At 69.5% G+C, this 177,369-nt stretch carries 169 protein-coding genes, 1 tRNA gene and 7 pseudogenes; 103 read left to right on the top strand and 74 right to left on the bottom strand.

The features are described from left to right. Window positions 1–446 (bottom strand): helix-turn-helix domain-containing protein (locus ACGFNK_RS08635; RefSeq protein WP_393413241.1); only part of this gene is annotated, 446 nt, incomplete at its 3' end. Then, complete coding sequence (locus tag ACGFNK_RS08630; protein ID WP_393413239.1) at window positions 443–1,240, bottom strand: peptidoglycan-binding protein; 798 nt, start codon at window positions 1,238–1,240, stop codon at window positions 443–445. The genes ACGFNK_RS08630 and ACGFNK_RS08635, both read right to left, overlap by 4 nt. A gap of 307 nt (window positions 1,241–1,547) precedes the next feature. Here ACGFNK_RS08630 and ACGFNK_RS08625 point away from each other — a divergent pair, with 307 nt between their 5' ends. From ACGFNK_RS08625 to ACGFNK_RS08605, 5 genes are all read left to right on the top strand, one after another. Next, the gene (locus ACGFNK_RS08625; RefSeq protein ID WP_393413237.1) at window positions 1,548–2,096 is read left to right on the top strand and encodes a peptidoglycan-binding protein; all 549 of its coding nucleotides are present in this window, start codon (window positions 1,548–1,550) and stop codon (window positions 2,094–2,096) included. A 4-nt stretch (window positions 2,097–2,100) separates the two neighbouring features. After that, on the top strand, window positions 2,101–2,241 hold the full coding sequence (locus ACGFNK_RS08620) for a hypothetical protein (RefSeq protein ID WP_393413235.1): 141 nt from the start codon (window positions 2,101–2,103) through the stop codon (window positions 2,239–2,241). 164 nt (window positions 2,242–2,405) lie between these two features. Next, a complete protein-coding gene (locus ACGFNK_RS08615; protein WP_393413233.1) occupies window positions 2,406–3,494 on the top strand; it encodes a peptidoglycan-binding protein in 1,089 nt (362 codons plus the stop codon). A 433-nt stretch (window positions 3,495–3,927) separates the two neighbouring features. Continuing rightward, window positions 3,928–4,206, top strand: a complete 279-nt coding sequence (locus tag ACGFNK_RS08610; protein ID WP_393413231.1) for a hypothetical protein — start codon at window positions 3,928–3,930, stop codon at window positions 4,204–4,206. After that, a complete protein-coding gene (locus ACGFNK_RS08605) occupies window positions 4,203–4,601 on the top strand; it encodes a type II toxin-antitoxin system VapC family toxin (RefSeq protein WP_393413229.1) in 399 nt (132 codons plus the stop codon). Before ACGFNK_RS08610 ends, ACGFNK_RS08605 begins: the two co-directional genes overlap by 4 nt. Before the next feature lie 24 nt (window positions 4,602–4,625). Here the strand turns inward: ACGFNK_RS08605 and ACGFNK_RS08600 are convergent, their stop codons facing one another. The 3 genes from ACGFNK_RS08600 to ACGFNK_RS08590 form a co-directional block, all read right to left on the bottom strand. Continuing rightward, on the bottom strand, window positions 4,626–5,798 hold the full coding sequence (locus ACGFNK_RS08600) for an acyltransferase family protein (RefSeq protein ID WP_393413293.1): 1,173 nt from the start codon (window positions 5,796–5,798) through the stop codon (window positions 4,626–4,628). 120 nt (window positions 5,799–5,918) lie between these two features. Further along, the gene (locus ACGFNK_RS08595) at window positions 5,919–6,467 is read right to left on the bottom strand and encodes a hypothetical protein (RefSeq protein ID WP_393413227.1); all 549 of its coding nucleotides are present in this window, start codon (window positions 6,465–6,467) and stop codon (window positions 5,919–5,921) included. After that, window positions 6,464–7,147, bottom strand: coding sequence for an RNA polymerase sigma factor (locus ACGFNK_RS08590; protein ID WP_393413225.1), 684 nt, complete (start codon window positions 7,145–7,147; stop codon window positions 6,464–6,466). The genes ACGFNK_RS08595 and ACGFNK_RS08590 overlap by 4 nt, the downstream gene beginning before the upstream one ends. A 384-nt stretch (window positions 7,148–7,531) precedes the next feature. On the opposite strand from ACGFNK_RS08590, the gene ACGFNK_RS08585 reads away from it, so the two are divergent. Together ACGFNK_RS08585 and ACGFNK_RS08580 are read left to right on the top strand one after the other, a co-directional pair. After that, window positions 7,532–7,960, top strand: a complete 429-nt coding sequence (locus tag ACGFNK_RS08585) for a VOC family protein (protein ID WP_393413223.1) — start codon at window positions 7,532–7,534, stop codon at window positions 7,958–7,960. A gap of 343 nt (window positions 7,961–8,303) precedes the next feature. Then, on the top strand, window positions 8,304–9,548 hold the full coding sequence (locus ACGFNK_RS08580; RefSeq protein WP_393413222.1) for an MFS transporter: 1,245 nt from the start codon (window positions 8,304–8,306) through the stop codon (window positions 9,546–9,548). 72 nt (window positions 9,549–9,620) lie between these two features. On the opposite strand, the gene ACGFNK_RS08575 is transcribed toward ACGFNK_RS08580, so the two are convergent. After that, the gene (locus ACGFNK_RS08575; RefSeq protein ID WP_393413220.1) at window positions 9,621–10,346 is read right to left on the bottom strand and encodes an alpha/beta fold hydrolase; all 726 of its coding nucleotides are present in this window, start codon (window positions 10,344–10,346) and stop codon (window positions 9,621–9,623) included. Between the two features lie 135 nt (window positions 10,347–10,481). Between ACGFNK_RS08575 and ACGFNK_RS08570 the strand changes: the two genes are divergently transcribed. The 5 genes from ACGFNK_RS08570 to ACGFNK_RS08550 all read left to right on the top strand — a co-directional run bounded on the left by ACGFNK_RS08570 (window position 10,482) and on the right by ACGFNK_RS08550 (window position 17,469). Beyond that, complete coding sequence (locus ACGFNK_RS08570; RefSeq protein WP_388674469.1) at window positions 10,482–11,288, top strand: PaaX family transcriptional regulator C-terminal domain-containing protein; 807 nt, start codon at window positions 10,482–10,484, stop codon at window positions 11,286–11,288. Between the two features lie 334 nt (window positions 11,289–11,622). Continuing rightward, on the top strand, window positions 11,623–13,224 hold the full coding sequence (locus ACGFNK_RS08565) for an FAD-dependent monooxygenase (protein WP_393413217.1): 1,602 nt from the start codon (window positions 11,623–11,625) through the stop codon (window positions 13,222–13,224). Next, entirely contained in the window at window positions 13,221–15,593 is a 2,373-nt protein-coding gene (locus ACGFNK_RS08560; protein ID WP_393413215.1) for an acetate--CoA ligase family protein, read from the top strand. Before ACGFNK_RS08565 ends, ACGFNK_RS08560 begins: the two co-directional genes overlap by 4 nt. After that, the gene (locus ACGFNK_RS08555; RefSeq protein WP_393413213.1) at window positions 15,593–17,275 is read left to right on the top strand and encodes a (2,3-dihydroxybenzoyl)adenylate synthase; all 1,683 of its coding nucleotides are present in this window, start codon (window positions 15,593–15,595) and stop codon (window positions 17,273–17,275) included. Before ACGFNK_RS08560 ends, ACGFNK_RS08555 begins: the two co-directional genes overlap by 1 nt. Beyond that, window positions 17,272–17,469: a hypothetical protein gene (locus ACGFNK_RS08550; protein ID WP_393413211.1), complete on the top strand. Its 198-nt coding sequence runs from the start codon at window positions 17,272–17,274 to the stop codon at window positions 17,467–17,469. The genes ACGFNK_RS08555 and ACGFNK_RS08550 overlap by 4 nt, the downstream gene beginning before the upstream one ends. A gap of 41 nt (window positions 17,470–17,510) precedes the next feature. Here ACGFNK_RS08550 and ACGFNK_RS08545 read toward each other — a convergent pair whose 3' ends face one another. Then, window positions 17,511–18,059: a tellurite resistance TerB family protein gene (locus ACGFNK_RS08545; RefSeq protein ID WP_386342456.1), complete on the bottom strand. Its 549-nt coding sequence runs from the start codon at window positions 18,057–18,059 to the stop codon at window positions 17,511–17,513. A gap of 268 nt (window positions 18,060–18,327) precedes the next feature. On the opposite strand from ACGFNK_RS08545, the gene ACGFNK_RS08540 reads away from it, so the two are divergent. From ACGFNK_RS08540 to ACGFNK_RS08530, 3 genes are all read left to right on the top strand, one after another. Beyond that, entirely contained in the window at window positions 18,328–19,845 is a 1,518-nt protein-coding gene (locus ACGFNK_RS08540) for an ABC transporter substrate-binding protein (protein ID WP_393413209.1), read from the top strand. Next, window positions 19,846–21,711 (top strand): ABC transporter permease subunit, encoded by a 1,866-nt coding sequence (locus tag ACGFNK_RS08535; RefSeq protein ID WP_393413207.1) that lies wholly within the window; start codon window positions 19,846–19,848, stop codon window positions 21,709–21,711. Window positions 21,712–21,922: 211 nt separating this feature from the next. Then, window positions 21,923–22,369 carry a GNAT family N-acetyltransferase gene (locus ACGFNK_RS08530; protein ID WP_393413205.1) on the top strand — a complete coding sequence of 149 codons (447 nt, stop codon included), beginning with the start codon at window positions 21,923–21,925 and terminating at the stop codon, window positions 22,367–22,369. A gap of 149 nt (window positions 22,370–22,518) precedes the next feature. Here the strand turns inward: ACGFNK_RS08530 and ACGFNK_RS08525 are convergent, their stop codons facing one another. Together ACGFNK_RS08525 and ACGFNK_RS08520 are read right to left on the bottom strand one after the other, a co-directional pair. Next, on the bottom strand, window positions 22,519–23,169 hold the full coding sequence (locus ACGFNK_RS08525) for an MOSC domain-containing protein (RefSeq protein WP_393413203.1): 651 nt from the start codon (window positions 23,167–23,169) through the stop codon (window positions 22,519–22,521). Window positions 23,170–23,331: 162 nt separating this feature from the next. Further along, a complete protein-coding gene (locus ACGFNK_RS08520) occupies window positions 23,332–24,024 on the bottom strand; it encodes a DUF4328 domain-containing protein (protein ID WP_393413201.1) in 693 nt (230 codons plus the stop codon). A 387-nt stretch (window positions 24,025–24,411) separates the two neighbouring features. Here ACGFNK_RS08520 and ACGFNK_RS08515 point away from each other — a divergent pair, with 387 nt between their 5' ends. Both ACGFNK_RS08515 and ACGFNK_RS08510 read left to right on the top strand, forming a co-directional pair. Then, complete coding sequence (locus ACGFNK_RS08515) at window positions 24,412–24,879, top strand: hypothetical protein (RefSeq protein WP_393413199.1); 468 nt, start codon at window positions 24,412–24,414, stop codon at window positions 24,877–24,879. Between the two features lie 207 nt (window positions 24,880–25,086). Beyond that, window positions 25,087–26,559 carry a non-reducing end alpha-L-arabinofuranosidase family hydrolase gene (locus tag ACGFNK_RS08510; protein WP_393413197.1) on the top strand — a complete coding sequence of 491 codons (1,473 nt, stop codon included), beginning with the start codon at window positions 25,087–25,089 and terminating at the stop codon, window positions 26,557–26,559. Window positions 26,560–27,026: 467 nt separating this feature from the next. Here ACGFNK_RS08510 and ACGFNK_RS08505 read toward each other — a convergent pair whose 3' ends face one another. Next, complete coding sequence (locus ACGFNK_RS08505) at window positions 27,027–28,055, bottom strand: LacI family DNA-binding transcriptional regulator (RefSeq protein WP_393413195.1); 1,029 nt, start codon at window positions 28,053–28,055, stop codon at window positions 27,027–27,029. Window positions 28,056–28,239: 184 nt separating this feature from the next. On the opposite strand from ACGFNK_RS08505, the gene ACGFNK_RS08500 reads away from it, so the two are divergent. After that, complete coding sequence (locus ACGFNK_RS08500) at window positions 28,240–29,022, top strand: TIM barrel protein (protein ID WP_393413291.1); 783 nt, start codon at window positions 28,240–28,242, stop codon at window positions 29,020–29,022. Between the two features lie 131 nt (window positions 29,023–29,153). Next, window positions 29,154–30,179 (top strand): Gfo/Idh/MocA family oxidoreductase, encoded by a 1,026-nt coding sequence (locus tag ACGFNK_RS08495; RefSeq protein ID WP_393413193.1) that lies wholly within the window; start codon window positions 29,154–29,156, stop codon window positions 30,177–30,179. 115 nt (window positions 30,180–30,294) lie between these two features. Here ACGFNK_RS08495 and ACGFNK_RS08490 read toward each other — a convergent pair whose 3' ends face one another. Next, window positions 30,295–31,686 (bottom strand): helix-turn-helix domain-containing protein, encoded by a 1,392-nt coding sequence (locus ACGFNK_RS08490; RefSeq protein WP_393413191.1) that lies wholly within the window; start codon window positions 31,684–31,686, stop codon window positions 30,295–30,297. A gap of 210 nt (window positions 31,687–31,896) precedes the next feature. Here ACGFNK_RS08490 and ACGFNK_RS08485 point away from each other — a divergent pair, with 210 nt between their 5' ends. After that, a complete protein-coding gene (locus tag ACGFNK_RS08485; protein ID WP_393413189.1) occupies window positions 31,897–32,649 on the top strand; it encodes a DUF4232 domain-containing protein in 753 nt (250 codons plus the stop codon). A 44-nt stretch (window positions 32,650–32,693) separates the two neighbouring features. Here ACGFNK_RS08485 and ACGFNK_RS08480 read toward each other — a convergent pair whose 3' ends face one another. Continuing rightward, window positions 32,694–33,443, bottom strand: coding sequence for an IclR family transcriptional regulator (locus tag ACGFNK_RS08480; protein WP_393413187.1), 750 nt, complete (start codon window positions 33,441–33,443; stop codon window positions 32,694–32,696). 93 nt (window positions 33,444–33,536) lie between these two features. On the opposite strand from ACGFNK_RS08480, the gene ACGFNK_RS08475 reads away from it, so the two are divergent. The 3 genes from ACGFNK_RS08475 to ACGFNK_RS08465 are packed head-to-tail and all read left to right on the top strand — an operon-like array spanning window position 33,537 to window position 36,189. Then, a complete protein-coding gene (locus tag ACGFNK_RS08475) occupies window positions 33,537–34,652 on the top strand; it encodes a cupin domain-containing protein (RefSeq protein ID WP_393413185.1) in 1,116 nt (371 codons plus the stop codon). Further along, window positions 34,649–35,485, top strand: a complete 837-nt coding sequence (locus ACGFNK_RS08470) for a fumarylacetoacetate hydrolase family protein (RefSeq protein ID WP_393413183.1) — start codon at window positions 34,649–34,651, stop codon at window positions 35,483–35,485. Before ACGFNK_RS08475 ends, ACGFNK_RS08470 begins: the two co-directional genes overlap by 4 nt. Before the next feature lie 32 nt (window positions 35,486–35,517). Beyond that, the gene (locus ACGFNK_RS08465) at window positions 35,518–36,189 is read left to right on the top strand and encodes a maleylpyruvate isomerase family mycothiol-dependent enzyme (protein ID WP_393413181.1); all 672 of its coding nucleotides are present in this window, start codon (window positions 35,518–35,520) and stop codon (window positions 36,187–36,189) included. 128 nt (window positions 36,190–36,317) lie between these two features. Here ACGFNK_RS08465 and ACGFNK_RS08460 read toward each other — a convergent pair whose 3' ends face one another. After that, complete coding sequence (locus tag ACGFNK_RS08460) at window positions 36,318–37,367, bottom strand: aldo/keto reductase (RefSeq protein WP_393413179.1); 1,050 nt, start codon at window positions 37,365–37,367, stop codon at window positions 36,318–36,320. Window positions 37,368–37,518: 151 nt separating this feature from the next. Continuing rightward, window positions 37,519–37,857 (bottom strand): MerR family transcriptional regulator, encoded by a 339-nt coding sequence (locus ACGFNK_RS08455; RefSeq protein WP_165338633.1) that lies wholly within the window; start codon window positions 37,855–37,857, stop codon window positions 37,519–37,521. 676 nt (window positions 37,858–38,533) lie between these two features. Between ACGFNK_RS08455 and ACGFNK_RS08450 the strand changes: the two genes are divergently transcribed. Then, the gene (locus ACGFNK_RS08450; protein WP_386342471.1) at window positions 38,534–38,908 is read left to right on the top strand and encodes a hypothetical protein; all 375 of its coding nucleotides are present in this window, start codon (window positions 38,534–38,536) and stop codon (window positions 38,906–38,908) included. Between the two features lie 98 nt (window positions 38,909–39,006). Here ACGFNK_RS08450 and ACGFNK_RS08445 read toward each other — a convergent pair whose 3' ends face one another. From ACGFNK_RS08445 to ACGFNK_RS08430, 4 genes are all read right to left on the bottom strand, one after another. Further along, window positions 39,007–39,315, bottom strand: coding sequence for an SCO5918 family protein (locus tag ACGFNK_RS08445; RefSeq protein ID WP_386342472.1), 309 nt, complete (start codon window positions 39,313–39,315; stop codon window positions 39,007–39,009). Window positions 39,316–39,365: 50 nt separating this feature from the next. Continuing rightward, window positions 39,366–39,674: a hypothetical protein gene (locus ACGFNK_RS08440; protein ID WP_393413176.1), complete on the bottom strand. Its 309-nt coding sequence runs from the start codon at window positions 39,672–39,674 to the stop codon at window positions 39,366–39,368. Window positions 39,675–39,735: 61 nt separating this feature from the next. Next, window positions 39,736–41,283: a DEAD/DEAH box helicase gene (locus ACGFNK_RS08435; RefSeq protein ID WP_393413174.1), complete on the bottom strand. Its 1,548-nt coding sequence runs from the start codon at window positions 41,281–41,283 to the stop codon at window positions 39,736–39,738. A gap of 340 nt (window positions 41,284–41,623) precedes the next feature. After that, complete coding sequence (locus ACGFNK_RS08430) at window positions 41,624–41,827, bottom strand: cold-shock protein (RefSeq protein WP_030872951.1); 204 nt, start codon at window positions 41,825–41,827, stop codon at window positions 41,624–41,626. 625 nt (window positions 41,828–42,452) lie between these two features. On the opposite strand from ACGFNK_RS08430, the gene ACGFNK_RS08425 reads away from it, so the two are divergent. The 18 genes from ACGFNK_RS08425 to ACGFNK_RS08340 all read left to right on the top strand — a co-directional run bounded on the left by ACGFNK_RS08425 (window position 42,453) and on the right by ACGFNK_RS08340 (window position 59,992). Beyond that, on the top strand, window positions 42,453–43,148 hold the full coding sequence (locus ACGFNK_RS08425; RefSeq protein ID WP_393413172.1) for a methyltransferase domain-containing protein: 696 nt from the start codon (window positions 42,453–42,455) through the stop codon (window positions 43,146–43,148). A gap of 815 nt (window positions 43,149–43,963) precedes the next feature. Next, entirely contained in the window at window positions 43,964–45,208 is a 1,245-nt protein-coding gene (locus tag ACGFNK_RS08420) for a sensor histidine kinase (protein ID WP_393413170.1), read from the top strand. Beyond that, window positions 45,205–45,882, top strand: a complete 678-nt coding sequence (locus tag ACGFNK_RS08415; RefSeq protein ID WP_393413168.1) for a response regulator — start codon at window positions 45,205–45,207, stop codon at window positions 45,880–45,882. Before ACGFNK_RS08420 ends, ACGFNK_RS08415 begins: the two co-directional genes overlap by 4 nt. Before the next feature lie 149 nt (window positions 45,883–46,031). After that, window positions 46,032–46,592: an RNA polymerase sigma factor gene (locus ACGFNK_RS08410; protein ID WP_393413166.1), complete on the top strand. Its 561-nt coding sequence runs from the start codon at window positions 46,032–46,034 to the stop codon at window positions 46,590–46,592. Beyond that, window positions 46,589–47,410 (top strand): zf-HC2 domain-containing protein, encoded by an 822-nt coding sequence (locus ACGFNK_RS08405; protein WP_393413164.1) that lies wholly within the window; start codon window positions 46,589–46,591, stop codon window positions 47,408–47,410. Before ACGFNK_RS08410 ends, ACGFNK_RS08405 begins: the two co-directional genes overlap by 4 nt. 91 nt (window positions 47,411–47,501) lie before the next feature. Then, a complete protein-coding gene (locus ACGFNK_RS08400) occupies window positions 47,502–48,308 on the top strand; it encodes an ABC transporter ATP-binding protein (RefSeq protein WP_352377820.1) in 807 nt (268 codons plus the stop codon). Then, window positions 48,305–49,678, top strand: a complete 1,374-nt coding sequence (locus tag ACGFNK_RS08395; RefSeq protein WP_393413162.1) for a hypothetical protein — start codon at window positions 48,305–48,307, stop codon at window positions 49,676–49,678. The genes ACGFNK_RS08400 and ACGFNK_RS08395 overlap by 4 nt, the downstream gene beginning before the upstream one ends. Then, window positions 49,675–50,250, top strand: a complete 576-nt coding sequence (locus ACGFNK_RS08390; RefSeq protein WP_393413160.1) for a hypothetical protein — start codon at window positions 49,675–49,677, stop codon at window positions 50,248–50,250. Before ACGFNK_RS08395 ends, ACGFNK_RS08390 begins: the two co-directional genes overlap by 4 nt. A gap of 167 nt (window positions 50,251–50,417) precedes the next feature. Continuing rightward, window positions 50,418–50,816: an ACT domain-containing protein gene (locus ACGFNK_RS08385; protein ID WP_393413158.1), complete on the top strand. Its 399-nt coding sequence runs from the start codon at window positions 50,418–50,420 to the stop codon at window positions 50,814–50,816. A 33-nt stretch (window positions 50,817–50,849) separates the two neighbouring features. Beyond that, entirely contained in the window at window positions 50,850–52,073 is a 1,224-nt protein-coding gene (locus ACGFNK_RS08380; protein WP_393413156.1) for a sensor histidine kinase, read from the top strand. Continuing rightward, entirely contained in the window at window positions 52,070–52,762 is a 693-nt protein-coding gene (locus tag ACGFNK_RS08375) for a response regulator (protein WP_393413154.1), read from the top strand. Before ACGFNK_RS08380 ends, ACGFNK_RS08375 begins: the two co-directional genes overlap by 4 nt. A 225-nt stretch (window positions 52,763–52,987) precedes the next feature. Then, on the top strand, window positions 52,988–53,419 hold the full coding sequence (locus ACGFNK_RS08370) for a hypothetical protein (RefSeq protein ID WP_393413152.1): 432 nt from the start codon (window positions 52,988–52,990) through the stop codon (window positions 53,417–53,419). A gap of 82 nt (window positions 53,420–53,501) precedes the next feature. Continuing rightward, window positions 53,502–54,287 carry an ABC transporter ATP-binding protein gene (locus ACGFNK_RS08365; RefSeq protein WP_393413150.1) on the top strand — a complete coding sequence of 262 codons (786 nt, stop codon included), beginning with the start codon at window positions 53,502–53,504 and terminating at the stop codon, window positions 54,285–54,287. Further along, on the top strand, window positions 54,284–56,911 hold the full coding sequence (locus tag ACGFNK_RS08360; RefSeq protein WP_393413148.1) for an FtsX-like permease family protein: 2,628 nt from the start codon (window positions 54,284–54,286) through the stop codon (window positions 56,909–56,911). Before ACGFNK_RS08365 ends, ACGFNK_RS08360 begins: the two co-directional genes overlap by 4 nt. Window positions 56,912–56,926: 15 nt before the next feature. Beyond that, window positions 56,927–57,697 (top strand): trimeric intracellular cation channel family protein, encoded by a 771-nt coding sequence (locus ACGFNK_RS08355; protein WP_393413146.1) that lies wholly within the window; start codon window positions 56,927–56,929, stop codon window positions 57,695–57,697. A 236-nt stretch (window positions 57,698–57,933) separates the two neighbouring features. Continuing rightward, on the top strand, window positions 57,934–58,212 hold the full coding sequence (locus ACGFNK_RS08350; RefSeq protein ID WP_393413144.1) for a hypothetical protein: 279 nt from the start codon (window positions 57,934–57,936) through the stop codon (window positions 58,210–58,212). 74 nt (window positions 58,213–58,286) lie between these two features. Next, window positions 58,287–59,084 (top strand): hypothetical protein, encoded by a 798-nt coding sequence (locus tag ACGFNK_RS08345; protein WP_393413142.1) that lies wholly within the window; start codon window positions 58,287–58,289, stop codon window positions 59,082–59,084. A gap of 185 nt (window positions 59,085–59,269) precedes the next feature. Beyond that, window positions 59,270–59,992 carry a DUF4232 domain-containing protein gene (locus ACGFNK_RS08340; RefSeq protein WP_393413140.1) on the top strand — a complete coding sequence of 241 codons (723 nt, stop codon included), beginning with the start codon at window positions 59,270–59,272 and terminating at the stop codon, window positions 59,990–59,992. A gap of 132 nt (window positions 59,993–60,124) precedes the next feature. On the opposite strand, the gene ACGFNK_RS08335 is transcribed toward ACGFNK_RS08340, so the two are convergent. The 3 genes and pseudogenes from ACGFNK_RS08335 to ACGFNK_RS08325 form a co-directional block, all read right to left on the bottom strand. Further along, window positions 60,125–60,592, bottom strand: a complete 468-nt coding sequence (locus tag ACGFNK_RS08335; protein WP_393413138.1) for a DUF5990 family protein — start codon at window positions 60,590–60,592, stop codon at window positions 60,125–60,127. Window positions 60,593–60,666: 74 nt separating this feature from the next. Then, window positions 60,667–60,938, bottom strand: a pseudogene (locus ACGFNK_RS08330) (IS200/IS605 family accessory protein TnpB-related protein); the annotation flags it as partial. 348 nt (window positions 60,939–61,286) lie between these two features. Next, window positions 61,287–62,102: a hypothetical protein gene (locus tag ACGFNK_RS08325; protein ID WP_393413136.1), complete on the bottom strand. Its 816-nt coding sequence runs from the start codon at window positions 62,100–62,102 to the stop codon at window positions 61,287–61,289. Between the two features lie 229 nt (window positions 62,103–62,331). Between ACGFNK_RS08325 and ACGFNK_RS08320 the strand changes: the two are divergent. Next, window positions 62,332–62,772, top strand: a pseudogene (locus tag ACGFNK_RS08320) (zinc finger domain-containing protein); the annotation flags it as partial. A gap of 190 nt (window positions 62,773–62,962) precedes the next feature. After that, window positions 62,963–63,814 (top strand): hypothetical protein, encoded by an 852-nt coding sequence (locus tag ACGFNK_RS08315; RefSeq protein ID WP_393413134.1) that lies wholly within the window; start codon window positions 62,963–62,965, stop codon window positions 63,812–63,814. Here ACGFNK_RS08315 and tgmB read toward each other — a convergent pair. The 5 genes from tgmB to ACGFNK_RS08290 all read right to left on the bottom strand — a co-directional run bounded on the left by tgmB (window position 63,807) and on the right by ACGFNK_RS08290 (window position 67,858). After that, window positions 63,807–64,763, bottom strand: a complete 957-nt coding sequence (tgmB, locus tag ACGFNK_RS08310; RefSeq protein ID WP_393413132.1) for an ATP-grasp ribosomal peptide maturase — start codon at window positions 64,761–64,763, stop codon at window positions 63,807–63,809. The genes ACGFNK_RS08315 and tgmB overlap by 8 nt on opposite strands. A 14-nt stretch (window positions 64,764–64,777) precedes the next feature. Continuing rightward, window positions 64,778–64,969, bottom strand: coding sequence for a putative ATP-grasp-modified RiPP (gene tgmA / locus ACGFNK_RS08305; protein WP_033328160.1), 192 nt, complete (start codon window positions 64,967–64,969; stop codon window positions 64,778–64,780). A gap of 397 nt (window positions 64,970–65,366) precedes the next feature. Beyond that, window positions 65,367–66,158: a hypothetical protein gene (locus ACGFNK_RS08300; RefSeq protein ID WP_393413129.1), complete on the bottom strand. Its 792-nt coding sequence runs from the start codon at window positions 66,156–66,158 to the stop codon at window positions 65,367–65,369. Window positions 66,159–66,248: 90 nt separating this feature from the next. Next, a complete protein-coding gene (locus ACGFNK_RS08295; RefSeq protein WP_393413127.1) occupies window positions 66,249–66,881 on the bottom strand; it encodes an RNA polymerase sigma factor in 633 nt (210 codons plus the stop codon). 563 nt (window positions 66,882–67,444) lie between these two features. After that, on the bottom strand, window positions 67,445–67,858 hold the full coding sequence (locus ACGFNK_RS08290) for a hypothetical protein (RefSeq protein WP_393413125.1): 414 nt from the start codon (window positions 67,856–67,858) through the stop codon (window positions 67,445–67,447). A gap of 172 nt (window positions 67,859–68,030) precedes the next feature. Between ACGFNK_RS08290 and ACGFNK_RS08285 the strand changes: the two genes are divergently transcribed. Further along, complete coding sequence (locus ACGFNK_RS08285; protein WP_393413123.1) at window positions 68,031–68,525, top strand: DUF1877 family protein; 495 nt, start codon at window positions 68,031–68,033, stop codon at window positions 68,523–68,525. Between the two features lie 311 nt (window positions 68,526–68,836). Here the strand turns inward: ACGFNK_RS08285 and ACGFNK_RS08280 are convergent, their stop codons facing one another. Next, window positions 68,837–70,096, bottom strand: a complete 1,260-nt coding sequence (locus ACGFNK_RS08280) for an ROK family transcriptional regulator (RefSeq protein ID WP_393413121.1) — start codon at window positions 70,094–70,096, stop codon at window positions 68,837–68,839. 220 nt (window positions 70,097–70,316) lie between these two features. Here ACGFNK_RS08280 and ACGFNK_RS08275 point away from each other — a divergent pair, with 220 nt between their 5' ends. Further along, a complete protein-coding gene (locus tag ACGFNK_RS08275; protein WP_393413119.1) occupies window positions 70,317–71,846 on the top strand; it encodes a glycosyl hydrolase family 28 protein in 1,530 nt (509 codons plus the stop codon). Between the two features lie 175 nt (window positions 71,847–72,021). On the opposite strand, the gene ACGFNK_RS08270 is transcribed toward ACGFNK_RS08275, so the two are convergent. Continuing rightward, the gene (locus ACGFNK_RS08270) at window positions 72,022–72,993 is read right to left on the bottom strand and encodes a helix-turn-helix domain-containing protein (RefSeq protein WP_393413117.1); all 972 of its coding nucleotides are present in this window, start codon (window positions 72,991–72,993) and stop codon (window positions 72,022–72,024) included. Here ACGFNK_RS08270 and ACGFNK_RS08265 point away from each other — a divergent pair. Beyond that, on the top strand, window positions 72,992–73,195 hold the full coding sequence (locus ACGFNK_RS08265) for a hypothetical protein (RefSeq protein ID WP_393413115.1): 204 nt from the start codon (window positions 72,992–72,994) through the stop codon (window positions 73,193–73,195). The two genes, ACGFNK_RS08270 and ACGFNK_RS08265, sit on opposite strands and share 2 nt — an antisense overlap. A gap of 470 nt (window positions 73,196–73,665) precedes the next feature. Next, window positions 73,666–74,055, top strand: coding sequence for a DUF4333 domain-containing protein (locus ACGFNK_RS08260; RefSeq protein ID WP_393413113.1), 390 nt, complete (start codon window positions 73,666–73,668; stop codon window positions 74,053–74,055). A 127-nt stretch (window positions 74,056–74,182) separates the two neighbouring features. Here the strand turns inward: ACGFNK_RS08260 and ACGFNK_RS08255 are convergent, their stop codons facing one another. Next, window positions 74,183–75,703, bottom strand: a complete 1,521-nt coding sequence (locus tag ACGFNK_RS08255) for an NCS1 family nucleobase:cation symporter-1 (protein ID WP_393413111.1) — start codon at window positions 75,701–75,703, stop codon at window positions 74,183–74,185. 611 nt (window positions 75,704–76,314) lie between these two features. Between ACGFNK_RS08255 and ACGFNK_RS08250 the strand changes: the two genes are divergently transcribed. The 3 genes from ACGFNK_RS08250 to ACGFNK_RS08240 all read left to right on the top strand — a co-directional run bounded on the left by ACGFNK_RS08250 (window position 76,315) and on the right by ACGFNK_RS08240 (window position 79,458). Next, window positions 76,315–76,875: an RNA polymerase sigma factor gene (locus tag ACGFNK_RS08250; RefSeq protein ID WP_386342491.1), complete on the top strand. Its 561-nt coding sequence runs from the start codon at window positions 76,315–76,317 to the stop codon at window positions 76,873–76,875. Further along, a complete protein-coding gene (locus tag ACGFNK_RS08245; RefSeq protein WP_393413109.1) occupies window positions 76,872–78,077 on the top strand; it encodes a CU044_5270 family protein in 1,206 nt (401 codons plus the stop codon). The genes ACGFNK_RS08250 and ACGFNK_RS08245 overlap by 4 nt, the downstream gene beginning before the upstream one ends. Window positions 78,078–78,144: 67 nt before the next feature. Next, window positions 78,145–79,458 carry a hypothetical protein gene (locus ACGFNK_RS08240; protein WP_393413107.1) on the top strand — a complete coding sequence of 438 codons (1,314 nt, stop codon included), beginning with the start codon at window positions 78,145–78,147 and terminating at the stop codon, window positions 79,456–79,458. A 110-nt stretch (window positions 79,459–79,568) separates the two neighbouring features. Here the strand turns inward: ACGFNK_RS08240 and ACGFNK_RS08235 are convergent, their stop codons facing one another. Continuing rightward, window positions 79,569–82,220 carry an RICIN domain-containing protein gene (locus ACGFNK_RS08235; RefSeq protein WP_393413105.1) on the bottom strand — a complete coding sequence of 884 codons (2,652 nt, stop codon included), beginning with the start codon at window positions 82,218–82,220 and terminating at the stop codon, window positions 79,569–79,571. A 354-nt stretch (window positions 82,221–82,574) separates the two neighbouring features. Between ACGFNK_RS08235 and ACGFNK_RS08230 the strand changes: the two genes are divergently transcribed. The 3 genes from ACGFNK_RS08230 to ACGFNK_RS08220 all read left to right on the top strand — a co-directional run bounded on the left by ACGFNK_RS08230 (window position 82,575) and on the right by ACGFNK_RS08220 (window position 86,960). Next, a complete protein-coding gene (locus ACGFNK_RS08230) occupies window positions 82,575–83,867 on the top strand; it encodes a DUF418 domain-containing protein (RefSeq protein WP_393413103.1) in 1,293 nt (430 codons plus the stop codon). Between the two features lie 622 nt (window positions 83,868–84,489). After that, complete coding sequence (locus ACGFNK_RS08225) at window positions 84,490–86,157, top strand: protein kinase (protein ID WP_393413101.1); 1,668 nt, start codon at window positions 84,490–84,492, stop codon at window positions 86,155–86,157. Then, a complete protein-coding gene (locus ACGFNK_RS08220) occupies window positions 86,154–86,960 on the top strand; it encodes a hypothetical protein (protein WP_393413099.1) in 807 nt (268 codons plus the stop codon). Before ACGFNK_RS08225 ends, ACGFNK_RS08220 begins: the two co-directional genes overlap by 4 nt. Window positions 86,961–87,105: 145 nt before the next feature. On the opposite strand, the gene ACGFNK_RS08215 is transcribed toward ACGFNK_RS08220, so the two are convergent. After that, window positions 87,106–87,459 (bottom strand): CAP domain-containing protein, encoded by a 354-nt coding sequence (locus ACGFNK_RS08215; protein ID WP_393413097.1) that lies wholly within the window; start codon window positions 87,457–87,459, stop codon window positions 87,106–87,108. A gap of 1,606 nt (window positions 87,460–89,065) precedes the next feature. On the opposite strand from ACGFNK_RS08215, the gene ACGFNK_RS08210 reads away from it, so the two are divergent. Beyond that, window positions 89,066–90,613: a serine/threonine-protein kinase gene (locus ACGFNK_RS08210; RefSeq protein ID WP_393413095.1), complete on the top strand. Its 1,548-nt coding sequence runs from the start codon at window positions 89,066–89,068 to the stop codon at window positions 90,611–90,613. A gap of 354 nt (window positions 90,614–90,967) precedes the next feature. On the opposite strand, the pseudogene ACGFNK_RS08205 reads toward ACGFNK_RS08210, so the two are convergent. The 5 genes and pseudogenes from ACGFNK_RS08205 to ACGFNK_RS08185 form a co-directional block, all read right to left on the bottom strand. Then, a pseudogene (locus ACGFNK_RS08205) lies at window positions 90,968–91,105 on the bottom strand (RNA polymerase subunit sigma-24); the annotation flags it as partial. A 181-nt stretch (window positions 91,106–91,286) separates the two neighbouring features. After that, window positions 91,287–94,583: a family 78 glycoside hydrolase catalytic domain gene (locus ACGFNK_RS08200; RefSeq protein WP_393413093.1), complete on the bottom strand. Its 3,297-nt coding sequence runs from the start codon at window positions 94,581–94,583 to the stop codon at window positions 91,287–91,289. Between the two features lie 361 nt (window positions 94,584–94,944). After that, complete coding sequence (locus tag ACGFNK_RS08195) at window positions 94,945–95,859, bottom strand: peptidoglycan-binding protein (protein ID WP_393413091.1); 915 nt, start codon at window positions 95,857–95,859, stop codon at window positions 94,945–94,947. 79 nt (window positions 95,860–95,938) lie between these two features. Next, window positions 95,939–97,966, bottom strand: coding sequence for a BTAD domain-containing putative transcriptional regulator (locus tag ACGFNK_RS08190; RefSeq protein ID WP_393413089.1), 2,028 nt, complete (start codon window positions 97,964–97,966; stop codon window positions 95,939–95,941). A 171-nt stretch (window positions 97,967–98,137) separates the two neighbouring features. Further along, window positions 98,138–98,587, bottom strand: a complete 450-nt coding sequence (locus ACGFNK_RS08185) for a DUF5707 domain-containing protein (RefSeq protein WP_393413087.1) — start codon at window positions 98,585–98,587, stop codon at window positions 98,138–98,140. A gap of 491 nt (window positions 98,588–99,078) precedes the next feature. Here ACGFNK_RS08185 and ACGFNK_RS08180 point away from each other — a divergent pair, with 491 nt between their 5' ends. Beyond that, window positions 99,079–99,408, top strand: coding sequence for an SCO4225 family membrane protein (locus tag ACGFNK_RS08180; RefSeq protein ID WP_393413085.1), 330 nt, complete (start codon window positions 99,079–99,081; stop codon window positions 99,406–99,408). Window positions 99,409–100,295: 887 nt separating this feature from the next. Here the strand turns inward: ACGFNK_RS08180 and ACGFNK_RS08175 are convergent. Beyond that, window positions 100,296–100,979, bottom strand: coding sequence for a hypothetical protein (locus ACGFNK_RS08175; protein ID WP_393413083.1), 684 nt, complete (start codon window positions 100,977–100,979; stop codon window positions 100,296–100,298). A 287-nt stretch (window positions 100,980–101,266) separates the two neighbouring features. On the opposite strand from ACGFNK_RS08175, the gene ACGFNK_RS08170 reads away from it, so the two are divergent. Further along, window positions 101,267–101,794 (top strand): HAD domain-containing protein, encoded by a 528-nt coding sequence (locus ACGFNK_RS08170; RefSeq protein WP_393413081.1) that lies wholly within the window; start codon window positions 101,267–101,269, stop codon window positions 101,792–101,794. A 126-nt stretch (window positions 101,795–101,920) separates the two neighbouring features. Here the strand turns inward: ACGFNK_RS08170 and ACGFNK_RS08165 are convergent, their stop codons facing one another. From ACGFNK_RS08165 to ACGFNK_RS08150, 4 genes and pseudogenes are all read right to left on the bottom strand, one after another. Further along, a complete protein-coding gene (locus ACGFNK_RS08165) occupies window positions 101,921–102,268 on the bottom strand; it encodes a DUF4145 domain-containing protein (RefSeq protein ID WP_388188131.1) in 348 nt (115 codons plus the stop codon). Window positions 102,269–102,760: 492 nt separating this feature from the next. Continuing rightward, the gene (locus ACGFNK_RS08160; RefSeq protein ID WP_393413079.1) at window positions 102,761–103,573 is read right to left on the bottom strand and encodes a hypothetical protein; all 813 of its coding nucleotides are present in this window, start codon (window positions 103,571–103,573) and stop codon (window positions 102,761–102,763) included. A 63-nt stretch (window positions 103,574–103,636) separates the two neighbouring features. Continuing rightward, entirely contained in the window at window positions 103,637–103,897 is a 261-nt protein-coding gene (locus ACGFNK_RS08155) for a hypothetical protein (RefSeq protein ID WP_393413077.1), read from the bottom strand. Window positions 103,898–104,000: 103 nt separating this feature from the next. Further along, a pseudogene (locus ACGFNK_RS08150) lies at window positions 104,001–104,469 on the bottom strand (transposase); the annotation flags it as partial. Between the two features lie 47 nt (window positions 104,470–104,516). Here ACGFNK_RS08150 and ACGFNK_RS08145 point away from each other — a divergent pair. The 4 genes and pseudogenes from ACGFNK_RS08145 to ACGFNK_RS08130 all read left to right on the top strand — a co-directional run bounded on the left by ACGFNK_RS08145 (window position 104,517) and on the right by ACGFNK_RS08130 (window position 108,336). Continuing rightward, window positions 104,517–105,707: pseudogene (locus ACGFNK_RS08145) on the top strand (tyrosine-type recombinase/integrase). 413 nt (window positions 105,708–106,120) lie between these two features. Then, window positions 106,121–106,420 (top strand): hypothetical protein, encoded by a 300-nt coding sequence (locus tag ACGFNK_RS08140; RefSeq protein ID WP_393413075.1) that lies wholly within the window; start codon window positions 106,121–106,123, stop codon window positions 106,418–106,420. A gap of 387 nt (window positions 106,421–106,807) precedes the next feature. Beyond that, window positions 106,808–107,278, top strand: coding sequence for a hypothetical protein (locus ACGFNK_RS08135; protein ID WP_393413073.1), 471 nt, complete (start codon window positions 106,808–106,810; stop codon window positions 107,276–107,278). A gap of 176 nt (window positions 107,279–107,454) precedes the next feature. Then, the gene (locus tag ACGFNK_RS08130) at window positions 107,455–108,336 is read left to right on the top strand and encodes a Ku protein (RefSeq protein ID WP_393413071.1); all 882 of its coding nucleotides are present in this window, start codon (window positions 107,455–107,457) and stop codon (window positions 108,334–108,336) included. Here ACGFNK_RS08130 and ACGFNK_RS08125 read toward each other — a convergent pair. The 4 genes from ACGFNK_RS08125 to ACGFNK_RS08110 form a co-directional block, all read right to left on the bottom strand. Next, on the bottom strand, window positions 108,333–108,668 hold the full coding sequence (locus ACGFNK_RS08125) for a DUF6233 domain-containing protein (protein WP_393413069.1): 336 nt from the start codon (window positions 108,666–108,668) through the stop codon (window positions 108,333–108,335). The genes ACGFNK_RS08130 and ACGFNK_RS08125 overlap by 4 nt on opposite strands. Before the next feature lie 151 nt (window positions 108,669–108,819). Next, entirely contained in the window at window positions 108,820–109,473 is a 654-nt protein-coding gene (gene lepB / locus ACGFNK_RS08120; RefSeq protein WP_393413067.1) for a signal peptidase I, read from the bottom strand. A gap of 509 nt (window positions 109,474–109,982) precedes the next feature. Beyond that, window positions 109,983–111,080 carry a hypothetical protein gene (locus ACGFNK_RS08115; RefSeq protein WP_393413065.1) on the bottom strand — a complete coding sequence of 366 codons (1,098 nt, stop codon included), beginning with the start codon at window positions 111,078–111,080 and terminating at the stop codon, window positions 109,983–109,985. 412 nt (window positions 111,081–111,492) lie between these two features. Beyond that, window positions 111,493–112,587: a DUF1152 domain-containing protein gene (locus ACGFNK_RS08110; protein WP_393413063.1), complete on the bottom strand. Its 1,095-nt coding sequence runs from the start codon at window positions 112,585–112,587 to the stop codon at window positions 111,493–111,495. A 94-nt stretch (window positions 112,588–112,681) separates the two neighbouring features. Between ACGFNK_RS08110 and ACGFNK_RS08105 the strand changes: the two genes are divergently transcribed. The 15 genes from ACGFNK_RS08105 to ACGFNK_RS08035 all read left to right on the top strand — a co-directional run bounded on the left by ACGFNK_RS08105 (window position 112,682) and on the right by ACGFNK_RS08035 (window position 122,070). Next, window positions 112,682–113,422: a GntR family transcriptional regulator gene (locus ACGFNK_RS08105; RefSeq protein WP_393413061.1), complete on the top strand. Its 741-nt coding sequence runs from the start codon at window positions 112,682–112,684 to the stop codon at window positions 113,420–113,422. A gap of 280 nt (window positions 113,423–113,702) precedes the next feature. Further along, window positions 113,703–114,167: an ATP-binding protein gene (locus tag ACGFNK_RS08100; RefSeq protein WP_033321449.1), complete on the top strand. Its 465-nt coding sequence runs from the start codon at window positions 113,703–113,705 to the stop codon at window positions 114,165–114,167. A 62-nt stretch (window positions 114,168–114,229) separates the two neighbouring features. Continuing rightward, the gene (locus ACGFNK_RS08095) at window positions 114,230–114,958 is read left to right on the top strand and encodes a GntR family transcriptional regulator (RefSeq protein ID WP_393413059.1); all 729 of its coding nucleotides are present in this window, start codon (window positions 114,230–114,232) and stop codon (window positions 114,956–114,958) included. Between the two features lie 123 nt (window positions 114,959–115,081). Then, complete coding sequence (locus tag ACGFNK_RS08090; RefSeq protein WP_393413057.1) at window positions 115,082–115,432, top strand: hypothetical protein; 351 nt, start codon at window positions 115,082–115,084, stop codon at window positions 115,430–115,432. 5 nt (window positions 115,433–115,437) lie between these two features. Further along, a complete protein-coding gene (locus ACGFNK_RS08085) occupies window positions 115,438–116,811 on the top strand; it encodes an FtsK/SpoIIIE domain-containing protein (protein ID WP_393413055.1) in 1,374 nt (457 codons plus the stop codon). 81 nt (window positions 116,812–116,892) lie between these two features. Next, complete coding sequence (locus ACGFNK_RS08080; protein ID WP_393413053.1) at window positions 116,893–117,153, top strand: hypothetical protein; 261 nt, start codon at window positions 116,893–116,895, stop codon at window positions 117,151–117,153. Next, a complete protein-coding gene (locus ACGFNK_RS08075; RefSeq protein ID WP_393413051.1) occupies window positions 117,153–117,764 on the top strand; it encodes a DUF2637 domain-containing protein in 612 nt (203 codons plus the stop codon). The genes ACGFNK_RS08080 and ACGFNK_RS08075 overlap by 1 nt, the downstream gene beginning before the upstream one ends. Before the next feature lie 17 nt (window positions 117,765–117,781). Beyond that, a complete protein-coding gene (locus ACGFNK_RS08070; protein ID WP_393413049.1) occupies window positions 117,782–117,991 on the top strand; it encodes a hypothetical protein in 210 nt (69 codons plus the stop codon). Next, window positions 117,991–118,182 carry a mobile element transfer protein gene (locus ACGFNK_RS08065; RefSeq protein WP_033321455.1) on the top strand — a complete coding sequence of 64 codons (192 nt, stop codon included), beginning with the start codon at window positions 117,991–117,993 and terminating at the stop codon, window positions 118,180–118,182. The genes ACGFNK_RS08070 and ACGFNK_RS08065 overlap by 1 nt, the downstream gene beginning before the upstream one ends. A gap of 9 nt (window positions 118,183–118,191) precedes the next feature. Then, window positions 118,192–118,386 carry a hypothetical protein gene (locus ACGFNK_RS08060; protein ID WP_393413047.1) on the top strand — a complete coding sequence of 65 codons (195 nt, stop codon included), beginning with the start codon at window positions 118,192–118,194 and terminating at the stop codon, window positions 118,384–118,386. A 14-nt stretch (window positions 118,387–118,400) separates the two neighbouring features. After that, the gene (locus ACGFNK_RS08055; protein ID WP_393413045.1) at window positions 118,401–118,664 is read left to right on the top strand and encodes a SpdD protein; all 264 of its coding nucleotides are present in this window, start codon (window positions 118,401–118,403) and stop codon (window positions 118,662–118,664) included. A gap of 132 nt (window positions 118,665–118,796) precedes the next feature. Next, entirely contained in the window at window positions 118,797–120,107 is a 1,311-nt protein-coding gene (locus tag ACGFNK_RS08050) for a replication initiator (RefSeq protein ID WP_393413043.1), read from the top strand. Further along, window positions 120,104–120,316: an excisionase family DNA-binding protein gene (locus ACGFNK_RS08045; RefSeq protein WP_393413041.1), complete on the top strand. Its 213-nt coding sequence runs from the start codon at window positions 120,104–120,106 to the stop codon at window positions 120,314–120,316. The genes ACGFNK_RS08050 and ACGFNK_RS08045 overlap by 4 nt, the downstream gene beginning before the upstream one ends. Beyond that, window positions 120,316–121,482, top strand: coding sequence for a tyrosine-type recombinase/integrase (locus ACGFNK_RS08040; protein WP_393413039.1), 1,167 nt, complete (start codon window positions 120,316–120,318; stop codon window positions 121,480–121,482). The genes ACGFNK_RS08045 and ACGFNK_RS08040 overlap by 1 nt, the downstream gene beginning before the upstream one ends. Before the next feature lie 48 nt (window positions 121,483–121,530). Beyond that, window positions 121,531–122,070, top strand: a complete 540-nt coding sequence (locus ACGFNK_RS08035) for a GNAT family N-acetyltransferase (RefSeq protein ID WP_393413037.1) — start codon at window positions 121,531–121,533, stop codon at window positions 122,068–122,070. A 97-nt stretch (window positions 122,071–122,167) separates the two neighbouring features. Here ACGFNK_RS08035 and ACGFNK_RS08030 read toward each other — a convergent pair. After that, window positions 122,168–122,241 (bottom strand) — tRNA-Gly (locus tag ACGFNK_RS08030). Between the two features lie 585 nt (window positions 122,242–122,826). Between ACGFNK_RS08030 and dcd the strand changes: the two genes are divergently transcribed. Next, window positions 122,827–123,402 carry a dCTP deaminase gene (dcd, locus tag ACGFNK_RS08025; protein WP_393413035.1) on the top strand — a complete coding sequence of 192 codons (576 nt, stop codon included), beginning with the start codon at window positions 122,827–122,829 and terminating at the stop codon, window positions 123,400–123,402. A 16-nt stretch (window positions 123,403–123,418) separates the two neighbouring features. Further along, the gene (locus tag ACGFNK_RS08020; protein WP_393413033.1) at window positions 123,419–123,898 is read left to right on the top strand and encodes a phosphoribosyltransferase; all 480 of its coding nucleotides are present in this window, start codon (window positions 123,419–123,421) and stop codon (window positions 123,896–123,898) included. Here the strand turns inward: ACGFNK_RS08020 and ACGFNK_RS08015 are convergent, their stop codons facing one another. The 6 genes from ACGFNK_RS08015 to ACGFNK_RS07990 form a co-directional block, all read right to left on the bottom strand. Next, complete coding sequence (locus ACGFNK_RS08015) at window positions 123,899–124,093, bottom strand: DUF5988 family protein (protein WP_033328980.1); 195 nt, start codon at window positions 124,091–124,093, stop codon at window positions 123,899–123,901. Between the two features lie 95 nt (window positions 124,094–124,188). After that, window positions 124,189–125,475: a sulfite oxidase gene (locus ACGFNK_RS08010; protein ID WP_393413031.1), complete on the bottom strand. Its 1,287-nt coding sequence runs from the start codon at window positions 125,473–125,475 to the stop codon at window positions 124,189–124,191. Window positions 125,476–125,705: 230 nt separating this feature from the next. After that, entirely contained in the window at window positions 125,706–126,674 is a 969-nt protein-coding gene (locus ACGFNK_RS08005; RefSeq protein WP_393413029.1) for a YIP1 family protein, read from the bottom strand. Window positions 126,675–126,812: 138 nt separating this feature from the next. Beyond that, the gene (locus ACGFNK_RS08000; RefSeq protein WP_386342537.1) at window positions 126,813–127,208 is read right to left on the bottom strand and encodes a nuclear transport factor 2 family protein; all 396 of its coding nucleotides are present in this window, start codon (window positions 127,206–127,208) and stop codon (window positions 126,813–126,815) included. 105 nt (window positions 127,209–127,313) lie between these two features. Further along, window positions 127,314–128,480: a WD40 repeat domain-containing protein gene (locus ACGFNK_RS07995; RefSeq protein WP_393413026.1), complete on the bottom strand. Its 1,167-nt coding sequence runs from the start codon at window positions 128,478–128,480 to the stop codon at window positions 127,314–127,316. A 12-nt stretch (window positions 128,481–128,492) separates the two neighbouring features. Beyond that, window positions 128,493–128,774: a hypothetical protein gene (locus ACGFNK_RS07990; RefSeq protein ID WP_393413295.1), complete on the bottom strand. Its 282-nt coding sequence runs from the start codon at window positions 128,772–128,774 to the stop codon at window positions 128,493–128,495. On the opposite strand from ACGFNK_RS07990, the gene ACGFNK_RS07985 reads away from it, so the two are divergent. Next, a complete protein-coding gene (locus ACGFNK_RS07985; RefSeq protein ID WP_393413024.1) occupies window positions 128,661–129,143 on the top strand; it encodes a DUF5753 domain-containing protein in 483 nt (160 codons plus the stop codon). The two genes, ACGFNK_RS07990 and ACGFNK_RS07985, sit on opposite strands and share 114 nt — an antisense overlap. Window positions 129,144–129,997: 854 nt before the next feature. Here the strand turns inward: ACGFNK_RS07985 and ACGFNK_RS07980 are convergent. The 4 genes from ACGFNK_RS07980 to ACGFNK_RS07965 form a co-directional block, all read right to left on the bottom strand. Further along, the gene (locus ACGFNK_RS07980) at window positions 129,998–130,732 is read right to left on the bottom strand and encodes an IPT/TIG domain-containing protein (protein ID WP_393413022.1); all 735 of its coding nucleotides are present in this window, start codon (window positions 130,730–130,732) and stop codon (window positions 129,998–130,000) included. 345 nt (window positions 130,733–131,077) lie between these two features. Then, window positions 131,078–132,595, bottom strand: a complete 1,518-nt coding sequence (locus ACGFNK_RS07975; protein WP_393413020.1) for an FG-GAP repeat domain-containing protein — start codon at window positions 132,593–132,595, stop codon at window positions 131,078–131,080. A 99-nt stretch (window positions 132,596–132,694) separates the two neighbouring features. Beyond that, the gene (locus ACGFNK_RS07970; protein WP_393413018.1) at window positions 132,695–134,986 is read right to left on the bottom strand and encodes a (Fe-S)-binding protein; all 2,292 of its coding nucleotides are present in this window, start codon (window positions 134,984–134,986) and stop codon (window positions 132,695–132,697) included. Between the two features lie 89 nt (window positions 134,987–135,075). Continuing rightward, window positions 135,076–135,531, bottom strand: a complete 456-nt coding sequence (locus ACGFNK_RS07965; protein ID WP_393413016.1) for a hypothetical protein — start codon at window positions 135,529–135,531, stop codon at window positions 135,076–135,078. A 212-nt stretch (window positions 135,532–135,743) separates the two neighbouring features. On the opposite strand from ACGFNK_RS07965, the gene dnaK reads away from it, so the two are divergent. The 4 genes from dnaK to ACGFNK_RS07945 all read left to right on the top strand — a co-directional run bounded on the left by dnaK (window position 135,744) and on the right by ACGFNK_RS07945 (window position 140,057). Continuing rightward, the gene (dnaK, locus tag ACGFNK_RS07960; RefSeq protein ID WP_386342545.1) at window positions 135,744–137,606 is read left to right on the top strand and encodes a molecular chaperone DnaK; all 1,863 of its coding nucleotides are present in this window, start codon (window positions 135,744–135,746) and stop codon (window positions 137,604–137,606) included. Beyond that, complete coding sequence (gene grpE / locus ACGFNK_RS07955) at window positions 137,603–138,325, top strand: nucleotide exchange factor GrpE (protein WP_393413014.1); 723 nt, start codon at window positions 137,603–137,605, stop codon at window positions 138,323–138,325. The genes dnaK and grpE overlap by 4 nt, the downstream gene beginning before the upstream one ends. A gap of 75 nt (window positions 138,326–138,400) precedes the next feature. Beyond that, window positions 138,401–139,600, top strand: coding sequence for a molecular chaperone DnaJ (gene dnaJ / locus ACGFNK_RS07950; protein WP_393413012.1), 1,200 nt, complete (start codon window positions 138,401–138,403; stop codon window positions 139,598–139,600). Between the two features lie 7 nt (window positions 139,601–139,607). Next, a complete protein-coding gene (locus ACGFNK_RS07945) occupies window positions 139,608–140,057 on the top strand; it encodes a heat shock protein transcriptional repressor HspR (protein WP_165341470.1) in 450 nt (149 codons plus the stop codon). A gap of 109 nt (window positions 140,058–140,166) precedes the next feature. On the opposite strand, the gene ACGFNK_RS07940 is transcribed toward ACGFNK_RS07945, so the two are convergent. Continuing rightward, window positions 140,167–140,421 (bottom strand): hypothetical protein, encoded by a 255-nt coding sequence (locus tag ACGFNK_RS07940; protein WP_386342548.1) that lies wholly within the window; start codon window positions 140,419–140,421, stop codon window positions 140,167–140,169. 357 nt (window positions 140,422–140,778) lie between these two features. Between ACGFNK_RS07940 and ACGFNK_RS07935 the strand changes: the two genes are divergently transcribed. Together ACGFNK_RS07935 and ACGFNK_RS07930 are read left to right on the top strand one after the other, a co-directional pair. After that, on the top strand, window positions 140,779–141,231 hold the full coding sequence (locus tag ACGFNK_RS07935) for a helix-turn-helix domain-containing protein (RefSeq protein WP_393413009.1): 453 nt from the start codon (window positions 140,779–140,781) through the stop codon (window positions 141,229–141,231). A gap of 40 nt (window positions 141,232–141,271) precedes the next feature. Further along, the gene (locus ACGFNK_RS07930; RefSeq protein ID WP_393413007.1) at window positions 141,272–141,640 is read left to right on the top strand and encodes a hypothetical protein; all 369 of its coding nucleotides are present in this window, start codon (window positions 141,272–141,274) and stop codon (window positions 141,638–141,640) included. Window positions 141,641–141,819: 179 nt separating this feature from the next. On the opposite strand, the gene ACGFNK_RS07925 is transcribed toward ACGFNK_RS07930, so the two are convergent. Then, the gene (locus tag ACGFNK_RS07925; RefSeq protein ID WP_393413005.1) at window positions 141,820–142,392 is read right to left on the bottom strand and encodes a dihydrofolate reductase family protein; all 573 of its coding nucleotides are present in this window, start codon (window positions 142,390–142,392) and stop codon (window positions 141,820–141,822) included. 228 nt (window positions 142,393–142,620) lie between these two features. Between ACGFNK_RS07925 and ACGFNK_RS07920 the strand changes: the two genes are divergently transcribed. Further along, the gene (locus ACGFNK_RS07920) at window positions 142,621–143,736 is read left to right on the top strand and encodes a sugar ABC transporter substrate-binding protein (protein WP_393413003.1); all 1,116 of its coding nucleotides are present in this window, start codon (window positions 142,621–142,623) and stop codon (window positions 143,734–143,736) included. Window positions 143,737–143,827: 91 nt separating this feature from the next. Here the strand turns inward: ACGFNK_RS07920 and ACGFNK_RS07915 are convergent, their stop codons facing one another. The 4 genes from ACGFNK_RS07915 to ACGFNK_RS07900 all read right to left on the bottom strand — a co-directional run bounded on the left by ACGFNK_RS07915 (window position 143,828) and on the right by ACGFNK_RS07900 (window position 147,551). After that, on the bottom strand, window positions 143,828–144,103 hold the full coding sequence (locus tag ACGFNK_RS07915) for a DUF1876 domain-containing protein (protein WP_386342552.1): 276 nt from the start codon (window positions 144,101–144,103) through the stop codon (window positions 143,828–143,830). A 64-nt stretch (window positions 144,104–144,167) separates the two neighbouring features. Next, window positions 144,168–145,010 carry a transglutaminase domain-containing protein gene (locus ACGFNK_RS07910; protein ID WP_393413001.1) on the bottom strand — a complete coding sequence of 281 codons (843 nt, stop codon included), beginning with the start codon at window positions 145,008–145,010 and terminating at the stop codon, window positions 144,168–144,170. A 7-nt stretch (window positions 145,011–145,017) separates the two neighbouring features. Further along, a complete protein-coding gene (locus ACGFNK_RS07905) occupies window positions 145,018–145,950 on the bottom strand; it encodes an alpha-E domain-containing protein (protein WP_165341478.1) in 933 nt (310 codons plus the stop codon). 56 nt (window positions 145,951–146,006) lie between these two features. Then, window positions 146,007–147,551: a circularly permuted type 2 ATP-grasp protein gene (locus tag ACGFNK_RS07900; protein ID WP_393412999.1), complete on the bottom strand. Its 1,545-nt coding sequence runs from the start codon at window positions 147,549–147,551 to the stop codon at window positions 146,007–146,009. A gap of 347 nt (window positions 147,552–147,898) precedes the next feature. Between ACGFNK_RS07900 and ACGFNK_RS07895 the strand changes: the two genes are divergently transcribed. Continuing rightward, complete coding sequence (locus tag ACGFNK_RS07895; RefSeq protein WP_393412997.1) at window positions 147,899–148,954, top strand: LuxR C-terminal-related transcriptional regulator; 1,056 nt, start codon at window positions 147,899–147,901, stop codon at window positions 148,952–148,954. Here ACGFNK_RS07895 and ACGFNK_RS07890 read toward each other — a convergent pair. Beyond that, the gene (locus tag ACGFNK_RS07890) at window positions 148,896–149,861 is read right to left on the bottom strand and encodes a helix-turn-helix transcriptional regulator (RefSeq protein WP_393412995.1); all 966 of its coding nucleotides are present in this window, start codon (window positions 149,859–149,861) and stop codon (window positions 148,896–148,898) included. The two genes, ACGFNK_RS07895 and ACGFNK_RS07890, sit on opposite strands and share 59 nt — an antisense overlap. A 450-nt stretch (window positions 149,862–150,311) precedes the next feature. Here ACGFNK_RS07890 and ACGFNK_RS07885 point away from each other — a divergent pair, with 450 nt between their 5' ends. From ACGFNK_RS07885 to ACGFNK_RS07860, 6 genes are all read left to right on the top strand, one after another. After that, a complete protein-coding gene (locus ACGFNK_RS07885) occupies window positions 150,312–150,647 on the top strand; it encodes a hypothetical protein (protein ID WP_119101612.1) in 336 nt (111 codons plus the stop codon). A 303-nt stretch (window positions 150,648–150,950) separates the two neighbouring features. Further along, the gene (gene clpB / locus ACGFNK_RS07880) at window positions 150,951–153,563 is read left to right on the top strand and encodes an ATP-dependent chaperone ClpB (RefSeq protein ID WP_393412993.1); all 2,613 of its coding nucleotides are present in this window, start codon (window positions 150,951–150,953) and stop codon (window positions 153,561–153,563) included. A gap of 230 nt (window positions 153,564–153,793) precedes the next feature. Further along, on the top strand, window positions 153,794–154,330 hold the full coding sequence (locus ACGFNK_RS07875) for a YbjN domain-containing protein (RefSeq protein ID WP_386342559.1): 537 nt from the start codon (window positions 153,794–153,796) through the stop codon (window positions 154,328–154,330). A gap of 133 nt (window positions 154,331–154,463) precedes the next feature. Then, window positions 154,464–154,634 carry a hypothetical protein gene (locus tag ACGFNK_RS07870; protein WP_393412991.1) on the top strand — a complete coding sequence of 57 codons (171 nt, stop codon included), beginning with the start codon at window positions 154,464–154,466 and terminating at the stop codon, window positions 154,632–154,634. Window positions 154,635–154,655: 21 nt separating this feature from the next. Continuing rightward, window positions 154,656–155,174, top strand: a complete 519-nt coding sequence (locus ACGFNK_RS07865) for a hypothetical protein (RefSeq protein ID WP_393412989.1) — start codon at window positions 154,656–154,658, stop codon at window positions 155,172–155,174. Window positions 155,175–155,431: 257 nt separating this feature from the next. Then, entirely contained in the window at window positions 155,432–155,740 is a 309-nt protein-coding gene (locus ACGFNK_RS07860) for a hypothetical protein (RefSeq protein ID WP_393412987.1), read from the top strand. A 238-nt stretch (window positions 155,741–155,978) separates the two neighbouring features. Here the strand turns inward: ACGFNK_RS07860 and ACGFNK_RS07855 are convergent, their stop codons facing one another. Beyond that, window positions 155,979–157,193, bottom strand: coding sequence for a pyridoxal phosphate-dependent aminotransferase (locus ACGFNK_RS07855; protein WP_393412985.1), 1,215 nt, complete (start codon window positions 157,191–157,193; stop codon window positions 155,979–155,981). Window positions 157,194–157,376: 183 nt separating this feature from the next. On the opposite strand from ACGFNK_RS07855, the gene ACGFNK_RS07850 reads away from it, so the two are divergent. The 8 genes from ACGFNK_RS07850 (at window position 157,377) to ACGFNK_RS07815 (ending at window position 165,744) form a co-directional block, all read left to right on the top strand. Beyond that, window positions 157,377–157,616, top strand: coding sequence for a hypothetical protein (locus tag ACGFNK_RS07850; protein WP_393412983.1), 240 nt, complete (start codon window positions 157,377–157,379; stop codon window positions 157,614–157,616). 412 nt (window positions 157,617–158,028) lie between these two features. Further along, a complete protein-coding gene (locus tag ACGFNK_RS07845; protein ID WP_386342566.1) occupies window positions 158,029–158,547 on the top strand; it encodes a DUF2617 family protein in 519 nt (172 codons plus the stop codon). 74 nt (window positions 158,548–158,621) lie between these two features. Next, window positions 158,622–160,226 (top strand): polyamine aminopropyltransferase, encoded by a 1,605-nt coding sequence (locus ACGFNK_RS07840; RefSeq protein WP_393412980.1) that lies wholly within the window; start codon window positions 158,622–158,624, stop codon window positions 160,224–160,226. A gap of 57 nt (window positions 160,227–160,283) precedes the next feature. Next, a complete protein-coding gene (locus ACGFNK_RS07835; protein WP_393412978.1) occupies window positions 160,284–161,231 on the top strand; it encodes an SRPBCC domain-containing protein in 948 nt (315 codons plus the stop codon). 303 nt (window positions 161,232–161,534) lie between these two features. After that, window positions 161,535–162,323 carry an aldose 1-epimerase gene (locus tag ACGFNK_RS07830; protein ID WP_393412976.1) on the top strand — a complete coding sequence of 263 codons (789 nt, stop codon included), beginning with the start codon at window positions 161,535–161,537 and terminating at the stop codon, window positions 162,321–162,323. A gap of 46 nt (window positions 162,324–162,369) precedes the next feature. Beyond that, entirely contained in the window at window positions 162,370–162,918 is a 549-nt protein-coding gene (pyrE, locus tag ACGFNK_RS07825) for an orotate phosphoribosyltransferase (protein WP_344390988.1), read from the top strand. Window positions 162,919–163,102: 184 nt separating this feature from the next. Next, the gene (gene fbaA / locus ACGFNK_RS07820; RefSeq protein WP_393412974.1) at window positions 163,103–164,125 is read left to right on the top strand and encodes a class II fructose-bisphosphate aldolase; all 1,023 of its coding nucleotides are present in this window, start codon (window positions 163,103–163,105) and stop codon (window positions 164,123–164,125) included. Between the two features lie 101 nt (window positions 164,126–164,226). After that, the gene (locus ACGFNK_RS07815) at window positions 164,227–165,744 is read left to right on the top strand and encodes an MFS transporter (protein WP_393412972.1); all 1,518 of its coding nucleotides are present in this window, start codon (window positions 164,227–164,229) and stop codon (window positions 165,742–165,744) included. 228 nt (window positions 165,745–165,972) lie between these two features. Here the strand turns inward: ACGFNK_RS07815 and ACGFNK_RS07810 are convergent, their stop codons facing one another. The 4 genes and pseudogenes from ACGFNK_RS07810 to ACGFNK_RS07795 form a co-directional block, all read right to left on the bottom strand. Further along, on the bottom strand, window positions 165,973–166,392 hold the full coding sequence (locus ACGFNK_RS07810) for a DUF3151 domain-containing protein (protein WP_393412970.1): 420 nt from the start codon (window positions 166,390–166,392) through the stop codon (window positions 165,973–165,975). After that, window positions 166,358–167,437, bottom strand: a pseudogene (locus tag ACGFNK_RS07805) (acyltransferase); the annotation flags it as partial. The pseudogene ACGFNK_RS07805 and the gene ACGFNK_RS07810, both read right to left, overlap by 35 nt. Window positions 167,438–167,623: 186 nt before the next feature. Continuing rightward, window positions 167,624–169,639: pseudogene (locus ACGFNK_RS07800) on the bottom strand (bifunctional polysaccharide deacetylase/glycosyltransferase family 2 protein); the annotation flags it as partial. Between the two features lie 143 nt (window positions 169,640–169,782). Then, window positions 169,783–170,646: a hypothetical protein gene (locus tag ACGFNK_RS07795; RefSeq protein WP_393412968.1), complete on the bottom strand. Its 864-nt coding sequence runs from the start codon at window positions 170,644–170,646 to the stop codon at window positions 169,783–169,785. A gap of 275 nt (window positions 170,647–170,921) precedes the next feature. Here ACGFNK_RS07795 and ACGFNK_RS07790 point away from each other — a divergent pair, with 275 nt between their 5' ends. Further along, on the top strand, window positions 170,922–171,752 hold the full coding sequence (locus tag ACGFNK_RS07790) for a tryptophan 2,3-dioxygenase family protein (RefSeq protein WP_393412966.1): 831 nt from the start codon (window positions 170,922–170,924) through the stop codon (window positions 171,750–171,752). After that, window positions 171,745–172,956 (top strand): kynureninase, encoded by a 1,212-nt coding sequence (kynU, locus tag ACGFNK_RS07785; RefSeq protein ID WP_393412964.1) that lies wholly within the window; start codon window positions 171,745–171,747, stop codon window positions 172,954–172,956. Before ACGFNK_RS07790 ends, kynU begins: the two co-directional genes overlap by 8 nt. 103 nt (window positions 172,957–173,059) lie before the next feature. On the opposite strand, the gene ACGFNK_RS07780 is transcribed toward kynU, so the two are convergent. The 6 genes from ACGFNK_RS07780 to ACGFNK_RS07755 all read right to left on the bottom strand — a co-directional run bounded on the left by ACGFNK_RS07780 (window position 173,060) and on the right by ACGFNK_RS07755 (window position 177,369). Further along, on the bottom strand, window positions 173,060–173,386 hold the full coding sequence (locus ACGFNK_RS07780) for an SCO4225 family membrane protein (RefSeq protein WP_393412962.1): 327 nt from the start codon (window positions 173,384–173,386) through the stop codon (window positions 173,060–173,062). 90 nt (window positions 173,387–173,476) lie between these two features. Next, on the bottom strand, window positions 173,477–173,689 hold the full coding sequence (locus ACGFNK_RS07775) for a hypothetical protein (RefSeq protein ID WP_393412960.1): 213 nt from the start codon (window positions 173,687–173,689) through the stop codon (window positions 173,477–173,479). 5 nt (window positions 173,690–173,694) lie between these two features. Then, entirely contained in the window at window positions 173,695–174,600 is a 906-nt protein-coding gene (locus ACGFNK_RS07770) for an alpha/beta hydrolase (RefSeq protein WP_393412958.1), read from the bottom strand. Between the two features lie 233 nt (window positions 174,601–174,833). Beyond that, complete coding sequence (locus ACGFNK_RS07765; protein ID WP_393412956.1) at window positions 174,834–175,313, bottom strand: MarR family winged helix-turn-helix transcriptional regulator; 480 nt, start codon at window positions 175,311–175,313, stop codon at window positions 174,834–174,836. 11 nt (window positions 175,314–175,324) lie between these two features. Continuing rightward, window positions 175,325–176,386, bottom strand: coding sequence for an alkene reductase (locus ACGFNK_RS07760; protein WP_393412954.1), 1,062 nt, complete (start codon window positions 176,384–176,386; stop codon window positions 175,325–175,327). Between the two features lie 77 nt (window positions 176,387–176,463). Further along, window positions 176,464–177,369, bottom strand: coding sequence for an NADP-dependent oxidoreductase (locus ACGFNK_RS07755; protein WP_393412952.1), 906 nt, complete (start codon window positions 177,367–177,369; stop codon window positions 176,464–176,466).

The raw sequence follows: 177,369 nt of genomic DNA, 5'->3' as shown, positions 1-177,369 counted from the left end.
GCTCGGGGTGCCCGCCGCGGCGCCCGGGCCCCCGGGGGGGGGCGCCCCCCCCCCCCCCCCCCCCCGGGGGCCCCCCCCCCCCCCCCCCCCGGGGGGCCCGCCCGCGGGGGCGGCGCCCCCCGCGGGGGGGGGGGGGGCCCCCCCGACTCCTGAGGATGTGGCCGCGGCGACTCGTCCGTGGGAGGGGCGGGTGCGGGGGCCACCGCGCGTCCGCTCCAGTGCGACTCGGCGATCTCCCACAGGGCCAGCAGCCGCCCGTCCGGTTCGTTCGCGAGCCGGCACAGTTCCTGTACGGCCTGGCGAGGAGGCAGGCTCTTGCCGTTGAGGTAACGCTCCCACGAGGACTTGCTGTACGCCGTCCGCTCCGCCAGCGCCGCCAGGCTCAGCCCCGCACCGGCCCGCAGCTCCCGCAGCGCCGCGACCAGCCGGGTGTGTTCCGCGGTCACTTCGGATCCGCCTCCCGCAGGGCCTGCCAGGTGGGCGGGTCGATGACTCCGTTCACGACCAGCCCGTTCCGCTTCTGCATGCGCTCGACCGCTCGCCGCGTCTTGGGGCCGAAGATGCCGTCGATGTCCCCTGGCGCAGTGCCCGCCCGGTGCAGCAGGCACTGCGCCTCGGCCACTTCGAGCCCCACGTGGGTGTTGGACAGGAGGATGTCCGTGGTCCGGCTCAGGCCCGCGTACCAGCGGCCGTCACGCTGCTCCAGCCGGCAGGTGTAGATGACTGGCACCGTGGACGCCGACAGGGTGGCCGGGGCCGCCGCGACAGCATCGCTGCGGTCGCGCGCGAGCTGGGCACGGGCCTCGGTGAGCCGCACGGCCAGCAGGAGCGCGGCGGAGACGGACAGCGCCGTGACCACGGCTCCCGCCGTGACCGCGACGCGCAGGTGCCGCCCGTACGGCTGCCGCTCCGTGGAGGTGTGTTCCGGTGTCGCGGAGAGGTCCTCGGGGGTGTCGGTGGTGACCACCCGTCCCTCCGCCCAGCGTTGGGCGGCGATCTCGTGCAGCACCAGCAGCCGGGCCGGATCGTCACCGCCGACGCGGGCCATCGCCTCGACGGCCTCCCGGGGCGGCAGGGACCTGCCGTTCAGATACCGCTGCCACGACTTCGCGCTGTACCCGGTCTTCGCGGCCAGTTGACGCGTGCTCAGTTCGCTGCGGTCCTTCAGCCGGCGCAGTCGCACGATCAACTGGTGGACGTCTGGATGCAGTTCTGCGGGCAGTTCTTTCCAGCGCGACACGCTTCCCCCCACTCGCGTTCGGGACTGCGGGCCCGGCCCCGAGTCCCGGCCTCATTCTGCATCAGCTGTCACGGGGATCACAGAGTGAGCACGCCGCCCACACAGAATCAGCCACTCCCTCTCGCCGCAGTCCCGCCGCAGGGACTCGGCGGGCGGCATCTCCGCAGGTCAGCGCGCGGGATGTCCCGGGATGAGGTCACTTCTGCGTCAGCTGTGGCCGAACATCACGCCGAACCCGCAGTCTCGTCGCGGAGCCGGCCGGTGCGGTCGGCGCCGGAAAACGCACGCCAACTGGGGAAGGAACACAATGAACTTCCGTACGACTCGGACCCGCCTCGCAGCCGCCGTCACCGCCGCCGTCGCGACGGGCGCGCTGGCCGTGAGCGCCTCGCCCGCCTCGGCCACCTCCGCCCAGGGGTACTTCACCGGTTACGGCACCACATGGACGGACGACTGGAGCAACGAGGGAACGCTGTCGTCCGGCAGCTACGCCAGGTCCAACGCCACCTGCCTGTGGCAGAAGATCCTCTGGGCCGAGGGCGCGACGGAGAGCAACGGCACCGCCTACGACTACGCGGACATCGACGGCATCTTCGGCTCCAACACCACATACGCCAGCAAGCGGCTTCAGACGCGCTGGGGCCTGGACAACGACGGACGGGTCGGCCCCCTGACGCTCGGCAGGGCGGACAACAAGCTGCGGTACAGCTCGGGCAGCACGTCCGGGACGCTCTACCTCAAGTACGACGGCGCGGCCAACGACTTCACCCTGAGGCGCGACGACAACAACCGGTACGGGTTCGTCCAGGACGGTGCCTGGCGCCTCGCGGGCTACAACTACCGCACCTGCAGCTGACCACATGTCTTTCCGAGGGCCGTCAGTCGGCAGCCAGGCGAACGACGCCGACGCCATCAAGATCTGGCGCGACCCCGACGACGGGAAGTGCAGCGGCACCTGGCAGGTGCCGCAGGGCCGCATCAAGGACGGCTGGCGCCCCTGACCCACGTGGCCCGTCCCCTCGTGCAGGAGGGGACAGGCCGCGTGCGTCCCCTCCGGTCCACCCAGTGATCCGGACGAAACCGCCTGGCTAGTCCCGTCCTTCGCAACAACGCCGGGCCCCCCACTCGGCTCGGCGTGCCACAACAAAAGGAACACGGGGGAATCATGTCTCTTCGCAGCCGACTCACGCGCCGCGCGCAGGTCACTCTCATAGGCGTCGCCGCCGGAGGTGTCGCGGCCGCAATCGCCGTCGTACCGTCGCTCGCCGACAGCGACTCCTCGGAGCCGGCGACGGTCGCCGCCCAGAAGGACACCGACTACGGGCCCGAGCCCGAGGCCGACAGCAAGCTCGTCACCCAGGTCAGCGAGCTGTCGACCATGGCCACGGCCACGCTCTCGCCCGACACGATGATCAACCGGGCCCGTACCTGGCTCACGGCCAACAACGGAGCCCCGGTCCCCTACAGCATGGAGCGCACTTGGAAGGACGGCTACCGCCAGGACTGCTCCGGCTATGTCTCCATGGCGCTCGGGCTGGGGAAGCCCGGCCTGAACACCGTCGGGCTGGCCGACTCGCGCGTCACCACGCGGCTCAGCAGCACGAGTCAGCTCAAGAAGGGTGACCTGCTGCTCGACTACAGCACCACTGACGGCGATTTCCGTCACGTAGTGATCTTCGAGAAGTGGGCCAACACGTCGCACAGCGCCTACTGGGCGTACGAACAGCGCGGTACGTACGGCACGACCCACCGGCAGCTCAGTTACGGAATCGGCAGTGACAACTACGACCCCTTCCGCCCGGTCAATCTGGGTGATGGCGGTGGCGGCGGGCAGCTCCCGTCCCCGGGTGTCTCCTGGCCGATCCTCCAGAGCGGTTCCAAGGGTGCGGACGTGCGGTCCGCCCAGCAGCTGCTGACCGCGCGGGGCTACACGCTCGAGGCCGACGGCGTCTTCGGCCCGAACACCCGCTCCGCGGTGATCCAGTTCCAGAAGTCCCAGTCCCTGGCCGCTGACGGCGTCATCGGCCCGAACACTTGGTCAAAGCTGATCAAGACGGTGCAGTACGGCTCGTCCGGCCAGGCGGTGAAGGCGGCGCAGACGCAGCTGAACGTCTACGGCTACGGCCTCGCGGTCGACGGCGGGTTCGGCTCGAAGACGAAGTCGGCGGCGGTCGCCTTCCAGCAGAACCACCAATTGCAGGTCGACGGCGTCATCGGCCCGGAGACCTGGCGCGCCCTGCTCGGCACCCGCTGACGCGAGCGGTCCCGGCGGCCGGCCGACGGCTCCTTCCCACTGCGCCCGCAGTGGGAAGGAGCCGTCGCTGTACATCCGTGGAGCCGATGGAGGAGTGGCAGCGTCCCGAGGGCTACTGGCTGGGCACGGCACGCTCGTACGCCGACTCGCCGGGCTGGTCGGAGCAGGACCCGATCGGGGGCGCACGGTGGTGAGACTGAACGCGGATGCGCTGGACGGCGCGCGTGGGACCCCGCGGATATGTGAGCGCGCCCCGGACCGGCTGGTCCGTGGCACCCGGAGTTCGGGGGCTACAGGTCGGACTCGATGTGCTCGATGTCGGTGCGCCTGCCTCTGCCGCCACCGAACCGGGCCACGTCCACGGACGTGGCCCGGTTCGGCCTCTGCCGGACTGAAGGCGCCATTATGGCATTGTCAATGCCATAATAAAGTCATGGCTGACGATGACGACTTCCTTCCCGGTGACGGCCCCAGCAGCGGGATCTCCGTGACCCTGGCTGCCGGTACCCTCCGGGCGATCCGTGAGCGGGTCGGCAAGCGTGGGGTGTCCGCGTACCTGGAGCGGGCGGCTCAGCGGCAGATCGAGCGCGACAACCTCGATGAGTTGATCGCGGACTTCGACAAGGTGCACGGGCCGGCCGACCCGGCTGCTGTGGCGGCCAAGCGGGCCCGGCTCACGGGCGGTGCGGATGGCGCGGGGGCAGCTGCGTGACCGGTGCGCTCGTGCTCGACAGCGAAGGTCTCGCCAAGGCCGTACAGCGGGACCGGGAGGTCCACGAATGGCTGACAGCGGCACGTGAGGCGGACTATCGCGTAGTCACCTCTGCCGCGGTGCTGGTCGAGGTCATCCATCCGAAGATCAATGACGCCGCCCTGAAGTGGACGCTGTCCCGGCTTCACGTGGAACCGGTCTCGCAGGCCGTGGCCCAGTCGGCGGCGACCCTGCTGCGGGGGGCCGGGCTGCACGGGCACAAGTACGCCATCGACGCCATGCTCGGTGCGACCGCCGTGCAGTATTCCGGCCGGGTGACCATCCTGACGTCCGATGTGGAGGACATCGGGATACTTCTCGTCGATCATCCGCGGGTGCTGGTTGAGAAGGTCTGAGCGCTGTCACTAGGAGGGCTCCCGTCACGGCGGCCGAACGCGTCGTGCCAGTCTCCGGCCCCACGCCTGGCCCGGCGCTTCGATGTAACGGTGGGTCAGCACGCACAGCGGCAACAGCACGGCGAAGAACGTCACTTCGAGCATGAGACTGTCGCGCTGCCGGGCCCGGCCGATCGTGCCGTCGCTCACCGCGAGCAGCACGGGATGGACTAGGTAGACGGAGTAGCTGATCGTTCCGAGTCCGGTCAGCAGGCGCGGGATCCGCCTGCGGCGCAACGCCAGTCCGATGCCGAAGGTGAGCACGGCCAGCAGGAACGACGCGATCCAGCCGCGCCGGGTGAAGAAGGCCCCGTCGCCGTGCCCGTACGCACTCCCGATGCCACAGGCCACCACCACGGCGGCTGTGCAGGCTGCGTACCGCCAGGTGCACTGACCGTGCTCGGCCCGGTAGATGGCGGTGCCGAGGAACATCACGGCGAGGATCACCAGGCCCTCCCACAGGGGGACGGTGCCGTTGAGAGGGACCAGGGCGAGTGCCAGTACGCCGCCCAACACGCTCCCGAATAAGCGAAGTTGAGGTGCGCCGGCACTCGCACAGCAGATGGCGACCACCATCGTGATCGAGGCGATCGCGATCAGCGGGCCGGTGCCGATAGTGCCGGAGAGGGCGGAGACCGGGAGCGTTGCCCCTGCCGTCACGCTCACGGCGGCGAGCACTGCCAGTGTGACGGCGACCGCTGCCGAGCGCTGGTGCCGGCGGACCGTGAAGAGGGCGACGACCAGCAGGTAGAAGGCCATCTCGTACGAGAGCGTCCACAGGACGAGGAGCAGATTGGGCGTCCCCAGCAGTTCCTGGAGCAGGGTGATGTGGGCGAGGGCGACTGTGGTGGCGCTCTGCCCGTCGAAGTCGGTGCGGATCTCCGCGATGCCCAGCTGGTTGAGGGCGAGGAGCGTGATGACGACGGCCGCCCACAGGGGGTGGATGCGAAAGAGCCGTCCGATCCAGAACGTCCGGACGCAGCCCCGGCGTTCGAGCGAGGCGGGGATGATGTAGCCGCTCACCAGGAAGAACACCATGATGCCGTAGCGGCTGGTGTTGAACTCCGGCATCAACTCCCGCCGGAGATCCGGCATGAAGGCGTACGAGGAGTGGTCGAAGACCACGACGAGGGCGGCGATGCCGCGCAGGGCGTCCAGCCAGGCTGAGCGGGGTGGGTCGGATGGCGAATTGGCGGTGGGTAATCGTGATGATGCGGAGAGTGACGGGTTCGGGCGTGGGGGAGCGGGGGGTAGGGGATTCACGTAGATGCGCCTCGGCTAATCCGTCGGCGAGTTGTCGGGCGGGGTGGCCTTCACCGGGACGCAGGGCTTGACCTCGTAGTGCTTGATTTCGTCCTTGGTCAACGGCCTGGCGGTGTTCTCGAGGACCAGCTTGCTGCCCCGATCCAGGGTGGTTGACCAGGCGCCGAGACGTTCAGGGACGTCCTGCTCATTAATCGCCGTAAGCGCGAGGACAGCGTCGGTGCCCCATGACTTGGACTCGCAGGTCACCTCCACCTGAATGCCCCACGGGCGCATTTGCCTTGCGAGTTCCTGCTGGGTCTCGATGCCGATGTTCCGGTGCTTGATGGTGAGCGTAACGCTGCCGTCGTCGTGGCGTTCCACCGCGTACGCCTTCGAGTCGGCCGCTGAACCCGGGACGAACACGACGGCGAGCCCTGCCAGCGCACAGGCCGCCGCGGCGAGTGCGATCCGGCGAGGCGTGAACAGGCGGCGCGCGGAGGGGTTCGGTTCTGCCTCGCGGAGCTCGATCTCCCGCTTCAGCTCGCCGAGCAGCCGGTCCTCGAAAGTCGGCCTCGTACTCATGCCTCTCCCCTGATGACGTACAGCAGTGATGCGTCCGGCGTCTCCACGGCCCTGGACTCTGCCGCGGCCTTGGACTCTGCAGCGGCCTTGGAATTCGCCGCGACCTCGAAGTCCCACTCGGCTTTGGCGTCCGCCTCCCCCCGCAGCGCCTTGCGCGCCCGGTGGAGGCGGACCCGGGCCGTGACCTGGCGGATGCCCAGTGCGGCGGCTGCCTCAGTGACGGTGAGCTGGTCCACCGCGACCAGCTCCATGACGGCCCGCTCGCCCTCGGGGAGCTTCGCGAGGGCGGCCAGTACGCGCCGCCCCGGGCTCTCCGCGTCGAGCTTGTCCTCGAGGCGGGCGATGTCGTCGGCATCCAGCAGCCGTCTTCCGGATAAGCGCAGGTCGCGTTCGGCCTCCCGGGCCACGCGGCGGCGCTCCGACGAGACGATGTTGCGGGCGATGCCGTACAGCCAGGCCGTCTCGCTGCCGAGGCGCGGGCGGTAGGTGTGGGCCGAGTCGAGAACGGCGAGGAAGATCTCGGCCGTCAGGTCCGCCGCGGTGTGGGGATCGTCGACGCGCCGGGCCACGAAACGCAGCACCGCGTCCACATGGCGCCGGTAGAACGCTTCGAAGAGCTGCGGGTCACGTACCGCCGCGGCGGGCCCACCTCGTATCCGTTCCCGTTCCGCGCCATCCACTCGGCGGCTCCTTCTCCTCGGACGTTCGGACTCTCTCCGGGCTTGCTTCCTACGGCACTTCACCTGTACTTGGTCGGAGGCGCGGAAAGCGTTATAGACGCTGTGCGGAAGTGGTGGACCGCCCGGCGGACGGCGATGAGCCTGCGCGGCAAACGGCGTTGCCCCACTCCCGTGGTGGTAACTAGGGTCGGTCGGGTGACTGCCGGGTCGGCCATGGGCCACGCACGAGTGAGGGTCCCGGCCTTGGCGTGAGCGCGGTGGGGGTCTCCCCGCTCGAGCGATACCGAGAGTGGGTGAGGGCCCGAGGCCCGCCCCCTCTCCGCGTTTTCCCTCACGGCGCCCGCCGCGGCGCCCCCCCCAGCTGACCCCGGAGACACATCACCCATGTCCTACGACCAGCAGTCCCCGCACGAACCCGAGCCCCCGACGGCCACCGTCCAGCTCAACCACACCGCCGTCTACGCCGGCGACCGGCAGCTGTCCGCCGAGTTCATCGCCGCGATCCTGGGCCTGAAGGTCGGCGCCCCGTTCGGGCCGTTCCTGCCCGTCGACCTCGGCAACGGCGTGACGCTCGACTACTACGAGAAGCGCGACGAGTCGATCCAGCCGCAGCACTACGCGTTCCTCGTGCCCGACGCGCAGTTCGACGCCATGATCGCCCGTCTGGAGGCGGTCGGCGTCACCTACTACGCCGACCCCAGCCACACCGAACCCGGCCAGATCAACCGTCTGTTCGGCGGTCGCGGCGCGTACTTCGACGACCCGGACGGCCACAACATGGAGATCATGACCCGGCCCTACGCCCGCCCCTGACGGGAATGGGCGTCCTGGCAGGGAGCCGGAACCGTATCGGCTCCCTGCCGGCTTGCTCTGTGATGGCTTGCGAAAGTCTGGAGGGGCAGCTCACACACTCGTGTATTGATCACGGCCGTCTTCTCGTTGTAGCGAAACCGGATCGTTCAGCAGGAACCTGCGCAGGCCAGCGCATCGATTCGTGTCAGATTATTGACGTCCGTTTTACAGATGGCACATACTCCCCGGCATCGGTGGCTCCACTCAAGAGCCGTACAGGATGGTGGTGGCAATGACGCCAGGAGACGTCCGTTCCAGAAGCCGCAGTGAACTCACGGTCTTGGGGCTGTGCTTTGCGGTGATCATGTTCGACGGGTATGACCTGATCGTTTACGGGGCCACGGTGCCGGCCCTGATGCAGTACGAGCCCTGGGGGCTGACGGCGCCCGAGGCCGGGGTGATCGGCAGTTACGCCCTCGTCGGGATGCTGGTCGGCGCACTGGTCGCCGGAGTGGCGACCGACGCCGTCGGCCGGCGGAAGGTGCTGCTGATCAGCGTGAGCTGGTTCTCGCTGTCCATGGTGGCCTGTGCGATGGCGCCGAGCGCCGAGCTCTTCGGGCTGTTCCGGCTGCTCGGCGGGCTCGGCCTCGGTGGTGTGATGCCCACCGCGATCGCCCTGACCGCCGAGTACTCGGCGGCCCACCGACGGAGCCTGAACAACGCGCTGATGTTCGCCGGCTACCCGGTCGGCGGCATACTCGCCGCCACGCTGGCTCTGGCGCTCATGCCGGCGTTCGGCTTCCGGATCATGTACTGGATCGGCGCCGCCCCGCTCGTGATCGTCGTCCCGCTGCTGTGGCGCCACCTGCCGGAATCCCTGAGCTACCTCGTCGCCAAGGGCCGTACCGACGAGGCCGCGCGACTGGCCGAGAGACTGGGTACGCCCCTGCCGGAGGCGGCGTCCTCCGCGTCCGGGCAGCGCGCGAAGAGCCCGGTCGCCGCCCTGTTCAGCAGGCGTCACTTCGGGCCCGCCATGCTCTTCGCGATCACCAGCTTCTTCGGTCTGCTGCTGGTGTACGGGCTCAACACCTGGCTGCCGCAGATCATGAAGTCGGCGGGCTATCCGCTGTCGAGTTCGCTGCTGTTCCTGGTGATGATGAACGTCGGCGCGGCGGTCGGGTCCATCCTGGTGGCGCCGGTCGGCGACAGGCTGGGCATGAAGCCGGTCACCGCGGTCACGTTCGTCGCGGCTGCCCTGTCCATCTACCTGCTGAGCTCGCCGACGGCCTCGTGGGTGATGTACGGGCTGGTGGCGGTCGCGGGTTTCGGCACCATCGGCACGCAGATCATGGTCAACGCGTACGTCGCCATGCACTTCCCGCCCGAGGTCCGCGCGACCGCGCTGGGCTGGACCCTGGGCATCGGACGGCTCGGCGCGGTCGTAGGACCGACCTTCGGCGGCATCCTGCTCGCCTCCGACCTGGCAACGGAGTGGAACTTCTACGCCTTCGCCATTCCGGCCGCCGCGGGGGCGCTCATGGTCCTCCTGCTCCCCAAGGGCCGGCGGGCCGCCGTCCCCACGCCGGACGCGGTGCCCGTACGAGCCTGAAGCGCACGTCACGCAAACCGCCCCGGCTGCATCCCATGCAGCCGGGGCGGTTCGTTTACGGTCGCGTGTCGCTCATGCCTTGAGCAGCGCGGCCGTCAGCTCGTCGGGCCGGGTGAACTGGGCCTCGTGGGTGCCGGCGAACTCGATGACCGGGGTGTCGGGGCCGAGGCGCTGTGGGAAGCGGGGCGTCCAGCCGTACTCGCCCGGCGGGAGGGCCAGGTCTTCGGTGCCGACGACGTAGGAGGCGGGGACGCCGAGCGCGGCCGGGTCGATGGGGGTGACCGTCTCGGTGAAGTAGCGCAGAGGCTGCGGCACCAGCAGTTCATGGACCAGGCGCTGGGTGCTCTCGTCGCCGTCCTGCATGAAGGCCGCCGTGAAGACCTCGTACGGGAAGACGATGCCGTCGTTGCCGGAGGCGGCGGCGACCTGCCGGAACATCTGCGCGTAGTCCGGCGGGACCTCGTCCAGCAGGCATCGCCCCTCCGCCGGGACGAACGCGCTCCAGTAGATGAGCTTGCGCAGCCGGGGGGCCAGTCGTGGTGCCGCGGCGGTGAGCGGGTAGCCGCCCCAGCTGTGCGCGACCAGGGTGACGTCGCGCAGATCGTGCCGTTCGACGAAGTCGACGATGAAGTCGCCGACGTCGGCCAGGCTGTGCGCCCTGGGGTCGGCGCCGTCGATGAGGCCGGGCAGGTCAGGGGCCAGTACGAGGTGACCGGCGGCGCGCAGCCGCTCGGCCACCAGACGCCAGGTCCAGCCGCCGTGACTGGCGCCGGAGATGAGAACGAAGGTGTCTGCCATGGCGTCTCCTTTGACGCGAAGGGTGCCGCCACGGTGACGGCCGTCGTATGGGTGAAATATCCTTCGCCTGTGAGACGATCGTCAAGAGGTTGACACATATAGGGGCAGGGCCCGCTCGGGTCCCAGGAGGTGCTTGTGAAACCGCGGTCGCTGGTCTTCGACCTGTTCGGCGACTATCTGCGCTACCGGGGCGGCGAGGCCCGGCTGCGTGTTCTGGTCGCGCTGATGGACTGCTTCGACGTCCCCGAGAGCACGGTCAGGGTGGTCGCCGCCCGGATGCGCAAGGAGGGCTGGCTCGATGCCCGCAGGGAGGGCAGGGAGACCGCATATGTTCTCACCGACGCCTCGTGGCGGCTCCTCGACGAGGGCCGGGAGCGGATCTTCGCCCGGGCGCCCGGACCGTGGGACGGCCAGTGGCACATGGTCATCTATTCGGTGCCCGAGGCCGACCGGGCGCTGCGCGAGCAACTGCGCAAGAAGCTGTCCTGGCTGGGCTTCGGCATGCTGTCGGCGTCGGTGTGGATCAGTCCGCACGACCGGATCGCGGAGGTCAGGGAGAGTTTCGCGAACGAGTCCGCGGTACGGATCGACGCGCTGCATGCCCGTTCCGAGTCCGCCGCGGCCGACCGGGACATGGCGGCCCGGTCCTGGGATCTGACGGGCCTGAACAAGGAGTGCGGCGAGCTGCTCGACCGCTACCGGCCCCGCCTCGCCGACTACCGCGCCGGGGTGCCACGCGGCCGGGACGCGCTGGTCGAGCGCATGCGCCTGATCCACGACTACCGCCTGCTGCCGTTCCGGGACCCGGACCTGCCTCCCGAGCTGCTCCCCGAGGACTGGGCCGGCCGCCGCCTCCACGAGGTGTTCCTGGAGGCCCATGGACTGCTGCGGGCGGAGGCGGAGGGGTACGTCGACGAGGTGATCGGCGCGGCGGGCGGCTGAACGGGTGCGCGCCGCGAGGGTCGGCGGAGAGCCGGGGAGGCCAGGGGGCAGGGGGCCAGGCGAGGCCCAGGGTTGGTCCGCGCGGTTCATGCGGTCCGCGCGGTTCGTGCGCGACCGCCGGGGTCCGCTGCGTAAAGTGCGTCGGCGAAGTTATGTGTTTCAGAATCTAGACGACCGTTGTTTCAATGTCGTACGTTGGGCTCAGGTATCCCAAAGGAGTGAGTCCGCCCGTGACGATCACCGAAGAACGCGCCGCGCTGGAGAGGCTCTACGCCGACTTCGAGGCCGCGCATCTGACACCCGCGTGCCGTAACACCCTGGTGAGGGGCTGACCATGCGTATCGCAGTCGTCGGCGGCGGACCGGGCGGGCTGTTCTTCGCTGCCCTGATCCGACAGGCCGACCCGTCGGCCGAGGTGACGGTCTTCGAACGCAACCGGGCCGACGACGCGTTCGGCTTCGGTGTGGTGTTCTCCGACCGGACGCTCGCCGGAATCCACGAGGCGGACCCCGTGCTCCGTGAGGCGCTGGACGCGCACGGCCGGCACTGGGAGGACATCGAGGTACGGCTGAAGGGCGAGCGGATCCGCTGCGGCGGCAACGGCATGGCCGCGATCGCTCGCCGTACCCTGCTCGGGCTGCTCCAGGAGCGAGCCCGTGAGCTGGGCGCGGAACTGCGGTTCGAGACCGAGGGGTCGCTGTCCGACCTGGAGGGTTACGACCTCGTGGTCGCCGCCGACGGCACGTCGTCGCGGATTCGTACGGCGATCGAGGAGCGTTTTGAGCCGTCCGTCGAGACGGCGACGGCGAAGTTCATCTGGTTCGGCACGGACTACATGTTCGACGGGCTCACCTTCGTCCACGAACGCGGTCCCCACGGCGTGTTCGCGGTGCACGGCTACCCGATCAGCGAGGACGTGAGCACGTTCATCGTGGAGACCGACGAGACGACGTGGCGGGCGGCGGGGCTGGACGCGTTCGACGTGACGCAGCCGCCCGGCCGGAGCGACCTGGCGACGAAGGCGTACCTGGAGGAGCTGTTCGCCGAGCAGATCGACGGACGCCGGCTCCTGGTCAACAACTCCCGCTGGGGCAACTTCCGCACCCGGCGCACCCGCCACTGGTACGTCACCGAGCCGCGCCCGGTCGTCCTGCTCGGCGACGCCGCGCACACCGCGCACTTCTCCGTGGGCTCCGGCACGAAGATGGCCATGGAGGACGCGATCGCGCTCTCGGCCGCCCTCGCCAAGCACGGCGACGACCTCCCGGCCGCGCTCGCCGTGTACGAGGCCGCCGCCCGCCCTTCGGTGGAGGCCATCCAGAACGCGGCCCGGCCCAGCCTGGGCTGGTGGGAACACTTCGGCGAGTACCACGAGGCCTTCGAGCCCTGGCAGTTCGCGTACCACTTCCTGTCCCGCAGCATCACGGACGGCCGCTTGGCGCGACGGGCGCCGGACTTCGTACGCGCAAGTCACGACCGCTGGCAGGTGCGGCACGGCGGTTCCGATCCCCTGGACACCCCGTTCGACCTCGCTACGTGGCAGCTGCCCAGCCGGGTCATGCTGGTGGAGCCCGACGGCACCGCCGTGGTGGGCGGCACCGGGGATCCGTTGCCGCTGAGTGAGTCGGCGCCGGACGCGCCGGGGCCCTGGGGGGCCCGGATCACGGCTCCGGACGACGAATCAGGCCTGGCCGCCGCGTACGCGCGACTGGCTTCCCTGGCGGACGCGGGTCCCGTCCTCGCCGCCGTGAACGGCGGCACGGCCCACACCCGCGCCCTGCTCACGGAGCGGGCCCGCCTGCACCACGACCTGCCCGCCCTGTTGATCGACGACACGCTGGACCGGGACCGCGCGGTCACGGCCGTGCTGTCCGGTCGGACGGATTTGGTCGGCGCTGCTGCCGACGCCGTGGCGGCTTGGGAGGTGACCCGTTGAACGGGGCAGTGGGAGGTGGGCCGGAGACGACGGCCGCCACGGCGGCTGGGATGGCGACGGCGAAGGCCGCTGCCGGGCCGTCCGTGACGGTGGAGCCTTCCCCCCGCCCCGGCCCGGTCGCGAGGCCGGGCCAGAGCCGGACCCCGGGCGATGCGGTCCCCGAGTCATCCGACGGGCTCGGCGGACTCGGCCCGCTCTTCGCCCCGCGCGGCATCGCCGTCATCGGTGCCTCCCGGGACCCGGCGAAGCTGGGGGCCGCGCTGGCCCGTTCCGTTGCCGGATTTCCCGGGTACGTGGCGCTCGTCAACGCGCGTGATCCGGAGCCTGCCTCCGGGATCTACGGGTCGGTGGAGGAGGCCGCAGAGAACGGGCCCGTGGATCTCGCCCTGGTCTGCGTGCCGGCCAGGGTGTGCGCGGACGCCGTTGCCGAGGCCGCCAAGGCCGGGGCGCGGGCCGCCGTGGTCTACGGGGGTGGGTTCGCCGAGGCCGGAGGGGACGGTGAGCGGTATCAGCGTGAGCTGGCCGACGTGGTCCAGCGGACCGGGATCCGGCTGCTCGGGCCGAACACCTCCGGGTTCCTCGCGCCCGGCGGGGGACTCACAGCCAGCTTCGTGCCCGGCGCCGCCGACGTGCCGTCCGGCCGGGTCGCCGTCGTGGCGGCCAGCGGGGGCGTCAACCACGCGCTGGCTTTCCTGCTGAGCGAGGCAGGGCACGGCGTGAGCCTCGCTGTGGGGCTCGGCAACGGCGTCGACGTCACGGCCGCAGATGTGCTGGAGCACCTGGCAGGCGACCCGCAGACCGGCGCCGTAGCCCTGCACATCGAGTCCGTTGCCGACGGGCGCCGGCTGACGGGCGCGGTCGCCCGGCTCGCCGCCATCCGCCCGGTCGTCGCGCTCGTCGTCGGACGCCACGATGTCGGCGCCTTCGCCGCCTCCCACACCGGCGCCCTCGCCACCTCCTGGCGCACCACCCGCGCGGCCCTCGCCCAGGCCGGTGCCGTGCTCGTGGACGACGAACGCGAACTGGTCGACGCGGTGGGCGCGTTGTCGCTCGTACGACTTCCCGCGGCCGCCGACCCGGGGGTGGGCGTGGTGACGGCCCAGGCCGGCCCTGGCCTGCTGCTCCTGGACGACCTGCGCGGGCGCCGCGCCGCCGTGCCCGAACTGACCGCGGACACCCGGCGCGCGTTGGCCGAGGTGCTGCCGCCGCTGACGTACCAGGCGAACCCGGTCGACACCGGCCGGCCCGGCCCCGGTTTCGGCGCCGTACTGGACACGGTGGCCGCCGACCCGGCCGTGGACCTCATCGCCGGGTACGCACTCCACGAACCGGCCGCCTTCGACCTGGTCGAGGCCGTGGACGCGGCCGGGTACAGCGTGCCGCTGCTGCTCGGAGTCGGCGGCGCGGGCGACGGCGTACGACGGGTACGCCGCGCCCTGCTGGAGCGGGGCGTCCCGGTGGCGGGCGACCCGCACGGGCTCGCCGCCATGACCGGTGCGCTGCTGGCGGACGCCCGCGCCCGGCACCGTACGACGGCCGGGTCGACCGGGGCGGCTGCGCCTCGGGGGTCGATGGCCGTGGAGCCGGGCCCGGGCCCCTGGGACGAGGACCGGGCCAAGACGATCCTGGACCGGCTGGGCGTACCGACCATGCCCCGCCGGGCCTGCGCCGACCGAGCCGCTGCCCACCGGGCGCTGGCCGAACTGCCCGGCCCGGTGGCGGTCAAGCTGCTGGACGCGGCCGTACTGCACAAGACCGAGATCGGCGGAGTCCGGCTCGGCGTACGCACCCCGGCCGAGCTGGACGCGGCCCTCGACGCGATCGAGGAGGCGGCCATGCGTGTCGCAGACGCGAGCGGCGGGGCGGCCGATGGCCGCAGCGGCGCCGCGGGCGACGGAGCGCCAGTCCGCCTCGCTGTCGCGATCGAGGAGGCACCCCCCGAAGCGCCGCAGGCACCCCGCTTTCTGGTGGAGTCGATGGCCCCGGCCGGCGTGGACCTCGTGGTCGGCGCCCGGAGGGACCCCGTCTTCGGCCCGGTCGTCCTGGTCGGCCTCGGTGGCACCACCGCCGAGGCCTTGGCGGACGTGAGCATCCGGCTCGCCCCGCTCACCGCGACGGAAGCCGCGACCATGCCTGCCGACCTGGCCGGATGCGCCCTCCTCGACGGCTGGCGCGGCGGGCCCGTACTGGACAGAGCCGCCCTCGGCGAGGTGACGGCGGCGCTCGGCGACCTGCTTGCCGCCCACCCCGCACTGGCCGAGATCGAAATCAACCCACTACGGATCACCGCTCACGGCCTCGTGGCGCTGGATGCTGTGTGTATCGCTGCTGGAGCTGCCGAAATGGCACAAGAAGAAGGTGGTGACTGATGGCCGCACCCATCAGTGAGGGCACCGTCCCCTGGCCGAAGCCCGACGCCGACCGCTACACGGCGGCCGGATACTGGGCCGGCCGCCCGCTGGGGGACCTGCTGCGCGAGAGCTCCGACCGTACGCCCGACGCGACCGCACTCGTCGACGGCGAGCTCCGCCTGACGTATGCCGAACTCGCCGACCGCGCCGACGCGTTGGCGGTACGGCTGCTCGACCGCGGACTCGCCCCCGGCGACCGGATCGTGGTCCAGCTGGCCAACGGCTGGGAGTTCACCGTCCTGACCTGGGCCTGCCTGCGCGCCGGGATCGTGCCGGTGATGGCGCTGCCCGCGCACCGCCGCCTCGAACTGACCTACCTGGCCGCGCACTCCGAGGCCGCCGCCATCGCCGTACCCGACCGGCTGCGCGACTTCGACCACCAGGCGCTCGCCCACGAGCTCGGCAAGGAGGCCCCGGGCCCCTGGCACGTACTGGTCGCGGGAGACGAGGTCGGCCCCGGCAGCCTGGACCTGCGCGCCCTGTGCGCGCCCGGGAGAGACCCCGCCGCCGACCGGGCCCGGCTGGACGCCGCCGCACCCGGCAGCCGCGACGTCGCGGTGTTCCTGCTCTCCGGCGGCACCACCGGCCTGCCCAAACTGATCGCCCGCACCCACGACGACTACGCCTACAACGCCCGTGCCAGCGCCGAGGTCAGCGGCGTCGACGCCGACACGGTCTACCTGGTGAGCCTGCCCGCCGGGCACAACTTCCCGCTGGCCTGCCCCGGAATCCTGGGCACCCTGCTGGCCGGCGGCCGAGTGGTGATGCTCCCGAGCCCGGAACCGGTCCGGGTCTTCGCCACCGCCGCCGCGGAGCGGGTCACCCACACCGCGGTCGTGCCCGCGGTCGCCGGACGCTGGCTGGAACACGCCGAGCAGCACGGGGCACAGAAGATGGAGAGCCTGCGCGTGCTCCAGGTCGGCGGATCCCGGCTCGCCGACGAACTGGCCCGCCGTATCCGTCCCGTACTCGGTACGACACTCCAGCAGGTGTTCGGCATGGCCGAGGGCCTGCTCAACTACACCCGCCTCGACGACCCCGAGGACGTCATCTGCACCACCCAGGGCCGCCCCATGTGCCCCGACGACGAGGTACGGCTGGTCGACGAACTCGATCAGGACGTACCCGACGGGGAGCCCGGCTCCCTGCTCACCCGCGGCCCCTACACCCCGCGCGGCTACTACCGCGCCCCCGAGCACAACAAGCGGGCGTTCACGGAGGACGGCTGGTACCGCAGCGGCGACATCTGCCGCCGTACGCCCGAGGGCAATCTCGTCGTCGAAGGCCGCGACAAGGACATGATCAACCGGGGCGGCGAGAAGGTCTCCGCGGAGGAAGTCGAGAACCTCGTCTACGAGTTGACCGACGGCGTCAGCCAGGTGGCGGCCGTGGCCATGCCCGACCCCGTCCTGGGCGAGCGCGTCTGCCTCTACGTCGTACCCGGACCCGGCCGCCCCGCCCCGACCCTGGACGCGCTCCGCGCCGCTATGGAGGAAGCCGGGGTCGCCCGCTTCAAACTGCCCGAACGCCTTGTGTGCGTAGAGGAGTTGGCCGCCACCAAGGTCGGCAAGATCGACAAGAAGGCACTGCGCGCGGACATCGCGGCCCGCCTCGCGGCCCCTGAAGGCCGTACGCCATGACGAGTCTGTACGCCATGACGAGGCCGTACGCCATGACGAGCGCTGAGGGCGCTCCCCGGCTTGGCCCGCGCGCCGACGACGGCCGCGGCCCCTGGCCGTGCCCCGCCGTCGTCGAGGCCCCGGCCGCGAAGCCGCCGGCCTGGACCACCGGCCGGGCGGCCCGAGCCGGGCGGCCCGAGCCGGGCGGCCGATGACCCTGTCAGGCCGGCTGTGACCGTCCGCTCGTAAGGCGTCGTCAGAGGCCGAACTCCTGGGCGGACAGCCCGAGTACCGAGCAGGCCTCACGCAGAACCTGCTCCTCGGCGGGCGCGATGTATCCGTCCGCACCCGCGACGACGAAGCCGGTCTGCACGACCGCCCTGGCCTCCGCCGGCTTCTTCGCGGCCTTGGCGATCTCCTGCAGGACCTCGGCCTTGCCCTGCTGGAAGTTGAACGCGAGCTGGTCGACATGCTTGTTGAAGCGCTGCCGCAGCTGCTCGGGCGGGAAGTTCTGCAGGACGTCGTTCTGGACGATCAGCCCCTCCACATGCTGCCGCTCGGCCGGGTCGACGCTCCCGTCGGCGGCGGCGACCAGGGCGCACATCGCCATGCTGGCGTCCCGGTAGGAGCCGCTCTTCAACTCCGTCTTGAGGGACGTGAGCTGGGACTTGAGCATGCTCACCATCTGAGCCTTCGACCCCCCGGAGGACCGTGAGCCGCTCCGCCCGTGTCCACCGGCGCTCCTGGCTCCCTGCGCCTGCTGCAGACCCTTGGCCTGGTCCTTGATCTTGTCCCACATAGCCATCCGTGCCACCTCGGCCTAAGCCCATGTCGTTTGCCGCTACGGTCGTCCGCGTGCGTTCCGCACGTCCTTATCGCCAACTCCTCCCCGCCCGGCGAAGTTCCATGGCTTAACTCGGACGGCAGCGGCTTAACCGTCTCAATGCTTGAGACTTCACCCACCCTCGCTGAAATTTGGTAAGGCTTGCCTTATATGCTGGCGCGGCCCTGCCACCGTAAGGCGTATGCCATGCGCCGGGGCCTGCCCCGCCTCCCGCACGACAGGACCCACCATGCGCACCACCTCCCGCGGCCTCCTCGCGACGCTCGCCCTCGGCCCGTTGCTGACCGGCTGTTTCGTGTCGGACGAGGGCGGTTCGGCCACCGATGGTGCGGGGGGATCGGGCGGCCGGCTGAAGGTCGCCCTCGCTGTGCCGCCGGTGCAGGCCCTGTCCCCGTACAGCAATGACGCCACCGTGCTGAGCAAGCTCTCCGTGGCCGAAGGCCTCACCGCGCTGGACAAGGAGGGAGCCGCCGCGCCCGCGCTGGCGAAGTCCTGGAAGCAGGTGAACGCCACGACCTGGGCCTTCGAGCTGCGCAAGGCCACGTTCCAGGACGGCACCGAGGTCACCGCCGAGTCTGTGGTCAACTCCCTTGACCACGCGGGCCAGGCCGAGCCCAAGCCCCGCGTCCTCAGCGATGTGACGCTCACCGCCAAGGCCGACGACGCCGACACCGTCACGATCACGACCAAGGCCGCCGACCCGGTGCTCCCGCTGCGGCTTGCCAGTCCCGCGCTGGGCATCCTCGCCCAGAAGGCGTACGCGAAGGACGGCACCGTCAGCCCGGTCGGCACCGGAACCGGACCCTTCGAGATCACGAAGCTCACCGGGAAGACCAAGGCCGCCCTCGACCGCTTCGACGACCACTGGGGCGGCAAGGCCAAGGCGCCCGGCGTCGACGTGACCTGGATCGCCGACGGCACCGCCCGCGCCAACGCCCTGCGCGGCGGCGCCGTCGACATCGCCGAGTGGATCCCCACCGCCCAGGCGAAGCTGCTGGACAAGGACACCCGTCACGAAGTGCCCTCCGTACGGACCGACAGCCTGGTCCTCAACACCGGAAGCGGCATCTTCACCGACGCCACGCTGCGCGCCGCAGCCCGCGAGGCCGTGGACGGCGGCGCCCTCGTCGACTCGGTCTTCGGCGGATACGCCGACCCCGCGCAGGGCCTGTTCGGGCCCGCCGTCCCCTGGGCGGCCGACAACCGGGTGGCCGTGAGCGGGCGCGCCTCGGCCGCCGCCGACGTCAAGGCGAAGACCAAGGGCAAGACCCTGCGCCTGGCCGGCTACACCAACCGCGCGGAACTCCCCGAGGCCGCCACCGTCCTGCAACAGCAGCTGGAGAAGGCCGGGTTCACCGTCAAGCAGGACATACGCGAGTACACGCAGATGGAGGCCGACCTCCTCGCGGGCAAGTACGACGCGCTCGTCTTCTCCCGCGTGACCCTGCTCGACACCGGCGACGCGGTCGCGTACCTCGCGAGCGACTACACCAGCGACGGCGTCTACAACATCGCCGGGCTGAAGGACCCGAAGGTCGACCAGGCCATCAAGTCCGCTGCCGGGGAAGGCGACACGGAGCGGCGGCAGCAGCAGATCATGCGGGCCGAGGCGGAGATCCTGCGCACCGACGCGGTCGTACCCCTGGTGAACGAGAAGGTCGTCCAGGGCATCGCAACCGACGTCGAGGGCGTACTCCTCGACCCGCGCGAGCGGTCGTTGGTCGACGTCGACACCCATGTGAAGTAGATGAGCGCCACTTCGGCCGGTGCCGACTCCCGCCCGTCCCGGTGGCGCGCGGGGGCCGGCCGCCTCGTCGGCGGGACCGCGCTGCTGACGGCCGTCGCCCTGCTGCCCTGGCTGTCCGGGACCGACCCGGCGCTGACAGTCCTGCGCGCCCGCTCCGCAGACGCGGATCCGACACCCGCGCAACTGACCGTCATACGAGAGCAACTGGGCCTGGACGAGGGCCCGTTCACGCATCTTGCGCAGTGGCTGGGCGGACTGCCGCGCGGCGACGCGGGAACCTCGTGGGTGTCGGGCGAACCGGTTCTGCCCCAGGTGACGACCGCCTTCGCCGTCTCCCTCACGTTGATGCTGGGCGCTCTCGTGGTCACCATCGCTGTGGCCGCGCTGGTCTGCGCCCGCACCCTGCACCTGGGCTCCCGACGACAGTTGCGACAGGGCCGGGCGGGCACCATGGCGGCCGTCCTCGCCGCGCTGCCCAAGTTCCTGCTCGCCTCGCTGCTCGCCACCGTGTGCGGGGTATGGCTGGGCTGGTTCCCGTCGAGCGGCTGGGCGGGACCGATGGCGATGGTGCTGCCCGCACTCGCCCTGGGCGTACCGTCCGGGGCGGTGATCGGCAGCCTGCTCGACCAGTCCCTGCCCGCCGCCTTCCAGGAGCCGTGGGCGCGGACCTGGCACGCGTACGGGTTCTCGCCCGGCCATATCGCCCGGCACGCGCTGCGCCGCACGCTGGCCGGTGTGCTCCCGCAGCTCCTGCCGAGCGTCGTGGCCTTGGTCGGCGGGGCGGTCGCGGTGGAGAAGATCTTCAACATTCCGGGGCTCGGCCGACTCGCCCTGGACGCCGCCATCGCCCAGGATCTGCCGCCGTTGCAGACCGCGACGCTGGTCCTCGTCCTGCTCGGAGTCGCCGCCGGCCTGCTCATCCAGGCCGTACGTCGCGCGCTCCTCGGCCCCGCCCTGCGGGACGGCGCCCTGCCCGCCCTGCACCCGCCGTCCCTCCCCCGGCCGCGCTCACTGCCCTGGGTCATCGGATTCTGCACGGTCACCCTGCTCACCCTGGTCGTGGCCGGACTGCTGCGCGACCCCTTGCAGGTGGACACGGCGGCCCGCCTGCTGTCGCCATCAGCCGCGCATCCGCTGGGCACGGACTCGCTCGGCCGTGATCTGCTGGCCCGGCTGGGCCACGGGGCTCTGCGTACCGCGGGCGTGGCCCTCGCGGTGACGGTGGTCAGCGTTGTCCTCGGGCTGCTGCTCGGCATGGCGACCCAGGTGGGTGCGGGCCTGACCGAAGTGGTGTCGACGCTGCCGGCCGTACTCGCCGGACTGCTGACGACCGCGGTGACCGGGCCGTCCGTGTGGGGCGCCGCGCTGGCTGTGTGCGTGGTCGCCTGGAGTCCGTACGCCGCCCAGACCGCGGCGCTGCTCGAACAGGAACGGGCCAGCGGCCACTTGCTCGCGTCGATCTCCTTCGGAGCCGGACCGCGATACCTGGTGCGCCACCACTACCTGCCCGCCGTACTGCCGCCCGTACTGCGCAACGCCCTGCTACGGCTGCCCACCACGGTCCTCGTCCTGGCCTCCCTCGGCTTCCTCGGCCTGGGCGAGCAGCCGCCCACCCCGGAGTGGGGCCGCCTGCTGTCGGAGAACCAGCCGTACGTGGAGCTGGCGCCCTGGACGGTACTCGGCCCGGCCTGCGCGCTCGTCCTGCTCTCGGTGCTCTCCGTGTCCGGTTCGGCTACGGGACGCGGCAGGTCCCGAAGCCGAACCGGGCCGGCGCGGCGCGCTGCGAAGCAGACCTACTTGCCGGAGCCGGCCGGGCGGGCCGATGCCCCCGCCGTAGCGGCGGCTGCCGAACTGCCGCCCGCGTAGGCGATGTTCGGCGGAGGCGGCTGGAACATGCCCGCTCCGGACCTACGGTCTCCCCGGCGCCCAGCCGGCCGACACCTTCCTCTCAGCCCTGCCCACCGCGCACGCGGACGCCGCCCCGGCGACCCGCTGAGCCGGACCGGCTCCACCTCAAGCAGTCTGGGGAACGTGACAGCATCGGCCGCACCGAGACTCCCGAAGAAGGGCGGGCAACGTGAAGATCGTGGTGGACGACCTCTCCGGGGCGGAGATCGCCGGGTTCCTCGACGAGCACGTCCAGCAGATGCGGTCCATCACTCCTCTGGAAAGCAAGCACGCACTCGATCTCGACGAACTCCGCAAGCCCGAGATCACGTTCTGGTCAGTCATGGACGGGGACACCGTGGTGGGCTGCGGTGCGATCAAAAGGCTGGACGCGGGTCACGCGGAGCTGCGCACCACTCCGGCGCGTAAGCGCAGCGGGATCGCATCCCTGCTGCTGGAGCACATCATCGCCGAGGCCAAGTGCATGGGATTCACGCGGCTGAGCCTCGAGACCGGCGCGGCCGAGTTCTTTCTGCCCGCCAGGAAGCTGTACGAGAAGTTCGGCTTCGTCCCATGCACGCCGTTCGGGGACTATCGGCCCGACTCCAACAGCACGTTCATGACGAGGGTCCTCTGAACCGCAGGTCCGGCAGAGAGCAGCGCTTCGAAGTCGGGTACGCGGTAACCCGTCTGATCTTGACCTCGCAGGTCTCGTCGGTGCCCTTGATGCGGAACTTTGGGCTCTCTCGTCCCCTGCGCGCAGCCGATCCCCCTGAAGTCGATCGTCTATGCGGTGGTACGCCTGCGGGCCAGTTCCTTGCTCTCCTCCGGCAGCGCGTCGGCGACCAGCAGTTGCGGCAGCAGTTCCGGTTCACGTGTCATCGCACGGAAGACGAGCGCGACGGTCACGCCATGATCGGGCCGGCCCACGATCTCCACCGAGTCGGCGGCGCGGATGTCGCCGCTCTCGATCACACGCAGATACGCGCCCGGCAGCGCGGCCTGCGTGAACCGCTTGATCCAACCGTCACGCTCCAGCCAGCCCTGGAACGTCGCGCACGGGATCCGCGGGCACGACACCTCCAGGACAACATCTGGTCCAATGCGCCAACGTTCGCCGATCAGGGCACCGTTGACGTCAAGGCCGACGGTCGTGAGGTTCTCCCCGAAGACACCGTTCGCGAGCGGCCTGCCCAACTCAGCCTCCCACCCGTCGAGATCCTCGCGGGCATAGGCGTAAACGGCCTGGTCGGAGCCGCCGTGATGCTTCACGTCGTAGACCCGGTCGCCGACGAGACCGACCCTGCCAGTGCCCTTGGGGCCGGGGGCGATCACGGCGACCGGGCCGTCGACGGGCCGCTTGTCGATGCCCGTGGCGCTGATGCCCTTCCACGGGTTGGGGCGGGGCTTGCCGACATTGACGGAGAGCAGCTTCATGGGGCGACGGTACGGTCCGCTGCCCCCGGAGGGCGACCTCATTTCCCGCCACTGCCGCCTTCGGCATGCGTGGCGCCGCCGGGGCATCCGGCGGCGTGGCCGTCCGCGACCTGCAGCGCATCCTCGCGCTGACCGCCGCCACCTGAACGAAGCCACATGAGTTCACGCCCGCTGTTCGCGTACCCCCGCACAAGCCGTGCCCGATTCGGCTGCCATACGAGCATTCAGCTGCCATACGAAGGTGATGGCTGCAAGGGCGGCCAACACGCCGAGGGAGTCCGTGAGCATGCCGGTACGCAGGGCGTCCCCGACCGCGTCCGTCTGTTCGGCCCGCCGGTAGAGGGACTGTGCCGAGCGTCCCGCAAAGGTCCACGCCACGAAGGTGAGCCACCATGCGATGACCCAGAGCCGGGAGCGACGGCGCGCGGTGGTTCGGGATCGGCCCGACTCCCACATGTCAAGGGCTATCAGAAGCGGTACCCCAAGGTTGACGAACGGGACGAACCAGCCGGCCAGTGCCCAGGTGCGGCTCTGCCACCACCGCCGGCCGGACTCCGAGGGCTTACGCAGGATCTCCGTCCGGTCCCATGCCTGAACGAACCAGCCCACGAAGAGAAGTCCGGCTCCCACGAAGGCAGCCACCTGGATGCCCGAGAGGTTCTCCACCCACATCTCGGCCCGCAGGACGGGCTCGCCTTGGGGCATGCGGCTCAGCACGGCGAACAGGTGTGTCTGGGCTGCAAGATGTGCTGCCGCGAAGGTGACGTTCGCTGCGAGTGCCACGCACACGACCGCGCCTAGACCCTTGCCCACCAGAACTCCCGCATGGTCCGCGGCCGAATCCGGTCGGCTCAAGGAGGAGCAATGTAAGGCCATTGAATCCGCCTGTCCACACGCGAGCCTCTGCCGTGGCATCACTTTTCAGGTGCACGGCATCTCGGACAGCAGGCGGCATTGTGGAGCACCTTCGCCGCGTTGGCCAAAATAAGTGCAACACGTGAAGCGCCAGCCGACACCGAGCCATGGCTCCCGTGCCGGCTCCCGCCCCGTACCGCAGCACCACAGCTGCAGCCCCCCCGGCCCCTTGCCCCCAACCAAGGTTCCTTAGCGTTCACGTGTGAGCAGCGCGACCGCACGAGGAGGAAACCTCCCGGCGGCCTTCACAACGTTCGTGGGCAGGCGGCGGGAGCTGGCGAGATCCGTCGCCGGCTCGGTTCGGCACGGCTGCTGACGCTCACCGGTGTGGGTGGGGTGGGCAAGACGCGGCTGGCGCTGGAGGTGGCGGCGGCCTCCCGTAAGGGCTTTGCCGACGGGGTGTGGCTGGTGGACCTGGCGCCGGTGCGGGACCCGGCGGCCGTCGCGGCCGTCACCACCACCGCCCTCGGCATACCCGACCTGTCCGCCAGACCCCCGCTGGAGCAGCTCGCGGACCACCTGGCCGAGCGGCAGTGCCTGATCGTGCTGGACAACTGCGAGCACCTCGTCGACGCCTGCGCCGAACTGGCGGACACTCTCCTCTCCGCAGCCCCCGACCAGCGCATTCTCGCGACCAGCCGCCAGACGCTCGGTATGTCCGGCGAGCACGTCTTCACCGTCGCCCCCCTCTCCGTACCGGACGAGGCGGTGGAGCTGCTGCGGGACCGTGCGGCGGCAAGCCGGCCGGAGTTCGACATCACCGACGCCAACCGCGCCGTACAACCCGGGGCTTGAAGCCGCCTGGTTTGAGCCTGTGAATGTTCCGGCTTGCGAATTTTGCGAGAGGTATTGACGCTGATCACCGGAACCCTAATTATCCAGTTGCTCGACACTTCGACCCATGTTCGTCATACCGAACACTCCGGGGCCGCACCACACCGCCTCCGGACAGCCTCTGACGGGCCAAACCGGAGCCGCTTGCTCAAGGATGACGAGGTCCTTATGCGAAGACGTAGTTTCAGTCTCAGACGCCCGTCCGCGGTGCTCGTCGCCGCGGTCGCGGCCCTGGCCGCGTTGGCGGCGCTGCTCGTCGCCGGCCCGGCTCAGGCGGCCACCACCAGCGACGTGCGCGGTGTTGATTCCGGCCGCTGTCTCGATGTGGCGGGCTTCAGCCAGACCGACGGCGCGAACGTGCACATCTGGGACTGCCACGGTGGCATCAACCAGCAGTGGACGTTGACGGACAGCAACCAGCTGACCGTGTACGGCAACAAGTGCCTGGATGTCCGGGGCGGCGCCACCACGTCCGGGGCCGCGGTGCAGATCTGGTCGTGCAACGGCAGTGACAACCAGCAGTGGCGGGTGAACTCCGACGGCACGATCGTCGGCGTGCGGTCCGGGCTGTGCCTGGAGGTCTCGGGCTGGGGCAAGGCCAACGGCACGGGAGTGCAGATCTGGTCGTGCCACGGTGGCGCCAACCAGAAGTGGACCGGCCTGTCCGGGACGGGCAACGCGTGTGATCTTCCGTCGACGTACCGCTGGACATCGACCGGCCCGCTGGCGGAGCCGAAGGCGGGGTGGGCCTCGCTCAAGGACTTCACCAGCGTCGTCCACAACGGCAAGCACGTCGTCTATGCCACGACGCACAACACGCTCGCCGGTAACGATGGGCGCTGGGGATTGACGACCTTCAGCCCCTTCACGAACTGGTCCGACATGGCCACCGCCACCCAGAACACGATTCCCTTCGACGGCATCGCGCCGACGCTGTTCTACTTCGCCCCGAAGAACATCTGGGTGCTCGCCTACAACGGGGGTTGGCCCTACAGCTTCTCCTACCGCACCTCTAGCGACCCCACCAACCCCAACGGCTGGGGCCCGCAGCAGGATCTCTTCACGACCACCCTCCCGGACGTTGTAGATCCCGACGGCACGCGCCGGAAGAGGGGCCCCCTCGACGTGACCCTCATCGGCGACGACACGAACATGTACATGTTCTTCGCCGACGACGAGGGCGGCATCTACCGCGCCAGCATGCCCATCGGCAACTTCCCGGGCACCTTCGGTTCGTTCACGAAGATCATGAGCGACACGGCGCTCAACCTGTTCGAGGCGCCGGAGGTCTACAAGGTCCAGGGCCAGAACCAGTACCTCATGATCGTCGAGGCCCAGAACTACACGGGGTATGGTCGCTACTTCCGCTCCTTCACGGCCACCAGCCTCGGCGGCACGTGGACACCGCAGCCGCAGGCCAACACCGTGACCAGCCCCTTCGCCGGCAGTGCCAACAGCGGCGCGACGGCCTGGACCAGGGACATCAGCCACGGCGATGTGGTGCGCACCAACCCCGACCAGACCAAGACCATCGACCCCTGCAATCTGCAGTTCCTCTACCAGGGGCGCGACCCCCGCACCGACGGCGGGGACTACGGCACCCTGCCGTACCGGCCGGGCGTGCTGACACTGCAGCGCTAGCCGGTGGCGTGACGCAGGACTGGTGTTCCTGACGCTCGCGGGCAACGACGTACGCCGAACCGGGTGAGCGTCACAGCGAGCGATCAGGAACGGGTGGAGTTGGAGCGGCGGGCTCGGTGCAAGGCCGAGCCCGCCCGTGCACGGCGTGGCGGCGACGCTCACGGACCTCGTCGTGCCCGCGCAGGATGCGGTGCATGTTGGACACGCCGGCCACGTACACGCGCACACACCAGACCCGTGACCAGCAACTTCACGATGCACAGTGCTCACTGGTGCGCCGACGGGTTCCTCGGTGAGGGACGCCGCTGGCTCGACCGGGCGCTGGCGGTGGCTTTCGAGCCCACCCCCGCGCGTGCCAGGGCGCTGTGGGTGGCCGCCTGGGCCGCGCTGCTCCGGGATGCTGAACTCCGTGGCCCGACTCCGAGCCGTACAGAGGGGAATCCGCCATCGCACCGGGCGCGAACAGCTCACAGCGAGGGCGGGGCGGTCGTGCCCCGGACGACGAGGCGAGGGGTGATGACGTCTTCCCCGGCGGGGGACTCGTCGCCCTCCAGGCGTGCGACGGCCCGGCCGACGGCGAGCTGGGCGAGGCGGGGGATGTCCTGTCCGACGGTGGTGAGGTCGATGTGGGCCAGCCGGGCCAGGTGGCTGTCGTCGAAGCCGACGACGGAGATGTCGCCGGGGACCGTGACGCCGGAGCGGAGGAAGACGTCGAGAACGCCGGTCGCGCAGCGGTCGTTGAAGGCCATCACGGCGGTGGGGCGCGGGCGGGCGGCCGACAGGGTTCGGGCGGCCGCGGCGCCTGCCTCCTCCGTGAGTCCGCCGGGGAGGATGCGGATGTGTTCGGCCAGGCCGTGGCTGTTCATGGCGGTGCGGTAGCCGCGGCGCCGGTCGGCCGCACCCGGTGCCCGGCCGCCGTCGATGTGGACGATGTCGCGGTGGCCCAGAGCGACGAGGTGGTCCACCGCCTGCCGGGCACCCTCGTCGTCGGCGGTCCGTACGACCTCCAGGCCGGGGATGGAGGGCCGTAGCCGACGGGCCACGGAGACGACCGGCAGTTGCCCGGCCAGTTCCGCGAGCCGCGCGGCCGGGGCTTGCGGGCCGAGGAGGATCAGCGCCTCGCAGCGGTCGGCGAGCAGTGTCTCGACGGCGCGCTGCTCGCCGCGCCCGGCGGCCACGGCGCTCAACGCGATCTGGTAGCCGGCCGGTTCGGCCGCCGCGTAGAGGCCCTCCACCAGATCGGTGTGGAAGGGGTGCTGGAGGCCGAACTGCACGCCGAGCAGCCGGGAACGCTGGCTGCGCAGCAGCCGCGCCCGGGCGTCGGGACGGTAACCGATCTCCCGCGCTGCCTGAAGGACACGCTCGCGGGTGGCCGCGCTGGCGCCCTTCGCGTCGCGCATCACGATGGAGACCAGCGCCGTGGACACGCCGGCCCGCGCCGCCACGTCCGCGAGGGTCGGTCGCTTTCCGGCGGGGACCACCGGGGTTTCTGGCACCTGTCCTCCCTGGTCGGGGTGGCCTTCTCGAAAGCCGACTATAGAACGTTCTAGCATTTCCAGGCCACCGAAGGCTTGACAGGTCTGCTCGGCGACTGGCGTACTGCTGCTCACAGACCTATCTAGAACGTTCTAGCTACTAGAACGTTCTAGGGCGAGGTGCGCGGAGAAAGGGTAGGTGGCGATGTACACACTGGCGGTCTGCGCCGAAATGGTCTTCCTGGATCTGCCGTTCGACGAACGGGCCCGGCGCATCCACGACGCCGGCTTCCAGGTCGAGATCTGGGACTGGACCCGGCACGACCTCGACGCCCTGGCCCGGACCCCGGCCGAGTTCTCGTCCATGACCGGATACATCCGGGGCAGTCTGACCGACGAGGAGGGCGCGGCCGAACTCCTGCGCACCGCCGAGGAGTCGCTCCGGGCGGCGGAGCAACTGGGCTGTCCCCGGCTGAACCTGCACGGCACCGGACTGGACGACAAGGGCCTGCCGGTGGTGCCGGTGACCGGTGCGGCCACCGGAGCGATGTGGATCGCCGCCCACTGCACGCTCACCCGCCTCGCCGAACTGGGCGAGAGCGCCGGGGTGGTCTTCACGCTGGAGAACCTCAACACGGCCGTCGACCATCCCGGTGTGCCGTTCGCGACGGCCGCCGACACGATGGCCCTGGTCCAGGCGGTGGGCCGGCCCGGACTGCGGATGAACCTGGACCTGTACCACGCCCAGATCGGCGAGGGGAATCTGATCGAGCTGGTCCGCCAGGCCCATGCCCTGGGCCTGATCGGTGAGATCCAGGTGGCCGACGTCCCCGGCCGCCGCGAACCTGGAACCGGCGAGATCAACTACCCCGCCGTCGCCCGCACCCTCAAAGAGCTCGGCTACGAAGGCACGGTCGCCATGGAGGCCTGGGCCTCCGGCGACAGCGAACTCGCTTTGGAGCGCTTCCGCTCAGCGTTCACCCTCTGACGGCCCTGTCCCTTGCCGCCTGCCCCCTGCCTGCCCCCTGCCTGCCCCCTGCCTGCCTCTGCCTGCCTCGTCGGGATCCGACGATCCCGACGGACTCCGACCATGACGTATGGAGCCCCATGACCACCCCCATGACTACCCAACAGCCTCTCGCCGTCGGCCTCATCGGCGCCGGACGCATGGGCGCCTTCCACGCCGAGACCCTCGCCCACCGCCTCCCGGGCGTCCGGCTCGCCGCCATCGCCGACCCCGCCCCGGGCACCGCGCGGAGCCTGGGCAACCGGCTCGGCTGCACCGCCGCCTACACGGACATCGGCGACCTCCTCGCCAACCCGCACATCGACGCGGTGGTGATCGCCACCCCGGCCCGCACCCACGCCGACCTCGTCGAAGCGGCGGCCAAGGCCGGCAAAGCGGTCTACTGCGAGAAGCCGATGGCCGTCACCCTCGCCGAGGCCGACCGCGCCATCAAAGCCGCCGCCGACGCCGGCGTGCCACTCCAGGTCGGCTTCAACCGCCGCTACGACCCGGGCTTCCGGGCCGCCCACGAGAAGATCACCGCCGGCACCATCGGCACACCCCAGCTGCTGCGCTCGCTCACCCGCGACCCCAAACTCGCCGACCCGGCCCGTATACCCCCGTGGACGATCTTCCTGGAGACACTCATCCACGACTTCGACGTCCTGCGCCACCTCAACCCCGGCGCTGAACCCGTCGAGGTCTCCGCGTTCGCGGACGCCCTGATCCGCCCCGACTTCAAGGACCACGGCCTGCTCGACACCGCCGTCGTCACCATCCGCTTCGACAACGGCGCCCTCGCCACCGCCGAGGCCAGCTTCCAGGCCGTCTACGGCTACGACGTACGCGCCGAAGTCCTCGGCTCGGCGGGCATGCTCACCCTGGGCGACCTCCGCCGTACCCACCTGACCGCATACGGCCCCGACGGCGCCACCGCCGAGTGCGTCACCTACGACCAACACCTCTTCCACGACGCCTACGTGGCCGAACTCGCCGACTTCACCGACAGCATCCGCACCGGCCGCACCCCCACCGCCGGCGGCGAGGACGCCCGCGCAGCCCTGTCCATCGCCCTCGCCGCCATCGACTCCGTCACCACCGGCGGCTCCGTTCGCATCGACCAGCTCAAAGGTCTCTGACGCGCCGAACGCCCCCGACCGGTCAGCCGCGCGAGTATCCGGGCCGCGCGCCGAGAGCCGGGATGCTGCTCGCACTGTGCCGCGGCGCAGCTGTCATCCGCCACCCGCCGCGCGCTCAGCCGGGAATGTCGGCTTCGTACTCATCCCGTCGCCACTCGGAGCCTCCGAGCGGATAGTTGTACGCGGGCCGCCCCACGTTCCCGCTCGTCCGGAAGGGATTGCCGTTGTCGTCGATGCGTACGGTGCCCTGCTGGTCGCCACTGGACCACTCCAGCTCCAGGTACCAGCTCACGTTGTGCGCCCGCGCGTCCGCGAAGACGTAGAAGACCTCGGGATCGGACTCACTCACCTTGTACGGGAAGTCGCGCTGACCTGCCTTGGGAGAGATCGCGGGCCGCCCGGCATCGAGGTCCACCCCGAAAGCCGTCGTCTCCACGTTGCCACCGCACCCGACGCCCATCGCGAAGTCGTTCCAGTCGAGCGGAGCGGTCTTCTCCACCACCCGCACATGGAGTTCGTCCAGGACGACGGTGCCACTTCCGGTGCCCTGCACGGTCAGCGCGAGCATCTGCTGCCCGCCGGAGACGGCGCCGAGCGCGGTGACCCACCCGCGCGCGTCCGGCTCACCCGGCGGCGGAACGACCTGCTCGGGCTCCCGGTCGACCAGATAGTGCTGACTGCACGGCCCTTCCCACTTGTACGGATTGACGTCGACGGAGGGCTCAGTGGCCTCATCCTCGGCACCACCGCCCTGGCCCGCCCCGGCCCCACCGCTCCGGGAGGCGGAGGCGGACGGGGAAACCGTAGGACTGCCGCTGCGCGAGGCGGACGGCGAGGCCGAACTGCCCTTCGAGCCGGACGGCTTGGAGCCGCGGGGACGTTCGTCGACGGACGGGGAGGCGGCCCCGACGGACCCCTTCCCGCCCCGGTCGTCATGGCCTTCCCCCTGGCCCGGCACAAGATTCACCACGAACGCGACGGACACGAGGGCGGCGGCCACGGCGGCCCCGGCGAGGACGACGGTACGCCGCCGCCGCGCCACGGGAGCCTCCGTCAGGGGCCGCCGCTCGATCTCGGGAACGGCCTCGGCCTCCGCTTCGGACCCGGCTGTTTCGGACCCCGCGGCCCCGGTTCCGACCTCCGCTTCGGACCCGGCCGCTTCGGGCCCCGCGGCCCCCGTCCCGACCTCCGCTTCGGACCCCGCCGCCTCATCCGCTGTACGCGCCTGCCGTTCCTCCTCCGCAGCGGCTCCGCCCGCCTTCTGCCTCCGCCGGGCATCCGCCAGAACCCACCGCCGGTGCAGCTCCACCAGTTCCTCGGGCGTCGCCTTGCACACCCGCGCGAACCGCTCCACGGGTGCGTAGTCGGTCGGTACGGCATCCCCGTTGACATACCGGTGAAGCGTGGACGTACTCGTGTGCAGCCGCTTTCCGAGCACCCCGTAACTGAGGCCGGACCGCTCCTTCAACCGGCCCAACAGTTCCGAGAATTCGTCGCCCGCCACCATTCCGCCCTCTCTCCACGTCCCGGACCTCCGTTCCAGGGGTAGGTCATTCCCCCAGGTCAGGGCTATCGCAAGCGTTCCAGCGTCCCGGATACCCCGGCAGCCGTAGCGGCCGGGACGGATCACCGCACAAGCTCGGGTCATCCAAACACGCCGCTCCCGGCACCCGGTCGAGCGGCCCATGCCAACACCCGTACCGCACAGGGGGATCACATGTCCACACGCACCAACCGCACCCGCGTGCTCATCGCCGCCGCGCTCACGGCCGCCACGCTGACGTTGACGGCCTGCAACAACGGAGAGGGCGGCCGCGACGAGGGGGCAGCATCGGCAGGATCCGCGTCCACGGCCTCCGCCAACCCTTCCAAGCCTTCGTCCAAAGTGAACGGGGGAACCTCCACCGGGGCGGGACAGACCGATTCGCAGGGCGCGACGTCCGAAGGCTCGACAGGGGGCGCGGCCGGTTCGAGCGGCACGACGGGTTCCGGGGGGTCGTCGGACTCCACGGGCACCTCGGGCTCGAAGGGTTCGGGGGGTTCGAAGGACGACTCGGCGTCCGCGTACCCGCCCTGCTCCAGTGCCTCCACCCGGATGACCGCCACGGAGGTCTCCCGCCCGCTGAACCACCTTCTCCTCACCGTCACCAACACCGGCTCGAAGAACTGCGACCTCGTCGGCTACCCGGCGGTCCGTTTCGGCGAGGCCCAGTCCGTCCCGCCGGCCTTCGAGGACTCCAAGCCGCAGGCGGTGGTCACGCTGGCCCCTGGCGAGTCGGGCTATGCGAGCGTCCTCCTCACGTCCGCGGACGGCAGCGGCTCCAACGGCTACACGGCCAAGTCCCTCGCGGTCTCTTACGGCGAGAACGCGAGCGCCAACCCGTCACTCCCCGCGAAGGGCGTGTACGTCGACGACTCGATCGGCGTCTCGTACTGGCAGTCGACCATGGCCGACGCCCTGGCCTGGTGACACACCGACTCACTGAGCCACGGTGCCCCCGATGCGCGGACCGGTCAGGCCGGCGCTTCCAGTTCGCGTTCGATGGCTGAGGCCGTCGTGGCCAGGGCGCTCACCCAGTGGGGAAGGCGGTCCCGGCGGAAGCGCGCCGTCGGTATGGCGATCGCCACGGCTGCGATCAGACCGTGTGCAGGGGCCCGGACGCGGACGCCGATCGCGGTCAGCCCGGTCTCGGTCTCCTGGTTGTTGAGGGCGAATCCCCGCTTGCGCACCCGGGCCAGTTCGCGCCGCAGCCGGGGCAGGTCGACCTCCGTGTCGCCGTCGTACAGCACGGTGAGGTCCTCGGCGGGAAGGGCGGCGAGGATGGCCTTGCCGCCCGAGGTCAGGTGAGCGGGCAGTGACCGGCCGGCCCGGGTGCCGACCCGCAGGATCTGCGGGGACCGGGACTCCGCCGTCGCCAGGAACCGGGCCTCGGTGCCGGCCAGGACGATGAGGTTGACCGACTCCTCCTTGGCGTCGGCCAGTTCCTGCATATGGGGCAGCGCCACCTCCCTCAGCAGGGTCACCGGAGCCTGGGTGGTGACGGTGGGGCGCAGGACCTCGCCCGCCTGGTAGCGCCGGTCGGGCCGCTGCTCGGCGAAGTCCCGGTAGACGAGCATCGCCAGCAGGCGGTGCGCGGTGGACGGCGAGACGCCCAGACGTTCCGCGGCATCACTGACCCGCATCGGGCCCTCCTGCTGCAGCAGCGTCGCCAGGTGCAGCGCGTGGTCGACCGAGGCGATCGGATATGGCGGCTCGTTCTTCATAGTAGAAAAACGTATCCCCCTCAGCAGAACACTGGCAACGTTGCCGGTATCAACCCGTACCAAGTCGTCCCGCTGAGGACTGGGAGTACAGGCATGACCACCACCCCGTCTCCGGTGACCATCCGCGCCACCGACGGCCCGGGACAGCCCGAGCGCACCCCCCAACTCGAGTCGCTCTACCGACAGTTCGAGTCGGAACTGCTCGTCCCGCTGTGGGCCGAGATCGGCGAACTGATGCCGGCCGAGCCCCACTCCAAGGCCCTTCCGCACCTGTGGCGCTGGCGCAACCTGATGCCGATGGCGGAACAGGCCGGGAGCCTGGTTCCCGTGGGACGCGGCGGCGAGCGCCGCGCCATCGCGCTGGCCAACCCGGGCCTGGGCGGGCGCCCGTTCGCCACGCCGATGCTGTGGGCGGCGATCCAGTACCTCAAGCCGCACGAGGACGCACCGGTTCACCGGCACACCCAGAACGCGTTCCGCTTCGTGGTCGAGGGCGAGGGCGTGTGGACCGTCGTCAACGGCGACCCCGTGGCCATGCGCCGCGGCGATTTCCTGCCGCAGGCCGGCTGGCACTGGCACGGCCACCACAACCGCAGCGACCGGCCGATGGCCTGGATCGACGGGCTGGACATCCCCTTCCAGCACTACACGGACGCGACGTTCTTCGAGTTCGGCACCGACGACGTCGGCACCCGCGAGACCCCGGAACGCTCCCGCTCGGAGCGGCTGTGGGCCCACCCGGGCCTGCGCCCTCTCACCCACCTGACGCCCACGCCGGCCACCCCGCTGCTCGCCTACCGCTGGGAGTACACCGACCGCGCGCTGTCCGACCAGCTCGCGCTGGAGGCCGAGGGCTGCACGGCGACGGTCGAGCCGGGGCACGCGGCGGTCCGCTACACCAATCCGACCACGGGCGGCGACGTACTGCCGACGCTCCGCACCGAGTTCCACCGGCTCGCGCCGGACACGGCGACCGCCGCCGTACGGGAGGTCGGCTCGTCGGTCTTCCAGGTCTTCGACGGCACGGGCGAGGTCACGGTGGGCGAGGCCCGCTGGACCGTCGAACGCGGCGACCTCTTCGTCGTCCCCTCCTGGACCACGCTCAGCCTGGCCACCGACACCGGCCTCGACCTCTTCCGCTTCAGTGACACACCCGTCTTCGAACGGCTCCACCTCGACCGCACCTACCAGGAAGGCCCCCACGCATGAAGCTGGCGACCGTACGCACGGCCGACGGACTGCGCACCGCCCGCGTCGAGGACGGACAGTACGTCGACCTCGGCCCGGGCGACGTGGGCAGCCTGCTCGCCCACGACGACTGGCGCACCCGTGCCGCGGCCACGGGCGGAGCGACCCTCGCCGTCGAGCCCACCGACCTCGCCCCGGTGATCCCGCACCCCGGCAAGATCGTGTGCGTGGGCCTCAACTACCGCACCCACATCACCGAGATGGGCCGTGACCTGCCCGAACACCCCACTCTGTTCGCCAAGTTCACCGAAACACTGATCGGTCCCTACGACACTCTCACCCTGCCGCCCGAGTCCCCCACGGTGGACTGGGAGGCCGAACTCGTCGTGGTCGTCGGCAAGCGGGTGCGGCGCGCGGACCGGGCCACCGCGGAGGCGGCCATCGCCGGATACACCGTCATGAACGACGTCTCCATGCGCGACTGGCAGTTCCGCACCAAGGAGTGGCTCCAGGGCAAGACCTGGGAAGCCAGCACCCCCCTCGGCCCTTGCCTGCTCACCGCGGACGAACTCGCGCACGACGCCGCGATCAGCTGCGAGATCGACGGGGAGTCCCTGCAGAAGTCCACCATCGCCGACCTGCTGTTCGACGCCGCCGACCTGGTCTCGTACATCTCGACCATGATCACCCTCAACCCCGGCGACCTCATCGCCACTGGCACCACCGGCGGCGTGGGCCACGCCCGCAAGCCTCCCCGCTACCTCCAGGACGGCCAGACGCTGGTCACGACCGTCGAGGGCATCGGCACCCTGTCCAACCCGGTACGGCGCGCCCCGGAAAGCACCTCCGCATGACCACGGGCACGCCGGCTCGCAGCCTTCGCTGGATGGCCGAGGGGCACGCGTACTTTCTCTCGCAGCTCAAGGCGGTGGGCGACGAGGAGCTACGAGGCCCCAGCCGCCTGCCCGGCTGGTCGGGCCGGCACCTGCTCTCCCACGTCGGGCACAACGCCAAGGCCCTGGGACGGCTGGCCCACTGGGCGGCGACGGGCGAGCCCACACCCATGTACCCGAGCCCGGACGCACGGGCCGAGGAGATCGAGTCCGGCGCCGCCTGGCCCGTGCCGCACCTGCGCGCCTTCGTCGAAGCCGAGCACGACCGGCTCGCCGCCGCCCTGGACCGCCTCACCGACCCGAAGTGGGACGCCGAGGTCGTCACCGCCCAGGGCCGCACCGTCCCGGCGCGCACCATCCCCTGGCTGCGCAGCCGCGAAGTGTGGATCCACGCCTGCGACCTGCCGTCCGGCGGCGACTTCTCGGCCTTCCCGGAGGACTTCGTCGACGCGTTGATCGAGGACGCGCTCACGCGCCGTCGTACCGGGCAGGGCCTACGGCTCCAGGTGCGGGCGACCGACCGGGAGGGCCGTACCGACGAGAGCCCGGCCGTCGTCGAGGGAACCGCAGCCGACCTCGCGCGCTGGCTCACCGGACGCGGCACACCCGTACGACTCCATACGACAACGGGGGCGCCGCTCCCCGAGCTGCCGCCGTGGCTGTGACCACACGCAGAACGAACGCCGTCGCCACCGGGCTGTGCCGCACGACCTGAGCGTGCGCCGCCAGGCCACGCCCTTCCCGCTGCCCGCCGTGCTCGGCCAGGAGTGGGTGGGTGTCTGTACAGGCGGCTTCAGGCGGCGGCCCTGGACCCGGCCGTGCGTCGCCGGAGCGCCGGCGTGGTGAGCGAGGGCGGCGTCCAGGCGCCGTCCGGGGGATAGATGTCGGTTCCGGGCGGCACGATGTCGTCGATCCGGTCGAGGACGGCGTCGTCCAGCATCACGGACCTGCCCTTGAGCGTGTTCCGCAGCTGCTCCATCGTGCGCGGGCCGATGATCACCGACGTGACGGCTGGATGCGCGAGCGGGAAGGCGATGGCCAGCTCCGGCAGCGAACAGCCCACTTCCTCGGCCACGGCAACGAGCTGCTCGACCGCCTCCAGCTTCGCGGCGGTGCGAGGCGCCGAGGGATCGAAGCGGTCCGGCGTCAGGGTGGGACGTCCGCTGCTCAGATCGAGATCCCGGCCCTTCCGGTAGCGGCCGGTCAGGAACCCCGACGCCAGCGGGCTCCAGGTCAGCACCCCCATGCCCAGGCGCTGCGCCACCGGCAGCACGTCCTTCTCGATGCCTCGGGCCAGCAGCGAGTAGGGCGGCTGCTCGGTACGGAACCGCTGGAGCCCGCGACGGTCGGCCACGTGGTGCGCCTCGACGATCTCGTGCGCGGGGAACGTGGAGCAGCCGAACGCCCTGATCTTGCCCTGTCGCACGAGATCGGTCAGGGCGGAGAGTGTCTCCTCGATGTCGGTCGTATGGTCCGGCCGGTGCACCTGATACAGGTCGATCCAGTCCGTTCCCAGCCGCCGCAGGCTCTCCTCCACCTCCCGGACGATCCAACGCCGTGAGTTGCCGCCCCGGTTGGGGCCGTCGCCCATGGGGAAGTGGACCTTGGTCGCAAGTACGACGTCGTCGCGGCGGTCTTTCAGCGCCTTGCCGACGATGGTCTCCGACTCTCCGGCCGAGTACATGTCGGCGGTGTCGACGAAGTTGATTCCCTCGTCGAGCGCGGCATGGATGATCCGGACGCACTCGTCGTGGTCGGCATTACCAACGGAACCGAACATCATGGTGCCGAGGCAGTACGCGCTGACCTCTATGCCGGTCCCGCCCAGAACGCGGTGGCGCATGCATCTCTCCTTCAACGTCGTCCTGTCGCGAATGCCGCGACATTACGAGTTGGAGTCCGCTCCAAGGCAAGCAGCCACCGCAAGCAGCCACCTCCGCTCGGTCCGGCCGCGAGCCCGCATGGCGGTGTGAGCCCCGCCCGCGCCGGTGCACTCAGCTGGAACTGTCGGGCTCTTCCTTCGCGGCGCGGCGGTACTCGGCGTTGATGCGCTGCGCTTCCTCAAGCTGGTCCTCAAGGATGACGATGCGGCAGGCAGCCTCGATCGGGGTCCCCTGGTCGACGAGTTCGCGGGCGCGAGCGGCGATCCGCAGCTGGTAGCGGGAGTACCGCCGGTGCCCGCCTTCCGAGCGGAGCGGAGTGATCAGACGGGCCTCACCGATGGCCCGCAGGAAGCCGGGGGTGGTGCCGAGCATTTCGGCGGCCCGGCCCATCGTGTACGCGGGGTAGTCGTCGTCGTCCAGACGACCGCTGAGCGGAGTATCTGCTGTCATTTACACCTCTTGTACGACGCGTCGAGGGGCCCTGGTGCCGTGCGGCACCAGGGCCCCGAAGGGATTGAACACCATCTGTCGGCCCTACTGCTGTGCCGACCTGCTGTTTCCGCTACCCGGCCCGGGAGAGGGCCGGGAGAGCGGGGATCGCGGATTCGTGACCGGGGACCACCTTCCAATCCGGGGTCTTGCGGTACCCGGCCGAATGCTTCCTGGGCCGGGCGATCCTGATGGCGTCTGCTCCCTCCTTCCTTTCCTCCGAATGATGTGCACTGCTGGTGTTGCTGTCGGCGGCCCCTCGACCTGCGAGCCGCCCAGTGCGACTGTCAGTCCCGTCACCGTCCTGCGAACAACGTGGCTTCGGAACTCCACAGTCACCCTGACCTGCGAACTTCGTGTACCGCTGCCCGGCAGTTCGTGTCTGCCGGGCTTCCTTGACCGATTCTACGAAAGGAACCTTAACTAGATCACCGGCCAATGTCTACTCCGGCGAGCATAGATTTCGGAGCTCTCGAGGCGTAAGTATTTTGCGCCAGCCGACAGCGGCGGCACGGTGGGCCATGCGCTCCAGCGCCCCGGTCCCTCACCGCGCCGGTTCGCCGGCCGCACGTCGGCGCCCGAGGTCACGTACGGGAAATGAGCACAGAGGACCGACCGCTGCATAAAATCGGCTCTCATGTCGAAACCTGACGACCTGCTCGCGGACATCGCCGCCAAGGTGGAGTCCGCGCAAAGCAATCAGATGTCGCTGACTGTGGTTGTCGGCGGTGCTGTCATCACCGGCCGACTGGCGCCCGAAGCCGTGTGGCGGGAGCGAGTGTCGGAGGTGCTGAAGGACTCGGACCGTCTCGGCCAGTTCTCCGGTGTCTTCGCAGCCGACCGGACAGAGGACCGAACCGACCGTGGCGAGGCGCCCACGCATCTGCACTTCCATCTCGCCCGGATCCTGCAGGGCAGTGTCGGGATCCCCGAGACGGGTGGAATGTACCGAGTCGCGATCAGCGACGTCGGTGCCTGGACCGTGGGGGACTTCAGTTACTCCGAACCGTGAGACGCCCCACGACGAGGGCCCTGCCGACGTGTGTCGGCAGGGCCCTCATCGTTGTTCTGTCGCTGTTCTGGTGCCGGCTTCCGCCGGTCCTCATGGTTTCAGGAGACGGGCCTGCCGAGCAGGGCCGATGCGGTCTGCAGCGGTGTGAGGACGCGCGCGGCGGGTGCGCTCTCCTCGCCGTTGCGGCAGGTGAAACCGAGGCGGCTCATGGCGCGGGTGACTTCCCCGCTGGTGAAGTCGCGGCGGTCCTGCCGGGTGATGACTTCGCCCACTTGCTTGACGGGATAGTGGCGGCGGCCGATGACCACGGACTCACCCGTGACGGCCTCGGGCTTGATGCCCTTCATGGAGGCCAGTACCTCGTGCTTGGTGAGCTCGAACGGGAACCGGGCGATGACACAGCGCATGATGCCTCACAGGGATGGAGTACGAGTCGGGGCTGACCGGCTGAGGCGGGTCAAGGGGAGAGGGCGAGCACGCCCGGTGGTCGAACGGCACCGAGGAGATCCCGTAGACGGACCCGGTCCGTGTAGGCGGAGCTTTCGCGGACGACGAGGAGCTGGGCCCGGGTGATCGAGCTGGTGAACTGCTCGTCCTTGTCACACACCAGCAGATGCTCGACATGTGCACCGGCCATGACGGACAGGGCCACCTCGACGGTCATGTCGTCAGGGACCCGCAGTCCCGATACGCCGATGACCTCGGTCAGGGCCGGGAGCACGGAGGCAGGCTCCGTAGGGCGCTGCAGCAGCTGGACCGGCGTCAAGGTGGAGCCTCCTGCAAGGACGGGCCTGCGAAGTCGGGTGAGGTGTCTGCCCACGAGGGTTCTAGGCCGCCGGGTTGGAGGCGGACGGCCGCTGTGCCGCGCGGCGTGCGGCCTCGCCGGTGGACCGGCCCTGGCCGGCGCGGCCGCGGCCGCGCCGGCGGCCACGGGACGGGGACGAGGAAGAGGCGCCGCGCCGGGGGCGTTCCACGACCGGCGCTGTGATGACGACCGGGACGCCCGAGGGCGCCTGAGCGCCTGTGATGCGGGTCAACTCCGCTTCACCCGAGTTCACCTGGGTTGTCTGAGGGGTGATGCCGGCGGCGGCCATCAGCCGGCTCATGTCGCGGCGCTGGTTGGGGGTCACCAGGGTGACCACGCTGCCGGACTCACCGGCGCGCGCAGTGCGGCCGCCACGGTGCAGATAGTCCTTGTGGTCGCTGGGCGGATCGACGTTCACCACCAGATCGAGGTTGTCCACGTGGATTCCGCGCGCCGCGACATTGGTCGCCACCAGTACCGTCACATGCCCGGCCTTGAAGCGCTCCAGGGTCCGTGTGCGCTGCGGCTGGGACTTGCCACCGTGCAGGGCGCCGGCGCGGACGCCGCTGTTCAGCAGATGCTCGGTCAGCCGGTCCACCGCGTGCTTGGTGTCCAGGAACATGAGCACCCGGCCCTCGCGTGCCGCGATCTCGGTGGTGGTCCGATGCTTGTCCGTGCCGCGTACGTGGAGTACGTGGTGCTCCATGGTGGTGACCGCACCCGCGGACGGGTCGACGGAGTGGACCACCGGGTCGTTCAGATAGCGGCGGACCAGCAGGTCGACGTTGCGGTCCAGGGTGGCCGAGAAGAGCATCCGCTGCCCCTCGGGACGCACTTGGTCGAGCAGCGCGGTGACCTGGGGCATGAAGCCCATGTCGGTCATCTGGTCGGCCTCGTCGAGGACGGTGATGGCGACGCGGTCCAGTCGGCAGGCGCCGCGGTCGATGAGGTCCTTGAGCCGGCCCGGCGTGGCGACGACGACCTCCGCACCGCCACGCAGTGCCCCGGCCTGCCTGCCGATCGACATCCCGCCGACCACTGTGGTCAGCCGCAGCCGCACAGCTCGGGCGTACGGAGTGAGCGCGTCGGTGACCTGTTGGGCGAGCTCGCGGGTGGGTACGAGGACGAGGGCCAGCGGCTGCCGGGGTTCGGCGCGCTGACCGGCCGTACGGGCGAGGACGGCGAGGCCGAAGGCGAGCGTCTTGCCCGAACCGGTGCGGCCACGGCCGAGTACGTCGCGGCCGGCGAGGGAGTTCGGCAGAGTCGCCGCCTGGATCGGGAACGGTGCGGTCACGCCCTCGTGGCCGAGCGCGGCCAGCAACGGCGCAGGCATGGCGAGATCGGCGAACGTCTCGACGGCACCGAGCGCGGGGGTGATCGTCTTCGGCAGCGCGAACTCGCCCTGGGGAGCGGCCTGTCGACGTCCATGACCTTGGGGGCGGCCCGGAGCACCGGAGCGGCCGGGCACTGCGGTTCCGGACCCGGCTCCGTAGCGGCTGCCGCCCCTCTTGGAGCCGGAACCTCCGGCGCGAGTGCGGACGAAGCGATCGTTTGTACGCGTGCGGTTCATGCGGAACCTTCCTTGATATGGCACGAATCAAGGAATTCCCGCAGCAAATGAGCAGCGCAGAGAATCGCGAGAACGAGCCGAAGACAATGCGGAATCGAATGGGATCCCGAAGGGAACGTGCAGGGAGTGCACAGGTGACGCGCGTGGGATTTTTCTCTCACGAGAATGGTGAGATCCCGGCGGCAGGATCAATGGGGTCATGACCGTGGCCCCTGGACGACCCTGCGGCTGAAATTGTGGTTGTCAGGTACGGTCGGGCAGGCAGCCCGCGCCCTGAAAACCCATCAGCTGGGGCCCGCACCCCACGGTGCGGGCCCCAGCTGCGACGTACGTGTCAGCGTCAGGCGGGAACGATGTTCTCGGCCGTCGGGCCCTTCTGGCCCTGCGCGATGTCGAAGGTCACCTTCTGGCCTTCCGAGAGCTCACGGAAGCCCTGAGCGGCGATGTTCGAGTAGTGAGCGAAGACATCGGCGCCGCCGCCGTCCTGCTCGATGAAGCCGAAGCCCTTTTCTGCGTTGAACCACTTCACGGTGCCGGCAGCCATATTGAATCTCCTTTGGGGCGGTGTTCGGAGTCCACACTGCGCGGACTCCGCGTCGTCGAGATGATCACCCCGCCGGAAAATAACCGGAAATGTAAGGAGCTCTACCGGCGTATGAAACCGGTGAGGGCACTCCCAAGCGTTCGGGAACCACAACTGCAACTGGGACCGACAGTATCACGGGGCGATCGATCGTGTGCGTTGAATAGTTCTGCTCCACCTGTCGAGTAAGGAACCTTCATCGAGCGTGGCGTCTATTTCTCATTTCGCGGCCACAGATATTGGCTCGCCCGGACCCCAGCGTTTCTGGCCGACGGGCGTCGCACGACGAATGCTGTGTGGTCGACGGCGCGGCCCACCGCTGGCGGCCGCGACGCGAACCACCTCCTTCCGCGGTTGTCGGCTGGGCGACCTCCCCTCGTACGAGCTCAGCGGGGCCGAGGCCGAAGGCCCAGGTAGGTCATCACCACCGCGGGCCCGACGCCGCGCGTCCATCTCGCAGCATCGCCGACGGGACACGCACTCGCCGGACCTCGCTGTCACGCAGTCAGACGCGTCACTCCTGCTGCCGATTGGAGTTGTGGAACATGTCCATTGCGGTGTGGGGGCATATCGGGAGGCAACACTGATGCACAGGTCTGCATACGAGCAGATGGAACTCTGCGTGAAGGAGTACATGCCGACGAATCGGCGGCACCGGGTCGTGGATCTGGGGTCGCGTGTGTCAGACAAACAGAGTGTCACGCATAAAGACATGCTGGGTCAGCACGACATCGACTATGTGGGCGTCGATGTGCTCGATGGACAGAATGTGGATGCCGTCATGGCCAAGCCGTACCGCATTCCAGTCAAGTCCAACAGTGCGGACTTTGTGCTCTCGGGTCAGGCATTCGAGCACATTCCGTTCTTCTGGGCAACGATGATGGAGATCGCGCGTGTGCTGAAGCCCAGGGGAATGGCATTCATCACGGCACCGTCGCGCGGCCATGTGCACGATGCACAGGATTGCTGGCGCTACTACCCAGACGGGTTCCGGGCCATGGCTGCGTACTCGGGACTCGAATTGCGCGAGGCCTACACAGATTTCCCGCCGATGACGGGAATCCGGCACAATTACGCGGCCATTGACGCCAAACACGCCTACTGGGGTGATTCCGTCGGGGTCTTCCAGAAGCCCCGTCGCTACCGCCGACTGCCGATGTTCTTCGTACGCGAACTGACTGTCTGGTGGGCCAACCGCGTTGGAGGTGTCCAGAACACACCCCTGCCCAAGCCAGTCGAAGGGCGTGCGCTCTGCGGCCGCCCTGCGGACGTGCCGGAGTGATGACCGCGGTGGACGTGAACTGGCGGCCGAAGCCGCGCGAGGAGCCTGTGATGCGCCCCTGGCCGACCCGGGCGGCCGGGCATGCGGACACGACGGTCACGTACCCGCATGAGCGCAACGAGGGCGAAAAGGACGTCGGCCAGCCCGCCGACTCTGACCATCACGGTTGCCGGTCTAAGCCGGTATGGAGACCGGGAGATCACCTTCGGCCCGCACGTCGGGGCTGGGCCGTGCCTCTGTGAGCAGCTGGCCGTGTTGCTGACGAACCATCCGGACGCGGCGGTCGTCGTCTGCGACATCTCCGCTGTCGAGCGGCTCGCGCCGGCCGACCTCGACCACTTCGCCCAGCTACGGCCGGACCGCGCGGCGCGCCGGTCGGGACCGGGTGCTGTGCGGCGTCGTGCCTCGGCTGCAGCTGCGGCTGACCGGCCTGGGCGGGGTGTTTGGAGGAGAGGCCGGCGAGGCAGATCTCCGCGGGGCCGGCGGTGAGTCGCATGGGCAGTCCCCATCGTGAGCGTGATGGTCGAAGCAGCGCCTGCGGGGGACGGGTTCCGGCGCCCTTGCCCCGCGTCTCGCGGCGAGTTCCTCCGAACCCGCACCTGAGGGCGCGCGTCAGGACGGGGAAGAACTGCGGTGACGAGGAAGGTCAGTCCGGCGAAGGCGGCGAGGGCGATCTGAACGGTGCGAGTGTCAGCATGTCTTGACGACTCCGCCCGGACGGCATGTCCTTCCTCGGCCGGACAGCCGATTCGACGCGGCGCAGCTCGGCCATTCGGCCGACCCGCCGGTCGGCCGTTCTTCCCTAGCCTTCGACCGTGAACACCAAAACACCGTTCCCCGCAGGGCGTGCTCGGGCCCGGCGTCTCCAACTGAACCTGCCGATCGTCTCGTTGGCGACCTACGCCGGCCTCGCCCTGCTGTGGCTGTTTGACGTGGCGGCCTGGTCGTCATGGGACGTCCCGGCCGGGGCCACGGACTCCGAGTTGGACCGGCTCGGTCTCGTGCCCCTGTGCAGCGGACTCGTGGCGGCCCTGATCCTGCTCCTGCCCGCCCGCTGGATACGTCTGGAGACCCGGGCCTGGATCACCGCCCTCCTCTCACTGGCCCTGACCGCCTTTGCTGTCACCACCCACCTGCTGCCGGAAGAGTGGAGCTTCCTGGAGCTCGCCTGCCTGCTGATCCTGCTGGTACGCGTCTGCCGTACGACGTCGGCACTCGCCGTCGCGGTGGCGCTGGTCGTGACGCTCGGCGCCGCGGCGATCGTCCTTCCCTACCGGATGTGGGGCGATCCGCAGTGGCCGAGCAGCTTCGCCACCTTCTTGACGTTGGCCGCCGGCGGGGCGGTCGCACTCGGCTGCTATCTGCGGTCGCTGGACGCCCGCCGGGCCCGTGCGGTCGTCGCCGTGCGTGAGGGCGAGAGGATGGAACTGGCCCGGGACCTGCACGACTTCATCGCCCACCACGTCACCGGGATCGTCGTCCAGGCGGACGCCGCCCGCACCGTACTGCCCATCGCCCCCGACCAGATCGACCCGATCCTCGAGAACATCCGCAAGGCCGGAATGGAGACGCTGGACTCGATGCGCCGTCTGGTGCGTGTGCTGCGCGAGGAGGAGAACCGCACGCTGCGGCCCGGCGAACTCGTCCCCCAACTCGCCAAGATGGTCTCCGACTTCTCCTCGGGCGGCGAGCAGGACGCGAGCCTGCACCTCGGGACGGCGGCCCGCACGACGAAACTCGCGCCTGAGGTGGAGACCTCCGTGCAGCGCGTCGTGCAGGAGGCGCTGACCAACGTGCGCCGGCATGCCCCCGGAGCCACGGTTGCGGTCCGCGTCGACGCCGAGGACGACCGGCTGCGGGTGGAGGTACGCAACTCTGCCCCCCGCGAACGGTCCACCGTCCCGGCCGGGGGGCGAGGCGGGTTCGGCATCGTCGGCCTGCGCGAACGCGTCGAAGCGGTCGAGGGCACGCTGGAGACGGGGGGCACGGCGGACGGCGGCTGGCGAGTCACCGCCGTCTTCCCCGTACTGTCCACAGCTGTGGAAGGATCACCGGCGTGAGCACCTCCGCGACCAGGGTCCTGATAGCCGACGACCAGGAGATGGTGCGCACCGGATTCCGCCTGATCCTGAACACTCAGCCCGGCATCGAGGTGGTCGGCGAGGCGGAGGACGGCGCCGAGTGCGTGGAAATGGCCCGCCGGCTGCGCCCCGACGTCTGCCTGGTCGACATCCGGATGCCGAAGCTGGACGGCCTGGACGTCACCCGGGCGCTGGCCGGACCCGGGGTGCTGGACCCGCTCCGGGTCGTGGTGGTGACCACGTTCGACCAGGACGACTACGTCCACACCGCACTGAGCAACGGCGCCTGCGGCTTCCTGCTCAAGGACGCCGGTTCCGCGCTGCTCATCGAGGCGGTACGGGCCGCGGCACGAGGCGACGCACTGGTCTCGCCCGCCGTGACCCTGCGCCTGCTGGAACAACTGCAGGACAGGCAGCCGCCCTCGGCGCACGGCGGTGGCGCGGGGCCCCACCCGCTGACCGACCGTGAGCTGGATGTCGCGCGACTCGTGGCGGTCGGCCGGACCAACCAGGAGATCCGCGCGGAACTGGTCCTGTCCCTGTCCACGGTGAAGACGCATCTCACGAACATCCAGACCAAACTGGGTGTGCGCAACCGCGTCGAGATCGCCGCCTGGGCCTGGGAGAACGGCGCGGTCCGCCCACCCCGCTGACGCCTGGTCGGTCCTTTTCTGCCCCCTCATGAGGGAGCCTCATGAGGGGGCCCCATGAGGGAGCCCCATGAGGTCGCGTCACGCCCATCGCTGTGACGTACAACACCTCCGCAGGAAAACCGTTGAGCCGGCCGGGGCGTCTGTCTGGCGTGAGATCACGACAGGGAACGTTGGCGGAGGCGGACGAGGAACGGCTCGTCCGCCTTGTCGCCAAGGGCGACCGCGCCGCGTTCGAGGAGTTGTACCGGCGGACGTCGCCGTGGATGGCGGTGCGGCTGCGACGCCGCTGCTCGGACGAGCAGATCGTCGCCGAGGTCATGCAGGAGTCGTATCTGGCGGTGTGGCGGGCGGCCGACGCGTTCGCCGGTTCGGCGGTCGGCGGTTCGGCGGTCGGCTGGCTGTGGACGATCGCGTCGCGCCGCCTCGTCGACGCCTTCCGCCGGCGCGCGCGCCACGCCCAACCGCCCGTGGCGGCGAGTGCCGAGGCTGTCGTACCGGCCGCTGAGGACGAGGTGCTGGCGGCCACGGTCGGCGGCGACGTCGGGGACGCACTACGGCGGCTCGCGCCGGAGTTGCAGGACGTGCTGCAGGCCATGGTGCTCGACGGGCTGTCCGTCCGCGAGACCGCGGTCCTGCTCGGGGTGCCCGAGGGCACCGTCAAGACCCGTGCCCGGCGGGCGAGAATCGAGATGCGGAAGGCGCTGTCATGAGCGGGGAACATGCGTCGGAGCGGCTGATCGGCCGGTACGCGGGCGGCGAGGCGGGAATCCCCGGCGACGAGGTGTGGGCGCTCGAAGTCCATCTGGACGCCTGTGCGGTGTGCCGCGGCCGGCTCTCGTCGGTCGTCCGGGAGCAGGACGCGGCGGTGGGTTCGCTGGTCGAGGGCGTCTGGTCGGAGCTGGAACCGCTGCTGGGGGCGCACGCCCCAGCGCCGCGGCCCCGGCAGCGGCTCGGGTGGCTGTCGACGTGGGCGTCGCCGGTGATGGTGCCCTGGCTGGTGATGACCGTGGTCGTCACGCTCGTCGCCGTGGTGTGCGACCGGTTGACCGGGCGCCTCGGCGAAGGTGTCTCGGTGGTGCAGCTGTTGGCACCGGTACTGCCCGTACTCGGCGTCGCCGCCTCCTGGTCCCGCGGGCTCGACCCGGCGTACGAACTGACCGCCGCCGCACCCAGGGCCGGACTTCACCTGGTGCTCCGGCGGACGGCGTCGGTGCTCGCCGTGGTGATACCCGCGCTGCTGGTGGCCGGGTGGTCGACGGGCGCCACGGCCGCGCAGTGGCTGCTGCCCTGCCTGGCCTTCACCACCGGGACCCTCGCGCTCGGCGGGCTGGTGGGGGTGACCCGGGCGGCGGTCGCGCTGGTGGTGGTGTGGGCGGCCGTGATCGTGGCACCGGCCCTGGCACTGAGCCGTACGTCCTTCGCCCTGCAGCCCGGCGTCCTGCCCGGTTGGGCCGCGGGCTTCCTCCTCGGGGCGGTGGTGGTGGCCGTCCGCAGGGACGCCTACGCCCGCCTGGGTGCCCACCGCTGACTGCTCTTCATATATGACCTGCTCACATCTGGGCTGCTCTGGGCTGCTCACATCTGCTGACAATCAAGTGCAATCGAAAGGGCGACAACATATGCGCGCGGTGAGCGCGGCCGAAGTCGCACCGACGTCCTACGCCTGGGAGATCCGGGCCGAGGGGCTGAAGGTGCGGGCCGGTCTTCGCAGGATGGCCGTCGACGGGCTCGACCTGTCGCTCGGCACCGGAGTGCACGGGCTGCTCGGGCCCAACGGCGCCGGCAAGACCACCCTCATCCGTTCTCTGGCCACGGTGCTCCGGCCGGCCGGCGGAACCCTGGAACTGCTCGGCACGTCCCTCGGCGGCGCTACGGATCTGCGGGAGCTGCGCCGCCTGATCGGTTATCTGCCACAGGACTTCGGGTACTACAAGCGCTTCACGGTCCGTGAGTTCGTCGAGTACATGGCGTGGCTGAAGGAGGTGCCCCGGAGGGACATCCCGGCGGCCGTTCAGCGTGCTGTCGAGCGGGTGGGGCTGGCGGACCGGGCCGACGACCGGATGCGGACCTTGTCAGGCGGCATGGTGCGACGTGCCGGCATCGCTCAGGCGATCGTCAACGATCCGCGGATTCTGCTGCTCGACGAGCCGACGGTCGGGCTGGACCCGGCGCAGCGGCTGCGCTTTCGCGAGTTGCTCCACGAACTCGGCACCGACAGCTGTGTCGTGGTGTCGACGCATCTGGTGGAGGACGTCGCGGCGGCCTGCACGGCGGTCGTGCTCTTCGCCGAGGGCAAACTGGTGTTCCACGGCACGCCGGACGGGCTGGCCGCCGCGGGCGGCCCGAAGGACGTGGGCGACAGCCCGATCGAGCGCGGCTATTCGGCGCTGCTCGCACGTCCCGACCAGGAGCGGGGTGCCTGGTGAACGGGCGGATTCTGCGGATCGAACTGCGGCGGTCGACCGCGCCCTGGGTGGGCCTGCTCGTCCTGCTGGTCGCGCTGGCGTTCCTCCACCTGCTCAGCGGACCGTGGTGGAAAGGCCCCGAGATGTGGACCGCGCAGTGGACGTCCGCCGCGCGGTGGGAGCGGTTCCTGCTGGCGTTCCTGTGGCCCCTGGCGACAGGAGCCGGAGCTGTGCAAGGTCTGCGCGACCACCGCTCGGGGATGCGGGAGCTGCTCGCGACCGTGCCGCGCCCCGGCTGGCAGCGGGCGGCGAAGACCGCGGGCGCGTCGGCGCTCACGCTGACCGTCGCCTACCTGCTGGTGTTCCTTGTCGGAGCGGTGCAAGTGATCGCGGGCGACGGGTACTTCCATCTGGCCTGGCTGCCGATCCTGGCGGTCGGCGTACTGGGACTCGTGGCCGGAGCCTGGCTGGGCATGGGCATCGGCCGCACCGTTCCTTCCGCGCTCACTCCACCGGTGCTGGCCGTGGCGTCCCTCGTGGCCATGGTGTCCCTGGTGGTGGTGATGGACGCGGCGGCCGAGGGCGCGGTGCCGAACCGGGTCGCGCTGCTCTCCCCGGCGCTGCCGGAGGTGAACGATGTGTTCGTCACCGTCGCGGGCCGCGTCAGCCTGGGGCAGGCTCTCTGGCTGCTCGGCGTGGCCGCCACCGGATTCCTGCTGCTGGCGGCCGCGGAACGGCGTGCGCGGCTGCTCGCACTGCTGCCGCTCGCCCTGGGCGCGGCGGTTGCCCTGCCGATCCTGCCGTCGGATCAGGCACGAGCCTTCGTCGTCGACGCGGGTGCGACGGCACCGGTGTGCAGCGGCCGGGTCTGCGTCACCGAAGTGAGCAGGACCAGGCTCGCCACGCTCGCCGGCCCGGGCGAGGACGCGTTGCGGCTCCTGGCGAAGCTGCCGGGCGCACCCGGCTCGGTCCGGGAGGCGACCGGCGCGTGGCCGCCCCGCACGCGGCAGTCACGGACCGCCGATGCCGTGCCCGTGGACTTCGATGCCCCGGGATTCCGCGGAAATACGGTCGGCGAGGAACTCACCCGCAGCCTGCTCGCCGGCGCCGGAACGCCACCGTGCCTCGACGAAGAGGGTGATTACGGTCCCCGGTCCGTCCGCGAACGGGCCGCGCGGAACGTCGCGGCGGCCTGGTTCCTCGGTGAGCTGCGTCCCCACCACTCCGCCTATCTGCGCGACGAGATCGACGCGCTGGCCCGGCCCGCGTGGAACGCGCTGCGCGCGCTGCCGGCGGACGAGCAGCGTGCCCGGATCACGGCGCTGCGGGCGGCCGCGCTGTCCTGCGGCGGCGACCTGCTGGACGTGCTGGCGGGGAAGGCGCCCCGTTGAGGTGGCTGACGCTGTACGCGCGCTCCCGGCAGGTACCCGCCTCGCTGGCCCTGGTGCTGATCGGCGCCGGGACGGTGTGGGCGCTCGCGCAGGGCACGGGCGAGGGGCCGGGTGATCCGAGGACGGCCGCACTGGTGCTGACCGCGGCGGTCGCGGTGGCTGCGGCAGGACTGAGCGGGCAGGACCACGCGCTGGACCGGACGGCCGCGTTCGGCTGGGTGCCCCGGCGTGCGGCGCATGTACTGCTCATCGGAGCGGTCACCGGGGCGGTGCTGCCGGCACTGGCGTTCATGGGTGACGACGTGGCACCGACGGGGTTCATCGTCCGGGACGCCGCCGGGCTGACGGGGCTGGTCGCGATCGGGGCCGCGGCGTTCGGCGGGCAATTCGGCTGGACACTGCCGTTCGGCTGGCTCTCGGCCGCACTCTTCGTCCCGCCCTCGGCCGGGGGACCGGTCCAGGTGGCCACCTGGATGCTGCAGCCCCCGGACACCGCCGCCGCCACCTGGACCTCACTGACCCTCGCGGCCGTAGGCACCCTGGCCTACGCGCTGACCGGCCCCCGGCGCTGACGCGGGGTGTGATCGCCATCAGTCCCCGCCGGGGCCGGGCTGGGCGACACTGCTCGCCTGCACGGCCGAACCGCATTCCCGCTCGGCGCGGGCCCTGACGTTCCTGGCCAACCGGGCCGCCACCCCTGGGCGGGTCGAAAGTGCAGGCCACGCGTAGCATTTTGGCCGTGACCGGTGAGAGTGATCTGCGAAAACTGCTGAGTGGGATGCGTCCGACGCTGAATCCGGGCCGCTACGTGTTCACCACTGTCGAGGGTGGTGTGCCCTCCGGCGTCACCCCGGTGGTCACGGTCGCCGAGCAGGAGGGCCTGACCCTGGTCGTACGGCTGGAGGAGGCGGACGCGGTGGGGTTGGAGTACGAGTATGTGGCCGGCTGGATCACGCTGCGCGTCCACTCCGCGCTGGAGGCGGTCGGGCTCACCGCCGCTGTCGCGAGGGAACTCGCCGATGCCGGCCTGAGCTGCAACGTCGTTGCCGGTTTCCACCACGACCACCTGTTCGTGCCGTACGAGCACGCCGCTCAGGCCGTCGCCGTACTGGAAGACCTCGTGCTGCGGTCAGCCTGACTCGTTTTTGATCAGCCGTGTACGCTGACGGCCATGGTGCGCCCGTTACTGCCGCGACCGTGGATGCACACGGCCTACGACCTGGCACTCGCGGTGCTGGTGGCCTACACGACGCTGTTCTACGACACGGGCTACGACCAACTCATCGGGCTCTCCATGGCGTTGGCCGTGGTGTTTCGCCGTCGCCACCCTTTGACCGTCATGACGGTCGTCGCCGCCCTCGCCCTGACGCAGTATCTGCTCGCGGCCCTGGCCGAGCCGTTGGCGGGTGAACTCACCGGGTACGACATCGCCGTCCTCATCGCGATGGTGACGGTGGTGAGCCATGCCGAGGAGATGTGGAAGGCGTACACCGCCGGTGGCATCGTCGTCGTGGGCAACGTGCTGGCCTTCGGCGGGATCTCCTCGCTCAGCTCGGCGGCCGACTGGGACGAGTTCAGCGAGAACCTGACCTTCACCGGCATCTGCGCGGCGGTCTGGCTGACCGCGTACGTACTGCGGACCCGTCGGCTGTACGTGGCGGTCTTGGAGGAGCGCGCCGTCGGCGCCGAGCGGGAGCGTGCCCACCTCACCCGGCTGGCTGCCGCCGAAGAGCGCGCGGCCATCGCCCGCGAGCTGCACGACGTGGTGGCGCACAGCCTGGCCGTGATGATCATCCAGGCGAACGGGGCCAGTTACGCGATCGCCGCGGATCAGGACAAGGCCCGCCGGGCGATGCGGACGATCGCGGGCACCGGCCGGGACGCGCTCGAGGACATGCGCAGCATCGTGGAGGTGCTGCGCGGTACGAAGAAGTCCGGCGTCGATGCCGATGCCGATGGCGACGGCGGCAGCAAGGGTGACCGCCGCCGGGTCGGGCTGGCCCATCTCGAACCGCTGGTGGAGCGGGCCCGCGCCGCCGGACTCCGGGTGGACCTGCGCGTGGAGGGCGAACCGCAGGGGCTTTCTCCCGCCGAAGAGCTGACCCTCTTCCGCATCGCACAAGAAAGCATGACCAACGCGCTGCGGCACGCCGGACCCGAGGCCCACGTCACCGTCACGCTGGAGTTCCGCGCCGCCACCGCCGTGCTGGAGGTCCTCGACGACGGGGCCGGGAAGCTGGCCGGCTCCGCTCCGGTGCTGCCCGGGTCGGGTGGCAACGGGCTGGTGGGCATGCGGGAGCGGGTCGATGTGCACGGAGGCCGGTTCACCGCGGGCCCCCGGCTCGGCCCGGGGTGGCAGATCAAGGTCGAACTTCCGGCGAAGGCGGCGGCATGAACGGTCCGAATGCTGCGGCGAGTCCGATCCGGGTGGTGGTCGTGGACGACCAGCCGCTGGTGCGCGCCGGTTTCGCCATGGTGCTGGACGCCCAGCCCGACATCGAGGTCGTCGGAGAGGCGGGGGACGGCGCGGAGGCGCTGGCGCTGCTGGACAGGACCACGGCCGATGTCGTCGTCATGGACATCCGTATGCCCGTCATGGACGGGGTGGAGGCCACCGAGCGGATCGGCGAGCGCCCGAACCCGCCCAGAATCCTTGTCCTCACCACGTTCGACACCGACAACGACGCGTTCGCCGCGCTCCAGGCCGGTGCGAGCGGCTACCTGCTCAAGGACGTGCCGCCCGAGGACTTCCTCGCCGCGATCCGCGTGGTGGCGGCGGGCGACTCCGTCGTGGCCCCCCGGCTGACCCGCCGACTGCTCGAACGGTTCGCCGGACAACTGGTTCCCGCCCCGGAGCCGCAGCAGGAGGAGGACCGGCTCGCCGTCCTGACCGAGCGGGAGCGGGACGTGCTGGAACTGGTCGGCCAAGGGCTGTCCAACTCCGAGATCGCCGCCCGCCTGTACGTCGCGGAGACGACCGTGAAGACGCACCTCGGGCGGATCCTCGCCAAGCTGGAGCTGCGCGACCGGGTGCAGGCCGTGGTACTGGCGTACCAGACCGGGCTGGTCCGGCCGGCCGGCTGATCCTTCCGCCCCGGCCCTTCCTCCCCCGCCCCATCCGCCTCGCCGCAGGGGATCCTCCCGGTGTAGGACGCGGTCGTACATCGACGTACGACCCGGGTCGTACGAACGGCTGCCGGGGGGTCGTATCCCGATCCGATGTGCCGAAAAGCCGACCGCGCAAGGATTGTCGACGACACGAAAGAGTGCACGAAAGTGCCTTTCGCCGACAATTCCCGGGGGCGTCCGATGGTTATCACCGTTCAGACCGAAAGCCGCAACAAGAAAGCACTGGTATTCGGGATCGTCGTCGCGGTCGTGGTGATGGCGGTGGTGGGAGTCGGCGGCGCCTATTGGTGGCAGCAACGCAATGCGCCGAGCCAGGCGTCGGCGGCCGACTGCGCCCTGGCCCAGAAGATCATCGACGAGGCGCAGCAGCTCCCCGGGGACAAGGCCGCGGTCGAGAAGTGGCGGAAGGAAACCCGTGACCTGCGCATCGCGGAGATGAAGGACGGCTACCTCGGGCTGCGGATCGCCACGTACGAGCAGTGGGCCGCCGACCATGCGACGGGTGCGGCCGAGGCACCGACGAAGCAGGAACTGGCCGACATGACGAAGACGGCCAATTCGCATTGCACCGAGGCCAAACGCACCCTCGTGGTCCCGCCGATCGCGGCTTGACGCATTTCACGCCACACGGCAACGCAGTCGAACATCCGAAACAGCCAAAGCGGCCAAAGCGGCCGCGCAGGGGAATCAGACCATGGGAATCCGCGCCGTCGCGCACAGAACTGAAAGCATTTCCCGCCACGTCGGCGATGACACCACCGTCGGCGCTGAGGACCTCGTCAAGGTCTACGGCCATGGCGACACCGGAGTACGAGCCCTGGACGGAGTGACCGTCGGCTTCGCACGCGCCCGCTTCACCGCCATCATGGGCCCTTCGGGTTCCGGCAAGTCCACCCTCATGCACTGTCTGGCCGGCCTCGAAACCGCCACCTCCGGGCGGGTACTGATCGACGGTACGGACCTCACCGGCCTGTCCGAACGGGCGCTGACCACCGTACGGCGCGACCGGATCGGCTTTGTCTTCCAGTCGTTCAACCTGCTGCCGCAGCTGACCGCGAGGCAGAACATCACCCTGCCGCTCGACCTGGCCGGCCGGAGCGTCGACCGGGAGCTGCTCGACCATCTCATCGGCGTCCTCGGCATCGGCGACCGGATGACCCACCGGCCGGGTGAGCTGTCCGGCGGCCAGCAGCAGCGGGTCGCGCTGGCCCGCGCCCTGGTGGCACGGCCCGCCGTGGTCTTCGCCGACGAGCCCACCGGCAATCTCGACTCCCGCTCCGGCGCCGAAGTGCTGGCCTTCCTGCGGGACTCGGCGCGCGACCTCGGGCAGACGGTCGTGATGGTGACCCACGACCCGGGCGCCGCCGTATACGCCGACCGCGTCGTCGTCCTCGCCGACGGCCGCATCGTCGAGGACCTGGACGCCCCCAGCCGGGCGTCGGTCACCGGCGCGCTGCAGAACCTGGCGGTGACCCGATGAGCCGGGAACCGCGTCCGCGTACGGTCCCGGGACCGCTGGCCGCCGTGCTGCGCACCCAGCTCGCCGGGGCGCTGGCCCGGCCCGGCCGGCTCCTCATGACCGGACTGTCGGTGCTCGTCGCCGCGTTCGTCGTGTTCGGCACCGTGATGGCACAGCAGATCACCGAACAGACGACTGTCGACCGGTTCCGCGGCACCCCCGAGGCCGCCGACCTGGTCGTGCTGGGGGACGACGACGTCATCACCGACGCGCAGATCAAGGCCGTCCAGGCGGTACCGGGAGTGGCCGGGGTCGCCACCCGTACGGAGAACGGGGTGTCACTGGCCGAGGTCTCCCGACGCTATCTGGAGCTTCAGGGCGACCCCGGCAGCGGACCGCTGTCGCGGGTGCGGCTCGTGGCGGGCGGCTACCCGGACGGTCCCCTCGAGCTGGCCGTGAACCGGCAGGCCTCGCAGCGGCTGGACATCGAGCCCGGCGACCGGGTCGGCCTGCTCGTCCCGGTGGGCGGCGACGCCGAGGGGACCGAGGAGACCGACGGGACACGGACGGTCACCGTGACTGTCACGGGTGTGGTCGAGGCGAACTCCGACCGGGAGGCCACCGGTTATGCCCCCGCCGCCGCCCTCAACGCGATGGGACACATCGAGGGCTATCCGCGGATCGACGTCAGCGCGGAACCCGGTGTGTCCGCCGAGGCCCTGACCGAGCGGCTGTCCGCGGTGTTCCAGCGCACTTCCGGTGCGGCTTTCGATTTCGTCCCCGGTGACACCGTGCGCGGCGACGAGGCCCGCGCCGCGGTGGACCAGTACGCGGATGTCTTCCGGCTCATCACGATGTTCCTGGCGATCGCCGTGGTGGCCGCCGCTCTCGTCGCGACCTCGACGTTCCGCGTCGTCTTCGCCCAGCGGCTGCGCCAACTGGCGCTCCTGCGCACCATCGGCGCCCACCGCGGGCAACTCGTCCGGGCGCTCGCCGTCGAGGGCGCACTGGTGGGCCTCATCGCCGGTACGGCCGGCGTCCTGCTGGCACTCGGCGCCGGATACGCCGCCCCGGTGGTCGCCCACGCCGCCGGACTGAGCCTCTCGGCGCCCGCGGTGCCCGTGGTCGCGGCTGTGGCGGTGGTGCTGGGCGCCGTCCTGGTGACCGTCGGCGCGGTGCTCGCCCCCGCGTCGTCCGCCGCCGGGGTCTCCCCGCTGCAGACACTGCGCAGCGCCGGCACCCTGGCGGGCGAACGCGGCATCGGCCGTGCGCGCCTCGGCGTCGGCCTGCTCCTCGCCGCCGGCGCCGCCGGACTGGCCGGTGTGCTCCTCGCCGACCTGCCCGAACCGGGCGACCTGAACTACGACTCGGTCGCGGGCCTGATGCTGACGGTCCTCTCGGGCACCCTGGCGTTCCTCGCGCTGATCACCCTCGGCCCGCTGCTCGTACGCCCGCTGCTGGCGGCCGCCGGGTGGCCGCTGCGCCGGCTCGGGCCCACCGGGACACTCGCCGTCGGCGGCATCGGCGGCGCCCCGCGTCGCGCGGCGGCCGTGTCGGTCGTCGTCGCGCTCGGCGTCACCCTGGTCTCCGGCACCCTCGTCGGCATCGCGACCCTGCGGGGCCATATGGACCGGGAACTCGCCGTCCAGGCCCCCGCGGACTTCGATGTGAGCGGCGCCGTGAACGGCAACGGCAACGGCACTGACAACGGCACTGTGAACGGCCTCAGCGCCGACCTCGTACGCCGGCTCAAGGCCGTACCCCAGCTCGCCGACGTGACCGAATACCGGCAGACCGATGTCTCCGTCGACGGAATGGAGGCGTCCGCCGTCGACCTGGACCCGACCGCACTGCCCTCGTCACGGCTGCTTCGCCCGGTGAGCGGCACACTGACCGATCTCGGTCCGGGTGAAGTGATCGTGAGCAGCAGACTCGCCAGGGGACTCGGCATGGCGGCCGGCGACAGCATCACCTTCACCACGGCGAAGAAGGGCACCCTCCGGATGTCCGTCGCGGCCACGCTTCCCGACGAAGGACCACTGGGCGCCGACGCGATCGTCACGCCCGGCGACCTGGACAAGATGGGCGCCTCGCCGCTGCCGGCCGGTGTCCTCGCGAATGCCGCCGAGTCCGGACAGGCGGCCCGCAACGCGGCGGAGCAGGCGATTCGCAAGACCGTCGGCCCGAACAGCGCGATGGAGCTGAGGATCCTCGCGGAGGAGCGCGACAACAGCGACGCCGACATCGAGATGGTGGCCACCCTGTCGCTCGGTCTGCTCGGGCTCACCGTACTCATCGCCGTCGTCGGCGTCGGCACCACGACCGGCCTCACCGTCCTGGAGCGCACCCGCGAGTCAGGACTGCTGCGTGCGCTGGGACTCGGCCGGTCCGGGCTCCGCTTCCTGATCGGCATGGAGGCCGCGTTGTACGGCGTCCTCGGTGGCCTCCTCGGTCTGGCTCTCGGCGTGCCCTACGCCTGGCTGGCGGTCCGGCTGCTGAACCTCGGAGCGCCGTTGCTGCTGCCGTACGGAGAACTGCTGGCGGTCTTCCTGGGACTGGTGCTCGTCACCGCGCTCGCCGGACTGCTGCCCGCCCGCCGCGCGGCCCGGGTCAGCCCGGTGGTGGCGCTGGGCACCAGCGAATGAGCTCCGGGAGCACCCATGCCGACGAGCGAACTCAACCACTGGATCCAGTACGTGATGGATCTCTTGGGTATCTTCGCCTTCGCGCTTTCCGGAGCATTTCTTTCCGTCCGCAAGGACTTCGACATCTTCGGAACGATCACTCTCGCCGAGGCGGCCGGCCTGGGCGGCGGACTCTTCCGCGACCTCGTCATCGGTGTCACACCCGTGGCGTTCGCCGACCTCGGCTACTGCCTGGCGCCGCTCGGCGCGGCACTGATCATCTTCTTCGGCGCGACCACACACCACGACAGCTCCCTGTTCGACGGGTTCGACGCGGCGGCACTGGGACTGTTCAGCGTCACAGGGACGATCAAGGCCCTCACCCATGGCTTCGGCCTCACCGCCGCGACAACGCTCGGGGTGGCCACGGCCGTCGGCGGCGGTGTCCTCAGCAGCCTGCTGGCGCTCGAAGTGCCGCCCCTCCTCCACTGGAACCGTGATCTGTACGCACTGCCCGCCCTCGTCGGCGCCGGCTCCGTGGCACTGCTGCACGCCGTCGAGGTGCTGAACGTCTTCACCGCGGTAGGTGCCGCCATGGCGGCCTTCCTCTTGAGACTGTTCGCCCTCCGCCGCCACTGGCGCACCCCCCGCTCGCGTTTGTGGCGCGATCCCTTCACCGGACTGCGACAGCAGGCGGGCTCCGCGCAGTCGGAGGGTGCGCCCGCGGTCCACCGTCAGTACGCGCGGATGGAGGACACCCTCCGCATCCGGCTCCCCGGTCGGCACACGCCGTCACGGTGGAAGTGATCGCAATCGGGTCCGACCGCCGGCAGAAAGGGCCCCAGCCGCCCGTCGGCGGGACTCAACGGGACGGACGAACCGCGCCGTTCTCCCAGGCCAGGCGGGGAACGGTTTCAGTGCTCACGGTCGAAGGCTGTGGCAGAACGGCCGAGCGGTGGGTCGGCCGAATGGCCGAGGTGGGGTGCCCGGAATCGGCTCCCCGGCCGAGGGAAGGACCTGCCGTCGGGCGGGATCGTCAAGGCATGCAGATACTCAACGTGGTCCAGATCAGCATCGCCGTCCTCGCGGGGCTCTGCCTCCTCGTCGCCGGAGTGTTCTCCGTCCTGACCTCCCTCAGCGGTGCGGGTACGGAGGAACTCGTCGCGGGACGTGGGGCCCGGGCCCCGGAACCGCACCTGCCCACACGTCGGCGGGACGCCGACCGGCGTGACCGCGGCAGCCACGGCGGCCACGGCGGTCGAACCGAGCGGCCGCCGCTGCCCACCCGCCGCCCGGGCGCGGCCTTCCCAGGGCAGTGCTGACCGAGTGCCGCCCCGCCGAGAAGCCCCGTCGCGCCGGAGAAGAACGAAGAGACATGGAAGAACACGGAGGTCTCATGATGTCTGCCACGCCGACGGCCGCCCGCCGGCCCGCGGGCGGGGACAACCCGGTCGGACGGGCTGGTGCCGACGGGATCGACACGCCCTTCGGGCCGTGTGTGGTGATCTCCCTCGACCGGGCGCGCAGCGGGCCACTGTTGCGGGATGCGCGCAGAACTCAGCTGCTCCCTCCCGTGGTCCACCCCTGGGGGGCACTCCACGCCTACGCAGAACTGCTGACCGGACGACCGCGACCGCTGGCCGTTCTCGACGTGCCGGACGAGAGATGCGCGTACGTTCTCGGACACCGCGTCGCGCTGCTGCGGCGGCTGGCACCCGTGACCGTCCTCGTGCCCGAGGACACCTGCCCTGCGGCGCTGCTCGAAGCGGGTGCCACCAACGTCCTGGCGCGCAGCATGCCGGTCGAGGAACTGGCCGCCAGGCTGGTGGCGGATCAGCGCTGGCTGGCCAGGAAGGAAGCTCGCACGCCCTGGTACCAGGGGAAGGGGAAGGGGCAGGAGCAGGGCCAGGAGCTGTCGCCGTCCCACCTGCCTCCCCACCAGGCTTCGCAGAAGGTTCTTCTCGGTCTCTTCCTCGCCGATCCCCAGCCCTGGTGCTGCCACGATCTGACGCGTCTGCTGGGCTCAGCCGGACAGCCGCTGGCCCGGGCCGCCCTCCGCGCCCGGATGCTGCGGCTGACCCCTCTCCTCGACCGCCTGGGACTGGCTCTGTGCAGGACCGGCCGCTGGGGGCGTATCTCCTACACGGTCGTGTCCTCGGCCAGGCTCAGCCAGGACACGCAACGCGCGGCCTGAAGCGCCACAGCGCTCACCCTGCCGCCCTCGCGCCGTACACGGGCTTCCGCCCTTCCATCTGCACGGCCTTACTGCCGACCTGAACGCACAGCAGCACAAGAACCGCTGCTCTCCGACCAGCCGCCACCCGCCACTGCCACCCGTATCGCGAACGACGTAACGACAACCACGCAGGGGGAACCACCATGCGCACCGTACGACTCGCCACCACCATCGCCGCCTCCGCCGCCCTGGCCCTGACCCTCACCGCCTGCGGCGGTGACGACGACAACGGGGCAGGCAAGCCGACGCAGGCATCGTCGGCGTCCGCGACGCCCACCACCGCCACCTCGCCGTCGGTGACCCCTTCGGCCTCCGTTCCGGAAACCGGGCAGACGGCGCCCACCGCGGACGGCGGCAGCACCGGTTCAAAGACCAGCGGGGGGACCTCGTCGAACGGGAGCGGGAAGAACCCCGGTAGCGGCAGCAGCACAGCCAAGTCCGCGGACTGCGCGACCGGCTCGCTGAAGTTCACGGCCGACCAGGTCTCCCGGCCCGTCAACCACATCGTCATCAAGGCCACCAACAACGGCTCGCGGCCCTGCAACCTCCTTGCCTTCCCGCTCCTGGCGTTCGAGAAGGACGCGCAGGCCGCCACCGCCGAGATCGAGGAGAGCCGGCCGCAGGCCGTCGTCACCCTCGCCCCCGGCGCCACCGCCTACGCCGGCGTGACGACCTCGTCCGGCGACGGCAGCGGCGAGCGGTCCGTCCGCAACTCCGTCATCAGCCTGCACCTCCAAGGCCGAAACGGCGGCAGCGTCGGCAGCGCAGTGAAGATTCCAGCGCCCGGCGGCTCGCTCTATGTCGAGCCGGATGCGGCCAAGGTCACCTACTGGCAGGACACCGTGACTGACGCCCTGACCTGGTGAACGCGGGCGGGGGCGGGGCGCGGTCCCTATGCCCCCGCCCTCCGCGTGCCCCTTCTTCAGGTGCCCGGAGGCCCGGAGGCCCGGAGGCCCGGAGGCCCGGAAGACCTTGGAGTACCCCGATTGGGGACGGTCCTAGCCGGCGCGTGCGGCGGTCCAGGTGATGTGCGGGGGCTCGACTCGTGCACACAGAGGCCCGCCCTGCGCGTCCGTCAGGCCGAGGCGTCCGACCAGCAGCCCGTCGCGTGCGGCGGCGGCGAGTACGTCGGCGGGGATGACGTCGAGCATCAGCTTGGCGCGGCGGAACATCGTGAAGATGCCCGACTCGTCGACCGTGCCCCACGACAGGTAGATGAACCGTCGGCCCAGACGGTCCTGCACGTAGGGGCCTTTGACATCGATGCCGGTCGGCGAGGCGCTCGTGGTGCACTCCAGGGTCCATGTCGCGGACGGTGCGTCGCCGGGTTGTGGCTCGAGGAGTTCGGCCGGACGGTCGCGGCGTTGCACGGCGACGTGGATGTTGCCGTACGCGGGGACTTTGCCGTCGACAGGGGCGGGGCGGGTGAGGCCGGGCAGGTCGACGGCGTCGATGCGGATGCGCATAGCGGCCATCATCCCGCCATCGTCCGCGCAGAGAGGTCAGCCGGCCTCGATCGTCACCCAGTGCCGGACCGTTCCTAAAGACTGAGTGGGAGTGAGTCCTGGTGCCAGAACCCATGCTCAGCCGCGTGCCCCGAACGGTGTTGGGCACCCTGGTCGCCCGCTTTCGCTCCACCACCGGGCGGCGCGCATCCCGTGCGCGACCGACATCCCGCCTTCGGGTCTCCGGTCGGGCCTGGCCGGTCCGATGCCCCGACACATCGCTCTGGTGTGTCGGGGGCGGTGCCGTCCGTCGCCTGATCGGGTGTCCGAGGGCGCGTCGCCCGACCGCGATGCTCGCCGCATCGTGGGCAATCCGCCCACCCCGTCACCCCCGCCCGGTCGAAGATCCCGTCACGGCGGTCAACGAGCACCACCCGCAAAGGTCTCCCATTCGACCCAAGAACCCGCGTTCCCCTCCCGCAGAGCCCCCCATGGGAAGGAAGATCATCAGCGCAGGTGCCGGGCGGCAGCCGAGCGCATCCGGCCACGGCACTCACTCACACTCACCAGAGGTCACTCCCGCCTGGTACGTCGGCAGCAGTTCCCAACCCCTCTACGGCGGCCTCCTCGCCACCCCTGCCCACCCGCATCGGTCGGCGCCCCATCGCCGCACCGCGCCGGCGTCCGGCGCGGCGCATTGCGGCCGGCCTGCGGCTCAGTGGTCGTCGCGGATGGTGGTCGCGATGCCGTTGCTGATCACGACCTCGGCGGAGAAGCCTTTCTTGGCGGCCGTCTCCAGTTCGGCCTCGGTGCACTCGATGCCGCCCTGGCCGCCTTCGCCCGTGTTCGTGTCACCGCAGATGTCGCCGTAGCCCCAGATCTCGGTGTCCTCGGCGACGAGGAACTGCTGCTCGACGCCCTTCATGTCGGAGACCGTGTACTTGCCCGGCGCCAGGTAGGAGACGTTGCCGAACCAGGTGCCGTTGACACCCTTGCCCTCGTTGATGCCCTCGACGACGGTCTCGCCGGAGTCAGATCCGGAGCCGGAGCCGGAGTCCGAACCGGAGGAGCCGGAGCCGGAGCCGGCGTCCTGCTGGGCGGCACGCCGCTCGGTCACCAGGGCCGCGATACCGTCCTTCATCTCCACGTCGGCGCTCACGGCGCCCTTCTTGGTGGCCGTCTCCAGCTGGTCCAGCGTGCACGGCGCGTCCACCTTGGACCCCGCCTCGCCGCATATCGTGCCGACGCCGTAGACCTCGGTGTCCTCGGCGACCAGGAACTGCTGGTCGTCCTTGCCCGGTACGGACACGATGTACTTGCCCGGGGCGAGATAGGCGACCTTGCCGTTCTTGAACGAGCCGCTGACGCCCTTGGAGTTCTTGGCGTCCGACGCCTTCTCCGCGACCGCCGCCGTGTCGGTCCCGCTCGCGCCGGACGAGCTGTCGTCCGTGCCGTTCTGGCACGCCGTCATCAGCACCCCGGCGGTGATCGCGGCGGTGACGACGACGGCCTTGCGCAGGTGGCGGTTCATTACGGGAGGTTCCTTCCGAAGTGGGGAGCAGCAGGCGCCCGGCGGCGTTTCCGCCGGTTCCCGCCCTGTGCTGACTATGAGGAGTCCCAGAGTCCTCAGGTCACGCCCGTCTTCCCTTCAGGACACCGCCGTGGCACAGCCGTGACACAGCAACACATCGGCTTGGGCGGCGTCGCCATCTCAGGGTGTGCAGCGGTGTGAAGAGCGCTGGAGAGGCAGCGGCAAGGGCAAGCTCCAGGGCCTCTGGCCGGCCGACGACGAGTCGGAGCTCGCACGGCTCCTGGAACGCCAGGGACCCGCGATGGCGGTGAATCGTAAGGAGTTCGAGGCCGCGCTCTCCGCCCGCCGCGGCAGCGTCAAAACGGCCCTGACCGACCAGTCCGTCCTGGCCGGACTCGGCAATCTACTGGCCGACGAGATCCTGTGGCGGGCAGGACTGCGTCCCACAAGACAGGCGGGCGATCTCACCGAGGCCGACTGCGGTCGCCTGTACACGCACATGCGCCGCACCTTGCGCTCCGCGGTCACCGCCGGCTGCGTCCCGCCGCGGGACTCGTGGCTCACCGGTCACCGCGACGACCCCGCTCCCACCTGCCCGCGCTGCGGCAACTCCCTACGCCGGTCCCGCCTGGCAGGCCGCGGCACGGTGTGGTGTCCGCACTGCCAGTAGTACGGACCCTTGAGCCAAGTCTGTTGGTGGGGTGCTGGACCGTGTGCAGGGCCGTTCTGGCTTTGTCCACGAGTCCGTACAGCACAGGGTGGCCCTTCCTCGGTGGCTGCCAGGTGCCGCCCCGGATGATCTAGAGTTCCCGCGGCGGGCCGTTGACCCGCCGCGCGGACACTCGACTCAGGGGTGCGGATTGATCACTTCCATATCGGCTGCTGCTCCGCAGCGCCACAGACCCTCGGCTGCGCGGCGCGCGGCCGCCGCGGCGGTGGCCGGAGGCATGGTGCTGGCGGGCGTGGGGCTCACGGCGCCGACCGCGCACGCGGCCGAAAGCGATATCTCGTTCTCGAACGTCGTGGTCAACAAGGGCAAGCCCGTCGTCGTCGGCATCAGCGCCGAGGTCGAGGCCCAGTTGACGTACACGGTGCAGAGCAACGTGACGCTCGACAGCTGGTGGGTCAGCGGGTACCGGGGCACCTACGGGACCAACGAGTACAAGCTCGCGGTCTTCACGACCCGGTGGAGCTGCGGCCAGTCCTTCGCAGGCGGCTACACCTTCCACGACTGCGACGAGACGATGACCATCGACCCCGACAACATGCCGGGCGGTAATGGCAACAACCTCGTCAACAGTGACGCCGCCGACTGGAAGACCGTAGGCACGGCCATCAAGAAGGGCGGCGGTTACGACACCGACCTGCTCTCCGCGACGGTCCGCCTCCAGCGTGCCTCGCGCATCCAGAACATGAACGCCTCCCCGGAGCCCGTCGCCAAGGGCAGCCCGATCACCGTCATCGGCACCGTGCAGCGCGCCAACTGGAGTCTGCACCGCTACGACAACTACGGCGGCCGACTGGTGAAGCTGCAGTTCAAGCCCGCCGGTTCCAGCACCTACACCACGGTCAAGTCGGTAACCGCCAGTAGTACCGGCTACCTGAAGACCACGGTGACCGCCTCTCAGGACGGCTCATGGCGCTGGCGCTACAGCGGCAACTCCACGACCGGTGCCAGCAACTCCTCTGCTGACTACGTGGACGTCAACTAAGTCGGCACTCGCGAACAGAACCAGCCTTGCGCTGTGCCAGCCACAGAGCGACCGCCTCCGAGATCGGCTGCCCGGTCTCCAGTTCGACGAAGCCGAACTGGCCGCTTTGGTTGCACTCGAGGAACCACCAGAAACCCTCCTCGTCTTCAGCGAAGTCGAAGGCGGCGTAAGCCAGTCCAGCCATGGCGACGTACTCGTGCACCGACTTGCCGACTCGTTCGGGCACCGAAACCGCCTCCCAGGTGTGCTCGGTGTCGCCGTAGCGTCCGTCGACCTGGTCCGGCTCGGCCGTCTTCCGTGCGGCGAACAGCCGGGTGCTGACACAGGTCAGGCGAATGTCGGCACGTTTGGATATGTACCGCTGCAGCAGCGCAGGACCGGCCGCGACGCCGGAGAAGTCCGAGTCGGGTCCGATCAGGGTGGTGGGCAGGGCCAGCGTGGGGTCACCGGGCGGTGGCCCCGAGGCGGACTTCACCACCACCTCCCGGTGCTCCTCGGCGAACTGCCGTGCCAGGCGTGGGGAGGTGGTGATGACAGTCGGTGGCACGGCGAAGCCGCTGAGATGAGCGGCCCTCAACTGCCATGGCTTCAGGCGGGCTCTGTCGGCGTTGCGCGGATGGTTCATCCATCGGGTAGAGGCCGAGTAGAGCATTCCGAACAGCGCCTGACGGGTCTCGGCGGTCAACCACGCTGAGGGGTGTGGCGCGTGCGCGGCCGGTTCGCCGGGCCTGCGCACCCATACGGACCGCAGACCTCCCATGGTGAGCACATGTCCGTTCACCGACAGGTGACCCTCGAAGTCGCCATGGGCGTAATGCGCGGACAACACCGCCTTGCCCGGCAGATCGGCAGGGTCCAGCCGCATCACGGGAGCCCCCGCCTCGTGCAGCTTGGCCACCACCATGTCGGCGGTGACGTCCTCCTCGGACGTGAGGATCAGTACGGTCATTCGGCTACGGATCGTCAGTCGTCGAAGTGCGTCTGGGAACCGGCGGTGGACGTCGTCGTACCGGCCGCCAGGAGGAGGTCCGGGTCGGTGACGGCCGGGCGGCCGTCGGGAAGCACGTTCAGTTGAAGCGACTCGTCGAAGCGGTATGGCGTCACCACGGTCGCAAGCGGCCTGGGGAAGGCGTAGTTGAGGGTGAACGGTCGCACTCGAAACCTCCAAGTTCGCACGCTGCCTGCGTGCAGTCCCTCGCGCGTTCCTTGCGCAAGAATTCATCACTTCTGTCACATCCGGTGAGGTCCATCACCTGTCCATCGCCTCACCAGCCTCTTCTGCATCTCTGACACCAACAGCACTCAATTTCCTCATCACTTACACATCGAAAGAGGCGCTGCAAACGTCACAGGGGCATGCCTACGGCTACTGGCTCAGGTGAGGTACGAAGAGCGACGACGGCCGTGCTTGTCCGACCTTGTCGGCCATGCTCTTTCCCGGTCCGAGTCCGGGCACGGAACAGTGGGCCCGGACCATGACGCGGGCACCACGAAGCACGGATGAGACCGTGACGCCCCCGAACGTCGAGCGGCTCGCCGGTGGGCGCAGGGGTTACCCGTGGTTCCCGCCGCTTGCCCGGCCGTTGCCGGCCGCATCGTCGGCGCCGCCGAGGTCGCTGCCGGGATTGCCGTTGCCCGACGTGCCGGTGTTCCCCGCCGTCCCCGTGCCTGCGTCTGCGGCACCCGCGCCGGATTTGCCCCTGTCGCCGGACCTGCTCGGCGTGGCTGTCGCCCGCGCCAGCTGCTCGGCGCAGTACGCGGCGACCTTGCTTTCGCCGCCTGCCGCCGCGACGAGCCGCTGCCATGCCGTCGCGTCGAGCGTCTTGCCGCGGTCCTCGACCTGTTCGTAGGCGCGGCAGTGGGCCTCGGTGTCCTGGGCGGAGGACGAGCTGTCGCTCGGTCCGGGGCCGGAGGATGCCGGCGAGGTCTCACCGCCCGGCCGGGCCGGGGCGGTCACCGAGGGGTGCGGGGTCTTCTGGCCGGTACCGTCCGCGGACGAGCCGGCAGAACCGATGGCCGCGACGGCGACACCGCCCACGGCGAGGCTGGTGAACACGGCGGCGAACGTGGTTTTCACACGGCGCCCGGCACGTCGCTCCGCGGGCAGCCGCCAGTCGTCGCGGCGCCGGGTACGCGCCCGGTGCGCCCGCGCGCCGCGGGCGGCCCGGAAGGCGGCCACGGCCCGCTGCTCAGCTTCGGGGTCGAGATCGCTTGCGAGCACGGCCGCGGCGAGCGCCGTCTGCAGCGCGGTGTCGTCACGCAGGTCCCACGGGCCGGGAACGGCGTCACCGGGGTGCACACGTCGACGGCCCGTGACTCCGTCGCCGCTCAGCCGATCACCCATGTCCGTTTTCCGTTCTCGCCCGTCCTGTTGGACGCATCCGGCGTGTCGGGTCCTGATGCCTGTCTGCCCGTTCACTGACGCCGTCGTGACTCATGTCGATTCCCCCAGCGTCCGGGAAGCTTCATCCGTCACACCCTCTCCCGCCTCCCTCCTGTCGCCCAACTGGTGGGCGAGGCGTTTCAGGCCCCGGTACGTGGCGGTGCGCACCGCGCCGGGACGCTTGCCGAGGACGCGCGCGGCGGCGGGGCCGTCCAGGCCGACGACCACGCGCAGGAGAACAGCCTCGGCCTGGTCCTGCGGCAGCCCGCGGACCAGTTCCAGGGCCCGCTCGGTGGAGAGGGACTCCAGCGCCTGTTCATGGGTGCTGTGCGAGCCCGGCAGGTCCAGTACGTCCTGTTCGATCGACCCCGGCCGGGGCCGCACGCGCTGGCGACGCAGATGGTCCAGTGCCCGGTGCCGGGCGATGGTCGCCGTCCAGCCGCGGAAACCTGCCCCGTCTCCCTTGAACCGTGCGAGATCACGGGCGATCTCCAGCCAGGCGTCGGACGCCACGTCCTCCGCGTCGTCGCCGACGAATCCGCGCAGATAGCCGAGCAGGCCCGGCTGCACGATCCGGTAGGCGACCGCGAACGCGGTCTCGTCCCCGTCCTGGGCCCGCGCGACGGCCGCGCCCAATTCCCCGTCGTGGGCCTGTGCGTAGCGGGGTTGCCGTTCCTGGCCCAAGACCGTCCTCGTTCGCACCGGGTTCATTGCGAGTCCGTGCCGTCCGATGCGCCCCGTGCGCTTCGACGGCCCCATGGTGACAAGCGCACGTGCACACAGAAGTGTCACAACGCATCAGGCGCCCTTCACCTCTTCTCCGGGTCCCTGTCGCACAGCCGACGAAGGCACGAGACCATCGACCGCTCCAAGAGACCGGCCGCATACGGACGTTGAGCCGACGCGTGCGCCGGGAGCCCGACGGCGTGACGTTTCATCAACATGGGCGGTCCGGGGTTCGGACACCAGCGCGCGACCGGCACCGTCCTGTCCGGGTGACGTTTCGCGCCGACCGTGCGCTGTGTGAGTGCCGAGTCCACGCTGGACAGGCCGACGGCGACCGCCCGACCGGACGTCGACGACGCAAACCACTCCCCGAAACCCTGTCCGCGCCGCCCCTGACTCCCCGTGGGGGGAGGGGCACGGACAGGGAAGGGGGCGGCCGGGCCTCCGACCACTGCCCGGAGGCCCGGCCGCCCCACACCCGTCGGACCGAACAGCGGGCGGTCAGGCGCGGATCACGGACCTCACCGGGGCCGCCGATCCAGGGCTTCGCGTGCGCCGGTCGTCGCGTCGCGGCACAGCAGCCGCAGCGAGCCGGGCCCGGCGAAGCAGCGGCCGGCCTCGTCGATGGGGTCCCACAGGCGTCCGTCGCCGGTGCGGACCCAGTGGTCTCCTCCCGTCGCCCACCACTCGCCGCCCGCCTGGCGGATGATCACCTCACCCGCGTACGCCCCGAAGCCGCGCAGCTCGCTCTCCACCGCGGCGTAGGGCGTTGCCTTGCGCCGCAGCTCGTCGATCATCCGGTCGACGTGCCAGAGGCTCGTCGCCGAGTAGTCGAGGCGAAACCGCGACCCCTCCCGGATCGTCGCAACCGTGTCCGCCGCCCACCGCACGGGCTTGGCCGCGGCATTGGGTCTCGATTCCTGCTTGGTCGTCATATAGGGAGAAGCGAGGCCGGCAGCCGATCCGTCACCTGGTTCCCCCGGTTTCCGGCAACTGGCGCAGAACCGCCTCCCACTTCGTTGCACGACGGCCGGGAGAGCTCTCTCCCGGAACGGGCGTCCGCCGGGCCGGAGTGACGCTCCCGAGCCCCTGTGCGCTCCTTCTGTGATGAGCACCTACTTCCATTTGAGAGCTGTGCCGCCCTCGGCACTGCGCAACAGCGTGACCTGGCTGGAACGACTGTTCGGGGACGACTGGGATACCGTCCGGCGCCGCGTCGACCGACGTCGCGAGGAGGTGCTGGACATGCGTTATCTGGATCAGGAGCTGCTCTACGCCGCCGATCCCCCGCATCGCGCGGAGGATAGGCCCCAGGCCCAGGTGGTGCTCGGCGGTCGGCCGGTGTTCCACCCCGACTCCGACAAGCCGCCGTTCCTGCTGCTGACGGCGGGCCGGGCGCGCCGGGTGGCCGGGTTCCTGACGATGGCGGACTTCGACGCGCTGTGGGGTTTCGCCCGCGACAAACTGCTCCCGCGCTACGGCGGCGTGACGGCGGAGCCCGACACGCGGGACATTTTCGCGGCGGCGCACCGGGACCTGACGGAGTTCTACGCGCAGACGGCCGAGTGCGGAGACGCGGTGGTGAAGTGGCAGCCGACCTGAGGCACCCGAGCAGGTGGGCGCCGGTGGCGGCGAAGGCCGGGTGCGCATGCTTGCTGCGCAGGCTTTGCGCGGAGTGGGCCGACGAAAGAACACCCTGATCGGCTCGCGAAGAGGCCGAAGGTCGGTGACCGCGACATAGGTCGCGGTGCGCGGTGCGGGCGGTGGCTTTCAAAGGCGGGGTGGATGTCTCTGTTCCGTAGGGTGTGCCGCTCAGCACTCCGCCCAGGATCGGCAGCGCGACGTGGCGGCCGGGCTGGACGACGTGGTGCGCGCCGCGCGTGACCGAGCGAAACGTGTGCGCGTCACGATGCTCACCCGTTGTCCTCCTCCTCGGCGCCCAGACCCGCCACGCCGGGCGGTGTGGTCGTCCTCAGCGTCATACGGTTGAGTGCGGCGGCCAGATCCGGGGCTTCGCCGAGTACGAGCGCGGCACCGCCGAGCGCGCCGACCCGCGTCCCGATCCCCAGTTCGGCCGGGACCACGTCCACGTCGCGGACCAGCGACAGCGCGTACCGGCGGATCGCCGCCTTCATGGGTTCGAGCAGCACCTCTCCGGCCAGGGACAACTCGCCGCCCACCACGATGCGCTCGGGGTTGAGCAGGTTGCACAGGTTGGCAAGCACCTGGCCGACCACGGCACCTACGTCGGAGAAGACGCCCTCCCCCGCCCGGTCGCCGGCCGCGGTGCGGACCAGCATCTCGTCCAGTCCGACACCTTCTCCGAAGGCCGGTCGCAGCGCGGCGAGCACGGCCGGTATGCCGGCCTGCAGGACCAGGCAGCCGCGGTTGCCACATCGGCACGTCGGCCCGCCGAGGCTCACCGACACGTGTCCCAGTTCCCCCGCCGCCCCGATCGCACCGCCGTGGAGCCGTCCGTCGAGGATCAGACCGGCGGCGATGCCGTTGGACAGCCCGACGTACAGCAGGTTTTTCACGCCGCGCCCGGCCCCCCAGCGCGCCTCGGCGACGGCCTCCAGGCGAGTGTTGTTCGCCACGACGACGGGCAGGCCGAGCGCTCGTTCGAACTCCTGGAGCACGTTGATGTGCGACCAGGGCTGCCCCGGCAGGGAGACGCCGACCACTCCGGTGGTGTGGTCGATCGGACCGGGCACGCCGATGCCCGCCCCGATGATCTGGCCGGGCCGCAACCCGTGATCGTCCAGGAGTTCGTGCAGGATGCCGACGCCGGCGGTGATGCGTTCGTCGGGACCGGACGCGGGGTCCAAGGCAACGCCCCGGCTCCCGATCTCCTGTGAGGAGAGATCACGGAGATGGACCCAGACGCCGTCGAACGTGTGGTTCATGCCGGCCACGGCGGCCGCGCGCGGGTGGACCGCGAGGAGGTCCCGGGCCCGTCCGTCGTGGCCTTCGTCGGGCTCCTCGTCGGACTGGACGACCAGGCCACGGGCCATCAGGTCGTTGACGATCGTCGAGACCGTGGTCCGGGAGATGTCCGCCCGGCGCGCGAGAGCGGCACGGTGCAGTGGGCCGCAGGCCAGTAGGAGGGCCAGCAACTGCTCCTCGTTGGTGCGGCGCAGACTGTGCAGTGACCCTCCGAGCTTTTGACTCATAGAGCCCGAGGCTACCGAATTGTTTCGAAAGTGAGTCAACAGTCTTGACGCACATTTCCGTGTGACCGCACTATCAGCCCACCCCAACGCCAGATCTGTACGAAGGGTGGGGCTTCGTCTGCTCGCTCCCGCGGTCGGCCGCGCAGGGCGGCTGCAGCGCAGGACTCTCCACCTCCGGACACAGGCGGCCATCCATCCGCGTTTCGTTCAAGGAGTCCCCATGAGCTCGTCCCTGTCCCGCCGGTCCACTCTCCAGGCCGCCGGCGTCATCGCTGCTGCCGGCTTGGTCAGCAGCATCGCGGGTACCGCGCAGGCCGCTGATGCCACGACGCAGGAGGCAGACGCCGTCGACGACATCGTTGTCATCCACCCGACCCTTCCGCAGGTGCCCGTCAACAACGCCTTCACCGTCAAGATCCGGGCGCGCGGAGGCAGTTGGCAGAGACTCGACGTCTATCTGGCCAAGCTCGCGCTGATCAACGCGACCACCGGCAGCAACGGAGCCCAGAACTCCTCCGTGGCCATGTTCGACTTCTCCGGCACCGTTGAGGTCGAGGTCACCTACAACCCCGGCGGCGCCGAGAAGTTCCGCGTCCGCCCGGACTCGTACGACATCAAGCCCGAGGTGCTCGGCAGTACCGCGCGCTTCACCCTGGACCGGCCCCGCAACATCGTCGTCCAGGTCGACGACAAGATCTTCGACTGCCTGCACCTGTTCGCGAACCCGCTCGAGCAGGACGTGCCCGCCGAGGGCGACAAGAACGTCATGTACTTCGGGCCCGGCCTGCACACCCCCGCCAACGGCGAGCTGAAGGTGCCCAGCAACACCACCGTCTACCTGGCCCCCGGCGCGGTCCTCAACTCGTTCGTGCAGTTCGAGGGGGTGGAGAACTCCCGGATGATCGGCCGCGGAGTGGTCTACAACTCCAAGTGGGGCGCGATGCTCATCCGCAAGTGCGACAACGTCACCATCGACGGCATCACGATCCTCAACCCCCGGTACGAGAACATCAGGGTCGCCGAGTCCCAGAACATCAAGATCAAGAACCTGCGCGCCTTCAGCCACCAGGGCTGGGGCGACGGCATCCAGCTCTACTGCTCCGAGAACATCACGATCGACGGCTGCTTCCTGCGCACGTCCGACGACAGCATCGCCCTCTACACCCACCGCTGGGACTTCTACGGCGACACCCGCAACATCACCGTCAAGAACTGCTCCCTCTGGGCCGACGTGGCCCACCCGATCAACATGGGCGTGCACGGCAACACCGACAACCCGGAGATGCTGGAGAACCTGAACTTCGAGAACATCGACATCCTCGACCACCGCGAGCCGCAGGTGACCTACCAGGGCGCCATCGCCTTCATGGTCGGCGACAGCAACCTTGTCCGGGACGTCAAGTTCGACAACATCCGCGTGGAGGACTTCCGCTGGGGCCAGCTCATCCACATGCGGGTCGAGTACAACCCGAAGTACAACACCTCGGCAGGCCGCGGCATCGAGGGCGTCTATATCAAGGACCTCAGCTACAACGGCAAGAACGCCGACCTGTCGATCATCGCCGGTCTCGACAAGGACCACGCCATCAAGGACGTCACCTTCGAGAACCTCCGCGTCAACGGCAGGGTGATCGCCGACAGCACGGGCAAGCCGAGGTGGTACCTGGCCTCGGACGGCGTGCCTATGTTCGTCAACGAGCACGTGCAGAACCTCCGCTTCCTCACCACCGCGGAGGCCGCAGCCCTGTAGCTGCCGACGGCCGGCCCCGGCGTCCTCCCGAGGGGACGCCGGGGCCGGCCGCACGACTGAGGCGCGGCACTGTGCCGCTGGGCGGCGCCTGAGGGTTCCGGCCGCCGTACGCGTCACGCGGCCTGCCATGCTCCGCCGTTCCGGGGGACCTCATGCGATCGACGATTCGGCCGGTTCAGGCGGAGGGGCCGGGACGGTTCTGGTCGCGCCAAGCCCGGGGCGAGACGCCGTAGGCCTGCCTGAACACTTTGCTGAAGTGGGTCGCGTCCACGAAGCCCCAACTCCGGCCTATCGCCGCGATGGTCCGCAGCCGGCCGTTCGGGCCGGCCAGCTCTCGTCTGCATTCCGCCAACCGGTGCGTACGTATCCAGTCGCCAAGACTGATACCCGAACGGGCCAGCACCGTGTAGAGGTGACGGACCGAGATGCCGTGCACGGCGGCGATCCTCGCGGGCGACAGGTCGGCATCAGCCAGGTGCGCTCGGATGTACTGAGTGATCCGCAGGTTGAGCGTAGCCTCCATCGGCGCCCTGGCCAGGCTGGAGTTTCCGAGCTGGGACGCCACGACGGCGCGAACGAGTTCGATGCTGGGCTCCACGATTGCGTCGGCGTGCAGGCTGCCTCGGCGCAGTTCTTCGCTGACGGCCAGTTGGGAAAAGTACGTGGAGGCGAGGCTCGCGACGGGGTTGTCGGAGCCGAGGGGGACTGCGGCAATGTCTCGTAGCGATCGCTCAGGGAGCGCGAGTGCCGCGCGGGGGAAACGCAAGAAGTGGTGGGCGACGCCCTCGTTGAAGTGAAGGGTGTAGGGGGCGGTTGTCTCGTAGAGGGCGAAGTCTCCGGGTCTCAGAAGGGACTGGCGATCGTTCTGAGTCACCCGGCTGGTGCCCGTCAGCTGAAGGCCGAGGAAGACGGCCGGCTCCTCATCTTCCCTGGCCAGCCGCTCCGTCCGTTGCACGGTCAGTGCGGTCGCCCGCGCCGAGCAGATCCTGATGGGCCCGACGGTGCCGAGCCCGATATGAACCGAGAGGTCCTTGGGCGGGAGATGGTGATCGATATCGACCGGCACGACGGATTCCCATACCGCATGCCGGATCGTCTCCTCCCGGTCTCGCGGTGGTACGAGCGCAGTGTCCAGGACCGGGCTCATGGGGCAGGCCTTCGTCTGCATCGGCCATGGGGTCGGCGTGGTGATGCGTCATTCCGTGCCCTCACAAGCCCCCCTCAACGCGATCCGGTCGCGAAGATCAGCATGGCAGGCCGCCGTCTCGCCGTGCAACGGCATCGAGGTCGCCCCCAGGGCAGCCACCTGGCACGACGTCAGCTCACCCGCGCCCTCGCCGACCCCGTAGCAGCGTGGCCGGTTGAGGTGTGTACCGCGCGCCGGGTTGTGTCGACGGCCCCCGACGGGCAGCCGGTGTCGATGGAGCGCTGCTGACAAAGATTCCCGCACGCGTGACACATTCCGGGCCCGGCCATCGTCCTATGGTTTGGCCGAAAAGCGGTGGCCTGTTGTGCCGCCGACGCGGAGACCGAACGGTAATGGGCCGCACTTGAAGCCGGAAGGTTGATCACCGTGGACGAACTGGTGCCGCGCGCACGGCAGTTCGCCGACTTCTCACGCGATCCAGTATGAGCTGGGCATGGCGGCGGCACCGCCAACCGCTTATACGCAGCACCGATTCAGTCGATTGCGTCTTCCTGTTCTTTTCTCATCACTCACAAATAGAGGGAAATAATGCGGCACACGGGGCGTAAAAAGAGGATTGCGGCCGCGGCTGCGCTGGGCGCACTGACGGTGCTTCTCGCCACTGGATGCTCCTTGAGCATTGGCAACGCGGAGAAGAAGAAGAATGAGGCGACGGCCAGCGAGGACGCAGCCCCTGTCGAGGAGCCGGTCGAGGAGCAGCCGACGGCCGAGGAGAAGCCGGCCGGCGACGACCCCGCAAAGCCCGAGAACACGGGCGTCAGCGAGGAGGGGGCCGTCCACAAGGCCCGAGTCGCGCTGACGATCTCCGACAAGGTCGCCGCGGACACCGGCAAGCGTCCCAAAATGGTCACTTGTGCCGAGCACCTCCCGGCCCGGGTCGGCGCCACGATCCGCTGCCAGATCACTACCAGCAGCGACAGCCGCGGTGTCATCGTCACTACCACCGCCGTCAACGGCAACCGGGTCAGTTACAACCTCAAGGTCGACAACAGCGTCGGGTAAACACAGAGCCCGCGCGACCCGCTCGGGAGCGTGCTCGGGACGGCGGACCCGCCCGACAAAACAGGGCGCCTGGCAGGCATCAGCCCAGGTCAGGCGCCCTGCTCGGGTTGTTGGGAGAACCCGGCTCCTATGCCTTTGTCCCCTCTGGCGCTTCCGTTGCCGCCGTCCTCGCGGTGAGCGGGCTCCTGCCCCCGCTCAAAGCGAAGTAGAGCCCCCCGGCCACGGCGACGCCGATGAACCAGGAGTACGGACCCAGATTCGTCCCGTATCCGGACGGCCCGTAGACGGGAAGGATGCTGGAGAAGACGGAGCCCACCGCGGCGGCCGCGAACGCCCGGATGTTCCAGCCGCCCTGGAAGCGGAACTCCCCGTGCTCCTGGTACAGCGCGGGCACGTTCAGCTGTGCCTTCCTGATGAGGTAGTAGTCGACGACGATCACGCCGAAGAGAGGGCCCATCGTCGAGCCGATGGCGTTGACGAAGCTGGGAGCGTTGTCCCAGGGGTGAAGCGGGTAGAGCAGCAGCGCGATGACGGCGGCGATGAGGCCGCCCCGCCGGAAGGTCACGTACTTCGGGGCCACGTTGGCGAAGTCGAAGGCGGGGCTGACGAAGTTGGCGACGACGTTGATGCCCAGGGTCGCCACGGCGAAGGTCAGGGCGGCTAGCAGGACCAGGAACGCGCTGTCGAACTTGGCGGAGATGACGGCCGGTTCGAGGATGACCTCCCCGTACACCTTGCTGGCGGCGGCCGTGGTGATGGCCGCGACGAGGGAGAAGAGGATCAGGTTGACGGGCAGGCCCCAGATGTTGCCCTTCTTCAGGGCCTTCTCGTCGGGGGTGAAGCGTGCGAAGTCGCCGAAGTTGAGGAACAGGGCCGCGAAGTAGGTGACCCAGGTGGCGGCTATCGCGGCGATCGCGGCGAGTGAGCCGGGGCTGACGTCGAGTCCGGTGGCGCTCTTGGCGAGTGTGGCCAGGTCGCCGCTCGGCATGTCGACGGAGAAGGACAGTACCCCCGCCTCCACGGACAGCGCGATCGCCAGGATCAGCATCATCAGCCAGACCGCCGGCCCGGCGAAGTCCTGGAAACGGCGGACCGTCTCCATCCCCTTGCTGATGATGAGCAGTTGGGCGGCCCACACGCCGAGGTAGCACAGCACTTCGAGGCCGCTGTGGTCGAAGAGCCGGGTGGTCTCGTGCAGATCCTTGGGGCCGTCGTAGCGGACGAGGAAAGCGACGACGGCGCCGGCGGCGGCGCTGGTCTGGGCGCCGTACCAGAAGGTGGCGACCACGGCCCGTACGAGAGCCGGGACGTTGGCGCCGAAGGTGCCGAACGAGGCGCGGGCGAGGACCGGGTAGGGCACACCGGTCCTGACGCCCGCCTTGCCGATGAGGGTCATCAGCCAGTAGATGATCAGCGAGCCCACACCGATGCCGATGAGGAACTTGAAGGTGTTGCCCGCGACGAGGAACAGACTGGCGGCCAGGAAGTAGCCGTACAGACTGTGCACGTCCGAGGTCCAGACGTTGAAGATGCTGAAGGCGCCCCACTTGCGCTCGGTGGCGGGGGCGAGGTCCGCGTTGTAGAGACGGGGGGAGTACTCCGGCGGCGTAGCGGCGCTGTCAGAGCCCGCACTGTCCGTGGCCGTCATGTCTTGCTCCTCCTTGCTGTGCCCCATCCCCTCCCGGCGTGGCGCCGGACGGTTGATGTGTCATGGAAGGGAACGGCCCGGATATTGCACCGGGATGCCGGGTGCGTAACGGAGCCAACAACGGGTGAACCGGATTCCCGCGGCAGTGCGGCTGGTTACGAGGGCGGCCCGCTGCGGCTGCATGATGCGGCGTACTCCTGTCGCTGCTGCCGTCGACGAGTCCGACCGCATGATCGGCGATGACAAGTCAACCTCGTAGGACCGGAGTTGTTCTGCCTGCGGCCGTCGTGAAACTGCGATGGCCCGGGGGAGGACGAGCGCGTTCTGGGCGTCGGTGCAGGGGGCGCCCGGGAGTTCGTGCAGGATGCCGTACCACTCGGCGAGAGCCTCGGGGGATCGCCCGCCGGAGTGGAAGAGCTCGGCGTGCCGGTCCGACGGGCGGCTGGTCAACTCCGGTGTGCGGTTGCGCGTCGCGGGACGTCTTACCTCCGTGACGACGCGACCGAGTGCGGCGCGATGTCGTCTCGGCCGTGCGGATTCCGCTCGGCCTGTAATAACCCGGCTGTCACGCGCATTCCTCAGTGACAGAGCCCGATACGAGGAGACGGCGCGTGACTCAAGTCCAACGCTTCCGGGACGTCTACGAGGAGTGCTATCCGCGTGTACTCGCCTATGCCACGAGCCAGGTGGGACGGCAGGTCGGTGAGGACATCACCAGCGAGACCTTCACAGTCGCGTGGCGGCGGATGCGGGACGTTCCGCAACCCGCGCTGCCCTGGCTCCTGGGCGTGGCCCGCAACCTGGTGCGGGAGCTGCGTCGCCGGGACAGCCACCAGTACGCGCTCGCCGCACAGGAAGCACAGCGCATCAGTACCGGCGCCGGGACCGAGGCGCAGGACGTGGCCACACGCGTGACCGATCGAGAAGCGGCGCTCCAGGCCCTGGCGAGCCTGTCCGACGCCGACCGGGAACTGCTGACCCTGATCGCCTGGCACGGGCTGAGCCCCAAGCAGGCCGCACGCGTCCTCGGGTGCACCACCGCGACCCTGACCGTCCGGCTGCACCGGGCCCGTCGTCGCCTGGAACGTGCCGTGGAGGCCGTGTCCGTACCCCCCGCACCGGCAGTGCGCCGCACTGACGGCCGCACCGACCGTGAAGGAGCAATCGCATGAGGAAGACGTACGAAGGGTCCGCGCGGCGGCGAGACGTCATGAAGGCGCTCGCGGACGCCCGGCCCGCCGAACTGGACCCGTCCCAGTTGGCGGGCTCCCGTCGGCAGCGCGAGGACCTGGCCCGGATCACGGCCGCCACGCAGGAGGGGCCCACCCGAGGCCCCCTGGCATGGCTGCGTCCCCGGTTCGTGCCGCTCGGGGCCGTCGCGACCGTCGCGGCGTCCGCGATCGTGGTGAGCACCCTCGTCGGACAGGACTCGCGCGGAACCACGAGCGCGCAGCCGGGCACCCGCCCGCCGTCGGCCACCGCGACGGGGCTGGACGGCCGGATGGAACTGCTCGGCGCGGCGAAGGCGGCGGAGGCTTCGACTGCCGAGGGAACGTACTGGCAGGTGACCACACGGGGGGAGAACGTGGACGTCGTCGGTGAGCCGGGACGGCGCTTCGCCGTGCGCAGCACCGAGACGCAGGAGTGGTCGGTGGGGGTGCGCCCGGGAACCCGGAGCCTGATGGTCATCGGCCTGGACGCCGAGACCGAGCCCCGCACCGCGGCGGACGAGGAACGCTGGCGGGACGCCGGTTCACCACGGCAAGTGGAGAGCCCGGCAGATGCTGACGGTCGGATGAGGGTCGCGATGACGATCGGAGCCCCCGGGCGGCCCACGGTCATGCGCACCGACAGCGACAACAAGATCTACGCCCTCGGCCCGGACAACGTCTCCTACCAGGATCTGCGGAAACTGCCCACCGACACCGCGCAGTTGCGCCGGCAGTTCCAGCGGCTGTACGAGCGGGACCGCGGCGGCGAGAACAGCGGCGACCGTACGGCCTGGATGCTGCGCCAGGCGGCCGACGTCATCACCATGCCGGTGAAGCCCGGTACCCGGGCCGCCGCGTACCGCCTGCTCGCGGACCTGCCGGGCATCCGCGTCCAGGGCTCTGCGACCGACCCGCTGGGCCGCAAGGGCATCGGCATCACGCTCCCCGACCACGCGGAGACCCCGCTGGGGAGTGTGGAGCAGCGGCTGGTCGTGGACCCGTCCACCGGCGCTCTGCTCGCCGAGCTCGTCGTCCTGGCCGAACCGTCGGCCACCGCGCGGCAGGCGGGGCTGGACGCGGGCACGACGGTGAACTACTCGGCGACCACCCGGATGGAGTGGGCGCAACGGCAGATCACCGTGCCGAAGAACGCCCGGCGCTGAACTCCCCCGCGCGGGCCAGGCACCGCCGGGCCTGTTACGGAAACACACCTCCAGAAGGAGCGACTTGATGAGAACCCCCGCACAAGGGGCTGCCTCACGCGGCATCCGCGTGGCCACCGTCTTCGCGGCCTGCGCCCTCGCCCTCACTCCGTGGGCCGCCCAGGCGCAGACCGAGACGAAGGCCCAGGCGGAGACCCCCTGGAAGGTCGCGTTACCGCTTTCCGAGGCGGCTTCCAGTGACTTCATGGATGTCGACGCGAGGAGCAGGACCGACGCCTGGGCGGTCGGCCGGAAGACGGACGACTCCTTCTCGGTGGCCCCGCTGGCCAAGCACTGGGACGGTAAGCGGTGGACCGACGTTCGGCTCGCGGCGACCGGAGGCAGGCCCGCGCAGTTTGAGGCGGTGGCCGCCTCCGGCCCCGACGACGTCTGGGCCGCCGGGACGTACACCGACGTGGAGATCCCCTCCGCCTCCTCGGCCAAGCTGCCGGACCGCCTTGCGGACCGCCTTGTGAGCCGTCTGCCCGACTCTCCGGCGGACCGGTCCCGCGGCGGCGCTGCGCGTCCCGCGACCGCCAGCCCCATCGTGCTCCAGCACTGGGACGGCACCCGATGGAAGCGGGTGCAGCGTCCGGCACCCGCCGAGGGCTGGATCCGCTTCGTCGGGGAACTGACCTCGGTGGGCCGGGACTCCGTGTGGCTGACCACCATGGACTGGAACCCGGTGACGGGCGCGTACAGCGGACAGCTGGAGCATTGGAACGGCCGCACATGGCGGCGGACGGCCCTTCCTCCGGCACCGGACGGCAGCCCGGTACAGCCCTGGGACATCACCGGCACAGGCCCCGACGACGTGTGGGTCACCGCCGAGGCCGACGCCGACGGCACCGCGAGGCCCCTGCTCTACCACTTCGACGGCCGGCGCTGGACGGTGCGGACCATCCCTGTCCCCGACGAGTACGACGCCGGCTGGGTGGCCAACCACGTCGTGACGACGAAGCGCGGAACGGTCCATGTGTTCGGCAAGACCAACGACCCCGGGGCGCCCGGCGGACTGCTCGCCACGCGATGGGACGGCCGCACCTGGCGGCCGCTCCCCGCGCCCGACCTCGAAGAGGTGAACGCCTCGGGCACGGACGGCTCGGGAGCGGTGTGGGTCGCGGGCTGGCCCGTGGGCGGCAGCCATGCGGTGCTCTCCCGCTGGGACGGCGCCTCCTGGACCGAGGAGGGACTTCCGGAGGAGATCTCGACCACCGTGGGCAGTTCACTCCTCGGCATAGACGGCGTTCCCGGCACTCGCGCCGTACTGGCCGCGGGAAACGTCGCCTGTGAGAGCACGACGGGCGCGTGCGGTCTGGTGGTTTCACGCAAGATCGGCTGACGGTTCGAGCACGCGGGAAGGCGTACTCGAACCGGCCCGCGTCCCTCACCGCAACGACCGCCTGTGGCCCGCAGCGTCCGCTGCTGGCCACAGGCGGTCGGGCGTCGGGGTCAGGACGGGTCGCCGTACTGGAGGCCGCGTCCGTTGGTGCCGACATAGACGCGCCCGTAGGTGTCGGGGTCGCCGGTGACGACGCCGACGCCGCCGATGCTGCCCCACTGGTGGGCGTCGTCGTTGACGCGGAGCCAGGTGGCGCCCTTGTCGGTGGAGCGGAAGACGCCGGTGACGTCCTTGACGGTACCGATCAGGTACAGGGCCTGGTAGGCGGCGCCCGGCGCGGCCTTGCCGAAGCCGAGGGCGGAGGCGGACTGCACCGCCCCGAGCGTGGTGAAGGTGCGGCCGCCGTCGGTGGAGTGCAGCAGCCCCTTGCCACCGTCGGCGATCCACAGGTCCCCGGCGATGCCGGGGACGGCCGTGAGCCGGCCGGCGGGCAGGTTGGTGGCGCGGGCGGTGAAGGTCGCGCCGCCGTCGGTGCTGGCGTAGAGCGTGCCGCCGGCCAGTGAGTAGAAGGTCTTGGCCGAGGAGCGGTCGGCGACGACCACGGCGCCGGTGCCCAGGCCGCTGACCTTCGACCAGCTCGCCCCCTTGTCGGTCGAGCGGTACGGGGCCTGACCCGCCTCGGTCCAGACGACGGTGGAGCCATCCGCCGCGAGCGCGACATGGCCGCTGTCGGCGCTGCCCACCGGCTCCGCCTTGAAGCCGCTCCAGCTGCTGCCACCGTCGGTGGAGTAGGCGCCGTCCTGCGCGCCGCCACGGCCGACGCGGACCATCACCGCGGGGTTGGACTGGGCGAAATCGATGTCGGTGCTGGTGATCATCATCGGGTTCTCCAGCCGACCGGCGGGCACCCCGGTCAGGGAGTCGTGGCGGAAACCGCCCAGGTCGCCCATGGCGGTGACGGCGGTGGCGCCGCCGGGCGGGGCGATCACGTCCATCAGCGCGGTCTCCTCCAGCCCGCGGGCCCCCACGGTCCAGTGGCTGGTGCCGCCGCTGTCGGTGGCGGTGGCGTCCTTGCTGCGCCAGATGCCGCTGCCGGTGCCGTACAGCACGTGTCCGGAGTTGAAGGGATCGATGGCCAGGGCGGTCATCCAGTGCCCGGTGCCGGTACCGACGTAAGGAGCGGCGGAAGCGTCCCGCACCGACTTCGCGGCCTGTGCCTTCCAGGTCGTGCCGCCGTCGGTGGTCCGGTAGATCTCGTCCTCGGGCCACCAGCGGTCGAGGGTGGTGACCATCACCGTGGACGGCTTCTGCGGGTCGACGGCCAGACCGGAGAACCCGTAGCTGCCCTCGGACGGGGAGACGTTCTTCCACGCCCCGCCAGCCGTCGTGTACTTCCACACCGAGCCCGCGGTCACGCCGTTGGGTCCGACGACGTTGGTGTACGTCAGGTACAGCGAGCCGTCACCGGAGAGCACGCCGTGCTGCGGCATCTGGCCGGTGGGCTGCCCGGAGACCGCCTGCCAGGTGCTGCCGCCGTCGGTGGAGCGGTACAGGGAGGTGGACCTGTCGGCGACGCCGACATAGACCGTCTTGCTTCCGGCGGGGCCGTACGTCACGAAGGAGATGCCCGCGCCGCTGCTGGCCCCGTCCTTGACGGGGAACGAGGAGACCTGACTCCATGTCACGCCGTGGTCGGTGCTGCGCCACAGGCCGTTCTTGCGGGTGCCCAGCAGCAGGGTGCCGTTGTCCGAGGGGTTGATCACCAGCCGTTCGCCCGCCCCGCGGCCGTCCTCGTTGGCGCCCAGCTTGAAGGGCAGATCGGTGCGCTGGAAGGTGCGGCCACGGTCCGTGGAGCGCAGGATCGCGCCGTTGCCCGCCCAGCTGTTGGTGTAGGTGCCCGCCGCGAGGTAGAGCCGGGCGGGGTCGACGGGGTCGGTGGCCACCGAATCGATGCCCAGCAGGTTCCAGTCCTTCTCGCCGGCCCAGTCGGTCAGCGGGATCCACTGCTCGGCCGCGACGTCCCAGCGGTAGGCGCCGCCCATGTCGGTGCGCGCGTACAGCAGGCCCTTCTCCCGCGGGTTGAACACCAGCCCGGTGACGTAACCGCCGCCCACCACCTGGGTGTTGTTCCACGCATACGGTCCGGCCGCGGCCGTGGTCTGCGCCCCGCCGGTCCCGGCCGCCTGGGTCTCGGCCGTTTTCACCAGCTTCCACTGCTGGTTGGTGCTGCCCTTGCCGGGATACTGGATGACTGCCGCGCCGTCGGCCGTGGAGCCTCCGGAGACGTCCAGGACCTGGCCGCTCCTGCGGGAGGTGAAGGTGACGGCGTCGGAACCGCTCACATCGTCGATCCGCCACTCCTGGGAGGCGGAGGAGCTGTCGGTCTGTTGCTCAGCGGCAGCTGCCTGGGCGGTCGAATCGCCCGCTATGCCCAGCACTTTGCCGCTGTTGCGGTTCACCAGCTCGTAATGGCCGTCCCCGGTGGGTCTCAGCTTCCACTGCTGGTTGGCGGTGTTCTGGTCGGTCCACTGCTGGATGCGGGTGCGGTCGGCGGTGGAGAAGGCGTTGACGTCCATCGCCTTGCCGCTGCGTACGGAAACCAGCCGGTAGTAGGCATCGCCGTCGACCGTCGCGGCCTGCGAGTCCTCCTGCGCGAACAGGAGATACGGCACGACGATGGCGGGCACGCCGAGCAGCAGACCGGTCGCGGTCCAGCGACGGCGGTGACGCCCGCGGCGCCCGCCGTTCGTGGGGTTTTTCATGGGGAGGTGTTCTCCTTGCATGCCGTTCACCAGAGGAGTGGCGGAATCAGGCACTGGAATGGCCGGATCCGACTCCCTGTGGTCACAGGCTCCGCAAAGGGTTGCCTTGAGCCGGGAAGTCCTTTCAGGCCAACTCGTGCTGCAGCAGGCGTTGATCAGCACGGGTGAGGCTGGTCCCCTGTGGTCGCCGGCGAGCTCGGGGTGCTTCGACGGGCAGGTCGGCGGGACCGCATTCGTTCGTGTGCGGCCGACCGACCCCCGCCAATCGGCGGGGGTCGGTCGGCCGACCGGCGGGGCACCTCCCGAAGCCCGTCGGATGGTTGACCGCCCCCGCGCTTCGGCAGCGTTGTCCCGGTGACTGAGATCGAAACCGCCAAGAAGGCGCCTCCGCGTTCCTTATCCGCACCCGAGTCCGCCACGGCGACGGAACGCCCAGCGCCGGTGGCGCGGCTCGTCGGGGTGGACCTCGCCCGTGCACTGGCCGTGTTCGGAATGTTCGCCGTGCACGTCGGCCCCTTCCCAACGCCCGGGGGCGGCGTCGGCGACTGGTTCCTGGGTTTGGCGAGCGGCCGGGCCTCGGCGCTGTTCGCCACCCTCGCCGGGTTCTCGTTGATGCTGATCGCCGGCCGCCACGAGCCGAAGACCGGCCTGGCCGGCAGGCAGGCGAGGGCCCGGATCGTGATCCGGGCCGTGATCCTGCTGGTGCTGGGCAGCGCGTTGGCGATGACCAACTTCGGCGGCGCCGGAATCCTCAACTTCTACGCGTTGTACTTCCTGCTGGCCCTGCCCCTGCTGCGGCTGCGGGCCAGGACGCTCGCGATCATCGCGGTCGCGCTCGCGGTCGTCACGCCGCAGCTGGCGTTCGGCCTCAGGGCACTGCTCACCGAGTCGATCGTGAAGAGCATCGACGCGTACGACCCGATCGCGCGACTCTCCGGCGTGGGCGTGCTCGACCTCCTGCTCACCGGCCTCTACCCGGCGATCACCTGGATGACGTTCGTGGTCACCGGCATGGGGTTGGGCCGGCTGGATCTGACCTCCGGCGCGGTGCAGCGGCGGCTGGCCATGGTCGGACCCGCGCTGATCGGGTTCGGATACGGCGTCTCGTGGCTGGCGCTCCGGTTGTCCGGCGGTGATCAGAAGATCACGGCCGGGATGCCTGACATGAAGGACCCCGGTGCCATGAAGGACCCCGGCATGACAGTGGGATCGGGATCGGGATCGACATCGGGATCCTTCGACATGCCGGTCGGTGGTGGGCTGGGGGGCCCTGACACATGGGGGCTGCTGGCAGCCGAGCCGCACACCGGTTCCACGTTCGACCTCATCGGCAGCATCGGGATCGCGATCACCGTGCTCCTGTGCCTGACGGTGGCGATGGACCGACTGCTGTGGCTGCGGCGGCCGGCAACTCCGATCATCGCCGTCGGCACGATGTCCCTGACCCTCTACGTGGCCCACATCCTGGTCATCCTCGCCCTGCCCGGCGAAGCGGCCACCCCGCCGCAGTCCGCCTCCGCCGCGCTGCTGCTCTGGTTCATCCTCGGGGCCACCTTGTTCGCGGTGATCTGGTCCCGCTTCTTCCGCCGCGGACCCCTGGAGTACCTGCTCAACGGAGCCACCAAACTGGCGAATCACGTCCGATGAGCCTCGGGCGGATACCCCGGCAAGGTCGGCCCGAGGCCGCAACGACACCCTCCGACAAGGGGTCTGACTCGCAGGCGGGCCTACTTCCTCCCGCGCAGGGCCGCTTCTCGTACGGAGCGGCGAGGGCCACCCCGGCGGCGGACACTTCGATAGTGGTCAGGCCCGGCGGGTGGTCGCCGCGGCACTGGGCGTCACTGGGGTCCTGGCCAGCTCCTCGGGTGAGTCACGGAAGCTCACGGACTTGGCGGCCCTCCCGCAAGTGCCAGGCGCTGTCCGGCCTGCCGCCGAAGGCGGTACCGGGCCCACGCGTGATCTTTTTCAGCCACCCGTGATTCACTCCGCAGCCGCGGAAAAAGCGGCAGGAAACGGGTCGGACCGGTCGCGCACCCGCGTGGGACGCATGCCGTGCGCCGGACTGTTACCGGCGTTCCGGGCCGATCTGTGCAGGTTCTGAGGCACTATCCAGTGGTGCTCCCTCCGATATCCCGGCTGCCGGTGTCCGGAACGGGGATACCGGATGCCGCACCGCAACCGCAGTGGCTGAAAACGTGTCTTTGGACGCGTGGCCGAAGCTCCGGGGCGGGTGAGTTTCCGGTAGCACATGCGGCCTTGGGGGGCTGGGATGAACACATGGGGAGTGCCCGGATACACCGAGTCACTGGAGCTCGGATCAGGGGCGAGCGGGCGGGTCGTCCTGGCCGTGCACGAGGAGACGGGCGTGCCGGTCGCGGTGAAGTACCTCAGCGAATCACTGCGCACGCGGCCGGGCTTCGTACGCGATTTCAGGGCGGAGGCACGGCTGCTCGGCGGCCTGGAGAGCCCGTACGTCACCGGGTTGTACGAGTACGTGGAGAGCCCGGACGGCGCCGCCATCGTGATGGAGCTGGTGGACGGTGTCTCGTTGCGGACCCTGCTGACCAGGGAGAGTCCGCTCGATCCCGAGGCCGCGCTCGTGGTCCTCAAGGGGTCGTTGCTCGGCCTGGCCGACGCGCACCGCATCGGCGTCGTCCACCGCGACTACAAACCGGCGAACGTCCTGGTCGTACCGGACGGATCGTCCAAGCTGGTCGACTTCGGGATCGCGGTGGACGCCGGCACCAGCGTCGGCGTGGCGGGAACCCCCGCCTACATGGCCCCGGAGCAGTGGACCGGCGCGCCCGCCTCTCCCGCCGCCGACGTGTACGCGGCCACGGCCACCTTCTTCGAGTGCCTGACGGGCCACAAGCCGTACTCGGGTGACAATCTCGCCGAACTCGCGCTGCAGCACGTCGACGCGCCCGTCCCCGCAGAGGAGGCCCCCGAGGCGGTGCGGGAGCTGGTCCGGCGTGGTCTGGCGAAGGACCCGCGGGAACGGCCCACTCACGCCGAGGATTTCGTCACGGAACTGGAGGCGGTGGCCGGCGCCGCCTACGGGCCCGACTGGGAGGAACGCGGTCGCGCTCGGCTCGCCGCGCTGGTGGCCCTGCTGCCGCTGCTGCTGCCCTCGGCCCGCAGTGCCCCACGTACCACGACGGACACCGCACGCACGGTCCTGAGCCGCGAACCGGGCCTCGGCTGGGCGCAGTCGTGGCGTCCCGGCCGGCCAGGGATGCTGGTGGCCGGTGCGGCCGCGCTGCTGGCTGTCCTCCTGACCTACGGCATCCAGCACACCCCGCTGGGAGCGGATCCGCAGCAGGCGGCGCAGGCCCTGGCCACCACCAGAGCCCAGCCCGGTGTGGAGTCGGGAGAGCTCATCGCTCCGCCGACCGCGTCGGCGAACTCCTCCCCGCCACCACCGACGGCCACCGTGTCCCCCAGTCTGTCGCCCTCCGACTCGGCGACGGCCGGCACCGGCGAGCCCTCGGCAACCGCCGCCACCACGGACCCGGCCCCTGAGACGACGACACCCGGCGCGGCGACCACCGAGGCGACGCCGACGACCGCTGCCCCCACCTCGCCGGCTGCCCCCACCGCGCCGGCCGCTCCCGCCGTCAAGGGCGTCGCGGTGTCGGGCTTCCAGCAGACGGGTCCGACGACCGCCTCGGCAACGATCGACATCACCACGGACGGCACCCAACCGCTCTCCATCACCGTCTCGTGGTCCACGGGCGACGCCGGGGGACAGCTCGGCAACCCGGACGGTGGGTCCCAGACGTTCGAGCGCAGCGGCGCCACCCAGTACACGCTCACCGTCGATCACACCTTCCAGGGCAACGGCTGCTACTGGACGGTGCAGGCCACGACCACTCCGGCCTCCGCCGACGGCGGCGCCTCGCAGCAGCTTCTGACCAGGGGGTGTGTCATCGGATGAGCGCTCACAACGACCGCACTCCCGCGTCTGCCGAGGACTGGGAGCCCACCCAGGTGTTCGGCTCCGCCGACGAAACCCGGGTGCTCGACCCGGCCGACGACCACACCTCGACCCTCCACCTCGGCCCCACCGACGAACACGCCCCGAGCGACGAACACGCCCCGAGCGACGAACTCGGCTCCGCCGACGCCGAGTACAGCGCCACGGTGCTGGCCAGCCACTGGATTCAGAGGCCCGAGCCGGACCCCACCTTCCTCGGGCCGCCCTCCACGGGGATCCTGCCGCCGCCGCCGACGCTGCCCGACCGTGCCGAAGGCACCGTGCTGCGTTTCGGCCCGGGGGTGACAGCCGCCGCCGCGCACCGTACCCACAGGACGCTGCCCGCGGTGGCGCCGCCTCCCGTGCGCCCGCGCCGACGTCTGCGAAGACACGCTCTGCCCGCGCTCGTGCTGATCGCCGTCATCGCCTTCCTCGCCTGGCAGCGCCTGGGGCCCTCCGTCGCGGTGCGTACGGCGGCGGTCACGGCCCGGCCGACGGATCTGGGCTGCGACGGGACAGCGGACATAGTCGCCCTCGTCGCCACGAACGGCCGGCCGGGCACGCTCTCCTACCGCTGGATCCGAAGTGACGGCACCGCCTCGGGCGTCCTGAGCGAAGTGGTGGTCCGGGGCCAGAGACAGGCACGTCTGCACCTGCTGTGGACCTTCCAGGGCAAGGGCCACTACACGGCAAAGGCCGAACTACAGATCCAGTCCCCCACCCACCGCACGGTCACCACCCACTTCACGTACGACTGCCCCTGACCAGACCTCCGTTTCGTCAACCACGGCCCCGCCCGGGTCGGCAACGTCAGCTCCGGCGACCCGGTCGCCGTGATCGACTTCTACCTCCCGGAGGGCACCACCGCCACGTCTGGACAGGTCGGCCCATGCTGGGGGCGCTGCCCGGCTACGACCCGAAGTCCTGGGTCCAGTAGTTGCCCGGCTGCGCCAGGCCCACACCGAGCTCCTTGAAGCCACAGTTGAGGATGTTGGCCTTGTGGCCGGAGCTCGACATCCAGCCGGCCATGACGCTTTCGGGAGTGCTGTATCCGGCGGCGACGTTCTCGCCAGCCGACCTGAAGCTGTACCCGACACGGCCGAGCCGGTCGCTCATGGACGAACCGTCGGAACCGGTGTGAGACATGTTCTTGTGATCGGCCATGTCCTGGCTGTGGCCCTGAGCGGCCTTGGTCAGCTTGGCGTTCTCGGCCAGCGGCGCACAACCTGCCTTGTCGCGTTCGGCGTTGACCAGAACCAGCACACGATCCGTGGGACCGGAATCCGCACTGCTCGCGGAGACGCTGGGAGTACTGCTGGAACGCGTGGCCTTCGGAGTGCTCGAAGGCGAAGCAGACCTATCGGGCGTGCTGAAGGTGCGCGTAGCGGTCGGGCGCCTGGACGCCGAGGGAGACGCGCTCGGGGTTCTGGACGGAGTTGCAGTGTCAGAGGTGCCTGCGGCGGAGGTGGTCGGGGACGCGGCGGGCGTGCGCGAGGGCGTCGGGTCGGCTACTGGATCCGATGTGCCCCCTCCCCACCAGGACAACGCCACACTGCGCCAGCCTCCCAGCCCGCTACCGCTCGCCAGCACAACCGAAGGAATACCTGCGGCGCCCACAGCCACCACAATGACTGCGGTACGGGATATCTTCCAGCGCTTCCTTTTCTGGCGATGCTTGTTCATACGTGACCTCACTCAGTGGTCCGAAAAATTGGGCAGCAAAGCAGCGCAGCGCTGGCGAGCCCGGTCATTATGGGGACCGGTGAGCGCACCGGGCAACGAACACCCGTACTGCTGCTGGACGGTGCCAATGAGTTCGCCCGGGCCAGGAGGACGTACGGATCCAGACGTTGGCGCACAATCTCCGGCACCCGCACACACCAGTGACCAGGCAGAAGAGGCTCTCCTGCGGCCGCGGGCGCCAAATTCACCGATCTGGAAAATCGGTTGAATTATCACCTGCGGCAGAAAATGTCCGATTCGGATTCAAAAGAACACAGCTATTACCGGCAGTAATCGGGCGATTCGTCTTATTAGGCAAAATTCTCGCGTGATGCATATCACTCTGATTCGAAGTGTGGGAATTCCTGAGCCGGAACGGCGGAGTTTCCTGCGCGTTGGCCGGGTGTGATCGAGATTGAGGACGCGTGTCGGCCGTCGTCTGCCGCGCACATCGGGCGTCCCCACCGCGTGGCATGCCGCCGACGCCATCACGGCGCGCCTGACTGGCGGGAAACTCTGCGCGCGTACTCACGCCTGATCGACGGACGCCTGCCCGCCGAAGCGGTGCACGTCGTGACCTGCTGGAGCAGGCTCGGACGGGGGCCGTGGTAGCTTCGCCCCCGCACTCGCGGATTGATCAACCGCTCGCCGCCCCTGACCGGATGACACGCCTGGCGCACCATTCCAGAAGCCTGGAGGGCGTTGAGGGCTCAGACATGGCCTGAGCGTCGGCGTAGAGTTGCTCAGGGCGAGCGGCCGGTTCGTCGGTCCGATCGCGTCATTGTCCGCAACGCCGATACCGATGGGGGACACCCGCTCACTCGATCGGAGTGGGCACCGAGGTGGTACTGCACGCCCTCGGGCTCTGCGACCGGATTGACCAGTTGGTCGCGGTGGGGCTGTACAACGTGCGATGGGCACCCGTCGCCGTAGGTCACGAACCACGGAATCAACATGCCTCACGCACCTGTCGACGACTGCGTCCGGTTGCCCTACCGGCAGGCAGACTCCGGTCCCGCTCTGCTGCCCGCCCGCGGAACTCGCCGAAGAGCCCACTCGGCTCACGCCGGTCGGATACTGCGTGGGCGACGCCGTCAGCCTCACGGCGGTGGGAAGCGTGGCGTTCATGTCTGAGCAAGGACGGCGTGTGGCCGGCAGGTACCGGCTGGTGGAGCGCATCGGCCGGGGCGGCATGGGTACCGTGTGGCGTGCCCGGGACGAGTTGCTCAACCGCGAGGTAGCGGTCAAGAGGCTCCACTACTCCTCTCTGGACGACGACGTCGACAGGCTCTTCGAGCGCACAGGTCGCGAGGCGCGCATCGCCGCCCGGCTCAGCCACCCCAACGTCGTCGTGGTGCATGACGTCGTGGACGACGAGGGGTCGCCCGCGATCGTCATGGAATACGTGCCGTCCGTCACCCTCGCCGAGGTGATCAGGAAGCTCGGTCCGGTCCCGCCGGAGGAGGCCGCCCGCATCGCAAGCGGGTTGATCGCCGCGCTGCGCGCCGCTCATGACGCCGGGGTGGTGCACCGCGACATCAAGCCCGGCAATGTCCTGCTCGGCCGTGACGACCGCGTGGTGCTGACGGATTTCGGCATCGCCGTGGCCCCCGATACCTCCCCCCTCATCATGACCGGCCAGCTCATCGGTTCCATCGACTACTGCTCGCCGGAACGGCTCGACGGCGGCACACCGGGCCCGGAGTCCGACCTGTGGGCGCTCGGCGTGCTGCTCTACGAGTCGGTGGAGGGCGAGCCACCGTTCCGCCGGGAGACCGGGATCGAGACGGCGTACGCCATCGTGTGGGCGCCGGTGCCGTCCGCGCCCGCCGCCGGGCCCTTGGCTCCGCTGATCGAAGGGCTGCTGGTCAAGGACCCCGGCGGGCGGCTGACCGTCGAGGATGTGGAGCGGATGCTCCAGGCATCGCGGCCGGCAGCCGCAGGCGCGGCAGTCCCGGCCCGGCGCGCGGCCGCCGGACCGGGGACATCCGTGCCGCCCGCCGGGAAGCCGCTCGCCGGGAGCCGGCACAGATCGGCCGGCGTCGCCAAGGGCTCCCGGCCCCGGAACAGAAAAGCGCGGTGGCTCGCCGGGGCAGCGGCCGTCGTCGCCATCGTGGCATGCGCGGTGATCATGGTCGACTGGATGCGCGGCGAGACGGATCGGCCCACCCGACACGCAAGGGCGGAAATCATGCCGGGGGCCTCCTCCCCGTCGCCTTCATCGTCCGAGACCGCAGCTTCCTCCACGCCCCGTCCCACGGCGCGCACCCCGCAGGCGCCGCCGGCGGCGGAGACCGAGTACGGGCCACTGTGGTCGGACGGAGCGATCGACCCGGGCAGCAATGAGTACTGGGCGCAGAGCGATATCACGGTCAGGACGACGGAGACCCTGACGTCGCTCACCGTCGAGCTGCGTGTCGCACAGACCGGCGGTGTCTCCTCGACCGGCTCCTGGCGGACCCGGCCCGAGGAGGACTTCACCCTCAACGTGGAGGAGACGGACGGCTTCCTCGCCTACCGCTGGACACTCAAGGACGGGCGGACGGTGCCAGCCGGTGAGCACATGTTCGCGGGACAGTACAACCACGAGACCGGCAACAGGGACGCCGGCGGCGACTCGTATGTGGCCACCGCCACGGCGGACGGCGAAACATACTCGGTGCACGGCCCCTTCGCGTCGGCCTCCACCGACTGACGCAAAGCTGGGGCTGCCGCTGGATCCATCTGTGACCAGTCGGGGCCTGGAGCCCCGACTGGGGAACATGTCCATGCAGGTGTCGTACTGGGCGCGGCCCGAGGATTGACGCCGTCCACAAGTGAACCCCAGGCCGCTGAACTGGGGTTTCATTATCGTCCGGGTGCGCACACCCGATGGTTGGAAGAGGCGGGCCGGCCTTCCCGTTTCCCAGACGCATGTGCCCTGATGTGCCCTCGGTGGCCACGTAGGCCAAGGGCCTGCCCGCGTCTGTCCCTCGGGTGGGCGCGTCCGCGTAGGCACGAAACCGAACGGACGTTCATCCTCTTGCAGGTCATCCTCGGACAACGGCGCTCGCCGTGGCTGATGTCGCGCCATCCACGGCGCGGTGCGCCGGTACAGCTCCTCGAACGCCGCGCGGTCACCCGTGGCCACCAGCCGGACGAGACGCTCCTCGTCCAGCTCGCCCGGTGCCTTCCTGACTGATCTCACACCCGCTGGACACCGGGCCCGGACAGCCGGCTTTCCCTTTCATGTGATCCCGTCACATCGAGGGGACCTGCGGCGCCCGTCGGGCCGTGCCCGTTCACCGTGCGGCGTCCGGTGACGTGGCCACCGAGGCCCTCGCCCGCGGTGGTTGAGGCCGGGCACCGTCCGCGACGCCGCCGATCGGTCACACCCGGCCCGTGAACGTCCACTCCCCGTGCCCGACACGGAAGACGACGAACGCGGGATCGCTGCGCAGGAACTCCGCGCCCTCCGGCGCGGCCACCCGGGCGCGCGACCCTCCCGGCACATGCACCTCGGCCGTCGAGCCCACCGGCACCCGCACCGACAGCCGCAGCTCCCGGTCCAGCCGTGACCAGGACACGGCGGCCTCTCCGCGCACCGTACGGATCGACGTACGGGCCCAGTTCACTCCCGTACGGGCGTCGGGGCGCACTGAGAAGGTGCGGTAGCCGGCGTCCCCGGGGCGCAGCCCGGCAACGTTCTCGTACAACCACTGCGCGACCGTGCCCAGGAAGTAGTGGTCGCGGGAGCGGGAGTCCAGCGGCCACATCTCCCACATGGTGTCGGCGCCGTTGGCCTGCCAGTACCCCCAGCTCGGATAGGTCCGCTGCGTCGCGACGGCGTGTGCCACGTCGGGGCGACCGTGGGCACACAGCACCCTCAGGAGGACGCTCGTTCCTAGGCAGCCGGTGTTCAGATGGTTGCCGCGCGCCTCGATGTCCGCCACCAGGCTGTCCATCACGGAGGCGCGGGCGCCGGGCGGCACCAGGCCGAAGGCCAGCGGAATCGCGTTGGACGTCTGCCGGTAGCCGGGATCCTTCGCCGTACGGTAGTGGCCCTCCGGACTCAGGAACGCCTGGTTGAACGCGGTCTTCAGCTTCTCGGCCGCCTCCCGGTACCGCTTCACGGCCTCGCCGTCACCCAGCAGTTCGCCCAGTTCGGCGGTGTTCAGCAGCGCCCGGTGGAGGTACGCGGTCGCGGTCAGCCGGGTGTCCTCCGGGGGAATCTCGTAGCCGGGCGCCACCCAGTCGCCGAGCGCCGTGACCGCCAGCCCGTCCCGCAGCCGGGCCAGCTCCCAGTCCAGGTACCGGGTCAGCGTCGCCCAGTGCTCGCGGGCGGCGCGCTCGTCCCCGTACACCCGGTACAACTCACGGACGACGAACGGGTAGACGGTCGTCCACTCGGGGGAGGGGGCCAGCTCCTGGTACCCCCAGCCGCCGCTCGGCACGATCACCGGCAGCTGCCCCTCGCCGTTCTGGCTGTCCGCCAGATCGCCCAGCCACTTGGACAGGAAGCGGTGCACCCCGAAGGCGTACGCCATCACCGGCGCGCCGACCTGGGCGTCGCCGGTCCAGCCGTTCTTCTCGTACATGGGGGTGTCGGTCGGGATGCCGTGCAGGTTGTTGAGGAGCGTGCGGCGCATGGCACCGTCCAGCCACTCGTAGAACGGCTCCGAGCAGGCGAAGGAACTGACCTCCTCGACACGGGTGTGCACCAGCCGCCCCAGCACCTGCTCCGGGGACGGGCGTGCGGGCAGGCCGTGGATCTCCACGTAACGGAAGCCCTTGTACGAGAACTTCGGCTCCCAGACCTCATCCTCTCCGCCGCCCGCGCAGATGTACTCGTCGGTCTGGAAGCGGCCCGGGACATGGCCGGTCTCGGCCTGCACACTTCCGTCGGCCTTCAGCTTCTCGCCGTGGACCAGGCGGACGACGGTGCCCTGCTCGGCGCCGCGGACGGTGAGGCGGGTCCAGCCCGCCATGGTGCGGCCCATGTCCACCACGTACACCCCGGGGCGGAGCTCGGAAATGCCCGTCGGCCGTACGGTCTTGGCGATCTCGATCGGATCGTGCGGCTGCGCCCTGAGCGCGCCCCGGGGAGCCTGCCGCACACCCGCCGTCCGCCAGCCGCTGTCGTCGAAGCCGGGACTGCTCCAGCCGCGCGGAGCCCTGCGTGCGTCGTATGTCTCGCCGGCGTAGAGGGAATTGGACACGGTCGGCCCCTCGGTGATCCGCCACTCGCCGTCCGAGGCGACGGTGGTGCGGGAGCCGTCGGGGTGGTCGATCTCCAACTGGGCCAGCAGCCGGGGCTCGCCGTGCCACGGCGGGCGGTGCCAGTTCCAGACGTTGGGCGTGGTCATGCCGAAGAAGCCGCGGCCGAGGGTGACACCGATGGCGTTCTCGCCGCGCCTGAGCAGTTCGGTGACGTCATGGACGGCGTACAGCACGGTCTCGTCGTAGTCCGTGAAGCCGGGGTCGAGCACCTGCCGGCCGACCCTGCGCCCATTGATCTCGGCCTCGTAGTAGGCGAGTCCGCTGATGTAGAGGCGGGCCCGGGAGATCCGCCGCCGCACGGTGAAGGCACGGCGCAGCAGTGGCGCGGGCTGCTCCGGCACGGCGACGCTCACTCCGCTGCCCCAGGGCCCCTGCCCGTACGGGGTGAGCACGGTGGCCTCGGCCCAGGCCGCGTCGTCGAACTCCGGGTGCTGCCAGCCCTCTTGGGGCTCGTTCACGGAGACGCGCCAGCCGGGCCCGGTGACCAGTTCGTGCGGGCCGCCGTCCTCCGTTTCGACGACCAGCCGGACCAGCAGGCCTCCGGGATTCACGGAGGCGCCGGGTCGGTTGGTGGCACGGGCGGCGAGCACCACGAGACCACCGGCGGCGCGGACCTCTTCGGTGACGTCGGCCGCACGGCCGGTGCGCCAGCCGTCCTGCTGCTCCGGCGTGTGCAGCACCTGTCGGCCGTCGAGATGGAGAGTGAAGTCGTCGTCGGCGGTGGCGACCACGGTGGCCCGCCGCACCGCCGTGCCCTCGGGCAGTCGCAGTCCCGCCCGGAACCAGCACGGCCCCACGGGGGCGTCGGAGGAGTTGGCGTCTCGCGACCAAATCCATGAGGCCCCGGACAGGGTGGGTGGCTGCGGCGGCGGATCCGCGCCGATCCAGCGGGCGTCCGCGGCCTGCCAGTCGGCCTCCGACAACGTTGTCTCCCACCAGCCGGTCCCGCTCCAGCGCGAGGCCCGCCCGGCACCGTCCCAGACCCGTACCCGCCAGTGGTAGCGGGTACGGGGGCGCAGCTCGGGCCCTTCGTAGGGGACGCCCACGCTGCGGTCGGACGCCACCTTCCCCGAGTCCCAGGCCAGCCCGGCCCCGGCCCAGGCGCCTTTCGCCGGCTCCCCGGGGCCGAGGGCCACCTGGATCTGGTACGCGCTCTGTCGGGCGCCCCGCCCCGGAGCGGACAACTCCCAGCCGAGGCGGGGGTGTTCGACGTCGGTGCCCAGGAGTCGCTCGGTGGACTCGACGGTGATGCGCTCGACGTGGAGTGCTCCGGCGCGATCGTCCTCCGCCCCCGGCACCGCTGGGCCGGCGGCCGTCGCCGGGGCGGCCGACAACGCGGTGAACCCGGCACCCGCGCCCGCGGTCGTGCCTTTCAGGAAGAGTCTTCGGTTCCAGGACTGGCCCATGCGTTCCTCGCTCGCTGTGTCTTCGCGGACAACGAAACCGTGCTTGAAACGATTCAAATCTCTTGTTGCCGGCACATGCTATGTACGCGAGTGGGGCCCAACAAGGTGTGCGACAGCGGAAGTTGGGGCGAGCGGTGGCGTTTCCGGATAGCCAAGACAGTCTCTGAACGCTCTGTCAGTCGCCTGCTGTGCCGCCGGAACGGCTCGACCGGCGCGCCGCAGTGCGGTCTTCGCCCATCGATCGGGGCTCCATGATCCAAAGGGCGGCGTCACCCCACACCGCCCCGCCGCACGGTTCTGCTGCTGCGCCGGCGGCGGGGCGTGAGCGGCCGTACCTTCCGGAGGTACGGACCTCCTGGTTTCAGGAGAACAGCAGGCGCCAGGTCAGCGGGCCGGGGTTGCCGTCGGCGTCGCCGCGCAGTTCCTTCCGTGACTTCTGGAAGTCCCGCACGTTCAGCCGGTCCGCCTCGCCCCAGGTCCTGCTCGGGCCGACCTTGTAGTGGTCGCCGAAGCCGCGCTTCACCAACTGCTTGCCGAGCTGCAGGACGTACGCGTTCGAGGCCCCGGCCACGAAGTACTTGCGTCCCGGGAACGCGGGAACCTTCGGTTTGGCTGGTGTGGTCGTCTCCGGGGTGTCGTCGTCCACGTCCAGCTCGGCCTTCGCGTACTTGGTGATCCTGGCGAAGTCGATCGCGCCGGGGTCGCCATGGACGTTCTCGGGCACGTGCATGTGCCCGCAGACTCCCTTGAAGTCCGCCCATTGCGCGCCCGTCAGCCGCTGGCCGCCGCTGCCGTACGACGTGGGGTACGCGGGCCACGCATTCGGGCCGGACAGCGGTACGCCGTGTTCCTCGTGCATCCAGGCCAGGAAGCGGGCGACGCCCTGCAGCGCCCAGTCGGGGGCGTCCGGCCAGTAGATGTGCGCCTGGCCCGCGGTCTTCCACTTCGCGTGGGTCTTCGGGTCGCAGGTGCCGACCAGCTCGACCTGGCACACGTTCATGGTGTTCGTCTCGACGCCGCCCCGCAGGTTGACCAGCGCCCTGGAGGAGTTCTCTATGTCGAAGTGCTGGTACCACTTCAGCTTCTTGGCGGCGAGGTCGGGGACCGCCGTCAGGTTCGGTGCGGAGGAGCCGCCGCCGTATCCGGGAAGGGTGCGGCCCTCCGTGGTGTGGAGGACGACGACATTGACCTGCATCGGGTCACCGCCGAAGTCGTCCTGGTACCAGTTCGCCCGGCTTGCGCCGGGGTATCTCTGTGGGCCCGTCTTGGTGGCCATCGCATACTCCTGGGTCGAGTGTGGGCTCGCTCGGTTCGGCGAGGTGGAGGTGGGGGTGGAGGTGGGGGAGAAGCGAGAATCAGTGCCCTTGTCCCAGGGCGGATGGGTGGCTCGGGGCGGGGGCCGCGGCCGGGGCCATGGGGCCTGCCGCGCGCAGATGCCGGGCCAGGCGCACCGGGTCGGCATCGTCACGACCCGCCAGCTCGCGGGCGAGCGCGGCGTGCCGGAGCTGCCGGGATGACGGAGTCTGGGTGCTCAGCACCACGTCGCGGGGCAGTTCGGGCAACCGGTAGCGGCCGGTGCCACCCGCGGCGGGGTCCGCGTCCCAGGCCAGGATCCGGGCGGTGACGGCGGCGTCGATCAGCGGCAGCAGCTCGTCCGGTGCCAGACCCTGGACGTCCGCGAGAAGACCGACGTCGAGCCATTCGCCGTCGGCGGCGGCGTAGGTGAGCATGGTCCGGGCCGCATCGGGCAGCTCGACCAGCCTCGCATGGAGGATGTTGCGCAGCGCGGCCGGCACCTGTGCCTGCGGCCCGGTGCGCCGGCCGGGTGGCAGCTTGAGCAGCTCGGCCAAGGCGAACGGGTGGCCCTCGGCACGCCGGTGCAGCGCCGCCGCCTCCTCCGGGCCGGCCTCCTCGCCGTGCGCCTTGAGCATCTCGGCCACGCCGTCGGCGGTCAGCGGCTCCAGGGTCAGCCAGGTCGCGCCGAGCAGGGCCAGGTCCGCGAGCAGCATGCTGGACACGGGGGCGTCGGGGTTGCGCAGGGTGCAGACGAAGACGACGGGGGCCTCCCGCACCACGTTGGCGAGCCGCCTGAGCAGGCGGTGGAAGCCCTGCGGTGCCTGGTCGAGGTCGTCGACGACACACAGCGTGGGTGCTTGCGTGAGCTCATGGACGACAGTGCCGAGCGGGTCCTTCTGCGCGACCTCGTCCTGAGCGGAGTCGGTGCCGTCCTGCCGCAGGGCGTCCAGGAGCTGGACGGTCGGGCAGGTCTGGAAGACCCCACGGTTCCCGCTGAGCGCCTGGCCGCCCTTGGTGCGGGCGACGGTGAACCCGGCCGCCGCGGCCCGGGCGGACAGCTCCTCCACCAGCCGGGTCTTGCCGTACCCCTGCTCCCCGTTGACCACGGCCCACCGGGGGCGACCCGCGGCCGCGGCCGACAGCAGGCTCACCAGTTGCGCGGTCTGCTCGCCGCGGTCCACGAAAGGGGTGGCGGCGGCAGGTCCTGGGTCCGGGTGCACACCCGCGGCGGTGAAGTCGGGGCCCGAAGGAAGATCGGGGGAAAGGGTCGTACCGGACGAAGCCGTGGGATGTGTGGGAGGAGTGCCGAGTACGCCGACATCGTGCCGCAGGATCGCGGTGTGCAGGTCCCTCAGCTGGGGACTGGGGTCCAGGCCGAGCTCCGTGGCCAGCATGTGGCGGAACCGCTCGTACTGCCGTAGCGCCTCGACCGGCCGTCCCGCCGCGTACAGCGCCCGCATCAGCAGCGCCCAGGACGTCTCACGCAGCGGTGCCTTGAGTACGAGGCCCTCGGCGACGCCGATCGCCGGTTCCGTCTCGCCCTGCTGGACCAGGATGGCGGCCTGCAGCTCCCTGGCGTCCTGGAGGGCGCCGTCGAGCCTGGTGCGCTCGCGTATCGCGAAGGCGTGTTCGGCGGCCTCGGCCAGCGCCTCACCCCGCCACAGCCCGAGCGCCGCGTCGATCTCCTGCCGGGCGGCGGGGAGTTGACGGCTCCGCAGCGCCTCGCGGGCCCTGGTCACGGACTCCTCGAAGAGCCCCGTGTCCCGTGCCTCGCGGGGCACCTTAAGGGCGTAGCCGGCCGGACCGCTGACCAGCAGGGCGGACCGGCCCTGCCGTACCGGATCGAGGACCGCGCGCAGTCGGCTGATGTGGGCGCGCACGGAGGAGGCGGCACCGGCCGGACGGTCCGTCGGCCACAGGTCGCGGCAGAGGGTGTGCTGCGAGATGGGGCGGCCGTCCTCGATGAGCAGGCGGACGAGCACCAACCGACGCTGGCGGGGGCCCAGATCGAGGGGAACGCTGCCTTTCACCACCTCGACGGGGCCGAGCACGCCGAACCGCATCGCGTGTCCATGACGTGAGTTCAACGGGCGGGCCACCTCCTGGGCGACATCAGGTTTTTGCACGCTACGCGATGGATGCGACGGCAATCTCGGGTAGCGGTCACTTATTTTCGCAGTCAACCAATGGTTCGTTGCTCTGCTGTTGTCCCCTTGTTGTTCGCAACGCGCGCACGCCGCCCACATCGTTTCGAGGGGTCAGCGTGTGACGTCGAAGGTGGCGGCGCGGGGCACGAACGTCGTGTCCCCGTCCTCGGCCGTGGCCAGTGCCGAGACGTACCAGGTGCCCTTGGCCAGTTCGGCCGCCTCCCGCTTCGTGACCTTCAGCGTGTAGGTGCAGCGGGTCGTATCGTCCGAGGCGCTCTGGCACTTGGCGCTCTCCGCCGAGCCAAGCTCCGCCTCGGTCGGGTCGAGCTTCGAACTCGCGGGCCAGGCAAGGACCTTGAGCTCCCGGATGCCCGAGTCGTCACTCACGTCCACGGTGTAGATGAGCGAGCCCGCGCTGCCTTCGGACGGAGCCACGTAGCGGGCCGAGCCGTTCTCCAGGGTCGGTTCTGTGGCGGCCGAAGCCAGGGCGAGGCCGCCGGCCGCCACTCCGCCGAGAGCGACGGCGCCGATGAGCGAGGAGAAGAGAATGCGCTTGGACATGGGAGAACCCCCTGAGTTCGTTGGAGAGTTGGATACGCGGAAAAGCGTGGAAGAACCGCTGGTGGAAGCGGTGGCCGTCCGCGTTCTCGATGTGATCGAGCCTATGGCCGGGGGCGTGGCACCGTCCTCGCGCTGCGGGACGATTGGCGCATCGAACCGCAGGTAGAGCATCTGCAACCCAGGTAAGAGACCGAGATCCGCCTCCAGCCGGAGTCGGGCCGCTCACCTGCGGCCATAGCCTTGATCCGCCATGAAATCCGTCATGAAGTCCGCCATGAACGGAACCGACGACCGGCTGCTTCCGGTCCTGCTGCTCTGCGCCCAGGCCGTGGTGTGGCCCGGGGCGGCGCTGGTGCGCGGGGCCGTCCCGCCCGCGTCCGCCCTCCTCGTGGCGGCCCTGGTCGCCGGAGTGGTGACGGCGGCACTCGCCCTGCGCCATACCGCCCGGCACCCACCTCTGAGCACCACGACGCAACCAAGGAGTCCATCCCGTGACCGGTACCGATCACGATTCCGTCAAATCCGACTTCCGCCGCCTGCGCGATCACCTAGGCGTTGTCGGCCTCGTCTACCTCGCGGTCTGTGTCGTCCTGCTCGTGTGGGCGCTCATGGCGACCGGGGGCGACAGTTCGGGCGAGTCCATGGCGGGCGTCATCCCGCTCCTCGCCACCGCCCCCGCCAGCCTCGTGTACCTCGTGTTGCCGGACAACAACGTGATGTTCATCAGCGCCGTAGCTCTCGGCGCAGAGGTCAACGCCGAGATCATCGGCTGGTGCACCCGCGCACTGCGCCGCGGCGGTCGCCCGGACTCGTCGTCCTGAGCCCCGGCACCTGCGGGAGGCCACTCGTCCGACTGCGCCAGGAGGCATCGGACACGCGACTCGCCCCTGGCACACCTGCCCGCCCAGGGCCGCACCACTACCCAGGCCTTCCGCTCCTACGGCCTTCGTCACGTCGGCCAAATGCTGTCGACGCGCTCTGTGATCTACCAGCACTCCGACGACGAACGACAGCGGGAAGTTGCGGCCGGTGAGCCGGACGATCAGCGTTCTGGCACGAATCTGGCACGCGACCACTGATCACAGCGGACAGCAAACAGGCCCAGCTCTCTGACCTTGGCCTTGGTGATGGAGCGGGTGACGAGGATCGAACTCGCGCTCTCAGCTTGGGAAGCTGCGATCATTTGGGGCCGGTTTGGGCGCTGGCCTGGGCAAATGGCCGGGCTGCGGCGTCGTCGGCGGCGCCTGCGTTCACCGTGATTCCCCGCTGTTCCCCGCTCGAATCTGGTGCGGTTGTGGTGCAAAGCTGACTGGCTGCAGGTAACGGTCAATCACTGGAGGGTCCTTGTCAGTGCCTGCGGCTATGTTCTCAAGCGCGCGGCCGGCTTCCGGGGGTTCCAGCTCTGAAGTGAATGGTTGCATCCCCGGTCTGTCTGGGGGCGGCCCGGAAACGCGTCCGGGACCTAACCGACGGCCGGGCTTCGTCGATGGCCAGGGAACGACCTGCCAGCGCCGGCCGTGCACCACTTCTCGCGCGGGCCGCGGGCAGGCGCACGCTTTCCAACTGTGGTAGTGGGGTCGTGGGGTGCGTGTGGGGGCGTTCACCTGCGTTCATGGGGCGGCTGACTGTCGACGCCGGGACGGCTCGGGGTCTTGTCTGAACGGTCGCGAACGGGGCTGAATGAGACGGAAACTGAGACGGTGGCGTCCTATGCCGCTTCCCAGCTGAAGCGGCCCTCCAAGCGGTCTGGGCTGAGGTAGGCGTATCCGTAGCCATGGGCAAAGTTCAGGAAGTACTGCTCGTTGAGGTCGGTGCCTGCCAGACAGAAATAGAACCGCCAGGGCGCCTCGACCCCGGCCCAGTCGGCATAGAAGGGGCGGCCCCCGAGGTAGTCGTTGACGTTGATGGTGCCGTCCAGCTCCAGACCCCGCTCCACCTCCTCGGGTACCGGCGTCAGTTCGATCCGGAACTCGACAGGCAACAACTCCTCATCAGGGCCGAACCGCCACAGAGAGCGCCCCTGCGTCCCGGCCAGCCCCTTGGCGGCGAACTTGGGTATCCGGCCGCCGGGCTGGATGAGCAGGACGGCTTCGCCGTCTTCCGGGTCCATGCCGCCGGTTTCGTAGTCGTTGTAAGACAGGAAGAGGTACGCCATGCGTCGCTCCTCGCAGGGTTCCGCTGGGACGGGGAACTGCCCGATGAAGTCCAGTGGCTCCCCGGTTCTGGGGTGCACTGGCCAACAGGGCTCGTCCAGCCATACGGGATCACCGCCCAGTTTGGCGATGGGCTCGGTGATGGGCTCATCAACAGCGTGGAAGCTCATCTCCAACCGGGGGAGGTACCCGGCGTCATACGGGCCTTCGGCCCCCTCTACAGGACGTGGCAGCAGCATGCCCGGACTGTAGCCGTCGGCTCCGACAACCACGCTGGCGGTCGAATCCGCGGCTCAAGGCTGAGGCCGGGCCATCAGCTTGGGAAGCTGAGGTGATCTAGGGATCGCTGTGGGGCTGGCCTGCGGCAGAGTGTTCTCGGCGCCTGGTGGGCGGTCGGCTGGTTACCCGCTGTTCCCCGTGGTTCCCCGCAGGATCTGGCACGTCTGTCGTAGGGGCCGGCCACGGGCGCGAGACCGTTGTCAGTGCCCCGCCACTCATTGACGCTGGACAGGGCTATCGTTTCGCTGTGACTGGCTCAGTGGAGCGCCCCATTCTCTTCCTCGACGTCGATGGACCGCTCATCCCGTTTGGGCCGTCGTCCAGTCGGCCTCAAAGGGCCCCAGTTTCCAGTTCCGAGGCGTCCTCCGGTTCTGGGAACCCGCTGCTGGAGCGCCTCGATCCCGCCGTCGGGCCGCGCCTGATGGCTCTGGGGTGCGATTTGGTGTGGGCCTCGACATGGATGGACGATGCGAACGAGGCTGTCGCTCCGCGGATAGGGCTGCCGCAGCTGCCTGTGGTCAGGTGGCCAGAGGTGCTTACCGATGTGGGTCCACGCGGCTTGCACTGGAAGACGCGCCACATTGTTGCGTGGGCTGGCCGCCGCTCGTTCATTTGGGTCGATGACGAGATCGGCGCTATGGACCGCCTCTGGGTTTCTGCGCAACACGAAGGACAATCGCTGCTTCACCGTGTTGACCCGGGCGAAGCGCTTACTGACCACGATTTCGCCGAGCTCGCCCGCTGGCTCCGCTGCACCATGCCCAACCACCCCTGAGCACCGCATTAGGAGTTCGATCCGAGTCTGCTCCGGCTGCTGCCGTCGACTGGCGTGGCAGCCGGACAGAGATGCTGACGTACGCCTCTGTCTGGCGTCGTTGATGTCAGCTGTGGATGTAAGGACTCAGTTTGCTGACGCCTGCCTACGGTTCTGAAACTCCTCGTACTTGGCTGTGAAGACGTAGATGTAGTTCAGTAGAGCCTCGGCAAGAGACAACGCATCCGCTGCGTCTTCCCGGCTCACCGATTCCTCGCTGAAGTGCGCGCCTTGGTTGCCTAGCACTCGCAACGCCTGTGCCCAGTCGAAGAGGCGGCCCTCGATCTTCCCGTTGTCGCGGAGTTCCTGGAGTGCCTGGAAGAGGGCTTTCTTCTGCGTGCCCTGCTCGATGCACATGCCTTCCAGCGTACGGCGGACCATGACGGCAGCTGCCGTGTACAGGTTGGCATCGAAGCATGCACGCGCTTCCACCATCTCGCGCGCTATCGATGCTGGGATGCCCGGAGCAAGTGCTGCGACCTGGGGCCACAATCGTTGATCTTCGGGCTCGTACCAGAGTTGGGGCTGTCCGCACGCCAGGCAACCCCAGAGCTCGTAGTCAGTTGGGCGGCCAGCCGAGCGCCTAGCTCACGGCTAGTAGCGGGAACTATGGCTGATTCCACACTGTCAGCCGGAAGCAGTGCCCCCGGCCCTGCGTTGAGCTCGTGCCGGCCAGCACACCTGGCAACGCGGAAAGTAGAAGTGAAAGGTCGGTGGAGTCTCAATGACCGAGTCAAGCCATCGCTCGACGTACACCCCTCGATGCGAACTACCGGCGGTGCGGTCGCTGAGGTTTCCTCGCCTGATCAGCCGGGCTGTGACGTTCAGCGACGGTCGGTAGCGGTCCGCACGGTTGCTGTGCTTCTCTGCTGTACTTCACGCCCACGGCGCAGGCCCCCAGGTCCCTGTCTGCACCCGGCGTTCATGTCAGCTGCAGATATCAGGTCCACGATGACTCTCTGCGGAGGTCACCGTTCCCATGACGCGAGTGGCGAGCTCCCACGCAACCTCGTCATGAACGCCGTTCCTGACGGTTCCAGCGGTAGCCCTCAGGTGGTCGGCGATCTCCTGCCCGAAGGTCTCTGCCTGCGCGATCGAAATATGGCTGGCCAATCCACGGAGCCACTCTGTGACCAGGGTGACGTAGTACGGACGTGGCCAGGGCCCGTCCTCAATCGGCGCCGCTAGGACTTTGATCGCTGCCGCCAGGCGGGAGAACGGTGAATCGTGGCCGTCCAGGATCAGGCCGAGTTCCGTCGGTGTGGAGAGTGCGCCATCAGGGGCGGCGAGGACGGACGGCAGTGGGTGACACGCAACGGCGGTCAGCTCGAGCACTTGGTCGCCCAGACCGAAGCCAACCTGCACTCGTGAGGCACGACCGGGATCGTCAACGCACACCACGACACGCTGCGAACCTGTGGCTACCAGGCGAGTAATCCACCGGGTGAGGTTTTCGAGGTCGGCCACGCACACCTGAGACTGCTCCACATCGAGTTCCCCGTCAAAGACGATCTCGCCGATGAGCGGCATCGCCCGCTTCCAAACCGACACCCGGGTGAGAGCGGTCTGCCCGCGGGTCTTAACGGCGATGTGTCTGCCGTCCCCACACGCTGCAGCTTCATCCCACTCCAGCTCCGGGGGGTCAGGGGACCCGATGAAGACCAGCGCATGATTTGCGTAGATGTCGACTGCTCCGACCAGCACAAGGGTCTCCGGATTCTCGCAGAGCTTGTCTGCCACAGCGGGGCTGATGGGCACCGTACAGCGGAGGTCGGTGGAGTCTTTAATGACCGAGTCAAGGGCCTATGCGGGGCCGCTGGTGGTGTCGGCGTCCTGGTCGGCGGCCTCTTCGAGCAGGTCCATGGCGTGGTTGTGGAAGCGGCGCTCGGCGTCGCGGCATGGGGCGTTGAAGAAGGCTCGTTGGGCTTCGGCAAGATCGCAGTGCAACAGGCCCATGGTCACGAACACGGCTTCCACTCCGTGACATCCGTTGTCCTTGAGGAACTGCTGGAGTGCGTCCGTGTCGCCGGTTGCCTCCCAGACGGGCCGGGCGGTTTCCTGCATGGCAGCGATGCGCGCTGATCGTTCTGCGTCGAAGCCCACTGGGGTCCGCCTTTCTGGTTTGGCCCGTAGGCTGTCGCCGGGTAGGCGGGGTTCGCTGGCCCGTTTAGGCGGCTTGGGCGACGGGTGGATGGAGGCTGAAGAGCCTGTCGTCACGCAAGAGCGCCCACAGGACATCGACACGTCGGCGGGCGAGGGCGATGACGGCCTGGACGTGCTTGCAGCCCTCGGCCCGCTTCTTCACGTAGTAATCGCGGTTGGGTCCTTCGCGGATGATGCTGGTCTGGGCGGACAGATAGAAGACGCGGCGGAGGCGTCGGCTGTAGTGCTTGGGGCGGTGAAGGTTTCCGGTGCGGCGTCCGGAGTCGCGTGGAACGGGCACGAGGCCGGCTGCGGAGGCGAGGTGGCCTGCGTCCGCGTAAGTGCTCAGGTCACCGGCTGCGACGATGAACTCGGCTCCCAGGATGGGGCCCATGCCCGGCAGGGACTCGATGATGTGGGCTTGGGGGGGTGCGAAAGGTCTGCCGGATCTGCTGGTCGATGTGCTTGAGCCGGTCGTCCAGGGCGAGGACCTGCGTGGGCCGCTCAGGCGACCCCGCGCGCCTTACAGGAGGGCTGCCTGATGGCCAACAGCAAGGGCAGGCGGCGCCGTTCGGGGCGATCAGACGGCTTCCGTCCGGCCGGTACCAGGCGCGCTATCCGGGGCCTGACGGCGTCATGCGCCCGGCTCCCATCACCTTGGAGACGACGGCGGACGCTGACGACTGGCTTGCTGAAAAGCAGACAGAGGTCCGCCGTGGCGAGTGGCGTGACCCGGATGCCGGGGCTGTGAGCTTCCGGGCCTACGCCGACAAGTGGGTGGAGGAACGGGAGCTCGCTGCACTGACCCAGGACCTGTACCGCTACCTCCTCGACAAGCATCTGGCAGCTTTCGCAGACTTGGACTTGGACGAGATCACCGCTCCACGCGTCCGCGAGTGGCGGGCCGAACGGCTGCGGATCACGGGCCCCAAGACAATCACGGCCAAGGCGTACCGGCTGCTCAAAGCCATCATGGAGACGGCCATGGACGATGAGCTGATCACGCGGAATCCGTGCCGGATCAAGGGCGCCGGTAAAGAGAAAGCGTCTGAGCGGCGCATCGCCACCGTCGCCCAGGTCGACGCGCTCGCCAACGCCATAGGGATGCGGTGGCGGCTCATGGTCTACCTCGGCGCGTACGGTCCGATGCGGCCGGAAGAGCTGGCCGGCCTCCGTCGTCGCGACGTCGACCTCGACAACCTGCGCGTCCGGGTCCGCCTCGCCGAGCCGGAGCGGATGAACGGGCGGCGCGTCCAGGGCGACACCAAGTCTGAGGCAGAAACTCGGACTGTGATTCTTCCCGCGTTCCTCCGCCGGGAGCTCCGCTGGCACCTGGAGAGCTACGCCGAGCCGGGCCCCGATGGGCTGCTCTTCGTCGGGGAGAAGGGCGCTCCCTTCCCGGCGCAGCACGTTCGGGCGGAGGTGGCGCAGGGCGCGTGAGATCGTCGGTATGCCTGAGGGCTTCCGGTTCTACGACCTCCGGCCCACCGGACACACCCTGTCCACACGCTCCGGCGCCACCCTCAAGGACACGATGGTCCGTGCCGGGCAGTCCTCGGAGAAGGCGGCGCTGATCTGTCAGCACTCCGATGAGGAGCGGCAGCAGGAAGTTGCTGCCGGGCTGGACGCGACCGTACGCAAGGCACGCCAGGAAGCTGCGGCCGTGCCAGAAGAACAGGCGGCCAAGCCGGACGATCAGCGTTCTGGCACGAATCTGGCACGCGGCGAGTGATTACGACGGACAGCAAAAGGGCCCAGGTCGCTGACCTGGGCCTTGAACGTGGAGCGGGTGACGAGAATCGAACTCGCGCTCTCAGCTTGGGAAGCTGAGGCTTTCTGAGGCCGGTTGGGGCGCTGACCTGGGCGAATGGGCGGGGCGTGGCCTCGTCGGGCTGGGCTGGTTTCACCGTGATTCCCCGCTGTTCCCCGCTCGATCTGGTGCGCTTGTGGTGCGCCGGACGATCACTGCTTCGTAAGTTCGATCACGGCTCCGCTGTACCGGCTGCGCCTTACTGCTGCCAGCGGTCCCGGTACTTCCTCGCTCCGAACGCCCGCTTTGCGCACCCAGAGCTCTGGGGGGAGCCTGAAAGTGAGATGGGCCGTCGCTCGGCGGCTGGGGTTCGCCGCCATCATCGGAGGGTTCTCATGGCTGTACTGATGGAGATCGAGTTTCCGGGAGTGACAGCGCAGCAGTACGACACCGTGGATCGGCGCGTGGGCGCGCGAGCGGACCAGCCCCCTGAAGGGCTGCTGTTCCACACGGCAATCATTACGGACGCGGGACTACGCGTCATCGACCTGTGGGAATCGACCGAGGCGTTCGATGCGTTCTTCTCGCGGGTCCAACCGGTTGTCGAAGAGGTGGGCTATCCGGAGCCGTCCGCGCCGCCGAAGTTCTCGGACGTGCACTACCACTACGAGCGGCGACAGCCGGTGGGTGCTTGAGGGGTCTACGGCCCAGCAACGCGGGCTGTCTCACTGCGCGACCTTCTGATCCGTAGCTCTATGTGGATCGGTCATCCAGGGGCATTGAGGCTCCGGCCGGTAGCCTCAAGGTCGAGATGAGCCAATGGCAGTCACTGAGGTTGCTGTACTTCGCTGCTGTACCGCAACTCGGTCTGTCGGGTCCGCTGATGCACGGCCGGTGTCAGCGTTACTAACGGTTGTCCGTACTGCCGACCATGGATGATCTCAATGCGGCTGCCGTGATCCGTGTCAGGGCCGTCACCCCTCTGGCACCTCTGACCAGTACACCCCCGGCACGTGGGCCCACCCCCGCCCTGGGCGCCAGATGGGTGTATATGTGACCTATAGCAATAAAGGGGTCACGCTATGAAGAACCGAGGTATTACAGCTGCCTTTGTGGCAGTGGCTGTGTTTGGCGGTCTAACACTCGGTGGTTGCACCACTGAGGACGACGGATCCACCCCAGCCCCGACCCGAGAAACTCAGACCGAAGAGCGGCAGACCGAGGAGCAGGGCGAGGAGCTGCAGGGTGGACGGGAAGAACCTCAGCGAAGTGAACGTGATGATCTCCTCAGCTTTAAGATCGATGACCGTTCACAGGCTGGATTCGAGAACATCTGGGTCACCTGGACGATCAAGAATCAGAGTGCGGAGAAATCCGACTACTCCTGGGACTGGGAAGCGATCGCGTCCAACGGCGAACGTGTCTACAACTCCACCGAGTACGTGACCGATGTACAACCCGGACAGACGACAACGGGAGAATTCCCTACCACACTTCAGACTTCAAACGTGAAGATCAATATCACGGACTTTGAGCGAACTAAGTCGTATTGATTAGCTGGGCCGCTCCGCAGAGACGCAGGGGCGTTTACCTGCGTTCATGGGTGGCTGGCCCATGTGCAGGACTCGGCCTCTGGTCTCGTCTGAACGTCCGTGACCATGGCTGACATGCGGGCCTGCTGCACGGCTCATAGCCTGGTGCTGCTCGGGGCTTGCCACGGAGGTCTGCCATGCCCCGCCCCATCTGGACCGGCGCCATCAGCTTCGGCCTGGTCACGATCCCTATCCGGGTGACCGCGGCGACCGAGGACCACAGCATCCGCTTCCACCAATATCACTTGGCCGACATGGCACGTATTCGCACGCGGAAGGTGTGCGAGATCGAAGACCGCGAGGTCGACCCGGAGGAGATCGGCAAGGGCTACGAACTCTCCCGAGACACGATCATCCCGGTCTCGGACGACGAGCTTGCCGACATACCGTTGCCCACGGCCCGCGCGATCGAGATCGTGGCATTCGTCCCCTACGAGTCGATCGACCCGATCCGGATCGGCGAGGGCTACTACCTGGAAGCGGCCAGCCCTGTGGCCAGCAAGCCGTATGTGCTGATCCGCAAGGCGTTGGAGAGATCATCGAAGGCCGCCGTGGCGAAGTTCGCGTGGCACGGCCGCGAACGTCTCGGGCTGCTGCGCGTGCGGGAGGACGCGATCGTCCTGCACGCGATGCGATGGGACGACGAAATTCGTAACCCGGCTGAGCTGGTACCGGATCCGGTGGAACTGTCGGAGGAAGAGATCGCGGGGGCGCTGGAGTTGATGGACCGCATGGCCGTCGACGACCTGGAGGGCCCCGAGTTCGTCGACCACTACACGGAGGCCCTGGAGAAGGTCATCGAGGCAAAGCGGGAGGGACATGCCCCGCCGGAGATCCCCGAGCGGGAAGCCCCGACGGGCGGGGTCGTGGACCTGATGGCCGCGTTGGAGGAGTCCGTACAGAAGGCGCGGGCCACGCGCGGCGAGGGAGAAGCGGACGCGCGCGAGACGCCGAAGAAGCGCACCAGGAAGGCGCCGAACAAGAAGGCGGTCGGCCGGAGGCCGAAGCGCTCCGCTTAGTCGAGCACTCCGAGTTCCGTGTCCGGTCGGCAGTGCGAGCAGGCGTCGATGCCGTCGGTGAGAGCGCGCACGGCCTGGTCGCGGGCGAGCGGCCGGACGTACTTGCCCGCCATGTGGCATCCGCCGACGTGCACGGCGACGGGATGGCGCGCGCCGAGGGACTGTTGCAACAGCCATTCAGGCTCGGGCGGCCGAGTGGCTTGGCCGCGCTGCCGTTCCTGCTCGCGCTGTTCTTCGGCTGCGATCCACCGCCGTGTGCGTTCGAGATCCTTTAGCTGGACGCGTTCCAGGAAGCGGAGCATCTCGAGTCGGGGTGGCGGGCGGTCGTTCACATGTTCGATTCTAGGCTGTAGGCTGCCGCCCGCACCCCGAGGGAGGCCGTGTGCGAGACCGCAACGGCGGGGTCAGAAGTTTAGGTACCGCCCAAGCCTCAAAGGCTTCTGCTGGCCTTCCACGCGGACCCGACGGGGGATCTGTGCGGGCTCAGCCCACAGGCCATGGCGCCCCGGACGACAGCGGCCTCAAGGCGCGTCGTCTGACTACGTAGCCTCCGAAGCCGGCCAGGGCCAGAACGATCCCGAGACTCCCAAGCGTCACCAACACCGTCGGCACGGCGGAGTCCTCTAGCACTCGTCCCTGCACTCCAGAGGCCGCCACGCTGCCTGACTGCTCGCTGAGGTGGAAACGTGAGTCGTTGGCGTTCGCCCGGTGGTCGCCCAGCAAGAACAACCGCCCGTCCGGCACCTTCACGTCATACGGCCTGACCGTCAGGTTCTCTTCGTCGTCCATCACATACGGCTCGTTGACCGGCTTCCCATTCACCGTGACCCGGTTTCCCTCCCCCGCCACGTGATCGCCACCCATCCCGATGACCCGCCGCAGCATCGGTCTGCCCTGATAGCGCTCGGGTGCCTCGATGAGTAGGACATCGCCCCGGCGTATCTCGCTCGCGTCGATCCGCTCGATGAATAGCTGATCGCCCTGGCGGTACGTCGGGCTCATGGAGTCGCCCATGACGGTGGCCATCTTGTAGTTCGCGAGGGTATACACGATGGTCCCCGCCAGGAGGGCCAACCCAAGTGGTGCCAACACCCAGGCCGCATCTCTCAACCTGCTGATCACTCTTCGCTGCCGCATGAGCATCCCTCCCCTTGAACCTCGCCCGACAGCTGTACGGGCCCGCAGAGGCTATGCGGCCTCAGGGGGAACGCACCCAGGTCCTGCCGGCGCAGGCTACCCGTGGTCGGCGCAGCCAGGACCATGATCGATCCGGAGCCTCCTCTTGGCTGGTGCCCCCGGCAGGACTCGAACCTGCAGCCAAGCGCTTAGAAGATGCGGGCACAACCCCGCAGCCTGGCCCGGCGGGGTCGTGCCACTTCCGCGACAGGCTGCCGAATGCTGTCGTCGTCCGCGCTCGTTGCCGTCAGCGTTGCCGTCACTGCCGTCGACCGGGTAGGCGTCCCCCGCTTTGTAAGGGCGGACGTGATCGGAAGTGCTGGTGCCCAGGTCACTCCTGCTGTAGAGGCAACCCAGCCCTGCGGCGCATCTCGACTGCGGCGAGCCGTCGTTGACCGTGATTGACCGCGTAATGTGGCACGGCTGTGGCACGTGATCGCATCGTCCCGCAGCACGTTGGGGAGGCACCTCTACCCCCACCAGCTCCGGAGGGCGGCTGTAATCAGGGCACCCACTACGACACCCAGGAGGGAGAAGGAGATAGTCGCGAATCTTTGAATTTCTTGGCTATGACGGGCATCAATGATTTCAAGGATCTTCTCAGACGATTCAATCTCATCCAAGTACTCTTCCTCAGTTACCCTTTCAAGGTAGATCTTGAGTCCGACCCCTTCTGAATTCGAGTACAAGCCTTCCAGGTCCTCCTTTGCGCTCTTCTTTTGCCGCATCGCAGTTAGTCTTGCCGAGATGGCGTCCAGGTGGGCGGCCTGTAGCCGATGACGCAGGGAGAAAGTACGGTACAGGTACGCCTTAAATCCCCTCTCCTTGAACTTCTCGGTCAGCTGCTCAGTCTCGGCCGACAGCTCTCCTGCCGATCGCAATCGAGAGTTCCGCAGGGATTCGAACTGATAGAAGTACGAGAACTCCTCACGTGATGCTTCAAACAATTTGAGTAGCGAATCAGATGCTTCCGCCTCTTCCGAGTAGAAGTAGTCGATGCGGTCGTACGCAAGGGTTCGCTTCACTCGGGCACTTAGGTGATCACTGATTAGAATTTCACCTCGACCGGGCGAGAGAAAGAAGTCAACGTGAAAGGGGCTAGGGCCGACGCGAAACAGGCTTACCTCGGACTTCGCCTTGGCGAGTTCTGCTTCAAGAAACTCGCGAACGATTACCATTGAAGCGGCCGGGTTTCTAATTTCCACTGCGGTGCTGCCGCATTCCACAAAGGTGACAGGGTGGACTGGGTCAAAAAATGTCAGAACGGAGAAATCCTCGACCTCGTCGTCTCCCAAAGGTATGCCGAAGTTTCTTTGCAGGCGAGTCGGAATGTGTACACGGAAAGCCATCATCCCGAACTCAGGGATGGGAATATCTGCATCTCCGGGGTCTCCGATTTCACCCTGCCACGTGTAATCCAGATCATCGATTTCCGTGAATGAGAGATCCTGCACAGATGGGATCGATTCGAATGCCTCTTTCGTCTTATTCAGCCACTCTGCTAGAGATTGCGCAGAATGGATCCTTGGGACTAGGCAGCCAACGCTAAAGTATCGCGTACCACTCATTAGTCTCTCCTCACGTAAACGAGCGGGATCATGTTATCGATCGGGCTCCTTCTCGGGTAGCGAAAAGCAGGGTCTCATCTACACAAGGTCGGCGGAGCGGCTTTGGGCTGGAGCTGCTTTGGGGCGAGTGATCATGGCCCCGTAAGCTCATGGCGAGTCGGGCAGTCTGTGGACCTGCCCGTAAGGCACGACGTTGGGGCCATGATCGTAGAGGCTCGCCCCAAAGTGGCTGCCTAAAGCCGTGGAGCCGACCGCCCCAGCCACAGAGGGTGTCTCCCACTTCATGCCCGCAGCTCGCTAGCGCGCCGCCGGGCGCGGCCAGCCGGGGCGAAGACAGGAGGCGGGCCGCGCCGGAAAGGCGGCGCGCGCCCGCGCCGTGCGCGGGCCTTGAACCCGTAGAGAAAGTTGTTACTCAGGCTTCGGCTGGGATGTGCCACAGTGGCGCTGCGTACTGCTCCGGGCAGCTGCTGATGAGCAGTTGGCGCAGGTCCTCGCGAAGGGAGCCGTTGAGGTTCAGCGCCTCGGTGATGCGGCGGAATGTCGTGTGGGTGATTCCGCGGCTTCGGGCTTCGGCCTCGAACTGGGCGAGTTGGGACAGCACGGCCTCGGGGTCGAGCTTCACCGGTGGCTGCTCCTTGAGCCATGCGGCCTTGTTGCGTTCGTAGTCAATCTCCGAGTAGCCGCAGACTTCGCGGCTGTGCGCCTCTACCTCGTCCAGGGTGGTGGTCGCCATGATGGCGCGGGCTAGTTGGTTGCGGCTCAACGCGTCGTCCAGGTCGACCTCATGGACCGACGGGCCTTCGTCGGTGAGCGGGACGGGGAGTCCGGCGTCCCGCATCTCGCAGGTGCCGCGTACACCTCGGGCTGTTGCTGCGAGCATCCCGGTTGCCTCGGACGGGTGCCACTCCAGGACCGAGCTGATCGGTTCCACGTCCTTCGCCGCGAGGATGTGGACGAGAGGGCCGAGCGTGCCGCGTAGGTCATCGAGCGAGAGTTCGCCGTCCAGACCAGGGCCCGCCACCAAGAGGCGGATGGGTGCGTTCACCTGGCAGCAGGCGGCGAGCGTGACGGCGTCGGCCAGCGGGCTCTTCAGCGTCGGCTCATCGCCCTGCGCGAGGATGTCGCCGCCCACGTCCAGAAGATCGATCGACGCCGGTGACAAGTGGCTGACGAGTTCTTCGAGTTGGCGGGTGATGCCCTCGGCGCCGTGGTGCGGATCGATCAGCGCGAACGTGTGCGGGAGCTCTGCCGCAAGGCGGGGGAGGGTTGAGCCTGCCGGAGCGATCGGGCGGGCTTCGGCCGGCACTGCCCACACGGCCGGAGTCATCGGTTCGAGGCCGGTGAAGTTGTCCGGTCCGCGGGGGCCCGGTACCGGGTCGATCAAGAGGCGGTCCCACGCGTACGTGAGGATCACCGCCTGGTCCTCGTCGCCGTAGAGGGCGGTGTGAAGCATTGCGGCGGCGACTGCGTCGCCCCCTCCTCCTGCTGCGACGATCAACCGCTTCATGCGGTTCAGCCTACGGGGTCGAGGGTTGACCACTCACCCTATAGTGGCTAGAGGCCATAGCCACTTTGCTAGCCACTTTGGATGAGGAGGGCAGATGCCGCAGATTGAGGAGGCTCAGCCGAAGTATCTCCAGATCGCGAACTACATCCGCGATCAGATCCTTCGGGGAGACCTGCGGCCGGGGGACGAGGTGCCCTCGGAGCGGCAGTTGGCGGCGGACTGGAAGGTGTCCCGGCCCACTGCCGCACGGTCGTTGGAAGCGCTCAGCCACCAAGGGCTCGTCGAGAAGCGTCAGGGATCGGGCACGTACGTGCGCAGCCTGGAGGTCAACCGGCGGGCGCGTGAGCTGTACGGGCGGGCCCGGCAGACCGGGAAGATCTACACGCCCGGCGAGTACGCAGTGATCACCTCGGCCGGTTGGATGGAGGCGCCGGATCACGTCGCTGAGGCCTTGGGGCTGGTGAAGGACCGCCGGGCCGTGCATCGGCGTCGGGTGACCAACAACCAGGACGGTCCGATCAATCTGTCTACCTCGTGGTTCGCTCCGGATGTCGGCCAGCGTGCGCCGAAGCTGGTGGATCCCGAGCGGATTCAGGAGGGGACGCTCATGTACGTCGAGAACACGACGGGGCGTCAGGGCAGTTATGCGGAAGACCGCATGTGCGCTCGCAGCGCGACGGACGAGGAGGCGGCCGATCTCCAACTTGAGCCCTACTCCCCTGTCTTGATCGTCCATCACGTCGTCTTCGACCTCCAGGACCGGCCGCTGGAGTTCGCCGAAGCCACCTATCCCCCGCATCGTTGGGCCTTCGAGCAGGGTTACCCGCTCACCTGATGGTCGGGCAGTTACGCCGAACTGCTTGCGCACCCGAAGTGGCTAATGCCACTATCCATGAAGTGGCTAATGCCACTTGTCTGGAAGGGGGCACGACGTGACGACTCGGCGGCCGAACGAGAGCGGCGCGCGTTCAACTTGCCGGGGATGCCGGGGGCGTGGTTGGAAGCGCGTCGGTTCCCGTACGGCGCTGGCGCTCTCCACGGCCAACGACCGCGTCCGTGCCACATCGAAACGGCGCTGCCTCGACTGCGACGGCAGCGGCAAGGAGTGAGTGCGGATGGCCTATACGATCGACCGCTTTCCCTCTGAGGACTCACCGCGACTCGGTGCCATGACCTTGCACCCCGTCGCGGAGTCTGTGCCTCGGGCCCGGCGGTGGTTCCGGAAGTTCATCGCCCCGTACAACCCGGCCTGCTCGATCGACGACTGCGTGTTGATGATCTCGGAGCTGGTCACCAACGCCATTCGTTACGGGCGGGCGGATGAGACCTGGGTGGTACGCGTTGAGTGGTATCGGGTGGAGACGTCGCTTCGGATCGAGGTGCACAATCCGGGGTTCCCGGCGAGTGTGCGCATGCGGCAACCGGAGGCCAACGATGCTCACGGGCGGGGGTTGCTCCTCGTCGACTCCATCGCCGAGTCGTGGCACTCCGGTCCAAGTCGCTTCGGCGGGACAGTCGTCTCCTTCATCGTTGCCGACGCGTGGCCGTCCAATGAGGGCTTCGGGCCGATTCTGTTCTGACGGTCCAGTTGTCGCTAGTCTGGTTGACCAGTTGACTTGGCCAATCCCGACAGGCGGCATTCATGGCGTATGAAGTGGAGCCACCGAAGTACGTGCGCCTCGCGCAGACGATTCAACGTCGCATCGAGGACGGCACGTACCCGCCCGGTACGCGGGTGCCCAGTGAGAACCAGCTGGTGCAGGCCTTCGGGATGTCCCGTCCGACCGTCGTGCGGGCTCTTGAGCTGCTGAAGCGGGATGGCTGGCTGGAGTCCCGGCAGGGGTTCGGCACGATCGTCCGGGGTCGTCCGGAAGTCGTTGAGCAGAAGGATCGTCGGGGCCGCGAGGCGCTGGAGCGCGACGAGTCGCAGACCTCGGGACGTCTGGTTGAGGTCGGTGAAGTCCCCGTTCCGGCGCGGGTCGCCTCGGCGCTTGGGCTGCCGAAGCGGGCCAAGGTGCTCATGCGCCGGTTCCTGGTCGAAGAGGGCGGCGAAGCGGTCGAGTTGGTCTCGTCGTACTTCCCCGCCGGCCTGGCTGAGGACACCGAGCTGGGGAGCTCCGAAGCCCTGAGCGGCAGCGTTCGTAAGCACTTGGAGGCGCGGAAGAAAGCCCGCTTCGACCATGTGACGGAACGGGTTTCGGCTCGACTGCCTGAGAGCGGTGAGGCTGAGCTACTGGGCGTGCCAGATGGCGTGCCTGTCCTGAGCATCCTTGTCATCGCGTGCGACGCTTCCGGGCAGGCGCTGCAAGTCTCTGACGTGCTGCTACCTGCCGATCGGCAAGAGCTCGAAGACACCTACCGCCTGAACTGAGCCTGGAGCAGGGCGGGTTCTGCTCGACAACGACTTGACAAGTCAACCTGGCATCCTTACCTTCGAACTTGCTAAGTCAACTTGTCAGGTGGCAGGTTGATCGACTCAGAAGGAGAAATCTCTGTGCGTGTGATCCGCATTGACGCCTCGACCGCCACGATCCTGCTCACCGAAGCGCCGTCGCCGAAGGTGCGTGACCGGCAGACCGGTGAGATCGCCAAGGACGCCGTGAGCGGCGAGGCACTGATGACGGTCGGCGTCGTCTACATCGAGGAGGGGGAGTCGTCGCTGATCAAGGTCACGGTTCCTGAGAGCGGCGTCTCCGAGGGGCTGACGCTCGGAGCTCCGGTCGCGCTGCCGGGTCTGGTGGCGCGGCCGTGGGAGAGCGTGTTCAACGGCCAGCAGCGGCACGGCATCGCCTACCGGGCCACCGCCATTGCTCCGGGCGCCTTCCCGGTCGCTGAGGCGGGCTGATCGCCGTGACGGACCTGGTGACGTGGGCCGAGCTGGGCGGGTCGCTCGCTGCGATAGGCGGCGCGGCCTACGCCCGGCACGCCCATCCGGCGGCGTACTGGTCCACGGTAGGGCTGCCGGTCTCGGTGGCCCGGCTGCTGGTCTCGTACTCCTCGACCATGGACGCGTGCGGCCTGACGGTCGAGCCGTCCCGGTGGCGGGCGCTGGCCGTTAGGGCGACCACCCGCCGTGAGATCCGGCCCGTGCCCCCTCGACGGGGCATGATCCGGCCCACCACGACCGGCCTGCGGCTTCGGCTGCGGCTGGCTCCCGGCCAGGAACCTACGGACGTTGCGGCCTCGGCCGAGCGTCTGCGGCACGCCTGGGGCGTTCACGCCGTGTACGTGCGGGACATCAAGCCCGGTGTCGTTGAACTGCGGCTCGTTGGCTTCGACGTCCTGCGGAAGGTACGGATGCCTCGCCGGATCGACCGTGGGTTGCTCCGCGTGCCGGTGGCGCTGCGGGAGGACGCGACCGCCTTCGTACGCGACTACCGCGCCGTACCGCATGAACTCGTCCTCGGCGCCACGCTGTCGGGCAAGTCCATGTACCTGCGGAACCTGCTCGCCGAGCTGGCCGCTCAGCCGGTGGTCCTGGTCGGCATCGACTGCAAGCGGGGCGTGGAGCTGGCGCCGTTCGCCGCCCGGCTCTCGGCGCTCGCGACCGATCCGGACCAGGCGGCCGAGCTGCTGCCCGTGCTCGTGAAGGAAATGGAGGACCGCTACGACCTGATCAAGGCCCGTCAGGGCATCGCCCCCGGCACCCCGGACGAGGAGATCACCTCGGACATCTGGGGCCTGCCCGAGAGTGAACGCCCTGCTCCCGTCGTGCTGTTCGTCGACGAGGTGGCGGAACTCTTCCTGGTCGCCACGCGAAAGGAGGAGGAGCGGCGGGATGAGATGGTCACCCAGCTGATCCGGCTCGCTCAGCTCGGCCGGGCCGCCGGAATCTACCTGGAGGTCTGCGGGCAGCGTTTCGGCGCCGAGCTGGGCAAGGGCGCAACCATGCTCCGGGCCCAGTTGACCGGCCGGGTCTGCCACCGCGTGAACGATGAAGCCTCCGCCAAGATGGCGCTCGGCGACATCGCCCCGGAAGCCGTAGGCGCTGCCTGCGCCATCGCCGCCGAGCTGCCTGGCCTTGCCGTCGTCGGCGACACGTCGGGCGGCTGGTCCCGTATCCGAACCCCGTACCTGTCCCTCGTCGACGCTGCGGCCACCTGCCGCGAGACGGCCGATCTCGCGCCTGACGTACCGGCGCTCACGCCCTTCCGGCCCTACGTCCCGCCCGTGCCCGTGAAGGAGTCCGGGCCCGTGGCCGCCCCTCGCCCCGTCACCGAGTAAGCGCACCCGCTCCAACTGCCGGCGCGGCCGTCCCGCGCCAAGTCCCTACCCCGCCATGCCTGAACACGGAGAGGAAACCTCGTGACCGCCACGATGTCCTTCTACGCGGACGCCGCTACCAACGTCCACCTCAGCCAGTACGGCACTCGCCGAACCCCGATCCTCACTCTCAACGGAGATGGCCACTCCCTGACCGTCTCGGTTTTCGACCGGGTTCCCATCGCCGATCACCTGGCCTTCGCCCGCGACCTGGCCGCCGCCTGCACCGACTATGTCAAGGCACTGGAGACCTACGCCGCCGCCCTGACCGGCGGCGACCAGGTGCCGGACGAGGAGCGGTGATGCGGCTGCCCATCCGCATTGACGCCGTACTCGTCCAAGCGGTGATCGCCGCCGCGCTGTCCTTCGCCCACCTGCACGATCTGGCCTACGCCGCCGGTCAACAGGGCTGGAAGGCGTGGGCCTATCCGGTCTCCGTCGACCTGCTGTTGGTGGCGGCCTGGCGGCGGCTCAGCTCCGGCGGGCCGAAAGCGGCCGGATGGTGCTGGTTCCTCGTCGCACTGACCGCATCGCTCGGTGCCAACGTCGCCACCGCCGGACTGCTCGACCTCGGCGCCGTACCGGCCTGGCTGCGCATCCTCGTCGCCGGATGGCCCGCCGTCGCATTCCTCGGCGGAACCCTGCTGGCCCACGGTGCTCCGACACCGACAGAGGTTCCAGCGGCGGAGCCAGAGCCCGCCGTGAACGCTGCGGCACCCGAACTGCCCACCGCAAAGCCGGAATCGGCGCCGCCCGCTCCAACTCCCCTTCCGCCCGCGCTCGTCACGCTCGCCCGCAAGGTCGCCGACGAACACCACGCCCGGACCGGAACCGCCATCGACACCTCGACGCTTCGCGCCCGGCTCGGCGTCCCGATGCCGCTCGCCGAAGCCATCGCCGCCCAACTCACCTGACCGTAGGAGACAACCCCTTGCGTCCGTCCACGCTCCGCACGCTCAAACGCGCCGCCGAGCTGACCCGACAGAACCGCCTCACCGAAGCCGTTCTGATCGCCGAGCCGGTCATCCTCGCCGCCGACACCTACGAGGGCAACGAGATCTTGCGCTGGCTTGCCGACCACGTCACCGACTTCACCGGCAACACCCACGACCACCACAACGACCAGAAGGAGACCCCCTGATGCCCGCAAATCCCCGCTTCCGCCGGGTCGTCCGCATCGGCCCTGTCCAGGTCGCCACCTACTACGACGGCCGGGGCCGCGAGAAGCACACCGCCGCTTGTACGGCTCCACGGTGCGGCTTCTCGACGGACTACGACAGCCGCGCCGCCGCCGAACTGGCCGCCCGAACCCACCGCTGCCGCGTCCGCTGAGGAGATCCCGTGACCGTCTCGCTGCCGCTCGTCTTCGTCCTGGGCGTCGTCGCCTGGGTCGCGATCAAGTTCCTGGGCGTCCGCCTCTGGGTCGCCGTCGTGATCGCGCTGTTCGGCTTCTGGCTCTCGCACACCTTCCTCGCCCCCGCCATCGAGTCCGGCACCCGTAGCGGTGTCGACGTCGTCAACGGCAACCACGACTGACAAGGAGTCCCGCCGTGTTCCGTCCCAAGCTGCCCGACGCCCCGCCCATGCCGACGACCATCACCACCACTCAGCAGAACCACGCCCCGGCTGCTCCCGCTGGCCGTCCGGTCAGCCCGTACGTGGGCGTCGGAGTCGGCGCGGTTGCTGCCGTGGTCGTCGTCGGCGTCGTACTCACCGCGCTCCTGGCGGCCGTCGCCGTCACGGCCATCTCCGTGGCTATCGCCGCCGTGGTCCTGCGCTCGCTCATCAGCAACAGCAGCGCGAACCAGCGCTGACCGGCCGCCGGGGCGGCAACAACGCCGCCAAGCATCCCGCCGCCCCGGGGCCGTCCCTCCCAACCGCCGAAACAGCCGAAAGGAACTCCCATCATCACCCGGCAGACTCCGCCCCCGCTGGCGGAACTCTCCATGCTGGCCTCCCTCGGCACCATGCCCGAGCTGGCCCGCCAACTCTCCGGCCTGGGCGGCTGCACCCGCCCCGTACGCCTCGACGGCCACCGCACGGAGTACGAGGTCAACACGGCAACCGGCGAGATCGGCCGCGTCCTGCACCACCTCGACTCGGCCGCCCTCCCCGCCGGTCAACTCCTCGTGCGCTGCAACAACCGACGTGCCACCCGCTGTGCGGCCTGTGCCGAGACGTACCGCCGAGACACCTACCACCTGATCACCGCTGGACTGCGCGGGGGCAAAGGCACTCCTGAACAAGTCGGCGTCCACCCGCGCGTGTTCGCCACCTTCACCGCCCCCGGCTTCGGCCCTGTCCACAACCGACCCTCCGGCGGGCGCGGCTGCCGCTGCGGCGTCCACCACGACCAGGAGGACGCGGCCCTCGGCACACCCCTCGACCCCGACACCTACGACTACGAAGCCGCCGTGCTCTGGAACGCACACGCCGGGGCCCTGTGGCGCCGCTTCTCCATCTACCTCCGCCGCGAAGTCGCCAAGCGCGCGGGGCTCACCCAACGCGCATTCCGCGAGTACGCGCGCGTCTCCTTCGCCAAGGTCGCCGAGTACCAGAAGCGCGGAGCCGTGCACTTCCACGGCGTCATCCGCCTCGACGGCCCCGACGGCGGCGACACTCCGCCCCCGGCCTGGGCCACGGCCGAGCTGCTGACCGATGCCATCCGCGCCGCCGCCACTGCCGCGCGTGTGGACGGGCCGGTGATCGACGGCCGGGCGCACACCTTCGCCTTCGGCCGTCAGCTCGACGTCCGGACGATCCGCTCCGCCGACTTCGACGACGGCCAGGAGCTGACTGAGCGGGCGGTGGCCGCATACATCGCGAAGTACGCCACCAAGGGCGCCGAGACGGCGACCGGCACCCTGGACCGGCCGCTCAAGTTCCTCGCCGAGCTGGCGCAAGCCAGGATCACCGACCATGCCCGTCGCATGATCCGCACTGCCTGGGACCTCGGCGCACGCCCCGAACTGGCAGACCTCCGGCTCCGTGCCTGGGCCCACATGCTCGGCTTCCGCGGCCACTTCTCCACCAAGTCCCGTCGCTACTCCATCACCCTCGGCGCTCTTCGCGATGCCCGCGCCGAATGGCGCCGCGCCCAAGCCACCCCGGACACCCTGACCGCCCCGCAGGACGGCGAAACCACGCTCGTCCTCGCTCACTGGGTCTTCGCCGGAACCGGCCTCAGCACCGGGGAGCAGTGGCTGACCGCATCCCTCGAACCCGCCCCCGGAACGGAAGGAGACCCGACCGCATGACCGACCGCTACCTGTCCGTCGACCAGGTCGCCGAGCTGCTGGGCACCACCGCCCGCTTCCCCCGGCGGCTCATCGAGGAGCGGCGCATCCGGTATGTGAAGGTCGGGCGGTACGTCCGCATCCCGGAGAGCGCCCTCCACGAGTACATCGCCTCTCGCACCGTTGAGCCGGTCCGGCTCCGCCGAACGGGACTGCGGAGGGTCGCCTGATGGCCAACAAGAAGGGGAGGCGCCGGCGCTTTGGGGCAGTCCGGCAGTACCGGTCTGGGAAGTGGACGGCCTCGTACCTCGCGCCCGACGGGCAGCGGGTTCGCGCGTCCGAGACCTTCGAAACCAAGACGGACGCTGAGGTATGGCTCTCCCAGGTGGAGGCAGACCTCAGCCGCGGTGACTGGCCCTCTCCCGACGCGGGCGCCGTGAACTTCCGTGTGTACGCCGAGAAGTGGGTTGAGGAGCGGGAGTTGTCTGTTCGTACGGTGGACCTGTACGAGGACCTTCTTCGGCTCCACATCCTCCCGACCTTCGGGCCGCTCGACCTGGACGAGATCACCGCCCCTCGCGTCCGAGAGTGGCGGGCCGAGCGACTGCGAACGACGGGTGCCAAAACGGTTGTGGCCAAGGCGTACCGCCTGCTCAAAGGCATCATGGAAACGGCCGTTGATGACGACCTGATCAGCCGCAACCCGTGCCGGATCAAGGGCGCGGGGAAGGAAGCTGCGACCGAGCGTCGGATTGCGACCGTCGCCCAGGTCGATGCCCTCGCCAACGCGATCGGTATCCGCTGGCGGCTCATGGTCTACCTCGGGGCCTACGGTCCGATGCGCCCCGAGGAACTGGCCGGGCTGCGGCGCCGAGACGTAGACCTCGATTCCCTCGTGATCCGCGTCCGGACCGCCGAGCCTGAGCGCACCAACGGCAAGCGCGCTCCCGGTGCGACCAAGTCGGATGCTGGTGCACGCTTCGTCGTCCTTCCGGGCTTCCTGGAGAAGGAGTTGAAGCGCCATCTTGCCTGGTACGCCGAGAAGGGGCCTGATGGGCACCTCTTCGTCGGTGAGAAGGGGGCTCCCTTCCGCCGCACTTCTTTCGGCCGGAAGTGGAGGCGCGCCCGTACTGCTGTCGGCCTCCCAGAGGGCTTCCGCTTCTACGACCTTCGTCACACCGGACACACGCTTTCAACGCGTTCCGGCGCGACGCTGAAGGACACCATGGTCCGGGCCGGACAGTCCTCCGAGAAGGCCGCGTTGATCTATCAGCACTCCGACGACGAACGGCAGCGCGAGGTGGCGGCTGGGCTCGACGAGATGGTGCGCGCCGAGCGTGCGAAGCACCACAAGGACGACCCCGCGCACCACAAGCAGAAGCCCACCGGTAGCTAGGCCTTCTCTTTCGGATCGCTCTCGTGGGTGAGGGATAGGTTGCTCGCCATGACTGAACTCGGACCCGTGGCCTGGCCACCTGCCCCGATCAGAACCGAACGGCTCGTGCTCCGCGAGCCCGAGGCCCGAGACCGGGCGGCGTTCGTCGAGCTGCTCGCCTCGCCGGAGGTGCACACCTACCTCGGAGGCCCCCGGCCGCGTGACGAGCTTGAGCGCGAGATGCCCGAGGTGCCCGAGCGGTGGCCGGGGAGTTTCGTCGTCGATCTCGACGGGGCGATGATCGGCCAGATCCTGCTCAGGAGAGCACCGGAGCACCATCGCCCGGCTGCCGCGGGGAAGGCCGATCTCGGCTACCTGTTCCTGCCGCGGGCATGGGGATTCGGATACGCCGCCGAGGCGTGCGTGGCGGCACTCGACTGGTTCGACGGCGTCCTTCCCGGCGAGCCGGTGGTGCTCGCCACCCAGACCGCCAACGTCGGCTCGATGCGCCTCGCGGCAAAGCTGGGGTTCACCGAGGTAGAGCGGTTCCGGGCCTGGGACGCTGAGCAGTGGCTCGGCATGCGGTCCCCGGTCACTCCATCCGGTTGAGCCATAGCCCAGCCCTTATGGTGCGGTTGTGGTGCGCCACCCGTCCACCGGTCTGGACAACAAAGAACCCCCGGGTCTCTGACCTGGGGGTTTCACATGGAGCGGGTGACGAGAATCGAACTCGCGCTCTCAGCTTGGGAAGCTGATGTTCTACCATTAAACTACACCCGCGTAAGACGCCGACTGAGCGGCGTCGGAAACGCGGGTTCACTGTACCTCATGCCAGGCCCCAGGCGTCGAAGCCGTGGGGCCTGTGGTCGTTTTCGGGGGGTGGACTGGGCTGCGTGGGGCGGGAGTTGGGGCGTACGGTGGAGGGGTGGGAGAGGGTGTGGGCGGGATCGGAGTGCCGCCTGGAGGGCCGTTCTGTTCGTCCCGTAATGTGGCGTTTCACGTCAGTCAAACGCGGCTCTTGGGGAAGGGACTCTGAGGACTTGATGGAACGCAGCACCGTCGTCCGTTGTGCCGAAGGGCACGTGTTCAGCACCGCCTCGCTTCCGATGCAGCAGGCCGAGCGGCTCGGCCCCGGCCGGTTGATCCGATGTCCGCGCTGTGCCCGGCTACGGAACGTCGTACCCGTGGCGATGGAGAAGCGGTAGCGGAGAAGCGGACCGGCCAACAAGCGGACGGCAAGCAGTAAGCGGCACCACGGTCAGACGGCCACGGCCAGACCACGGCTACATCTCGTAGGGGCCCGTCACAGTCCTCGGATACTCGGTGGATTGTGGCGGGCCCCTGCGCTCTGCGTATCCTCAGGGCGTGCTTCTCTCTGACAAGGACATCCGGGCCGAGATCGACTCCGGGCGGGTCCGGATCGATCCGTACGACGATTCCATGGTGCAGCCGTCGAGCGTCGACGTGCGGCTCGACCGCTACTTCCGGGTGTTCGAGAACCACCGTTACCCGCATATCGACCCCTCCATCGAGCAGGCCGACCTCACTCGGCTCGTCGAGCCCGACGGGGACGAGCCGTTCATCCTGCACCCCGGGGAGTTCGTGCTGGCGAGTACGTATGAGGAGATCTCGCTTCCCGATGATCTTGCGTCGAGGCTCGAGGGGAAGAGTTCGCTGGGGCGGCTCGGGCTGGTCACGCATTCCACCGCCGGGTTTATCGACCCCGGGTTCTCCGGGCACGTCACGCTCGAGCTGTCCAACCTCGCCACGCTTCCCATCAAGCTGTGGCCGGGTATGAAGATCGGCCAGCTGTGCATGTTCCGGCTCAGTTCGCCCGCTGAGTTCCCTTACGGCTCCGAGCGGTACGGGTCCCGTTACCAGGGCCAGCGCGGGCCCACCGCCTCGCGGTCCTTCCTCAACTTCCACCGAACCCAGGTGTGAGGGCGGCAGGGCCGGCATGAGCGACGTACGCGAGAATCTCAGCTACGAGCAGTTCGGCGGAGCGGTACGGGAGTTGGCGCAAGCCATCGCCGATGACGGGTACGAGCCCGATCTCGTCCTCTCCATAGCCCGTGGCGGTGTTTTCGTCGCGGGCGGGCTTGCTTATGCGCTCGATTGCAAGAATCTTCATCTGGTGAATATCGAGTTTTATACCGGAGTCGGTACAACTCTCGACATGCCCGTTATGCTCGCGCCCGTTCCGAATGTCATCGATTTCACCGATAAGAAAGTGCTCATCGCCGATGACGTTGCCGACACCGGCAAAACGCTGAAGCTCGTGTACGACTTCTGCCTGGAGCATGTCGCCGAGGTGCGGTCCGCCGTGATCTACGAGAAGTCGCAGTCGCTGGTGAAGTGCGAGTACGTGTGGAAGCGGACCGATGAGTGGATCAACTTTCCTTGGAGCGTCCAGGATCCCGTCGTGAAGAGGGGCTAGCTACTCGGCGATCTCCGTACGCTCCCACCACTCGTAGACCGGCAGCTTTCCCTTCGCCGTGTCCTGGCGTCGTGACGTCGGGCGGAAGTGTTCGTAGCCTCCGCGGTGCGGGATCTTCAGGTCCTCGCCCGCCGGGGCCGTGGCGGGGACGATCCTCTCGGGCAGGTCGTCGGGGCCGCCCTCGAGGGCTGCCAGGGCCGCTGCCTCTGATTTCTCCGACGTGTTGCTCGGCGTGCTGCTGTTGCCTGTCTTCGTGGCCATGTTTCCAGAGCTCCTGTGGTTCAACGCCTTCAGTCGCCCCGCGGCAGGCAGATCACCGGTATTCGCTGGACGAGGTTGTTGCCGAAGCCGCCGCGGTTCCAGGGCTGGTCGAGGGGTTGCGTGTGGCCCGCGGCGTCGGTGGCGCGGGCGGTCAGTACGTGGGTGCCGGGGGTGGCCTCCCATGTCGTACGCCAGCTCCGCCACACCCACGCGCTGCCCTCGAGCCCGTCATGCCCGCCGGGCCCGTCCTCGAGAGCGGCCTCCGTCCAGGTGTCGCCGTCGTCCGTGCTCACCTGGACCTTTGTCACCGGGGCGTGGCCCGACCAGGCGCGGCCCTCCAGCTGCACGGGGCCGGGGCGTACGACGCGGGTGCGGGACATGAAGTCGGGGAAGCCCGGCGGGATCATCAGCGCGCGCGGGGCGATACGGGTGACCGGTTCGCCGGGGTCGTCCGCGTTGTCGGCCGAGCGACGGTAGCGGTAGGCCACCGTCTGCTGGAATCCCGTGAAGGGTGTGCTGGTCAGGGCGATGTCGCGGAGCCATTTCACATGGGCCATGCCGTACCAGCCGGGTACCACCAGGCGTACGGGGTGGCCGTGCTGCGGTGGCAGTGGGGCGCCGTTCATCTCGTACGCCACCAGGACCTCGGGGTCGTCGGCGGTGGCGTCGGAGAGGGGGAGGCTGCGCTGGTAGTCCTGCTCCACGCCGCGTTCCACGCCGTGGTCGGCGCCGGTGAACACGGCCTCGACGGCGTCCGGCTCGACCTCGGCCTCTGCGAGCAGCGTACGCAGCGGGACCCCCGTCCAGTCGGCGGTGCCGACCGCCTCGACCAGCCAGGGCTGGCTCACGGGCCGCGGGGTGAGCCGGGCCCGGCCGTTGCCCGCGCACTCCATCGTCACCCGGTGTGTGACGGCCGGGAACGAGCGCAGGGTCGTCATGTCCAGGGACAGCTGCGTGCGTACGCGGCCCCGCACGGTGAGCGTCCAGTCGTCGGCGCCGGCGGCGTCGACGGTGGGGATGTCGTAGTGGGTGAGTACGTAGTGCAGTCCGGGCGGTGTGACCTCGTACCGCAGGGCCTCCAGTGGCAGCCCGTGATTGCGGGTCGCGAGCGCGAGTTCCTCCGCGGTGATCCCCTCGGCGGGCTCGGCCACGCGCGACGGTGCGCTGACGGCCCGTAGCGCGCTGATGTGCGCGTCGGCGGCGTGGGCGTCACCGGCGTGCTCGACGCTTGCGTGGGCGTCACCGAGAGGCCCGTCGTGCGGCACGATGCGCTCGGCTTGCCCATCCCGCTTGGCCTGTACGTCGCGTGCATCCATCAGAATCGCTTCCCTGCGCTGTGATATTTTCCTTTCGTCCCGCAAGGGATCGGTTCGGGCTGGACCGCAGCCCTCGGGTTGGAAGCCCCCCTCCTTTAAGTGGGGGAGCGGAGTCACGTGTCCATCGTGCGCTCGCGAGCCGTACTACGCGAGACCAACTGGACTGAGAAATGCCGAGGCGCGGCACACGTGACGTGTGCCGCGCTCGTCGTGCCGCCTAAGTGCCAGACTCAGAACGTCCCCAGCTTGATGATCGACAGCAGGGCGATCAGCTGGATCGCCGAGGCGCCCAGGGCCTTCGGCCACGGAAGGTCATGGGACTTCTTGACCATCAGCGTGAACAGGGCGGCGGCTCCCAGCCAGGTCACCCAGCCCAGGATCTGGACGAACGGCGCGTCGCCGCCCATGAAGAGGGCCACGATCAGGCGGGGGGTGTCCGTGACCGACATGATCAGCATGGAGAGGCCGACCGTGGGCTGCCAGGCGCCGTCGCCGCCGAGCTGGCGCGCGAGGGTGTGGGTGACCACGCCCAGGATGAACGCGCTGAGCACGATCGCGACAGCCGTCGTCAGGACGATGGGGACGGCGTTGGAGAGCGTCGCGTTGATCGCGTCCTCGCGTGCGCCGTCGAAGCCGAAGACCGCCAGCATTCCGTACAGGAACGTCACGATCAGGGCCGGGCCCCACATCGTGTAGTCGCGCATCTGCAGGAACGTCTGGTTCGGGCGCATGATGACGCCGCTCAGCAGTTCCTTCCAGTGCAGCCGCGGCCCCACCGGGGGTGCCGCCGCCTGGCCGGCGCGGTAGGTGCCGCCCTGGTTGTACGGGTCCTCGCCGATCCCGAACGCCTGGGTGTGGCCCGGGTTGTTCGCCGCGTATGGGTCCGGGCCCTGGCCGTGGTGATCGTGGTCACCGAAGTACTCCGGCTCGCCGTGGCCGTTCGCCTGGGGCCACTGCTGTCCGCCGTTGCCGTACTGGTGCGCCTGCGGTGCAGGGGGATAGCCGTACGACGGGCGGCCCGGAGGCGCCTGCTGTCCGTACGGTTGCTGCCGCCCTTGCTGTTGCGGGCTTGCTTGGGTGCGGTTGTCCCGGCCGCGTCCGATCCTGAATCCAGCCACGTAATCGAACGTACCTGGTCTCACGGAGCCGTGCGCCGGGCCCGGGAGAACGGACCCGGCTTTGACGCTGAGCTGTGACATCCCCTAAGGGGTTGCCCAGCCGCTTTTCAGTGGCTGCTCAGGGTCGGCTCACGTTTTTGCGGTACGCACGTCCGGGTAGCGCGTTGCCGTCGCCGTACGTCATGCGTCGCGAGTGGTGCGTCGTGCGTCGTGCCGGCGTCACGACCAGAACTCGTTGCTCCTGTCGATGTCCTCGATACATTCGTCGAGGTCGGTGATCTTGTCTCCGACGATCCGGAAGACGATGCCTCCGTTCTCGTCGAGCTGCTTGCCGCCCCGCTCGGCCGTGAAGCGGTGCAGGGTGACCGCGTGGCCCCGGCCGTCGACGAGGACATGGCGCAGTTCGACGCGCATGGTGCCGTTCGTCTCCTCGTTGAGCCTGCGGTACATGTCGACGATCGCGTCCTGGCCCTTGAAGTCACCCGCGAGCGGGTGGGTGCCGGGTGTGTGGTGCGTGGCGTCCCCGGACATCAGTCCGCGCAGGGTGTCCATGTCACCGCGCTGGAAAGCCTCGTAACCCTTGCGTACCAGTGCTGCGTGCGGGTGTTCAGCCATGGTGCTCGCCACCTTCCGTGGCTCCGTGAATATACGGCTTACGTAGGCAATTGTTCGCCTTTGCCGTCGCCTGAGCCACTGGGAGCGAGAAGCCCCCGCCGCGTATCAGCTCTCGCACGTCCTGCGGTACGGAATGTCCGGAAGGTACGTCTTCCAGTCCGGCTCGGAGAGACCGGAGCCCGTGCGCTCGCACAGCCGGCGGATCACGTGGGCCGGGGCGAAGTCGTACGTCCGGAGCGGGACGTGACTTCCGGCGACGTACAGGGTGGTGCCGTTCTCGGCGAAGGCGAGTGCGAGGGGCTGGTCGCCTGGGCCGGGGACGGCTGAGCCCAGGGGGCGGCTGGAGGGGACGTCCCAGAGCCGGACCGTGCCGGAGTCGTCGGCGACCGCCAAGGTGTCGCCGTCGGGGGAGAAGGCGAGGGCACTGACGGACTCAGTCGCCTCCGTGTCGGCCAGGATGCCCAGGCGGCTGCCTATCTCGCCGTCCCACACCGTGACGCGGCCGTCGCTGTCGCCCGCCGCGAAGTACCGGCCGTCGGGGCTGAAGGTCACGGTGCTGATGTCCGTGTCGCCCAGGGTGCCGTAGGCCACCCGTCCCGAACGGAGGTCGGCGACCTCGTTGTTGGAGGACGCCAGGGTGCGCAGGTCGCCGCGGACGGCCAGGACTTCCGCGCTGATGTTCTTGAGCGTCCGGGTGCGTTTGTTCCGGCGTACGTCCCACACCTCGACCCGGTTTTCCGTCGCCCGGGAGACCAGCAGGGTGCGCCCGTCGGCGCTGAGCGCCAGGGCGTCGACGTCGGCGAAGCCCTCCTCGCCGAAGCGGATGGTGATCGTCGCCCGCTTGCGGTGGGCCGCGACGTCCCACACCGTGATCGACTGCCGCGTGACGAAGCTGCTCATTTCGTCGGTCTGCGCGTACGCGAAGGTGCGGCCGTCGGCGCTGAGCGCCAGCATGTCGGAGCACTCGCCCGCCTCCGCCTTGGTCGCGGGGCACGGCTTGTGCGGCACCGTGAAGGCGCTCTTCGAGCTGTGGGTGTCCTGCAGGCGGATGCCCGCCGCGGCACCGGTGGAGCGCACGGTGACCAAGGTCCGGCCGTTCTGGCTGAGCAGCGCGCCCTGGGCGGTCTCTTGCTGCCAGCGGGGGGTCGTCGCCGGGCCGAGACCCAGGGAGCGTACGGCGCTGGCGGACCCGTTGAGATAGCGCAACTGGCCTGCAGTGAAGTCGAGTTCGTACGAGATGGTCCCTTCGGTGGCCAGTGCCTGACGGAACACGGGTTTGCCGGGTCAGGACAGCCGCCACATCCGGATGTCGTCCGCGCCGGCCGCGAGGAGGAACCTCGAGTCCGCGTTGAACCGCACCGATGCCAGCGACTGACCCGTCAGCCGGCCGATGACCCGCCCCGAGCGGATATCCCGGACCTGGATTCCGGTCTTGGAGGTGAGCGCGACGGCGTGGCCGTCGGGCGAAAAGGCGAACTCACTGTCCTCGCACAAGCCCTCGTCCAGTCGCGACATCCAGGGGCGGAAGAGGAGCTGGAAGTACGCGTCGAGTTCAGGCTGCGCCACCAGAAAGCCCTGGAGGGGATGCAATATCTGGCGTTGATCCACGAAGCCGCTTTGCGGATCAGAGTGGCCGACAGGAACGTGGCCCAGAAGCAGCTGCTGCAGATCTTGGAGCGGTCCGAACTGCCCCAAGTCATCGTGCGCGTCGTGCCGTTCGACGTGGACGGCTTCGCCGGAGTCGCCGATCAGCTGGTGTACGCACGTGGCCCGGTACCGCAGTTGGACACCGTCATGGTGGACAGCCAGCTTGGTGGTGCTTTCCTGGATGCAGAGGCGCAACTCGCGCGCTATCGCGCGGTTCTGCGCAAGGTGGAGAGGGTCGCGTTGGGGGCCGTAGAGTCCCTGGAGTTGATCCAAAGCTCAGGCCGCTGAAGAGCGCCAGTAACGTCCACTCCACACCTGCGGGCCGTCCGCCGGCCTCGACATCCGCTGCGTCGTCCCCAGGCGGCTTGTGCGACACCGGCCTCCCCCAGTGCGACCGGATGTCACTGACCTGCAGCAAGGCAACGATGCCGAGAACGAACGCGCCGAAAGCAAACGCAACCAGTCGATACGACAGCGACTGCCCGGCGAGCATCCCGATCAGTACGAAGGCCCACCCCCAGCGCAGCCATCCCCGCCCGAAGCCCGAATGTGGCTGGCGGGGGAACGAGGGACCAGCTGATCCACTCTCCGGCCCGGACCAGGGGCCGAGGCGTCGAACCGAGCCGTCGCCCGGCCCGCAGCACCGCCCACCCCACACCCGCGACGATCGCACTCACACCGGCGAAGCCGACGCCGTCCAGCCACGGCGCATCGAACAGCACGAGCACACCCGCCAGGACACCGAGGCCACCGATCGTCATCAGCAGGACCCCGACACCCCGCAAGAGCAGCCCCAGCCACGAAGTCATGGTCCTCGACGGTACGTATCCGACTGGGGGACCCGTCCCGAGCCGGATCACACCACCTCCACCGACGCCGACTCGCTCGTACGTTGAGGGTGCCTGGGAGATGCGCCACTTCCTCGGAAGCGGCCGCCGCGGGAGCGGTACGGCGCGCAGCCGCACTGAGCCTGAGCGGTGTCGGCGTGGTGCGCCGGACCCGGCTGTCGGGCGCGGCCGTCCGGCGCGATCGGCTTCCGGGGACTGGCCGGTCCCAGTCCCCCGGCTGAGTAGCCCACGGCTCCAGGTGCACGGCAGGGCGGGTGGTTCTGGACTCAGCGAGCCACGGTCCGGCCCGCCAGGTCACGGCACGTAAAGGAAGGTGTCAGGCGCGGCGTCGCTGCCGCCTGTGGTGGTCACCTCGACGGTGACCGCACCCGAGGAGTGGGCGGGGGTCACGGCCGCGATCCGTGTGTCGGACAGGACGGCGAACGACGTGGCCGCGACACCTCCGAAGGTCACGCCTGTGGTCGTCGACAGAGCGGTGCCCGTGAGGTCGACGAGAGTATCTCCCGCGGTCGGGCCCGTGACCGGGCTGAAGCCGGTGACGGCTGGAGGAGTCACGAAATCGAAGGACATTGCGGCTGTCCCGCCGCGACCCGTGACGACCAGGGGCACGGTGCCGGCCGCGACGGCCGGGGTGACAACGGTGAGTTCGCTGTCAGACACCACCGTTGGTGTGACGGCGGATCCGCCGAATCGTACGGATGTGGTGGCAGCGAGACCACGCCCGGTGATGGTGATCGTGCTCCCGCCTGCGGTGGGCCCGGACGCTGGTGACACGTCAAGGACAGCGGGTGGGGGGACGTAGTAATAGGGCACCGGATTACTGGTGCCCCCCGGTGTGGTGACCGTGGCCTCGACCACGCCCGCCCCCGAGGGGGAAACGACCGAGACCGAGGTGGCCGTATTGGCGGTGATCGTGGCCGGCTCAGATCCGAAGTGGACGGCTGTTGCGCCACTGAGGCCAGTGCCGGTGAACGTCACCACGGCGCCACCGCCGGTGGATCCCTGTTCCGGGTCGATCGGCATTTTCATCCATCACTTTCCTGATCCACTCGGCACCGCTCGCGCATATCACGCTCCTTGCGCCTGGAGATCACCTAAGGCAGCGAATAGCACTGCTTTTACAGACGAGTTGGTGAGGAAATACCCGAAGCTGAATCCGACTAAGCCAGAGCACTTGTTCGATGTAAACAGGGACCCGCCCTGAGCGGCTTGTACGAAAAGGCGTTTGACGGGGAGAGCACCCGTCAAACGCCTTTTGCGTGCTCAGAAACCCTGAACAGAGGTGCAGCCGGCAGAGCACCGATACCGCACCCGGAGACGGCGTACAGCGCCAAGGTGCACACGATCGTCACTGTGCGGCGTGCGCGGGACCGGTCACCCAAGGTCCAGCTCCTCCTCCGTGACATGCCGTGAGGCCTTGGTGTCCAAGCCCTCCGGGGAGCCCGGGAACACCCAGAACCCCCTCGTACGGCGCGTGCCGGAACCGTCCTCGGACCGCTGGTTGCCGGAGGCGGCGACCACGTCGAGGCGGCCGTCGCCGTTTACGTCGAGCAGAGGTGGCTTGGAGATCAGGCGGTGGCGGATGTACTGCTTGTCGCCCGCTCCGGGGTCGCGGTTGTCTCCGTCCACACCCGTGGATTCCAGGTCGACCGCCTGGGGTTTGGTGGCTGGGGTGACGCGGGCGATGTCCGGGATCAGGAAGACGAGCCCGTGGGCGCTGTTGATCGCGGGCGCGCTCAGTACGAGGTCGGGCCGTCCGTCGCCCGTGACGTCACCGACCGCTCGGCCCTCGGTGCCTCCGCAGCAGCGGGAGTTGAGGCCGGGGAGGTCGGTCAGGGTGACCGGCGACGCGGAACTCGCCTTCCCGGGCGCCGAGTTGACGCTGACCGCGATCTTCTGGTCGTAGGCGGAGAAGGTCGCCTTGTACAGCTCGTCGTCGCCGTCGCCGTCCACATCCCCGGGATGGCCCGCGAACTCCTCGCCCTGCTCGGACTCCTGCGCCCGTACGAGCCCACGCGCCGTACCGCGGAAATGGTGCACCCCTCGGACGCTCAGGTCGCCGTCGCCCTCGCTGTCGGGGTCGGTCCACTCGAACCACACGGTCAGCTCGGCGCGGCCGTCGCCGTCGTAGTCCTCGGAGGTGGACTGGTAGGGCGCGCTGTCGGCGGGGACGGGGCCAGTGAGTTCGGCCTGGCGGGCCGGCTTGCCCGTACGGCGGTCGAAGGGGCCGTGGAAGACGACCCCTGCGGACCCGGCGGACGATCCGTCGGACCGTCCGAGGCGGAAGACGTCGCCGCTGCCGTCCCCGTCGAAGTCGGCGACGCTGCCGGAGTCGCCGCCCGCGGGACCGAGTTCGCGCAACGCCTCGCCGCTGACGGCGAGTTGACGTATCCCCGTGATCCCGCGCGCCCCGCCCCACAGCGCGTACTGCTTGCCGTCGTTCACCGTGACCAGCAGATCGGTGAACCCGTCGCCGTCCAGGTCGGCACGGTGCAGCCGGGGCATGTTGTCGGCGTCACGGCCCGGGTGGCCGCCGCCCACGGCGAGCGTCGTACGGGTGCGGGGGTCGGGGCCGCCCGCCGAGCCGTATACGACATAGACGGCGCCGGGGCGGGCGAGGGCCACGTCGTCGTAGCCGTCGCCGTTGAGGTCGCCTTCGCGGGGGCGGTCTTGTGGCTGCCCGGCGGCGGGGCGGTCGGGGCCCTGGGCGAGGGCGCCCAGCGTGAAGCCGGTGGAGGTGGCGTTCGGGGGCGTGGGGGCGGAGGGCGCCCCCGGCCCCGTAGCCCTGCTTCCGCCGTCCCCGGAGCCCCCGCCCGCCGTGTCGCATCCGGTGGCGGCGGCGCCCAGCAGGACGGCGCACGCGACCAGAACCGCACCCCTTGTCGCTCTCATCTCACGACAACACCCCATGCTCCCGGTGTGAACCAGGGACATGGGGTGCTTCGTTATCCAGCCGTACCCGTTGCCGTCGGGCTGCCGTTACCTGAGCCGCTACTTCACCGGCTGCGGCTCCGACTCGCTCTCCGACTCGGTCTCGCCCGCCGGCGGCTCGTCGTCGACCGGCGTCCTGACGGAGTCGAGGAGCAGCTGGGCCACGTCCACGACCTGGATGGACTCCTTGGCCTTGCCATCGTTCTTCTTGCCGTTGACCGAGTCGGTCAGCATGACGAGGCAGAACGGGCAGGCAGTGGAAATGATGTCGGGGTTGAGAGAAAGCGCCTCATCAACACGCTCGTTGTTGATGCGCTTGCCGATCCGCTCCTCCATCCACATCCGCGCACCACCGGCGCCACAGCAGAAGCCGCGCTCCTTGTGGCGGTGCATCTCCTCGTTCCTGAGGCCCGGGACCTTGCCGATGATCTCGCGCGGGGGCGTGTAGATCTTGTTGTGGCGGCCCAGGTAGCAGGGGTCGTGGTACGTGATCAGGCCCTCGACGGGGGTTACGGGGATGAGCTTGCCCTCGTCGATGAGGTGCTGGAGCAGCTGGGTGTGGTGGATGACCTCGTAGTCGCCGCCGATCTGCGGGTACTCGTTGCCGAGGGTGTTGAGGCAGTGCGGGCAGGTGGCGACGATCTTCTTCGCGGACTTCGGCTTCTTCGACTCCGCGGTGAAGTTGCCCTCGTCGTCCATCTCCTCGCCGAACGCCATGTTCAGCGCGGAGACGTTCTCCATGCCGAGCTCCTGGAACAGCGGCTCGTTGCCGAGCCTCCGCGCCGAGTCACCGGTGCACTTCTCGTCGCCGCCCATGATCGCGAACTTGACGCCCGCGATGTGGAGGAGTTCGGCGAAGGCCTTGGTCGTCTTCTTCGCGCGGTCTTCCAACGCGCCCGCGCAGCCGACCCAGTACAGGTACTCGACCTCGGACAGGTCCTCGATGTCCTTGCCGACCACCGGTACCTCGAAGTCGACCTCCTTGGTCCACTCGAGGCGCTGCTTCTTGGCGAGCCCCCAGGGGTTGCCCTTCTTCTCCAGGTTCTTGAGCATCGTGCCCGCCTCGCTCGGGAACGCGGACTCGATCATCACCTGGTAGCGGCGCATGTCGACGATGTGGTCGACGTGCTCGATGTCGACGGGGCACTGCTCGACGCAGGCACCGCAAGTGGTGCAGGACCAGAGCACATCCGGGTCGATGACGCCGTTCTCTTCGAGGGTGCCGACAAGCGGCCGCTCGGCCTCGGCGAGCGCGGCGGCGGGAACGTCCTTCAACTGCTCCTCGCTCGCCTTCTCCTCGCCCTCCATGGTCTTGCCACCGCCGGCCAGCAAGTACGGGGCCTTTGCGTGCGCGTGGTCGCGCAGCGACATGATGAGCAGCTTGGGGGAGAGGGGCTTGCCGGTGTTCCAGGCGGGGCACTGCGACTGGCAGCGTCCGCACTCGGTGCAGGTGGAGAAGTCCAGCAGACCCTTCCAGGAGAACTGCTCGACCTGGCTGACACCGAAGACGTCGTCCTCGCCGGGGTCGGTGAAGTCGATGGGCTTGCCGCCGCTGGTCATCGGCTGCAGCGCGCCGAGGGCCGTCGAGCCGTCGGCGTTGCGCTTGAACCAGATGTTGGGGAAGGCGAGGAAGCGGTGCCAGGCGACACCCATGTTGGTGTTCACCGAGACCGTGATCATCCAGATCAGCGACACACTGACCTTGATCATCGCGGTGAGGTAGATCAGGTTCTGGAGCGTTCCGACGCTCAGCCCCTCGAAGGCGAGCACCAGCGGGTACGAGGCGAAGTACGCGGCCTCGTAGTGCGCCACGTTGTGGATCGCGCCCTCCAGGCCGCGCAGCGTGTAGATCGCCAGGCCGATGGTGAGGATGACGTACTCGACGAAGTACGCCTGCCAGGCCTTGGAGCCCGTGAACCGGGACTTGCGGCCGGCCCGGGAGGGCAGGCTGAGCAGCCGGATGACGATGAGTACGGCGATGCCGATGACGGTCATCACGCCGATGAACTCGATGTACATCTCGAACGGCAGGAAGCCGCCGATGACCGGGAGGGTCCAGTCGGCCTCGAAGAGCTGCCCGTACGCCTGCGCGAGGGTGGGCGGGAGGGTCAGGAAGCCGACCGCGACGAACCAGTGTGCGAAGCCGACGATGCCCCAGCGGTTCATACGTGTGTGGCCGAGGAACTCCTTGACCAGCGTCACGCTGCGGTCCCAGGGGTTGTCGGTCCGACTGCCGGCGGGAACGGGCTGGCCGAGCTTGAAGTGCCGGACGAACTGGCCGACGGCACGCGCGAGCAGAGCAACGCCGATCACGGTCAGGACCAGCGACACGACGATCGCGGCGAGTTGCATTTGGGGACTCCTCGGGCCTGCGAGGGGATTCGTCGAGGAGGTCCGCGAAGGTCGTCCTCGAGATTACTAAGCGGTAACTTACGTACTCCTCAGAGTACCCGCATCCTGTGCCGCACTGTAGTCAGCGGCGCGGTGATCTGTGCTACTGAGGGTTGCCTGAGTGTGTCCCGGCTGCTGAGGGTCAGGTCCCTAAGGTCGCCGAGACCGACATCGCGGTGGCAGGTCTGGATTCGGCGCCTGGCCCACATCAGTGACTCGTGCCGCAGCAGCATGGTCTTACCGGCTCCGGGTACTCCCGGCACGACGGTGTGGCGTGTCTGTCGCAGGGCTGCTTCGAGCCGGCCGCCCGATCCGCCGCGCAACGGCCCGTACACGGACTCCATCGGTAGCTTGAGCGTCTCGTCGACCTGGAAGGAGACGGGGAACTCCTTGTGCCGGCGGTGCACCTCGCGGGTGTACCTGGCGAGGGCCGCCCTGCGGGGCAGCCGACTGCCGGCGAAACGGCCGTAAAGCTGCCTCAGGTTCCCACCGCCCCGACCCGTCACGGACCTGAAGGGCACGGGGAACTGCGCGAGCAACCACAACGAACCGGCACGCGCCGAGCGCACCCCAGCTCCCCGTCCCCCTAGGTGAAAAACGGCCCCTGAACGTAAGGTTCACATAAAAGTTGAGCCTCCCCCGCTCATGCCTTTTGACCCAGCGGTCGGCGTCGTGCACACTTGAGTCCGTTCCACTCAAGTCAGCTGGAGGAATCACAATGGCACGTGCGGTCGGCATCGACCTGGGCACGACTAACTCCGTCGTCAGCGTTCTGGAGGGCGGTGAGCCCACCGTCATCACCAACGCCGAGGGCGCCAGGACCACGCCGTCCGTCGTCGCCTTCGCCAAGAACGGCGAGGTGCTCGTCGGCGAGGTCGCCAAGCGCCAGGCGGTCACCAACGTAGACCGGACCATCCGCTCCGTGAAGCGGCACATGGGTACGGACTGGAAGATCGAGCTCGACAACAAGCCCTTCAACCCGCAGCAGATCTCCGCCTTCATCCTGCAGAAGCTGAAGCGGGACGCGGAGTCGTACCTGGGCGAGAAGGTCACGGACGCGGTCATCACCGTCCCGGCGTACTTCAACGACTCGGAGCGCCAGGCCACCAAGGAGGCCGGCGAGATCGCGGGCCTGAACGTCCTGCGGATCGTCAACGAGCCGACGGCCGCCGCCCTGGCGTACGGCCTCGACAAGGACGACCAGACGATCCTCGTCTTCGACCTCGGTGGCGGCACCTTCGACGTCTCGCTGCTCGAGATCGGCGACGGCGTCGTCGAGGTGAAGGCCACCAACGGTGACAACCACCTCGGTGGTGACGACTGGGACCAGCGCGTCGTCGACTACCTGGTGAAGCAGTTCGCCAGTGGCCACGGCGTGGACCTGGGCAAGGACAAGATGGCCCTCCAGCGCCTGCGTGAGGCCGCGGAGAAGGCCAAGATCGAGCTGTCGTCCTCCACGGAGACCTCGATCAACCTGCCGTACATCACCGCGTCCGCCGAAGGCCCGCTGCACCTGGACGAGAAGCTCACCCGCGCCCAGTTCCAGCAGCTGACGGCCGACCTCCTGGAGCGCTGCAAGACGCCGTTCCACAACGTCATCAAGGACGCCGGCATTCAGCTAAGCGAGATCGACCACGTCGTTCTCGTCGGTGGCTCCACCCGTATGCCCGCCGTCGCCGAGCTGGTCAAGGACCTGACCGCCGGCAAGGACGCCAACAAGGGCGTCAACCCGGACGAGGTCGTCGCCATCGGCGCCGCGCTGCAGGCCGGTGTCCTCAAGGGTGAGGTCAAGGACGTACTGCTCCTCGACGTGACCCCGCTGTCCCTCGGTATCGAGACCAAGGGCGGCATCATGACGAAGCTCATCGAGCGGAACACGACGATCCCGACCAAGCGGTCCGAGATCTTCACCACCGCCGAGGACAACCAGCCGTCCGTGCAGATCCAGGTCTACCAGGGCGAGCGCGAGATCGCGGCGTACAACAAGAAGCTCGGGATGTTCGAGCTGACCGGTCTGCCGCCGGCGCCCCGCGGTGTCCCGCAGATCGAGGTCGCCTTCGACATCGACGCCAACGGCATCATGCACGTGACCGCGAAGGACCTGGGCACGGGCAAGGAGCAGAAGATGACCGTCACCGGCGGCTCCTCGCTGCCGAAGGACGAGGTCGACCGGATGCGCCAGGAGGCCGAGAAGTACGCGGAGGAGGACCACGCCCGCCGCGAGGCAGCCGAGTCCCGCAACCAGGGCGAGCAGCTCGTCTACCAGACGGAGAAGTTCCTCAAGGACAATGAGGACAAGGTCCCCGGCGAGGTCAAGACCGAGGTCGAGACCGCTGTCGAGGAGCTGAAGACCGCGCTCAAGGGCGAGGACACCGCCGAGATCCGCACGGCCACCGAGAAGGTCGCCGCGGTCTCGCAGAAGGTGGGCCAGGCTATGTACGCCGACGCTCAGGGCGCGCAGGCCGCGGACGGCCCGGGCGGTCCTGAGGGTGCCGCCGAGGGTGGCGCGCAGGCCAAGGCCGACGACGATGTCGTCGACGCCGAGATCGTCGACGAGGACCGGAAGGACGGCGCGGCGTGACGGAGGAGACCCCGGGCTTCGACGAGCAGCAGCCGCAGCAGCCTCAACAGCCGCAGCAGGCTCAGCCTCAGCAGCCCGACGTCCCTTCCGGCGCCACCTCTGATGACGCGGAGCCGAAGGCCGCCCCTCAGGAGGGGGCGGCCCCGGCCGGGGACGCGGCAGCAGCCCAGCAGGCAGCACAGCAGACGGCGGCCCTGACGGCGCAGCTGGACCAGGTGCGTACGGCGCTCGGTGAGCGCACGGCGGACCTTCAGCGGCTCCAGGCCGAGTACCAGAACTACCGCCGCCGGGTCGAGCGGGACCGGATCCAGGTCAAGGAGATCGCCATCGCGAACCTCCTGACCGAGCTCCTGCCCGTACTCGACGACATCGGCCGCGCGCGGGATCACGGCGAACTGGTCGGCGGCTTCAAGTCGGTGGCCGAGTCGCTGGAGACCGTCGCGGCGAAGCTGGGCCTCCAGCAGTTCGGCAAGGAGGGCGAGCCCTTCGACCCGACGATCCACGAGGCCCTGATGCACAGTTACGCGCCGGACGTCACGGAGACGACGTGCGTGGCGATTCTGCAGCCGGGGTATCGCTTTGGCGAGCGCACCATTCGGCCCGCGCGGGTGGCGGTTGCCGAGCCGCAGCCGGGCGCGCAGACCGTCAAGGCCGACGAGGCGGATTCGTCGCAGTCGCCGGCCGACGACAAGGAGAACGGTGGCCCGGACGAGGGCTGACTTCGGCGCCGTACGGGGCGTACGAATGAACGTACGGACCGTACGGCGCGTGAGAAGGAAGGAGGGACGTCGAGGATGAGCACCAAGGACTTCATCGAGAAGGACTACTACAAGGTCCTCGGCGTCCCCAAGGACGCCACCGAGGCCGAGATCAAGAAGGCGTACCGCAAGCTCGCCCGCGAGTACCACCCGGACGCCAACACGGGGAACGCCAAGGCGGAAGAGCGCTTCAAGGAGATCTCCGAGGCGAACGACATCCTCGGCGACCCCAAGAAGCGCAAGGAGTACGACGAGGCGCGCACCCTCTTCGGCAACGGCGGCTACAGGCCGGGCCCCGGAGCGGGCGCCGGCGGCACGTTCAACTTCGACCTGGGCGACCTCTTCGGAGGCGGACCCGGCCAGGGCGGGGCGGGCGGTGCCGGCGGCGGATTCGGCGGCGGCCTCGGTGACGTCTTCGGGGGCCTGTTCAACCGGGGCGGCGCGGGCACGGGCACGGGCACGCGTACGCAGCCCAGGCGCGGCCAGGACATCGAGTCCGAGGTCACGCTGAGCTTCACGGAGGCGGTGGACGGCGCGACGGTTCCGCTGCGGATGTCCTCGCAGTCGCCCTGCAAGGCCTGTTCCGGCACCGGCGACGCGAACGGCACGCCGCGCGTGTGCCCGACGTGCGTCGGCACGGGGCAGGTGGCGCGCGGTTCGGGCGGCGGTTTCTCGCTCACCGACCCGTGCCCCGACTGCAAGGGCCGCGGTCTGATGGCGGAAACCCCCTGCGAGATCTGCAAGGGCAGCGGCCGGGCCAAGTCGTCGCGCACGATGCAGGTCCGGATCCCCGCGGGCGTCAGCGACGGCCAGCGGATCCGGCTGCGAGGCAAGGGGGCGCCGGGTGAACGGGGCGGTCCGGCGGGCGACTTGTACGTCATCGTGCATGTGGGCGCCCACCCGGTCTTCGGCCGCAAGGGCGACAATCTCACGGTGACGGTGCCGGTGACGTTCGCCGAGGCGGCGCTGGGCGGGGAGGTCCGGGTGCCCACTCTGGGCGGGCCGCCGGTCACCCTGAAGCTGCCACCGGGCACGCCCAACGGGCGGACGATGCGCGCCCGAGGCAAGGGCGCGGTCCGCAAGGACGGCACCCGCGGGGACCTGCTGGTCACCGTCGAGGTCGCGGTTCCCAAGGATGTGGCGGGCAAGGCGCGTGACGCGCTCGAGGCGTACCGCGAGGCGACCGCGGGCGAGGACCCGCGGGCGGAGCTGTTCCAGGCGGCGAAGGGAGCATGAGGACACCATGGATGGCCGTCGACGCAACCCGTACGAGCTGACCGAGGAAACTCCGGTGTACGTCATCTCGGTGGCGGCCCAGCTCTCCGGTCTGCATCCCCAGACCCTGCGCCAGTACGACCGCCTCGGCCTGGTCTCCCCCGACCGCACAGCCGGACGGGGCCGGCGCTACTCGGCCCGCGACATCGAACTGCTGCGCACGGTCCAGCAGTTGTCGCAGGACGAGGGCATCAACCTGGCCGGCATCAAACGCATCATCGAACTGGAGAACCAGGTCGCCGCCCTCCAGTCCCGCGTAGCGGAACTGCAAGCGGCCCTGGACGGCGCCGCCGCAGCGATGCAGCAACGCGAGGCCGCGGTCCACGCCTCGTACCGCCGCGACCTGGTCCCGTACCAGGACGTCCAGCAGACGAGCGCACTGGTGGTGTGGCGCCCGAAGCGCCAGCAGTCGGATTAGGGACAGCGCAACAGCGTGCAGGGGCCCGGAGGTTGATCGTCGATCCTCCGGGCCCCTTCATGTCGTACGACACCGACGTCGCCGATCGGATGTGTGCGTACGTCGGTGATCAGCGCCCCGCCGCCTGCCAAAGCGTCACCGCCAGGGCTATGCATGACGTGAGGGCTGCCAGGGACGGCAGGGGCCAGCGGGCGCGTTCCAGGGACTCGAGGCGGGTTTCGTGTTCGTCGAGAGTCTTGTCCGTCTGGTCGGCGCGCTGAAGGAGGAGGGCCAGGTCGCCACGGGTGGTGGCGAAGCCGACGTCTACCGAGCGGCGCAGGCGTTCCAGCTCCAGTGCGACTTCGTCGGCCTCAGTCGTCGTCATGGTCGGCCTCCGTCCCGGCGTCCTCGCGCAGCAGCCGGTCCGTACGAAACGTTCTGCGCGTGGCATCGGTCATCGTGGCGCTCCTCTCTCTTCAGCCTTCTCCGCTCTTCTTCGCCCCGAGTGTGGGAACATCTGTTCGATAACAGGGAGCGAGCGAATAGACTTGCATGGTGCGAGCGCGTACGCAAGTGACTACCCTCCGTGGAGGCGGGCGCGATGGTGACGCTCCAGGCCGTACGCCAACTGCCGCTGATCTGGCGGCCGTTGCCGAATCTCCACCGTTACGCGTGAGCGCGCACACACCTTGGTGCGAGGGCGATCGGTACGTTGTCCGCGCGACGAGGGGAGAGCGGACATATGCGTTCCAGCTCACGGGCCGATGCCCATTCAGATCGCAGATACCGGGCCGAGGGGCTCGACGAGTTCGCCGGCTGGATCGAGGAGTTGCTGCGCGGCCGTGGCTACGACATCGACAGCCCTCGTGGGGGCGGTCGTTCGAAGCTCGCCGACGATGCCGGGGTGCATCGGGCCGCCGTGAGCCGGCTGTTGCAGCGTCAGTCCATGCCCGACCTGGAGACGATGCGGCGTATCGCGGCCGTACTGGGCGTGCCGCTGCGCGAGATGCTCATCCGCTCGGGGCGGCTGACGGAGGACGACCTGCCGGTCGTCGCGGGCGGCGGGCACCCCGCGGCCGGGGACGGCCAATCGGCGCTGAGTCCCGAGGAGGCGGCTCGCAGGATGGGTGTTCCGCCCGAACTGCGGGAGCTGTTCGCCAAGGTGGCGAGGCAGTTCCTGCCGGAGGGCGATTGAGGCGAGGGGACAGCGCGAGGGAGTCGAGGGAGTGCGGCACATGGGGAATCCGGGCGGCGGCGGCCGGGGTGACGAGGCGGAACGCGTCTCCAGGCTGGTGGGCGAACTGCTCATCGGACTCGGCGAGAAGGTCCGGGCGGCCGGCCCGGAGGGCGTCCGCGTGCTCACCGAGGAGGAGCTGCAACGGCAGCAGCTGAACTGGTTCCGCGACGGCTGGCACGAGCACGCCCGCGCGACCGAACCGCCGGGCGCCGACGCCCCGTCGGCCCTCACCGATTCCGACTCAGGTGCGGACGACGGCCGGCGCCGGCACCCCGACAGCGAGCACTTCCCGCTCCCGCCGACCCGCCTCCTCCACTTCCCGGAACGCCCGCCGTTCGACGGACGCGGCGGACACGGCAGGGACTGACTGACTCAGGAGGCCCGTGCCCCGAAGGGGCGCGGGGCTGTGACATATGCGGCTCCGCCGCGATGGGGGTCCCCCGCTCGAGCGAAGTCGAGAGTGGGGGGAGGGGCCAGCCCCCACCGGCCCGCGCACGGCGGCGGAGCCGCATATCGACACGGCATCACCGTTCTCCAGCGGAGCGCTCAGGCGCCGGCTCGCTCGTAGCGCAGGAGCACGAGGCCGTTGCCGAAGGTGTGGGTCGCGGCGAGGCGGAGGTGGGTGGTGGCGTCCGATTCCGGGAAGAGGGGACGTCCGCGACCCAGGATGACCGGAACGACGTAGAGCAGGTACTCGTCGATCAGGTCGTGGCGGCGGAACTCCGCCGCGAGTTCCGCGCCGCCGATTCCGAGGTCGCCGCCGGGCTGCTCCTTGAGGGCCCTGACTTCCTCGGGCACGACTTCCCGTACGACGGTCGTGTTCCAGTCGGCGGGACCCGGCTCCAGGGTGCGGGAGTACACGATCTTCGGCATGTCCCGATAGATGGCCGCGAACTCGCGCACGGGCTCCGGAGCCGAGGGGTCCTCGTCGGCGGTCGGCCAGTAGCCGACCATAAGCTCGTGCATGACCCGTCCGTGCAGGAAGCCGCCCATCGGCTTGATGCGCTCGTTGAAGTGGCGGTGCACCTCGTCGTCGACCAGATGCCAGTCGAGCTCGCCGTTCGGACCCGCGAAGTAACCGTCGAGGGATACGGAAAAACTCAGCGTGATCTTGCGCATCGGGACTCCCGGGCTCGCCGTTGGTGAACTGCCGATGGACAGGCCATCACGCATGTTCCATCCCCGCCCGCCGGTCCTCCAGATCTTCACCTCTGCGTCTTCACAACAACCACGCAGAGTGCTGTTGTGATCTCGTTAGACAGAATTCCTTGACGCATTTGATACGCCCGCGTTGGCTTTTTGTCACCTGGGTCGCAAAACTGCGCTCTCGTTCGGAAGGCACCAGAAGTGAACAGCCGTATGCGTCGTATCGCCATATCCCTGGCCGTGTCCACCATGACTCTCTCGCTCGCCTCATGCGGTGTGCTCGAAAACAGCGCGGAGGGCGGATCGGCGAAGCCGACCAGGGGCGACGACATCACGGTGGGCCTGCTGCTGCCGGAGAAGGCGAACCAGCGCTACGAGAAGTTCGACCACCCCATCATCAAGAAGAAGGTCGACGAGCTGACCAGCGGCAAGGGCAGGGTCGTATACGCCAACGCCGACCAGGACGCCGGCGAGCAGAAGAAGCAGCTCCAGCGGATGGTCGACGACAAGGTCGACGTGGTGCTCCTGGACGCGGTGGACGCCAAGGACATCGCGGACGGCGTGCAGAAGGCGAAGGACGCGGACATCCCCGTCATCGCGTACGACCGGCTGGCCGAGGGCCCCATCGACGCGTACATCTCCTTCGACAACCAGCAGGTCGGGGAGGTACAGGGCCGGGCGCTGGCCGAGGTCCTGGACGGCGGCAGGTCCGAGAAGATCGTCATGATGAACGGTGCGGTCACCGACCCGAACGCGGCCGAGTTCAAGAAGTCCGCCCTCGCCGAACTCGGCAACAAGGTGACCATCGCCAAGCAGTACGACACCAAGGACTGGAAGCCGTCGAACGCGCGGGCCAACATGATGGCCGCGATCTCCTCCATCGGCGCCGGGAACATCGACGGGGTCTACTCCGCCAACGACGGCATGGCGGGCGGCATCGTCTCCGCCCTGAAGGCGGCCGGCGTGACCGACCTGCCGCCGATCACCGGCCAGGACGCGGAACTGGAGGCGGTGCAGCGCATCGTGGCCGGCGAGCAGTACATGAGCGTCTACAAGCCCTACCCCGAAGAGGCCGAGACCGCCGCGGAGCTGGCCGTGGCCGTGGCCCACGGCTGGGGCATCGAGTTCGACGCCCTCACCCGCGACAAGGTGGACAGCCCGACGACGGAGAACATCCCGGCCCACCTCGTCCTCGTCTCCCCCCTGACGAAGGACAACATCGAGGAGACGGTCATCGAGGACGGCATCTACAAGGTCTCGGACATCTGCACGTCCAAGTACGAGACGGCATGCGAGGAACTCGGCCTGAAGAAGTAGAGGTCCGGCTTTCGAGCAGGAGGAGGCGGGGGCGGGGGCGGGAGCCGGATGGTCCCGCCCTCACCGGGACGGCATCGCAACCGTCCCCACGTCACGCATCCAGTGGATGTGAGGTCCGGCCCGAGGCCTCGTCTATTTCGTCGTGGGCCTTGGTCAGGAGTTTCATGGCCAGTTCGTTCAGGGCCCTCGCTCCTGCCACTTCTTCGCCCACCCTTGGCTGGTTGGAGTCGGTGGGGTGGCGTTTGGCGTAGCCGTGGGCCCGCACTTCGCTTCCATCACGGAGCCGTACGAGGGCGGCGGCGCGGGTGCGCTGGTCGTCCTCCTCGAATTCCAGCTCCACGTGCCATCCGACAGCCGTGTGCGTCATCGCGATCACCTCCGGAGACGGCCGGCTACAGCTATCACCAACAGGATCCGCCCGCCTGCACCTCTTACGCCACCCGCGTGAACTCCACGGTCACCTCGGGCGGCCCTCCGGCCACTCCCCGGTACACCCCCTTGTGCGGGGTGACGTCGTCGTAGTCGCGGCCCCGGCCGACGACCACGTGGGACTCGTCGACGCGGACGCGGTTGGTGGGGTCGTAGCCGGTCCAGTCGCCCGCCCAGTACTCGACCCAGGCGTGGCTCTGGCCTTCGACGGGGCGGTGGAGCTCCGCGTCGCGGTCGGGGTGGAGGTAGCCGGAGACATAGCGGGTGGGCAGGCCGAGGGCACGCAGCAGGCCCGCCGTGAGGTGGGCGATGTCCTGGCAGACGCCCGCGCCCTGTTCCCAGGCCTCCGCGGCGGCGGTGTTCACCCCGGTGGAGCCGGGGATGTACCTGACGTGGTCGGCGACCATGGACGACACCGCCACCGCCGTCTCGTGCGGGTCGAGGCCGGCCGCGGCCGTGCGCGCTCGCTCGACGAGTGCGTCGGGCATGGTCGTACGGGATGTCGGCGCCGCGTACTCCAACAGGCGGGAGTTCGCGACCAGTTCGGCCACCTCCGCCCAGGTCGGGGCCGCCGGGAGCCCGCCCGGCGGGGCCGTCTCGACCAGGCTCACCGCCGTGATCATCAGGTCCGCGTGCGGTTCCATCAGGTCGAAGCCGGTGACCTGGGTGCCCCAGTAGTCCCAGTACGACCAGGTCGGGGTGGACGGGTTCACGAGGACGCGGGCGTCCAGCGTGGTCTGGCTCGGGAGCGTCAGCGGCGTCATGCGGACCTCGTTGTGGGAGGAGACCGCGGCCTGGGCGTAGGACACCTTCGTGGTGTGCCGGATGCGGAGTCTGCGCGTCATGGCGTGCTCACGCTCCTTCCTGGGCCCACTCGACGGGCCCCTGGTACGGGAAGAACTTCTCCGCGACCGCCTCGGCGGAGGCCATGCAGGATGTCTGCAACTCCCCGAGCAGGGACGGGAGTACGTCCTCGAGAGCTGTTGAGTCCTGGTATTCCAGCCGCGTGCGCATCCGTCCTATCGGGCGGCGCGCCGGATCCTGGCGCGGGCGGCCCAGCGCCGCCAGGCACTCCTCCGCCGTGGTCAGCGCGTGCAGCACCGAACGCGGGAACTCCCGGTCCATGATGAGGAATTCGGCCACGCGGGCCGTGTCCCCGAAGCCGCCGTACACCCGCGCGTACGCCTCGTCCGCCCCGCTCGCGCTCAGCAGCGTCGGCCAGTCCGGCGCGTGGGGGGCGTCCAGTACCCGTACGGACAGCAGCCGTACGGTCATGTCCACCCGCTCCAGGCTCCGGCCGAGGACCACGAAACGCCAGCTGTCGTCGCGGCTCATCGTCGAGTCGGCCAGGCCGAAGAAGAGCGCCGCCCGGCGGCGTACGAGTTCAAGGTAGGCGTACGGGCCGGTGCGGCGGGCCGCCATGCGCTGGTCGGCGAGGGCGTGCCAGGTGGAGTTGAGGCACTCCCACATCTCCGAGGAGACCGCCTCGCGGGCGCTGCGGGCATTGAGGCGGGCGGCCCCCAGCGCTCCCTCGATGGAGCAGGTCGAGCGGGCGTCGAAGGCCAGCTGGTCCAGTACCTGCTGCATGTCCACGCGTGTGTCGCCCGCGTCGACGCCGAGGATCGCGTACAGCGAGCGGCAGGCCACGTCCTCGTCCCGCCAGGGGTCCTCCAGCAGCCGGTGCAGATACGCGTCGAGGATGCGGCCGGTGGCGTCCGCCCGCTCGACGTACCGGCCCGTCCAGGTCAGCGCTTCGGCGATGCGGGAGAGGATCACGTCGTTCACGGCCGTACCTCCTCGATCAGTGTTCGCTCCGTCCGGGGGTGTCCGGTGCGTGGTCGTCACTGCTGTTGCGCCCCTTCCTGCTGGACGAGGCGTTCCCCGTCGGGGCCGAGCTGGCGCGGGGCGACGTCCGGTACGGTGCCGGGCTCCTCCGGGAGCGGCCCGCCCGTCGGACCCTCCGCGAGCACCCAGGTGTCCTTGGAGCCGCCGCCTTGGCTGGAGTTGACGATGAGGTTGCCCTCCTGGAGGGCAACCCGGGTGAGCCCGCCGGGCAGCACCCACACGTCGCTGCCGTCGTTCACGGCGAAAGGCCGGAGATCGATGTGGCGCGGCGCCATCCGGTCGCCCGCGAGGGTGGGGGACGTGGACAGGGCGACGGGACGCTGGGCGATCCAGCCGCGCGGATCGGCGATGACCTCTTTGCGTACGCGATCCAGCGTGGCCTTGTCCGCGTGCGGACCGATGACGATGCCCTGCCCGCCCGCCCCGTCGACCGGCTTCACGACCAGCTGGTCGAGCTGGTCGAGGACCGCCTCCAACTGCCCTGGTTCGTCGGGGCGAAACGATTCGACATTGGGGATGACGGGTTCCTCGGCGAGGTAGTACCGAATGAGGTCCGGTACGTACGTGTAGAGCAGCTTGTCGTCCGCGATACCGTTGCCCACGGCGTTCGCGAGTGTGACATTCCCCGCCTGGGCCGCGCTCATGATGCCCGGGCAGCCGATCACCGAGTCGGGGCGGAAGTGGAGCGGGTCGAGGAAGTCGTCGTCGAGCCGCCGGTATACGACATGGACCGGCATCTCGCCGCGTGTCGTCCGCATCCAGACGCGGTTCCCGCGGCACACGAGATCGTGGCCCTCGACGAGTTGCACGCCCATCAGCCGGGCCAGCAGGGCGTGTTCGAAGTAGGCGGCGTTGCTCGGGCCGGGGGTGAGGACGACGACGCGCGGGTCGCCGACCCCGTCGGGCGCGGCCGCGCGCAGCGCCGCGAGCAGGCGCTGCCCGTAGCCGTCGACCGGGCACACATGCTGCTCGGCGAAGAGGGAGGGGAAGATCCGGGTCATCGCGCGCCGGTTCTCGATGACGTACGAGACCCCGGACGGGACCCGAACGTTGTCCTCCAGGACCCGGAATTCGCCCGCCTCGTCGCGTACGAGATCGACGCCGGCGACATGGATGCGTACCCCGCCCGGTGGTTCCACACCGTGCGCGGCCCGGTGGAAGTGCCCGGAGTTGAGGAGGAGTCGCCAGGGCACCACCCCGTCCTCGAAGGCCCGGCGCGGTCCGTACGCGTCGGCGAGGTAGGCCTCCAGGGCCCTGACCCGTTGTGCGACCCCACGCTGGATCAGGTCCCATTCGAGGGCGTCGAGGACCCGGGGTACGAGGTCCAGCGGCCAGGGTCTTTCCTCGCCCGCGAAGGCGTAGGTCACGCCGCGGTCCGTGAACGCGCGTGCCATCTGGTCGGCCTTGAACCGGAGTTCGGCCGATTCCATCGGTTGAAGTGCTGCCAGCACCGGCTCATAGGCGGTCCTGACTTCACCCGGCCGCTCAAACATCTCGTCCCACGCATCGGCCAGCGCGTATGCGTCAAATATGTCCGCCATGGCCTGACGGTAGGTGCGGCAGGTAACAGGGTGATCACTCGGGGGTTTCGGGCAGCTCACGGGGACTTTCGTATTCCGCTACCGCTCCCGCGGTCCGTCCGGTTCAACAGAGGTATTCGGCCAAGGTGTGCTCTCAAGGCTCGGCACCGGTCGTAAGCCTGTCCACCATGCACCGAACGTGAGTGCTGGCATCGCCGTCATGTTGTTGCAATGGAGCATGCGGAGGTGCGGGCAATTCGCAACGTACTGGGGCATTGAGGTCCGTCTACGGGCCCGAGCCGTGTTGCGGAGGCGGGAGGCGCCGCGCATAGTTGCGCTGCGGACGGGGCTGGAACCAGGGGTGGGAGATGGTCGAGCGCGGGACGGACGGACATCCGCACGGGGCTGACCGGCTGTGCGAGGCCGGTGATCGGGTGTACTCCCGTGCCGTACGACGCGGCCGGGTGCCGCGTGCGGACGCCGACGCCGTGCCCTGCCTGGTCGAGCTCGCGCTGCTGCACCCCGACCCCGACGACATGAAGTGGCTGGTGCCGACCTCGCCGCAGGAGGTCATGACGCGGCTGCTGCGCGAGATGCACGAGCACGTCGCCGAGACGCAGTCCCGGATGGGCGCGGCGGTCGCCGCCTTCGAGTGGTACACGGAACTCGGCGGCCATGCCCAGGGTTACGCCGAGGGCGCCGCGATCCGGGTCCTCGACGGGCTGCCCCGTATCCGCGCCGCCGTGGACGAGGCGACCGAGGCGTGTACGACCGAGGTGCTGACCGTGCAGCCCGGCGGAATCCGCCGCGAGGACGAGCTGACGGAGGGGCTGCACCGTGCGATGACGTTGCGACGGCGGGGCGTACATATGCGGGACCTCTACACGCATGTGGCCCGGCACGGTCAGGGGCTGCTGAACTACATGGAGCTGATGGGCGACGCGGCGGAGGCCCGCACCCTCGACGAGGTCGTGGAGCGGCTGCTGGTGTTCGACCGCAGGGTCGCCTTCATCCCCGCGAACGCGGACCGCACGATCGCCCTCGAACTGCGGCACCCGGCCCTGGTCGACTACCTGGTGACCGTCTTCGAACGCTTCTGGCGCCTGGCGGTCCCCCTGACCGGCCCCCTCCCCGACACCGGCATCGAGGGCATCACGCACCGCGAGCGCTCCATCGCGGCGCTGCTCGCCGAGGGGCACCAGGACGCGGTGGTCGCCGAGCGCCTGGGCATCAGCGTCCGTACCTGCCGGGCGCACATCGCACGCCTCTCGGAGACGCTCGGTGCGGCCAGCCGTACGCAGCTGGGGGTCCGTATCGCCCAGGCCGGCCTCGACGGCCCGCCCCGCTCCACCGACCTGCTCCCGCTCACGGCTCCCGGCCCAGCTGATCGCTCGACTGCTCCAGAATCCCCGACTGCGCTATGAGAAAGCCGAGTTGGGCTCGGCTGCCGCTGCCGAGCGCGGTGGCGAGCTTCGCTATGTGGGCTCGGCAGGTGCGTACGTTCATGCCGAGGCGGCGGGCTATCGCCTCGTCGACGTAGCCCTCCACGAGCAGTTTCGCTATGGAGTGCTGGATGTTGGTGATGCCGTCGGGGGCGGTTTCGTAGGGGGCGTTGGCATCCAGGGGGACTGAACGGGCCCACATGAATTCGAAGACCTTGATCAGGTAGCGGACGAGTCCGGGATGACGGAGTTCGAGGGCGACCTGCCCGTCGTCGCGCGTGGGGATGAAGGCGACGGTCTCGTCGCAGATGATGAGTCGCTCGACGAGTTCGTCGATGGTGCGGTACTCCACCTTGCCGCTGGAGAACTGGGCCACGTAGGCCAGTGTCTCGGGGCTGTGGCGGGCCGTGTGCTGGTAGAGCGTCCGGATGCGGCAACCCCGTTCGATCAACGGCCTGTCGCGCTCCAGCGCTTGAGTGAGGGTGTGCTCGAGACGGCGGCGGCTCGGCTGGACCGTGAGCATCTCGGACTGGCACTGGGCCGTGGCCAGATCGAGTGCCGCATTGATCCGCTCTATGCCCTCCAGCACCGTGATCGAGTGAGTGGTCGACGTCGCCTGGGCGCTGAGGGCCATGAACGGCTCGAAAGCGTCGGCGAGCTCGATCGACAGCTGCCTTCGCTTGCTGATCTCGCGCTCTATGGGGTGCAGCCGCTGAGCCAGGGCGATCGACGGGGGAACCGGGCGCAGCCAGTTCGCATCGTCGGGGTCGGGGTGAAGCAGGGTGAACTCCATCAGACAGGGAGCGGACTCCACGTCCGTGCGGGCGATGCGTCCCGTACGCAGAGCGTTCCCATAGAGACGGCGGCCCTCCTCGCACAGCTCAGTCACCGCATGAGGATGTGTCTGCTTAGTCTCGCTTGTCCCCAAATCTCCACCCCCCAGGGTCCTGAACGTGCAGGAACATGATGCATCCATTCGGTGGCCATGACGTGCCTGAATGCGCCATCGTCGTAATCGACGGGGGAGAGGTGACCTTCAAATGAGGACGAAGCCGACTATGCATAAGAGAATGCTTCGCTCGGCGCTTGCCGCCGCCTTCTCCGCCGTTGTGGCCTTCGGGGTGCTGAGTGGCCTCGACGGTACGAAGGTTGATGCTAGGGCAGGCGACAGTTCCTGGAGCGTGAATGCCGCGCCTGCCGCCGATCCCGGTGACAGTAGCTGGGTCAGTCCGGCGCCTGCCGCCGATCCCGGCGACAGTAGCTGGGTCAGTCCGGCGTCCACCGGCGGCGACGATGGCAGCTCCTGGTCCGGAGACGACAGTTCGTGGGCCGCCGAGTCATGACCACCCCACCCGACGACCGCTCCTTCCGCCGGGAAATGGCCACGGCCTACCGCTCCGGCTGGCACTTCATCGACCTGGTCACCGCCATCCCCCACAGTGGTGACTCACTGATGGTGACCGTCTTCGGAGAGCCGGTCGTCGTCACCCGGGACGAGGACGACGACGTGCGGGCGTACCGGTGTCTACGGCGCCCGCGAGGAGCGCCGCAGCCCGTGCGGTGTGCCATCCGGTACGGAATGATCTTTGTGAACCTCGACCAGCGCGACCACCGGCTGGTCGAGCCGGAAGCCCCGGACGTACGAACCATCTCAGCCACCCCCCGCAGTGCCTGACGCGATTCCCCCGTCGTAGTAAATCGCTCAGGTGCTTCCCCCCGCAGCGGCGTCACCGTGACCTGAACACGGTGACGCCGCTGTCGTTTGCGCGGAATCTCCTGGTATGGACCTGTTCTGGGCCCTGTGAAGCGCGGCTGGTTTCCGTCGTTTTTCCGTCGCCGCGCGCACCGGCCTTCTTGACCGGCCCCCCGTACCGCCTTGAGTGGAATAGACTCAACTTTGTGTACGTTGCTGAAGTCAGCGTTGAGTGACGACTGAACGACGGCCGACGACGGCTGACGCAAGGAGGAGACAGCGGACGTGGACGCCGAGCTGACCAACAGGAGCCGGGACGCGATCAACGCGGCCAGCAATCGGGCCGTGTCCGAGGGGCACCCGGATCTCACCCCCGCGCACCTGCTGCTCGCACTGCTCGAGGGGCAGGAGAACGAGAACATCACCGACCTGCTGGCCGCGACAGAGGCGGACCAGGCGGCCGTACGGACCGGCGCCGAGCGCGTACTGAGCGCGCTCCCCAGTGTGACCGGCTCGACCGTCGCGCCGCCGCAGCCCAACCGCGAGCTGCTCGCCGTCATCGCCGATGCCACGGAGCGGGCCAAGGAGCTGGGCGACGAGTACCTCTCCACGGAGCACCTGCTCATCGGCATCGCCGCGAAGGGCGGCCAGACGGGCGACGTACTCTCCCAGCAGGGCGCCAGTGCGAAGAAGCTGCTGGAGGCCTTCCAGAAAGCGAGGGGAGGGCGCCGCGTGACCACACCGGATCCCGAGGGCCAGTACAAGGCACTCGAGAAGTTCGGCACCGACTTCACGGCCGCCGCGCGTGAGGGGAAGCTCGACCCGGTCATCGGGCGGGACCAGGAGATCCGGCGCGTCGTACAGGTGCTGTCCCGGCGTACGAAGAACAACCCCGTCCTCATCGGCGAACCCGGCGTCGGCAAGACCGCGGTCGTCGAAGGGCTGGCCCAGCGCATCGTCAAGGGCGATGTGCCCGAGTCCCTGAAGGACAAGCGGCTCGTCGCGCTGGATCTGGGTGCGATGGTGGCGGGCGCCAAGTACCGCGGTGAGTTCGAGGAGCGGCTGAAGACCGTACTCGCGGAGATCAAGGACTCCGACGGGCAGATCATCACGTTCATCGACGAGCTGCACACCGTCGTGGGCGCGGGCGCCGGCGGAGACTCCGCCATGGACGCGGGCAACATGCTCAAGCCCATGCTCGCACGCGGTGAGCTGCGCATGGTCGGTGCCACGACCCTCGACGAGTACCGCGAGCGCATCGAGAAGGACGCGGCGCTGGAGCGGCGCTTCCAGCAGGTGCTGGTCGCCGAGCCGACCGTCGAGGACTCGATCGCGATCCTGCGCGGGCTCAAGGGGCGGTACGAGGCCCATCACAAGGTGGTGATCGCGGACAGCGCGCTGGTCGCCGCCGCCACGCTCTCCGACCGGTACATCACCTCCCGCTTCCTGCCCGACAAGGCGATCGACCTCGTCGACGAGGCCGCCTCCCGGCTGCGTATGGAGATCGACTCGTCTCCCGTCGAGATCGACGAACTCCAGCGCACCGTCGACCGGTTGCGGATGGAGGAGCTCGCCCTCAGCAAGGAGACCGACCCCGCCTCCCGTGAGCGCCTGGAGAAGCTGCGCCGCGATCTCGCCGACAAGGAGGAGGAGCTGCGCGGCCTCACCGCCCGCTGGGAGAAGGAGAAGCAGTCCCTCAACCGGGTCGGTGAACTGAAGGAGAAGCTCGACGAACTGCGCGGGCAGGCCGAACGCGCCCAGCGCGACGGCGACTTCGACACCGCCTCCAAGCTGCTGTACGGCGAGATCCCCGCCGTGGAAAGGGACTTGGAGGCCGCCTCCGAGGAAGAGGAGGAGGCGTCGAAGTCGGGGTCCAAGTCCGACACGATGGTGAAGGAGGAGGTCGGCGCGGACGACATCGCGGACGTCGTCGCCGCGTGGACCGGTATCCCCTCCGGGCGGCTCCTGGAGGGCGAGACGCAGAAACTGCTGCGCATGGAGGAGGAGTTGGGGCGCCGCCTGATCGGCCAGACCGAGGCCGTACGGGCCGTCTCGGATGCCGTACGCCGCACGCGTGCGGGTATCTCGGACCCCGACCGTCCCACCGGATCCTTCCTCTTCCTCGGCCCGACGGGTGTCGGCAAGACCGAACTGGCCAAGGCGCTCGCGGACTTCCTCTTCGACGACGAGCGGGCGATGGTCCGTATCGACATGTCGGAGTACAGCGAGAAGCACAGCGTGGCGCGGCTGGTCGGCGCCCCGCCCGGCTATGTCGGCTATGAGGAGGGCGGCCAGCTGACGGAGGCGGTGCGCCGCCGCCCGTACAGCGTGGTGCTGCTGGACGAGGTCGAGAAGGCGCATTCGGAGGTCTTCGACATCTTGCTCCAGGTGCTGGACGACGGACGCCTCACGGACGGACAGGGCCGCACGGTCGACTTCCGCAACGCGATCCTGATCCTCACCTCGAACCTGGGCAGCCAGTTCCTGGTCGACCCGACCATCACCGAGGCGGAGAAGAAGGAACAGGTCCTTGAGGTGGTCCGCGCCTCCTTCAAGCCGGAGTTCCTGAACCGCCTCGACGACCTGGTCGTCTTCTCGGCCCTGACGAAGCCCGAACTGGAACGCATCGCCAGGCTCCAGATCGACCGCCTCACCAAGCGCCTCGCCGAACGCCGCCTCACCCTCGAGGTCACCGACGAGGCCCTGACCTGGCTGGCAGACGAGGGCATGGACCCGGCCTACGGCGCCCGCCCCCTCCGCCGCCTGGTCCAGACCGCGATCGGCGACCGCCTGGCCAAGGAGATCCTCGCGGGCGAGGTGAAGGACGGCGACACGGTACGGGTGGACTCCTTCGGCGACGGGTTGATCGTGGGGCCGGCTACGGGCAAGACGCTGTAATTCCTGTAATTCCAGTTGTCATTTCGGCTGTGATTTTCAGCTGTGGTTCCGAGGGCCAGGGGGCGCGCGCACGCATCTCCCCCTGGCCATCGCGCCGCTCATTCGGCCACATTCGGAGGCCCTTCGCCTGGGGCGGTTGCCGGTCACGGGGCAAGAGAGAGAGGGTGGGCTGTGTACGTCTGGTCTCAGCTATGGCCGGACGAGCCAGACGAGCACAGGAGTGTCCAAGTATGTCCATCGACCCGTCCTCGATTCCGAACTTCGGGGGCCAGCCCGAGCCAGAGCCGCAGAGCGGCGGACCGGCGGGCCCCGTCGTCCCGGATCAGGACCTCGTGAAGCAGCTCCTGGACCAGATGGAGCTGAAGTACGTCGTCGACGACGAGGGTGACCTCGCGGCGCCGTGGGAGCAGTTCCGTACGTACTTCATGTTCCGTGGCGAGGGGGACCAGCAGGTCTTCTCGGTTCGGACGTTCTACGACCGGCCGCACAAGATCGACGAGAAGCCCCAGCTCCTCGAGTCGATCGACGACTGGAACCGGCGCACGCTGTGGCCCAAGGTCTACAGCCACACGCACGACGACGGCACCGTCCGCCTCATCGGCGAGGCGCAGATGCTGATCGGTACCGGTGTCAGCCTGGAGCACTTTGTGTCCTCGACGGTCAGCTGGGTGCGGGCCGCCATCGAGTTCGACAAGTGGCTTGTCGAGCAGCTCGGCCTCGAGCAGGAGGTCAACGACGCCGAGAAGCCCGAGGACGACGAGGAGTAGCCTCCGCGTTTCGGCAGGGGCCTCGGCCCCGTATGCGAACGAGAGCCCGGTCAGGGGCGCGACCAGCACGGTCGCCCCCGGCCGGGCTTTTCGCTGTCCTCTTGACCTCGCGGAGGACGGGTGTACTTGCACGGTGCTGCTGATAGCGCACCGGCTCTCCACCGTCACATCCGCCGACCAGCTGATCCTCTGCGACGGCGGCCGGGTACACGACCACGGTCCGCACCCGGAGCTCCTGGAGCGGAACGATCTCTACCGCGAGCTCGCCGCGACTCAACTGGCAGGGTTGCCCTATCAGTTCTGACCACGCTGAAGGACTCACCCCATGAGCGACACATCCCCCATCGCCACGCCCATCGAGGACACGCTCTTCGGCGAGATCACCGTCCGCCAGGACGGCCAGGACCGCCTGGAGGTCGAAGGCGAGGGGATTCCTCGCGTGACCCTGGAGCGCGATCTCGAGTCGGAGGTGGACCCGCAGACCGCCATCGGCAGCCGTGACCCGGCCCACCTCACCATGACGATCGACGGCGCGGAGGTCGCCCTCAAGCCGGCCAAGGGCGGTCTGACCAGGCGTTCGTACCGGGTAGACGTGGAGTACGACGGGGCGAGGTACCGCCTGGTCCCTGACTCCGTTCCCAGCAGTCGGCTGACCCGCGATGGCACGCACATAGGGGACTTCATCTCCAACGGTGACGAGATGGTCATCGCCGAGTGGAAGGAGGACGCGGAGGTCCGGCCGACGGACGCCTCGGTCGGATATGCCCTGGCCTCTGCCTTCGGCACGGGTGGTCAGCCCATGTGGATGATGATTGCCGATGGAGTGAGCGCCGCGCTTCCCTAGGCCCGTACACGAAGAAAGCACCGCCGGTGAGCGGGCCGCTGTTCGTGTCCCGTGAGGGCGGGGGCCAGGAGGGGCAGCAGGTCCTGATCACGGGAGCCGCCGGAGGCGTGGGCACCTTCGCCGTCCAGCTCGCCCCGGGCGCGTCATCGGCAAGCTCGCGCTCGCCCTGCCCGCCCCGTGACCTGAGTATCCCGGACGCAGCGACTGAGTAGGTTGCCCGGTATCCCCGGATCCCGGGCGGCTGGTGCACTGTCGTCATGACCACGGACACCACACGCCCGCGCCCCCTCCGGAAAGCCACCGCCACGGTCACCGCCACCGGTTCGGCCCTCTCGGTGGCGCTGGTCCCGCTGGTGGTCGGGGCCTTGGTGGCGCGGACGGTCGGAGGCGACCCGATGGCGTCGGTCAACGCCCTGATCGCGGGCGGCGGGCAGCGGGCCAGGCTGTCCCGGAGCCAGTTGCGCAGCTGCCGCGGCCGGGCGCTCGCGGCGGCGCGGGTGGCGTGGGGTCGGTCGGCCCGGTGGCCGAGCAGGAGGACCGGCGGGGAAACCTCCATCGGGTCATGAGCACCGTCCACCAGGTGCCGGGGGGCCCGTTCGCCAGGGGGGCAGTGAACCCGAGCCGTCGGCGAACCAACCAGGACGGGAGCAGCCACAGCTCCCCGTGAATCCAGTCGCCCCACCCGGTCGTGCAACCCCGCGTCAACAGTCGTGCCCGTCCATCCATCGCGCCACTGGGTGCGCGGCGGCTCGGAGCAACCGTGTTCGTGTGGCCGGCACCCTTTGCGGGTACGCCTGCCGGCTGTTATGCGGTCGGCGTCTTGAGCCGGGAGGCCGCCTCTTCCAGCACCGTCGTCCGCTTGCAGAAGGCGAATCGTACGAAGGGTGCGCCCTGCTCGCGGTGGTCGTAGAAGACGGCGTTGGGGATCGCCACCACCCCGCAGCGCTCCGGCAGCGCGCGGCAGAAGGCGAAGCCGTCGCTCTCGCCGAGGGGCCGGATGTCGGTGGTGATGAAGTACGTGCCGGCCGGGCGGAAGACCTTGAAGCCCGCCTGCTCCAGGCCGCCCGCGAGCAGGTCCCGCTTGGCGCGCATGTCCGCACGGAACTCCTCGAAGTACGCTTCGGGCAGGCGCAGGGCCTCCGCCACGGCGTACTGGAAGGGCCCGGAGGCGACGTACGTCAGGAACTGCTTGGCCGAGCGCACGGCCGTGACCAGCGCGGGTGATGCCGTCACCCAGCCGACCTTCCACCCGGTGAAGGAAAAGCTCTTCCCGGCCGACCCGATGGTGACCGTGCGGTCGCGCATGCCCGGCAGTGCCGCGAGCGGGATGTGTTCGGCCTCGTCGAAGACCAGGTGTTCGTAGACCTCGTCGGTGACCACGAGGAGGTCGCGTTCGACGGCGAGTGCCGCGATCGCGGTCAGTTCCTCGCGGGTGAGGACCGTACCCGTGGGGTTGTGCGGGGTGTTGATCAACAGGAGACGCGTGCGGTCGGTGACCGCGTCGCGCAACTCGTCCAGGTCCAGCCGAAAGCTGTGTCCATCAGCGGCTCCGCCGTGGGCCTCGTGCGGGCGCAGTGTCACGGGGACGCGGGTGCCGCCCGCCATCGCGATGCAGGCCGCGTACGAGTCGTAGTACGGCTCGAGGGCGATCACCTCGTCGCCGGGCTCCAGCAGGGCGAGCAGCGCGGCCGCGATCGCCTCCGTCGCGCCCGCCGTGACGAGGACCTCGGTGTCGGGGTCGTACGTGAGCCCGTACCGGCGCTCCTGATGCGCGGTGATCGCCGTGCGCAGCTCGGGGATGCCGGGGCCCGGTGGGTACTGGTTGCCGCGGCCGTCGCGCAGCGCCCGTACGGCCGCCTCGCGGACCTCTTCGGGGCCGTCGGTGTCGGGAAAGCCCTGGCCGAGGTTGATGGAGCCGGTGCTCACGGCCAGGGCGGACATCTCGGCGAAGATCGTCGTCCCGAACTCGGCGAGACGGCGGTTGAGGAGCGGGCGCGCGGTGGAGGTCATGGCGGCCATCCTGCGCGCAACCTCTGGAGTTGCTCAACTCTGCTTTGGGCTTCGGCGGCCGGGGGCATCCCCCTCTCACGCAAGAAGGAAGCCGGAAAGAAGCAAGCGGGAACAGCAAGGAAGCAGACGGAAACACAAGCGAGAAGCAACCCACGGGGGGTCGCTTCGGGGGAACGAAAGGAGGGTGACGCCATGAACATCGGCATCATCCTGGCGGTTATCGCAGCAGTGGTCGTCATCGGTGTTGTGAGCGTCGCGAAGAGCGACAGCAGGAGGTCGCGCTCGCGCAGCCGCTCCAGGAGCGGCGGCAGCTGGTGGACCTCCGGCGGGGGCGGCTACCACGGGGGCAGTTCGTGCAGCGGCGGCTCGTCCTGCGGAGGCGGGTCGTCCTGCGGGGGCGGCGGGGGAGGATGCGGCGGCGGAGGCAGCTGACACGGGGCAGCTGGTCCGCGGGGGAACCGCATCCGGGCCGTCCGGCACCATGAGGCGTCCGCCGAGATATGACAACTCTCCGCGAGAGTGTCATATCTCGGCGGACGCCTCGCTGTAGGGATATCTGCAGGGCATCTGCCGCCGGATGCTTGCCAGTTGGGGCGCTCACGGCGCACTCGGGAGCCGGGGGCGCACTACCCGGTTGAACTGGTGAGCTGGGGAGCCCTCGGATGGATGGAAACCGCACGAACACGGGTAAAACTGCTTTGGCAGAAGCGCTTTTCATGATTCCCTGCTAATCCGACGCAGCCCCCGACACATCCTTCTGAGCAGGCAGACCGGGCGATTTCCCGGCGCCGGCCCGGGGTGCGACGGACCCACTCACCCTTTTGCGTGCCAGCGGAGCCGACCCATGCTCACGAACCTCAACACCGCCTACACCGACACGCGCGCGGCCGATCTCGCCTGGGCCCTGGGACGCGAGCCGCTCCCCGCGCTCGCGACCCTCGACCTCGAACTGTCCGGCGCGAAGCTCCAGTTGAGACTGCTCGGCGCGTCCCACCAGGTACTCCTGGAAGAGCGAAACGGCACCTGCTCGGAGACCGTCGCCTGCATCCCCGGCAGCAGCACACCCCTGCCGCTGGGCGTAGCCAAGCGCGTAGGCGAGTGGGAGTACGAGTTCGCGGCCCGAGTCGAAACGTTGTCACAGGGCTCCTTCGCAGGCCGCGCCCAGGAACTCCTGGCCCTGGTCTCCGATCACCCCCACGGCCTGGCAGGAGTCTTCCCCGGCAACCCCCACGCCTTCACAGCCCTACTGGCCCAGCACCACGAGGGCCAGGTCCACTGGCGAACCTGGCACGCATATCCCCAGGACGGCCAACTGGTAGCGACGCGAACGAGAGTCGGGGTACGGGTGGCGGCTCCGGCATGAGTATGCGCACTCCCCTCAAATTCCACACTTGTGAGTGACCCAGCCCGCCGGAGGCGTGACGTACTGTGACCGGGGTGATCGACCCGCACGCCCCGGCCCCGCCCGGCGCGCCGCCCCTGGAGGGCGGTCCAGGCGAACGGCCACGGCTGCCCGTCAGGGCAGCCACAGGCCGGTTCCTGGTCCTGGCAGGCGTCTTCGTCTGCGCGGCCTGCGGACTCGTATACGAACTGGAACTCGTCGCCCTCGCCTCGTACTTGATCGGCGACTCCGTCACCCAGGCCTCCGTCGTGCTGTCCGTGATGGTCTTCGCGATGGGCCTCGGCTCACTCATAGCCAAACGCCTGCGCTCCCATGCCGCGGCCGGCTTCGGCGCGATCGAGGCGCTGCTCGCGCTCGTCGGCGGATGCAGCGCGATGGCCCTGTACGCCGCCTTCGCCTGGGCCGGCCACTGGGGCGGGTTGTGGGAGGGCGGCTCCCGTCATCTGCTCGTCGTCTTCTCGCTGGTGATCGGACTCCTCATCGGCGCCGAAGTGCCCCTGCTGATGGAGCTGATCCAGCGGATCAGGCGGCAGGACGCGGGCGGCGCGGTCGCGGACCTGTTCGCCGCGGACTACGTGGGCGCGCTGGTCGGAGGACTCGCCTTCCCCTTCCTGCTCCTGCCCCTGCTCGGCCAGTTGACCGGCGCACTGATCACCGGAACCGTCAACGCGATCGCGGGCTGCGCTCTCGTACTCGGCCTGTTCCGGCAGGACCTGACCCGCCGCGGGCGCCGGTTGCTCGTCGTCGCCAACCTCGTCGTCCTGGGGCTGCTCGCCTCCGCCGCCGTCCACGTCGACGACTTCGAACGGGCCGCGCGGCAGGCGGTGTACGGCCACGGCGTACGGGTGTCGATGCAGACGGACGTACAGGAGATCGTCCTCACCGGCGGCGCCGACGGGCGTCCGCTCAGCCTGTTCCTCGACGGGCGGCTGCGGGTCAGCGGTCGTGACGAGCGGCGCTATCACGAGGCGTTGGTGCATCCGGTGATGCACAACGGCCCGCACGCGCGCGTGCTCGTCCTCGGCGGCGGGGACGGGCTCGCCGTACGCGAAGTACTGCGCCACAGGGGCGTACGGCAGGTCGATGTGGCCGAACTCGACGCGGGCATCGTGCAGTTGGCGCGCACCGACCCGGCGCTGTCCGCGCTGAACAAGGACGCGTTCGGGGATCCGCGGGTGCGCGTCGTCAACACCGACGCGTTCGTGTGGCTGCGCGAGACCCGGGACACGTACGACGTCGTGATCTCGGATCTGCCGGATCCTGGGATCACGGCCAGTACGAAGCTGTACTCGCAGGAGTTCTACGGGCTCGCGCGGCGGGTGCTCGCCGAGCGCGGACGGCTCGTCGTGCACGCGGGGCCTGTCGCGTCCCGGCCGCGCGTGTTCTGGACGGTCGACGCGACACTGCGGGCGGCGGGGCTGCGGACCGTGCCGTACCTGGTGGGCGGTCGCGACTCCGGCTTCGCGGCAGGGCCCGACCGTACGAGGGGCCCGGCGGGGGCGCCGCGCGACTGGGGCTTCGTCCTCGCGTCCCGTACGGCACCCGTGCTGTCCCTCCCCGGGACGGCGGGGGCGGCGGAACGCACCAGGCTGTCGGGCCTGCCCGCGTCGACGCTGGTGCATCCGCGGTACGCCGGCTGAACCGAATGCGCTGATACGTGGGTGCGGAACGGGCCACGCTGGGTAGGCTCGGCCGACATGGAGCATGAGGTGTTCGTTCCGGTTCCAGTCGAACGTCTCCGGGAGGCGCTCGCCGATCCCGCGCGGGTGGCCCGGGCGGTGCCCGGGCTCCAGCAGGACGCGGGGACGGAGCCCGTCTCCGGGCGCCTGAAGGTACGCGTCGGCAGTCACAGCATCACCTATCGCGGGACGCTCCGGGTCGCCGGACAGGACGACGGTTCGTACGCCGTCGAAGGCGACGGCACCGAGGCCCGCGGGAGCGGCTCGGTGAAACTCGCGCTCACGCTGTCGCTCCGCTCGGCCGAGGGGGGCTCGGTGCTCGCCTTTGGGGGGACGGCTTCGGGGGACGGGCGGCTTACGGAGCTGCCTTCGGACGCGGTGGCGTCGGCGGGGGCGCGGTTGCTGAACCGGTTCGCGGAGAACCTGGCGCAGGCGTCCGGGGGTTCAGCGGGGGCTTCTGGTGGAGCTGAGGCTTCTGGTGGTGCTGAGACTTCTGGTGAGGCCACGCCAACTGGTGGGCCTGAGGCTTCTGTTGAGTCGGACGCTCCCGGTGAGGCGGAGGGGGGGTCCGCGTCTGGCGCGCCCGACGCGGCGGCCGAGCCGGCCGCCGGCTCCGACTCGCCGATCGCGCCGCCCGAAGGGGCCCAGGAGGACGAGGCAGCGGCTGCCGAGGAAGCCTCTGTCTTCGAGACAGACGTTCCGCCGCCCTCGCTCGCCCCGTTCGCCGAGGACGACTTCGAGGAGGAGGACGAGGAGCCCCCGGCCGAGGCCGCGCATGCACGACGGACGATGATCGGGCGGAGTGCGGAGGAGGTCGATCACGCGCCCCCGCGTGGTCGGTACGCACCGGTGCCGGCGCCTGAGGCCGTGTCCGGCAGCGCGGCGCTGCGCTGGGCCGCGCCGGCTGCCGCGCTTGTGGTGGCCTCGGCCATAGTCTTGGGCCGCGTGCTTCGCCGGCGACGCTAGCGGCTCCGCGGGGCTCGCTGGGTACTCGGTTCACCCGGCGCGGGTGCGGGCGTTCCCCGGCGGGGGCTTCTTTCCCCAGCCCCGCCCCTTCCCGAAACTGGGAGCTGCGCCCCCAGGCCCCCGTAAGGGGGTGGGGGTGACAGGTCGTTTCTCGGCCGCGGGTCCGTTGTGGCTTGTCGCGCCCGCGCGGCGGAGCCGCAAATTGATACAGCCCGGCGCCCCCTACGGGGCGCAGTCACCCGGCACGGCTGCGGGCGGCCCCTTGCCCGCGCTCGCAGATCGTCCGACCAGTAGGGTCATGTCGTGCATAACGAAGACATCACGCTGACCGCGGGTGACGCGGAGGTGACCGTGCGGCCGGGGAACGGCGGGCGGGTCGGTGGGCTGCGGGTCGGCGGGCTTGAACTGCTGCGCCAGGGCGCGAAGTTCGGCAGCTTTCCGATGGTGCCCTGGTGTGGGCGCCTGAGGGACGGGCGGTTCCTCAACGGGGCCACTGTGCATCAACTGCCTCTCAACTCCCCGCCGCACGCCATCCACGGGACTACCCGCGACGCGGCCTGGCGGTCGGCTCGTACGAGCGCGAACGAGGCCGTCATCACGTACGACCTCGTCGAACCCTGGCCTTACGCGGGACGCGTCACGCAGGTCTTCTCGCTGGGCGAGGACGCGCTGACGCTGACCATGGCCGTGGAGACGTACGACGACTCCTTTCCGGCGCAGATCGGGTGGCACCCGTGGTTCAACCGGAAGCTGGGCGGTGACGACGTACGTATCGACTTCTCGGCCGCCTGGCAGGAGGAGCGTGGCGACGACCATCTGCCCACGGGGCGGCGGCTCGACCCGAAGCCGGGGCCGTGGGACGACTGCTTCGGGATGCCGGGTGGCGTCGACGTCACCCTGACCTGGCCGGGGCAGCTGGAGCTGAAGGTGGCCAGCCGCGAGGAGTGGGTCGTCGTGTACGACGAGCAGGAGGCGGCCGTGTGCGTGGAGCCGCAGACGGGTCCGCCCAACGGGCTCAACACCCTGCCCCGCCTGGTCACGCCGATCGAGCCCCTGGAAGCCACGACCACGTGGTCCTGGCGGCGGCTCTGAGCCAGGGCATCTGGACCCGGTGGCGGGCGGCTCTAAGCTGGCGGGCATGACGGACGTACGCGGCGCGCTGCTGCAGCAGATCAAGGACAAGGCCGTGGTGCACGGCAGGGTGACCCTCTCCTCGGGTCTGGAGGCCGACTACTACGTCGACCTGCGACGCGTCACCCTCGACGGGGAGGCCGCCCCGCTGGTGGGTCAGGTGCTGCTCGACCTCACCGACGGCCTCGAGTTCGACGCCGTGGGCGGGCTGACCATGGGTGCCGACCCGGTCGCGGCCGCGATGCTGCACGCCGCCGCCGCGCGCGGCAGGCGGCTGGACGCCTTCGTCGTACGGAAGGCGGCCAAGGCGCACGGTCTTCAGCGGCGGGTGGAGGGGCCGGACATCAAGGGCCGCCGGGTGCTGGTCGTCGAGGACACCTCCACCACCGGCGGCTCCCCGCTGACCGCCGTCGAGGCGGTGCGGGAGGCCGGGGCCGAGGTGGTCGCCGTCGCGACGATCGTCGACCGGGCCACCGGCGCCGCCGAGAAGATCCAGGAGGGTGCCGGGGTGCCGTATCTCTTCGCGTACTCGAAGGACGAACTGGGCCTGGACTGAACTGAGAGGCGCCCACGGGGAGTTGTCCACAGGTTCCCGAGGCCCGTGACAGGAGTTGTCCACAGGCTGGGGCGGCGTGGCTGGATCGTCCGCACAAGTCTGGAAAGATGGGGACGACGATGACGTCGCCCCCTAGGTCAGGGCCGTAAAGCAGAACTCCACCCGCACATACAAGGAGCGGATAATGCCCATCGCAACCCCCGAGGTCTACAACGAGATGCTCGACCGGGCGAAGGCAGGCAAGTTCGCCTACCCGGCCATCAACGTGACCTCGTCGCAGACCCTGCACGCTGCGCTGCGCGGCTTCGCGGAGGCCGAGAGCGACGGCATCATCCAGATGTCCACCGGTGGTGCGGAGTTCCTGGGCGGCCAGCACAGCAAGGACATGGTCACCGGCGCGGTCGCGCTGGCCGAGTTCGCGCACATCGTCGCCAAGAAGTACGACATCACGGTCGCCCTGCACACGGACCACTGCCCCAAGGACAAGCTCGACGGGTACGTACGCCCGCTGCTGGCCGTCTCCGAGGAGCGCGTGGCGCGCGGCGAGAACCCGCTGTTCCAGTCCCACATGTGGGACGGCTCGGCGGAGACTCTCGCCGACAACCTCACGATCGGCCAGGAGCTCCTGGAGCGCGCCCGCGCCGCGAAGATCATCCTCGAGGTGGAGATCACCCCGACGGGCGGCGAGGAGGACGGCGTCTCGCACGAGATCAACGACTCCCTGTACACGACGGTCGACGACGCGATCCGTACGGCCGAGGCCCTGGGTCTGGGCGAGAAGGGCCGTTACCTGCTGGCCGCGTCGTTCGGCAACGTGCACGGTGTGTACAAGCCGGGCAACGTCGTCCTGCGTCCCGAGCTCCTGAAGGAGCTGAACGAGGGCGTCGGCGCCAAGTACGGCAAGGCCTCCCCGTTCGACTTCGTCTTCCACGGAGGCTCCGGCTCCACGGAGCAGGAGATCGCGACCGCGCTGGAGAACGGCGTGGTCAAGATGAACATCGACACGGACACGCAGTACGCCTTCACGCGCCCCGTCGCCGACCACATGTTCAAGAACTACGACGGCGTCCTGAAGGTCGACGGCGAGGTCGGCTCCAAGAAGCTGTACGACCCGCGGACGTGGGGCAAGGCCGCCGAGGCGTCGATGGCGGCGCGTGTGCTGGAGGCCTGCAACAACCTCCGGTCGACCGGCACGAAGATCAAGTAAGGCGCACGGAGATCAAGTAGGGCGCGCGTCGGCGGCGTAGGCGCCCTTTTCGGACGGTCCGGCACCCTGTGGGGCGCCGGGCCGTTCCGTATGCTCCGGGTATGGCTGCCCTTGAGCAGGAGAACCAGGAGAACCAGCAGGGTTCGGGCGTCAGGATCGGCACCCCCACGGGGCGATGGATCCTGCTGACCACGGTGCTCGGTTCGAGCATGGCGTTGCTGGACTCGACGGTGGTGAACGTCGCGCTGCCGCGCATCGGCCGTGACCTGGACGCCGATCTCGCCGCCCTCCAGTGGACCGTCAACGCGTACATGGTGACCCTCGCGGGTCTGATCCTCCTGGGCGGCGCCCTGGGCGACCGCTTCGGGCGGCGGAAGGTCTTCGTCGTCGGCGTGATCTGGTTCGCGGCGGCGTCCCTGCTGTGCGGCATCGCACCGAACGCCCCTGTGCTCATCGCGGCCCGCGCCCTCCAGGGCATCGGTGGTGCGCTGCTCACCCCCGGCTCGCTCTCCCTCATCCAGGCCTCCTTCCATCCCGACGACCGGGGAAAGGCCGTCGGCCTGTGGTCGGGGTTCGGCGGTGTCGGCGCCGCGATCGGCCCCTTCCTCGGCGGCTGGCTGGTGGACGGCCCCGGCTGGCGCTGGGTGTTCCTGCTCAACGTCCCGCTCGCCCTGCTGTGCGCGCCGATCGCCCTGCGCCACGTGCCGGAGTCGAAGGACGGGCGGGAACACGGCCGCGGCTTCGACGTACTCGGCGCTGCCCTCGGCGCGCTCTCCCTCGCCCTGGTGACGTACGCCCTGATCGAGGCCCGGAGCGGCACGCTGGTCGTCACCGTGACGGCGGGCGTGGGTGTGGTGGCGGGCATCGCCTTCGTGTACGTCGAGCGGCGACGGGCCGATCCGATGATGCCGCTCGACATCTTCGAGTCCCGCCAGTTCACGGCGGTCAATGTGGTGACCCTGTGCGTGTACGCGGCCTTCAGCGGCTTCTTCTTCCTCGCCGCGCTCCAGCTCCAGGTCGTCTCCGGCTACTCGGCGTTGGGGGCTGGTACGGCCCTGCTCCCCACCACCGCCCTCATGCTGCTGCTCTCGGCCCGCTCCGGCGACCTGGCCCGGCGCATCGGCCCCCGCATCCCCCTCACCGTCGGCCCGCTGCTGTGCGCGGCCGGAATGCTGCTGATGCTGCGGGTGGGCACGGACGCGTCGTACGTTCTGGACGTCCTGCCCGCACTCCTCGTGCTGGGCCTGGGCATGGTCGCCCTGGTCGCACCGCTGACCGCCACCGTGCTCGCCTCCGTGGACAACTCGCGGGCGGGCCTGGCCAGCGGCATCAACAACGCGGCGGCACGCGCGGCCGGCCTCGTCGCGGTCGCCGCGCTACCGCTGCTCGCGGGGATGGGTTCGGAGGCTTACCGCTCGGCGAGCGCCTTCGACGACGCCTTCTCGCGGGCGATGCCACTGTGCGCCGGGATCCTCGTGGTGGGCGCCGTCGTCGCGTTCACGACCGTGCGGCGCCCGCCTTCGGACTGCCGCCGCCCCGAGTGCAAGACCCACGGGAGCGTGACGGCTCCGCCGCTGGAGGGGGAGCGGGGTTCAGGCAAGTTCGGCTCCGCCGCATGAGGACGGCGCCAACCGCGCCCCTTGAGGGGCGCGGGGCTGAGTGAATTTGCGGCTCCGCAGCGATGGGGTCCCCCCGCTCGAGCGGAGCCGAGAGTGGGGGAGCGACCAGCCACGAACGACCCGCGGCCGAGGTACGACCCCCCAAGGGGGGTCCGGGGGCGCAGCCCCCAGCGACGTCCACACCGACGCCGGGTGAACAGGCAAGCAAAGGGCACCCTCAAGCCACTGTTACCGCCTGAGCGCGGCGTACGCCTCAGTGCTGCTGTCCTGGAGGAACTGCCAGCACCTCTCCGCCTCGTCCTTCTCGTTGATCTCGTCGGCCGCGCGGGCCAGCGCGGCCAGGCACCGCAGGAAACCGCGATTGGCGCGGTGGTCCCAGGGGATGGGGCCGTGGCCCTTCCAGCCGGAGCGGCGGAGTTGGTCGAGGCCGCGGTGGTAGCCGGTGCGTGCGTACGCGTACGACTCGACCACGCGTCCCGCCTCGAAGGCGTCATCGGCGAGCATGGCCCAGGCCAGCGAGAACGTGGGGTGCTTCGCCGCTACTTCGGCGGGCGCCAGGGACTCCTCGCCCAGCATGCGGTACGCGTCTTCGTTCTCCGGCAGGTGCGTCGGTTCAGGGCCGCCGAGCAGGTTCTTGTGAGTCGTCATGCATGCAGTCTGCCACTTTGCGGGCAGGCGTTCGGGCAGCCTTCTCTGCGCCGGCCGACGATCGCACGGGGGCGGCGATCGGGGCCTTCTTCGGTGGTTTTGCGGGCCACGGATGGGGCCGTTTCCGGGAGGCGAGATCCTCGGTCCAGCCGACCGTCAGGATCGCCGCCGCGATCAGCGGCCAGACCAGCAGGAACAGGAACCAGTCCGAGCCCAGCGGCAGATACTGCTCCAGGAACGGCACCTGCCACATGCGGTCGGTCAGCGCCACGGCGACGATCAGCGCGACCTCGTGCCACAGGTAGATCGTGACGGCACGGGCGTTGAAGAGCCGGACCAGTCCGTCGAGCCATGGCCATCGGGGCAGCGAGCGCGGCCGGAACCGCATCAGGAGGAGGACGAAGCCCAGCGACCACAGGGCCTGGCCGAGCGGGATCGAGCCCAGGTCGTAGCCCTCGTCCGTGGGATGCGTGAACGTGAACCAGCCGCCGGCCGCCAGCAGCAGGGCCGAGGCCGCGCAGACGCCGCGGGCGCGCAGCCTGTCCAGCGAACCGTCCTGGTGGGCGAAGCCGAGCAGCCAGCAGGCGCCGAAGACGCCGAAGTCGGTGAGGGCCGAGCCGACCAGGACCGGCAGGTCCCACAGCTCGTACTGGCTGATCGCGGCCAGTGCCAGAAAGCCCCCGAGGAGGGGGAGCGGGGCGCGACGCCAGGCCCACAGCAGGGCCGGGGAGAGAAGAACAAACCAGAGGTAGGCGCGTACGTACCAGAGCGTCCCGGTCAGCTGCTCGCCCCACTCGCTGCCCGGCGGATCGCCCAGCGGCAGCACCCACAGCAGCAGCCGCGGCAGTTGTACGGGACTCCAGCCGCGCGCCAGCATCCAGCAGAGGGCGACGGCGGCGAACACCCAGAACGGGATGAGCAGGCGCCGCATCCTGCCGCGGATCACGGACGGTGCGGGCCTGCTCAGCGAGCGCGCCATCAGCGAGCCGGCCAGCGCGAACATCAACCCGAGCGAGGGGAAGGCGAGCGTCAGCCAGGCCCAGCCGAAGGTGTGGTAGGTGACGACGCGGACCAGGGCGAGGGAGCGGAGCAGGTCGAGGTAGCGGTCGCGTCCGGCGGGGCGGGCCTGGGGCGCGGACGGTGCCGGTGCCGCGTCTGCCGTCCTCGGCCCCGTGACGCCGCCGAGCGAGGTCGCCGACGCGGGACCGTCGCCCTTCGCCATGACGCGTGCGCCGACCTCCCCCGTCCTGCGCAGTTTCTGCCAGCGCAGCCGGCCGCCGCTGATCGCGGTGAGGCAGGCCTGGATGAGCACCAGGTACATCAACTGCCGGTAGACCAGCTGCTGGAAGGGAAGCGCCCACAGCTCCCGAAGCCGTTCGCCGTCCAGCCGGAAGGCGTACGCGGCGCAGGCGGCCTGGATGCCGAGCACCGCGCACCAGGCCAGGGCCGTACGCCCCGGGTCCAGGAAGACGAGGCCGTAGATCGCGAAGAGGTCGATGAGCGGGGCGAGCAGGGGAGTCAGCACCATGAAGACGGTGACCAGCGGCAGCCCGACCCGGCCGAAACGCCCGGAGTGCCCGCGGTCGCGCAGTGCGCCGCGGTGCTTCCACATCGCCTGCATGGTGCCGTACGACCAGCGGTAGCGCTGGCGCCACAGCTCGCCGAGGGAACCAGGGGCCTCGGTGTGCGCGATGGCCTTCTCCTCGTACACCACCTGCCAGCCCGCCCGGTGCAGGGCCATGGTGATGTCGGTGTCCTCGGCGAGCGTGTCGTCGCTCATCCGCCCGGCCGCCTCGATCGCGACGCGGCGGAACCCGCCGATGGCGCCCGGGATGGTGGGCATGCAGCGCAGCAGGTCGTACATGCGGCGGTCGAGGTTGAAGCCCATCACGTACTCGATGTGCTGCCAGCGGCCGATCATGGTGGTGCGGTTGCCGACCTTGGCGTTGCCCGCGACCGCGCCGACGGCGGGGTCGGCGAAGGGCTGCACGAGCCTGCGTACGGTGTCCGGCTCGAAGACCGTGTCGCCGTCCATCATCACGATCAGGTCGTGACCGGCGTGCGCGATCCCGGTGTTCAGGGCGGTGGCCTTGCCGCTGTTGCGCTGGGTGAGGACCGTGACGTTCGGCAGGTCGAGCGCGGCGGCGATCTCGGCGGTGCCGTCCGTCGAACCGTCGTCGACCACGATGATCTCGATGGGATGGTCGCTCTCGGCGAGCGAGCGCACGGTGTCGGCGATGCACTCGCTCTCGTTGTACGCGGGGATGATCACGCTCACCGGTTCGATGACCGGATCGCCGTCTCCCCAGGTGAAGTCCGCTCTGCGGCGGGTCCGGGCATGGCGCCGGGCGAGGACGAGCATCGCCAGGAAACGGCCCAGCACCAAGGCACCGACGACGGCGAGCAGACCGGCGAGCACGGGCAGCGCCCACTCGGAGAGGACCACCGCGGCCACGAAGGCGCGGCCCTGCCACAGCTCGGTGCCGGACACGGGCTGGTTCAGCGGGCCGGACCCGGCGGCGTCGGCGACGGTCGTGAACCGGTAGCCGCGCGCCTGGAGCTTGGGGATCAGCCGGTCCAGGGCCTGGACGGTCTGGGAGCGGTCGCCGCCCGAGTCGTGCAGCAGGACGATCGCCCCGTCGTCACCCTCGGGCACGGCCGCGTCGACGATCTTCTCGGCCCCCGGCCGCTTCCAGTCCTCGGTGTCCCGGTCGATGAACGCGACGAGATAGCCCTGCTCACCGAGCCGCTCGACCACCGGCCAGGAGGCGTTGTCGAGGGCCTCGTTCTTCGAGGAGTACGGCGGCCTGAACAGCGAACTGTGGATCCCGGCCGCACCCGCGAGCGCGAGCTGCCCCTGCGCCATCTCGCGGTCGATGCCCGCCGCGTCCTTGTACGCCAGGTCGGGGTGACCGAAGGTGTGCAGCCCGATCTCGTGCCCGCCCTCCACCATCTCCTCGACGAGGCCCGGATGCCGTGACGTCTGGGTGCCGGTGACGAAGAACGTGCCCGGCACCCGGTGTTCGCGCAGCACGTCGAGGACCTTCGGGGTCCAGGTCGGGTCCGGGCCGTCGTCGAAGGTCAGCACGATGGTGCGGTCGGGTGTGGTGTGGGCGTGCGGCTGTTCTCCGGTGGTGTCGACGATCGGGCCGCCGTTGAGGACGCTGCGGGGTACGTCACCGTCCGCGACCAGCGGGTGGGTGCGGTGGTCGGCGGCGTAGTCCCCTCGTACGTAACCACCGAGCATGAGGACGCAGACCAGCGCCAGCAGGACGAGCGAGGGGACGACGATGTGCGGACGCGGCCGCCGGGACGTCGGGCCGGGGGAGGTCCTTGGTGCTGTCGAACGTGGTGCTGTCGACGTCGACCGGCGGTCGGCGAGCAGACGGGTCACCCAAGGACCCCGCCCAGGAGCCCGTCCACCGTGCCGGTGACCGGGTCCACGACGTCGTCGACCACGTCGCCGAGGGTGCCGCCGTCGCCGGTGCCGCCTCCACCTGGGCCGCCGGGGTCGGAGGGGGAGGGCGGTTCGGTGGTCGGGTCACTGGGGGTGGGGTCGTTCGGGCTGGGATCGGTGGGGTCTGTCGTGTCTTCGCCCGGGGCGTTCTCGTCCGGGGCGTCCGGGTTCTCGTTGTCGGCGGGAGGAGCGGGCGCGGGGGGTGACGTGGTCGTCGGGCGATCGGGAGCGGATGCCTCGGGGGCGGTGTTCCTGCCGCCCGCGGCCTCTCCCTCGCCTCCCTCGGCCTCCCCGGAGGTCGGCGTCTCGCTCGGGCGGCCGGTCGACGGGTCCGCCGCCCCGGCCCGTGCTGAATCGTTACGCCCACTCCTGCTGGACTCCGACGCGTCCTGGTCCCGCCCGTCGGCGGCGCCGATGGACGGTTCTCGGTCCCGGTCGCGTATCGGCATCAGCGTCTCGGGAGCGAAGGGTGCCGCCCCGGCGAGGCTCAGCCCGAGGGTCAGGCAGTAAGTGATGCAGATGCCCCCCATACCCCACCCGACACGGCGGACCCAGCGGGGGCGACGCCCGCTGGAGTCGACGAATACCGGGTCGCTCTCGGAGGCGGAGGTGGCTGCGGCTTCGGATGCGGATACAGACCTGGTCGTGCTGCCGCTCTCGGCGGCGGTCCCGGTCGTGCTGCTGTCCTCGGCCGTGGCCTCGGCCGGGGTCCCGGCTATGTCGCCGTTCTCGGCCGCGGTCTCGGTCGTGCTCTCGTTCCCGGCGCCTTCACATACGCCCGAGACAGAGTTCGTCACGGTTCCCCCCATGTCGAACGTTCAACTCCAACTGCCCAACGTAGAAGCCGAAATGGACGCCCGCAGGGGAGATGCGAGTCGTCACACACTCCTCACAAGCTGTGTGGTTGCTGTATGTGCGATGTTCCCGGTGGAGCCTGCGCACCTGACCGGTGTGACCAGGTCGCCCTTGCGGACCCGCTAGGCGACCCGGAAGATGCAGGTGGGGACCGGGGCCCCCGTGTCGAAAACGGCAGGGGCGGACCGCTACCCGGAGTACACAACAGGAGACAGCGATGTCCCACGAGGCTGAAGAGCCCGAGACCCCGCATCTCGACTTCCAGGGCACGACCCCGTACGAGGACTACGTACAGGCGGATGTGCTCACCCACCTCCAGCACACCCTCTCCGACGATCCCGGAGAGATGGTCTTCCTGGTCACGACCCAGGTGATGGAGCTGTGGTTCACGGTCATCGTCCACGAGTGGGAGACCGCGACAAAGGCGCTGCGCGAGGACGACGTGCCGGTCGCGGTGGCGGCGCTGAAGCGGTCCGTACGGGAGCTGGAGGCGCTGAACGCCTCCTGGAGGCCCCTGGGCCAGCTGACCCCGGCCCAGTTCAACTCGTATCGCAATGCCCTCGGGGAAGGCTCCGGCTTCCAGTCCGCGATGTACCGGCGGATGGAGTTCCTGCTCGGCGAGAAGTCCTCGTCCATGCTCGTACCGCACCGGGGCGCGCCTCGCGTGCACGCCGAGCTGGAGAAGGCGCTGCATGAACCGAGCCTGTACGACGAGGTGCTGAGGCTCCTGGCCCGGCGCGGCTACGCGATTCCCGCCGCCGTGCTCGAGCGCGACGTCTCGCTCAGGTACGAGCCGTCGCCCGAGGTCGAGCAAGTGTGGGCGTCCCTGTACGCGGGCGACGACACCTCCGAACTGGCCCGCCTCGGTGAGGCGCTGACCGATGTCGCCGAGCTGGTGTGGCGATGGCGCAACGATCACCTGGTCGCGACGCGGCGTGCGATGGGCGCGAAGGCCGGGACCGGGGGTTCGGCGGGTGTGGCCTGGCTGGAGAAGCGGGCGCGGAAGAACGTGTTCCCCGAGCTGTGGACGGCGCGGTCCTATGTCTGAACTGACTGAACGGCCTGAACGGTCTGAACTGAGCGTCAGGGCCGCGGAGTTGGACGCGGCGGACGAACTGGCCAAGCTGCGTTCGCAGTTCGTGCTGGACGACGTTGTGTACCTGGACGGGAACTCGCTCGGCGCGCTGCCGGCGGCCGTGCCCGGCCGGGTCGAGGACGTCGTACGGCGGCAGTGGGGTGAGCTGCGGATCCGCTCCTGGGACGAGAGCGGCTGGTGGACGGCACCCGAACGGATCGGCGACCGGATCGCTCCGCTGGTGGGCGCGGCGGCCGGGCAGATCGTGGTGGGCGACTCGACGAGTGTCAACGTGTTCAAGGCGGTTGTCGGGGCGGTGCGGCTGGCCGGTGAAGGCCGGGACGAGATTCTGGTGGATGCCACGACCTTCCCCACGGACGGTTACATCGCCCAGTCGGCGGCGCGTATGACCGGCTGTACGGTGCGTGCGGTGACCCCTCGCGACGTACCTTCGGCCCTCGGCCCGCGTACCGCGGCGGTGCTGCTGAACCACGTCGACTACCGCACGGGTCGCCTGCACGACCTCCCGTCCCTGACATCGGCGATCCACGAGGCGGGAGCAGTCGCCGTCTGGGACCTGTGCCACAGCGCGGGCGCCCTGCCGGTGGGGCTCGACGAGCACGGGGTGGATCTGGCGGTCGGCTGCACGTACAAGTACCTGAACGGCGGCCCCGGTTCACCGGCCTTCTTGTACGTACGCCGCGATCTCCAGGACCGCTTCGACTCCCCACTCCCCGGCTGGAACTCCCACGTGGACCCCTTCGGCATGCGGTCGGAGTACGAACCGGCGGGAGGCGCACCGCGCGGCCGCGTCGGCACCCCGGACATCCTCTCCATGCTGGCCCTGGAGGCGGCGCTGGAGGTGTGGGAAGAGATGTCGATCGAGACGGTCCGCACCAAGTCCCTCGCGCTCACGGATTTCTTCCTGGACTGCGTCGCGGCGTACGTCCCCGAGGGCCGGGTGGAGTCCGTGACTCCGTCGGCCCATGCGGACCGGGGGAGCCAGGTCGCGTTGCGCTGCGATGACGCGCGCGAGGTGATGCGCCGCCTGATCGCACAGGGCGTGGTCGGCGACTTCCGCGAACCGGACATCCTGCGCTTCGGCTTCACGCCGTTGTACGTGGGGTTCGGGGATGTGGAGAGGGCGGCGCGGGTGTTGGCGGGGCTGGTGGGCTGAGTCGTACTGCCTGCGCCTGCTGGGACGGCGGGGCCGCATCCGTGTGTGGCTCCGCCGCCGGTCGGTGGCTGCGCGCATGGCCATGTTCGAAGTTGATGGTGCGTCAGGCGTTGCTGATGCCCGCACGCTGCGCGGGCCGGTTACGGAACCAGCGGTACGCGGCGCCGAGCGCGGACGCCTGGGCGACAGCTCCGACAGCTACCCCGATGAAGGGCAGCGCGCCAGGAAGGGCCAAGAACAGGAACGAGGTCGGAGCGGTGACGACGAACAGCCAGAATCCCGCAAGACTGGCGTCCGCGTGCTCGACGAACAGTGCGTCCACCCCGACCCAGACACCGACGGCGGCCACGAGGGCCAGATAGCCGAGGGCGGCAGGGTTCGCCAGGTGGTGGCGAAGGCTCTGGGCCAGGGAACGCGAAGAGGCAGCCATTTCCGAACTCCTTCGAGACGACACGGTGTTGCTCGGCTTGTTGAGGTCAACCATGTCGTCGGGGAGCCGCTGCCACCTGAGTAGCCGTACTTACGTTGTCTCCGCGATCGGACTTGTTTCGTGTGGTCGTCGCCACTCGCGTCCGTTACCGGCGTCCCGGTCGAGCCGCTCGGCGATGGAGTCGACCGCGTCGTGCACCTGGGCGTGTACGTCGTCCAGGTCGACGCCGACGAGATGCCCGGCCCACTTGCGGACGCGGCCCGGCGACCCGGGCCGATGCCGCGGACGTCCGCCATCGCCCACCCGGCTCACCAACCCAGCTGCGCGATCTCCTCCGCCACCACCGCACACGCGTCCGCAGCCGGATCGATCAGCGGGAAGTGCCCCACGTCCTCGAGGAGCGTAAGCCCCACCACCTCCCCGGCCTTCGCCGCCGCGTCCGCGTACGCCTCGGCGACAGCCTGAGGCACGACGACATCGGTCCGGCCCTGCACGAGGGTCGTGGCAATTCCGGTCGGCAGCAGAAGAGCGGGATCGGCGTACGGCTGCCGCTCACCGAACTGCCCCTCTCCACCCAGGAGTTGAAGAGCCGCGCCGGCGCATACGTCCAGTTTCTCGGCGACGGCGAAGTCCGCGATCGGAGCCAGCGCGACGACGCCCCTCAGTGGCGCCGGCCGCTCCGTACGCCATGGTGCGTCCGTCGGCAGCAGATGCCGGGCGGCGGCCCACAGGGCGAGATGCCCGCCCGCCGAGTGCCCGGTGATCACCGTACGGCGCGCATCGGCCTGCGGCAGGGCCTCCCGTACGAGACCGGGGAGCGCGTCGAGCGCGGCGGCGACGTCGTCGAAGGTGTCCGGCCAACGCCCCGCGACGGAACCGTCATCGCCCTCCCCCGAACCGCCTCCGCCACGCCGGTACTCGACGTTGGCCACGGCGAAACCCCGCCGGGCCAGGAAGTCCGCGAACGGGGTGATGTGCCGACGGTCGTACGCGGCCCGCCAGGCACCCCCGTGCAGAACGACGACGAACGGGGCCGACTCCTCGCCCCCGCGCGGCGCATAGAAGTCGATCACCTGGTCGGGGTGGTCGCCGTATGCGGCGGTGATGTCGGGATCGACGGGCGGATGCGAGAAAGCCGACTGCTCCTCGGCCGCGGCACGGGCAGCGACGGCGTCCGGTTCCGCGGCTGGGCGTGCTGCGTCGTCCTCCGGCATGCTCCAACCTCTCAGCGCTGTTCGACCGTTGGCCGGGACGGTACCAGCCCCGTGACGTGGGCCGACACGGGGCTGTCACGCTGTTACGGGCGGCAGCGAACGGTGACCGGTCAGTCCATGTACGAGCACAGCAGCCACTGCGTAGTGGATCACGCGCGCGATTTGCACCCATGTCCGCGTACCTCTCCATGTGTCGGGTGGGGCATGCGGACATCGGGTGCAAACAGAAGGAGTCAGGTGGACTCTTCTTGCGGAAGAGCGCGGCTGTTGATCGCGTCGGCGATGACGTAGGCGGTGCGGACGAAGGACTCTGCCTGCTGCGCCGACAGGTTCCGCGCGGAGGTCTCCTCCAGGGCCCGCCACATGGCTGCCAGGGGCTCGCGCATGGCACGGCCCTTGTCGGTGAGGTGGACGACCATGACACGCCGGTCGTGTGGGGCCGGCTCGCGGATGAGCAGGCCGGCGTCCTGCATACGGCGTAGGGACTTGGAGACGGTGGAGTGGTCCAGGCCGACGCTTTCGAGCAGCTCGGACTGGGTCTGGCCGTCCCGGTCGAGGAGTTGCATCAGCAGCAGTTCCTGTCCGGGATGCAGGTCCATCTCGCGGAGCATGGCGGCGGCGCGGGCGCGGTGAGCGCGGGCGAGCTGGAAGATCGCGTAGCTCATCGGCCCCTCGCTGGCCGTGGTGGGGACGCGGGGTGTCGGGGCGGGCATGGTTGGGTTCCTCAGACGGTATGGGTGGGGTAGTCGGTGTAGCCGGCCACTCCGCCGCCGTAGAAGGTCGCCGGGTCGGGGGTGTTCAGCGGCGCGTCAGAGCGTAGCCGCTCGACCAGGTCCGGGTTGGCCAGTGCGAGGGCGCCGACGGAGACAAGGTCGGCCGTGCCGTGGTCGACGTCCTTGGCGCGGGTGGGCAGATCGGTGCCGGCGCGGTTGAGGATCAGCGTGGTCGGCCACAGCGCGCGCAGGGCGCCCAGCAGCTCCTCATCGCCCACGTGCATCACGTGGAGGTAGGCGAGGCCGAGCGGGCTGAGGGCCCGCAGGAGAGCCGGATACAGCTCGGCGGTGTCGGACTCGGCGATGTCGTTGTAGGGGTTGCCGGGGGAGATGCGCAGGCCGGTGCGGTCGGCGCCGATTTCGTCGGCCACGGCAGCGGCCACCTCGACGGCGAAGCGGATGCGGTTGTCGAGGGAACCGCCGTAGCGGTCGGTGCGCTGGTTGGTGTTGTCGGACAGGAACTGGTGCACCAGGTAGCCGTTGGCGCCGTGGATCTCCACGCCGTCGGCGCCTGCCGCGACGGCAGCCGCTGCGGCGCGGCGGAAGTCGTCGACGGTCGCCGCGACCTCCTGCGTCGACAGAGCACGGGGTGCCGGCATCTCCTGGGGCCCGGACGCGGTGAACATCACGCCCTCCGGCCGGATCGCCGAAGGGGCGACCGGCCGGCGCCCGTGGGGGGTGTTGTCGGGGTGGGCGATGCGTCCGGTGTGCATCAGCTGGATGACGATCCGGCCGTCGGCCGCGTGCACGGCGTCGGTGACCTTGCGCCACCCGGCGATCTGCTCCTCATTGTGGATGCCGGGGGTGAGGAGGTAACCCTGGCCGTCGGTGGAGGGCTGGGTTCCCTCGGTGATGATGAGCGCGTGCGAGGCCCGCTGGGCGTAGTACTCGGCGTTCAGCTCGGTCGGTACGCCTTCAGGTGTGGAGCGGTCACGGGTCATAGGAGCCATGACCAGGCGGTGCGGGAGGGAGATGTCACCGACGGTGGTCGATGTCCACAGGGAGTTCAGCATGAATGGTCCTTCGGTGCGGTGACGAGCAGGTGCTGATCGGGAAAGCGGGGGCGTGGCGGAAGGAGAGGCGGGCGTGATCAGTCGAGGGTGAGGACGAGCTTGCCCCGGACATGCCCGGCGTCGCTGACCTGCTGGGCCGTGGCGGCCCGGGCGAGCGGGTAGGCGGTGACGGTGGTGACGACCTTGCCGGCCGCGGCATCCTGCGCCAGGGCGGCCAGGCGGGCGGCCGATGCCTCCGCGGGGCCGCTGGCGAAGGTGATGCCGAGCTGCTGCGCGCGGAAGTCGGCGATGGTGACGATGCGCTCGGTGCCGCCCCGCAGGGTTATGGAGTCCTCGAGGGCTCCCTTCCCGGCCAGGTCGAACACCGCGTCCACGCCGTCGGGGGCGAGCGCCCGGACCCGCTCGACCAGGCCCTCGCCGTAAACGGTCGCGGTGGCGCCGAGCGAGGCGAGGTATTCCTGGTTGGCGGGGCCGGCGGTGCCGATGACACGGGCTCCGCGGGCCGCGGCGAGCTGGACCGCCAGGGTTCCGACCCCTCCGGCCGCGCCGTGCATCAGCACGGTCTCCCCGGCGGTGACGCCCAGCAGGTTCAGGACCCGCTCGGCCGTCTCGCCCGCCACCGGCAGCGCGACCGCGTGCTGCCAGTCGAGGTCGGCGGGCTTGGGGGCCACGATGGTGGCCAGCGCGTACTCGGCGTACGAGCCGGTGTCCGACCAGCCCAGCACCTCGTCACCCACCTGCACGTCCCGCACACCCTCACCCAGGGCGTCCACCACGCCGGCGAGCTCGCGACCGGGGACGGCGGGGAGCGGCGTCGGGAACAGCGCCTCCAGCGCCCCGGAGCGGATCTTGCCGTCCAGCGCGTTCAGCCCGGCCGCCTTGACGCGGACGCGGACCTGGCCGGGGCCGGGCTGCGGGACCTCGATGTCCGCCTCGCGCAGCACTTCCGTGCCACCGAAACGGTCGAACAGGATGGCTTTCAT

The sequence above is a fragment of the Streptomyces sp. NPDC048825 genome (assembly GCF_043198355.1).
GTDB classification, from domain to species: Bacteria; Actinomycetota; Actinomycetes; order Streptomycetales; family Streptomycetaceae; genus Streptomyces; species Streptomyces xiangluensis.
The sequence above is the reverse complement of the archived record's forward strand: the minus strand, read 5'-3'. Positions and strand labels throughout refer to the sequence as shown.

Excerpts from the sequence above, each read along its gene's own strand:
- ACGFNK_RS08625 (WP_393413237.1), top strand. The coding sequence starts at position 1,548 with ATGAACTTCCGTACGACTCGGACCCGCCTCGCAGCCGCCGTCACCGCC.
- ACGFNK_RS08620 (WP_393413235.1), top strand. The coding sequence starts at position 2,101 with ATGTCTTTCCGAGGGCCGTCAGTCGGCAGCCAGGCGAACGACGCCGAC.
- ACGFNK_RS08615 (WP_393413233.1), top strand. The coding sequence starts at position 2,406 with ATGTCTCTTCGCAGCCGACTCACGCGCCGCGCGCAGGTCACTCTCATA.
- ACGFNK_RS08610 (WP_393413231.1), top strand. The coding sequence starts at position 3,928 with ATGGCTGACGATGACGACTTCCTTCCCGGTGACGGCCCCAGCAGCGGG.
- ACGFNK_RS08595 (WP_393413227.1), bottom strand. The coding sequence starts at position 6,467 with ATGAGTACGAGGCCGACTTTCGAGGACCGGCTGCTCGGCGAGCTGAAG.
- ACGFNK_RS08585 (WP_393413223.1), top strand. The coding sequence starts at position 7,532 with ATGTCCTACGACCAGCAGTCCCCGCACGAACCCGAGCCCCCGACGGCC.
- ACGFNK_RS08580 (WP_393413222.1), top strand. The coding sequence starts at position 8,304 with ATGTTCGACGGGTATGACCTGATCGTTTACGGGGCCACGGTGCCGGCC.
- ACGFNK_RS08575 (WP_393413220.1), bottom strand. The coding sequence starts at position 10,346 with ATGGCAGACACCTTCGTTCTCATCTCCGGCGCCAGTCACGGCGGCTGG.
- ACGFNK_RS08565 (WP_393413217.1), top strand. The coding sequence starts at position 11,623 with ATGCGTATCGCAGTCGTCGGCGGCGGACCGGGCGGGCTGTTCTTCGCT.
- ACGFNK_RS08555 (WP_393413213.1), top strand. The coding sequence starts at position 15,593 with ATGGCCGCACCCATCAGTGAGGGCACCGTCCCCTGGCCGAAGCCCGAC.
- ACGFNK_RS08550 (WP_393413211.1), top strand. The coding sequence starts at position 17,272 with ATGACGAGTCTGTACGCCATGACGAGGCCGTACGCCATGACGAGCGCT.
- ACGFNK_RS08545 (WP_386342456.1), bottom strand. The coding sequence starts at position 18,059 with ATGGCTATGTGGGACAAGATCAAGGACCAGGCCAAGGGTCTGCAGCAG.
- ACGFNK_RS08540 (WP_393413209.1), top strand. The coding sequence starts at position 18,328 with ATGCGCACCACCTCCCGCGGCCTCCTCGCGACGCTCGCCCTCGGCCCG.
- ACGFNK_RS08535 (WP_393413207.1), top strand. The coding sequence starts at position 19,846 with ATGAGCGCCACTTCGGCCGGTGCCGACTCCCGCCCGTCCCGGTGGCGC.
- ACGFNK_RS08525 (WP_393413203.1), bottom strand. The coding sequence starts at position 23,169 with ATGAAGCTGCTCTCCGTCAATGTCGGCAAGCCCCGCCCCAACCCGTGG.
- ACGFNK_RS08510 (WP_393413197.1), top strand. The coding sequence starts at position 25,087 with ATGCGAAGACGTAGTTTCAGTCTCAGACGCCCGTCCGCGGTGCTCGTC.
- ACGFNK_RS08500 (WP_393413291.1), top strand. The coding sequence starts at position 28,240 with ATGTACACACTGGCGGTCTGCGCCGAAATGGTCTTCCTGGATCTGCCG.
- ACGFNK_RS08495 (WP_393413193.1), top strand. The coding sequence starts at position 29,154 with ATGACTACCCAACAGCCTCTCGCCGTCGGCCTCATCGGCGCCGGACGC.
- ACGFNK_RS08490 (WP_393413191.1), bottom strand. The coding sequence starts at position 31,686 with ATGGTGGCGGGCGACGAATTCTCGGAACTGTTGGGCCGGTTGAAGGAG.
- ACGFNK_RS08485 (WP_393413189.1), top strand. The coding sequence starts at position 31,897 with ATGTCCACACGCACCAACCGCACCCGCGTGCTCATCGCCGCCGCGCTC.
- ACGFNK_RS08480 (WP_393413187.1), bottom strand. The coding sequence starts at position 33,443 with ATGAAGAACGAGCCGCCATATCCGATCGCCTCGGTCGACCACGCGCTG.
- ACGFNK_RS08475 (WP_393413185.1), top strand. The coding sequence starts at position 33,537 with ATGACCACCACCCCGTCTCCGGTGACCATCCGCGCCACCGACGGCCCG.
- ACGFNK_RS08470 (WP_393413183.1), top strand. The coding sequence starts at position 34,649 with ATGAAGCTGGCGACCGTACGCACGGCCGACGGACTGCGCACCGCCCGC.
- ACGFNK_RS08465 (WP_393413181.1), top strand. The coding sequence starts at position 35,518 with ATGGCCGAGGGGCACGCGTACTTTCTCTCGCAGCTCAAGGCGGTGGGC.
- ACGFNK_RS08460 (WP_393413179.1), bottom strand. The coding sequence starts at position 37,367 with ATGCGCCACCGCGTTCTGGGCGGGACCGGCATAGAGGTCAGCGCGTAC.
- ACGFNK_RS08455 (WP_165338633.1), bottom strand. The coding sequence starts at position 37,857 with ATGACAGCAGATACTCCGCTCAGCGGTCGTCTGGACGACGACGACTAC.
- ACGFNK_RS08450 (WP_386342471.1), top strand. The coding sequence starts at position 38,534 with ATGTCGAAACCTGACGACCTGCTCGCGGACATCGCCGCCAAGGTGGAG.
- ACGFNK_RS08445 (WP_386342472.1), bottom strand. The coding sequence starts at position 39,315 with ATGCGCTGTGTCATCGCCCGGTTCCCGTTCGAGCTCACCAAGCACGAG.
- ACGFNK_RS08435 (WP_393413174.1), bottom strand. The coding sequence starts at position 41,283 with ATGAACCGCACGCGTACAAACGATCGCTTCGTCCGCACTCGCGCCGGA.
- ACGFNK_RS08430 (WP_030872951.1), bottom strand. The coding sequence starts at position 41,827 with ATGGCTGCCGGCACCGTGAAGTGGTTCAACGCAGAAAAGGGCTTCGGC.
- ACGFNK_RS08425 (WP_393413172.1), top strand. The coding sequence starts at position 42,453 with ATGCACAGGTCTGCATACGAGCAGATGGAACTCTGCGTGAAGGAGTAC.
- ACGFNK_RS08405 (WP_393413164.1), top strand. The coding sequence starts at position 46,589 with ATGAGCGGGGAACATGCGTCGGAGCGGCTGATCGGCCGGTACGCGGGC.
- ACGFNK_RS08400 (WP_352377820.1), top strand. The coding sequence starts at position 47,502 with ATGCGCGCGGTGAGCGCGGCCGAAGTCGCACCGACGTCCTACGCCTGG.
- ACGFNK_RS08380 (WP_393413156.1), top strand. The coding sequence starts at position 50,850 with ATGGTGCGCCCGTTACTGCCGCGACCGTGGATGCACACGGCCTACGAC.
- ACGFNK_RS08375 (WP_393413154.1), top strand. The coding sequence starts at position 52,070 with ATGAACGGTCCGAATGCTGCGGCGAGTCCGATCCGGGTGGTGGTCGTG.
- ACGFNK_RS08370 (WP_393413152.1), top strand. The coding sequence starts at position 52,988 with ATGGTTATCACCGTTCAGACCGAAAGCCGCAACAAGAAAGCACTGGTA.
- ACGFNK_RS08365 (WP_393413150.1), top strand. The coding sequence starts at position 53,502 with ATGGGAATCCGCGCCGTCGCGCACAGAACTGAAAGCATTTCCCGCCAC.
- ACGFNK_RS08360 (WP_393413148.1), top strand. The coding sequence starts at position 54,284 with ATGAGCCGGGAACCGCGTCCGCGTACGGTCCCGGGACCGCTGGCCGCC.
- ACGFNK_RS08355 (WP_393413146.1), top strand. The coding sequence starts at position 56,927 with ATGCCGACGAGCGAACTCAACCACTGGATCCAGTACGTGATGGATCTC.
- ACGFNK_RS08350 (WP_393413144.1), top strand. The coding sequence starts at position 57,934 with ATGCAGATACTCAACGTGGTCCAGATCAGCATCGCCGTCCTCGCGGGG.
- ACGFNK_RS08345 (WP_393413142.1), top strand. The coding sequence starts at position 58,287 with ATGATGTCTGCCACGCCGACGGCCGCCCGCCGGCCCGCGGGCGGGGAC.
- ACGFNK_RS08340 (WP_393413140.1), top strand. The coding sequence starts at position 59,270 with ATGCGCACCGTACGACTCGCCACCACCATCGCCGCCTCCGCCGCCCTG.
- ACGFNK_RS08335 (WP_393413138.1), bottom strand. The coding sequence starts at position 60,592 with ATGCGCATCCGCATCGACGCCGTCGACCTGCCCGGCCTCACCCGCCCC.
- ACGFNK_RS08325 (WP_393413136.1), bottom strand. The coding sequence starts at position 62,102 with ATGAACCGCCACCTGCGCAAGGCCGTCGTCGTCACCGCCGCGATCACC.
- tgmB (WP_393413132.1), bottom strand. The coding sequence starts at position 64,763 with ATGACCGTACTGATCCTCACGTCCGAGGAGGACGTCACCGCCGACATG.
- ACGFNK_RS08300 (WP_393413129.1), bottom strand. The coding sequence starts at position 66,158 with ATGGGTGATCGGCTGAGCGGCGACGGAGTCACGGGCCGTCGACGTGTG.
- ACGFNK_RS08290 (WP_393413125.1), bottom strand. The coding sequence starts at position 67,858 with ATGACGACCAAGCAGGAATCGAGACCCAATGCCGCGGCCAAGCCCGTG.
- ACGFNK_RS08285 (WP_393413123.1), top strand. The coding sequence starts at position 68,031 with ATGAGCACCTACTTCCATTTGAGAGCTGTGCCGCCCTCGGCACTGCGC.
- ACGFNK_RS08280 (WP_393413121.1), bottom strand. The coding sequence starts at position 70,096 with ATGAGTCAAAAGCTCGGAGGGTCACTGCACAGTCTGCGCCGCACCAAC.
- ACGFNK_RS08275 (WP_393413119.1), top strand. The coding sequence starts at position 70,317 with ATGAGCTCGTCCCTGTCCCGCCGGTCCACTCTCCAGGCCGCCGGCGTC.
- ACGFNK_RS08265 (WP_393413115.1), top strand. The coding sequence starts at position 72,992 with ATGGGGCAGGCCTTCGTCTGCATCGGCCATGGGGTCGGCGTGGTGATG.
- ACGFNK_RS08270 (WP_393413117.1), bottom strand. The coding sequence starts at position 72,993 with ATGAGCCCGGTCCTGGACACTGCGCTCGTACCACCGCGAGACCGGGAG.
- ACGFNK_RS08255 (WP_393413111.1), bottom strand. The coding sequence starts at position 75,703 with ATGACGGCCACGGACAGTGCGGGCTCTGACAGCGCCGCTACGCCGCCG.
- ACGFNK_RS08245 (WP_393413109.1), top strand. The coding sequence starts at position 76,872 with ATGAGGAAGACGTACGAAGGGTCCGCGCGGCGGCGAGACGTCATGAAG.
- ACGFNK_RS08240 (WP_393413107.1), top strand. The coding sequence starts at position 78,145 with ATGAGAACCCCCGCACAAGGGGCTGCCTCACGCGGCATCCGCGTGGCC.
- ACGFNK_RS08235 (WP_393413105.1), bottom strand. The coding sequence starts at position 82,220 with ATGAAAAACCCCACGAACGGCGGGCGCCGCGGGCGTCACCGCCGTCGC.
- ACGFNK_RS08225 (WP_393413101.1), top strand. The coding sequence starts at position 84,490 with ATGAACACATGGGGAGTGCCCGGATACACCGAGTCACTGGAGCTCGGA.
- ACGFNK_RS08220 (WP_393413099.1), top strand. The coding sequence starts at position 86,154 with ATGAGCGCTCACAACGACCGCACTCCCGCGTCTGCCGAGGACTGGGAG.
- ACGFNK_RS08200 (WP_393413093.1), bottom strand. The coding sequence starts at position 94,583 with ATGGGCCAGTCCTGGAACCGAAGACTCTTCCTGAAAGGCACGACCGCG.
- ACGFNK_RS08195 (WP_393413091.1), bottom strand. The coding sequence starts at position 95,859 with ATGGCCACCAAGACGGGCCCACAGAGATACCCCGGCGCAAGCCGGGCG.
- ACGFNK_RS08185 (WP_393413087.1), bottom strand. The coding sequence starts at position 98,587 with ATGTCCAAGCGCATTCTCTTCTCCTCGCTCATCGGCGCCGTCGCTCTC.
- ACGFNK_RS08175 (WP_393413083.1), bottom strand. The coding sequence starts at position 100,979 with ATGCTGCTGCCACGTCCTGTAGAGGGGGCCGAAGGCCCGTATGACGCC.
- ACGFNK_RS08165 (WP_388188131.1), bottom strand. The coding sequence starts at position 102,268 with ATGGTGGAAGCGCGTGCATGCTTCGATGCCAACCTGTACACGGCAGCT.
- ACGFNK_RS08155 (WP_393413077.1), bottom strand. The coding sequence starts at position 103,897 with ATGCAGGAAACCGCCCGGCCCGTCTGGGAGGCAACCGGCGACACGGAC.
- ACGFNK_RS08140 (WP_393413075.1), top strand. The coding sequence starts at position 106,121 with ATGGCTGTACTGATGGAGATCGAGTTTCCGGGAGTGACAGCGCAGCAG.
- ACGFNK_RS08135 (WP_393413073.1), top strand. The coding sequence starts at position 106,808 with ATGAAGAACCGAGGTATTACAGCTGCCTTTGTGGCAGTGGCTGTGTTT.
- ACGFNK_RS08130 (WP_393413071.1), top strand. The coding sequence starts at position 107,455 with ATGCCCCGCCCCATCTGGACCGGCGCCATCAGCTTCGGCCTGGTCACG.
- lepB (WP_393413067.1), bottom strand. The coding sequence starts at position 109,473 with ATGCGGCAGCGAAGAGTGATCAGCAGGTTGAGAGATGCGGCCTGGGTG.
- ACGFNK_RS08115 (WP_393413065.1), bottom strand. The coding sequence starts at position 111,080 with ATGAGTGGTACGCGATACTTTAGCGTTGGCTGCCTAGTCCCAAGGATC.
- ACGFNK_RS08110 (WP_393413063.1), bottom strand. The coding sequence starts at position 112,587 with ATGAAGCGGTTGATCGTCGCAGCAGGAGGAGGGGGCGACGCAGTCGCC.
- ACGFNK_RS08105 (WP_393413061.1), top strand. The coding sequence starts at position 112,682 with ATGCCGCAGATTGAGGAGGCTCAGCCGAAGTATCTCCAGATCGCGAAC.
- ACGFNK_RS08100 (WP_033321449.1), top strand. The coding sequence starts at position 113,703 with ATGGCCTATACGATCGACCGCTTTCCCTCTGAGGACTCACCGCGACTC.
- ACGFNK_RS08095 (WP_393413059.1), top strand. The coding sequence starts at position 114,230 with ATGGCGTATGAAGTGGAGCCACCGAAGTACGTGCGCCTCGCGCAGACG.
- ACGFNK_RS08075 (WP_393413051.1), top strand. The coding sequence starts at position 117,153 with ATGCGGCTGCCCATCCGCATTGACGCCGTACTCGTCCAAGCGGTGATC.
- ACGFNK_RS08065 (WP_033321455.1), top strand. The coding sequence starts at position 117,991 with ATGCCCGCAAATCCCCGCTTCCGCCGGGTCGTCCGCATCGGCCCTGTC.
- ACGFNK_RS08050 (WP_393413043.1), top strand. The coding sequence starts at position 118,797 with ATGCTGGCCTCCCTCGGCACCATGCCCGAGCTGGCCCGCCAACTCTCC.
- ACGFNK_RS08045 (WP_393413041.1), top strand. The coding sequence starts at position 120,104 with ATGACCGACCGCTACCTGTCCGTCGACCAGGTCGCCGAGCTGCTGGGC.
- ACGFNK_RS08040 (WP_393413039.1), top strand. The coding sequence starts at position 120,316 with ATGGCCAACAAGAAGGGGAGGCGCCGGCGCTTTGGGGCAGTCCGGCAG.
- ACGFNK_RS08035 (WP_393413037.1), top strand. The coding sequence starts at position 121,531 with ATGACTGAACTCGGACCCGTGGCCTGGCCACCTGCCCCGATCAGAACC.
- ACGFNK_RS08020 (WP_393413033.1), top strand. The coding sequence starts at position 123,419 with ATGAGCGACGTACGCGAGAATCTCAGCTACGAGCAGTTCGGCGGAGCG.
- ACGFNK_RS08010 (WP_393413031.1), bottom strand. The coding sequence starts at position 125,475 with ATGGATGCACGCGACGTACAGGCCAAGCGGGATGGGCAAGCCGAGCGC.
- ACGFNK_RS08005 (WP_393413029.1), bottom strand. The coding sequence starts at position 126,674 with ATGTCACAGCTCAGCGTCAAAGCCGGGTCCGTTCTCCCGGGCCCGGCG.
- ACGFNK_RS08000 (WP_386342537.1), bottom strand. The coding sequence starts at position 127,208 with ATGGCTGAACACCCGCACGCAGCACTGGTACGCAAGGGTTACGAGGCT.
- ACGFNK_RS07980 (WP_393413022.1), bottom strand. The coding sequence starts at position 130,732 with ATGAAAATGCCGATCGACCCGGAACAGGGATCCACCGGCGGTGGCGCC.
- ACGFNK_RS07975 (WP_393413020.1), bottom strand. The coding sequence starts at position 132,595 with ATGAGAGCGACAAGGGGTGCGGTTCTGGTCGCGTGCGCCGTCCTGCTG.
- ACGFNK_RS07970 (WP_393413018.1), bottom strand. The coding sequence starts at position 134,986 with ATGCAACTCGCCGCGATCGTCGTGTCGCTGGTCCTGACCGTGATCGGC.
- dnaK (WP_386342545.1), top strand. The coding sequence starts at position 135,744 with ATGGCACGTGCGGTCGGCATCGACCTGGGCACGACTAACTCCGTCGTC.
- dnaJ (WP_393413012.1), top strand. The coding sequence starts at position 138,401 with ATGAGCACCAAGGACTTCATCGAGAAGGACTACTACAAGGTCCTCGGC.
- ACGFNK_RS07945 (WP_165341470.1), top strand. The coding sequence starts at position 139,608 with ATGGATGGCCGTCGACGCAACCCGTACGAGCTGACCGAGGAAACTCCG.
- ACGFNK_RS07940 (WP_386342548.1), bottom strand. The coding sequence starts at position 140,421 with ATGACGACGACTGAGGCCGACGAAGTCGCACTGGAGCTGGAACGCCTG.
- ACGFNK_RS07935 (WP_393413009.1), top strand. The coding sequence starts at position 140,779 with ATGCGTTCCAGCTCACGGGCCGATGCCCATTCAGATCGCAGATACCGG.
- ACGFNK_RS07930 (WP_393413007.1), top strand. The coding sequence starts at position 141,272 with ATGGGGAATCCGGGCGGCGGCGGCCGGGGTGACGAGGCGGAACGCGTC.
- ACGFNK_RS07925 (WP_393413005.1), bottom strand. The coding sequence starts at position 142,392 with ATGCGCAAGATCACGCTGAGTTTTTCCGTATCCCTCGACGGTTACTTC.
- ACGFNK_RS07915 (WP_386342552.1), bottom strand. The coding sequence starts at position 144,103 with ATGACGCACACGGCTGTCGGATGGCACGTGGAGCTGGAATTCGAGGAG.
- ACGFNK_RS07910 (WP_393413001.1), bottom strand. The coding sequence starts at position 145,010 with ATGACGCGCAGACTCCGCATCCGGCACACCACGAAGGTGTCCTACGCC.
- ACGFNK_RS07900 (WP_393412999.1), bottom strand. The coding sequence starts at position 147,551 with ATGGCGGACATATTTGACGCATACGCGCTGGCCGATGCGTGGGACGAG.
- ACGFNK_RS07895 (WP_393412997.1), top strand. The coding sequence starts at position 147,899 with ATGGTCGAGCGCGGGACGGACGGACATCCGCACGGGGCTGACCGGCTG.
- ACGFNK_RS07885 (WP_119101612.1), top strand. The coding sequence starts at position 150,312 with ATGACCACCCCACCCGACGACCGCTCCTTCCGCCGGGAAATGGCCACG.
- ACGFNK_RS07875 (WP_386342559.1), top strand. The coding sequence starts at position 153,794 with ATGTCCATCGACCCGTCCTCGATTCCGAACTTCGGGGGCCAGCCCGAG.
- ACGFNK_RS07865 (WP_393412989.1), top strand. The coding sequence starts at position 154,656 with ATGAGCGACACATCCCCCATCGCCACGCCCATCGAGGACACGCTCTTC.
- ACGFNK_RS07860 (WP_393412987.1), top strand. The coding sequence starts at position 155,432 with ATGACCACGGACACCACACGCCCGCGCCCCCTCCGGAAAGCCACCGCC.
- ACGFNK_RS07855 (WP_393412985.1), bottom strand. The coding sequence starts at position 157,193 with ATGGCCGCCATGACCTCCACCGCGCGCCCGCTCCTCAACCGCCGTCTC.
- ACGFNK_RS07850 (WP_393412983.1), top strand. The coding sequence starts at position 157,377 with ATGAACATCGGCATCATCCTGGCGGTTATCGCAGCAGTGGTCGTCATC.
- ACGFNK_RS07845 (WP_386342566.1), top strand. The coding sequence starts at position 158,029 with ATGCTCACGAACCTCAACACCGCCTACACCGACACGCGCGCGGCCGAT.
- ACGFNK_RS07835 (WP_393412978.1), top strand. The coding sequence starts at position 160,284 with ATGGAGCATGAGGTGTTCGTTCCGGTTCCAGTCGAACGTCTCCGGGAG.
- pyrE (WP_344390988.1), top strand. The coding sequence starts at position 162,370 with ATGACGGACGTACGCGGCGCGCTGCTGCAGCAGATCAAGGACAAGGCC.
- fbaA (WP_393412974.1), top strand. The coding sequence starts at position 163,103 with ATGCCCATCGCAACCCCCGAGGTCTACAACGAGATGCTCGACCGGGCG.
- ACGFNK_RS07815 (WP_393412972.1), top strand. The coding sequence starts at position 164,227 with ATGGCTGCCCTTGAGCAGGAGAACCAGGAGAACCAGCAGGGTTCGGGC.
- ACGFNK_RS07810 (WP_393412970.1), bottom strand. The coding sequence starts at position 166,392 with ATGACGACTCACAAGAACCTGCTCGGCGGCCCTGAACCGACGCACCTG.
- ACGFNK_RS07790 (WP_393412966.1), top strand. The coding sequence starts at position 170,922 with ATGTCCCACGAGGCTGAAGAGCCCGAGACCCCGCATCTCGACTTCCAG.
- kynU (WP_393412964.1), top strand. The coding sequence starts at position 171,745 with ATGTCTGAACTGACTGAACGGCCTGAACGGTCTGAACTGAGCGTCAGG.
- ACGFNK_RS07780 (WP_393412962.1), bottom strand. The coding sequence starts at position 173,386 with ATGGCTGCCTCTTCGCGTTCCCTGGCCCAGAGCCTTCGCCACCACCTG.
- ACGFNK_RS07770 (WP_393412958.1), bottom strand. The coding sequence starts at position 174,600 with ATGCCGGAGGACGACGCAGCACGCCCAGCCGCGGAACCGGACGCCGTC.
- ACGFNK_RS07765 (WP_393412956.1), bottom strand. The coding sequence starts at position 175,313 with ATGCCCGCCCCGACACCCCGCGTCCCCACCACGGCCAGCGAGGGGCCG.
- ACGFNK_RS07760 (WP_393412954.1), bottom strand. The coding sequence starts at position 176,386 with ATGCTGAACTCCCTGTGGACATCGACCACCGTCGGTGACATCTCCCTC.
- ACGFNK_RS07755 (WP_393412952.1), bottom strand. The coding sequence starts at position 177,369 with ATGAAAGCCATCCTGTTCGACCGTTTCGGTGGCACGGAAGTGCTGCGC.